Here is a 185,431-nt window from a genome sequence, read left to right as displayed (position 1 = left end):
CCCGCCCACGCGGCCCGGCCCCCGGGGGGGTCGCCGGGCCCGCCCCCCCCCCCCCCACGTCGTGCGTCGCGCCGCTGTGCCTAGATGCGCAGCAGCCTTTCAGTGGCTTCGCGGTACTGCCGCAGCGCGAGGCGCAGTTCTTCCGTGTGCGCCTCGGTGTCGTGGTCCTGCCAGCTCGCGCGCAGGACGCGACGGCGCTCCGTGAGGGTCTCGGTCAGGTGCCTGACGGCGTCGTCGAAGAGGCTGTCGGCCTCTTCCACCGCCTGGCGCGGACTCTCGACGAAGGTGCTGAGAGCCTGCTGGAGCCGCAGACCGAGCTTGTCGTGTTCGTTCTGCGGGAGCAGGGCGGAACCGACGTCGCCGGCCGGTGTGTGGGCGCCGGGGGTATGCGTGCCCGGGGTGTGGGAGCCGAGGTCGTGGGACCCGGGGTCATGGGTGCCGGGGGCGTGCGTGCCGGTCGCAGGGGAGCCCGCGGCAGGAGCGCCAGGAGCGCCAGGAGCGCCAGGAGCGCCCGGGGCGGGGGGAGCGGGGGTCGCCGCCGGAGCGGTGGCGGGAGCGGGGACGCCGCTGCCCATGGCCTGCTCGCGCGGTGTGGTGTGCCGGGCGTCGGTCATGACGTGCCACTTCCCTTCGCATGGCGCCGGGGCAGTGCCCACGGTGCGTGGCCGCGGTCGGCGGTGGTGTGCGGGTCGTTCCGGGTGGAGTCGACCGTGTGCTCGGCGACGAGTGCGTCGAAGAGGCGTCGGGCCTCGACCATGGCCTCGCGCATCTCCTCGGTGCCGCCCTGTCCGCGCGCCGCCGTGTGCACGCGGCGGTAGCCGTGGACGTGGTGGGAGTGGTGGACGGAGAGCGCGGCCACCTGCTCGTCGAAGCGCTCACCGTCGGGGAAGCCGCGGTCCCTTGACAGGCGGGCAAGGAGTGCGTCGGCCTCGACCACGGCCTGCTGCGGTGACTCGACGAACTGCTCCTGGACGCCTGCCCACTGGGCCACGTAGCGCTCGCGCGCGCCGGGCGGCAGCGGTTCGGACTTGATGGAGCCGTGCAGCCGCACACGCTCGTGCAGCTCTTGCTCGGCTGCCCGTACGTCTCCGCCGTGGCGGGCCACAGTGTGGTCGTACTCGGGCCCGAAGCGGTGCTTCAGACTCTGCCCGCCGCCCTTGGCTCGCCGCATGACGACGAAGAGGACGGCGGCTGCCGCGATGACGACCACGGCGATGATGACGGCGGTGATCATGGCTGCCTCCCTTGATGTCGTGGTGTGATCAGCTGATCTCGTGTTTCGTTCAGCGCTGAGGCCGGCCGATGGGCACCCACGCGACGCGGGCACCGATCGGGGCGTCTGTGATCAGCGTTTGAACGATTGCCTCCGGGTTCGCATGGCGGCCGAGTACCCCCATGTTCGGCAAACAGTCGACCGAGTGCCGATTCCCGTCTCAGGAGGCGCCGAAGGTACGCCGGTAGGCCTCGGGCGGCAGCCCCGTGACGCGGGTGAAGTGGCGCCGGAGCGTGGCGGACGTCCCCATGCCCGTCCGGGCCGCGATCCGTTCGACGCTCTCGTCGCCCGACTCCAGCAACTCCTGCGCCAGGCGCACACGTTGGCCGAGCAGCCAGCGCAGTGGCGCCGTGCCCGTGACGGCGTGGAAGTGCCGGGACAGATTGCGGCTGCTCATGCCCGCCTGCCGGGCCAGGTCCTCCACGGTGAGCGGCTGATCGAGGCGGGTCAGTGTCCAGGGCAGCAGATCGGCCAGGGGGTGGTCGCGTCCGTGCGTCACGGGTGCCGGGATGAACTGCGCCTGGCCGCCCTCCCGGTGGGGCGGGGTCACCAGCCGCCGGGCCAGTGCGTTGGCCACCGCCGCCCCGTGGTCGTCGCGCACGATGTGCAGGCACAGGTCCATGCCGGCGGCCTTCCCCGCCGAGGTGAGCACGCTGCCCTCGTCGGTGAAGAGGACCCCGGCGTCGACCGTGACGCGGGGGTGGAGCGCGGCGAGCCGCTCGGCGTGGGCCCAGTGCGTGGTGGCCCGGCGGCCGTCGAGCAGACCGGCCGCCGCCAGGACGAAGGCGCCGGTGCACAGCGAGACGATGCGGGCACCTGATGCGTGGGCGGTGCGCAGGGCCTCGGTCAGCTCGCCCGGCGGAACGCCTCCGATGTCGCGCCAGGCCGGGACGATCACCGTCTGCGCGGTGGCGACGGCTTCCAGGCCGTGGGTGGGCTCGGCGTGCAGCCACTGCCCGACACGTGTACCGGCCGCGCCGCACACGCTGAACGAGTACCAGGACCCGGCCAGGTCGGAGTGGTCCGAACCGAAAACTTCGAAGGCTGCGGCGGCCTCGAAAAGCATGCTGCCCTCGGGAAGTGCCATCGCCACGGTCCGCATGTCCGAAACTGTACGCCCCTCGTCATTCCGGCCGCTGGTGATGTGCGGGACGGGCGCGGAACATGGTGCGTGCAGGGCGCAACCGCCCGCAGGACAACGGGAGTCAACGATGAGCAACGCCCCCTTCACGCCCACCGCGCAGGACGCCGGCGTCCGCTCCGACCCGCGCACGGTCGCCGTCGTCGGCTCGTACGGCCACACCGGCCGCTTCGTCGTGGCCGAGCTCCTTCGCCGCGGCATGACGCCACTGCTCGTGGGACGCGACCGGCAGAAGCTGGAGGCGCTGCGCGGCCTGGCCCCCGAAGCGCCGGTGCGCGTGGCGTCCACCGGGGACGCGGCGTCCCTCGACCGGGCGCTCGACGGCGCCTCGGCGGTCGTCAACAGCGCGGGGCCGTTCCTCGACACGGCCCTTCCGGTGGCCGACGCGGCGCTGCGCGCGGGCATCCCGTACCTGGACGTCGCCGCCGAACAGGGCGTCAGCGCAACCCTGTTCGACACCTACGGCGAGCGCGCGCGAGAGGCGGGCGTCGTCATCGCCCCGTCCCTGGCGTTCTACGGCGGCCTCGGCGACCTGCTGGCCACCGCCGCGCTGGGGGAGTGGCCGGACGCGGACGAGATCACGCTCGCGTACGCCCTCGACAGCTGGCATCCGACCCAGGGCACCCGGCGCACCGGTGAGAGCAACGCCGGGCAGCACCTCGTGTACACGGGAGGCGAACTGCGCCCGTTCGACTACTCCCAGGACGCCTTTCCGTGGGACTTCCCCGAGCCGTTCAGCACCCAGGAGGCCTCCGCGTTCGCGACGGCCGACCAGGTCACGCTGCCGCGCCACGTGCGGACCCCCGAGGTACGGGCGGTGATGAACCTCGCGCCGCTGCGGGACATCCGGGCCGAGGAGACTCCGGCGCCCGAACCCGCCGACGCCGACGGGCGCTCCGCGCAGACCTTCCTCGTCGAGGCGGTCGTCCGGCGCGGCACACGGACCCGGCGCGCGGTCGCGGGCGGGCGCGACATCTACGCCGTGACGGCGCCGCTAGTCGTGGAGGCCGTCGAGCGCCTCCTCGACGGACGCGGCAAGGCGCCGGGCGTGCGCGCGGCCGGGGAGGCCTTCGACGCCGCGGACTTCCTGCGGGCGCTCACCCCCGAGCACCTGACCCGGCTCGACCTGCCGTCCTAGCCGGGTCGACACGCCCCGCCCGCGGCGGGAGCCCTATCTCTGGCCGCCGATCACCGGGCGGGAGACCTGATCCCGCAGATCGAGGCCGTCCCCGGCGTGTACGTCATCTCCCAGACGGACGGCAGCTTCCTCGCCCTGGCGAGAGCCCGCGCCCTGCTGCCCGACGTGCTGGTCATCGACCTCAGCGCCCGTTTCGCCGGCGACGCCGCGACGGTCGTCGACCAGGCCGGGCAACTGCGGCCGCCCAGCCACATCCTGGTCCACTCGGGCGACGCCTTGGTGGGGGCCGTTTCCCCGCCGGGGCTCGGAGACGCGCTGGCTCAGTTGGCGGGCGACGCGGCCCCGTCGCCGTGAAGGACGCCCTTGGCCCTTCGCCCTACGCCTGCGCGACCCGCACCGAGAGCCCGTAGTCCAGCTCGGAGCCGTCGACCAGAAGTGCCTCGACGGTGCGGGTCTCGGGGTCGATGTCGGCCTCCATGCCGTCACCGGCGAACCGGGGGAACCCGGAGGCCCCGGTCTCGCCCGTGGCCACCACGACGGCCGAGCGCAGGGCGCCGCGGCCGTCGGTGGTGCTTGAGCCGTCCCCCGAGAACTCGGGGACCAGCAGGATCTCGAAACGCTGCGGGACAGTGTTCATGACCGTGACGCTAGACAGGAGTCGCGCACCACGCATGTCCACCGCTGCCGCCCGGCGCCGCCCACCGCGCTAGCCGAGCGTCAGCTCGACGCGCAGCCGCCCCTGGGGGGCGGCCTGCGCCGACGCCTCGACGCGGACGGTGGCCTCGGCCGTGCCGGACGGGCCCAGGAGAGGGTCCGCCCGGCAGCTGAGCCTGTACTCGCCTGGTGCGGGGGCGACGAGGGAGAAACGTCCCTCGGCGTCCGTCAGGGCAGCGATGTCCGGCAGGGGGCGCGGACCCTCGGTGAACAGGACGTGGGCGCCCGTCACCGGGGTGCCCGAGGTGTCGCGGACGACGCCGGTGATCTCCACTGCGGACCTGCTGCCGTTCATCGGGGTTCGCTCACGCCTTCCATGCCACGTAGTTGTTGAAGACGGGGGTGGTGAACCGGGTTCCCGAGTTCACCCGGGCGCCGCCGTAGGCGTGGATGCCGAAGCCGTAGCGGCCGGTGCTGTCGATGCGGTAGACGGAGCTGCCGCTCTGCCCGCCCGCGGTGTCGATGTCGTAGTACACCTTGCGCGGGGCGACCGAGTCGATCCCGCGCGCCGCGTACCACTGCGTCCCGGACGGCTTGTCGCCCGGATAGCCGGAGATGTTGCCGGTGGCCTTGAGCAGGTCCGAGTCCGACCAGACGCCGAAGCCGAACCAGCCCGTGGTGGAGCCGATGTTGGAGGGCGTGATGATGGCGCCGTAGTCGAAGTTCTCGTCGCCGTTGCTCGTCCAGCCGGTCACGGAGCGGAAGCTCGTGCAGGTGATGCTGCCGTAGGGCAGCGAGGCGCCGTTGCGTCCCGGCATGACCTGGATGCTCTTCACCCAGCCGTCCCGGCCCGCCACGCCGCTGTTCTTGATGTAGACGCAGTGGCCCGCGGTCGCGAGGGTGTGGGGTCCGAGGAGCCACCCGGTGCCCTGGTAGAGGGCGTTGTCGCGGGCGGTGATCAGCAGGTAGCAGTGCACGCGCCACGGGTACACGCTGGTGTTGGTGATCTGGATGCGGTCGTCGGGGCCGTGCACGGTCTCCGGGGCCAGGGGCGGCGGGCCGTACGAGGCCTCGCCGATGTCGGGCAGCGAGGCGGTCGGTGCCGTCCAGGCCTCGGGTGCGAAGTGCTCCGGGCGCCGGTAGCCCTCGACGTGCTCCAGGCCTTCACCCGTCGAGTGCTGGGCCTGGCCCTCGGTCCCCTCGGAGGGCGGCTGCAGCACCGCCTCCTGCTCGGCGGCCAGCTTGATCGCTCCGTCGTCCGGTTCGTTCGTCACTGCGGTGTGTGGATCTTGCGCCATTCTGGATCACCCGGCTTCTCTCAGAGCTGCGATGTGATGCCTTGCAGGACGCCGCGGCCGCAACGTTTCTGGGTCGATTCCCTTGTTTACTGCCGCCGGACAAGTGTCGCAATGAGCCTTTTGCGCCGACCGTCGAACGGGCGCGCGTACTGGGGTCCAGGGGCCCCACGGGCGTCAACTGCCCGGCTCCCGGGGCACATTCGACGCTCGGGCCGACAGCTCGCCCCCGCCGCCTCACGGCGAACGGTCCCGCGCGGGTCCCAGCAGCCACCGCCGGACGCCCGCGCCCCGCCCGCTGCCGGAGCGGGCGGGGCGCGATGCCTCAATCGAGATTCGAACAGACGAGCAGCCCAGGGGAGTCGCCCGTTCCGCCCCGCGGGGAGCTAAGGGCGCGCGTAGGGCCGGGTCATGATCTCCATGTTGTGGCCGTCCGGATCGTCGAAGTACGCGCCGCGACCGCCGAACAGACGGTTGATCTGACCGGGTTCGGTATGGCTGGGGTCCGCGTAGTAGGTGACCCCGATCGCCTCCAGGCGGGCGATCATCGCGTCGAACTGTTCGTCGGGCACGAGGAACGCGTAGTGCTGGGACTGGACCGGCTCATCGGTCAGCTCGTAATAGTCGAGCGTCACGCCGTTGCCCAGGTCGACGGGCAGGAACGGCCCGAACGGGGCGCCGACCTTCAGGCCCAGGACCACGGCGAGGAACTCGGCGGACAGTTGCCGGTCCTTGGCGTAGACGGCGGTGTGGTTCAACTGGACGGTCGTGACAGGAGAATTGAGGTCGTGCGAGTGCGATTGCTGGTGCTGCGGCATGTGTGAGATCTCTTCCGGTTCCGGGAATCCACTGACGGTGCGCCGCATGGGGCGCTGCGGGAAGTCGGAAGAGGGGGCGGCGGGGCTCTGGCCCGCCTCGCGCTCACGCCAAGGCCGGATGCCTCACTTGTACGTGGCCCATGGCCGACCCGGCAGTCACCCGAGTGATCCTAATGAGTGCCATGAGGCGGGGCAACGCCGTTTTCGCCCCGCGCCTGACCGGCGGCACACCCAGGGCGGCCGGGCGTTAGCCTCGACCAGGACGACTGGGCACTGGGCACTGGGCGGCGGAAGGGAGACGGGCGTGGAGGAGCAGGAGCGGCGGCCCCGGCGGGGGCAGGGTGAGCTGGAGGCGCAGGTCCTGTCGGCCCTGCGCGAGGCGGAGGGCCCCGCGACCGCGGGCTGGGTGCAGGAGCGGCTCGGCGGCGACCTCGCGTACACGACCGTCGTGACGATCCTGAGCCGCCTCCTCGACAAGGGCGCGGTGACGCGCGAGCGCGCCGGACGCTCCTTCGCGTGGACGCCGTCGGCTGACGAGGCGGGCCTCGCGGCACGCAAGATGCGCAAGGTGCTCGACGGCGAGCGCGACCGGGAGGCGGTCCTCGCCAGCTTCCTCACCGCCCTGCCGCCGGGCGACGAGCAGGTGCTGCGTGAGCTCCTGCGGCAGGCCGAGGCGGAGAAGGACGTCTGAACCGTCATGGGGATGTTCGTCCTTCTGCCGCTCGTGCTGCCGCTGACGGCCTGGCCGGTCGCCCGGCTCGCCGAGCAGCGGCTGCACCCGCGGACGGCGACCCGGCTGCTCACGACGGTCGCCGCGGTCATGGCGCTCTGCAGCACGCTGTGCCTGGGCCTCCTGATGGTCGTCGGCACGGCGCAACTGCCCGGCAACCCGCTGCCCGACGGCTGGTCGGACCCCGAGGTGCGCGCGGCCGTCCCGTACGACGAGGTCGCCGGGCGCCTTGCCATCCCGGGGCTGCTCGCCGTTGCCCTGGCGTGCGGCAGGGGCCTGTGGCGCCACCGCCAGGTACGCCGCCGCGCCCATCGCGCGCTCGCCGGGCTGCCCGGCACGTCCGTCGCCGTGCTGCCCGACACCGTGCCCTACGCCTACGCGCTGCCCGGCGGCGCCCGTGACCGGGTCGTGGTGACCACCGCGCTGCTCGACTGCCTCGCCCCCGCCGAGCGCCGCGCCCTGTTCGCCCATGAGCGCGCCCACCTCGCGACCCGGCACCACCGCTACCTCCTCGCCGTGCAGCTGGCCGCGCGCGCCAATCCGTTCCTGCGCCCGCTGCGTACCGCCGTCTCCTACACGACCGAGCGCTGGGCCGACGAGGACGCCGCCCACGCCGTCGGCGACCGCAGGGCCGTGGCCCGCGCGATCGGCAAGGCCGCTCTCCACTCCCGGGGCGCCCCGGCGCCGACCCTGGCCGGACTCGCGGCTCCGGGGCCCGTGCCGCGCCGGGTCGCGGCCCTCCTGGGCCCGGCTCCCTCGGCGCGCAGCTGGCCGTCGCTGTTCACCGCGGTGGGGCTCGCGGCGTGGGCGGCCGCCGCGGGGGCGGCGGTCTCCGCCATGTCGTCGGCGAACTCCGCCGTGACGATGGTCATGATCCTGCACGCGGCCACACCGCTTTAAGGGCGCCGGGGTCGTCAAGGGCACAGGTCCCGGCCGACTCGCTTTGCCGTTCCTTTACAGTGGGTGTAGAAGCACCACCGCTTCCACGCCACCGCCCTCGTACGACGCGTCGTACGAGTACGAGAAGGAGCCACGGACCCGCAATGGGTGAGCCTCCCAGTACGAACCGTGCCACGTCCCGCCCGCTGTCCGAGCGCGAGGGAACGGGGGTGGCACGGTGACCGAGATCCTGCTCCTGCTGCTCGCCCTGCTCCTCACGCTCGCCTGCGCGCTGTTCGTGGCGGCCGAGTTCTCCCTGACCACCGTCGAGCGCAGTGACCTGGAGCGCGCCGCCGAGGCCCGCGAGCGGGGCGCCGAAAGCGCCCTGAAGGCGGTACGGCGCCTCACCCTTCAGCTGTCCGGCGCCCAGCTCGGCATCACCGTCACCTCGCTGGTCATCGGCATGCTCGCCGAACCGTCGCTCGCGGCGCTGCTGCGCGGCCCGCTGGAGGCAGCGGGTCTCGGGGGCGCCGCTCCCACCACGGCCACGCTGCTCGGTGTGGCGCTCTCCACCGTGATCCTGATGGTCGTCGGCGAACTGGTGCCGAAGAACTGGGCGATCTCCCGGCCGCTGGCCGTGGCCAAGGTGGTCGCGGCACCCCAGCGCGGCTTCACCACCGCCTTCGGACCGTTCATCCGGCACCTGAACAACACCGCGAACCACGTCGTACGCCGCTTCGGCCTGGAACCCGCCGAGGAGCTGGCCTCCGCACGCACCCCCGAGGAGCTGGTCGCCCTCGCCCGGCGGTCGGCCGCCGAGGGCGCCCTGGAGGCGGACTCCGCCGAGCTGTTCGTGCGCACGCTGCACCTGAGCGAGCTGACCGCGGAGAACGTGATGACCCCGCGCGTCGACGTACGGGCCCTTGAGGCGCACGCCACGGCCGCCGACGCGGCGAACCTGACGCACGCCACGGGCCTGTCCCGCTTCCCCGTCTTCCGCGACAGCCTGGACGAGGTCATCGGCACCGTCCACATCCGCGACGTGCTCGCTTTGGCCCCCGACAAGCGCCGGCTCACCCCGGTCACCGACCTGGCCGCCGAGCCCCTGCTCGTGCCCGACAGCCTGCCCGCCGACCGGCTGCTCGAACGGATGCGGGAGACCCGCACGATGGCCGTGGTCATCGACGAGTACGGCGGCACGGCCGGTGTGGCGACGGTGGAGGACATCGTCGAGGAGGTCGTGGGCGAGGTCCGCGACGAGCACGACCCCGTCGAGGTCCCCGATCTGCTGCCCGCCCAGGCGGCCCCGGACGGCCGCACCGTGTGGGAGGCCGACGGGAGCGTCCGCATCGACCAGCTCGCCGCGATAGGACTCACCGCGCCCGAGGGGCCGTACGAGACCGTGGCCGGACTGATCGCCACCCGGCTCTCCCGCATCCCGGCCCAGGGGGACGCCGTCGACCTGGACGGCTGGCAGCTCTCCGTCCTGGCGGTCGAGCACCACCGCGCCGACCGGATCCGCATCACCGAACCCGCACTTCAGGTGGCCCGCCAGGCCGTGGAGGAAGCCCGATGACCACCCTCCAGCTCGCCATCGGCGCCCTGACCCTGCTCACCAACGCCTTCTTCGTCGGCGCCGAGTTCGCCCTGATCTCCGTGCGCCGCAGCCAGATCGAACCCCGCGCCCAGGCGGGCGACAAGCGCGCCCGCATCACGCTGTGGGGCCTGCAGCACATCTCCGCGATGATGGCCACCGCCCAACTCGGCATCACCGTCTCCTCCTTGGTGCTCGGCGCGGTCGCCGAGCCCGCCATCGCGCACCTCCTGGAGCCCGCCTTCGAGGCGGTCCACATCCCGCACGCCCTGGTGCACCCGATCGCGTTCGTCATCGCCCTGACGGTGGCGACGTATCTGCACATGCTGATCGGCGAGATGATCCCCAAGAACATCGCGCTCGCCGCGCCCGCCAGGACCGCCCTGCTGCTCGGCCCGCCGCTGGTGGCGCTCACCCGCGCCCTCCGGCCGGTCGTCTTCGGCATCAACGCCTTCGCCAACACCCTCCTCAAGCTGCTCAAGGTCGAACCGAAGGACGAGGTCGAGTCCGTCTACACCGACGACCAGCTCGCCCGCATGGTCATCGACTCCAGCGAGGCGGGTCTCCTCTCGGCGGCCGACGGCGAGCGGCTGCGCGACGCCTTGGAGCTGGGCACCCGGCCGGTCGGCGAGATCCTCGTGCCGGCCGCCAAGATGCGCACCGTCGACCACACGGTCACCCCGGCGCGCCTGGAGCGGGTGGCCGCGGACGCGGGCTTCTCCCGCTTCCCGGTGACCGGACCCGAGGGCACCCTGCTCGGCTACCTCCACATCAAGGACACCCTCGGCATCGCCGAGCGCGACCGGCCCTTCCCGCGCGCCGCGTTGCACGTGGTCACGCGGGTGCACATCGACACCCCGCTCGACGACACGCTCACCGCGCTGCGGGCCGCGGACAGTCATCTGGCGGCGGTCACCGGCGAGAGCGGCACGGTGCTCGGCTTCGTCACCATGGAGGACGTGCTGTCCGAGCTGGTCGGGCCCTCACCGGCGGCGCTCAGCTGATTCACAGGTGGCGCGACTGTACGTGCGGGGGCTCCGGTGGCTAGGGTGCCCGTGATGTTCTACACAGGTGTAGCACCCGCATTGGACGTAAGACGCGAGACCGCGGGCCCGGGTTCCCCCGGGAGGTCCCGTGAGTGAGCCTGTCCGCTCGATGCACGGGACCGGGGCATTGCGCACGCCGCTGCCCGCCGCGCGCAATGCCCCTCCGAAGGCTCCGGCACCCCCCACGGTGGTGCCGAAGCCTCCGGTCAAACGCCGGGACTCGTTCTTCGACAACGCCAAGTACCTGGCGATCGTGCTGGTCGCGATGGGCCACGCCTGGGAGCCGCTGCGCGGCGACAGCCGGGCGGCCGCCGCGCTCTACATCACCGTCTACACCTTCCACATGCCGGCGTTCATCGTCATCTCCGGCTTCTTCTCGCGGAGTTTCGACGCGAGTCCCGGCCGCCTCAAGCGCCTGGTGACGGGCATCGCGGTGCCGTACGTCATCTTCGAGGTGGCCTACACCTTCTTCAAGCGCTGGGCGGGCGACGACCCGACGTACCCGATCAGCCTGCTCGACCCCTGGTATCTCACCTGGTTCCTGGTCGCGCTCTTCGTCTGGCGCCTCACCACCCCGCTGTGGAAAGTGGTCCGCTGGCCCCTGCCCATAGCGCTGGCCATCGCCGTGCTCGCCTCGGTCTCGCCGGACATCGGCGACGACCTGGACCTCTAACGCGTCCTGCAGTTCCTGCCGTTCTTCGTCCTCGGCCTGTGCCTGAAGCCCGAGCACTTCCAGATCGTGCGCCGCCGGGAGGCCCGCATCCTGGCGCTCCCGGTCTTCGCCATGGCCCTGCTCTTCGCGTACTGGGCGGCGCCGCGCATGAACGCCGCCTGGTTCTACCGCCGGGACAGCGCGCAGGAACTGGCGGCGCCCGGCTGGTCGGGTGCCGTGATGACGCTCGGGATGTTCGGCTGTTCGGTGATCCTCGTCGCGTGCTTCTTCGCCTGGGTGCCGGGCCGCAGGCTGTGGTTCACCGCGCTCGGCGCGGGCACCCTCTACGGCTATCTGCTGCACGGCTTCGTCGCCAAGGGCTCCCGCTTCTGGGACTGGTACGAACTGGACTGGCTGCACACCCCGCTGGGCGAGATCACGGTCACCCTCTGCGCGGCGGCCCTCATCACCGTGCTGTGCACACCGCCGGTGCAGCGCCTCTTCAAGTTCGCGATGGAGCCCGAGATGGAGTGGGCGTTCAAGAAGGACGCGAAGGCGACGGGCCGCGGCAGGGGCGCGCACCGGAGGCGCTGACCCTGGGCAGCGGCACCCAACGGCGGTATGCCAGGTGGTGACCCGTACACCACGAGAGGGTGGGCCAGACATGTGGACCGCTGGATTCTGGAAGGCCACCGCGGAGCGTGCGCTCCGTACCTTCGCGCAGTCGCTCGCCGCCGTGCTGGTCGCCGGGGCGACCACCCTCCTGGACGTCGACTGGAAGGCGGCGCTCGCCACCGCGGGGATGGCGACGCTGCTCGCCGTGCTCACGGCGGTCGGTGCCGCCAACGTCGGGGCCCGCGGCCCCGGCATCACGGAGACGCCGACCGCCCGCCAGGGACGGGCCGCGACCTAGGGGCCTAGGTGGAGGCCAGACGTCCGGCCTCCACCGAAAGCCGCTCTCCCTGAAACCGCTCCCGCAGCCTGCGGTCGTGCGACACGACGACCAGCGTGCCGCGGTATCCCGCCAGCGCCTCGTCGAGTTCCTCGACCAGGGCGGGGGAGAGGTGGTTCGTCGGCTCGTCGAGCAGCAGGAGGTCGGCGGGGCGCGTCACCAGGCGGGCGAGCGCCAGGCGGCGGCGCTGGCCCACGGAGAGCCCCTTCACCGGCACGGCCAGGTCCTCCTCGCGGAACAGGCCCAGGGACAGGAGCGTCTGCGTGTGGTCCTCGGGGAGTCCGCCGAGACCCGCCGCGAAGGCGTCGAGCAGCGGTTTCGCCGTGTCCTCGTCGCCGAGGTACTCGACCTCCTGCGGCAAGTAGCCCACCCGGGCGGGGAGTTGGACCTCCCCGCGATCCGGGGCGAGCGCACCCGCGAGGACCGCGAGCAGCGTCGACTTGCCCGCGCCGTTCACCCCGGTCACCAGCGTGCGCGAGCCCGGATCGAGGGTCAGGCGCTCGACGGCGAGGCGCTCGCCCACCGCGACGTCCGTCAGCGCGACCGGGCGTACGAAGGGGTGATCGCCGCCCGCCAGGCCATCGGCGGCCGTGAAGTGCAGGGGGTCGGGCGGGCGTGGCACCGGATCGGCGCGCAGTCTGCGCAGCCGCTCGCGCGCGTTGCGCACGATCCCGGAGAGCTGGCCCTCCACCGACCGGTTGTTGCTCGCGAAGCGAGGGCTCTCGCTCATCCGCCAGCCGACCGCGAGCCGCTTGGAACCGCCCTCGGCGAGCTTCTCCTGGCGCGCGACCTCCTCGCTCCACTCGCGGTGGCGCTCCTCCCAGCGGCGCCGGGCCGTGGCGCGCTGCTCCAGATAGCCGTGCCAGCCGCCGCCGAAACGGGCCACGGACCTGCGGTCGCCGTCGACCTCGACGATCACCTCGGCGACCCGGTCGAGGAAGACACGGTCGTGGGTGACGGCCACGACCGTGCCCCGGTGGGCCCGCAGCCGCTCCTCCAGCCAGCCCAGCGCCTGGTCGTCCAGGTGGTTCGTCGGCTCGTCCAGGAGGAGCAGCTCGGGCTGCGGTGCCAGGACGCAGGCGAGCGCTAGGCGCGTGGCCTCGCCGCCGGACAGCGAACCCAGGGTGCGCGAACGCTCCAGGTGCGGTACGCCGAGACCGTGCAGCGCCGCGTCCAGGCGTGCGTCGGCGCGGTAGCCCTCACGTGCCTCGAAGGCGGCGATGAGGTCTCCGTAGGCGGCCAGTTCGGCCTCGCCGGCCGAGCCGAGTGTCTCCTCCGCCTCCCGGATCCGCCGCTCCAGGTCCCGCAGCTCGGCGAGCGCGTCGTCCACCGCGTCCTGCACGGTGGCGTGCGGCGGAAGGCGCAGGGTCTGCGCGAGATAGCCGGTGCCGCCGTCCGAGACGACGGCCACCTCGCCGTCGGCGGGCGCGAACTCGCCCGCCATCAGGCGCAGCAGCGTCGACTTGCCCGAGCCGTTCTCACCGATGACGCACGCCTTCTCGCCGGGCCGCACCGACAGGGAGACCCGGTCGAGCACGGGACGCTCCGGATAGCCGTACGACACATCGCGCAGGACCAGTTGGCTCACCGTGCACATCCCCCTAGCTTCGGAGCCGCGGCCGCGGCTTCGGCCTCAGACGGGCTGACCGAACAGCTCCCGCAGCACGTCCTCCATCGTGACCATGCCGGCCAGCCTGCCGTCCGAGCCGAGCACCGCCGCCACATGTGTGCGGCTGCCGCGCATCGCGGTCAGCACGTCGTCCAGCGGCGTGGTCTCCCTGACCTGCGCGATCTTCCGCATGTCCGGCACGCGGAACGGCAGATCGCGCGGCATCCGGTCGAGCGCGTCCTTGACGTGCAGATAGCCGACGATACGACGGCCGTCGTCCACGACGGGGAAGCGCGAGAAACCGGACTCCGCCGAGAGCCGCTCCAGCTCCTCGGGCGTCACGCCCACACGGGCGTAGACCACGCTCTCCAGCGGGAGCACCACGTCTCTGACGGGGCGGCGGCCCAGCTCCAGGGCGTCGTGCAGCCGCTCCTGGGCGCGGTCGTCGAGCAGCCCCGCCTCGCCGGAGTCCCTGACCATCCGGGCGAGTTCGTCGTCCGAGAAGGACGCGCTCACCTCGTCCTTGGCCTCGACCCTGAGCAGTTTCAGCAGGCCGTTGGCGAAGGCGTTGATCGCGAAGATGACCGGGCGCAGCGCCCGGGCGATCGCGACCAGCGGCGGGCCGAGCAGCAGAGCGGTGCGCACGGGCTCGGCCAGCGAGATGTTCTTGGGGATCATCTCGCCGAGCAGCATGTGCAGATACGTGGCCAGCGCCAGGGCGATGACGAAGGAGAGCGGGTGGACCAGGCCGTGCGGCACCCCGACGCCGTCGAACAGCGGCTCCAGGATGTGCGCGATCGCGGGTTCGGCGACGATGCCGAGCACCAGCGTGCACAGCGTGATGCCGAGCTGCGCGGCGGCGAGCAGCGCGGAGACGTGCCGCAGGCCCCACAGCACGCTCTTGGCGCGCCGGTCGCCGTCCTCGGCGTACGGCTCGATCTGGCTGCGGCGCACGGAGATGAGGGCGAACTCGGCGCCCACGAAGAAGGCGTTGACGACGAGGGTCGCCAGGCCGATCAACAACTGGACGGCGGTCATCGCTCCTCCTCCTGGTGGTCGTCGTGCAAGGGCGCGTGCAGCAGGACGCGGGCCGCGCGGCGGCCGCGCGCGTCCACCACGTCGAGCCGCCAGCCGCCCACCTCGAGGGTGTCGCCCTCGGCGGGGATGCGGCCGAGTTCGGTGGCGACGAGTCCGGCGAGCGTCTCGTACGGACCGTCCGGTGTGCGCAGGCCGACGCGGGCCAGCTGGTCGGTGCGGGCCGCGCCGTCGGCGGAGTACCGCGTCCGGCCGTCGTCGTCCTTGCCGTCGGCCGCGATGTCGGGCGTCTCGTGCGGGTCGTGCTCGTCCCGCACCTCGCCGACGACCTCCTCGACGATGTCCTCCAGGGTCGCGACGCCGGCCGTGCCGCCGTACTCGTCGATGACCACGGCCATCGTGCGCTTGCCGGAGAGCCGGTCGAGCAGGCGGTCGACGGTCAGCGTCTCCGGTACGAGCAGGGGCTCGCGCATCAGCTCAGCGACGGGGAAACGGGCCCGGCGCTCGGCCGGTACGGCCAGGACGTCCTTGATGTGCGCGACGCCGACGACCGAGTCGAGGTTGCCGCGGTAGACGGGGAAGCGGGACAGGCCCGTCGCCCGGGTGGCGTTCGCGACGTCCTCGCAGGTGGCCATCACGTCGAGGGCCATGACCTGGACGCGCGGCGTCATCACGTTCTGCGCGGAGAGGTCGGCGAGGTTCAGGGTGCGGACGAACAGCTCGGCGGTGTCCGGCTCAAGCGAGCCCTCCTTGGCGGAGTGCCGGGCGAGCGCCACCAGCTCCTTGGGGCTGCGCGCGGAGGCCAGCTCCTCGGTGGGCTCGATGCCGAAGCGGCGTACGGAGCGGTTCGCGGTGTTGTTCAGGTGCGCGATGAAGGGGCGGAAGACGGCGCTGAACAGGCGCTGGGGGGTCGCCACCCGTTTGGCGACGGCCAGTGGTGAGGAGATCGCCCAGTTCTTGGGGACCAGCTCGCCGACGACCATCAGGAAGACCGTCGACAGGGCCGTGCCGATGACCAGGGCGATCGACGAGGCCGCCGACGTGGGGATGCCCATGGCACGGAGCGGGCCCGAGATCAGCTTGGCGATGGAGGACTCGGAGAGCATGCCGACGACCAGATTGGTGACGGTGATGCCCAGCTGGGCCCCGGAGAGCTGGAAGGTGAGGTTCTTGACGGCCTTGAGGGCGCCCGCGGCGCCGCGCTCACCGCGTTCGGCGGCTCGCTCCAGCTCGCTGCGCTCGACCGTCGTGAGGGAGAACTCGGCCGCGACGAAGACGCCACAGGCCAGCGAGAGCAGCACCGCCACCAGGAGCAGGAGCACTTCGGTCATCGGGTCACCTCCGTCCCATGATCGGGCAGGGACCGGGGGAATGCGCGATGTCGGGTACTGGGAGGCTCGCCCATGGGCGGACGCTCACACCTTTCGTAGACGTTCGAGTGGTCCGTCCATATTAAAGGATCAGCAAAGCCCACTCCTGCGGTCGCGTACGGGTACCCACGGCTCGGTCCCTCAGTCCAGGAGGTGCTTCACCCAGCGGCTCCACTGCGGCTGGGGCGCGTAGCCCGCGGCGTGCCACGCGTGGTGGGCCTGTTCGTTGCGGTCGAGGACCATGGCGTCGCCGCGGCGCCCGCCGAGGTCCACGAAACGCTCCTCCGCCGCGGCGAGCAGCACCGAGCCGATGCCCTGACGGCGGTGGTCCGGGTGCACGGCGAGGCGGTAGAGGTGACAGCGCCAGCCGTCGAAACCGGCTATCACGGTGCCCACGAGGAGGCCGTCGCGTTCCGCGAGCAGCAGGGCATCGGGGTCGCGGGCGACCAGGCGCGCCACTCCGTCGTGGTCGTCGCTGACGCTCGTGCCCTTCGCGGCCTCGCGCCAGAACCGCAGTACGTCGTCGATGTCCGAAGGAGTCGCGCTGCGGATGTGGAGATCACTCATGGGGGAGATGTAAGCAGTGCGGCCGCCCGGCGGGCGAGTGGTTTCCGGCGCCCGCTGCTGCCCTCCGGCTCGTGGCGGAAACCTGCGGTGGAAACTTTTTCTAGAAAATGTCTCTAGAAAGTGCGCGGGTTGGTCCAGAATCTCGTTCATGGTCAATCGTGAGTCCGAGCCGGTGCGTCAGCCCGTGCCCGGTAACCCCTACGCCCGGCCGGCGCCCCCGGCGCGCACCACGCGAAAGCTCCGCTTCGCCCTCGGCGCCGGTGCGTTCGCCCTGGTCCTGATCGGCGTGGGCGTCTACACCGTCACGCAAGCGGACGGGGACGGGAAGGGGAGCGGTTCGCGTGAGCCCGTCGCCGGGCAGACACCGCAATCGCCGGACGGCGGGCCGGAGTCGGCGGCCCCGGACGGAGATTCCGACGCGAAGGACGACGGGTCGGCGGCCGTGATCGACGTCAACGCGGGGCGCAAGGCCGGCGAGGCCAAGGCATGGGTCGCCATGAACGACATCGAGCTGCCGGGCAAGGGCGCACAGCTCTTCGACCTCTGGCACGTTCCCGGGATCGTGGCCCAGGCCGAGTACGACGAGGTCGCCGGCTACCGGACCAAGGACGGTTCGAAGGCATGGTCGGTGCCGCTGCCCGGCACGGTGTGCGACACGCCGGTGAACCCCACACCGGACGGCAAGGTCGTGGTGGCGTACACGAAGAAGAAGTCCGAGCAGAACGCGTCGTGCGACCAGCTGCGGATGATCGACCTGAAGACCGGCGAGAAGGGCTGGCACAAGGAACTCGTCGACCACGGCTTCTGGGACGACACCAGCGCGACGCACGTCTCGATCACGGGCAGTGCCGTCCTGGTCGACCAGAGCGCCACCATGCGCGCCTACCGCATCGGCGACGGCAAGCGGATGTACACCACCGAGCGGGAACGCGAGGGCGGTTGCTCGCTCGACGGCGTCGCGGGCGGCTCGCGGCTGCTCCAGGTGGAGTCCTGCCGGCCGGGCAGCCCCGGCACGCACGGCAGGCTCAAGAAGCTCGACCCCCGTACCGGTGACGTCGAGTGGAGCTACCGGACGAAGAAGGGCTGGAGCATCCAGAAGGTCTACTCCGTCGACCCCGTCGTGGTCGCCGTCAGGAACCGTGACGAGATGGATCAGTGGGCCGTGGCCGCCGTCGACGACAAGGGTGATCAGCGCTCCTGGATCAGTTTCGGCAAGGGCCCGCAGAAGTTCGAGATGTGCGCGGGGGCCGGGGACTCCGGCGAGGGCGTGCAGAACTGTCCGGGGGCCGCCGCCGACGCGGACACGTTCTACCTGGCGGGCGAGCCCAAGGACGGCGTCCTCGGACCGAACAAGATCGTCGCCTATGACCTCCGTACCGGGAAGTCCAAGTGGTCCGGATCGGTCGACGGGCGGCAGATCCTGCCCGTCGTGGCCGGAGGCGACCGGCCCGGGTTGATCGCGTACGCGCGGGCGCAGGACGGCAAGAACGGGCAGACCGTACGGTTCGGCCTCGGTGGCGGCAAGCCCGACGTGCTGCTGCGGCACACCTCGTCGGCGCAGAGCACGGAGGCCGCGATGTTCGCCGGCAACGTCCTGTACGCCGACAAGCGGTTCTTCGTGACCCCCACGCGCCTGGACGGCAAGAGCCACGGCGGCAACGGCGAGGAAGGCAACGCCCGCATGCTCTCCTTCGCCCGGTGAGGCCCCCGGCCGAGCAGGCCGAGCAGCGCGCACCCCTACCCTCACCAGCAGTGGAGCCACGATGACGCAGCCGCCCCCCGAACAGCCCCCGCAGCAGCCGCAGGGCCCGCTGCCTCCGCAGGGCGCGTTCGGTCCGCCCCCGCAAGGCGCCTTCGGTCCGCCCCCGCAGGGGCAGCCCCCGGGCTTTGGCCCGCCCCTCACCCCGCCGCCCAGTGGCTTCGGCCCGCACCAGGTCTACCAGCCGACACCGGCGCCCTCACCGGGCTCGGGGGGCAGAGGACCCGGGCGGCGTACCGCGATCGTCGTCTCCGTGGTCGCCGCGATCGCCCTGATCGTCGGCGGCGGCGTCTGGTACGCCACCTCGGCGGGCGACGGCTCGAAGGAGAAGCCCGCTGCCAAGCCGGGCGGCGACGGTGCGGCGGCCGCCTACGAGAAGCCCGAGGAGAAGGCGCCCGCGGAGCCCAAGGCGTTCTTCAAGACCAAGGCCCTGCAGCCCAAGCTGCCCAAGGGGCAGTCCACTTGGAAGGCCCAGGGCTCCTGGCTCACCGACAAGGTGTACGCGAAGTCCTCGGTCGAGGCGATCGTCGGTGTCGACGCCACGTCGGGGAAGGGGCTGTGGCGCCTGCCGAAACCCGGGGAGTCGTGCGCGGGCTCACCGGACGTCGGCAAGGGCAACATCGCCGTCGTCGTCACGGGGGCGAAAGTGAAGGACGACCGGGGCTTCAAGGACGCGTGCACCGAGGTGACCGCCTTCAACGTGGACACCGGCGAGAAGCTCTGGACCAAGTCGATCACCGTCGGCTACGAGAAGAAGAAGACCGTCTTCAACCAGGTCACCATCAGCGGTGACACGGCGGCGGTCGGCGGTCTGTACGGCGGCGCGGCGTTCGACCTGCGCAGTGGCGAGGTCCTGTGGAAGCCGCAGCAGGGGGACACCTGCCGTGACGTGGGGTACGGGGGCGGCGAGCGGCTCGTGGCGGTCCGCTCCTGCGGTGACTACGGATCGGAGCGGTTCCAGGTCCAGGTCATCGACCCGGCCACGGGCAAGTCGAAGTGGACCCACAAGCTGCCGGCGGGGGTTCGCAGCCCCAGCCTGGTCTCCAGCAAGCCGGTGGTCCTGGCCCTGGACTCCGGAGAGATCAGCGCGTCCGGCGCCACGGATGTCTTCGCCATCGAGGAGAAGGGCAAGCGGCACACGCGGATCGCCCTGCCGGACGGCAAGTACATGCACGCATGCGGCACCGTCTCCATCGTCCAGGACTGCCGGGGCATCGTGGCGGGCAACGGCAAGCTCTACGTCGCCACCGAGAAGCGCGAGGGGGCGGAGGAGTTCTCGTCGGTGAACGACGTCGTGGTCTTCTCCCTGGCCACCGGCAAGACCACGGGGGAGAAGGTGGAGGGGGGCGACAGCTCCCCCGTCTTCCCCATCCGCATGGACGGCGGGAACGTGCTCGTCTACAAGAGCGGCCCCTACGCGCAGGTGGTCTCCCTCGACGGCAGGAACCTGAAGAAGGAGACGGTGCTCATCGACCTCGGCACCCGGCCGACCGCGCTGCCGCCCCTGATCTCCGAACTGCGCTACCACCGCAACAAGCTGTTCCTCAGCTCCGATCTGCTCGGCCAGTACTCCGGGGACAAGAAGACGATCATGATGTTCGGCTTCGCGGCCAAGTAGGCACGGCGGCGGCGGACCCTCACTCGTGCGCGATGGCCGCGAGCACGTTCATGCGCGAGGCGCGCAGCGCGGGCAGCAGGGCCGCCGCCAGGCCGACGATCACCGAGCCGATCAGCACCGCGATCACCGTCGTCCAGGGGATCGCGAACGCCGTCATGCCCTGCAGCGCGAGCACCTGCTGGGCAGCGACGCCCCACACCAGGCCGAGCGCGAGCCCCAGCAGCGCGCCGAACACGGCGATGACCACCGACTCCAGGCGGATCATCCGGCGCAGTTGCCGCCGGGCGAGTCCGATGGCGCGCAGCAGACCGATCTCGCGGGTGCGCTCGACGACGGACAGGGCAAGGGTGTTGACCACGCCGAGGACCGCGATGATGATCGCCAGGCCGAGGAGCGCATAGACGAGATAGAGCATCACGGCGATCTGCTCGCGGATCAGTTCCTTGTAGTCGGCCTGGTCGCGGACCTGCACCTGCGGATACGGGTCCAGCGTCTTCTCGAGCCGGTCGCGCAAGGTGTCGGCATCCGTGCCCGCTGCCGCGTTCACGTACAGCGCGGAGTCCTGGCCGCCCGGCACGAACTCCTCGACGGTCTCCATGCCGAAGTAGATCCCGCCCTCGACGCCGAAGCCCTCGGCCCCCGGCTGGTCGGTGAGCGCGCCCACCGTCAGTTCCGTCTTGCGCCCGCCGGGGAACTGTACGGGCAGCTCGGAGCCCATGCGGATCTTGTGGTCGCGCGCGAAGTCCCGCTGCATGGCGATGTTTCCGGGCGCGAGCGCCCGCGTGGTGTCGCCGTCCACGTAGGTGACGCGGGCGACGTCGTCGAGCCGCGGATCGTAGCCCGCCGCGGTGGTCTCCACGCTCTTGCCGTCCGGCATGGACACCTTCACGGGCGTGAACCGCTGCCGCACGACGAGCCCGGTGCCCTCGGTGTCCCGCACCTTCTCGGTGATCTCCTGCGAGAAGGGCATGAAGTTGCTGTTCTGCACGACGAAGTCGGCGCCCAGCGTCTTGTCGATCTGCTCGTCGAACGACTTGGTCATCGACGCGCTCGCCACGGACATGCCGCTCACCAGGGCGAGGCCCACCATCAGCGCGGCGGCGGTGGCCCCCGTACGGCGTGGGTTGCGCAGCGCGTTGCGCTGGCTCATGCGGCCGACCGAGCCGAACAGGGCGGGGAAGGCGCCGCCGAGCACCCGGATCACCGGGCGGACGAGGAGCGGTCCCGCGATGACGGTGGCGACCAGGGTCAGGACGAGGCCGAGACCGAGCAGGGACGCCGCCGACGCGGTCTCCTGCGCGGTGGCGCAGCCCACCAGGGCGGCGGCGCCCGCCGCCCCGACGAGCGCGCCGACCGCCGCACGGACCTTCAACGGCCGTCCCACGCCCGCGATCTCCGCGTCGGCGAGCGCGGCCATCGGCGACACCTGCGCCGCGCGCCGCGCAGGGAGATACGCCGCGACGAACGTGACGCCGACCCCGACGACGTACGAGGCGACGGGAGTCGCCCACCCGATGACCATCTCGGTGGACTTCAGGTTCATCCCGAACAGGCCCATCAGCTCGATGAGCCCGGCCGCGAGTCCGATCCCCGCCGCGAGACCGATCGTGGAGCCGACCGCGCCGAGCAGGACCGCCTCGGTGAGCACGGAGCGGCGGACCTGCCTGCGGTCGGCGCCGAGGGCGCGCAGCAGGCCGAGTTCGCGGGTGCGCTGCGCGATCAGCATCGAGAAGGTGTTGACGATCAGGAAGATGCCGACCAGGACGGCGATCCCGGCGAAGCCGAGCATCACGTACTTGATGACGTCCAGGAAGCCGCCGAGTTCGGCCGCCGCCGAGTCGGCCTGTTCGTCCGCGGTCTTCAGGTCGTAGCCCGATCCCAGCTCGGCGGCGATGCGACGCTTCAGCGTGGGATCGCTCACGCCGGGGGAGGCGTCCACGGAGATGCCCGTCGCGGCGTCCTTGTCGCCGAGGAGCTCACGCTGGGCGGTCGCCGTGTCCAGGTAGACCAGCGCGGCGCCGGGGTTGGTGGTGGTGAAGGTGACGATGCCGACGACCTTCACCTTGAACGAGCCGGGCGCGGCGAGCACCGTGAGGGTGTCGCCGATCCGCACGTCCTTCTTGTCGGCGGTGTCCTTGTCGAGCAGCGCCTGGTCCTTGCCGCGAGGGGCGTGCCCCGAGGTCAGATCCACCGGACTGCGGTCGTTGGGCTCCCAGTTGGTGGCGATGGTGGGCGCGCCCGTGGTGGAGCCGACCGGGTCGTTCTCGCTGTCGACGACCGTGATGTTCTCGACGGCGGCGTCGACACGGGTCCGTGCGACCCCGTCGATCCGGGCGATGCGGTCGGCCAGCTCGACGGGGATCGTCGGTGTCCGGCCCGACGGCACGGCCTCGTCGAGGTCTTCCTTCGGCTCGACGGTCACGTCGGCGGACGTCGAGGCGAAGAGCCGGTCGAAGGTGCGGGCCACCGTGTCCGAGAAGATGAGGCTGCCCGCGACGAACGCCACCGAGAGGATCACGGCGAGCGCGGAGAGCAGCAGACGGCCCTTGTGCGCGAGGAAGCTCCTGAGCGTCGCCTTCAGCATGTCCCCGACGCCTCAGTCCTGGTCCGGCTTGCTGTCGACGTCGACGCCCTGACCGCCCTCGGCCCCGGGCGGGCTCTCCTGCGGCAGCGCGTGGATCACGTCGAACCGTTTGAGGCGTTCGAGGACCGACTCGGCCGACGGGCGCGGCATCTCGTCGACGATGCGGCCGTCCGCGAGGAAGAGCACCAGGTCGGCGTGGGCCGCGGCGCCGGGATCGTGGGTCACCATCACGACCGTCTGGTCCAGCTTGTCGACGGCCTCGCGCAGGAAGCCGAGCACTTCGAGGCCCGCGCGCGAGTCGAGGTTGCCGGTCGGTTCGTCCGCGAAGATCAGCTCGGGGCGCGAGGCGAGCGCCCGTGCGCAGGCCACGCGCTGCTGCTGGCCGCCGGAGAGCTGGGCGGGCCGGTGCTTGAGGCGGTCGCGCAGGCCCAGCGTCTCGATGACGTGGTCGAGCCACTCGCGGTCGGGGCGCTGGCCCGCGATGTCCATGGGCAGCGTGATGTTCTCGGCGGCGTTCAGGGTGGGGATGAGGTTGAAGGACTGGAACATGAATCCGATGCGGTCCCGGCGCAGTTGGGTCAGCTCGCGTTCCCTGAGCCCGGTGATCTCGGTGTCGCCGAGCCACACCTGTCCCGCGGAGACCGTGTCGAGCCCGGCGAGCAGATGCATGAGCGTGGATTTGCCCGAGCCGGACGGGCCCATGACCGCCGTGAAGCGGCCGCGTGCGATGTCCACGTCGACCGAGTCGAGGGCGAGCACCGTGGTCTCGCCGGAGCCGTACGCCTTGGTCAGGCCGCGTGCCCGCGCGGCGACCCCGGCGGGCTCCGCGAGGCCCGTTGCCGATGCCGAAGCAGGTGTGGACAAGGCCGCCTCCTGGGTCGTGGCCGCTCCAACTCCCGTAATCCTGCCGAGAGTAGAGGGTCGGGGCGGGCGCCGGTATCCCTCCAAGGTCGTGAACCGGAGACGTATGTAAGGGGCACGGGGAGCCGGTCCACGAGTGCGCCTCTGCGCCCTTTCGCGCTCTCCTGCGCCCTCTTGCCGGTGCTAGCACCCCGGCGCTAGCTTGAAGGCATGGCGAAGACCCAGCTGAACGTGCGGGTGGACGAAGGCACCGCCCGGGCCGCGCGCGAGCGAGCGCTGGCCCGCGGGATGAGCGTGAACCGCTACATCGAGGAACTGGTCAAACAGGACGCCGGCGAGGTCGGCCACACCTTTGTCGAGGCCGCCGCCGACTTCATGAAGCAGTACGAATCCGTGTTCGCCGAAGAGTTCGGTGCCGAGCGCGAGGGTCGTCGTTAGCCCTTGAACCTCAGAATCGATCTTGCCTGGCTGTTGATGATCGCCGAACACAAGACGCCCGGAGACCCGCAGGTCACCGACTGGGGTGCCCTGGTGGCCGCCGTCAGCCGGCACGAGGCGGAGATCTTCGGCGTGCCCGTCTACGAAAGCCCGCACGACCGCGCCGCCGCCCTGCTCCAGGTGCTCCTGCACATCCCCGCCCTTGAACGCTCCAACGCCCTCTTCGCCTCGTCCGTCGCCTACGCCTATCTGGTCGCCAGCGGCATGAAGGTCGTCACCTCGCCCGAGCAGGTGCGCGAACTGGCCCGCCTGGTGAAGGAGGACGGGGCGGGCGTGGGTGCCATCGCGGACGAACTGCGCAAGTGGAGTCTGTAGCGGCCGAGCCCGCACGAGCCGACCGGATGGTGAGGTACGCACCAACGATCACGCGGCGGGGATAGGTTCGGCGCAAAGGAGCCGCACACCAGGAGGACGCCCATGCCCGCTGCCATCCAGCCGATGATCATCACTCCGGACATCGACCGCCTGGTGCGCTTCTATCAGGAGCTGCTCGGCGCCAAAGAGGTGTCGAGGACTCCGGAGGAGGGGCCCGCGTTCTTCGTGGACCTGCGCATCGGCGACTCGGAGCTCGGCGTCGTCTCGGACACGAGCGTGCCGCTCGACACGCCGCAGCGCATCCTGCTGAGCGTGGCGGTGGAAGCCGTGGACGACCTCCTCGCGAGGGTGGAGTCCCTGGGCGGCGAGACGCTCGGACCGGCCAACGACATGCCGTGGGGGCAGCGGGTCGCCCACATCAAGGACCCGGACGGCAACGCGGTCAACCTCACGCAGGTGATCTGACGTCCGCCGGGTGCGCCGGCCTCCGCCACCGGGGTCAGTCGGTCTCGGGCCGTCGGGCCGTGCCGAGCACGCAGTAGGAGGACGGCAGCCGCGGGCCCTTCGGGGGCACCAGCAGACTCCGGTACGGGCCGATCTCGAAGCCCGCCGTGCGCAGCGCGCCCAGGGTGTCCCGCGCGACGTGACAGCCGCCGAAGAGCAGCGGCCAGACCGTGCGGTCCAGGGCGCGCTGCGTGGCCGCCATCGCCGCGCCCGGAGCCACGCCGTGCTCGAAGAACCGCAGCTCGCCGCCCGGCCGAAGGACGCGCCGCAGCTCGCCGAGGGCTCGGGGTACCTCACGCACGCTGCACAGCACCAGCGAGGCCACGGCGCCGTCGAAGGCCTCGCTCTTGACGGGCAGCGCCTCGGCGGCGCCGGGCACGACGTCCACCGGCACGCCGGCCCGCACGGCCGCGTCCACGGCCAACTGGCGCAGGGTGCGCTCCGGTTCGATGGCCACGACCTCGGAGACCGCCGCCGGATAGTGCGCGAAGTTCAGCCCGTTCCCCGCGCCGACCTCGATCACGCGGCCGGAGAGCCCGGCGAGCAGCTCCTTGCGGTACTGGGCGATGATGCGCTCGGCGGCCACGCTCTGACGGGCGTAGAAGCGGGCGAAGACAGGATGGTGCACCGCGTCCCGGGACGCGGACCTGGCGGAGCGAGGCGACATGAACCCTCCTCGGCGGGACGACCGGACACCGCAATGGTGCCCCGGCGGCGTCCCCTTTCCCCCCGGCCGAAGCCCGCGAGTCCCGGCAGGTACCCGAACGGAAGCCGCCGGAGTCTCAGGCGGTGCGCGGTGCCTCACGTGCCGTGAACGCCTCGCTGCTCCATGTCCCTCCGAGCTCAGGGCCGAGCCAAGTCCCGGCACCGGTACGGAAGTCGTCGGGCGCGAGCCTTGCCGCGCCCTCCGGCAGGGCGCCGAGCAGGGGGGCGCCCGCGCACCGGGGAAGGTCCGCGACGTTGCAGCGGGACGCGAGGTCCGGTGCCGCGGGCCAGCTGCCGATCAGCACACCCAGCGGGGCGAGTTCGCGCGCCCGCAGGGCCTCGGCGGTGAGTTCCGTCGTGTTCAACGTGCCGAGGCCGGCCGTCGCGACCACCAGGACCGGAGCCGACAGGAGGCGCGCGGCGTCGGCGAGGGTGGCACCCTCGTCGTCGTAGTGCACAAGCAGGCCGCCCGCGCCCTCGATCAGGACCAGATCGTGGTCGGCCGCCAGCTTCTCCGCCGCCGCGGCCACCTCGTACGGACGGACCTGCGCCATGCCGGCCCGCCGCGCGGCGGTGTTCGGCGCCAACGGCTCGGGGAAGCGGGCGAGTTCGAGGGTGGTGATCGCCTCGCCCGCGAGGCGCGTCACCTCCTCCGCGTCGCCCGGCTCGCCGGGCGCCACCCCCGTCTGTGCGGGCTTGAGCACCGCGACGCTGCGCCCCGCGGCGAGCGCGACGGCGGACACCGCCGCCGTCGTCACCGTCTTGCCGATCTCGGTGCCGGTCCCGGACACCACGATCACCGTCATCTCAGCCCTCCTTCGCCGCCGCGCACACCGCGCGGCCGATTCGTGCCACGTCGTCGTCGCCCGTGATGAACGGCGGCATCGTGTAGATGAGGTCGCGGAACGGCCGCACCCACACCCCTTCGCGTGTCGCGGCGCGGGTGGCCGCCGCCATGTCCACGCCGTGGTCCAGCTGTACGACGCCGATCGCGCCGAGCACGCGCACGTCCCGTACGCCCGGCAGCTCCGCCGCCTCGGCCAGCGAGCCGCGCAGGCCCGCCTCGATGCGTTTGACCTCGGTCTGCCAGTCCTGCCCGAGCAGCAGGTCGATGGAGGCCAGGGCCACCGAGGCGGCGAGCGGATTGCCCATGAACGTCGGGCCATGGGCGAGGACCGGAACCTCGCCCTGCGAGATGCCGTCCGCGACCCGCGAGGTGCACAGCGTCGCCGCCAGCGTCAGATAACCGCCGGTCAGCGCCTTGCCCAGACACATCACGTCGGGTGTGACGCCCACGTGGTCCGCGGCGAACAGCGCGCCCGTGCGGCCGAACCCCGTGGCGATCTCGTCGAACACGAGCAGCACGTCGTGCTCGTCGCAGGCCTCCCGCAACACCCGCAGATAGGCGGGGGAGTGGAACCGCATGCCGCCCGCGCCCTGCACCACCGGCTCCACGATCACACCGGCCAACTCGTCGGCGTGGCGCGCGATCGTCTCGCGCAGATGGTCGGCGTAGGCGTCGTCGTACGACTCGAAGCCCGCCGGCGGCATGTCCGCGAACAGTTGCTGGGGCAGCGCCCCCTGCCAGAGCTCGTGCATGCCGCCCTTGGGGTCGCACACCGACATGGGCTGCCAGGTGTCCCCGTGGTAGCCGCCGCGCCAGGTCAGCATCCGCCGCTTGGCGGGGCGGCCCAGCGAGCGCCAGTGCTGGAGGCACATCTTGACCGCGACCTCGACCGACACCGACCCGGAGTCCGAGAGGAAGACATGCTCGAGGCCCTCCGGAGATATGTCGACAAGGCGCTTCGCCAGGCTGACGGCGGGCTCATGGGTGAGGCCGCCGAACATGACATGGCTCATCCGGTCCAGCTGGCCGCGCACCGCGTCGTTGAGCACGGGGTGGTTGTAGCCGTGGATCGCCGACCACCAGGAGGACATGCCGTCGATCAACTCGCCGCCGTCGCCCGCGAGTCGAAGCCGCACACCGCTCGCCGCCTCGACCACCAGGGGCTCCTGACGGCCGGGCATGGGGCCGTACGGGTGCCACACATGGCGGCGGTCGAGATCGAGCAGTTCGGGAACGGAGAGGTCAGGCATTGGGCGCCAGATCCGTTCCCGCACCCCGGCGGCGTACCGCGACCAGGTCCGTGCGCGCCTCGGAGGGCTCCTCCTCGGAGACCCCGGCCGCTGCCGACGCCGGTACCGACTCGGCCTCCGGCTGCGAAGAACCGCATGGCCCGCAGCCGCCCCCGGCCTCGCCGTGCGACCCGCAACCCGCAGCCGCGAGGGCGTCCGCGCGGTGCTCCGGCAGGGTGACCGTGTCGGTGCCCTCGACCTCGAAACCGGCGTCCGCGATCATGTCCAGGTCGGTCTTGCCGGCCTGGCCCTCGCTGGTCAGGTAGTCGCCCAGGAAGATCGAGTTGGCGAGGTGCAGCGCCAGGGGCTGCATCGAGCGCAGGTGCACCTCGCGGCCGCCCGCGATGCGGACCTCCACGTCGGGGCAGACGAAACGGACCATGGCGAGGATGCGCAGGCAGCGCTGCGGGGTGAGGTTCCACTCCTTGGCCAGCGGGGTGCCCTCGAAGGGGATCAGGAAGTTGACCGGCACCGAGTCGGGGTCGAGGTCGCGCAGCGCGTAGACCACGTCCACCAGGTCCTCGTCCGTCTCGCCCATGCCCGCGATCAGACCCGAACACGCGGAGAGGCCCGCGGCCTGCGCCTGCTGCACGGTGTCCACGCGGTCGGCGTAGGTGTGGGTCGTGGTGATCTCGCCGTACGTGCTCTCGGACGTATTGAGGTTGTGGTTGTACGCGTCGGCGCCCGCCGTGCGCAGTTTGTCCGCCTGGCCCGCCGAGAGCAGGCCGAGGCACGCGCACACCTCGACGCCGTCGTTCTGCTCCTTGATGGCCTCGATGGTCTGCGAGACCCGGTCGACGTCACGGTCGGTCGGACCGCGCCCGCTGGCGACCAGGCAGACCCGCTTGGCGCCGCCCGCCACTCCGGCGGCCGCGGCCTGCGAGGCCTCGTCGGGCTTGAGCCAGGTGTACTTGAGGATGCCCGCCGTCGAGCCCAGACGCTGCGAACAGTACGAGCAGTCCTCCGGACAGAGGCCGGACTTGAGATTGACCAGATAGTTGAGTTTCACCCGGCGCCCGAACCACTGCCGCCGTACCTTCCCGGCGGCGGCCACCACGTCGAGAAGCTCGTCGTCGGACGTGGCCAGCACGGCCAGCGCCTCTTCACGGGTCGGCAGCTCGCGCCGAAGCCCCTTGTCCACCAGCGTGTTCAGCAGATCCATGGCGCTGATCCTTACGCACGGGGGCCCCGCTTTCCAAGGAGACTTCGCACAACAGAAACGCTGAGAGGTGTGGGTATTGCCACATCCTGGCCCGGTGGCCGGACGGCTAGGGTCTGTGCACTGTCTACAAACCGGCCGGTGCCGGCGACCCGGAGGGGACCCCCATGGCGAGCTCGCCGTTCGACTGGATCGACGAGCAGGCGAGCCTGCGCGCACGGGCCGGACTCGTCCGCACCCTGCGCCCCCGCCCCGCCGACGCGGGCGGCCTCCTGGACCTGGCGAGCAACGACTATCTGGGCCTGGCCAGGCACCCCGAGATCACCGAGGGCGCGGCGGCCGCGGCCCGGCGCTGGGGCGGGGGAGCCACCGGCTCCCGTCTGGTGACCGGCACCACCGAACTGCACGCGGAGCTCGAACGGGAACTCGCCGAGTTCTGCGGCTTCGAGTCCGCCCTGGTCCTTTCCTCCGGTTATGCCGCGAACCTCGCCGCCGTCACCGCCCTCGCCCCGCACGGTTCGCTGATCGTCTCGGACGCGGGCAACCACGCCTCGCTGATCGACGGCTGCCGCCTGGCGCGCGGGACGACGCAGGTGGTGCCGCACGCCGACACCGAAGCGGTGCGCAAGACGCTGGACGCGCACGCGGGTCCGGCGATCGTCGTCTCGGACACCGTCTTCTCGGTCGACGGAGACGCGGCCCCACTGGCCGAACTCAGCTCCCTGTGCCAGGAGTTCGGTGCCGGTCTCGTCGTCGACGACGCCCACGGTCTCGGAGTGCTCGGCGACGGCGGCCGCGGCGCCCCGCAGGCGGCCGGGCTCGCGGGCACCGACCACACGGTGGCCACGGTGACCCTGTCGAAGTCCTTCGGCAGCCAGGGCGGAGCGGTCCTGGGACCCGCCAAGGTCATCGACCATCTGGTCAACGCGGCCCGGACCTTCATCTTCGACACGGGACTCGCGCCCGCCGCGGTGGGAGCGGCCCTCGCGGCCCTGCGGTTGCTGCGCGCGGAGCCGGAGCGTGCCGCACGGGCGCGCGCGGTCGCGGCCGAGCTTCATGAACGCCTCACGGCAGAAGGTCTCTCGGCGGTACGTCCCGACGCCGCCGTCGTCTCCGTGCGCGCGCCGTCCCCGGAAACCGCCGTGCGGTGGGCCGCCGACTGCAGGGGCGCGGGCCTGGCCGTCGGCTGCTTCCGTCCGCCGTCGGTGCCCGACGGCATCTCGCGGCTGCGGCTGACCGCCCGTGCGGATCTCACCGACGGACAGATCGCCGATGCCGTACGAGTGATCAGCCGCGCCGCACCCCGGTAGTCACCGGAGGCCGTGGACGAAGGCCTCCCATGTCGTGGGCGAGAACAGCAGGGCGGGCCCCGCCGTGTTCTTCGAGTCGCGCACGGCGAGCAGCCCCTGCTTCGGCCCTGAAGCGAGAGAAGCCGTTTCCACACAGTTGTTCATGCCGTTGCTGCGACTGCTGCGGTACCACCGTGCGCCGTGCAGAGAGGTGCTGGAAGGTACGTGCCGAGGCAGTGCCGTCATGGTGCCCCCTTACGCGCCGTCACGTATCCCGGCGATGTGATCCGTTGATTCCTCGGGCGAAAGCGCCTTTCTCTGAAGGGAGTTGAAGGCCTCCGTGTAGGCCTGGAGGTCTTCTTTCCGTTCGAGGTAGAGGCTACTCGTCAAGTGGTCGAGAACAACCACATCCAGATCAGCAATGTTCGGAAAGGAGAAAATAACGAAAGGGCCGATGAGGCCCACGTGCTCTCCGGCAGCGAACGGCAACACCTGAAGTCGTACATGAGGCAACTGTGCGGCCTCCAGTAACCGTTTCAACTGGCCCGCGAGCACCTGGCGGCCGCCCACCGGCCGGTGCAGCACCGCCTCGTCCAGGATCACGCTCAGTAGCAGCGGCGGGGCCGCGCGCAGCACGTCCTGACGGGCCAGACGCACCTCCACCAGCGTGTCCACCTGCTGTTCCGGCAGCCCGTCGAGCGCGGCCCGCGTCACCGCACGCGCGTAGTCCGGAGTCTGCAGCAGGCCCGGCACTACGCTGGTCTCCAGGGTGCGCATCCGACAGGCCTGCGACTCCAGGCTGATGAAGTCGCGGTAGGCGGGCGGCAGCAGCTCGCGATAGGCGTGCCACCAGTGGCGCCGTCCGCCGTCGTCGTCCGAGCCCGCCAAGGCCACCAGCAACTGACGGAGCCGGGGGTCCGCCACCTCGTACGCATCGAGCAGCAGACCTACGTCGGCCGCCTTGACACTGCTACGTCCCGTCTCGATCCGGCTGACCTTCGACTGATGCCAGCCGACCCGGTCCGCTGCCTGGCCACTGGTGAGCCCGGCGTGCGTGCGCAGGGCACGCAGTTCGGAGCCGAGTTTCCGGCGGCGCACCGCGGGGCCGTACCGCATGTCCGTCTCCTTCCCGACGGAGCGTTTCTTTTCGGCCTCCCCCGGGCCGTTCAGGGGCGACAGTAGAGGAAGCGCCGACGTCGCGCCCAAATACGGTCTCTCGTAGCAGAGTTCACCGCTTTGAGCGACAGATATATGCACATCTTGGTGGTTGGCCGCCTCTGAGGGGTCCAAGAGTGGCAGGCTGGCGCGAAGCACCATTCCGGGACTGTCCTCGTGCCTTCGCTACGAGTCGGAGCCGAGCCCCGGTGGGAAAGGGACAGCGTCGCCATGGCAGACCTTCAGGAAGCATCCGTCACCCTGCCGAGCGATCCTGCCTCGGTCTCCGCGGCCCGGAAATACGTTTCGAGCATCTTGGCCGAGTGGGGTCTGCCGGGTGAGACCGAGGCGGCCGACACGGTCCGGCTCATCGTCTCCGAACTCGCCACGAACGCCGTCCAGCACACGAGGGGCCAGTCGCCCACCTTCCGGGTGGACCTCGAGCTCGACCGGGACGAGCAACTGCGCATCGGCGTCACCGACAGCCACCCCCGCTACCCCAAGCGGCTGCCCGCCGCCGTCCAGCAGGACAACGGCCGCGGGCTGGTCATCATCCGCTGGCTGACCATGGAGTGCGGCGGCAGGCTGTCCGTCACGCCCACTCCCGAGGGCGGCAAGACGGTCTGGATCGAGCTGCCGTGGACCGTGCCGGTCCGGGGCGGGGCAGCAACCCCCTCGACCTCACCCCGCTGAGCGGCCGAAGGCACCCCGCAGCAGGGCCCGGAAGGTGTCCGCCGCCGGATGCGACACGTCGGTGCGGTGCACCACCGAGATCGTGCGCCGCAGACTGCCCGGCTCCAGCGGCCTCGTCCCCACCGGGGTGGCCGCCGTCCGCGCCACCATCTCCGGTACGACGGCGACGCCGAGCCCGGCGCTGACCAGCGCGCACACCAGCGCGTATCCCGGAGTCTCGACCAGGACCGCGGGCGTCGCGCCGGCCCGCACGAGCACGGACTCCACGCCCTGCCGGGAAGGGTGCGTCGGCGCCATGCTGATGAGCGGCTGCCCGGCGAGTGCGCCCAGGGGCAGCCTTGAGGAGGAGCTCGCGAGCGCGTGGCCCGGCGGGGTCACCAGGACCAGCTCCTCGACCAGGACCGGCTCCGCGCTCACGGACTCGGGCAGCGCCGCGGGATCGGCGGGCTCGTACGTGTGCGTGAGGGCCACGTCGACCTCGCCCGCCGCCACGGCCGCGACACCGAGCGGCGGTTCATAGCCCCGTACCGTCAGTTCGATGTCCGGATGGGCGCGGCGGAACGCGGTCAGCGCGGGCGGCACCAGATGGATCCCGGCGGCGGTGAAGGTCCCCACGCGCAGCCTGCCGCCGGACAGGCCCGCGAGCCGGGTCAGCTCGTGCCGGGCCTGCTCCATCTCGTCCAGGACCCGGCGGGCCCGCGCGAGCAGCAGTTCACCCGCGCCGGTCAGCCGTGCCCCGCGGTGATGCCGTACCAGGAGTGCGGTGCCCGCCTCCCGTTCGAGCTTGGCCAGCTGCTGGGAGAGGGCGGGCACGGTGTAGCCGAGGCGTTCGGCGGCGCGGGTGATCGACCCGGCCTCGGAGACCGCCACCAGTGCGGCGAGCCGCGTCGGGTCGTACATGGTCTCTCCCGGCGGCATGGGGGTACACGGCTGCTCAAGGCAGACCCAGGATATGCGCGCGCTGCGCTCGTCGGCGCGGCAGGCGAGCGCCGAGCGTGCTCGGGCCCGCGCTTCTCACCGGGGCTTTGACGACCTGACGTCGTCCGGGCCGTCCGGTTCCTCGTCGTCGCGCGCACGGCGCAGCAGCAGGGGGAGCAGCCCCCACAGGCCCGCGCACACCACCAGCGTGGCCGCGCTCGCGATGATCCCGCCGGTCCGGCCCACCGCCACGTCGACGACCAGGAGCACGGCGCCGGAGACCGCGAACACCAGGACGCCCAGGCCGATGCCGGCGAGGCGGGACGACACCCGCACGATCAGCGGCTTGGAGTGCTTCCCGAACAGCGACCTGTGCACGGCTGCCGGAGCGGTGAACAGCGCCGCGGCGAGCACGGCGAGCAGCAGCGTGGTGACGTATGTGGCGCGCTGGACCGTGTCGAGAGAGGGGAAGCGCTCGGTGAAGGCGAGCGTCAGCAGGAAGGCGAAGAGGATCTGCACCCCGGCCTGCGTGACGCGCAGCTCCTGGAGGATCTCCGCGAAGTTGCGGTCGGCGCGTTCGAAGCGCGTCTCGTTGCGCGGTGGGTCGTCCGAGGCAGGAGCACTGCTGTTTTCGGCCATGGCGCACGAGTATCCGTGCCGACGCGCCCCACGCCTGGCGGGCGCGCCGACCGGAGGGCCGGGCGGGGGCCGCCCCGCCCTCCGGCCGATGACGGATGATCAGCGCACCCTGCCGTACGAGACGCTCTTCGTCCAGATCTTCTCGAGCCGCACCTTGGTGTTCGACTTGGGGGCGTGCCAGATCCGGCCCTTACCGGCGTAGATGCCGACGTGGTAGACGTTCCGGCCGGAGTGGAAGAAGACCAGGTCGCCGCGGACGCGCTTGGAGGCGGAGACGTGGCGGGTCTTGTTGTACTGCTGTGCGGCGGTGCGTGGCAGCTTCTTGCCCGCCCGCTTGAAGGAGTACTGGGTCAGACCCGAGCAGTCGAACCGGTGGGGTCCCGTTGCTCCGTAGCGGTACGGAGAGCCTTTCTTGGAGGCGGCGATCTTGAGCGCCTTCGTCCCGTGTGTCGCGGCTTCCGCCTCCGACGTGAGCCCCGGGGCCACGAGGGTGCCGCCTACGACGGCGAGCGTGAGGGCGGATACGGACCCGACCCTGGTGAGCAGCGACGGAACATGATTCAGCGCAGTCATGCGCAACCCTTCGTCAACCGCCTGTGAAGGATGACCTGTCGGATTCGGGCTGACAAAGTTGCCCGGCCGCGTACTGCGGCTTCACCCCAAGGGTCGTTGTCCGGACCTTCCGGACCGACCCGTCATGCCTGGGTCCTCCACTCCTGCCGATGCACCGATGTCGACCGGTCATCCGGGTGGCGGCAGGACTCGGCGTCCGCCCGGACCGCCCCGCCGCTGTGGCGGGGGCTTGTCGTCGGAGAGGATCTTGACCCGACTCGGGGTCGAAAACCGAGCCGAAACGGCGTTTTGTGAGGCTCCTCACGGCTGAACCGTTCGGGTGGACACGGTCGGATTCGGGACCGGGAGAGCGCGCCGGACGATCGTTCGACCAGCACCGGAACGCGGAATTCCGGCCCACGCGTACACATCTGACGCAACTGAAGACGTCCAGAAAAAGGACGAATGTCTACGCCGAATGTGGTAGCCCGTTTGGTTCGTTTGAGATCGGCCCCGGACGCAACGGAGTTCGCGGCCCGAGGTGACGGGTGCTCAGGGGCCTGCTGGGGGAGGCAAGGTGACCCGCCCGGCCCGCCGCTCTCCGTCGAGCACCCGCAGCGCACGGGCCAGCGTCGGTGCGTGCACGGCGCTTTCGCCCCGCTGGTGCATGAGCGTCAGCGCGTCCCGCAGGGCGGTCGCGCTGCCGACCAGGGCCTGGGCGGCGCGCAGTCCTCCGTAGGTGTCAGAGGCGCGGGCGGGATTGATCCGGCCCAGCAGGTCGACCACTTCGAGGTACCGGTCGATCAACTCGCCCTCGGCGCGGGTGAGTGCGGGCAGCGGGGGAAGTTCGGGCGGCAGCATCGGCGGCTCACCCCGCGTCCGGGGCGCGCAGGGAGGACTTGCGGCTCGCGATGATCCCGTCCACCAGGCCGTACTCGACTGCCTCCGCCGCGTCGAGGATCTTGTCCCGCTCGATGTCGGCCGCGACGCGTCGTGCGCTCTGCCCCGTGTGCCGGACGAGCAGCTTCTCCAGTTGTGCGCGGGTGCGCAGGAGTTCGTCGGCCTGGATCACCAGATCGGAGGTCTGGCCGTGCACCGGTTCGGTCAACGAGGGCTGGTGGATCAGCACACGGGCGCCGGGCAGCGCGAACCGCTTGCCGGGGGTGCCCGCGGCGAGCAGGACGGCGGCCGATGACGCGGCCTGCCCCAGACAGGTCGTCTCCACGTCGCAGGTGACGAACCGGATCGTGTCGTAGATCGCGGTCATCGCGCTGAACGAGCCGCCGGGGGAGTTGATGTAGAGCGCGATGTCGCGGTCGGGCGCCAGGTGTTCGAGGTGCATGAACTGCGCCATCACGTCGTTGGCCGACGTGTCGTCGATCGGCGTCCCCAGAAAGACGATGCGCTCTTCGAGCAGCTTCGAATACGGGTCCAGCGTCCGTCGGCCCGTACTGGAGTGCTCGGTGAACTCGGGCAGGACATAACGGGCGAACGTTCGGTTCATGGCACGTCTCTCCTCTGCCGGGGTCGGCTGCTCCCCAAGGCTTCCTGTAAAAAATGTACAGGACGTACGTAACGTCGGGGGTGAGAAGTGGAGGCGGCGTGGGCAGGCTTCGCCTCGTCGCGACCTCAACCGCCCCCAGCAGAAAGCGCCGTATGACTGCGCCTGAGCTCGTCCACCTCACCGCCCGCGAACTCGCCGCCGTGATCCGCACCCGTGAGGTGTCCGCCCGCGAGGTCGTGCAGGCGCACCTCGACCGGATCGAGCAGGTCAACGGCCCCGTGAACGCGGTCGTGACGCTCGTGGCGGAACGCGCGCTCGACGAGGCGCGCACCGCGGACGAGGCCGCCGTGCGCGGCGCCGTGCTCGGCCCGCTGCACGGACTGCCCGTCGCCCACAAGGACACCCACGACACCCGCGGCATCCGGACCACGTACGGGACGCCGCTCCTCACCGACAATGTGCCGGACCGGGACGAGCTGGTCGTCGAGCGCATCCGCGCCGCCGGGGCGATCACCATCGGCAAGACCAACGTGCCCGAATTCGCGGCTGGTTCGCACACCGTCAACCCGGTCTTCGGGGCGACCCGCAACCCCTACGACCTCCGGCGGTCGGCGGGCGGCAGCAGCGGGGGAGCGGCGGCCGCGCTCGCGTGCGGCATGCATCCCCTGGCCGACGGCAGCGACATGGGCGGCTCGCTGCGCAACCCCGCGTCGTTCTGCAACGTGGTGGGCCTGCGCCCCTCGCCGGGCCGGGTGCCGACCTGGCCGGACTCCGCGCCCTGGTCGACGATGGCCGTGCAGGGGCCGATGGCACGCACGGTCGCCGACGCGGCTCTGCTGCTCTCCGTCCTCGCCGGACCCGACCCGCGCTCACCGATCGCCCTGGAGACGCCGGGGAGTGCCTTCGGCGGGGCGCTGGAACAGGATCTGACGGGGCTGCGGATCGCCTGGTCGCCCGACCTGGGCGGAGCGGTCCCGGTCGACCGCGAGGTCAGGGACGTGCTCGCGCCCGCCGTCACGGTCTTCGCCGACCTGGGGTGCGCGGTCGAGGAGGCGTGCCCCGAACTGGGCGGCGCCGACGAGGTGTTCCGGACGTTCCGCGCCTGGCAGTTCCACCTGGCGCTCGGCGTGCTCGTGGAGAGCGCGGCGGACCGGATCAAACCCAGCCTCGTCCGCAACGTGCGGCAGGGGCGGGCGCTCACCGGCATGGATCTGGAGCGGGCCACCGTGCTGCACGGCGAACTCTTCCACCGGATGCGGGAGTTCTTCGAGCGTTACGACGCGCTGATCCTGCCGACGAGCCAAGTGCCACCCTTTCCCGTGGAGTTGGAGTATCCGGACAACATCGACGGGGTGCCGATGACGGATTACCTGGACTGGATGCGCTCGGCGTACCTGGTGTCCGCCACCGGCTGCCCGGCCCTGTCCGTGCCCGCCGGATTCACCCCGGGCGGACTGCCGGTCGGGCTGCAGATCGTCGGGCCGCACCGCGGCGACCTACGTGTGCTGCGGATCGGGCACGCCTTCGAGCAAGCCACCCGGCACGGCGAGCGCGGGCCGGGGCGGAGCGTTATGCGTCCGGACGGGCGGGTACTCGGGCGCCATGAATCGTTTGGAGCATCTGGACAAGAGCCTCGTCGATGAACTGACGCGTGCGGCCCGCGAGGCCGTACGGGACGAACTGAGGGAGCAGACGCGAGGGCAGCGTCGCAGGGCGGCGCTGTACGCCGGTGCGGGGGCCTTCGGCCTCTACGCGGGCGCGGCCCTGGCACTCGCCTTCGGCCTCGCGCTTGCTCTGGGGCTGCCCGACTGGGCGGCGGCGCTGATCACCGCGGTGGTGCTCGGTGCCGTGGCCTATCTGCTGCGCAACGCGGCGCGACCTTCGACGGGCCGCCCTGCCGCCGATCGGGCTTCCTCTGACCGGGCTTCGGACCTGCCTTCGGTGGACGGTTCGGCCGTTACCCCGCCGCCCGTGACACCGCCGGCGCCCGAGCGGCCCGCGTCGCCGCCGACGGTGGACGCGGCGCATCCCGGCGGCGTGGAGCCCGAGGTGCCGCACCGCTGGGGCCAGTGATCCGGTCCACGAAAACGAAGATGTTTGGCCAACGCGTTACGGGCCACTCGGGGAATTGAGGTGGCCATATTGAACACATCATCGGATCCAGAGAAGAAGAAGGCGAGTTCGCAGAACTCGCGTAATTCAACCGAACACGCGGAAAGCGGCAGCGCGAAGCGCCGCCCGGGCCCCATGGAGGTGCTGCGCATCGCACGCACCCAGCTCGCCGAGCTGACCGGGATGGCCGCCGAGTCCGTGTCGTCCTTCGAACAGACCGAGGACGGCTGGACGTTGGAGATCGAGGTCCTGGAACTCACCCGGGTGCCGGACACGATGAGTCTCCTGGCGAGCTACCAAGTGGAGTGCGACCCGCAGGGCGAACTCCTGGGTTACCGACGCGTCCGCCGCTACGAACGCGGACGCGCCGACGGCAGCAAGGCCGGCGGCCGCTGAGGCGGCTGTTCGCGCGAGTTTCCGCGATATATCGACAGATATCCCAGACTAAGGAGGGTCGATCGGCATGACCGTTGTCCCAGCACAGCAATCCGGCGGATCGGGCGGCACCAGTGGTCTGTACGACGTCCTGGAGCTGGTTCTCGACCGCGGCCTCGTGATCGACGCCTTCGTGCGTGTCTCGCTCGTGGGCATCGAGATCCTGAAGATCGACGTGCGTGTGGTGGTCGCCAGTGTCGACACCTATCTGCGCTTCGCCGAGGCGTGCAACCGCCTCGACCTGGAGGCAGGTCCGCACAAGAACCCCGGTCTCCCCGACCTCGTGGGCGAGATGACCGAATCCGGTGCGCGCGGCAAGTCGAAGGGCGCCCTTTCGGGCGCGGCCGAGACCATTTCCGACGCGTTCAAGCAGTCGCGTGAAGAGAGCCAGTCGGAGTCCCGCCCGCGTGCCCGCAAGAGCACGTCGGCGCGCCGGAAGGAGGAGCAGGAATGAGCACGTACGTCTATGGCATCACCGCGGGTTCGCACCCGTCGCTCCCCGAGGGCATGGAAGGCGTGGGCAAGCCGGCCCGCCCCGTGCGCATCCTCAAGGAGGGTGACCTGGCGGCGATCGTCAGTGACGCCCCCGACGGGCTGCGCGCCAAGCGCAACGACCTGCTCGCCCACCAGAACGTGCTGAACGAGGCGGGTGCGGCCGGACCGGTCCTGCCCATGCGGTTCGGCAACGTCGCCCCCGACGACGCGTCCGTCACGAGCGTCCTCGCGGAGCGCGCCGAGCACTACAACGAGCGGCTCGCCACGCTGGCCGGCAAGGTCGAGTACAACCTCAAGGCCAGCCACGACGAGCAGGCCGCACTGCACCGCGTGATGGCGGACAACCCCGAGGTGCAGGCCCTGGCCGAGGCCAACCGGCAGGCGGGCGGCGGCAGTTACGAGCAGAAGCTGCAGCTGGGTGAGATGGTGGTGGCCGCGCTCCAGGCCCGCGAGGCCGAGGACGCGGTGGAACTGCACCGCGCCCTTGAGCCGACGGCGCACTCCGTCAGCGTGGGCCCCGAGTCCACGGGATGGCTGGCCAACCTGTCGTTCCTCGTGGAGCGCAAGTCGGCCGAGGTGTTCCTTGCCGCCGTCGAGGAAGCCCGCAAGGCCCACCCGCACATCGAACTGCGCGTCAACGGCCCGCTGCCGCCCTACAGCTTCGTCGAGCCCGGTCCTTCCGAGCCGACCGGGGCGACGCCGGAGTCCGCGGGCTCGCAGGCCGGTCGGGAGTAACTCATGGGCCTGATCGGCGAAGTACTGATGCTGCCGCTCGCCCCGGTGCGCGGCGGCCTCTGGGCGGTGAGCCAGGTACTCGCCGAGGCCGAGCGCCTGTACTACGACCCGGCCACCGTCCGGTCCGAACTCGCCCTTCTCGAGCAGCAGCTCGAGTCGGGCGAGATCGGGGAGGAGGAATTCGACCGCCGGGAGGACGAGTTGCTCGACCGCCTGGAAATAGGCCTGCGCCCCGGCGCGGGAACCGACAACGGGACGACACAATGAATCGAGTGGGACTGGGCCTCGCCGTAGGGGCCGGATACGTCCTCGGACGTACGAAGAAGATGAAACTCGCCTTCGCGGTCGGCACCATGGTGGCCGGCAAGCGGATGAACCTGAGCCCGCGCGCGCTGGGTGACCTGCTGTCTCAGCAGCTGCAGAACAACCCGCAGTTCAAGGAGATCGGCGACCAGCTGCGCGAGGACATGCGCGGGGTCGGCAAGGCCGCGACCGGAGCGCTGGTCGAGCGGCAGATCTCGGGCCTCGCCGACCGGCTGCACGGCCGGACGGCGGATGTGCGGGACCAGCTCTCGGGCGTGAAGCCGGACCTGCCGGGCCGCGACACCGAGGACGACGAGGAAGAGCCGGACGACGCGTACGAGGAGTACGACGAGGACGACCGGGACGACCGCGACGAGCGGGACCACGAGGAGTCCGCCGACGCGGAGTCCGACGAGGAGCCCGACGAGCGGCCCCGGCCGCGGAAGAAGGCTCCCGCGCAGAAGGCCGCCCCCAAGAAGGCGGCCGCCAAGAAGACCCCCGCCAGAAAGACGGCGGCGAAGAAGAGCCCTGCGAAGAAGACGGCGAAGAAGGCCCCCGCCAGGGCCGCGGCGAAGACGTCTACGCGCCGCGCCACCGGGGCCCGGTTGCCGAAGGAGGGGGGCCGCGATGAGTGACACCCTGAAGTCCGCCTCGGGCAAGGCGAAGGAGAACCCGCTCACCGGCATCGTGCAGAGCGAGGCCGCGGACCGGCTGAAGTCCGAGGTCCAGGAGTACCTGGGCGCCCAGGCCCAGCGGCTGCTCGTCGGAGTGGGCCACAAGCTCGGCCAGACGACGGGCAAGCTCAACGACATCGCCGAGGGCAACAGCCCGGGCTTCGCCAAGCTCGCCCTCGACGGCGGCCGCAAGATGGCCGAGGGCAAGGGGCCGCTGCGGTCCGCCGTGGAGATCGGCGCCGGCCGCGCCAAGGACAGCGTGGTCGGAGCCTTCAAGAACATGACCGGTGGCAAGGGCCGCCGCAAGAGCGGGGCCGGCAAGAAGCCGACGGTCATCATGGAGTTCATCGACGTCGGCGTGCCGCTGCGCACCGCGTACGACCAGTGGACCCAGTACCAGGACTTCAGCACCTTCGCCAAGGGCGTCAAGAGCGCGAACCGCGCCGACGACACCACCTCCGACTGGCAGGCCAAGATCTTCTGGTCCAACAGGAGCTGGAAGGCCCACACCACGGAACAGGTCGCGGACGACCGGATCGCGTGGACCTCGGAGGGCGCCAAGGGCACCACGAAGGGCGTCGTCTCCTTCCACTCGCTGGCGGAGAACCTCACGCGCGTCCTGCTGGTCCTCGAGTACTACCCGAAGGGCCTCTTCGAGAAGACGGGCAACATCTGGCGCGCCCAGGGCCGCCGGGCCCGGCTCGACCTGAAGAACTACGCGCGCTTCATCACCATCAAGGGTGAGGCGGAGGACGGCTGGCGCGGCGAGATCCGCGACGGTGAGGTCGTCCACACCCACGAGGACGCGGTCGCGGAGGAAGAAGCCGAGGGCGAGCAGGAAGACGTCGCCGAGGACGAGTACGAGGGCGACGAGGAGCAGCCGGAGGAGTCCTACGAGGACGAGGAAGGCGAGCCCGAGGAGGACGAGCAGGACGAGGAAGCGCGCGACGAAGAGGAGCGCGACGAGGAGGACCAGCCCGAGGAGTCCTACGAGGACGAGGACGACGAGGCGAGGTACGAGGAGGACGAGGACGCCGACGAGGCGAAGTACGACGAGTACGAGGACGAGGCGAAGCGCGACGAAGACGCCGAGATGAGCGGGAGCCGTCGATGACGATGGCCGGCCGGATGCCGGAGCCGTACGGGCAGGGCGGCGGCGCGAACCTCGCCGACATCCTGGAGCGCGTGCTCGACAAGGGAATCGTGATCGCCGGTGACATCCGGATCAACCTGCTCGACATCGAACTCCTGACGATCAAGCTGCGGCTCATCGTCGCCTCCGTCGACAAGGCGAAGGAGATGGGGATCGACTGGTGGGAGGACGACCCCGCGCTTTCCACCCGCGCACGTCGGGACGAACTCACCCGAGAGAACGCCGAGTTGCGCGCCCATGTCGCCGAACTGGAGCAAGGCAGGACGGGGCAGGAGAGCGGGACGGAGCGAGGCAGGGTGGAAGAGGGCACGACGAAGCGCGGCAAGGCGGAGGAAAGCACATGAGTGGACTGCGGTACGTCTACGCGATCTGCCGTCCCTTCGACGCGGCGCTTCAGGCGCAGGTGACCGGGGTGGACGGCGCTCCCCCCGGTCAGCTGTCGCACCACGGTCTGATCGCCGTGGTCGGCACGGTGCCGGAGCAGGACTTCGCCGAGGAGCCGCTGCGGCGCCATCTGGAGGACCTGGACTGGCTGAGCGCCACCGCACGCGCTCACCAGGCCGTGATCGACGCGCTCACGGTGGTCACCACTCCGCTGCCGTTGCGCCTCGCCACGGTGTTCCGGGACGACGCGGGAGTGCGCGCGATGATGGAGGCACGGGAGGACTCCTTCAGGCGCACACTCGACCGCCTCGACGGCCGCGTGGAATGGGGCGTCAAGATCTACTCCGACGCGCAGGCCGCGAGCCCGGCCGTCGAGCCGGAGAAGCCCGCGTCGGGCCGGGACTACCTGCGCCAGCGCCGGCAGCGCAACCGTGCGCACGAAGAGATGTGGGAGAGCGCCGAGAAGTTTGCCCACCGGCTGCACGGCACGCTCTGCGAGCAGGCGGAGGACGCCCGGCTGCACGCGCCCCAGAACTCCGCGCTCTCCAAGGAGTCGGGCCGCAACGTGCTCAACGCGGCCTATCTGGTGCCGCGTTCGGACTCGGAGGCCTTCGTCGAACTGGTGGAACGCGTGAAGACGGAGGACCCGGGCATGCGCGTGGAGCTCACGGGGCCATGGGCCGCGTACTCCTTCGCGGGTGTGGAGGTCGAAGGGGACGACGTGGCGGGGGAGGCGGGACTGTGACCGTCATCGAACGCCGCGAGGTCGCCCTGGTCGACCTGCTCGACCGGCTGCTCGCGGGCGGGGTCGTCATCAAGGGCGATCTCACGCTGCGCATCGCGGACGTCGATCTCGTCCGCATCGACTTGAACGCGCTCATCAGCTCGGTGAACGAGCAAGTCCGCTCCCCCTTCGAGGAGTTCCTGTGAGCGCGGGCGAGGGCGAGACCGAGGCCGAGGTCGAGCAGATCCGCGAGCAGGTCCGGGAGCGGCCCGCGGGGAAGAACCGGCTGGAACTGGAGCCGGACACGGTCGAACGCGATCTGATCAAACTGGTCCTGACCGTCGTGGAGCTGCTGCGGCAGCTCATGGAACGGCAGGCCGTGCGCCGGTTCGACACCGGCGAGCTGGACGAGGACCAGGAGGAGCGCATCGGCCTCACGCTGATGCTCCTCGACGATCGCATGGCCGAACTGCGGGACCGCTACGGCCTGCGGCCCGAGGACCTGAACCTGGACCTCGGGCCGCTGGGACCGCTGCTTCCCCGGGACTAGCTTCCAGGAGCCGACCCTTCGGGGCCGGCTCCTGATACTGCTAGCTCTTCGTGAACTCCGTGAGGAAGGCCTCGCAGAACGCCTTCAGGTCGTCCGGCTTCCGGCTGGTGATCAGCGCGTTGGGACCGTCGTGGCAGACCTTCACCTGCTCGTCGACCCACGTGCCGCCCGCGTTACGGATGTCCGTACGGAGGCTGGGGAACGAGGTGAGTCCACGGCCCGAGACGACGCCGGCCTCGACGAGGACCCACGGGGCGTGACAGATGGCGGCCACCGGGCGGCCGCCGTCGAAGAAGCCCCGTACGAAGGACACGGCCCCCTCGTCGAGGCGCAGCGCGTCCGGGTTGGCCACGCCGCCCGGCAGCACGAGCCCGTCGAAGGACTCCGCCGACACGTCGCCGACGACCTCGTCCACGGGGAACGTGTCGGCCTTGTCCAGGTGATTGAAGGCCTGGATCCGGCCCGACTCGGTCGACACGAGGACGGGCTCACCGCCCGCGTCCTGCACCGCCTTCCAGGGTTCGGTGAGTTCGATCTGCTCGACGCCCTCGGGCGCCATCAGGAATGCGACACGCATGGCTCTTCACTCTCCTTGTGAGGGGTTTCGGTGGCTCTGTCAGCCGGTCGTCCCGCGGACGACCCGCACGGTGTCCAGGCCGGGATCCGCCGCATCGGGCAGGTTCATCCCGGCCGTCTTGCCGGTGCGCAGATAGCGCAGCACCGGCTCGGTCAGGCGTTCGCCGGGCAGCGCCGCGGGAATGCCCGGCGGGTACGGCGTCAGCATCTCGGCCGCCACACGCCCCGCTGCCTCCGCCACCGGCACGTCCTCGGTCGGCCCGAAGTAGGCGTCCCGCGGCAGATCGACCTGGGCGAGCCGCAGCGCGGCGGGGGAGGGGACGTCCACCTCCGGCACCGGACGCAGGCCGGGAGCGGCCTGGGACAGGGCGCGCAGCGCGGCCAGGAGCTGATCCGTCGTCTCGCGGTCGTCGGCGTGCGTGAGCTGGGTGCTGATGCGGCGGTGGTCGGCCAGGTGCGCCTCGATCGAGCGGTGCTCACGCAGCCAGTCCGCCGCCCGGAATCCCGACGTGCCGAGGCCGCTCACGTCGATGACGACCGGCAGCGGGTCGAAGTCGGCGGCGGGACCGCAGAAGTCGACGCGGTCGTTCACGTGCAGGCCGTCGATCTCCTCGATCTCCGCCCGTACGTGGGCCGCCAGATCCAGGGCCGCCCCCATCAGGTCCTTGCCGTGCAGGGCCATCTGGCGGCGCCAGCCGTCGAGGCCGGCGTAGATGAGCACGGACGGGCTCGTGGTGCCGAACAGGTCCGCCCGGGACTTCAGCACCGTCGGGTCGATCAGGTCGCCCTGGAGGTGGAAGACGGAACCCTGCTCCAGGCCGCTGCCCATCTTGTGGATGCTCGTCACGCAGATGTCGGCGCCCGCGTCCATCGCCCACGACGGCAGATCGGGGTGGAAGGGCAGATGCGCGCCCCAGGCCTCGTCCACGATCAGCGGGCGTGAGTGCCGGTGGCAGACATCCGCGATGGCCCGCAGATCGGCGCAGCTTCCGTACGGGGTCGGGCTGGTGACCAGGGCGCCCATCGCGTCGGGATGGGCGGCGAACGCCTCGGCGTAGGCGTCGGCCGACGGCGGGTGGGCCAGATGCCGGTCGGGGTCCCAGCTCGGATCGACCCAGACCGGACGGATGCCGGAGAGGATCAGGGCCGACACGACGGACTTGTGCGCGTCACGTCCGATGAGCAGCTTCTCGTGCGGGCCCGCGGCCGAGAGCATCGCCGCCTTGACCGACAGGGAGCTGCCGCACGTGGAGAAGAAGGTGTGCGTCGCGTGCACGGCGTCGGCCATCAGCCGTTCGGCCCGTTCGAGGACCTGGCCGCGGCCGAGGCGGTCGTCGAGGCCTCCGGAGGCGAGGAGGTCGCCGTGGAAGACGGCGTCGCCGAGCACCTCCCGCACCAGCGGATCGGCGCCCCGGGCCTGCTTGTGGCCGGGTGGGGTAAAGGAGATACGGCCCTTTCTGCGGTGGTCCGCCAGGGCTTCGAGTACGGGGGCTCGCGCGTGATCGACGGTCATGGATCACGGGTTCCCTGGTGCCATGAAGGTCAATCAGAGTGACTGACCACTGACCCGTTGGGTACTCAGAGTCACATGCGGATGAGTGTGATGGATGTGGGTTCGAATGCGGTCCGGCTGGTCGTCGTGGACGCGGAGGACGGTGTGCCCTTGCCGGTGCACACCGCCAAGTGGAAGGTGAGACTCTCCGAGGAGGTCGGGCCGAGCGGGGTGATCCCCGAGGAATCGGTGGGGCAGCTCGTCAGAGCGGTCGCCGAGGCGGCGGGCACCGCCCGCAGATGGGGCTCGGCGGAGCCCCTGGCCTTCGCGACGACCGTGGTTCGCAGTGCGCCGAACCGGCTCGACGTGTTGCGGGAGATAGGCGAGGAGACGGGCGTACCGCTGTGCACGCTGCCCGGCGAGGTGGAGGCCGAGCTCACCTTCCTCGGTGCCCGGCGGTGGATGGGCTGGCGGGCCGGGCCCCTCGCCATGTTCGACATCGGCGGCGGCTCGCTGGAGGTGGCCTTCGGGCGCGGCCGGCTCCCGGACTACGTCGCCTCGCTGCCCCTCGGCGCCCGCCGGCTGACCCGGGAGTTCTTCGACGGTGAGGACCCGCCGACCGAGCAGAGCGTGAAGGCGCTGCGGCGCAAGGTGCGCCACCAGCTGCGGGACGTCGCCGCACGCATCCGCTGGGAGGGGCCGCGCACCGCGGTGGCGACATCGCGGACGTTCCAGCAGCTCGCGCGGCTCGGCGGCGCCGCCCCCGGCCGCCATGGGCCGTTCATGGCACGGCAGTTGAGCCGGGCGGACCTGCGCCACTGCCGCGACCGCCTCGCGGCGCTGCCGGTGGCCGAACGTGCCGCGCTGCCGGGGGTCTCGGCACCACGGGCCGCGCAGAGCCTGGCCGGGGCGATCGTGGGCCACACGGCGATGAAACTGACGGGCGTCAAGACGGTCACCCTCTGCCCCTGGGCCATCCGCGAGGGCGTGCTGCTGCGCCACATGGAGGACGGCGGGGCGTGGTGGGCGGACGTCAGCCGGGGCGAGGCCATCGCGCCCGCCACCCGGCCGATGCCACTGCGGATCGCGGCGCTGCAGAACTGAACCGCGGGCTCCTCTACGGCGATGCTGCCCGCGTCGCCCGAGCCGCCGGTGCGGTCCGGAGTCGCGCGATCGTCGTGGCCAGTTGGCGCCGGAGCGGCTTGGGGATTCTCCCTTCCGTGACGGCGCCGACCAGTTCGTCGGCCACGACGTGCAGCTTGGTGTTCGTGTTCTGGGAGACCGAGACGAGCACGCCCCACGCGTCATCGGGGCTCAGGCCGAAGGAAGCCATCAGGACCCCGCGGGCCATGTCGATGACGGGCCTCGTCTCCATGGCCCGCCGGAGCTGCGCGAGTTCGACGCGCGGGTCCTGCTCCGCGTCCGAGTCCGCGGCCACGTCCACGTCCACGACGGACAAGGACACCAGGTCCTCCGTGATGCCGGGGTCCTGCGCGACCGACGCGGCCAGTACACGTTCTGTCATGGCGGCCACTCCGTAGACGTCCGGGCGTCATCACCTCACCCAGCGTCGGTCCGAGAGGCTTACCCGTCAAGAGATACAGGAAATGTCGTTCGCCCTTTTGAATGCGTGAATCAAACGCCCTATCTTGTAGGGATGGGAGCAGTACCTGAATCACACAGCGGTTGGACCTTCCTCACCAACCATGCCCGCGTACTGGCCGCGATCGCCGATGACCCCGCGACCCGCATCCGTGACATCGCCGCTCGCTGCCGGCTCACGGAGCGCGCCGTACAGAAGATCGTTTCTGATCTGGAGGAAGGCGGATATCTCTCGCACACGAGGCAAGGCCGTTCCAACACGTATCGCATCGAGTCGGGGACCATCCTGCGGCACCCCGCCGAATCGGGGCTCGCCGTGGCGGAGCTGCTCACGCTCCTGGCCCAGCACGACGTCGACCACGGCGACGGCCCCCGGCAGTTGGAGTCCTCGCCACCGCACGCGCGCGATGCGAAGCCCGACTCGTGATGTGCGGGCTGACCTGCGGCGCATCCGTTCCTCGCGGGCCGGATGGCCGCACGGGGCGCCGGTAGGCTGGGGAACATGGCCTACGAGATTCCGGTGACGCAAGCCCGTGCAGAGCTCGCCGACCTGATCAACCGCGTCGTGTACGGCGGTGAGCGGGTGGTCGTCACCCGTCATGGCAAGCCACTCGTGGCCCTTGTCTCCGCCGCAGACCTGGAGCGGCTCGAGGCGTTGTCCGAGTCACCGCCCGAAGCGGACGAGGAGCAGGTGATCAGCTCCGTCTCGTCGTTGCGCCCGACGTCGTCCCCGTCCGGCGCGGGCGAAGGCCGCCGTTTCGGCATCGCGGCCGAGCACCGGGGCCCCAACGCGACGTAACTGTCGGGTGATTGCACGCGGGGGCCGCAGGTGCACATAGGGGCGTAGAAATGGCCGTATACCCCCGTCCGCTACAGCGGGGGCATACGGCTGTCCGAGTGCCGGGGCGCTGACAGGTCAGGAGACCGGCACGGCGCCCGTCGCCGTCGCGGTCGCCGTCGGCGTCTCCTCGCGCGTCGCGGCAGCGGGACGGTGGCGGAGCGCGCCGAGCAGCACGGCCGTCAGGCCGAGCAGGGCCCAGACGGCGAGGGTGACGAGCGGGCCCGTGATGCGCGCGCCGTCGAAGAAGGACACCGAGCGCAGCAGAGTGCCTCCGGCGCCCGGCGGCAGCAACTGCCCGATGAAGCCGACCGGTTCGGGCAGCAGCCGTGGCGCGGACGTCACGCCGGAGAACGGGTTTCCGAGCAGCACCATGGTCAGCGCGCCGATCCCGATGCCCGCCGTGCCGAGGAGCGCGGCGCATCCCGCGACGGCGCCGCCCACCGCGAGGGTCGCGAGTCCCAACACCCCGGCTTCCGCCCACCAGTTGCCCGTCAGGACGCCGAGCCAGCTGTGCGTCACGGTCGCGGCGACCACGCCGACCGCCCCGGCGGCAAGCGCGAGGGCGCCCGCCGCGCGGATGCCGCGCAGGCCGAGCATCGTCACCATCGCACCCGCCGCGACCCCCGCGATGGCCAGCGGCAGGATGCTCGCGCCGAGGGCGGCGCCCCGCGGGTCGGCCGTGGGCGCCGGCACCACGTCGGTGGTCGGCACCTCGGTCCCCTCGGGGGCCTGACCGGCCACGGCCTGCTCCAGGAGCTGGGCGACCACCGGGCTCGCCGCCGTCGCGGTCAGCAGCTTCATGCCTTGCGGCGTGACGACGACCGCCCCGTACACGGCCCGGTCCTCGATGGCGTCGCGGGCCGCGGACTCGTCGGCGTACTGATGCACCTCGAACGCGCCGCCACGGCCCGCCAGTTGTGCCTTGAGCGGAGCCGTCGCCGCGGCGGGTCCCGCCACGCCGAGGGGCAGATCGCGCGGGGCGGTCCTGGTGGCGGGCCAGGCGAAGGCCCACAGGGCGAGGGCCACGACGGCGGAGACCAGGACGGCCGCCAGCACCATGCGGCGGCCTTGAGGAGGCGAGGTGGCGACGGGCGTGGACATGGGCTGCACCCCTTCTGGGAAGCGGATCAAAAGAGAAGGATCGTTCGTTTTACGTGATGCCCTCACTGTGCTGCCGGGCGTGGAGCTTGTCAAGAATGAATGTTCGTTTTAGTTTGGCGGCATGGCCCGCGTATCCCAGGAGCACCTAGACGCACGCCGCCGCCAGATCCTGGACGGCGCCGCCCTCTGCTTCGCCCGCAACGGTTTCCACGCCACCTCGATGCAGGACGTGCTCAAGGAGGTCGGCCTCTCGGCCGGAGCGGTCTACCGCTACTTCCGGGGCAAGGAGGAGCTGATCGGGGCGATCGTCGGCGAGGTCCTCGAATGGATCCAGGAGACCTTCGAGGCGGCGGCCAAGGAGACCCCGCCGCCACCGCCGGACGAGCTGGTCGGCCGCGCGCTGGCCCAGGTGCTCGGCCGGAAGACCGGTGCCCGGGAGGGGGAGGTCTCGTACTTCCCGCGGCTGATCGTCCAGGTGTGGGCGGAGACCCTGCGCAACGAGGAGCTCGCGTCCGTGATGCATCAGGGGTACGCCAAGGTGCGCGTCGCCTGGGTGAAGATCGTCGAGGGGTATCAGGCGGCGGGCATGATGCGCGGCGACATCCCGGCCGACCATGTCGCGCGGGTGATGATCGCGACGGCGCAGGGATTCGCCGCCCAGCTCGCGCTGTTCGACGAGGTCCCGATCGAGGCGCTGCAGGACGGTCTGCGCGGTCTGATGAGCATGGGTCGGCCCGGCTGACTGGTGCGGATGAGTATGGGGCAGCCCAGCTGATGGTCATGGAGCGGTCAAGTGCTGGTTAACCTCGTTGAAACTCCTCCCAACTAGCCTGCGATCCCACGCCACCAGGGGATTTGGTAACCGGGGTGCGCAAGATCATGCGTACTGCCTGTGTGTTACATCTATATCCGTCGCGGTGGCCGCGGCAGCCGGACCCCGCACGGTCCGGAGCGAGGACTGTGAGGTGGGACGCGTGCAACTGACCCCGCACGAGCAGGAGAGACTGCTCATCCATGTGGCCGCGGACGTGGCCGAGAAGCGAAGGGCGCGGGGGCTGCTGCTCAATCACCCCGAGTCGATCGCGCTCATCACGTCCCACATCCTCGAAGGTGCCCGGGACGGCCGCACCGTCTCCGAACTCATGTCGTCGGGGCGCAAGGTGCTCACCCGCGACGACGTCATGAGCGGCATTCCCGAGATGATCCACGACGTCCAGGTCGAGGCCACCTTCCCGGACGGCACCAAGCTCGTCACCGTCCACGACCCGATCGTCTGACGGGGGCCGGCCACATGAGTTTCGCGCAGAGTCCCACGCATCCGGTGATCCCCGGCGAGATCCTCTTCGCCGACGAGCCCGTCGCCTACAACGAAGGCCGCGAGGTCACCGCCCTCACCGTCCTCAACGCCGCCGACCGCCCCGTCCAGGTCGGCTCCCACTACCACTTCGCCGAGGCCAACCCCGGTCTCGACTTCGACCGCGGTGCCGCCCGCGGCAAGCGGCTCAACATCGCCGCCGGGACCGCCGTGCGCTTCGAGCCCGGCATCCCCGTCGACGTCGAACTCGTCCCCCTGGCCGGCCTGCGTGTCGTGCCCGGCCTGCGCGGCGAGACCGGAGGTCCCCTAGATGCCTGAACTGTCCCGCGCCGCGTACGCCGACCTGTTCGGCCCCACCACCGGCGACCGGATCCGGCTCGCCGACACCGACCTGCTCGTCGAGATCGAGGAGGACCGCTCCGGCGGCCCCGGACGCTCCGGCGACGAGGCCGTGTTCGGCGGCGGCAAGGTCATCCGTGAGTCGATGGGGCAGTCGCGCACGACGCGCGCCGAAGGCGCCCCCGACACCGTTGTCACCGGCGCCGTGATCATCGATCACTGGGGCGTGGTGAAGGCCGACATCGGCATACGCGACGGCCGCATCACCGGCATCGGCAAGTCCGGCAACCCGGACACGATGGACGGCGTGCACCCCGATCTCGTGATCGGTCCGGAGACCGAGGTCATCTCCGGCAACGGCAAGATCCTCACCGCCGGCGGCATCGACACCCACATCCACTTCATCTCGCCGACCATCGTCGACGAGGCACTCGCCTCCGGGGTCACCACCCTCATCGGCGGCGGCACCGGACCCGCCGAAGGCAGCAAGGCGACCACGATCACGCCCGGCTCCTGGCACCTGGCCCGGATGTTCGCCGCGATGGACTCCAGCCCCGTCAACATCGGCTTCCTCGGCAAGGGCAACACCGTCTCCGCCGAGTCCATGCACGCCCAACTGCGCGCGGGCGCCGTCAGTTTCAAGATTCACGAGGACTGGGGCGCGACCCCCGCCACCATCGACGCCTGCCTGAACGTCTGCGAGGACACCGGCGCCCAGCTCGCCGTCCACACCGACACCCTGAACGAAGCGGGCTTCATCGACGCCACGTTCGCCGCCGTCGCGGGCCGCACCCTGCACGCCTTCCACGTCGAGGGCGCGGGCGGTGGACACGCCCCCGACATGATCACGGCGGTGTCGCTGCCGAACATGCTGCCCAGCTCCACCAACCCGACCCGGCCGCACACCGTCAACACCGTCGAGGAGCACCTCGACATGCTGATGGTCTGTCACCACCTCAACCCGGCGGTCCCCGAGGACCTCGCCTTCGCCGAGTCGCGGATCCGGCCCACCACCATCGGGGCCGAGGACATCCTGCACGACATCGGCGCCATCTCGATCATGTCGTCGGACTCGCAGGCCATGGGACGCATCGGCGAGGTCGTCATGCGGACCTGGCAGACCGCGCACGTGATGAAGCGGCGGCGCGGCTTCCTGCCGGGGGACACCCGCGCCGACAACCGGCGCGCACGTCGCTATGTCGCCAAGTACACGATCAACGCGGCGGTCGCCCAGGGCGTCGACCACGAGATCGGCTCGGTCGAGAGCGGCAAGCTCGCCGACCTGGTGCTGTGGGACCCGAAGTTCTTCGGCGTCAAACCGCAACTGGTCATCAAGGGCGGCCAGATCGCGTACGCGCAGATGGGCGACGCCAACGCCTCCATCCCCACCCCGCAGCCGGTCCTGCCGCGGCCCATGTTCGGCGCGCACGGCAAGGCGCCGGGGCTCAACTCGCTCAACTTCGTGACGCAGTCCGCGCTGGACGACGGACTGCCGGAACGGCTCGGTGTGGCCAAGGAGTTCACCGCGATCCACTCCACGCGCGGCCGTTCGAAGGCGGACATGCGCGAGAACGACGCCCTGCCGAGGGTGGAGGTCGCGCCCGACAGCTTCGCCGTGACCATCGACGGCGAGCTCGTCGAGCCGTCGCCCGCCGCCGAACTGCCGCTCGCGCAGCGGTACTTCCTCTTCTGATGGCCGCCCGCGATGTCTAGGGCCGCGCTCCTCGTCCTGGCCGACGGCCGGTTCCCCGCCGGAGGGCATGCCCACTCCGGCGGGGCCGAGGAAGCCGTCAAGGCGGGACGCATCACCGGTGCCGCGAACCTGGAGCAGTTCTGCCGGGGGCGGCTGCACACGACGGGGCTCGTGTCCGCCGCGCTCGCGGCGGCCGCGGCCCTCGGTATCGACCCGCTGGAGCTGGACGAGGCCGCCGACGCGCGGACACCGTCGGCCGCGCTGCGCGGTGCCGGCCGGCGGCTCGGGCGGCAGATGATGCGGGCCGCGCGCGCCGCGTGGCCCGACCCGTCGCTCGACCGGCTGGCCGCCGCCCGGCCCAAGGGGGCCCACCAGCCCGTCGTCCTCGGCCTTGCCGCGCGGGCGGCGGGGCTCGGGGCGGAGGACGCCGCGTACTGCTCCGCGTACGAATGCGTCAGTGGGCCGGCGACGGCGACCGTGCGGTTGCTGAGCCTGGACCCGTTCGACGCGACGGGAGTGCTTGCCCGTCTCGCGCCCGAGCTCGATCTCGTGGCGCGGGCCGCGGCGGACGCCGCGCGGCGCGCGGTGGCCGACGGGATCGACGCGCTGCCCGCCGCTTCCGCGCCGCTGCTCGAAGTCGGGGCCGAGGCGCATGCGGCCTGGCCCGCGCGGCTGTTCGCGTCGTAGGGGCGGTTCATCTCCCCGCGCCCACCCCTTCCCGAAGCTGGGGCTCCGCCCCAGACCCCGCTCCTCAGACGCCGGAGGGGCTGTCCATCCGTGAACCACTGGAGTCGCACCATGCATCTCGACCACTCCCACGACGAATCCACCGCCGTGAGCGCCGACGCGCACCGCCCCGACGGCCGCCGCCGCGCCCTGCGGATCGGGCTCGGCGGGCCCGTCGGGTCCGGCAAGACCGCCACCGTCGCCGCGCTCTGCAAGGAGCTGCGGGCCGAGCTGTCCCTGGCCGTCGTCACGAACGACATCTACACCCGCGAGGACGCCGAGTTCCTGCTGCGCGAGGCCGTGCTGCCGCCCGAGCGGATCACCGCCGTGGAGACCGGCGCGTGCCCGCACACCGCGATCCGCGACGACATCTCCGCCAACCTGGAGGCCGTGGAGGACCTGGAGGACGAGATCGGGCCCCTGGACCTGATCCTCGTCGAGTCCGGCGGCGACAACCTCACCGCGACCTTCTCCAAAGGCCTCGTCGACGCGCAGATCTTCGTCATCGACGTCGCGGGCGGCGACGACATCCCGCGCAAGGGCGGCCCCGGCGTCAGCACCGCCGACCTCCTGGTCGTCAACAAGACCGACCTCGCCCCGCACGTCGGCTCCGACCTCGCCCGCATGGCCGCGGACGCCAAGGCCCAGCGCGCCGAACTGCCCGTCGTCTTCCAGTCGTTGAGGTCGGAGCAGGGCGTCGGTCCCGTCGCCGCCTGGGTACGCGCCCAGTACGCGGCCTGGACCGCGTCCGCATGAGCGTGGACGCCGTCGTGGCATCGGGGGTGCGCGGCACCGCCCGCATCACCGCGCGGGGCGACGGACGGGGTGGCACCGCCCTGCCCGTGCTCGACGGCGAGGGGCCCATCGTCCCGCGCCGCACCCGGGCCGCCGGAGCGGGCGCCCACGTCACCCTCGTCGGGGCGATGAGCGGCCCCCTCGGGGGCGACCACCTCACCGTCGAGGCCGCTGCCCACGACGGGGCCCGGCTGCGCGTCGGCTCGGCCGCCGCCACGCTCGCGCTGCCGGGGCAGTCGAAGGAGGCGGCGCGCTACGACGTGCGGCTCACGGTGGGCGAGGACGCGGAACTGCTGTGGCTGCCGGAACAGTTGATCTCCGTACGCGACAGTGATCTGCGGGTGACCACCCGGGCCGAGCTCGCCGCGAGCGCGCGCCTCGTGCTGCGGGAGGAGCAGGTGCTCGGGCGGACCGGTGAGGACCCGGGGCGCCTCAGCAGCCGCCTCACCGTGCGCCGCGCCGGTCGCCTCCTGCTCGACCAGGAGCTCTCCTGCGGGCCCGGCGCGCCCGGCGGATGGGACGGCCCCGCCGTCCTCGCGGGCCATCGCGCGATCGGCCAGCTCGTGGTCGTACGCCCGGAGTTCGATCAGGAGCGCCCCGCGCCGGCCCTGCTCGCAGACGGCGCCACGCTCACCCCGCTCGCCGGCCCCGCGGTACTCGTCACCGCCGTCGCCCCCGACGCCCTGCGGGTGCGCCGTGTCCTCGACGAGGCCCTGCGCACACTCACGTGAACGGGGGCATATCCGCTCAGCGGGGTTCCCGGCACCGTCTATCGGATTGGTAAAGAAACACCGGCTGCGTCTGTCGCACTGAACCCGAAGACCGACAGGATCCTCCTACTGTTCGAAAATCGACAGGTAAATCGACAGGGGGAGGAACCAGTTGAGACGCACCACAGCATTCGGCGCAGCCGGCACGCTGATCACGGGCTCGCTCATAGCGGGCGCGATCATGGCACCGGTCGCCAATGCCGACGCCCGCCAGGGCAGCGGCAGCGCTGAGGCCCGCCAGCGGACCAGCTCCGAGGCGCGCGGTGTGGCGATCGCCGCCCGGCGTGCCGCCAAGGCCGGCATCGACTGGCAGGCGTGCCCCGCGGACTGGGGTCTGGAGAAGGCCGTCACGTGCGGTTGGGTGACCGTCCCGGTCGATTACGCCAAGCCCAACGGCAAGAAGATCAAGCTCGCCGTCGACCACATCGGCAACACCGGGACGAAGAAGGAGCGCCAGGGCGCGCTCGTCTACAACCCCGGCGGCCCCGGCGGTTCCGGGCTCCGCTTCCCCAACCGCGTGGCCACCAAGGCCAAGCTCTGGGAGAAGACGGCCAAGGCCTACGACTTCGTGGGCTTCGACCCGCGCGGCGTCGGCCACTCGGCGCCCATCTCGTGCGTGGACCCGCAGGAGTTCGTCAAGGCCCCCAAGCTCGACCCGGTGCCGGACTCCGAGGCGGACAAGCGCGCCCAGCGCAAGCTCGCCGCCGAGTACGCGGACGGCTGCGCCGAGCGCAGCGGCGACATGCTGCCGCACATGACGACGCCGAACACCGCGCGTGACCTGGACGTCATCCGGGCCGCGCTCGGCGAGAAGAAGCTGAACTTCCTCGGCGTCTCCTACGGCACCTACCTCGGCGCGGTCTACGGGACGCTCTTCCCGTCGCACGTGCGCCGCATGGTCGTCGACTCGGTGGTCAACCCCTCGAAGGAGAAGATCTGGTACGAGGCCAACCTCGACCAGGACGTCGCCTTCGAGATCCGTCTCAAGGACTGGATGAAGTGGGTCGCCAAGTACGACGCCACCTTCCACCTCGGGGACACCGCGGACAAGGTCGCCAAGAACTGGGACAAGCTGCGTGCCGCCGCGAAGAAGGAGCCGCTCGGCGGAGTCGTCGGCCCCGCCGAGCTCATCGCCTACTTCCAGAGCGCCCCGTACTACGACTCCGTCTGGGTGTCGATCGCGACGAACTTCAGCAAGTACGTCGCCGGTGACGCCAAGCCGCTGATCGAGGCAGCCAGCCCCGACCTGTCGGACACCGCGGGCAACATCGCGTCGGAGAACAGCAACGCCGTCTACACGGCCGTCGAGTGCGCGGACGCCAAGTGGCCGACCAGCTGGAAGAAGTGGGACCGGGACAACACCCGCATCCACCGCGACAACCCGTTCATGACATGGGCCAACGCCTGGATGAACCTGCCCTGCGCGACCTGGTCGAGCAAGCAGCACGAGCCCGTCGAGGTCAAGACCGGCAAGGGTCTGCCGCCCGTGCTCATCGCGCAGGCGACGCGTGACGCGGCGACCCCGTACGGGGGCGCCGTCGAGCTGCACAAGCGGTTCAAGGGCTCGCGTCTGATCACGGAGAAGGACGCCGGCTCGCACGGCATCACGAACCTGGTCAACCCGTGCCTCAACGACCGTGTCGACACCTACCTGCTGACCGGCAAGGTGGACAGCAAGGACGTGACGTGCGCTCCGCACGCCACGCCCAAGCCGTGACGGTCTGCCGTTAGGCATTGAAGGGGGCGACCGGAGCGATCCGGCCGCCCCCTTCTGCTATGCCGCCGCCTCCTGCGCGATCGCTGCCGTACGCGGCTCCGCGATCGCCACGTAGTCCGCGGTCCGCAACGCCAGCGAACGGTCCAGACGCGCCGCGTTGAAGAAGATCTCCTCATGGGCGAGCAGCCCCGGATCCACGACCAGCTCCAGCTCGGGGTCGAAGGAGATCGGCAGGATCGTGCCGCTCACGCTGCCCGCGAGCCGCTCGGCCGCTTCCTGCGTCGCGAAGCCCGCGTACGTCCCGCCCAGGAGTTGCTTGACGGCGTTCAGGTCGACACGCCGGTCGCCGGGCACCACGGCGAGCACGTACCGCTTCGTCTTCTTGCCGATCTTCACCATCACCACGATGCACTTGGCGGCCTGCTGCAGCGTGTTGCCCCGCAGCGCGCTCACCGCCTCCGTGGCGCCCTCCGCCTCGTGCTCGATGACGCGGTACGCCGCGCCCCGCTCGTCGAGCAGCCCGACGAGTTTCGTGTACAGGGTGTGTTCGCTCATGGGTGCGACCGTACGTCAGGGCATCAACTCAGCGGCATCCGGGGGAATTTACGCCTGCTCGCCGCGGCGGCGCGCTCGGCTTCCTCGGCCTTGACGACCGCGGCGTACTTGTCGACGTACTCCTGTCCGGAGAGCCCGAGGATGGCGTACATGATCTCGTCCGTGACGGCCCGCAGGACCGCCTTCTCGTTCTCCATGCCCGCATAGCGCGAGAAGTCCAGCGGGGCGCCGAAGCGGATGGCCACGCTCTGGAAGTTCGGCACCTTCTGGCCCGGCGGCTGCGCCTCGAACGTGCCGATCATCGCGCAGGGGATCACCGGGACCTGCGCCTTGAGCGCCATCGCGGCGACGCCGACCTTGCCCTTGTAGAGGCGCCCGTCGTGCGAGCGGGTGCCCTCCGGATAGATGCCGAGCAGCTCACCCTTGCGCAGCACCCCGAGGCCCTCGCGGATCGCGGCCTGGCCCGCCTCCTTGCCGGAGCGGTCCACCGGGATCTGCCCGGCGCTGCGGAAGAACGCGGCCGTCAGACGGCCCCTGACGCCGGGGCCCGTGAAGTACTCGGCCTTCGCGAGGAAGGTGATCCGCCGCTTGATGATGGCGGGCATCAGGAAGTGGTCCGAGAACGAGAGATGGTTGCCCGCCACGATCGCCGCCCCCGACTCCGGTACATGCTCAAGACCCTCGATGCGCGGCCGGAACATGAGCCGCAGCAGCGGCCCCAGGACGACGTACTTGAGCAGGTAGTAGAACACCCGTTGCTCCTTGACGTAGGTGGACCGGCCTGGGTGCTGCGTCGTCGCAGGTCACGGGTCCTCGCGCAGCGGTCAGTTTAAGTGCGTCGCCGCGACGGGAGAAGGGAGCGAAGCCGGGCGGCCTCGGTCCCTTGGCGTGATCGCACGCCTGGCCGGTGAGGCGCCCGTACGGACCTCGCCCTCCACACGTCCGGGTGAGCGTCCGGCGTGTCGCTCGCGCGGGCGGCGGGTGCCGGGGGTGGCCTGGCCTCTCTCCGACGCAGTACGTCACCGTCACCAGGAGGTCCCCATGAGGTCTCGTCCCACGTCCCGCCTGCGCCCGGCCGCGGCCACCGCCGCCGCGCTGGTCTCCCTCGCCGTCGCCGCGCCCGCCCACGCGGCGGGGGAGACGGCCCCCGAGCGGTCGAGCGGCGTCTTCCTCACCGTCACGGGGCAGGACAACGCCTGGGTGCGCGGGGTGCTGCTCGACTGCGTGACCCAGCGGCCGGCGCACCATCCGCACGCGGCTGCGGCCTGCGCGGCGATCGACAAGGCGGGCGGCGACTTCGACGCGCTGCCGACGACGAAGTCGGGGATCTGCACCAAGCAGTACGCCCCGGTCACCGTGAGCGCGACGGGGCTGTACCGGGGCAAGCCGGTCAGCTGGAACAAGACGTACGGCAACGCCTGCGAGATGGGCTACTCGACGGGCGCCGTCTTCCGCTTCTGACGACGTCGGCCGACGCCCACCCCAGGGCGCCGCCCCGCACCTTTCCTCGGCGGTGTGCGGCGCCTAGGGCCCTTCTGACGGATCTCCGTGGCGTCGCGACGCCCGGCACGCACTCTCGCCGCACGGTGTGAAGGGACAGGTGGCTCCGCCACATGACCCTTCACACCGCGCGCCGAGCGCACGCACCGAATGCCGCTCCTTCTCCCACGGAGATCCGTCAGAAGGGCCCTAGGGCGTACTGCGCGAGAGCACCATCGCCAGTGTGAGCATTCCGATGACGACCCAGCCGAACCACAGCCAGCCGTTGCTCCCCAGCGCGACCGTGTACGCGGTCACCGCGACCAAGCCTCCGATGGTGAATACACCCATCGTCTTCGTAGAATCAGGCATCGCCCTGCCTCCTCCCGGCAGCCCGGCGCCTCGACGCCAAGACCGCGGCCTGAGACCATCCTCGCCTGCGAAGACCCTTCGCCGCTAGCGCCCGCGCGCGGCCAGTGAGGCGAGATAGGCGTTGTACGCCTCCAGCTCCTTGTCGCCGTCACGGTCCGCGGCCCGGTCCGTGCGCCGTGCCTGGCGCTGTTCGGAGCGGTACCACTGGAAGAGCAGCGCGAGCAGCACGAGGACCGACGGCACCTCGCTGAACGCCCAGGCGATGCCTCCGGCGGCCGTCTGATCGGCGAGGGCGTCGATGCCGAGCGAGGACGGCGGATTCTTGTAGGTGCCGACCATCGGCTCGGACGCCATCATCAGGGCGATGCCGAAGAACGCGTGGAACGGCATGCCGGCGAACAGCTCCAGCATCCGCATGATGTATCCGGGCCGGTGCGGCCCCGGGTCCACGCCCATGATCGGCCAAAAGAAGACCAGGCCGACCGCGAGGAAGTGCACCATCATCCCGATGTGGCCCACCTTGGACCCCATCAGGGTGTCGAAGAGCGGGGTGAAGTACAGCGCGTACAGGCTCGCGATGAACAGCGGGATCGTGAACGCGGGGTGCGTGATGATCCGCATGTAGCGGCTCTGCAGGACCCACAGCAGCCACTCGCGCGGGCCCTTGTGGCCGCGGCGGGCCGAGACAGGCAGCGCGCGCAGGGCGAGGGTGATCGGCGCGCCCATCAGGATCAGGATCGGCGACAGCATGCTGATGATCATGTGCTGCACCATGTGCACGCTGAACATGACCATGCCGTAGTCGTTCAGCTTGGTGCACATGACGAGCAGGATGGTCAGCACGCCCACCACGAAGGAGACGGTGCGCCCGACCGGCCACTTGTCACCGCGCCGTACGAGGCGGACCACACCCCAGCCGTAGAGCGCGAGGGCCACCAGGGAGCCGATGAGGAAGAAGGGGTCGGCCGAGAGCTCGAGCCCGCGCCCCAGCGTGAACGGCGGCAGATCCATGTTCATGCCGTGCCCGCTGTGATCCATCCACTGGCTCCTGATTCGTGCGGTTGTGCGCTGTGTGTCCGCACCAGACTAGAACGGCCCCCGGACGCCGACGCGTCCGGGGGCCGTTCGAAAAGAGGGTGGGCTCAGAGCACGCACTCCGCCTCGGCGTAGCGCTCGTCCGGCACCGTCTTGAGCGTTTCGACGGCCTCGGCGAGCGGGACCATCGTGATGTCCGTGCCGCGCAGCGCCGTCATCTTGCCGAACTCGCCGCGGTGCACGGCCTCCACGGCGTGCCAGCCGAACCGGGTGGCGAGGACACGGTCGTACGCGGTGGGGGTGCCGCCGCGCTGGACGTGTCCGAGGATCACCGGGCGCGCCTCCTTGCCCAGGCGCTGCTCCAGTTCGCCGGAGAGCCGCGTGGCGATGCCCGCGAACCGCTCGTGGCCGTACATGTCCTTGGTGCCCTCGTCGAAGTCCATTGTGCCCTCGCGGGGCTTGGCGCCCTCGGCGGCCACGACGATCGCGAACTTCTTGCCCGCGGAGAAGCGCTCGCCGACCTTCCGCGCCAGTTCCTCGATGTCGAAGGGCCGCTCCGGCACGACGATCGCGTGCGCGCCCGCCGCCATGCCCGAGTGCAGTGCGATCCAGCCGGTGTGCCGGCCCATGACCTCGACGATCAGGACCCGCTGGTGCGACTCGGCGGTCGTCTTGAGCCGGTCCAGGGCCTCGGTCGCCACGCCGACGGCGGTGTCGAAGCCGAACGTCACGTCGGTGACCGCGATGTCGTTGTCGATCGTCTTGGGCACCCCGACGATCGGCAGACCGGCGTCCGAAAGGAGCCGGGCCGCCTTCAGCGTGCCTTCGCCGCCGATCGGGATGACCGCGTCCAGGCCCAGGTCGGCGAGGTGGCCCTTGGCCCGCTCGACGCCGTCGCGCAGATGCGCGGGCTGGACACGGGAGGAGCCGAGAATCGTTCCGCCTCGCGCCAGGATGCCGCCCACCGCGTCCAGGTCGAGCTTGCGGTAGTCGCATTCGAGCAGACCGCGCCAGCCGTCGTGGAAGCCGATGACCTCGTCGCCGTGGTCGACGACGGCACGGTGCACGACCGAGCGGATGACGGCGTTGAGACCGGGGCAGTCGCCGCCGGACGTGAGGACACCAATGCGCATAGCCCGCCAACGTCTTTCATAAAGAGGGGCCCTTTTGCTGCGTGGGCCGGAATCCGGACCACGTCGTCCGGCGGGAACCCCGCCACCCTATAGGCGGCAGGGGGCGGGGCCGCACCGGGCGTCCGACTGCTGGACTGTGCCGCTCACCTGTGCGGCAATGGCCTCAGGCGGGCTGCTGCGCCGCGTTCATGCGCTCGGCGCGCAGCGCCTCGTACCACCGGTCGTCGGTCGGCGGCAGCGCGTTCACGTCGAGGGCCAGCTTCAGGAGCAGGTCCGCGATCAGCGGGTTGCGGGCCAGGACGGGACCGTGCATGTACGTGCCGAAGACGGTGCCGTTGTACGCGCCCTCGGTGCCGTCGCCCGTGCCGTTGCCACGGCCCAGCGAGACACGTGCCAAGGGCCGTGCGGAGGGGCCGATGTGCGTGATGCCCTGGTGGTTCTCGAAGCCGGTCAGCGGGGGCAGGCCCAGCTGCGGGTCGATGTCGCCCAGGACGTCGCCGACGCAGCGGTCGCCCTCGCCGCGGGTGGAGATCACGTCGAGCAGGCCCAGGCCCGGCTCGCGCTGGCCGAGGTCGTTGATGAACTCCTGGCCCAGGATCTGGTAGCCCGCGCACACCGAGAAGACGATCGCGCCGTTGCCCACGGCGCGCTGCAGTCCGCCGTCGCGGCGCAGGCGCTCGGCCGCCAGGCGCTGCGGGCGGTCCTCACCGCCGCCGATCAGGTAGATGTCGCCGGAGGTGGGGATCGGCTGGTCGCTGCGCACGTCGTAGCGCTCGACCTGGAGGCCGCGCTGGTGGGCGCGGCGCTCCACGACCAGGGCGTTGCCCTGGTCTCCGTACGTGCTGAGCAGGTCGGGGTAGACCCACACCAGCCGCAGGCTGTTGTCGCTCATGCTCATTCGTCCCTACGAGGGTCTAGAGGGTCTGGTGGGGTCAGTTGCCGACGCGGCGGCGCAGGTCCTGGAACGCGGTGTAGTTCGCGATCGTCTCGATGCGTCCGGGCGGCGCCAGCTGCACGGCCTCGTCGAGGGACTCGCAGACCCTGAAGTCCAGGCCGGCGACCTCGAGACGCACGGCGAGGTCCAGCTTGCGGTCGCCGAGCACGAAGATCGGGTGACCGGCCAGGCGCGTGTAGTCGACGTCCCACAGCCAGGAGGTGTCGGTGCCGTCGGCGCCGCGGGCGTTCACGGACAGCACCACCGGGGTGGGCGGCGGGTCGATCAGCGAAAACGTCTCGAGCCAGCCCGCGGGGTTCTTCGCGAGGAGCAGGCGCAGGTCACGGCCCTGGAACTGCACGACGTCATAGCGTCCGGCGACGGCCTGCACCTGGTACATCCGCTCCAGGGCGACCTGCGGCGGCACGCCGAAGACGGCGGCGACGGCGGCCGACGTGGTGGCGTTGGCCTTGTTCGCGCGGCCCGGCAGCTGCAGATGGATCGGCCAGGCCGAGCCGTGCGGGTCGAGGACGTGGTCGCCGGAGAGCACCCAGCTGGGCGCGGGGCGGCGGAAGCCGCACTCGCCGCAGAACCAGTCGTCGCCGGGGCGCTGCATGACACCACCGCAGGAGGGGCACGACCAGGCGTCGTCCTTCCACTCCTGTCCGGCGGCCACCCACACGACGTTCGGCGACGAGGACGCCGCCCAGACGACCAGCGGGTCGTCCGCGTTGGCGATCACGACCGCCTTGGAGCCTGCCAGGCCCTCGCGCCAGTTCTCGGCCATCATGCGGGTCTCCGCGGCACGGTCCAGCTGGTCGCGCGAGAGGTTGAGCAGCGCGATCGCCTTGGGCTCCACGTCGCGGGCGACACCGGCGAGATACTTCTCGTCGACCTCGATCACGCCGAAACGGGCGTCCGAGCCGCCCGCGAGGGCCGAGGTGATCCCGGCCGGCATGTTCGCGCCCAGCGCGTTCGACACGACGGGCCCGCTGGCGCGCAGCGCCTCGGCGAGCAGCCGGGTCGTGGTCGTCTTGCCGTTCGTGGCGGAGACGAGCACCACGTCCAGGTGCGTGGCGAGACGCCCGAGCAGGTCGGGGTCGAGTTTGAGCGATACGCGGCCGCCGATCACCGATCCGCTGCCGCGGCCCGCCGCGCGCGACACCGCCGCGGCCGCCTTGCCCGCCGTCACGGCCAGCTTGGCCCGCGGCGACAGCGGGTCCGTGTTGCCTGCCATCAGTTCTGGATCCTCCTTGCTTACGGCGCCGCGCCTGCCCCCGGCAACGCGATGAACCTCAGCCTATCGAGATCCATTGTCCAGCCCGAACCGCGGCACCACCCCGACCCCGGGGTTCACCAAGGACCGTACCCTTGCGGCCATGCGACACGGCTCGATCCCGGGCGCCTCGGGGCGCGTACGACCTCTGACACTGCTCGGTGACCCCGTGCTGCACAAGCCCTGTGAGGAGGTCGCCGACTTCGGTCCCGAACTGGCCCGGCTCATCGAGGACATGTACGCCACGATGTACGCGGCCCAGGGCGTGGGTCTGGCGGCCAACCAGATCGGCGTGAACCGGCGGGTCTTCGTGTACGACTGCCCGGACGACGACGATGTGCGTCATCTCGGGTACGTGGTGAACCCCCGCCTCGTGGAGGCCGACGGGGTGGTCGTGCGCGGGCCGGAGGGCTGTCTCTCGCTGCCGGGTCTGGAGGCGGGCACGCCGCGCTTCGACCACGCGGTGGTGGAGGGCGTCACGATGCTCGGTGAGCCGGTGCGGGTGCACGGGACCGGCTGGTTCGCGCGCTGCCTGCAGCACGAGTGCGACCACGTGGAGGGCGGCGTCTACACCGATCGCGTCACGGGATGGCGGCGGCGCAAGGTTCTGCGGGCCGCCGCCAGGGCGCCCTGGAGCAGCTGACGTCTCGCGTCGGGCCGCTCCTGAAAGGCCTTCAGAAGCCGGGGCCGCCGACGCGGTCGCCCGCCGCCGCGAGGCGTCCCCACAGCAGGTCGGCCAGGCTGCTGACCAACTCGGCGCGCGGGCAGGGGCGTTCGCCCAGCCACCAGTCGCCCGCCGCGTGCATCATGCCGACGATGCCGTGGCCCCACACACGAGCGAGCTGCGCGCTGCCCGGTCCGAGGTCGACCCGCTCCTCGATGACCTGCGCGAGCTCCTCGCCCATGCGGCGCAGGACGGGTGCGGAGTGCAGTCCCACGTCGAAGCCCTGGTCGCCGGGGGCGGCGGCGTCCGAGGGGTGCATGAGGAAGCGGTAGACCTGCGGGCGGGCCTCGATCGCCGCGAGGTAGGTGTCCAGGGTCTGCTCGACGCGCTCGCGCCGCTCGGCCGGGGCGTCCAGGGCCGCGCGCAGCGCTTCGAGGAGTGCGTCGGTGTGCCGCTTGGCGAGCGCGGCGTACAGGCCGCCCTTGTCGCCGAAGTGCCGGTACAGGATCGGCTTGGTGATGCCGGCCTCCGCGGCGATGGCGTTCATCGAGGCGCCGGGGCCGTCGCGGAGCACCACCCGGTCGGCGGCCTCCAGCAACTCGCGCCGCCGGCGCTCGGCAGACCGTTGCTGATCGGTCTGCTGTGTGGTGGTCTCCATAGCGATTCTCTCCCCGCCCATGCGATTGCGTGACGCACGCGCAACGTAACACCCCGCGTGCGACGGCGATCGAACGGGCGGCCGGGAGTTGACATCGGCTACCCGCCAGTAACAGACTCCAGTTACCGCAAGTAACGCACGTCTTCACCGCAGGTCCTGGAGGGGTCATGGCCGAGTTCACCATGGAGCTCAACGACGAACAGAAGGAGGTCCGGGACTGGCTCCACGGGTTCGCCGCTGACGTGATCCGGCCTGCCGCCGCCGAGTGGGACGAGCGCGAGGAGACCCCTTGGCCGATCATCCAGGAGGCGTCGAAGCTGGGGATCTACTCCCTGGACTTCTACGCCCAGCAGTTCTTCGACCCCACGGGCCTCGGCATCGTGATGGCCACCGAGGAGATCTTCTGGGGTGACGCGGGCATCGGCCTGTCCATCATGGGCACCGGTCTGGCCGCCGTCGGCGTGCTCGCCAATGGCACCGAGGAGCAGATCGGCACCTGGATACCGCAGATGTACGGCGACGTGAACGACGTAAAGGTCGCCGCCTTCTGCTCCTCCGAGCCCGACGCCGGCTCCGACGTGGCGGCGATGCGCACCCGCGCCGTCTACGACGAGGCCAAGGACGAGTGGGTCCTCAACGGCACCAAGACCTGGGCGACCAACGGCGGCATCGCCAACGTCCATGTCGTCGTCGCGGTCGTCGACCCCGAGCTCGGCTCCAAGGGCCACGCCTCCTTCATCATCCCGCCGAACACCCCCGGCCTCTCCCAGGGCCAGAAGTTCAAGAAGCACGGCATCCGCGCCTCGCACACCGCCGAGGTCGTCCTGGAGGACGTCCGCGTCCCCGGCCACTGCCTGCTCGGCGGCAAGGAGAAGCTCGACGAGCGCCTGGCCCGCGCCAAGGAGCGCGCCAAGAAGGGCGGCGAGCGCGTGAAGAACGCGGCGATGGCCACCTTCGAGGCGTCTCGCCCGGCGGTCGGCGCCATGGCCGTCGGCACCGCGCGCGCCGCGTACGAGGAGGCCCTGGAGTACGCCAAGACGCGTACGCAGTTCGGTCGCCCGATCATCGACAACCAGGGCGTCGCCTTCCAGCTCGCCGACATGCGTACGCAGATCGACGCAGCCCGTCTGCTCGTCTGGCGTGCCTCGTGGATGGCGAGCACGGGCAAGAAGTTCGAGTCGGCCGAGGGGTCGATGTCGAAGCTGTACGCGAGCGAGGTCGCCAAGAAGGTCACCGCGCAGGCGGTGCAGATCCTCGGCGGCAACGGCTTCACGCGTGAGTACCCGGTGGAGCGGATGCACCGGGATGCCGCGATCTACACGATCTTCGAGGGCACGAGCGAGATCCAGCGTCTGGTGATCGCGCGCACGCTGTCGGGGATGCCGATTCGCTAGGCGCCGCTGGGCGCCTGCGGCACCAGCTTGATGACGTAGGAGATGGACAGGCAAGTTTGCAAGTTTGCCTGTCCATCTCCTACGGTCGTTCCATGACCGAAAAGCCCGGCGACCCGACCCCCGAGCAGCTCGCCGCCGATCTCACGGCCGTGCTCGGACGCGTCGTGCGGCGGCTGCGGACGGCGTCGCCCGGGGCCGGGCTCAGTGCGTCGCAGCGCACCGTCCTCGCGCTCCTGGACCGGGAGGGGCCCGCCACCACGGCCGCCCTGGCCCGCACGGAGCTCGTGCGGCCGCAGTCGATGCGGATGACGGTGGGCGCCCTGGAGAGCATGGAGCTGGTCGAGCGCGCCCCCGATCCCAGCGACGGGCGGCAGTCCGTCGTCTCGGTGACGGAAAAGGGGCGCCGCACCCTCGCGGACGCGCGCGCCGCCAAGCACGGATGGCTGTCGGGCGCCATCACCGACGGCCTCGATGCCGACGAGCAACGCCAACTGTCCGACGCGGTCGTGCTGTTGGAGCGACTGGTGCACCAGTGAGAGTGCCGGTCCCGGCGCGTCCGAGACCGAAGCCCGACGCCGCCGACGATCAACTCCCCGGCCCCGCCCACGTACGAAAGATCTGAGCCATGACTGCCACCACCCTCGACCCCACCACGGCCCTCGTCCTCGTCGACCTCCAGAAGGGCATCACCGCCCTGCCCACGGCCCACCCCGCCGCGGAGATCGTCGAACGGTCGGCCCGGCTCGCCGGTGCCTTCCGCGAGCGCGGCCTGCCGGTGGTCCTCGTCCGGGTCACCGGCGGCGCCCCCGGGCGCACCGAAGGCCCCGCCCGCGGCGGCGAGGTGCCCGCCGACTGGGCCGACCTGGTCCCCGAACTCGGCCGCCAGGACAGCGACATCGTCGTCACCAAGCAGCAGTGGGGCGCCTTCTACGGCACCGACCTCGACCTCCAGCTGCGCCGCCGGGGCGTCACCCAGGTCGTCGTCGCCGGCATCGCGACGAGCATCGGCGTCGAGTCGACGGCCCGCGCGGCACACGAGCACGGCTACCACGTCACGGTCGCCGTGGACGCGGTGACCGACATGGACGCCCAGGCGCACCGCAACAGCATCGAGAAGATCTTCCCCAGGCTCGGCGAGACGGACACGGCGGAGGCGATCGCGAAGCTGCTCCAGGCGTCCTAGATCTGCGCCTGGGGCGCGTAGACGTACGGCGTCGTCACGCTCAGCGGTGCGAAGCCCAGGCGCCGCAGGATCGGGCGGCTGTCGTCGGAGGCGTCCACCTGGAGGTAGCGGTAGCCGCGGGCGGCGGCGATGCGGGTGCGGTACGCGACCAGGGCGCGGTAGATGCCCTTGCCCCGCCACTGCGGCGCGGTGCCGCCGCCCCACAGGCCGGCGAAGTCGGTGCCGGGGGAGAACTCCATCCGGGCCGAGCTCACCGGTACGTCACCGGCCATCGCGACCACCGCGACGATGGTGTCGGGGGCTTCGGTCAGCTGGGTGAGGACGCGCTGGGCGAGGCGTTCGCCGAGTGCCGCGCTGTCCTCGCCGAAGGCCACGTTGTGGGCGTCCGCCATGAGCCGCACGCCGGACGCGTCGGTCACCGGGAGCAGGCTCACCCCCGCGGGCAGTTCGGGCTCCGTGGACAGATCGGCGACCTCGGCCACCATCACGGTCTCCGGCGGCTCCGGGACGAAACCGGCCGCCCGCAGCCGGTCGGCGAGGTCGGCCGGGCGGTCGTGGGAGTGCAGCTTCCACTCGAAGTCGCGCCCGAGCGAGGTGAAGTGGCGGACCTGCTCGGCGATGACGGCGTCCGCCGTGGCCTCGTCGATGTCCGCCCAGTGGACGCCGTTCCAGTCGTGCGCCGCGCCGGTCTGCCGGACGACGCCTCCGTCCCGCTCGACGCGCGCACCGGGGCTGTCCGCCTGTGCGCCGCGCCGGATCTGCCGGTCGTACGCCGTCAGTACCGCTTGATGATCCATGCGGGCACTTCAGCAGCGGCGGCGGGACGCGGCAACCGATTTTGCCGCGCGCGGTCAGGCGTGCCAGTGGCAGCGGAGGGCGGCGGTGGCGAATCCGGGGCCGAAGGCGACGACGACGCCACGGGCGCCGTCGTCGGGGGGCGCGGCGTGGGTGCGTTCGAGGATCCGCAGGACGCTGACACCACCGAGGTTGCCCTCGTCGGCGAGGGTGTCGGTCGAGTGGCGGATGTCGTGCGGCGTCAGGCTCAGGGCGGCGGCGGTGTCGGAGATGATGCGCGGGCTGCCGGGGTGGATGACGGCGAAGTCCGGTTTCTGTGGTCCGTGCCAGTCCGTGACGGCGGGCAGCACGTCGTCGGCGGCGGTGAGGGCCTTCTTCGTGGAGTCGAAGTGGAACCCGTCGGTGGCGATGCGCCCCTGATAGCGGTCGAGACTGTCCGGCAGGACGTACTCGAAGCTGTCGTCGATGGCCATTCCGGAGGCCGACGGTTCGCCGGTGAGAACGGTAGCGGCGGCGGCGTCCCCGAACAGTGCCTTGTAGATCATCGATTCGATCGTGGTGTCCGCGTGGTTGTAGACCGTGGATATGACCTCCGCGGCGACCACGAGGACCTTGCTGCCGGGGCGGGCGGAGATCAGGTCGGCGGCACGGAGCAGGGCCTGGGCGCCCCCGGCGCAGGCCAGGGTCGTCAGCGCGATGCGACGCACCGTGGGACGCAGCCCCAGGCGGGCCACCAGGTGTACGTCGAGGTTCGGCACCGCCCAGCCGGTGACATGAGCCGTGACGATCGCGTCGATGTCATCGGCCGTGAGCCCGGCGGTGTCGAGGGCCGCATGGGCGGCGCGCTCGGCCATGTCGACGGCATCGCGGAACGCGGTCTCGGCCCGCTCGGTGATGCCGGCCCGGCCCGCGACGGCGGGAGAGTCGACGGGACGCGTGAAATAGCGGGTGTGAACACCGCAGTTGCCCACGACGCGGAGGATCGCGCCGAGCCGGGGATGGTCGGGGTGGTGCGCACGTATGTCATCCGCGATCTCAGCGGTCGTGACCTTGTGGTCGCCGAAGACGGTCCGGGGTCTTGATACGTAGGCGGGCACGAGGTGGCTCCCACTGGCTCGTCGGATGTGGGGGGTGCGGCACAACGTACTTCACCGCGCTGAACTGGTCCCCTCCGACAACCGGAGTCCTGGAAACGTGTCGCTCGGTCAGCGGGCCCGCAGCATGGGAGCGCGCGTGTGGCTTCGCTTCTCGCCGGGGTGGAACACCATGATGATCAGCCGGGCGCCGGGCGCCGTCATCGGCTGCGCCGCACACATCGTCAGCCAGCCGGGGCCCTGTTGGGCGTGGTACAGGGGACGCTCGTCGCCGTCCGGGTGCGAGAAGAAGTCGCCGGCTCCGTAGAGGGGAGCGGCTTCGGGGTCCGCCAGGACTTCCTTCTCTATCTGGCTCAGGACCTCGTCGTCCGGCCGTGCCGCGAGCGCGGCACGCAGCTGGGGCAGGACCATGGGGGCCCAAGCGGAGTGCCAGTCCGTCAGGGACCGTCGCCCCTCGGGATCGAGGAGCATCCAACGCATCGTGTTGCCGGGCACGTTCCCGTTCGGGAACAGCTCGGCGAAGGGTTCGTTGTAGGCGAGCATGTCCCACGACGCGTCGGTGACGTACGCCATGTGCCGGATGCTTTCGACGGCCTCCTGCCAGACGCCCGGGATCTCCTTGCCCGACGACTGGTGCAGCGGGCCCGGAGGTTCCTGCAGCAGCGCGAACCGGCAGAGCGACACCCACTCCTGTTCGTTCAGGCCGAACAGCAGCGCGACATCCCGCAGCAGCGAAGCCGGCGGGTTGGGGTAACTGCCCGACTCCAGGCGGTGGTACGTGCCGATGGCGCGGTGCAGCAGCTGGTCGACCTGGTGCTGCGAGAGACCGCGAGCGCGCCGCCCCTGGCCCGTGGGGCGGCTGAAGCCGTGCGATTCGGGGGCTATGAGGGCGCGTCGTTCGCGGAGCAGAGCGCGGAGCGCCGTCTTGTTCATGGTGGGTAATCCCTCTTGATGCACGCCGAGTTGAGCATCAGCAGTCTAAATATTCTCACCAGCTTTGGTAGTAAAGATTGCCCGAAGAAAAACGATCAGTCGATGCGGCACCATGGAGGGAGCGCGACCACCGACCTGCGAGTTCCGGCGTCGGTGGGCACGCGGACACAAGTGTGGGGCGCCTTGGCCGGGGAGCTTGAAATTGGCTGAAATTCCTCGGCGTCGGGTACCCCCTAGGCCCATTGGGCCGCTGCGGGAAGAGTATGGATCGGTTGTTCGTATTCCGATGAGTGTGGTCGGAAACGTCGCACTCGGGACGTACGGCGCATGACTTCCCGGACCGGTTCCTGGGTCCACTGGCTGCGGCCGGTGCCGTCACTCGCCATTACGTAGCGGCCACGGTACCGGCCGCCCGCGGTTGTCCCCGGGCGGTGCACCCGGGGGAGTCGACCGGGGAGTCACCCGGCGGGGAGCTGCTCCTCGGCCCGGGCCAGGATCTCCGTCACGCGCAGACCGAACCGCACGTCGCAGGCGTGCGGCCGGCCGGATCGTGCCGCGTCGACGAGCGCGTCGACCGCGAGGCGGAACGCGTCGAGTGCCTCGCCCCCCGTCGGCATCAGCGTCGTCCCCGCCTCGCCGCGCAGCTCCACCGTCACCCCCGCGGCCTTCGGCGGCGTGGTCAGGCTCAGCGTCGCCGTGCTCGACGCACCGCCGCTGTGCCGCAGGATCAGATGGACCAGGTCCGCCTGTCCCGCCGCCGCCGTCACGTCGGTGACATCGCCGAGCACCGGCAGCAGGATGGACAGGGCGTGCGGGCCGACGTCCCACAGGCCGCCGCGCCGCGCCCGCCACGGCGAGGAGAACGGGCTCGTCCCGTCCGCCGCGTAGAACGGGCCGTACCAGTCGGCGCGGCCCGTGAACCAGCCCTCCGTCGCCGCCTGCTCCGTCACCCAGGCCGCCGTCGGCCCGGCGAAGCGCAGCGTGAAGAAGACGACGGACGCCACCCGGGCCGCCTCGGCGGCCGCCGCGAGCTCGCGTGCCGCGGCCGGCGTCGTCGCCACCGGCTTGTCCAGGAGCAGATGGCAGCCCGCCGCCGCGGCCCGCGCGGCCAGCGGTGCCTGCACGTCCGGGGGTACGGCGAACGCCACGGCGTCGCTCGCGGCGAACAGGTCGTCCACCTCCGTGTACGCCGTGGTCGCGTGCGCCGACGCCAGCGCGGCCGCCGCGTCGGGCCGCCGCCCCCACACGCCGGAGAGCTCCGCTTCCGGGTGCGCGGCGAGCGCGGGAGCATGCGTGGACGAGGCCCAGGGACCCGTGCCGGCCAGTCCAATGCGCAATCTCTTCATGGTCGGCATTATGGCTGACTCCATACCGTCCGTTGCGGCGAAGCCCAGTGGCCGCACGGCAGTTGGCCGCTCTTCGTTCTTGTGTCCAAGGCCCCGGTGGCTTGATCTCGATTCCGAACTCGGCGGTGGTGAAAGCCCATTCACCCGCTATGGTGAATTCCCATTCACCTCCTTTCGCCTTCCTTCACTTCTCCGGAGTTTCGTGTCCACGCTGGAGCGATCATGAAGTTCGCCCCGAAATCTTCCGCAGATAGCGCAGGCATATGCGCCCGCCGCGACGCCGAAGCGACGAAAGCCGCCATCATCCGCGCTGCCCGGTACCTCCTGGCCCGGCACGCGCACGCCGACATCACGCTCAGGGCGGTGGCCGAACGGGCCGGTGTGAGCGCGCCCCTGATCCTGAAGTACTTCGGAAACAAGGAGGCGCTCTTCGCCCGCGTCATGTCCTTCGAGGCCGACGCCGAGGCACTGCTGGACGCGCCCCTGGCCGCCCTGGGCCGCCACATGGTCCACCACCTGCTGACCGGCCAGGCCGAGCACGGCGCCGATCCCATCCTGCGGATCGTCTTCGCGCCGCTCCACCGGGAGCAGGGCGACACCCTGCGCGACAACTTCCGTGCGCAGGTGGTGGACCGGCTCAGGGAGCGCCTCGAAGGACCGGACGCGGGCGTACGCGCCGAGCTGGCGGTGGGCACGCTGCTCGGCCTCGGCGTGATGTACGGGATAGCCCGCGGGCCGCACGTGCGCGGCACACCCGTCGCCGAAATCACCGCGCGCTACGCACCCACCGTGCAGGCTTTCCTCACGCCCCCCGAGGGGCAGCCCTGAACCCCGCCGACCTCCGAAACGGAGAGCACGCATGACGAACGCGAGTGAACGCCCCGCCCTGGCAGCCGAGTTGGGCATGGAGCCGCACCCCGAAGGCGGCTGGTTCGTCGAGACCTGGGCGTCGGACCACTCCTTCACGCCCGCCGGCTACCCCGGCGCCCGTACGGCGGCCACCGCCATCTACTTCCTGCTCTGCCCGGGAGAGGAGTCCCGCTGGCACCTGGTGCGCTCGGACGAGATCTGGCTGTGGCACCGCGGAGGACCGCTCGACCTGCGCCTGGGAGGAGACGGCGAGGCCCCGAAGGAGGGGGCGGCGCCCATGCGTCTGGGTCCGGGCGTCGAGCGCGGTGAGCGCCCGCAGATCCTGGTGCCCGGCGGCGTGTGGCAGGCGGCGCGCCCCGCCGGTGACGAACCGGTCCTGGTGAGCTGCGTCGTCGCGCCCGGCTTCGACTACGCGGACTTCCGGCTCGCGGACTGACGAGGTGTCGCCGTCGCGGGCGCGTCCTGCGACGAGCGCACCACCGGGCGCGCGGAGCTCTTCCCGCGGTGCACGACGCCGACCGCCGCGAGCCCGACCACCAGGCCCAACGCCGTCTGTACGCCGAAGTGTTCGCCGAACATCAAGGCTCCCCACACGGCCGTGACCGGCGCCATCAGGAACATGAGCGTGTTGACCTGCGTGACCCCGGAGCGCCGCAGGATCAGCCAGTAGAGCCCGTACCCGCCGAAGGTGGAGAGCGTCACCAGCCAGCTGATCGCCACCCAGAACGAAGCCTCCGCAGGCGGGGTCGCGGCGCCCGCGCCCACGGCCAGCGCCGTGAAGATGACGGCGCTGGTCACGCAGTGGACCGTCATGGAGACCGCCGGGGCGACGGGGCGGGGGGAGCGGCGGTCCAGGAAGGTCGCCGCGACCAGCGAGAACATCCCGAGGAACGGCACCGCGTAGGCCCACCAAGGGGCGTCGGTGCCGCCCGTGGCGTCCGCCGCGGTCACGATGACGACCCCGGTCACGCCGAGGGCGAGGCCCAGCCACTGGGTGCGCGAGACGTACTGGCCGAGCAGTGGTCCGGCCAGGGCGCCCGCCACCAGGGGCTGGGTGCCGTCGATCAGGGCGGTGGTGCCGCTGGATACGCCGAGCTGGATCGCGTAGTACACGGTGAGCAGATAACCGCTCTGTGACAGCGTGCCGACCGCGGCCTGCCGTATCGCGTCACGGGTCGTGAAGCCGCGCCAGGACGCCCGCGCCACGGTGAGGGCGACGACCGCGAGCACGAGGGCCAGCGGCAGGAACCGCCACATCAGGACCGTCACGGCGGACGCGCTCCCGGCGCCCAGCTTGGCCCCGATGAAACCCGAGCTCCAGGTCAGGACGAACGCGGTCGAGAGCAGGACGTTCATGTCGTTCCTCCGAGCGAGGTATACAGATCTGTCTACTCTGCCGCGAGTATACAGATCGGTTTACCATGGGGGCATGACCGAGCTGCTGAGTGAGATCGTGAGAAGCGCCGGCGGGGCGGAGGGCGCACCGCACCGGATCGTCATGACGCCGGCCGCGCGGCGCGCCCTGGACGCCGCGAGCGCGCTGTTCTACGACCGCGGGATCCATGCCGTCGGGGTGGATCTCATCGCCGCCGAGGCCGGTGTCACCAAGAAGACGCTCTACGACCGCTTCGGCTCCAAGGAGCAGATCGTGGTCGAGTACCTGGCGGCCCGTGACGAGCGCTGGCAGGCCTTCCTCGGGCCGTACGTCGAGTCCGCGAGCACCCCGACGGCCAGAATCCTGGCCGTCTTCGACGCCTCGCGCGACTGGGCCGGCGCGCACGGCGACAAGGGCTGCAGCATGGTCAACGCGCACGCCGAGATCAGCGACCCCGCGCACCCCGCGTACCGGGTCATCGCCGGCCAGAAGGCGTGGATGCTCGCCCTGTTCACCGGCCTCGCCCGCGCCGTCGCGCCCCGGCGGGCGGCGGAACTCGGCCGGACGCTCATGCTGCTGCACGAGGGCGCCCTGGTCGCCCACGGCCTGCGCATCTTCCCGGACGCGATCGACCACGCCCGCGAAGAGGCGGCAGTACTGCTCTCGGCCCGGGTCTGACTGGCCCGGGAATCAGTGCCGTCTCACTGTCCCGAACAGTTGCGCACCGCCGGCTGCGGCGGGACCCGGCCCTCGGCATCGGGTTCCACCGTGGTCGCGAGGGTGTCGAGGAAGCGCTGGAGAGCGGGGGCGCCACCGGGGCCCAGGCTGCGGCGGATGGGCGGCACGGTCGCCGGGGCGTCCGCACCGCGCCGGGCCCCCGCGGTGGGGCAGGGCGCTTCCGCGGCGTCGACGGTCACGGCCCGGCGTATGAACTCGTCGACCGGGAGCCCGAGCTGGTCCGCGTTCCGCAGGACCGCCTCGTACTCGTCGGGCGTGAACAAGACCTGCACAGGCTTGGCACCGTCCATGAACGCATGATGCCGCTCGGGGGGTGCGCCGCGCGGTGCGGTTGGCATATTCGCCCTCGAAGGCGTGAAACGGCCCCGAGTGGACATGAACGGTCGGAAATAGAGGTAGGCCCCGACCGGACGGGGGAATCGCGATCGGGACCTACGTACTGTTCAACGGTGAACCAACGATCAGTGTTCCCAGGTAGGGAGCCTGTCGCTGTGAGCTGCGTTACGTGTCGGCAAGGGAACGCGCGACGCGGAATCCCACGTCGTCGATGCGGAACGTCGGGTGGCTGCGGCGCCGCACCGAGGCCCGGCAGCTCCAGTGCTCGTCGAACCACCCACCGCCCCGCAGCACCCGATAGGCGCCGTACACCTCGGGGTCGTACAGGTCCCAGCACCACTCCCACACGTTGCCGAGCATGTCGTGCAGGCCCCACGCGTTGGGCTGCTTGCCGCCCACCTCGTGGATCCGCCCCGAGCCGTTGCCGCCGTGCCAGGCGATCTCGTCGAGCGGCCCGTACCGCGCACCGGTCGTGCCCGCCCTGCAGGCGTGTTCCCATTCGGCCTCGGTCGGCAGCCGGTATCCGTCGGCGGTGCGGTCCCACTCGGAGCCCTCGCCGTCGTCGCCCTCGCCGTCGTTGCCGAGCCGATAGGCGGGCGTCAGGCCCTCGCGCAGGGACAGCGCGTTGCAGAAGCGGACCGCGTCCAGCCAGGAGACGCCCTCCACGGGCAGCCGGTCGCCGCGCGCGGTGCTCGGCCGCTCGCCGGTGACCTCCGCGTACTGCTCCTGGGTGACGGGGAACGGCGCGAGCTCGTGGGCCGCGACCTCCACCGCCCAGCTTCGCTGTGTCCGCCGGTCCGACAGCGTCACCTGCCCCGCCTCGACGCTGATCATCTTGTGCTCCGTACTCAGGTCGACAGCAGGCGGGCCGCACGCATCTGCAGGTAGCGCGTCTCGGGGATGCTCAGCGTACGCTTGGCCGCCAACTGGTAGGCGGCGCGGGCCGCTTCCGTCTCGCCCGCCCGCTCCAGGAGATGGGCGCGCACGGCGTCGAGCCGGTGATGCCCGGCCAACCGGTCCTCGATCGCCGCCACTTCGGCGAGTCCGGCGCGCGGTCCGTGCACCATGGCGAAGGCCACGGCCCGGCTGAGCTCGGCCATGGGTTCGGGAGCGCGGCGCACGAGAAGGTCGTAGAGGGCGAGGATCTGCGGCCAGTCGGTGTCGGCGGCGCGCGCGGCCTCGTCGTGCAGCGCGGCGATCGCGGCCTGCAACTGGTAGGCGCCCGCCGGGCCCTGGGACAGGGCCTTCTCGACCAGACCGCAGCCCTCCTCGATCGCGCGCCGGTCCCAGCGTGAGCGGTCCTGCTCGTCGAGCGGGATGAGTTCCCCGTGCGGGCCCGTGCGGGCCGCGCTGCGCGCCTCGGTGAGCAGCATCAGCGCGAGCAGCCCGGTCACCGCGCCCTCGTCGGGCAGCAGTGTGCGCACGGACCGGGTGAGCCGGATCGCCTCGCGCGCCAGATCCGAGCGGTGCAGGGCGCTGCCGGAGGTCGCCGTGTACCCCTCGTTGAAGATCAGGTAGAGCACCTGCAGCACCACCGTGAGCCGCTGATCACGGTCCTTCGGGCCGGGCTGCCGGAACGGCACGCCCTTGACCTTCGCCTTCGCCCTGCTGATGCGCTGCGCCATCGTCGCCTCGGGCACGAGATGCGCGCGGGCGATCTCGGCCGTGGTCAGTCCGCCGACCGCGCGCAGCGTGAGGGCCACCTGCGCGGCCGGGCTCAGATCCGGCTGGCAGCACAGGAAGAGCAGGGTCAGGGTGTCGTCGTCGGACGGTGCGCGGCTCTCGCCCGGCGGGGGCGCCGTGAAGGTGTCCCGGGGCGACAGCTGGGCCGCCTCCTCCTCGCGCCTGCGCCGGGCCTCGTCACTGCGCAGCTGGTCCATGAGCCGCCGCGACGCGACCCTGATCAGCCAGCCGCGGGGGTTCTCGGGAACGCCCTGTTCGGGCCACTGACGCGCCGCGGCGAGCAGCGCCTCCTGTACGGCGTCCTCGGCCTCGCCGAAGTGCCCGTACCGGCGCATGAGCGCGCCGAGGACCTGCGGCGCGTGCAGGCGCAGCAGGTCCTCGACCGCGGCTGTGCTGTTCAGGACGCGTCGTCCGGGCCGCCCATGATGGGGCGGATCACCACGGGGTAGTTCGGGGCGCCATCGGGGATCGGGCACTGCTGGATGCGGTTGGCGATCTCGGTGACGCGGTCCAGGCTCTCGCACTCCAGGACCCAGTAACCGGCGAGGACTTCCTTCGTCTCGCCGTAGGGACCGTCCGTGATGACGGGGCGGCCTTCCTTGTCCACGTCGACCAGGCGGGTCCGGGCCGGCTCGGCGAGACCCTGCCCGTCGACCAGCTCGCCGGACTCGGCCAGGTCGTTGTTGAGCGCGCCCATGAAGGCGAACATCGCCTGCAGGTCCTTCTCGCTCCACGACGGGCTCGTCGCGTTGGCCTTGCCGCTCTGCGCCTCGTAGTCCGCCTGCGTGCCCTGCACCATCACCAGGTACTTCATGACGTCTCTCCTCGACTGTGCGGTGGTCACCCCTTGTGGGCAACTCTCACAGGGGACGTCGGGGCCGACCACCTGTTCTCGACATTACGCCGGAAGAAATTCCGTGACTTCTTGAAAGGGCCGCCCGGACCCCGCCCACCAGGACGTTTCGGTGGTCGCCGAACCGCCGCGCGGCTACCGTCCCCGGCATGACCTACGCACAGCGAGCCGAGCAGTTCCGCGCCCTGCACCGCACCGGCGAACCCCTGCTGCTGCCCAACGCCTGGGACCACGCCTCCGCCGCGGCGCTCGCCCACGGCGGCTTCCCGGCGATCGGCACCACGAGCCTGGGCGTGGCCTCCGCCGCCGGCAAGGCGGACGCCACCGGCGGCACACGGGACGAGACCCTGAGCCTGGCCCGCGGCCTGGCAAGGCTGCCCGCACTGGTCACCGTGGACATCGAGGGCGGCTTCAGCGACCGGCCGGGCGAGGTCGCGGCGCTCGCGGCGGAACTCGCGGGGGCAGGTGTCGTCGGCGTGAACATCGAGGACGGCCGCCCGGACGGGACGCTGACCGACACCGTGCTGCAGTGCGAGCTGATCCGCGCGGTCAAGGAAGCGGCCCCCGGCCTGTTCGTCAACGCGCGCACCGACACGTACTGGCTGCGGGCCGGGGGAGCGGGCGAGACCGAGCGGCGGGCCGCCGACTACCAACTGGCGGGAGCCGACGGCCTGTTCGTCCCCGGGCTGCAGGACGAGAAGGCCATCACGGAACTGGTCGAAGGGATGGCCGGCCTGCCGCTGAACATCCTCTACGCGCCCGGCGCCCTGACCTACGAACGCCTCGCCGAGCTCGGCGTGCGCCGGGTGAGCAGCGGCTCGCTGCTCTTCCGCGCCGCGCTGCACGGAGCCGTCGAGGCGGCACGGGCGATCGCCCGGGGCGGCGCAGTGCCCCAGGACCTGCCCTCGTACGCGGACGCCCAGGCGCTCTCGGCGGCTTACGGCGAGGAGGCGTAGGGCGGCCCGTCGGCGTCCGGCCCACCGGGCCGCCCCGGCGTCTCGTCTCCGCCGTCCCGGGGTCCGCCTCCGTCGCGCTTCTCGTCCCCGTGGCCCGGCCACCACGCCCTGTGCCCGATCAGCGCCGTCAGCGCGGGCGTGAAGATCATCGCCATGACGAAGGCGGCGATGAGGATGCCGAAGGAGAGGGAGAAGCCCATCTGGGAGAGCGTCGAGTTGCCCGCGAGCATCAGCGTCGCGAACGTACCCGCCAGGATCACGCCCGCCGAGCCGATCGTCGGGCCCGAGTGGCGCACCGCCGTGCCCGCCGCGTCGTGCGGGGTGCGGCCCTCGCGGGCCTCCTCGCGCAGTCGCGACACCATGAGGATGTTGTAGTCCGTGCCGAGGGCGACCACGAACAAGTACATGATGACGGGCAGCATGAACATCAACCCGGGCTGGCTGCCGATCTGTTGGAAGAGCAGCGAGGTCGCGCCCAGGGTCGCGCCGAAGCCGAGCGCGACCGACAGCATCAGATACCAGGGCGCCACCAGGCTCCGCAGGAGCAGGCCGAGGATGACCATGATGGCGAGGGCGGCCACCGGGAAGACCACCGAGTAGTCCCGGTCCACGGCCTTGTTGATGTCGACGTACACCGCGGTCGTCCCTCCGACGAGTGCTTCGGTGCCGGCCGGGGCGTCCTCGTGGGCGACCGGGCGCAGGCGGTCCTTCACGGTCTCCAGGGCCTTGTCGGAGGCGGGCGGATCCGAGAGCACCACGGAGAACGACGCGGTGCCGCCGTCCTTGCTCAGCCGGGGCGGGGAAACCTCGCCCACGCCCTCGACCTTGTCCAGCTGCCCCCGGAAGGCGGCCGTCCGCGCTGCGGGCAGCGAGCCGTCGTCCGTCGAGGTGAGGTAGACGAAGGTGGGGTCGGTGGTGCCCGCGGGGAAGCCCTTCTGGAGGTCCTTCAGGGCGACCATCGACTCCTTGTCCTTGGGCAGCGAGGAGCCCGCGAGGTCGAAGTTGGCCCGGTAGCCGAGGGCGCCGAGCGTGAGGGCGCCCATGAACAGCGCCGACACCAGCGCCCAGACCGCCGGCTTACGGGCGACGGAGGCGCCGAGCCGCGCGAACCCGGTGCCCTGCGGCTCCCGCTGCCACGACTTCGAGGGCCAGAACACCTTGGTGCCGAGCAGCGAGACGACGGCGGGGACCAGGGTGAGCCCGGCGAGCAGCGTCACGAAGACCGCGATGGCCAGGGCGGGCCCCATGGAACGCAGCATGCCGAGCGAGGAGAGCGTGAGGGCGGCGAAGGCGACGATGACGGCGCCGGCCGCCGAGGTGATCGCCTCGCCGACCCGCTCGACGGCGTGCACCATGGCGCTCTTGGAATCCTCGCCCGCCCGCAGGGCCTCCCGGTAGCGGAAGAGCAGGAACAGGATGTAGTCCGTGCCGACGCCGAACAGGACGACGGTGAGCAGTTCCTGGATGGAGGAGTCGGCCTTCATGTCGAAGGCCTTGTTCGCGGAGGCGATGAGGCCGGTCGCCATCGGCGAGATGAGGCCGATCAGGACCACGGGGAGCAGTGCGATGATCGGGCTCCGGAAGATCACCAGGAGCAGCACGATGATGATCACGATCGTGCCCACGCCGACCAGGAGTCCGGCCCGCTCCGACGCGTCGCTCTCGTCGAGTGCCTGGGCGGCGGAGCCGGTGATCCCGGCCGAGAGGTCCGTGCCCTTCAGCTCGGGTCGGAGGTCGGAGCGCAGCTCCTCGACCGCGTCCTGCTGCGCGGTGTCCTCGGGGTCGGTGAGCTTCGGCATCGCGACGACCGACGTCTGCACCAGCTTGTTGGGCGAGACCGCGCCGGGCACCACCGCCTGCACCTCGGGGATCTTCTTGGCCTGCAGATCCCCGGAGACGCGGGTGACGTCCGCGGAGTCGGCCGCCGTCAGCTTTCCGCCGTCGGAGCGCTGGAAGACGATGATCGCGCCGACGTTCTGCTGCTTGGGGAACTCCGCTTCCTGCACGTCCGCCGCGCGGATGGACTCGTAATGGTCCGGCAGGAAGCTCGCCTCGTCGCTGCTGGAGGTGAGTTTCGGCGCCAGGGAGATCACGGCGCCGGCCGCCACGACCCACGCCAGGATGATCCACCACGGGCGACGGACCACGAATCGGCCCAGGCCAGAGAACATCGGCTGCTGCCTCTCCCTCGCCCCCGAGGCGTAACGGCGCGTTCTGACCAAGGATCTTCCGGACCGGGCGGCCCCGCCACTTGAGCCGTTCGGCCGAGAGGCGGGGCGCGCCCGGAAAGCCCGGGTGAAGCTCCGTGAAGCCTGTGCGCCGTCAGAAGTTGATCATGTGCCCGGCCAGGCCGTGCACCGCTTCCTTGACCGCCTCGCCGAGCGTCGGGTGCGCGTGCACGTTGCGGGAGACCTCGTGCACGGTCAGGTCCCACTGCTGGGCCAGGGTCAGCTCGGGAAGGAGCTCGGTGACGTCCGGGCCGATCAGGTGGGCGCCGATGATCTCGCCGTACCGCGCATCGCTGATGATCTTGACGAAGCCGACGGTGTCGCCCAGGCCGTGCGCCTTGCCGTTCGCCATGAACGGGAACTTGGCGACCTTGACGTCGAAGCCCTTCTCCTTGGCCTGCGCCTCGGTCCAGCCGAAGCTGGCGATCTGCGGCTGGGAGTAGGTGGCGCGCGGGATCATCGGGTAGTCGAGTTCCATCGTCTCGGCGCCCGCGAGGGTCTCGGCGGCCACCACGCCCATGGCCTCGGCGGTGTGCGCGAGCATCAGCTTCGCGGTGACATCACCGATGGCGTAGATGTGCGGCACGTTCGTCCGCCCGCGCCCGTCGATGTCGATGGCGCCGCGCTCGGTCAGCGCCACGCCCGCCGCCTCCAGGCCGAAGCCCTCGACGTTCGGCGCGAAGCCGATGGCCTGCAGGACCTTGTCCGCCTCCAGGACCTCCTGCTTGCCGTCCTTGCCCGTCACGGTGACCTTGACCTTGGCGCCGGACTCGTCGATCGACTCGACGCGGGTGGAGGTCTTCACGTCGATGCCGAGCTTGCGGTACTGCTTGGCCAGCTCCGTGGAGACGTCCGCGTCCTCCAGGGGCGCGATGCGGTCGAGGAACTCGACGATCGTGACCTTCACGCCGTAGTTGTGCAGGACGTAGGCGAACTCGATGCCGATGGCGCCCGCGCCCGCGATCACGATGGACTCCGGCACGGAGTCGGCGAGGATCTGCTCCTCGTACGTCACGACCCGCTCGGACCGCTGGGTGCCGGGCAGCAGCTTCGGGGTCGCGCCCGTGGCGATGATGCAGTTCTCGAACGTGATCGTGTCCGTGGAGCCGTCCGACTTGGCGACCTGGAGGGTGTTCGCGTCGAGGAACGTGCCCCGGCCGTCGAACTCGGTGATCTTGTTCTTCTTCATCAGGAAGTGGACGCCCTTGACGCGGCCGTCCGCGACCGTGCGGCTGCGGTTGAACGCCTCGCCGTAGTCGAAGGACACGTTCCCGTCGACCTTGATGCCGTACGTCTTCTGCTCGTGCGTGAACAGGTGGGCCAGCTCGGCGTTGCGCAGCAGCGCCTTGGTCGGGATGCAGCCGACGTTCAGGCAGACACCTCCCCAGTACTTCTCCTCGACGACCGCTACCCGCTTGCCCAGCTGGGCGGCGCGGATGGCGGCCACATAGCCGCCGGGTCCTGCTCCGAGCACGACGACGTCGAAGCGGTCTTCCATGGGGAGGTCCTCTCTGGTGGTACGTATCCGGTGGCACGTATCCGGTGGTGGGTGACTCGCGCACGTCCGATCATGCGCCATTCGGCAGCCCCGCGGGCGGCGGGGTGTCCGATGTCATGCCGCCCGTCCTGCCCCGTTTTCCCAACCACCTCTGGTGGCACGCCCGTTGGTGATCCGTCCCAGGTTCACCCGGTCGTGAGTCACGGGATAGTGTCGCCGTGACAGAGCAGAAACACATGTCCCTGCGGGAGAGGTGGAGAACGCGCTGTGGCGGCAGACGACCAGTCCGAGTTGATGTCCATACCCTTCGACGTGCCGACATCGGCGCGCGCCTACGGCTGGATGCTCGGCGGCAAGGACAACTACGCGGTCGACCGCGAGTTCCTGCTGCGGACGCTGCCCGACTTCCCCGAGTGCGTCGACATCGCCCGCCAGAACCGCGAGTTCCTGTTCCGTGTCGTGCGCCACCTGACCGAGGCGGGCATCCGCCAGTTCATCGACATGGGCTGCGGCCTGCCGACCGACGAGAACGTCCACCAGGTCGCCCGGCGCTTCGCACCGGACACCCGCGTCGTCTACGTGGACGTCGACCCGATCGTTCTCGCGCACGGCAGGGCACTGCTCGCCGACGACTCCACCACCGCCGTCGTCCACGGCGACATGCGTGACCAGGACGCGATCCTCGGGCACCCCGACGTCGTCCGGCTGATCGACTTCGACGAGCCGGTAGCGGTGCTCTTCCTCTCGGTGGTGCACCACCTCACCGACGCCGACGACCCCCGCCACGTGCTGCGCACGATCATCGACAAGGCGGCGCCCGGCAGTTACCTCAGCCTCTCCCAGGTCGTCGCCGACGATCCGGCCCGCGGCGCCGCGATGAGCGCGCACATCTCAGGCGGCGGCGTCCCCTGGCAGACCCGCACCCCGGCGGAGGTCGACGCCCTCCTGGACGGCCTCGAACCCGTCGAACCCGGCCTGGTCAACCTCGTCGACTGGCGCCCCGACGCCGACCAGCCCCCGCTGGCACCGGTCCACGAGGACCTGGCCCCCTACTTGGGCGCCACCGAGCAGAACAAGGGGATCTACGAGTACGGGGGTTTGCTCCGCAAGGCATAGCCATACACAATGGTGTGCATGATCCAGCACCTGACCGCCGCCGTGAGGACCTTCCAGGTCCCGTGGCGCTGTGGGTGCGAGCGATCGGGTCGCTAGCTGCCCGGGGATTCGTCTCCAGCCGTCCGGGGTTCCCGCTCCGTGACGCCACCCGTTCACTCACAACTGAAGGATCACCATGGCCGTGGTTTCCCCTGCCGTCTCACCCGCCTCCTCGCCTGCCCCCACCGGCTCTCCCGCGCTCCGTGACGCCCGCGTACCCGCCGACGGCATGTACGAGGGCCGCCGCACCCTGCGCCGCGTCCCCGAGGGCTGGGAAGAGCGCCCGTACGAACTGATCGACGTCGTCCCCCAGGGGCGTCTCATCGGCGCCGAGATCCGCGGCGTCGACCTCGCTCAGCCGCTCACGCCCGCGCTGCGCGAGGAGCTCAACCGCGCCCTCCTCGAGTGGAAGGTGCTGTTCTTCCGCGGCGCCGGCATCACCTCCGAGCAGCAGCGCGCCTTCGCCCTGAACTGGGGCGAGTTGGAGACCAATCCGCTGCTCGCGCGCGGCTCGGCCGACGACGTCGTCCGGTTCGACAAGGGCGGCAGCGCGACACCCACGTACGAGAACGTCTGGCACGCCGACGTCACCTTCCGCGAGCGCCCCGCGCTCGGCGCGGTCCTGCAACTGCGCGAGGTGCCGCCGGTCGGCGGCGACACGATGTGGGCGGACATGGCTGCCGCGTACGACAACCTCCCCGACGAGGTGAAGGCCCGCATCGAGGACGCCCACGCGGTGCACGACTTCATCCCCGGCTTCGTCCGTTTCTACGGCCCCGAGAAGCTGATCCCGCTCCAGGAGCAGTTCCCGCCGGTCACCCACCCCGTGGTGCGCAGGCACCCGGAGACCGGCCGGAAGATGCTCTTCGTGAACACCTCCTTCACCACGCACATCGTGGGCATGGAGCGGGCCGAGAGCGACCGGCTGCTGAGCTATCTCGTACGGCAGGCGCAGGTCCCGGAGTACCAGGTGCGGTTCCACTGGCAGGCGGGTGACGTCGCCTTCTGGGACAACCGCTCCACCCAGCACTACGCGGTCGACGACTACGCCCCGCAGCGCCGCGTGGCCGAACGCGTCGCGATCGCGGGCGACCGCCCTTACTGAGCAACTTCCTCGGAAGGACCTGACTCCTGATGACAGCCGCAGCGCGCTTCCCGTTGACGCCCGAGCCGATCCACGTCCCCGACGCGGTGCTCGACGACCTCAGGGCGCGGCTGCGGCTGACGAGGTGGCCCGACGACGTGGGCAACGACGACGGCTATTACGGCGTCCGCCGCGGCTACCTCCAGGAGTTGGCCGAGTACTGGCTCGACGGCTACGACTGGCGCAAGGCCGAAGCGGCCATCAACTCCTATGAGCACTACCGGGTGCGGGTCGACGGCGTGCCCGTGCATTTCATGCGCAGGCCCGGCGTCGGCCCGGCCCCCACCCCGCTGATCCTCACGCACGGCTGGCCCTGGACCTTCTGGCACTGGTCCAAGGTCGTCGACCGGCTCGCCGATCCGGCCGCGTTCGGCGGGGACCCGGCCGACGCATTCGACGTCATCGTCCCTTCTCTCCCCGGCTTCGGCTTCTCCGCGCCGCTGCCGGACCACCCCGACATGAACTTCTGGAAGGTGGCCGACCTCTGGCACACCTTGATGACCGACACGCTCGGCCACGAGAAGTACGCCGCCGCGGGGTGTGACGTCGGCGCCCTCGTCACCGGCCAGCTCGGCCACAAGTACGCGGACGCACTGCACGGCATCCACATCGGCTCCGGCCAGAAGCTCACCATGTTCAACGGCGACCGGGGCTGGGACCTCAGCGGCGGTCAGCCCTTCCCGGAAGGTCTGCCGGAGCCCGCGCACCGCCAACTGCTGTCTCTGGAGAAGCGCTTCGCCGCGCACCTGGCCGTGCACGTCCTCGGGCCGAGCACCCTGTCCTTCGGGCTGAGCGACTCACCGGTCGGCCTGCTCGCCTGGATCCTGGAACGCTGGGACCGATGGAGCGACAACGGAGGCGACGTGGAGAGCGTCTTCTCCAAGGACGATCTCCTCACCCACGCCATGATCTTCTGGGTGAACAACACCATCGGTACGTCGGTGCGTTACTACGCCAACAACAACCGCTACCCCTGGACGCCCTCCCACGACCGGCAGCCGGTCATCGAGGCCCCCACCGGCATCACCTTCGTCGCCCACGAGAACCCGCCCGGCGTCACCACCCCCGAGCAGCGCGTCGAGAGCTGGCTCGCCGGTGACCGGGCCGACTGGTACCACCACGTGAACCTCACCGCGCACAAGAGCGGCGGTCACTTCATCCCGTGGGAGCTTCCCGACGGCTGGGTGAGCGACCTGCGCCGCACCTTCCGCGGCCGACGCTGAGCAGGGTGCGGACGGTGTCCTCGCTCAACGCCCAAGCGTCCGCTGCCACTTGACCTCGCCGTCCTGCCATTCGTCCGTGGGGGCGAGCCCCGCGGCGCCGGCGACGGCGGCCGATGCCCGGTGGTCCGGGTGGACGTGGGCGATGACGGCATGCACGGCCGGGTTCTCGGCCAGCAGGCCGACGAGGGCGCGGGCCGCTTCCACGGCGATGCCCCGCCCCTGCCAGGGAGTTCCCACCACCCAGGCGATCTCCGCGACCAGCTCGCCATCGGCGCCGGCGGGTACCACCGTCGCCTGCACGGTCCCGACGAGGCACTTCTCGTCGCGCAGGCGCAGCACCCAGTTGCACCAGGAGACCGCGGGATCGGGGGACCCGGCGGTCATCCGCCGGTAGCGGGCACGCAGCGCCCGCGCATCGTCGGGAGAGCCGCCGATGAAGGTGTGCAGCGCCGGATCGGAGAGGACCACGGCCATCTCGTCGGCGTGCTCGACCCGCAGAGGTACGAGGTCGAGGCGGGCGGTGCTGATTTCCTGGGCGTGGACCGTGGGCATGCGTCACCCTAACCGGGAGGCAGGCCCCTCCTGTCGGCGGCCGAGCAGGAACGCACGCTCGGCCGCGTTCTCGGTGTGGCTGAGGGCGGCGTCGTACGCGGCGTTCGCCTCCTCGGTGCGGCCCAGGCGCCGGAGCAGGTCGGCGCGGACGGCGTGAAAGACGTGATATCCGTCGAGGTCCAGGCCGTCGAGGAGGGGCAACGCCTCGGCGGGGCCCTTGACTTCGGCGACGGCCACGGCGCGGTTGAGGGCCGCGACCGGGCTCGGGGCGACGGCCAGGAGCTGGTCGTACAGCTGGAGGATCTGGCCCCAGTCGGTGGCGGCCGCGGTCGTCGCGTCGCTGTGCACGGCGTTGATCGCGGCCTGGATCTGGTACGGCCCGGGCCGGCCGCGGCGCAGACAGCGGCGTACGAGGTCCTGGCCCTCGGCGATCAGGGCGCGGTCCCATCGGCCGCGGTCCTGGTCGGCGAGGAGGACGAGCGCGCCGTCGGCGGTGGTCCTGGCCGTCCGCCGCGACTCGGAGAGCAGCATCAGCGCGAGCAGGCCCAGGGCCTCCGGCTCGTCCGGCATCAGCTCGGCCAGGAGTCGTCCCAGGCGGATGGCCTCCGCGCAGAGGTCGTCGCGGACGAGTGCTTCTCCCGCGCCGGCCGTGTGCCCTTCGTTGAAGATGAGGTAGAGGACGGCCAGGACCGCGCGGAGCCGTTCCGGCAGGTCCGCGTCGCCGGGGATGCGGTACGGGATGTGCGCGTCGCGGATCTTGCCCTTGGCCCGCACGATCCGCTGGGCCATCGTCGGCTCCGGCACCAGGAAGGCGCGGGCGATCTCCGTGGTGGTGAGACCGCCCAGGAGGCGCAGCGTGAGGGCCACGCGTGCCGCGGGGGCGAGCGCCGGATGGCAGCAGGTGAAGATCAGACGCAGTCGGTCGTCGCGCACGGGTCCCTCCTGGGCCGGTGCCTCGTGGGCGTGCAGCAGGGCGGCCTGGGCGTGCCGGTCCTCGCGGGACGCCTCGCGGCGCAGGCGGTCGATGGCACGGTTGCGGGCGGTGGTGATGATCCAGCCGGCGGGGCTCGGGGGCAGACCGGTGGAGGGCCACCGCTGTGCCGCCGTGGTGAACGCCTCCTGGACCGCCTCCTCGGCGATGTCGATGTCGCCGAGGACGCGGACCAGTACGGCCACCGCGCGCCCGTACTCCGCACGGAAGACCTGCTCGATGACCTCCGATGTGACCTCCGATGTGACCTCCGGGGGACCCGAGGTCACCGGCAGGTTCCGGACTGCAGCGGCCTGACCTCGACGGGCAGGGTGATGGCGCGGGCCACCTTGGCGCCCCAGGCGAGCGCCTCGTCCAGATCGGCCGCCCGGATGACGGTGAAGCCGCCCAGGTGCTCCTTGCCCTCCACGTACGGGCCGTCGGTCGTGAGCACCTCGCTGTCCTTCAGGCGCAGCACGGTCGCGGTGCTCGGCGGGAAGAGGCCCCCGGCGAACACCCAGGCGCCCGCCTCCCTGAGCTCGGCGTTCACCGCCTCGACGTCACGCATGATCGGCTCGAGGATCGCCGGCTCCGGCACGCCGCCGTCGGGCTGGTAGACGCTGATCAAGTACTGGTTCATGGCTGTCTCTCCCTCGGAGTGGCGGATCGCCCGTGACCGGCCGCTGCCGGCCTCTCACTGTCCATACGAACGGCGATCGGCCGGATCGACATGCCGAGGGAAAACTTTTCCGGCGACATTTCGTGAGGGGATTCTCAGCGATCGGTGATGATCGCGTCGAGGTGCCGCAGCGCCGCCGTCACCCGCGCCGGGTCGTCGAAGAACGGGTCGTCGGGGACGGGCAGCGACCCCGCGAGGGCGAGCCCGCGGCCCCGCGCCCACATCGCGTCGTCCGCGGGCACCGCGTCGCGGAACGCGCCGCGCGCCTCGTCCGGCAGGAACAGCCAGGCGGGCAGCAGGTCGACCGCCGGGTCGCCCACGGCGAGTGTCCCGAAGTCGATGACGGCACTCAGACGCCCTTCGACCGCCAGGAGATTGCCGGTCGCGAGGTCGCCGTGGACCCAGACCGGCGGCCCGTCCCACGCGGGAGCCGCGAGCGCCGCCTCCCACACGGCGGTCACCGCGTCCGTGTCGACGAGTCCCGCCACCTTCAGCTTCGCGATCTTGGCGCGGACGAGGGAGTCGGCGAACAGGGAGTCGCACTCGGTGCCCACCCGTTCCCCGCGGAAGGCGTTGCTGAGCCGGGGGCCCGGGCCGCCCGTGGGGTCGATGCCCCGCAGAGCGGTGACGAACCCGGCCAGGTCCGCGGCCGCCCGGAGCGGATCGGCCAGGGAGTCGGTGGTCGCGGTGTCGCCCTCCAGCCATCGGTAGACGGACCAGGGGAAGGGGTAGCCCTCGCCGGGCTCACCCTTGCCGAGCGGTGCGGAGACGGGGAGCGGCAGTTGCGGGGCGAGCCACGGCAGCCAGCGCTGTTCCGCCTCCACCTGTCCGACCCAGCGGTGGTAGCGCGGCAGCCGTACGGACATGTCGTCGCCGAGCCGGTAGGTCGCGTTGTCCATGCCGGATCGCGGGACCGGCATGATCGGCAGGTCTGCCCAGCGGGGGAACTGCGCCGCAAGCAGCCGGCGGACCAGGTCCGTGTCGATGTGCGGGTCGCGGTCGGCCTCGGGGCCGGCCTCGAGGTCCCGCGTGCTGTCACGGTCTTCGGGTCCGCCTGCCGTCATGAGGGCAACTCCCTGCCATGGAAAGCGCCTTGGACGTCGCTCGGGGCGGCGTCCAAGGCGCGGTCGTGAAGGACGAGGCCTCATCCCACCGTCAGGGGCGAGGCCGCGTCCACCCAATTACCGTCGCGTGCACGGCAGGTGGGGCTCAGAACGTGAAGGCCGCGCCCTCCGCGAGGCTCGCCCGCATCTCGCAGCCGTTGCCGAAGGTCGTGCTCCAGGCGACGCGCTTGCCCTGCCAAACGCCGTCGACGGTGACCACGACGGGCTGCCACTCCTTCGTGCAGAACGCGGCGGGTGACGTGCTGACCAGCTGGCCGAACTCGCCGTTCACGGCGCGCAGTTCGGCGCACGCGGCGGAGGCCGAGGGGTGGGTGCCCGAGGCCTTGGGCGCGCAGTTCAGCGTCACGGCGCGTTGCATGGTCGCGGTGTCCGCCTCTTCGCCCTGGCCGACGGCGAGGACCAGTGACGAGGGCGCGAGGAGGCCGGAGCCGGCCGCCTTCGGCTGGGCCTGTGCCGTGCCAGAGGTTCCGGACATCACGCAGGCGGCCACGACAGCGGTGGCGCCCACCGTCTTGAGGAAGAAACGCACGTCAACTCTCCTTTGATGCGGGTGTGGTCCTGGTTGCTGACGGGAGTCTTGCCGGTGCGGAGAGTGAGTACCAAATGCATGGTCGATTTCCGGATGCATGTGTCCGCTGAGCGGTCGCCGGACGACTGTTCGGGCAGCTCAGGGCGGGCGGCGAGAGTGCGCAGAGAGGCCTCGCACGTGTCCAACATATGGACCGGAAGCGATGGTGCAAGCAAGAACAACTGCCTGACCTGCGAAAACAGTTGTTTTGATTTTCTACCGGAATCGAGGGTCGACCGGAAAGCATCGGTGCTATGGGTACGGGGCGCGGTTCGGGCCGACCGCGCCCCGGCCTACCCCTCAGCCCAGCCTGACCGTGATCCGCTGCGTGGCCCCCTTCGTCCCGCTGAGATCCCCGAAGGTCAGCTTCAGGGACGCACCCGTCACCGCAGAGGTGACCGTGGCGGGCTTGGCCGTCACCGCGGCCACGGCGCGACTCCAGGTCAAGGTCAAAGAGGTCTGCGCGCGCATCGGATCGCTGACGCAGACGATTGCGGTGCCGTCGCTCTTCTCGCTGATCTGCACGGAGCAGGGGGCGCTCGCGGTGAGCTTGCCGACCGTGCCGCCGAACCAGAAGTTGACCCCGGTGAAGCCGAGTGAAGGCACGGAAACTCCCTGCTGGCTGTCGGAGTTGGCGAGGATCTGGAGCCATCCGGTGGTCGCCGACCGGGCCGCCGTCTGTGCCGCGCTCGCGCCCGGCATCAGCATGTAGGCGTACGTGCCGTTCGTCGGGGCGGTGCCGTGGTCGACGTACATCGTGAGGTACTTGCGGGCGATCGCGGTCGTCGCGCCGCCCTTGTTGATGTCGCTCCACCTGCCGGTGCGCTCCTCGCGCAGCACCTTCACCGTCGCGCCGCCCGGGAAGACATAGCCGCCGTGGCCCCCGATGTGCGCCCACTTGGCGCCGGTGAGCGTCGCCGACCAGGGGGACGCGGTCGGCTTGGCGGTACCGTCCACCTGGAAGGAGGTGGTGCCCGTCGGGCCGAGGTTGCGGTTCTCGACGGCCGTCTCGACCGCCGCGCCGTCCGTGCAGGCGATGCCCGCGCCCAGGCAGACGATCGCGTCGTCCAGGCAGAACCACGACTTCTTCGCACGCAGGGTGCTCTGCAGGCCCTTCAAGTACTGCCCGATGGCGGCGCGTTGCCCGTCACTGGCCCCGCCCACCCACTTCACGTCCGGCAGGGACGCGCCCCAGTCGCCGCCCGCCGCATCCGCGAGCGCCTTGCGAGAGGCCGTGATGCCGGGCAGCCGGTACGGGTCGACGGTGGGCCAGAAGGCGTCGCTGTACTGCCCGTTGGCATAGCTGTCGCCCCACCAATAGAGCATGCCGGAGCCGGTGTGCCAGCCGCGCAGGTTCTCGCCGTTGCCCGTCTCGTAGTACGTGATGCGGGGATCGGCCATGCTGATCGACGCGGCCCAGCCGGGGCGCCGGTGCGTGGCGCGGGCCATGTTCGGGAAGAGGCGGTGGCCGGTGGGCTCGGCGAGGGCGGCCACCGACGTGTCGTCCTCGACGCCCTGCAGTCGGGCCAGACTTGTCAGCCCGAGTGAGGCGTCGCTCAGCGGCGGGCTGTAGTAGTCGCGCCGCATCCAGCCCTTGACCAGGCCGCGCCAGCGCGCGTTCTCGGCGGCGCTCGCGCCCTGACCGAGGAGCACCACGGCCGACATGATGGGGTGGCCGCGCCGGTGGTCGTCCGCCTGGATCTTCTTGGTGTCGGACGCGGAGAGGCCGCGGCTGATGGCGCGGCCCGCCACTCCGTCCATGACGAGGCCGTTGTAGATGAACGGCGCCCACGCCTTCTCCACGGCGTCGAAGACGATCTGCTTCTTGGCGTCCGTGACCTCCCAACCGGAGCCCCGCAGCAGCGAGAAGAGCATGCCGAGGCCGCCCAGCATCACCGATCCGTACGAGCCCGTGTAGGGCACGGTGGTGTGCTGGATGAACGAGCCGTCGGTGTAGAGGCCGTCGCCGGTCGTCACGTAGGGGAAGACGGGGGAGAGCGCGTCCCTGGCCAGCGCGATCTTCGCGGCGCCGGCGCCGACGACCCCGCGCAGCGCGAGCACGCGGCACAGGTCGACGCGGTTCGCCCCGGTGCTCGTCCCGGTGTAGCTGCCCACCGCGGAGTCGGGCACGAAGTGGTCCACGGCCTTGCAGTAGTTGCTCACCTGGGTCGCCGTCAGGTGGTCGTACATCAGCACGCAGACGTCGAGGAGGGCCTGTGGGGCGCCTATCTGCCAGCTGTACCAGTTGCCGAAGCGCGCCTGGTTCTCGTTGTAGACCCCGGCGTAGAGATGATCGAGGCCCTGGAGGACGGCGGCCCTGAGGCTCGCGTCGCCGGTCAGGCCCGTGCCCTCCTGCCGGTAGGCCTGGGCCATGGTGCTGAGCCTGCTGTAACCGGTTACCACGTTGGCCGAGTATCCGTACGACTCCTGGTCGGTGTCCGGATCGGGGTCGGCGTAGGAGATGTCCGGCCACAGGGAGCCCGTGGCGGGGGTCATGGTGTCGCGCAGTTCCCGCGCGGTGGCGCCGAGTTCGGCGAGGCGGCTCTTGAAGGGCTCGGCCGTCGGGGAGAAGCCCTCACCGAGGAGGAGGGTGCGCCACCTGGTGCGCAGCGCCTCGTAGGCGTCCGCCTGCTCCGCCGCTGCCGCCTCGTCGGCGGGCAGCCCCGAGGCCGTCAGGGCGAGCGCGGAGCCACCGGTGGTGAGCAGGAAGGCGCGACGGGACCAAGGAGAGTGCATGGGTTCTCCGGTGGTGAGGGGGGGGGAGGGCGACGGAAGAGGCGCGAGGGCTGCGAGAAGAGCAAGCGCTTTCTAGCATGGGTCCGGGCCGCTGCTCAATGGGTCGCGCAACGCGCTGTAGCGTCAGGGGCATGAGCGATCACGCAGTGGTGGATGTGGGCGACGTACGCCTGGCCTATCGGACCTGGGGCGACTCGTACGGAGCGCCCGTCGTGCTGCTGCACGGGCTCGGCGGTTCGTCGGCGAGCTGGGAGAAGGTCGGGCAGGCGCTCGGCCAGGAATGGCGGGTGTACGCGCTCGATCTGCGCGGGCACGGGGAGAGCGACTGGCCGGACGAGTACACGGTCGAGCTGATGCGGGACGACGTGCTCGGCTTCCTCGACGAGCTCTCCCTCGACCGGGTGGGCGTCGTGGGCCACTCCATGGGCGGCGTCGTGGCCTACCTGCTCGCCCAGGACCACCCGGACCGCGTCGAGCGCCTCGTCCTGGAGGAGACGCCGCCGCCTTACCCGCGCGACTATGTCGAGACCCCGCGCCCCGACGGCGCCATCGACTACGACTGGCCCGTGTCTCCCGCGATCCGCGCCCAGATCTTCGATCCCGACCCGGAATGGGCCGAACGCCTCGGCGAGATCGTCGCGCCGACGCTGATCGTGGCGGGCGGCCCGGACAGCAGCATGCCGCAGGAGCGCGTCCCCGACATGGCGGCCGCGATCCCCGACTCCCGGGTGATCTCGATTCCGGTCGGGCACCGGGTGCACGAGGAGAGCCCGCAGCAGTTCGCGGAGCAGGTCAGCGAGTTCTTCACCAGCTGACCGGGAAACGCCTCGGTCCTGTGGGCTACACCGGCCGGGGTCGCGACTGGTGGAGGCGGGTGTAGTAGCGGCCCTCCGCCTCCAGGCCCGTGGGATCGTCACCGGCCTTGAGCACCTGGTCCACCGCGCTGCTCATCTCGGAGATGTCGGTGAACATCCGCTGCGGGTAGGTCCGTTCGGGATCGGTGTCGGTGGCCAGACCGTGTGCGTCCAGGGTCGCGAGGATGTCCCGGAAGGGCACCGTCCGCAGGACGAACGCGCTCACCCACACCGGGACGCGGGTCGCGTCCAGGAGCGCGTCGAAGGTGCGGTGGGTGATGTAGCCGATGCCTCCGGTGACCGTGATCAGGCCGACGCGCCCCATGGCGTCGCGCAGCCCGTCGCTGGGCGGGTGACGCTCCAGGTTCTCGGCATGGGCCTCGTCGAGCAGCCCCACCTCCAGGGCGTAACGCGTGGCGTTGCCGGCGGTGTCGAGACCGATGACCGGGACGGCGCCGGTGCGCCGCCGCGAGGCGTAGAACTCCTTGTCGGCCTCCACGAGCTCGCCCCGGGTGAGGGCCGCGGTCTCGGCGCTGGTGTAGTGCGCGTACAGGTCGCCGAGCGTGAGGTCGTGGTTGAGCAGCGCGGCGTTGATCCCGTATGAGCAGCAGAGGTCGAGGACCGTGACGGGGAGACGGGTGCCGCGCACCGCCGACCGCTGGGCCAGCGTGCGCCGGAAGACGCCCTGGGCCTGCTGCGGTATCTCGTACCGCAAGGGCGCCAGGGTGCGGAAGTACGCGCGGGGGTCGGGCTGGTCGTAGATCTCGTCGAACCGGGTCTTGCCTGCCGCGGTGGTGGTCCGGGCACCGGTCATGAGGCATGCCTCCTGCTCGTTGCTGGTGCCTATGCCGCCTCCGTTCGTCCCGGTTCCGGGGCCGCCGCCGCCGGGGCCGTGTCCGTGGCCGGTGATGCGGTCGGCAGCGCCTGCGTCTGCTGGGCCTTCTCCAGGAAGCGCAGTAGTTCCACGGGGAAGGGCAGGACGAGGGTGGAGTTCTTCTCGGCGGCGACGGCCACCACGGTCTGGAGCAGCCGCAGTTGCAGGGCCGCGGGTTCCTCCGACATCTCATGTGCCGCCTGGGCCAGCTTCTTGGAGGCCTGCAGCTCCGCGTCCGCGTTGATCACGCGGGCCCGCCGCTCGCGGTCGGCCTCGGCCTGCCGGGCCATGGAGCGCTTCATCGTCTCCGGCAGCGACACGTCCTTGATCTCGACCCGGTCGATCTGCACGCCCCAGCCCATGGCGGGGGAGTCGATCATCAGCTCAAGGCCCTGGTTGAGTTTTTCGCGGTTGGAGAGCAGATCGTCCAGATCGCTCTTGCCGATGATCGAACGCAGCGACGTCTGCGCCATCTGCGAGACCGCGAAGCGGTAGTCCTCGACCTTGATCACCGCGTCCGCCGCGTCGATCACCTTGAAGTAGATGACCGCGTCCACACGCACGGTCACGTTGTCCCGGGTGATGCCGTCCTGCGCCGGGACCGGCATCGTCACGATCTGCATGTTCACCTTGTTCAGGCGGTCGACACCGGGAACGATCATGGTGAATCCCGGCTGGCGGACCTCCTCCCGCAGCCGTCCGAGGCGGAACACCACGCCCCGCTCGTACTGCTTGACCACGCGGGCCGCCGACGCCACGTACATGAACCCGGCAGCCGCGACCGCGGCCCCTGCCGTGAGCAGCTCTTCGACCATGACGACCCCCCTTCTTCCGAGTCGCCCGTCTCATTACCAAGATATGCCCCGGTTTGTCCGGGGTCGAGCCCCGGCCGTTCCGCCGCTGACTAGGGTGGGGACGGTGTTCACCTCCCAGGGACCCACACTCCGCGAACTGGCCGTGCAGGCTCTCTCCTCCATCGAGGACGGCTACGACCTGCTGGCCCCCAAGTTCGACCACACCCCTTTCCGCACGCCCGACCGGATGCTGCACGCCGTCGCGGACACCCTGGGGCGTCTCGGGCCGTTCGACGCGGGGCTCGATGTCTGCTGCGGCACCGGAGCGGGCGTCGAGACGCTGCTGCCGCTGTGCCGGGAACGGGTGACCGGCGTCGACTTCAGCTCGGGGATGCTGACCGAGGCGCGGGCGGCCGTGGTCCCGCGGCAAGGCGGGCCCGCCGTGGACTGGGTGCGGGCCGACGCCCGCGCTCTGCCCTTCGTCGACGTCTTCGACCTGGCGGTCAGCTTCGGGGCGTTCGGGCACTTTCTGCCCGCCGAGCGGCCGAAGCTGTTCGCGGAGGTCTGCGGGGCGCTGCGGCCCGGCGGGGTCTTCGCCTTCCCGATCGGCGCGCCGCCGCCGCCGACCTCGCCGCTGTACTGGGCACTGCTCGGCTTCGACGGCGTGATGCGGGTGCGCAACCTCCTGTGGCGGCCGCCGTTCGTCATGTACTACAGGACCTTCCCGCTGCGGGGTGTGCTCGAGGACCTGATCGGGGCGGGCTTCACGATGCGGTTGCACCCGCTGGAGGAGTTCGGGCGCCGCGCCGACGGCAGCCCCCACTGGTGCCTCGTCGAGGCACGCAAGGTCTGAGTGTCCGGCGGTGGTCGCCGGTCGGCGTCACTGGAACGCCCTGCGATACGCCTGCGGGCTGACTCCGGCGACCCGCTTGAAGCGGTCGCGGAACGCGGTGGGCGAACCGAAGCCGACCTGGACGGCGATGCGCTCGACGGAGTGCCCCGTCGATTCGAGCAGGTGCTGGGCCTGCCGGATGCGTGCGCGGTGCAGCCACTGCAGCGGCGTGCTGCCCGTCTGCTCCCGGAAGCGGCGCAGCAGGGTACGGGTGCTCATGCCCGCCCGGCCCGCGATGTCCTCCAGGGTGAGCTCACGGCCGGCGTTCTCCTCCAGCCAGCGCAGGAGCGGCTCCAGCTCGGAGCCCTGCGGTGTGGGCGGGGCCTCCGGGACGATGAACTGGGCCTGGCCGCCCTCGCGTTCCAGGGGCATCACCGACAGCCGGGCGGCGTCCGCCGCGACGGCTGAGCCGTAGTCCCTGCGGATCATGTGCAGGCACAGGTCGAGCCCGGCGGCGGCACCGGCGGAGGTCAGGATCTGCCCGTTGTCGACGTAGAGCACGTCCGGGTCGACGTCGATGTCGGGATGCCGTCCGGCGAGTTCGGCCGCGGCCGCCCAGTGCGTGGTGGCGCGCAGCCCGGAGAGCAGGCCGGCCGCGGCGAGCGTGAAGGTGCCCGCGCAGATCGAGGCGATCCGCGTCCCGTCGGCGGCCGCGTCCCGCAGCGCGTCGAGCGCCGCGCCGGGGAGGGGCCGGGACAGGTCGGCGCTGCCGGGCACGATGATCGTGTCCGCGTCCGCGAGCCCCTCCAGACCCCAGGGCGCCCGGAGGGTGAACAGACCGGCGTCGGTCTCGGGCGCGACGGCGCAGACCCGCACCCGGTAGCCGGGTCGCCCGCCGGGCAGACGGGTGCGGCCGAAGACCTCGATGGGGGTGGACAGGTCGAACGGGATGACGGTGTCCAGCGCCAGGACGGCCACGGTATGCATGGCGGCAACGTACGTCAGAGTCAGGATCCCGCCAAGCGTGTGCACGGGGGACCGAGGCCTCTTGGCCGCCCATGAACTGGCCCGGCATCCGATGGCGGTATCTCTGCGAAGCCTGTCACTAATGCCACTGTTCGGCGGCGGGGACGCTGACTAATCTCGGCGAGCGGGTCCCGATCGGGGCCGTGTGACCACCCCGTTCTTCGAATCCCGAGGGCCCGTAGTGACCAAGTTCTTCCTGACGCTGCATGTGCTGGCCGCCATCCTCGCGGTCGGCCCGGTCACCGTCGCCGCCAGCATGTTCCCCGCGGCCCTGCGGCGCGCCCAGGCCGACCCGCGGGACGAGGCCGCCCTCGCCTCGCTGCGGCTGCTGCAGCGCATCTGCTCGGTGTACGCGTTCGTCGGCGTCGCCGTCCCCGTCACCGGCCTCGTGACCGCGCAGAGCCTGGGCGTGCTCGGCAGCGCCTGGCTGATCGCCTCGATCATCCTCACGATGGCGGCGGCCGTGGTGCTCATCGTGCTCGTCCTGCCCCGCCAGGAGGCGGCGCTCGAAGCGGTGGCCGGAGCAGGGCAGGGCAGCGAGGGCGCGGACGGTCAACTCGCGGAGAGGGCGGGCGTGGTGGCCGTGGGGGAGCGCACCAGCTCTCAACTCGCCATGTATACCGGCATTTTCAACCTCCTCTGGGCCACCGTCACCGTCCTCATGATCATCAGGCCGGGTTCCACGACCGGCGCCTGATCCCGCCCGACGAACGCCAACTTCGTGCGGCGGCCCCAGTGGTACTGGAGCTTCAACCGCGAAGCCGGGGGCACACGGACTTCCGTCAACCTCTGACCGGGTTGCATGGAAGGAGACAAGAAGTGCACCCAGATACGTCGGTCGAGCTCGCCAAGATGTGGGCGTCACGCGGAGGGGCGACGATGTTCGTCATCGTGTTCGTCGTCTTCGCGATAGCCCTCGTGGCTCTGCTGATGCGGGGCAAGAACCGCCGATGAGCGGGTGTCGCCCCGCTGTCGGGCGGGCGAGGGCGATCAGAGGAAGTGGAAGCCGGGCCGCGGGTGCATCAGGAAATCGTGGTGCGAGATGTTCCACGCGTACGCGCCCGCCATCGCGAACACCACCCGGTCTCCGGCTCGCAGTCCCGGCACCAAGACCTGCCGGGACAGGACGTCCTTCGGGGTGCACAACTGGCCCGCGAACGTCACCCGGTCCTGTCGCGCCTCGGACCGGGGCCAGGGATGGGGCCACGGCCCGGCCGCCGGGAGGACGGTGCACGGCTGGTCGTGGCCCTTGGCCGCCGGGGTGCGCAGATGGTGGGTGCCGCCGCGCACCACCGCGAACTCCTCGCCGTGGCTGCGCTTCACGTCCAGGACCTCGGTGGCGTACCAGCCGCAGTACGCGGTCAGTGCCCGCCCCGGCTCGATGCGGAGCGTGAGGCCGGGGTGCGCCGCGCAGAGCCGGGCGAGGCCGTGCCCGTACGCGGCCCAGTCGAAGCGCGCGCCGGGGTCGGTGTAGTCGACGTTCATTCCGCCGCCGACGTTCACCTCTGTGAGGCGGATGCCGTGACGTGCGGCAAGGGCCTGCGACCACGTCACGATGGACTCGGCGACGGCGAGCTGTCGCGGTGCGTCGAGTCCGCTGGCCAAGTGGGCGTGTACGCCAAGGAGATGAAGCTGGGGGAGGCTTCCGTCGGTGAACAGGGAGAGCGCGGGGTCCGCCTCGGTCGGGTCGAGGCCGAAGGGCGTGGGGCGTCCCCCCATCGCGAGGGCGCTGCCCTCAAGAGACGCGGCGTCGAGGCCGAGATTGAACCGGAGCAGGACGCCCACGCGGGTGTGCGGCGCCACGCGGGCGGCGATCGAGGCCAGCATCCGCAGCTCGTAGAGGCTCTCGACGTGGAAGCGTGCCACGCCGAGCTCCAAGGCGGCGGTGATCTCGTCCGGCGTCTTGCCGGGGCCGCCGAAGGCCAGTGGCCGATCGGCCACCGCCTTGGCCACGTGGGCGAGTTCGCCGCCCGACGACACCTCGTAGCCGTCGACGTGCGGGCCGATGGCGGTCAGGATCTCCGGCTCGGGGTTGGCCTTGGCGGCGTAGTACAGCTCGACCTGCCGGGGGAGCGCGGCGCGCACCGCGGCGACATGGGCGTCGAGTGCCGACAAGTCGTAGAGATACGCCGGGAGTTCCTCGGCAGCGAGGCCGAGGGCACGCTCACGTACGGCGGTGGTGGGGGCGGCGGTCATCCGGCGGTGCTCCAAGGTGCGTCGGTACGGGTGCCCAGGTCCCGGACGTGCTCGGCGAGCGGGAAGGGTGAGGCGAGTCGGACATAGCCCGCGTCCCGGTCGGCCTTGCGCTCCCAGCGGGTGAGCAGGTTGGCCTTGGCGGGCAGCGGCACCCCGGCGAGCAGGGCACTGAGCCGTGGCGGGCAGCCGTGCGCGTCCGCGAACTCCCGCACGACTGCGCGGACTTGGGACCAGAGCGCGGGTTCGGTCTGCGGATGGAGGTCGGCGATCGCGGCGAGCAGCTCGGCGACGTGGTTCACCAGGAGGCAGTACACGACGCGGTCCCAGCCGCGCTGCGCGTCGTACGTCATCGGCCCCGCGACCTCCGGCGGGAGCGCGGCCAGGGTCCGTGCGTGCCGCTCGGGGATCAGCTTGGTGCCCTCCAGGTCGCGGAAGAGCACCTGCGCGGGCATGCCGTCGCCGTCGACGCAGACCAGGACGTTCTGCAGATGCGGTTCGAGCACCAGGCCGTGGTCGAAGTACGCGGCGAGCACCGGAGGCAGCAGAAGCCGGAGGTACGTCCGCCACCAGTCGAGCGCCCGCTGCGGACCCGCGCCCGCCAGGAGGCGGGAGATGTGACCGGGGCCCGTCGGGTACTCGTCCGCGACGGCCGCGGCGAGCAGCGGCGTCGTCCCCGGAAGGAGCCGACCGGCCAGCCCTTCGCGGACGATGACACCGAAGCCCTCCAGAAGGGCGAGGTCGGTACGCCCGTCGGGCCCGCGGAGCGCCAGGCTGCGGTAGGCAGGCTCACGCAGTACCGCGCTGCCGGGGAAGCGGGCGGTCAGATCGTCCAGGGCGCCTTCGAGTACGCGGGTGAGCGCGACGGCGCCGGACAGCTCGTAACTGGCGTTCTTGCGAAGGCAGTTGGTGATGCGGACGTTCAGGCTGAACTTCAGGAAGGTGTCGCCGTCGTACAGCGTGCGCACGGATGCGGTGGCCGCGAAGGGGGAGCCGGCGGGCCCCAGATCGATGATGTCCTCGCGGGCGAGGGCGGCGCGCAGCCCCGGGTGCTCCCGCAGCAGGTCGTACTGCCAGGGGTGGACCGGGAGCAGCCGGTAGCCCTCGGGCACCGGCCCGAGGAGGTCGAGCGGTGCCGTGGCGCCCGGCCGCGCCGACTCCTCGGCGACGAGGTGGTCCCGTACGGCGAGATGGCGCAGCGGGAAGGAAGCCGCGGTCTCGGGGGCGTACGCGGACCAGTCGGCGAGGTCGCCGCCGCGGGCCTTGGGGGTGGGGTGGAAGCGGTGGCCGAACAGCAGGGACTGCTCGGAGGCGAGGTAGTCCGCGAGCCACTTCGGCTCCGCCTTCGTCGCCTTGGGAGCTGTGTCCGTCGCGGCGGTCGTCCCCGTGCCGGGCGTCGGGCGGGCGGCGGCGATGGCGGCGCTGACCCCTTCATGGCTGGAGGCGATCTGCTCCAGGAACTCCTCGTTGCTCACCCCTGTCCGCAGCGAGAGCTCGGCATGCGTGTACTCGGCGAGGCGAGGCCAGTCCACCTCGACCCAGGTGCCGTCCCGCTGCTCGGACACCGGGCCGGTGAAGCGGTGAGCGCCCAGGAGGGAGGTGCGGCGCAGCGCGACACGCAGGAGGACCCCGCGGCGCGGCAGCCGGAGCAGGAGATCGCCGTCGACCACGGCGGTCTGGCGCTCGGGGCCGGAGACTTCGCGCAGCAGGCAGTTGAGGAGAGTGTGCGCCACGGCTTGGTCGGCGCTGGGCAGCCGGGTGGGCGCGGCACCGGCGACGGTGACGGGGGCACAGGCGATGAGGGCGGCGGGCGGGGCGGATGTGGCGGAGGGGGCGGCGAACGTGCCGGTCGGCAAGGACATCAACGGCTCCAGCGGATGCGGGGCGAGCGGCGGAACAGGGCGGGAAGAGTGGCGTCGGCCAAGGCTGCCAGGGCGGTCGCGGTGCCGGTCAGGAGGGGCACGGGCAGGCCGATGAGGCTGTTGGCGGCCGCTGCCACGGGACCGGCGGCGACCGCGCTGCCTATGGAGCCGGGCTCGTGGCAGGCGGCGATGGCGTCGACGTGAGCGGATGATGCGGCGGCCATCACGAAAGCCCCGTGTTCACCAGGTAGTTGGGCCCGGTCGTGTAGTGCTTGTTGATGTCGGCGGCTCCGGAACGTTCTTTGGAGAGCAGAGTGCCCGCGGTGACCATCGCCTTGACGGGCAGCTCCGGCGCGTCCAGGACGTGGGACCGCAGGAGGGCGCCCGGTTCGCCGGGCCCGAGCCTTTCGACGGCCTCGGCGAGCCGCTCGCGCACGAGCCCGAGCAGCCGCCGCAGCGGGGCGCGGCTTTGCCGGGCGAGCCCGAAAGCGTAGGCGCCGGCGCAGAGGTGGAGGGTGATGGTGGTGAACACGTCGAGAACGGGCAGATCACCGTCGACGAAGATGCGCGCGTCATCGAACTCATCGGCATACGAAGCCTGTTGGCCCATGACGTCACGCAGTCGGGCGAGGTTGATGCGGGGCCCGTCGTTGTCCTTGAAGAGCAGCCGCAATCGGGTACGGCGGCCCACACTGGCACCCGCATCCGCGGGGTGGTGGTCAAGGACCAGCGAGATGTTCTGCTGGTGCGACTCCAGGGCGATCCCGTGGGCGAAGAGGGTGGTCTGCCAGTCGAAGAGGAGGGCGAGCGTGGCGTCCAGGAGAGCGAGGGGATCACCGCCGTAGAAACGGTCGGCGAGATGGTCGACGAGCAGGCGGTCGCCGCCGGGCGTCGGGCACAGGAGCGCGGCCATGGGTACGACGACGGCATCGTCGAGACCGGCGGGGTAGCGGCGCAGCAGCACGGCCAGGAGTTCGTGGCCCGCGTGGGCGAAGCGGGTCTCGTCCGCGTGCAGGACGACACCCTTGAACCGGGGCTCGCGGTCGACGACGGCCTCGATCAGCCGTTGGCCCGCCGCGCCGTCGGTGAGGGTGCCCGGCTTTATGGTGCGCCGATTGCGCAGGCCCAGCGTGGCGGTGGCGAGCGGCAGCTTGAGGTGCCGCGCGGGGTCGGAGGTGAGGGCGACGGTGCGCATGGACAGGGTGGGTACGACGTCGGGCCCGGGCTCGCCGACGAACCGGGCCCGCCCGTCGAGCCCCGCTGCCCGCAGCGCGCCCCGCAGAGTTCCGTCCGCGGTCAAGGGGTGCACGGGCAGCACGAGGTGACTTCCTTCGAGCTCGGGCACGCCCGCCGCGCGAGGAGAGAGCCAGGCGTCGCCGTCACCGCCGACGGTGACGGCATCGCGGGGCAGGGCGAGCTGCCGCAGCGCGAAGGTGGGGTGGAACTCGGGTGCGTACGCCCGCAGTTGAGCGAGACTGAGACCGGAGCGGCCGCGTGAGGTCGGATACACGGGATGGTCCGCGCGCGCGGCGAGAGTGTCGTACCCGAGGCCACCCGCGAGCCCGGTCCAGGCGACGGGATCCGGGCCGTACCGCCCGGAAAGCAGGGACTCCACCTCACCCTTCGTCTCGGCGTGCAGTCGCATGGCGTCGAGCGCCTGCTCGCACTCCACGGCGAACGCGTCGAATCCGCCACGGTCGACGGGGTCGGCGAGGTCACGCAGCGCGGCCAGGATGCTGTCGGCGTAGGGGAGTTGGCGCCCGTCGGACTCCCGACGGAGCAGGGGGAGCCGGGCGGCGTAGGTGGCCTGGAACCCGTCGGCATGGATCGGCATGAGCAGCGCATCGCCGTCAGCGCCCCTCGCCTCGGGCGTCGGCAGCCTCAGCCACAAGCCGTCCGGGCGCCGCACTCCTTCGCTGCGGGTGCGCCAGCCCAGGACATCCTCGCGCAGGAGCGCGCTCAATACGCGTAAGAGGAGCTCTGTCTCGGCCTCGGGCGTCCCGTCAGGCGGTCGGGTCACGGTGTGATCTCCCAGTGGTGCGCGGCGAGGAAGTCGGCCACGGCTCGGTCGACCGCCGCCTGGTCGGTGCCGGTGGCGCGCACCACGCCGAGGAAGTCGCGGTTCGTGCCGTGTAGTTCGTGCCGCTCGCCGATCTCACGCAGGGGGCGGTACGTGAGGTGTACACCGTCCACCGTCACCTCGGTCGCGCGGGGCGCCGCCGTCAGCGTTCCCGCACGCCGGGCGCACGGATAGTCGAGCCGTGCCCGGCCGTCCGTTCGCGCACCCAGGTCGGACGGCAGCGGCTCACCCAGGTGCGTACGGAGGATGTGCTCGAAGAGCGGAATGTCCAGGAGCTGAGCGAGGAGCAGATCGCATTGGTCGCCGATGGCCCGGTAGTTGACCTCGATGAGCCGCGCCCGTCCTTCCGACACCACGAACTCCGTGTGGCAGGCGCCGAACCCCACCCCCAACGCGTCCAGTTGCTGAAGGACCTGAGCCACGACCGGTGCCGGATGCGCGGGGACGAACGCCATCCGTTCCTCTATGAAGTGCGGCGGCGGCGACACTTCCGTACGGAAGCCGCCCAGGACATGCCGGACGCGGCCGTCGCCGAGCGTCTCCAAGGTGCACAACTCCCCCGCGAGGTACTCCTCGACGACCAGCGCGGCACCCGGACGCCGCTCCTGGATCTCCGCGCACCGCCGCACCAACTGCTCCGGGCCCTCGACCAGCACCACGTCCTCGCTCGCCACGCCTTCCCGCGGCTTGACCACGCAGGGGAACGGCACATCGAGCGCGCGGAGTTCGGCCGGGTCCTGGCCGGCGGAAAGCTCCGCGGCCCAGACCGCGTCGGCGCCCTCGGCCGCGAGGTGGCGTCGCATGTGTGCCTTGTCCTTGGTGCGCAGCGCCACCCGCCAGTCCTTGCCGGGCAGCCCGAAGTACTCGGCGGCCAGCGCCGCCTGCGTCTGCAGATGGTCACTGTTGGTGAAGATCGCGCCGGGGGAGTGGTGGGCGGAGATCCGGCTGATGACCGCGCGGAAGTCCCGGACGTCGCACTCCAGGATCTCCGGGGCGGCCGGCCCCTCGCGGAGACGGTGGGCGTCCGGCTGATCGGTGAGGAGGGTGACGTCGAGGCCGAGCCCGCGCGCGGCGGGCAGAAAGCCTTCGGTGACCGAGTCGGTGGGGTTGCGGGCAAGGACGTACAGCCGCATGTGCGAGTCCACTTCCGGGTGCGAGCGGAGGTGCTGTGTGCAAGGGGGAGGAGGGAGAGGCGGGCGCAAGCGTCGAACGGCCCGTCACCCGCCCTACGCGTGCGTCGGTTTCACCGCTGATCCGGCACCCGTCGCCACGGCCACGCTTTTCCCGCGGCTCCGATGAGGGCGACGGGCCCGGCGACCGCCACCGCCGGGCCCGCCAGCACTGCGGCCGCGAAGCGACAGGGCACATCGAGCGTGCCGGCGAGCATCACGGCACGGGTCCAGGAAAGCAACACCATGGCCGATCCGCCGTGTGAAGAGGCTGTCCGGCGGGACGGCCCGAGCGATCTTGGACACGGAGTGAGAGTTTAGGTTAGGTATGCCTAACGATGTCAACTCGCGGTGAGGGGCGCATCACTCACGCCATCGAGGTCCACGGCGCGCCGCTCCCGATGCGGCAAGTTGAAGCAAAATAAGGTAAGCCTTACCTAGTTCACGGTGGCGGGACCGCCGTCGGACGACCGATGGCCCTGCCTTCCAAGGAGTACGAGTGCCGCTCACCGTGGCCCCGGACCTGGCGCCCGACGCCACCGCCCTGAGCCCCGCCGCCCTGCTCGCCGCGACCTACCGGCGGCTCACCGCGCACTGCGGGACGCTCGACGTCGCGGTGGCGCGACCTGACTCGTACGCGGGCCAAGGCTGGGTGACCGGCGCCGAACTGACGTCACATCACGATGCGATGGAGGCCTTCGTCGCGGCGGAGGCCGCACGCATCCGTCGCGGCCACGGCCACACCCCGCGCCCGGACGTCGCCGCGTCCCGCGCCCTGCACGGCTACCTCTGGTCGGTGTCCCTGCTGATGAGCGGTGCCTGGTACCTGGAGCGGCGCGTGCCGCGCATCCGCCCGCAGGACGTACGCGTCCACCTGGAAACCGGTGCCTTCGAGATCGTCCCCGGTTCCTTCGCGTGCTTTCCGGACGATCCGGCGGCCGGGCTCCCCGGGACGCGGGTCCTCGCCGACGAGGAGTCGCTCCGCGTCGAACTGCGCGCCGCCGTCGTCGCCCACATGCAACCGCTGCTCTCCGCCATCGGGCCCCGACTGCGGCGCGGGCAGCGGGCGTTGTGGGGCATGGCGGGGGACGATCTCATCTCCGGGATCTGGTACCTGGGGCGCATGCTCGGCCAGGAGGACGAAGCGCTGCGGGCGGTCGACGCACTGCTCCCCGGACCGGTCGAGCCCTTCCCTGGTGGCGCGGCCTTCCGTCACCTGACGACCCGTGACGGGGAGCGGCATCCGACGCGTACCCGGCTCGGCTGCTGCCTCTACTACACGATCCGTGCCGCCGAGGCGTGCGGCACCTGCCCGCGTGTCTGCGACGCGGAGCGTCTGCGGAGGCTGGAGTCGGAAGCCGGTGGGTGAAACCGTGATAGGGAAGCGGGCGTAACCCCTCGCTCGCGCCAGGAGACACGCCCATGTTCTTCCAGGTCCCCGTCATCGACATCACGCCGTACGTCGAAGGCGGTGAAGCGTCGGAACGTGCGCGGGTGGCACGGGAGTTGGACGACGCCTGCGCTCGCGTCGGGTTCATGCAGATCCTCGGGCACGGCATCCCCGACGAGACGGTGGACGGCCTGACCGCCGCCGTCGACGGCTTCTTCGGCCTGCCCCTGGAGGTGCGGAAGAGCTACCGGGTCACCGGTGCGAACCGCGGCTACAGCCCGCCCAAGAGTGAATCCCTCAGCTTGAGCCTGGGCGTGGAGTCGGCCGGGCGCATGAACGACTTCTTCGAGGCGTTCAACATCGGCACCGAAGCCCGCTCGTTCCCCGGACTCGACCTGTCCGAGGACGACTATGGACTCAACGTCTGGCCCACGCAGGTCGACGGCTTCGAACCGGCCGTGCTGAGCTACTTCGCCGAGGCCGGCCGCGTGGCCCGCACGCTGACCCATGTCTTCGCGGACGCCTTGGGGGAGCCGGCCGACTTCTTCGAGTCGCTGACCGACCACTCCATCGACGTACTGCGCATGAACAACTACGCCCTCCCCGAAGGCACCGTCACCCTCGACGGCGATCTGACGGGGATGGGTGAGCACACCGACTTCGGCCTGGTCACCGTGTTGTGGGCGGACCAGGTCGCCGGGCTGCAGGTGCTCGGTGCCGACGGGGCCTGGCACGATGTGTCCCCCGTCGACGGCGCGCTCCTGGTCAACCTCGGTGATCTCACCGCCCGGCTCACCAACGACCGCTGGATGTCCACCCTGCACCGGGTCAAGCCGCCGATCGTGGACGGCGGCATCGTCCGGCGCAGGTCGGCCGCCTACTTCCACGACGGCAACGTCGACGCGGTCATCTCCACGCTGCCGAGCCACCTCACCGCCGCCTCCGACGCGTGCGCCTACGAACCGATCCTCGTGCGCGACCACATCAAGGCGAAGCTTGCCGGGTCCCGGCAGGGCAAGGCGAACGCGGCGGCCGTCCGGGAGGCGGCGCGGGTGCGTGCGGCCGGGTCCGGTCCCGTCACGCCTGGTCGAGCCGGGCGCGGATCGCCGCCAGGGCCTCGGTGATGTTCGCCTCGGCGGCCGCCTTGTCGATGCCGAGCCCGGCGAGCGTGCCCGTGCCGCCCTCGGCCTCCAGGAGCGAGAGCAGGATGTGCTCGGTCCCGATGTAGTTGTGCCCGAGCCGCAGGGCCTCGCGGTAGGTGAGCTCGAGGACCTTCTTCGCCCCGGCGTCGTACGGGATGAGGTCGGGCACCTCGCCGACCGCCGGCGGCAGCGCCTCGGCGACGCTCTCGCGGATCGCGTCGAGCGAACTCCCCTGCGCGACGAGCGCCTTCGCGGCGAGGGCGTCCGGTTCGGTCAGGAGGGCGAGCGTCAGGTGCCCGGGTCCGATCTCGTCGTTCCCCGCGGCGCGGGCCTCTTCCTGCGAGGCCATGACCACGTTCTTCGCCCGGTCGGTGAAGCGGTTGAAGCCCTGCCGGGGGTCGAGGTCCGACATCTCACCGGGATCCTTGGCCACGAACCGCTTCTGGGCCGCCTGCCGGGTGACCCCCATGCTCTTGCCGATGTCCGTCCATGAGGCGCCCGAGCGGCGCGCCTGGTCCACGAAGTGCCCGATCAGATGGTCGGCGACATCGCCCAGGTGGTCGGCTGCGATCACGGCGTCGGAGAGCTGGTCGAGGGCGGCCTCGGGGTGGGCCTTCTTGATGGCCTGGATCAGGTCGTCGAGGCGGATGGGCTGGGTGGGTTGCGTCATGTGTCAACGTTAGGTTGACAGCGGAGGGGGCGTCAACCCTCGGTTGACATCTTTGCGGGCGGCGCCGCCGCACGGTCCGTTGGTCAGCTTCGCGCCCGCCAAGCGCCGGGCGTATGTCCGAAAGCGCGGCGGAAGACGTCGATGAAGGCGCTGCTCGATGCCCAGCCGCAGCGGTGCGCGACCACGGTGACCGGGGTGTCGTCGGCCAGCAGGCACAGGGCGTGGTGCAGGCGCAGCTGGGTGCGCCACTGAGGGAAGCTCATGCCGAGTTCGGCCCGGCAGAGCCTGGTGAGGGTGCGGTCGCTGACGCCGGTCGCGGCGCCGAGCCGGGCCAGGGTCCGGGAGTCCGCCGGGTCGGCGCGGAGGATGTCGCACACCGCGACCAGGCGTGGATCGCGGGCCGCCGGTACGTGGACGGGTTGCTGGGTCGAGTGGCGGAGCTGGTCGAGCAGGACGGCCCGCAGGCGCCGGCGCTCGGCATCGCGGCCGACGGGCGGCTCGGGCTGCCCGGTGTACGCGATGATCAACTCGCGGAGCAGCGGGGCGACTTCGAGGACGGCGGGCCGGTCGAGGCGCAGTGGGTTGTCCGCCACCGGCAGGCCCACCAGGTGCAGGTCCGTGTCACCGTACGCGCGGTGCTCGTGGACGGTTCCCGCGGGAATCCAGATGGCGCGCGTCGCGGGGGCGACCCAGCTTCCCGCGTCGGTGGTGACCGACAGGACTCCGTGGCCCGCGTACACGATCTGGTGCTCGTCGTGCCGGTGCGCGTCGACCTCCGCGCCCGCACGGAGGGGGAGGAGACCGGTGGTCGCACGTGGGGTGTGGCGGATGTTCGGCACGAATGGGGATTTTAGCGGGAGCGGGACGCGTGGCCGGGACGCGTGGCCGGGGCCTCGCGACCGAGGCGTCAGCAGTCCGCCAGGACGCGGTCGAGCGTGGCCCGGCCCGCCACGCCCCAGGTCCGCTTCCCGCCGGGGAGCCCTTGCTCCCCGGCGCGCCCGATGTGGATGAGGCCGACGGCGCGGAGCAGCGCCCAGCCCCGGGCGCGCCTGACGGTCGCCTCGTCCGCGAGGGCGTAGGCGTCGAAGAACCGTGACGCCGCGCCCGCGGGGAGGAGCAGCCAGGCCGCCGAGAGGTCGGTCGCGGGGTCTCCCGCGCAGAGTTCGCCGAAGTCGAGCACGCCGGACAGCGTGCCGTCGGAGCCGACGACGTTCGCGGGATGCAGGTCGCCGTGCAGCCAGACCGGTGGGCCTCCCGGTTCGGGGGCCGAGACGGCGTCCTCCCACAAGTCACGTACACGGGAGGGAACTTCACTGAACGTGGCGAGGGCCTTGAGGCCTTCGTCGAGTCCCGGCGCGTAGAGGTGGAGAGGCAGGCCGCGCGTCGGGTTGACCGGCGCGTCCGCGGGCGCCTCCACATGGAGCGCCCGCAGGAACCGGGCCAGCGTTTCGGCCGCGTGGTCACCGCGGTTGAAGGGAGTGCGGTCGGCCGGTTCGCCGTGCACCCAGGCCGTGACGGTCCACGGCTTGGGGAAGCGCGTGGACGGTTCGCTGATCCGCAGGGGCGTCGGCACCGGCAGGGGCAGGCGTGCGGCCAGGCCGGGGAGCCAGTGGTGCTCCTTGCGGAGCAGATCCGGGGCGCGCTCCGTGCACGGGATACGTACGGCCAAGTCCTCGCCGAGCCGCCACAGTTGGTTGTCCCACCCGCGTACCGCCCCATGGAGGTCGAGGCCGGCGAGGTCCGGGTGCTGCTCATGGAGCAGGGAACGGACCAAGGACTCATCGATCTCTACGAGGTCACCCATGTGCGGAGTACCCATCCCTCGGCGTGCTGGTGGTCGGCGGACGAATATACGCTTCACCGCTTCCGTCCCCGGCTCGTACGCGCGCCGCCCGCGACCGCTCCGCCCACCGCACGGCGGGCCCCGTCGCGAGGCTCGCCCCGACGAAGATCCCGCCGAGGACGAACCAGCCCGGCACGCCCCACACCACGAGGAGCGAGGTGAGCAGGAGCGGGCCCAGGGTGCGGGCGACGGGAACTCCGGAGCCGAAGAAGCCCTGGTACTGGCCCACTTGATGGGCGGGCGCCAGGTCGAAGCTGATCTGCCAGGAACCCGCGGACTGCTGCATCTCGGCGATGACCTGAAGCGCCGCCCCCACCACCAGGACCGCCACCGTGGCCCACACCGGGAGCCCCGCCGCCGAGAAGGCGAAGACCGCGCACGAGGCGAGCATGACGAGGCCGGAGCGTCGTACCGCGCGGGTGGCCGAGCGCGGGCCTTCGACGTCCCGGGCCATGCGGACCTGGAACGCCATCACCGCAAGGGTGTTGAGGACGAAGAGCGCGGAGACCAGCCAGCTCGGCGCGTTCGTGCGCTCCAGCACCCACAGCGGGATCGCCAGGCTCAGCAGCGGCATCCGCAGCAGCAGGACCGCGTTGAGGGCGGTGATGACGGCGTACGGCCGGTCGCGGAGCACGGCTAGGCGCGGCTCGTCCTTGCCGCGCCCCACGGACGGCGGCACCGCGGGCAGCCGCAGCAGCACCAGCGCGCAGAGCAGAAAGCTGACCGAGTCCAAGGCGAAGACCGCCAGATACGCCTCGCGCGTGTCGTGGTGCAGGGCGATGCCGCCGAGGGCCGCCCCGACGGCGAGACCGGCGTTGAGCGTCGACTGGAGGTGGGCCAGGACGCCCGTGCGAGCCCCTGGTGTGACCAGACCCGCGAGCAGAGCCTGGCGTGCCGCGGCGAGCCCGCACTGGGCGACCGCGTACAGGCAGGCCGCCACGAGGAACAGGGCGAAGGAGCGGATGAACAGGAAGGACGCCACCGACGCGCCGGTGGCAAGGGCGAGCAGCACCGCCGTACCGCGCGGCCCCTTCCGGTCGGCGAGCGCGCCCAGCGGGACCCCCGTCACGGAACCGATGGCCCACGCGACCGTGAGCGCGAGCCCGATCTGGGTGGGGGAGAGGCCGACGACGCGGGTGAAGTAGAGGGCCGAGGTCACGTAGTAGGCGCCGTCGCCGAGCGAGTTGCACAGCTGGGCGGTGGCGAGCACGCGCGGCGCTCCCGCGGGCGGCAGGATCTGGATCGGCACGACGCTCCCGGAGCAGGCGGCCGTTGGGCCGGTTCCTTCGCTGACGGGAGGAGGCTAGCCAGCCGAATGGTCCGGACCGTGGACCATTCGGGGGCCTTGGGCGTGGGCCAATTCTCAGCCCGGCCGCCGCACCATGAAGACGTCCACGGGGTCCTCGTCCTCCACGCCGAAGCCATGGCGCTCGTAGAGACGCCGGGCCGCACTGCCCTGCAGGACGTTCAGGCGGACGAGGTCTCCGGCGGTGTCGGTCCGGTCGAGCAGCCCGCGGAGCACGGCCGATCCCAGGCCCCGGCCCTGGAGGGCGGGGTCGAGGTAGAAGTGTTCGAGCCACTGGCAGCCGTCGGCCGGCCGCAGGGCGACGCAGCCCGCGAAGGCGCCGTCGACGAGGACGACCGAAGTGTCCCGGGGCGCGTAGGCGTCCCGGAACCTCTGGCGCACCCGATGCTCGTCGAACCGGCCGAGCCGCTCCAGATCCGGTCGCATCACCGTCGCGCGCAGCTCGGCGATGGTCTCGACGTCGGTGGGCTCCGCGGCCCGCAGCGTCCACTCCTGGGCGGGCGTCGCCGCGGCCCGCGCCTGCTCGGGGTGCGTGGTCATGACCGGAAGTATCCCTGGTCACCGCCTGACGGCAGGGGTGGGGTCCTGCCGTCAGGCGGCGGTCTCGGTCCGTCAGAGGGTCCTTCCGTGGGCCCCTCAGCGGGTCCCTCAGCGGGTCCGTCAGCGGGTGACCTGCCAGCTGAGCGAACCGGTCATCAGCTTGCGCAGCTCCGGGGCGCGGACCGCCTTGTTCCGGTCGGTGGCGCGTGCCGTGACGGTGTGCGCGCGGCCGTCGGCCGGTACGCCGAGTGCCTTGAGGGTCACGCTGCCCGCGCCCCGTGCCTTGCGTGCCTCACGGCCGTCGACGTACCAGCGCAGGTCGCTCTGGGAGGACGCCTCGACGCGGATCCGCCCGGTGCCGCGCACCTTGCGGTCGGTCGGGGTGGCGGAGGTGAGCACAGGTGCGTGCTGGTGGAAGCCCGCGATCATCGCCTCGCGTCCCGGCAGATTGAACTCGCGGCCCAGGGTGCGCATGATCGAGTCCTCGGTGGGGCGGTTGAGGCCGTGCCCGTGATAGCCACCGCCCTCGTACGCGCCGACCGTGCCCCCGTCAGGTGACGCCTGGCCGAGCCAGCGATGCCACTTCACCTTCTGCGCGGCCATCTCGTCGGCGCTGAGCTTGGTGAGGTTGGACTCGCCGGGCTCGGGGCCGGTGTAGGTGCTCTCGTCGTACCAGTACTCGTCGGCCAGCTTGCCGAAGGAGTGGCCGGTCTCGTGGACGGCGACCTGGTCCGAGTCGGGGTGGTCGGAGGAGGCGGTGCCGATGCCGTCGTACCCGGACGGGGAGGTGATGTCGTTGTAGCCCGCGCCGCCGTACTTGGTGGAGTTGCTGAGCACGATGACGAGATCGGGGTCGGCGGCCCTGCTCGCGTACGCCTCGACCTTATTGGTGTCGACGCACAGCAGCCGCTCTGTGCCGTCGCAGAAGAAGGCCGAGTTCAGGGCCGTGTTCTTGCGGACGTCGCTCGTCGGGTCGCCCGAGACGCCGGAGTCCTGCGAATGCGCGTCGACGGCCCAGACGTTGAACAGGTCCTCGTACTGGGCGTACGGCTCGACGGCGGCCATCTCCTTCCACTTGGTGCGCACGTCGGCGTGGAAGTCCTCCTGCTGGGCGGCGGTGTAGCCGTCGCCGATGAAGACGACGTCGACCTTGGTGTCGCTCGCGCCGGCCTCCACGATCGGCAGGACGTCGCCGTCGTCCTGGACCGTGGCCCGCTCCTCCTTGGTGAGCGGGGCGGAGGCCGGGACGTCGGTGTGGCGGGGGTGGCTGTCGGGGCCGGTGAAGTACTCGACCTCGACGCGTTCGGTGTCCCGAGCGGCGGCCGGCGCGCTGCCGTCCTGGCCCTGGCTCTGGCCTTGGCCCATGGCGACCGGTGCGGTGACGGCGAGCGTCGCGGCCAGAGCTACTCCGGTGGCGACAGCGAGCCGCTTGCGGGACGTGCGGGGTATGCCGGATATGCGGGAAGCGTGTCTACGCATGAACGATCTCCCGGGATCAGCGCGGACCGAATCGCCGAAACACGGCAAGTCCGCGATATAAGTGGGGGGTTAAGGGAGCTTAAGGCGCGGTTCAATGTAGGGGCTGAGGGGAAGCCAGGCAATGCCTGGGACGCAAGGTGCGTGTGTGAGGGCCGAGTTGGGGACAGGCGCTGCCACCTCCGCGTGCTCCAGACCTGGATGAAGCGCGCTCGGACGCGGGGCCGGACCGGAGGGAAAAAGATGACAGGGAGCGGATCAGGAGGCGTACGACCGGACGAGCCCGCGGAGATCGGGCGTCGCGTGCTGCGGCTGCGTACGGAACTCGGCCTCACCCAGCGCCAGTTGGCCGAGCCCGCGTATACGCCCGCCTACGTCTCCACGCTGGAGTCGGGCAAGGTGCGGCCCTCCGAGGCCGCCCTTCGGCATTTGGCGCAGCGGCTCGGTGTCACTCCCGAGGAGCTCGCGACGGGACGCCCGGCCCGCCTCGCCGCCGAGCTGCGCCTGCGCCTCACCGACGCGCGGCGCGCCCTGGCCACCGGCTCCCCCGAGGACGCCGCCCCCCTCTTCCGCGCGCTGTGCGCCGAAGCCGTCGAGCACGCCCTGCCCGAGGAACGGGCAGCCGCACTCCTCGGCCTGGGCGACTGCCTCCTCGAATCCGGCGACCTCGACGACGCACACGAGTGCTTCACCTCCGTGGAGCGGCTGCTCGCCGACGAGCCACTGCCGCGCCGCGTCCCCGCCATCCGCGGCCGCGCCAACGCCCACCGCCTCACGGGCGAACTCCGATACGCCTGCCACCTGTTGGAGACCGCGCTGGACCAGCTGAACGCCTCGGGACTGCATGACCCCGACGCGCTGCTCCTGCTCTACTCGGCGTCCATCGCCCCGTACATGGACATGGGCGCACACGAGCGGGCCGCGCACGCCGCCGAACTGGCCCTGGCGCTCGCGTCGCGCGTGGAGGACCCCGCCCTGCTCGCGGGCATGCACCGCGGGGTGGCCCGTACGCTCATCGCCCAGGGCCGTGTCGCCGAGGCCGACGCGTCCCTCGCCAAGGCCCAGGACCTCTACCAGCAACTCCACATCCGCACCGAACTCGCCCACTGCCACTGGATGCGCGGCTATGTGTACGCCCAGGACGGCGACCTGGAACGCGCCGAGCACGAACTGCGCACCGCGCACGACATGCTGACCGCCAAGCGGGCCGCGCTCTACGCCCACCAGGTCGAGGTGGAACTCGCGGACGTGCTGCGCAGGCGCGGCAGGACCGAGGAGGCCGAAGCGCTGCTGCGGCCGCTCCTTGCCGCCGGTCCGCGGGCCACGGAGATCCCGGCCCTCCGGGCCGGACACGGCGCGGTACACAAGGGCGCCGCACACCGGCTGCTCGGACTCATCGCGGAGGAATGCGGTGACACGGAGGGCGCCGAGGAGCACTACCGCGCCGCCTTGCCGCTGCTCGAACGCGCGGGCGCGGCCGGGGACATGGCCGGCCTGTGCTGTCTGCTCGGCGACCTGCTCCGGCGCACGGGACGCACCGAAGCCGCCATGGACGCCTACCGCACCGGCCTCGCCCGGCGGACCACTCCGGGCACGACGACGCTGGGACCCGCGCCCGCGCCGCCGCCGATGTGAGGGGCCGTCGGCGGGTCGCCGGGCGATTGTCCGGCTTTTGTCACGGTGCTGTACGAGCGGACAACCTGATGTCCGCTCATGTCCGTCCGCCTGCTAAAAATACGGGCGGCACAGGGACGCGGACCACCTTGTGCGCATCCATCGCACCATTCTGACAGTTGGCCCGAGAGGGCCGCAGGGGGAAGGCACCAGCCTTGATGAACCACGCACGCACGACCGCCGCAGTCCTGGCCACCGCAGGGGCCCTCACGGCCGCTCAGCTCGGCCTGGCCGGATCGGCGTCAGCGGCGGACGCGCCGAAGGCACCGAAGGCGTCGACCGCCTCGGCGACCAGCGCCGGCTGCCCGATCGACATCGTCTACACGTCCCGGTTCTACATCGGCGCGGGTGGTTGGGTGAAGGGCGACGGCCTGTACTTCGGCCTCAAGAACAAGAGCACCAAGAGCTTCAAGAAGGTCACCTTCACCGTCAGCAACGTCAAGAACGTCCGCTTCGGTTCGGCGAAGGCGAAGGGCGGCAAGATCACGCACAAGACCTCGAAGACCATCTCCGTCTACGACAAGAGCCTGGCGGGCAAGGCCAGCCTCGGCGTCAGGGTCAAGACGCGCCTCCTGAACACCAGGTCGTACAAGGTGAAGTTCAAGGTCCACGGCAACGGCTGGAACTGCGCCGTAAACCAGGGAACTTGGGGCGCCTGAGCACCAAGCACCACGCACCACGCGCCCGCGGAACCCGGTTCACTCCGGGGCCCGCGGGCGCACCCGTCTCCGCCGGAAATTGCCGGCCCTCGCTAACCTCGGGGGATGTCGCGCAGCGAGAAGAAGGCCCGCCGTCTTGTCGTCGGCGAGGAGGTCTTCCTCTGGACCGTCGGCCACACCCACCGCACGCTGCCCGGCGGAGGCTTCGAAGACTGCTGCGAAGTCCTCACCCTCCGACAGCACCAGGCGCCGGGGCGGCTTCGCGTGCTCTTCCGGGAGGGCCCCGGCAAACTCGTCCCCGACGGATATCTGCACTCGGGGGCCGTCGGCACCGCGGAAAGCGGCCGCTATGTGAACCTGCACGAGCCGGGCGCCGTCAGGGCCCTGCTCGACGCGGCGATGGCCCAGGGGTGGCGTCCGGACGATCCTGCTCGGCGTGAGCTGGACGGCTGGGTCTTCTTCGAGGCCGTCGCAGCCCGCACCAGGGCCCCACTAGGGCCAGGCGAACGTGATCGCGAGTAGCATCCGCACCGTCGGCGGTTTGTACGTGGGTCTACCGAAGCTCGGGAGCGGTCAAGTGGACGAGGCAGCGCAGGCGGGGCTCGGCGCGGGGAAGTACCTCCTGGTCACCAGCTACCGCAAGAACGGCACTCCGGTGCCGAGCCCCGTCTGGGTGGTCCAGGACGGTGCCGCACTCGGTGTCTGGACGGCCGCGGACTCCTGGAAGGTCAAGCGGATCCGCAACCGCGCCGACGTCCTGATCGGCCCCTGTGACCTGCGGGGCAACCCCACCGGCAAGCAGGTCCCCGCCACGGCCGAGATCTGCGACCCGCAGGAGACCGCGCGCTACCGCACCCTCATCGCGCGCAAGTACGGCCTGATCGGCCGCCTCACGCTGCTCGGCAGCAGGATCCGGCGCGGCACGAAGGGGACGGTCGGCATCCGGATCACCCGGGCGGAGTGACACCCCGGTCCGTCGGCGTCAGGTCATGCTCGGCTCCGGCCGGGTGGCCATCTCGTCGCGGAACTCGACCGCCGCCTCCCGCGCCTGCCGCAGCCCGATCCGCGCGAAGTCTGCCTCCAGTACGTCGAGTTCGGCCAGGGTCTCGCTGCGGTCGTGGCCGAGCCGGGCCCGCGACTTGACCAGACCGAGCCGGGACAGGGCCGCGCCGCGCGGCTCCCGCATGGCGTCGAACTCCTCCAGGGCGATGGCGTACATCTCCCGTGCCTCGGCATAACGCCCGTCCCGGTAAAGGATGTTGCCGCGCATCTTGTGGTTGTAGGCGAGCGCGCTCGCCAGATCCATGGCCCGGCAGATGACCTCCGCCTCCGAGAGCAGCGCGAGCGCCCTCTCCGTCTCGCCCCGCAGCGAGAGGACGTCGGCGACCCCGCGCAGCGACCAGGCGCGCCCCCGCGCGTCCTGGGCGTCCGCCGAGATCCTGACGCACTCCTCGAACAGCTCGAGCGCCTCGGTGTAGTCGCCGGTGTTGCGCCGCATCTGGGCGATGCCGGACATCGCCCACACCATGTGCCGCGCCTCCCCGTGCTTTCTGCCCTGTTCCAGAAGCTGCTCGTGCAGCGCGGCCACCGCCGCGTAGTCCCCCTGGATGCGGCCCGTCTCGGCGAGCCCGGCGAGCGCGTAACCGTGCGCGAGCCGCTCCCCGCTGTCGTCGGCCAACGCGACTCCCCAGGCCAGCAGCCTTCGCGCGAGCCGCAGTTGGCCGCATTGACGGGCGAGCGTGCCGCCGCTCCACAGCGCCCAGGCCATGGCGCCCCCGTCCCCCGCGACGCGTGCGCTGCGATAGCTGTGGCGCCAGGCGGAGCCCGCGTCGTCCACCTGGCCGAGCCGCCGGTTGGCCTCGGCCAGGGCGAGTGCGGCGCGCGCCCTCTCCAGTGCGGTGTCCGCCTGGGAGAGGGCGCGGTCCGCCGCCGTCAGCACCTCCTCGTAGGAGGAGTTCACCCCGAGTGCCGCGCCCAGCTCGCCCTGGTACTCGGGCGCGAATGCCTTGCCGTGCATAGATCCATGACCTCTCGATCAACTCCGTACGTCGGTCTCCGTACGTTGATCAAGAAGCTACGAGCGCGGCGGGGTGCGGCGAATCCCTCCGCGTATGGGTCATTCCGTACGACTCCAGGGCTACGGGAGAGGCCATGGTCATCATCGGGATGTACGGGGAGGGCGTGACCCGCGGTCGTCAGCCGGCCACGTGCGCCGCGTCGTCCGCGTTGTCCGTGTCGGCCGCGTCGTCCGTGTCGGCCGTGTCGTCAAAGACGGGCATGTCGTCGAAGACGGCGACAGCCTCAGAGGCCGCAGCGACCGTGGCCGTGGCGGGACCCGCGGCGGCCGAGCCCGCCGTCGCCGTCTGCAGCGCCGTGATGCACGCGGCGATCGACTTCTGCAGCTCCTCCAGGCGCAGCAGCATGTCGTCCTCGTAGATGTCGTCGACCTCGGCGTCGTCGAAGGTCAGCTCCTCGAAGACCTTCGTCGCCTTCTGCAGGCTGCTGTAGAACTTCGCGCGGCGCTCCTGCACCCGCAGCTGCGGGTCGCTCTGGACGGTCTGGGCGACCAGGTCCTTCACGGTGTCGTACGCCTCGCGCGCCCACTCGCCGGAGTCCTCGCCGTCGTCGAGCTCGTCGATGAGGGACAGGTGCCGCTCGGCCTCCTCCTTCAGCTCGGCGGGCGCGTCGATCAGCTGGCCCGCCGGCGTCTTGACCTGGCCCTTGTCGACGATCTGGCGGACGTAGTCGACGCGGTCGCCCGCCTTGGCCTCGGCCGCGACGGCCTTCTTGAGGTCGTCCGCCCGCACGATGTCGCGGACGAGCTCGGTGCGCAGCGCCGGGTCGTCGTCGAGCCGGTCCATCAGCGCGCGCCGCGCCGCCTCGGCGGTGCCGGGGTCGGCGAGGATCGCGGCCCGCAGCGCGGTGGGGTTCTCGGCGACCTCCAGGGCCTTGGTGGGGCGGATGCCCTCGGCCTCGGCGGCCTCCGTGATCGCGGTGCCGCGCGGGGAGAGGGCGCTGGAGCGGGAGGCGTAGTACGTCAACCAGGCGTCGGAGTCCGGAAGTTCGATGTCCTCGCCGGGCGTGAGGGCCTCGAAGAGGGGTACGAGACCGTCGTCAGCGGCCTTGTCCCAGGCCTTGTAGTAACGCATGACGCGCTCGGCGGAGCAGCCGGCCAGCTCGCTGAACTCCTTCGCCGAGACCTTCGGCGTCTCGTCGGCCCCCTGTCCGCCGGGGCGCACGCTGCGCGCCACCTTCAGGGCGAAGGCCCAGCCGCCGGTCCGTGCGTAGGCACCGAACTCGCGGGCGTCCCGGGCCACCGGCTCGGAGACTTCCGGCGGCGTGGCTGCTTCAGACGGCGCGATGGCAAGAGTCACGAAGGTTCTCCTGGATGGTGATGACAAGTATCTGAGAGCTGACTCGACACCTTATCGCCTCTATTGAGGTGGTATGAGGGCGAGTTGTTCTCGGGTGAACAGGTGTCCCACCGTACGGAGGCGAATCCTCCGGTGACCTGCGACTTGATGTGGGTCCTACACATCCTGATCACATCTCCTCCCCGAGGATGACCCTGCGTGCACGGCACTACAGCGCCCGTGGGCTGACAGTCCGACTCTGAGTCTGACTTCCGGGCCGCAAGGGGCCAGGACCATTGAAGGGAACCTGCTGACCTGCCGAAACCGACGGGAGCCCCTTCGCCGTGGCTACGTTCCTCTACAAACTGGGCCGCCTCGCCTTCCGGCGACGCCGCTATGTGGCACTGATGTGGGTGGTGCTGCTGGCCGGCGTCGGCTTCGCCTCGGCCACCGCACCCGCACCGCCCGAAGACTCCTTCTCCATGCCGGGGACGGAGTCCCAGAAGGCCTTCGACCTCCTCGACGAGAAGTTCCCGGCGGCCAGCGCCGAGGGCGCCACCGCCCGTGTCGTCATCCGCGCCCCCGAGGGCGAGAAACTGACCGCGTCGGGCCCCAAGGGCGACGTCGAGAAGCTGGTCAAGACCCTGGGCGCGGGCCCGCAGGTCAGCGAGGTCGCCGACCCCTTCAAGGCCAACGCCGTCAGCAAGGACGGCACCACCGCGTACGCGTCCGTCACGTACAAGGTGGCCGCCCCCGAGCTGACCGACAAGGCGCGTGACGCGCTCACCAAGGCCACCGACGACACCCGCAAGACGGGCTACACCGTCGAGACCGGCGGCGACGCCGTGATGGCGGAGCAGGAGATGGGCGGCACCGCCGAACTCATCGGCATCGCGGTCTCCGCGGTCGTCCTGCTCATCACCTTCGGCTCGATGATCGCCGCGGGCATGCCGCTCCTCACCGCCATCATCGGCGTGGGCATCGGCGTCTCGGGCATCGCGGCCCTCGGCAGCGTCTTCGACCTCTCCGCCATGACCGGGACGCTCGCGATGATGATCGGCCTCGCCGTCGGCATCGACTACGCGCTCTTCATCGTCTCCCGCTACCGGGCGGAGATCGCCGAGGGGCGCGAGCCGGAGGAGGCCGCGGGCCGTGCCACCGGGACCGCCGGCTCCGCCGTGGTGTTCGCCGGACTCACCGTCATCGTCGCGCTCTCCGGCCTCGCCATCGTCAACATCCCGATCCTCACCAAGATGGGCCTGACCGCGGCCGGCACGGTCGCGATAGCCGTCCTGATCGCCCTCACCATGATCCCCGCGCTGCTCGGGTTCGCGGGCAAGAAGGTGCTGCGCCGCAAGGACCGCAAGAAGCCCGTGAGCGAACTGCAGGACCCGAACGCCAAGCCGAAGCTGGGCACGCGCTGGGCGCGCTTCGTGCTGCGCCGCCCGATCCCGGTGCTGCTGCTCGCCGTGGTGGGCCTCGGTGTGGTCGCCGTACCGGCCACCAGCCTGGAGCTCGGCCTGCCCGACGAGGGCACGTCGGCGCCGGACACCACGCAGCGCAAGGCGTACGACATGCTGTCCGAGTCCTTCGGCGCCGGCTTCAACGGCCCGCTGATGGTCACCGTCGACACCGACAAGGACAAGGGTGCCGCCGCCGCGGCCGATACCGTCGGCAAGGAGATCGCCAAGATCGACGGCGTCGCCGCCGTCACTCCGGCGAACCCCAACAAGTCCGACGACACCGCGATCTTCAATGTCGTCCCGACGACCGGTCCCAGCGACCACAAGACCGAGGGCGTCGTCAAGGAGATCCGCTCCACGGTCGACGGGCTCGGGGACAAGACGAACTCCGAGGTCCTGGTCACCGGTGCGACCGCCATGACCATCGACTTCTCGCAGACCCTGGACGACGCGCTCCTGCCCTACCTGGGACTCGTCGTCGGCCTGGCCTTCCTGCTCCTGATGCTGGTCTTCCGCTCGATCCTGGTGCCGCTCAAGGCGGCGCTCGGCTTCCTCCTCTCGGTGGCCGCCGCGCTCGGCGCCGTCGTCGCGGTCTTCCAGTGGGGCTGGCTCGCGGACATCGTCGGCGTGGACCAGCCGGGCCCGATCATGAGCATGATGCCGATCTTCATGATCGGTGTGGTCTTCGGTCTCGCCATGGACTACGAAGTGTTCCTCGTGACGCGCATGCGTGAGGCGTACGTCCACGGGGCGCGCTCCGGCGAGGCCGTCGTCACCGGTTTCACGCACGGCGGACGTGTGGTCGCCGCCGCGGCGGTCATCATGATCAGCGTCTTCTCCGGCTTCATCATGGAGAACGACGACATGATCAAGATGATGGGCTTCGGTCTGGCCGTCGCCGTCCTCTTCGACGCCTTCGTCGTCCGCATGGCGATCGTCCCGGCCGTGCTCGCCCTCCTGGGCAACAAGGCCTGGTGGCTGCCGAAGTGGCTCGACCGCGCGCTGCCGAACGTCGACGTGGAGGGCGAGAAGCTGCACAAGCAGCTCGGCGACTTCCCCACGGCGCGCCGGGAGGACGAGGACCGGGAGCTGGAGTCCGTACGCGGCTGAGTACCTGACACTCCGCCAGGAGTACGCGCGTCAGCCCGGTGACCGATCACGGTCACCGGGCTGACGCCTGTCCGGGGCGGGGACGACAGGACGGCAGGGATCAGCGGTCCTCGAAGACCATCCAGACCTGCCCGCGGGCGAAGGGCATCCGTTGCCCGTTGGAGAGCGTGAAGGTCGTGCCGCCCTCGGGGCTCGTCCGCTTCCAACGGGTCTGGTACGCCTTGCCGTCGCGCAGGACGGTCGCCCGGCCGCTGCCGACGGTCTTGATGTAGGGCGTCGGGGCGCCGTTGACGTCCTTGTAGCGCGACGGGGGCATGCTCACACGCTGGATGACGATGGTCCGCGCGCCCAGCTGCGCCCCCGAGCTGCTGCGGGCCGGGGCTCCGTCGAAGGACGCGAGCCAGCGGCGCTCACCGGGCGACCAGCTGAAGGTGTGGCTGGCCGACGCGTATCGGACGGTGCGTGCCGCGGTGCGTGAGCCGCCGGCCGGGGCAGGCCCGAAGCGGAAGCCGATGTCGGCGGCGTGGTCGGCCTTCGGGGCCGAGCGCAGCACTGCCTCGGGACGGGCGAAGAGGTTGTGCGGGGCCGGCCGGCTGCCGTCGCGGAAGTAGGCGCCGGGGAGGCGGCCGTGCGGGCGGGTGTAGAGCGGCGACTGCCGGAGCATCTTGTTGAGCGAGCTGCGCACCCCCGAGTAGGCGAGCGCCGGGCGGCCGAACTGCCGCAGCAGTTCGACGTCGGACTCCCGGGCGCTGCGCACCGGACCGACGGCCTGGGGGAGGCGGCTGGAGTACACCCCCATCAGCCGGCTCATGCCGCCCTCGACCTTCTCCACGTACACGATGTCCGCCTGCGCGAGGCCGGTGTGCGGCCTGGCCATGCGCGCGTTGTCGAACTTCACCGCGAGCACCGGGCCCTGCTGTGCCCGCATCCCGGTGAAGGGCGACCTGCCCTGCCCCGGCTCCCCGGCGTCCGCCGGTGTGCTCTCCTGCGCGGCCCCCATGGTGAGCGCGCCCACGGCCACCGTGGCCAGGAGCCTCGTGCCGATGCGGGTGCGGCGGCGGGCCCCGCTCCCTGATCCGGCCCGATCCAAACGAGAGGCCCTTGCTGTCATCGCGCTTCTCCGTCCGTCCCCGGACGCGCGGTCCCGGGACCAGTTCGTTCCTGGCAGTGGCAGCCGCAGTCCTTCCTCCGGGGTGGGCGCGGTGAACCCCGTTAGGGCCATCCAGCCGCCAGGACTCACCGCAGCGGCGTACGCGCCGGGCCCTCCCGCGGGCCCGGCGCGGTCCGCCGCCGTCAGGCGGTGTGCAGGGTCAGGCCATAACGCCCGAGGATCTCGTTGACGGGCTGGTGCCAGGTCTCACCGCCGCCGCTGCAGTTGCCCCAGCCGCCCGAGGTGACGCCCTGGGCCTGGTCGCCGCTGATGAACGAGCCGCCGGAGTCGCCCGGTTCGGCGCAGACGCTCGTCTTGGTCATCTGGTGGACGGCGCCCTGGCTGTAGTTGACGGTCTCGTTCTTGGCGAGGACGGTGCCGCAGTGCCAGTGCGTGGTGGAGCCGGAGCGGCAGATCGACGCCCCTACGGGTGCCTCCGCCGAGCCGCGCACGAGCTGGTCGGAGACGGTGCCCCAGCCGAGCACCACCGGGACGGTCCACCAGCCGTTGCCCACGCTCACGTACGCGTAGTCGTTGCCGGGGAACGAGGAGCCCTGGAAGCTGCCGATGTTCGAGCCGTCCCAGCCGCGCACACCGGCTCCCGCCTGCCCGCAGTGGCCCGCGGTGACGAACCCTCCGTGCACCGAGAAGCCGATGGAACAGCGGACGTTGCCGGTGTAGTAGGGGTCGCCGCCGACGGTGCCCGCGGCGAACGTGCTCGGTGCCTTGCCGACCGTCTCGACCTGCACGGGACCCGCCTCGCGGGCCCGGTCGACGAACCGCCGGACATCGTTGTCGTTCTTCTGAGCAGCGACGACGTTCACCACGACCTTGTTGCTGCGCGGCGCCACATGCCAGCTGCTGACGCCCTTGGGCGCGTCCAGTGCGTCGATGCGCTTCTTGGCGGCGTCCAGTTCCTTCGCGCTGTGGCGGACCACGCGGACGGTGGCGCCGGTCTCGCGCAGGGCGTCGGCCTTGCCCGCGCTGGTGGTGGCGACGGTGAGCCTGGCGGTCTTCGCGTCGTACCAGGAGCCCGCGTACGTGGCTCCGGCCGCGCGCTGCGCCGCGCGGTCGACGCGGGTCGCGGTCTTCTCGGCGGCGAGGCGTTCGCGCGCCTGGCCCGCGGTGAGTCCGAGGTCGCTCTGGAGGGCGGTGAGCATGCCCGCGGAGGCCGGGGGAGGAGTGGGGGCGGGGGCGGCGCCGGCGGTGGAGGTGAGCGAGGCGCTTGCCCAGGTGCCGACCAGGAGCAAGGAGGAGACGGCGATGCGGGCTCCGGTTCTGCGTCTCATGGCAGTGCCCTTTCTGTCGTTCCGTCGAGGTGGGGAGGAACAGGGTGATGAGAGCGCTCTCACGATGAGTTCAGGCGGAGCATAAGAGCGACGCGGCGGTCATGTCCATACCAACTGAGCGCTCTGGGGCGGCAATTGGAGCCGGAAATCGACGGCGGACAAATACTGGGTACGGTGTACGCGCATCACTGGGTACGGTGTACGCTTTTCCTTCCGCCCGTTCAGGCCAAGGAGCATCAGTGACGGTCATCCCCGCCGACAGCCACCACGTGATTCAGGTGCGAGGCGCCCGCGAGAACAATCTGCGGAACGTCTCGCTCGACATCCCCAAGCGGCGGCTCACCGTCTTCACCGGAGTCTCCGGCTCCGGGAAGTCCTCGCTCGTCTTCGGCACCATCGCGGCCGAGTCGCAGCGGCTGATCAACGAGACGTACACCGCGTTCGTCCAGTCGTTCATGCCGAGCCAGAGCCGCCCCGACGTCGACAGCCTGCGCAACCTCAGCGCCGCGATCGTCGTCGACCAGGAGCGCATGGGCGCCAACTCGCGTTCCACGGTGGGCACCGCCACCGACGCGTACACCATGCTCAGGATCATCTTCAGCCGCCTCGGCGACCCGCACATCGGGACGTCGGGCGCCTTCAGCTTCAATCTGCCCGAAGGCATGTGCCCCCAGTGCGAGGGCACCGGTGAGGCCTCCACCGTCGACGTGGACCAGCTCGTGAACCGCGATCTCTCCCTGAACGAGGGCGCGATCACCGTCCCCTACTACGCGGTGGACTCCTGGAGCTGGCAGGTCATGGTCAACTCCGGCTTCCACGACCCCGACAAGAAGCTCAGGGACTTCACCGAGCAGGAATGGGCCGACCTCCTGCACAAGGCCCCGGTCAAGGTGAAGGTCGGCTCGAACGGCTTCACGTATGAGGGCCTGGTGGCCAAGATGCAGCGGACCTGGCTCGCCAAGGACCGCGACTCCCTGCAGCCCCACATCAAGGCCTTCGTCGACCGGACCGTGGTCTTCGCCCGCTGCGGGCTCTGCGACGGCACGAGGCTGACCGCGGACGCGTTGTCGTCCAGGATCGACGGCCTGAACATCGCCGACTGCTCGGCCATGCAGATCAGCGATCTGGCCGCGTTCGTCCGGGGCCTCGACGACCCCGCGGTCGCGCCGCTGATCACGGGCCTGCGCGAGCTGCTCGAATCCCTTGTCGAGATCGGACTCGGCTATCTCAGCCTGGACCGCACGTCGGGCTCGCTCTCCGGCGGCGAGGCGCAGCGCGTGAAGATGGTCCGCCATCTCGGCTCCAGCATCACCGACGTCACGTACGTCTTCGACGAGCCGACCATCGGCCTGCACCCGCACGACATCCGGCGCATGAACGACCTGCTGCTCCGGCTGCGCGACAAGGGCAACACGGTGCTGGTGGTGGAGCACAAGCCCGAGGTCATCGCCATCGCCGACCACGTGGTGGACCTCGGCCCCGGCGCCGGTACGGTGGGCGGCGAGATCTGCTTCACCGGCGACGTGGCCGGGCTGCGCGCGTCCGGCACGCTGACCGGGCGGCACCTGGAGCACCGGGCCCGGCTGCGCGAGCAGGTGCGGGTACCCAAGGGGCAGCTCTCCATCAAGGGCGCGGACCGGCACAACCTCAAGGACGTCGAGGTCGACATCCCGCTCGGGGTGCTCGCCGTGGTCACCGGCGTCGCCGGGTCAGGCAAGAGCTCGCTGATCCACGGCTATCTCTCCGGACAGGAGGGCGTGGTGGTGGCCGACCAGTCCCCGATACGCGGCTCGCGCCGCTCGAACCCGGCGACCTACACCGGTCTGCTCGGCCCGATCCGCACCGCGTTCGCGAAGGCCAACGGCGTCAAGGCGGCCCTGTTCAGCGCGAACTCCGAGGGCGCCTGCCCCAAGTGCAACGGCATCGGTCTGATCTACACCGACCTCGCGATGATGGCCGGGGTGGCGTCCGTCTGCGAGAAGTGCGAGGGAGAGCGCTTCACGGCCGAGGTCCTCACCTACCGGCTGCGCGGCAAGAACATCAGCGAGGTGCTCGGCATGTCCGTCGCCGAGGCGCACGACTTCTTCCCCTCGGGCCAGGCCCACACCATCCTCGGCCGCCTCAGCGATGTCGGGCTCGGCTATCTGCGGCTCGGACAGCCGCTCAACACCCTCTCCGGCGGCGAGCGCCAGCGCCTCAAGCTCGCCATTCACATGGCCGAGAAGTCCTCGACATACGTCCTGGACGAGCCGACGACCGGGCTGCACCTGGCCGACGTGGACAAGCTGCTCGCGCTGCTCGACCGGCTCGTCGACGACGGCAACTCCGTGGTCGTCATCGAGCACCACCAGGCGGTGATGGCGCACGCGGACTGGATCATCGACCTGGGCCCCGGCGGCGGTCACGACGGCGGGCAGGTGGTGTTCACCGGCACCCCCGCGACCCTCGTGTCCGAGGGGGAGACCGTGACGGCGCGGTACCTGCGGGAGTACGTCGCGGGATGAGGCCGGTCCGGTGGTGACCGGCCGATCGTGCTCGGGCCCCGTGTCCGCGTAGGGTGCGTGAATGAGCATGCTGGATGACGCCCACGCGGGCATGAACCCCGAGATCCGGCCGCAGGACGACCTGTTCGGCCACGTCAACGGTCACTGGCTGGAGAACGAGCCGATCCCCGAAGATCGCTCCAGCTGGGGCCCCTTTGTGCAGTTGGTCGACACGGCCGAGGAACAAGTGAAGGTGATCATCCAGGAGCTCGCGTCGGCCGTGACGGCCGGCGCCGTCCCGGATGACGCGCACAAGATCGCCACGCTGTACGCCTCCTTCATGGACGAGGAGACGATCGCCGCCCGCGGGCTCGCCCCGGCACAGCCCCTGATCGACGAGGTCAAGGGTCTGCGGGACACCCGGGAGCTCGCGGCGTTCCTCGGCCGTTTCGAGCGGATCGGCGGCTCCGGTCTCTTCGGCTCCTACATCGATTCGGACGACCGCGACTCCGACCGCTATCTCTTCAACATCGTTCAGGGCGGCCTCGGCCTGCCCGACGAGTCGTACTACCGCGAAGAGAAGTTCGCCGAGATCCGCGAGAAGTACGTCGCCTACCTCACCGAGCTGCTCACTTTGGGGCAGCACGCCGCGCCCGCCGAGGCCGCGCAGGCGGTCCTGGCCCTGGAGACCCGGCTCGCCGGCGGTCACTGGGAGCGGGCCGAGACGCGTGACGTGCAGAAGACCTACAACCTCCTCACCCTGCACGAACTGATCACCCTGGCGCCGCACTTCGACTGGCGCGGTTATGTCGCGGGGCTCGGTGGCTCGGAAGAGACCATCGCCGAGTCGTGCGTCCGCCAGCCGTCCTACCTCCGCCACCTGTCCGCGGTCCTCGACGAGGTGCCGATCGAGCAGTGGCGCGACTGGACGCTGGTCCGGGTGCTGCGCTCCTGCGCGCCCTACCTCACGGACGCTTTCGTCCGGAACAACTTCGAGTTCTACGGCCGCACCCTCAACGGCACCCCGGAGCTGCGCGCCCGGTGGAAGCGGGCGGTCGCTTTCGTCGAGGGCTGCATCGGCGAGGCGGTCGGCAAGGAGTACGTGGCGCGGCACTTCCCGCCGAGCTCCAAGGCGATGATGGACGACCTCGTCGCCAACCTCCTCGAGGCCTACCGCCAGTCGATCGCCCGGCTCGACTGGATGACGGACGAGACGAAGGAGCGCGCCTACGAGAAGCTCGCCACCTTCCGTCCCAAGATCGGCTACCCCGACACCTTCCGCGACTACTCGGCCCTCCAGGTGTCCGCGGACGACCTGCTCGGCAACGCGCAGGCGGCGGACGCCTTCGAGTCCGACCGGCAGCTCGCGAAGATCGGCGCACCGGTCGACCGCGACGAGTGGTTCATGCTGCCGCAGACCGTCAACGCCTACTACAACCCGGGCACCAACGAGATCTGCTTCCCCGCGGGCATCCTGCAGAAGCCGTTCTTCTCGCCCGACGCCGACCCCGCCGAGAACTACGGCGGCATCGGCTCCGTCATCGGCCACGAGATCGGCCACGGCTTCGACGACCAGGGCGCGCAGTACGACGGCGCGGGCAACCTCAACGACTGGTGGACCGCGGCCGACAAGACCGCGTTCGAGGCAAAGTCGAAGGCGCTGGTCAAGCAGTACGACGCGTTCTCGCCCCGCAACCTCCCCGGCGAGTTCGTCAACGGCTCGCTGACGGTGGGCGAGAACATCGGCGACCTGGGCGGCCTGACCATCGGGCACACGGCGTACAAGATCGCGCTCAACGGCGATCCGATGCCCACGAAGGACGGCCTGACCGGCACCCAGCGGCTCTTCATGAACTGGGCCTACTGCTGGCGCACCAAGCGCCGCAAGGAGCAGGAGCAGCAGTACCTCACGATCGACCCGCACTCGCCGCCGGAGTTCCGGGCCAACATCGTCCGTAACCTCGACGAGTTCCACGAGGCGTTCGGGACGAGGGAAGGCGACGGTCTCTGGCTGGACCGGGCGGACCGCGTCAGGATCTGGTGAGCTGGTGATCTGGTGATGTCCGGGACGGCCGCGGCAGCTTGGCCGCGGCAGGGTGGCCGCGGCCGTCCCGATCCGTCGACCGCATCGGCGCGGGGCCGGAACAGATGGAGCGGCCCGGCGGTTGAGCCTGACGAAGGCGGACGCCGAACGGCGGCGCGTGCGGTGGTGTCGGCCTCGCCATGATCCACGGGCATTGCGTGCGGCTGCGCCCTCGCGTAGCGTCCGAGCAGGTTCCAGCGCGAGACCGGTGAGGCCGCAGGCCCGCCGATCCGGAAGGGCGGAGGTGACGGTCGTGCCACTGCTGCCGAACGTGCCACCGCTGTCGCCCGCGGCACCGCTGTCGCCCGTGCCCGGTCCGCGCGTCCTCGTGATCGGCCCGAGCCGCCAGGTGCATCTGTACTCCCGGCACCACATCGACCTGCAGCGTGTCGCCGGCGCGCTCTGTCGTTCCTGACCCGTCACCCGCCGCCGTGCACCCTCGGAGCCGAGGGGCCGGCGTTCTCGTACGGTCGATCAGGAAGGCACCCTTCTCGTGTCGTCATCACCTTCATCCCGTCTGCCCTCTTCCCGTCTGCCCTCTTCCGCTCCCTCGGCTTCTTCCGACGCGCTGCACCTCGCCGTCGCGCTCGACGGGGCGGGCTGGCACCCGGCCGCCTGGCGCGAACCGGTGTCCCGGCCAAGGGAGTTGTTCACCGCCCGGTACTGGGCCGATCTCGTCACGGAAGCCGAGCGCGGCCTCCTCGACTTCGTGACGATCGAGGACGGGCTCGGCCCGCAGTCCTCGCACTTCACCGCACCCGACGGACGCACCGACCAGATCCGCGGGCGGCTCGACGCCGTCCTCATCGCCGCCCGCGTCGCCCCGCTGACCAGCCACATCGGTCTGGTGCCGACGGTGGTGGCCACGCACACGGAGCCCTTCCACATATCCAAGGCGATCGCAACGCTCGACTATGTGAGCGCGGGCCGTGCGGGCCTGCGCGTGCAGGTGTCGGCGCGCCGGAACGAGGCCGCGCACTTCGGGCGCCGCACGTTTCCCGCCTTCGGCATCGAGGACCTCGAACGGCCGGACGTACGGGAGTTGACCGCCGAGCTCTTCGACGAGGCGGCCGATCACATCGAAGTGGTGCGCCGCCTCTGGGACAGCTGGGAGGACGACGCGGAGATCCGAGACGTCGCCACCGGCCGCTTCATCGACCGCGACAAGCTGCACTACGTCGACTTCGAGGGCAAGCACTTCAGCGTCAAGGGCCCCTCGATCACGCCCAGGCCGCCCCAGGGCCGGCCGATCGTCAGTGCGCTCGCCCACGAGTCCCGGACCCACGCGCCGTTCCGGCTGCTCGGCCGCTCGGCCGACATCGGATACGTCACCCCGCGCGACGCCGGACACGCGCGCGCCGTCGTCAGCGCGGTCCGCGGTGAACAGGACGCCGCCGGGCGGGCCGAGGAGCCCCTGCACCTCTTCGGTGACCTGGTCGTGTTCCTCGACGACGACGCGGCCGCCGCCGCGGACCGCCGTGAGCGTCTGGACGCCCTCGCGGGCCACCCGTACACCAGTGACGCGCAGGTGTTCACGGGTACGCCTTCCCAACTGTCCGATCTACTCGCCGAGTTGGGGCAGGCCGGGCTCACCGGGTTCCGGCTGCGTCCCGCCGTCGTCGGCCACGACCTTCCGGCGATCACCCGGGGCCTGGTGCCCGAGCTCCAGCGGCGCGGCGCCTTCAGGCGCGCGTACGAAGCCGACACCCTGCGCGGCCTGCTTGGCCTCGCCCGCCCCGCGAGCCGCTACGCGGCCGCCACCGCCTGAGCCGGAAGGACCCCGTCATGAGCAAGTCTCCGGACAAGCCGCTCAAGCAGATCCACCTCGCGGCGCACTTCCCCGGCGTCAACAACACCACCGTGTGGAGCGACCCCGAGGCCGGCAGTCACATCGAGTTCAGCTCCTTCGCGCACTTCGCGCGGACCGCCGAGCGCGCCAAGTTCGACTTCCTGTTCCTCGCCGAGGGGCTGCGCCTGCGCGAACAGGGCGGAAAAATCTATGACTTGGACGTCGTGGGCAGGCCCGACACCTTCACCGTCCTCGGTGCGCTCGCCGCCGTCACCGAACACCTGGGCCTGACCGGCACCATCAACTCCACCTTCAACGAGCCCTACGAGGTGGCGCGACAGTTCGCCAGTCTCGACCATCTCTCGGGCGGACGCGCCGCGTGGAACGTCGTGACCTCCTGGGACGCCTTCACCGGCGAGAACTTCCGCCGTGGCGGATTCCTCCCGCAGGAGGAGCGCTACTCCAGGGCCAAGGAGTTCCTGGCCACGGCGAACGAGCTCTTCGACTCCTGGCGCGGTGACGAGATCGTCGCCGACCGGGTCACCGGCACGTTCCTGCGCGACGCCCAGGCGGGTGCCTTCGTCCACAAGGGTCAACACTTCGACATCCAGGGCCAGTTCAATGTCCCGCGCAGCCCTCAGGGGCGGCCGGTCATCTTCCAGGCAGGCGACTCGGAGGAGGGGAGGGAGTTCGCGGCCTCCGGCGCGGACGCGATCTTCAGCCGGTACAGCACGCTCAAGGAAGGGCAGGCGTTCTACACCGACGTCAAGGGACGCCTCGCCCGTCACGGCCGCACCGACGACCAGCTGCTCATCCTGCCCGCCGCGACCTTCGTCCTCGGGGACACGGACGCCGATGCGGAGGAACTCTCCCGGGAGGTGCGGCGCCTCCAGGTCAGCGGAGCCACCGCCATCAAGCACCTGGAGTTCGTCTGGAACCGCGACCTCTCCGCCTACGACCCGGAAGGCCCGCTGCCCGACATCGACCCGGACCTCGGCGAGCACACCATCGCCCGCGGCCGGGCGCAGGTGCGGATGTACCGCGACCCGCTGGCCACCGTCCGGGAGTGGCGCGAGCTCGCGGCCGCGAACAACTGGTCCATCCGCGACCTCGTCATCGAGACCGGCAACCGCCAGTCCTTCGTCGGCTCCCCGGCCACCGTCGCCGAGACGATCAACTCCTTCGTCCAGGCCGACGCCGCCGACGGCTTCATCCTCGTCCCGCACCTCACCCCCGGCGGTCTCGACGCCTTCGCCGACACCGTGGTCCCGCTGCTCCAGGAGCGCGGCGTCTTCCGCACGGAGTACGCGGGCACCACCCTGCGCGACCACCTGGGCCTGGCCCACCCCGACACGGGCGTGGACGCGAGCGCCCCCGAGCCCGTGCCCGCGTCGGCCGGCCACTGAGGAGGAGCACACCCATGTCACAGATCCCTCTCGGCGTCCTGGACCTGGTCCCGGTCTCATCCGGCTCCACCGCGACCGAAGCGCTGCACCACTCCATCGACCTGGCCCGGCGGGCCGAGCAACTCGGGTACGCCCGTTACTGGTTCGCCGAGCACCACCTCAACCCGGGCGTGGCAGGCACGTCACCCGCGGTCGTCCTCGCCCTCACCGCCGCGGCGACCTCCACGATCCGGCTCGGGGCAGGCGCCGTGCAGCTCGGGCACCGCACCGCGCTCTCCACCGTCGAGGAGTTCGGCCTGATCGACGCGCTGCACCCCGGGCGCCTCGACCTCGGTCTCGGCCGCTCCGGCGGCAAGCCACCCGCGACGCCCGCCGCCGCGCTGCCGACCGCGACCCCCGTCGTCGACGGCCGCGCCCCCAACGGGCTGCGGATTCCGGCGCGCTTCTCCTACGAACATCTGCTGGGCTCGCCCCGCGTCGCGCTCCAGCGCAAGCTGCTCCAGCAGCCGCACGCCCAGGCGCAGGACTACGGCGAGCAGGTCGACGACATCCTCGCCCTGCTCGCGGGAACGTACCGCTCCGACGACGGCGTCGAAGCGCATGTCGTCCCCGGTGAGGGCGCCGAGATCCAGGTGTGGGTCCTGGGCAGCAGCGGCGGTCAGAGCGCGGACGTCGCGGGCCGCAACGGCCTGCCCTTCGCCGCGAACTACCACGTCAGCCCTGGCACGGTGCTCGAAGCGGCCGAGGGCTACCGTGCCGCGTTCACACCCTCCGACGTACTGGACAAGCCCTACGTCAGCGTCTCCGCCGACGTGGTCGTCGCTCAGGACGACGAGACCGCCCGCGAACTCGCCGCGGGCTACGGCCCCTGGGTCCGCAGCATCCGCACGGCCGAGGGCGCCATCCCGTACCCCACGCCGCAGGAGGCACGCGCGCACGTCTGGACCGACGCGGACCGCGCACTGGTCGAGGACCGCACCGAAACCCAGTTCACCGGCTCCCCGGGCCGCGTCGCCGACCTCCTGGAACAACTCCAGGAAGCCACCGGCGCCGACGAGTTGCTCATCACCACCATCACCCACGGCCACGCCGACCGGGTGCGCTCCTACGAACTGCTCGCCGAGGAGTGGCGGCGCAGGTAGAGGGCTGGTATCAGGCGATGGGCCAGCAGTTGTACGCGTTGTAGTTGGTGCCGTTGCAGCCGAACCACTTGCCGTACAGGCAGGGGCCGATGTCGTGCCAGCCACCGTGACAGCAGGCCAGGCAGGTGAAGCCCCCGTATCCGTCGCTCACGCAGGCCGAGCTGCCGTCCACGCACTGGGCCTGGGCCCGGGGCGTGGCATCGGGTGGCGTGCCCTGCGGGGAGACACCCCAGGTGAGGGGAGCCGCTGCCGGGCCCTGGGCTGCTGGGCCCCGTACTCCTGGGGCCTGCGCTGCCGGGCCGTGCGGCCCGGGGTGCTGGGGAGGCCGTGGCAGGGCCTGCGGGCCCGGCGGAGGGGGCTGGATGTGAGCCGGGGTGCCGCACGGCGAGGGCGCGGATGCGGCGCCGGCGCGCGCGTAGTGGGCGAGCAGCGTGGCCAGGACCGCGTGTTCGGGGGAGTCGGACTCCTTGAGGGTGAGCTGGACGAGGCTGTGCGTGTGGTCGTCGCAGGGGACCTGGCGCAGCAGCTCCACCCGGTCGATGAGGCCGACGGGGATCGTCGTCCAGTCCTGGCACGTCGCGCCGGGAGCGAACTGGACGCTGTCCGCGCCGTCCTCGGACTTCTTGACCATTCCGACGACGACGGGTTGCTCGCGGACCGTGTCCGACGCGAGTGCCTGCAGGAATTCCGTACCGCTGAACGACCTGGGCATGTGTCTCCTCTCGGCGCGCCGTGCAGGCGCGCCATTCGATGCCACGAGGTTCGCCTGATCGCCGGGATCGGCACAACAGAGGCGGAGGTCGCCAATCCGGATAGGTGAACCAGGCCTGTACGCGGGGGCGTTGACCGGTCAGTGCGCGCCCGGGCAGAGAGCCCGAGCGCAAGGGGGCAGATCCGCGCGCCCTCCTTGCCGTCAGCGGCCGGGGCCCTGCCGGCCCCGGCCCCCGGGCACGATCGTCCGCGCGATGTCCAGCGTCAGGCGTTGCCAGGGGTCCTGGGGGTCGCGGGACGTGATGTCTCGGACGCGGCGCAGGCGGTAGCGGACGGACTGGGGGTGGAGATGGAGTGCGCGGGCCGCTGCGTTGGCCGAGCCGGTGTCGATGTACGCGGTGAGGGCTTGGAGGAGGTGGCGTCGGGCGCCATCGACGAGTTGACCGAGGACGATGCGGCCGATCTGGTCGGGGCTCACCACCGGGTGACCCGCGAGCAGGGCGAGGACGTGGGCGTCGGCGTCGGTGAGGACCCGGTCGGGGTGATGGGCGTGCGGGGGAGCGGTGTCCAGGGCGCCCGCGGCGAGCCGGTGGGCGACGGCCACGCGCTCCAGGCTCTCGCCCGAGATCACGCAGCCGCGCCAGGCGTGCTTGCGCAGGACCTCGGGCACGGCGTCGGCGGACGCGGCGGGCAGGAGGAGTACGGCGCGCGATCCGTGGGTCGTCGCCAGGGACGTCGTCGCCGGCGGTGTCCTCTGCGCCCCCTCTCCGCCGAGGGCCGCGAGCAGGGTCGTCGAGGTGGTGAGGGAGATGTCGGACGGGTGGCCGTCCTGGTCTTCGGAGAAGGCCGGCTCCGCCAGCAACAGGCAGTAAGGGTCCGGCAGTTGTACGCCCAGGCGGGAGGCCCGCGCGCCGAGTGCGCCCAGCGACGCGTGCCGGCCGGCGATCAGGTCGTCGAGCAGCAGTTGGAGTGACCTGTCGCGGTCACCGGCGAGGCGCTCGCTGGTGGCCGCGTACGCCGTCGTCATCTCCTCGGAGAGGGTGTCCATCGCGGTGAGCAGCAGTCGGGTCAGGGCGAAGGCGTCCCGCGCGGACAGCTGCGGCGCGCGGGCCGCGACCTCGTCCGCGAGTACCGCGGCCGCGACCCGGTAGGCGCGGAGCACGGCCTGCAAGGGGCGGCCGTCCGCCGCCCGCGCCGCCGCGATCCCCCGGAAGCGCCGCAGATCGGCGTCACCGATCGCACCGTCGGTCACCCAGTGGTCGAGGAGGCGGTCCGTCGCCCAGGCCGCGATGGCCCGCACCTCGGGGAACCTGCTGCCGTCCAGTGCCGTGTACGCCGGAACCTGCTCGTGCACCGCGTCGACTACCGCCTCGACGAGGCGGGGATCGGACAGGAGTTCCTGCCGGACGCGTTCCCGCTTGTTTGTCACAGGGTGATGGTCCCATCGGAAAAGAGTGCGTACGACCATGGACGGGGCTTGTCACTGTGGCAAGGATCGTCGGTAGGCGGTGCTGTGATTCGCAGTCTGGCAGCCTCGCCGTTCTCCGCAGTCGCACGCAGTCGCACGCAGTCTTCAGGCCATCGGACGGGACCCACCACATGACGACGACGCCGAACTGGGCGGACTTCCAGTACGAGATCTACCTCAACGGCATGACTGGCGCCGTGCCCCGCCTGCCCACCGACCTGACCCGTCTGGAGGAGCTGACCGAGCAGCGCCTGGGCCCTGGCCCGGTCGGCTACGTCTCCGGAAGCGCGGGCAACGGCAGCACCGCCCGCGCCAACCGCGAGGCCCTCGAGCGCCGCCGGATCGTGCCGCGCATGCTGCGTGACGTGCACGAACGCGATCTGTCCGTGGAGGTGCTCGGCCACCGGTTGCCCGCACCGCTGGCCCTCGCGCCCGTCGGCGTCCTGTCGATCATGCATCCGGAGGGCGAGTCCGCCGCCGCCCGCGCCGCCGCGGCCCGCGGCGTCCCGTTCATCCTGTCCTCGGCCTCCAGCACCCCCATGGAGCAGGTCGCCGAGGAGATGGGCGACGCGCAGCGGTGGTTCCAGCTGTACTGGGCCAAGGACCGTGACGTCACCAAGAGTTTCCTGGACCGGGCGAAGGCCGCGGGCTTCACGGCGCTCGTCGTCACGCTCGACACCCCGCTGCTCGCCTGGCGGCCGCGCGACCTGGACCAGGCGTATCTGCCCTTCCTGCACGGCGTGGGCACCGCCAACTACTTCAGTGACCCCGCGTTCCGGGCCGGCCTCGCCAAGCCGGTGCACGAGGACCCGAACGCGGCCGTGATGCACTTCGTGGGCATGTTCGCCGACCCCGCGAAGACCTGGCCCGACCTGGCGTTCCTGCGCGAGAACTGGGACGGCCCGATCGTGCTCAAGGGCATCCTGCATCCGGACGACGCACGCCGCGCCGCCGACGTGGGCATGGACGGCGTGGTGGTCTCCAACCACGGCGGCCGCCAAGTCGCGGGCTCCGTCGCGGCGGCCGACGCGCTGCCCCGCGTCGTGGAGGCGGCCGGCGACCGGCTCTCCGTCCTGTTCGACAGCGGTATCCGTACCGGTGACGACATCTTCAAGGCGCTCGCCCTGGGCGCCGAGGCCGTCCTCGTGGGGCGGCCGTACGCCTATGGGCTCGGCATCGACGGCCAGGCGGGCGTGGACCACGTGATCCGCTGTCTGCTCGCCGAACTCGACCTCACCCTGGCCCTGTCCGGGCACGCCGGGCCCGCCACCCTCACCCCCGACGACCTGATCGAGGAGACCGCATGACCACCGTGAAGAACGTCCTGGCCGTCGTCTCGCCCCACGTGGGCGGCCGCGCGGCGGGAGGCGCCCTCGCCGGGCTGTTGCCCGGGACGGCGCACGTCACCGTCGTGGAGTCGGCCGACGAGGACCCGGCGGCCCTGCGCGCGGCACACGTCATCATCACCGGCCTCGCGCCCGTCACCGCCGAGCACATCGCGGCGGCACCGGACCTGGAGTTGGTCCAGTGCGCGAGCCACGGCTTCGACTACGTCGACCTGGAGGCGGCCCGCTCGCGCGGGATCTCCGTCTGCTCGATCGGCTCCAGCGGCGCCGAGAAGCAGAACGTGGCCGAGCAGACCTTCGCCCTCATGCTCGCCCTCGCCAAGCAGCTGATCCCGGCGCACACCGCGCTGACCGAGGCGGACTGGGCGCTCCCGCGCCTCCAGCAGTCCATCACGGAGCTCTCCGGCAAGACGCTCGGCATCGTCGGGCTCGGCCACATCGGCGAGGAAGTCGCACGCCGCGCGGTCGTCTTCGACATGAGCATCGTCTACGCGGGGCCGCGCGCCCTGGACGCGGAGACGGAGGCCCGCCTGGGCGGAGCGCGCCACGTCGAACTCGACGAACTCCTGCGTACGTCCGACTACGTCAGCCTGCACGCCCCGCTGACCGAGCGGACGCGCCACCTCCTGGACGCCGAGCGTCTCGCCCTCCTGAAGCCGACGGCGTTCGTCGTCAACACGGCGCGGGGCGCGCTCATCGACCAGGACGCCCTTGCCGACGCGCTCACGGCCGGGAAGCTGGCCGGTGCGGGCATCGACGTCTTCGACCCCGAACCGCCCACCGCGGCCCTGCGCCTGCTGAAGGCGCCGAACGTGGTGCTGTCGCCGCATGTGGCGGGTGTGACCCGCGAGACGCTGGTGCGCATCGGCCTCGCCGCGATCCAGAACGTCGCGGGTCACCTGGAGGGCAAGCCGCTGGGCGACGTGGTGTCCTGACCCGCCGTCTACCAGATCGCCCCGACCCACTCGGGGTGGTCGACGAACGGGTTGCGGTTGTGCTGGAACTGGTCGTAGATGGCCTGGTTGCGGTTCTTCTCGAACGCGTCCGGCGGGTCCTCGTCACTCCACTGCTTCAGCACGGAGAGGCGCCCGATGGCGGGGGCGCTGCCGTTGTCGACCTTGTCGTTGGGCTCCAGGTCGGCGAAGCCGTCCTCGCCGTCGTACCGCACGGCCATGTAGAGGATCATGCGGGCCACGTCGCCCTTGACGGCGTCGCGCGGCTCGAAGGAGTCGGCGTCGGTGTAGTTGCCGGGCGCCTCGCCGACCTCGCTGCCGCCGTTGTCGAAGTCCTTGTTGCCGCGGGTGCTGTTGACCGAGACGTCCGTCGGGCGCAGGTGGTGGATGTCGGTGCCCGGGCCGGTGGCGGTGCCGAAGTCGCCGTGGGACTTGGCCCAGGTGTGCTCACGGTTCCACTGGTCCGGGTCGCCGCCGTTGCTGTCCTTGCTCTGCGAGCGGCCGGTGTAGAGCAGGATCACGTTGCTGCTGTTCGCCGGGTCCTCGTCGGTGACCTTCAGGGCGTCCCAGACCTGGTCGTAGGACAGCTTGGTCTGCTCGCTGACGATGGTGTGCAGGGCGCTCTTCAGCTCCGGACCGGTCTTGCCGAGCGCGTCCTTGTAGTACGTGTCGTCATAGGCACCGGCGGACGCGGCGGGCGGCGTGGGGGCCGTGGTCGTGGCGTCTGCTGCGGCCGGGACGGTGATCCCGACGAGGACCGCGGCCGCCGTCGTGGCCAGCGGTTTCCAGTGACGTATGTGAGGGACGGTCATGTGGGGGGTGTCCTCTCCCGGAGACTCGCGCGTACCGCGGATCCCTCCAACAGAACCTGCGTTCTACGCGAGTTGACAAGTGGGCCAACGGGAGAGTGGCACGGTTGAGCGCATCACTGCATGAACGTTGTGGGTCGACTGTGTGACGATGTCGTGGACACGACATGCGTGATGAATGGGTGCATCTCAGGACGTGTGTACGCCGTCGAGCATGATGGAGACGGTGCGGCGGGCGAAGTCGTCGTCCAGCGGCAGGCGGCGGAAGACCGCGCGCAGCCAGACCGCGCCGGCGAGCAGGTCCATCAGGGTCATCGTGTCGGTGTCCGGCGGCAGTTCGCCGCGCTCGACGGCGCGGTCGATCACCGACTGCTCGCGTGCGAGGCGGTCGGCGAAGAAGCCCTGGATGTAGCCGGCGAGCCCGGGATCGCTCACCGCCGCCCCCAGCGCGGACCGGGCGACGGCGCCCGACGACTGCGCGGTCAGCAGTCGCGCGAGGCTCTCGACGAGATGTTCCAGGTCGCCCCGGAGGTTCCCCGTGTCGGGAGCCGGCAGGTCCAGGAGCGGCGCGTCGATGAGGGCGGCGCCGAGGAGCGCGGACTTGGAGGGCCACCAGCGGTAGATCGTCGTCTTGTTGACGCCGGATTCCTCGGCGATGCCCTCGATCGTCATGGACTCGAAGCCGTCGCGGGCGAGGGCCTTCAAGGTGGCGTCGAAGATCTGCGGCTTGCGCCGCGGGCCGTCGCCCCGGGCGGTCCGCGGGCGGTGATGCGTCGTCATGCCCCGCAGCCTAACGCAACGCAACGGTGCGTTGCATAAGAGGGCCGGGGAGGCTACGGTCGGCGAAAGCGCAACGCACCGTTGCGTTTGCGGGGAGGAGACATCATGGAGCGGTCACTGCTCACCGACGTGGAGCGGGAGTTGGGCGTGGGCGGCGCGGACGAACCGCCCGCCGACATCGCGGGGACGGTCGCCGGGCTGCGCGCGACGTTCACAGCCGGCCGGACGCGACCGACGGTCTGGCGCCGTCGACAACTGCGCGCGCTGCGTGCCCTGCTGACCGAACAGGCGCCCGCGCTGACCGACGCGCTCGCCGCCGACCTGGGCAAGAGCCCCGTGGAGACCCACACATCGGAGCTGGGCTTCGTCGTCAACGAGATCGATCACACGCTGCGCCACCTGGAGCGCTGGCTGCGCCCGCGCCGCGTCCCGGTCCCCATGGCGCTGCTCCCGGCCCGCGCGCGGACGATCCGCGAACCGCTGGGCGTGGTCCTGGTCATCAGCCCGTGGAACTACCCGGTGATGCTGGGACTCGCACCCCTGGTCGGCGCCCTCGCCGCGGGGAACTGCGCCCTGCTCAAGCCGAGCGAACTGGCACCGGCGACCTCCGCCGCGCTGGCCCGCCTCCTGCCCCGCTACCTGGACCCGGACGCCGTCGCGGTCGTCGAGGGCGCGGCGGCACAGACCACGGCGCTCCTGGAGCAGCGCTTCGACCACATCCTCTACACGGGCAACGGCACCGTGGGCCGCATCGTCATGGCGGCCGCCGCCCGGCATCTCACCCCCGTCACCCTGGAACTCGGCGGCAAATGCCCGGTCCTTGTCGAGCCGGGCACCGATCTGGCCGCCGCCGCGCGCCGGATCGCCTGGGGCAAGTTCCTCAACGCGGGGCAGAGCTGCACCGCCCCCGACCACGTCCTGGCCATCGGCGGCACGGCAGGGCCGCTGGCCGGCCACCTCGCCGACGCGATCACGTCCATGTACGGCACCGACCCCGCCCGCAGCCCCGACTACGGCCGCATCATCGACGACCGGCACTTCGAACGGCTCACCGCCCTGCTCGGTGACGGCCGCGTGGTGACCGGCGGCGCGCACGACCGGGCCACCCGCTACCTCGCGCCGACCGTGCTCGCCGACGTCGACCCGGCCGCCCCCGTGATGTCCGAGGAGATCTTCGGCCCCATCCTGCCGGTCCTGCCCCTGCCCGATCTGGACGCCGCCATCGCGTTCGTCAACGCCCGCGCCAAACCGCTCGCCCTCTACGCCTTCACGCCTCACCGGGAGACCCGTCGCCGGCTGCTCGCGGAGACATCGTCGGGCGCCGTCGGCTTCGGGCTGCCCAACGCCCATCTCACCGTGCCGGGCCTGCCCTTCGGCGGTGTGGGCGAGAGCGGCTTCGGCAGCTATCACGGCCACTACTCGGTGGAGACCTTCAGCCACGCGAAGGCCGTCCTCGACAAGCCGCTGTCGCCCGACACCATACGAGCGGCCTACCCGCCCTTCACCGCGGCCAAGGAGCGGCTGATCCGCCGCTTCATGTGAACGGGACCGGGCGGGCTACAAGGGCCGGACGGTGAGGATCTGCTGGGCGTGGCCGACGGGGCCGTTGAGGTCGTGCAGGACGGTGCTGGTGATGCCCTGTCCCGTCGGGCCGAAGGTCACCGTGGTGTCGAGCCCCGTCCAGCCGCCCTCGGGCTGCCGGTGCAGGTGGACGGTGAGGTCGACGTTGGGGAACATCCAGGCGGTGGGCGGCTGCCGTACGGCGATGCCGTTGGCGGTGTCCACGAGCGCGACGTACGACGCGAGGGGGCTCGCGGTCTGCCCGGCGACGAGGTCGAGCGGGGTGGAGATCCACGCCGTCGTACGGCCGGGCTGCGGGGGGTTGACGGGGCGAACGTCGACGGAGGCGATGTATCCGCCCGGCCACAGGGAAGCGATGGGCCAGGACTCCAGCGCCTCGGGAGAGGTGAGCTTGTCGGCGCCGCCGCCCGCGACGGAACTGGTGTCGCCGGCGGCGAGGAGCCAGGCCCGGGCCCGAACCACCGGACGGCCGGCCATGAGCACGACGGCCTCGACCAGTTCGATGGTGCGGCCGGGGCGGATGGTCTCCACCTGGATCTCGCACTCGTCGAGGGCGAGGCGGCCGAGGATGTCGAAGCTGATCCGCGACATGATCAGGCCGCTGTCGGGCCGGGCGGCCGCCAGGTGCCGGTCGATGGCATGGACGGTGAGGCCGCCGAGCGGGCTGAAGTGCTGTTCGTCGGTGTCCCAGGCACCACCGGCGTGCGAGGTGGGCTTGAAGCGGTGCTCGTCGATGGGTTCGTAGTAGCTGCCGGTGTTCAACGGTGCTTCCCTCTCGGCCTTGCGGATGCGGGGTGTCCGAAGATCGTACTGACCGTGGGGCCGGCCGCCGAGGGGCGCGGGATGTCCCGTTATCGCAGGCTGTTGAGGTAGTGCTCGCCGATGTCACGCAGGCGGTGCGCGGTGGAGTCGTGGGCCGTCAGGGCCCGGGCGTTGCGCCAGAACCTGTCGAGTCCGGGGTCCGTCGCGGGCGAGGGCGCGTCGGCGGTGAGTTCCAGGACGCGGGTGGTGATGTGCAGGGCGGACCGGGTGGTGACCGCTTCGGCCGCGGCCACGAGGAACGCGATGTCGGCACGCTCGTCGGCATCCAGCGCGGGCCCCGTCTCCAGGCCACGGGCCAACGCCTCCGTCGCACGGTCCACCACGGCGGCGGCGCTGTGCGCGGCGGTCGCCAACTCCCCGTAGGCGAGCAGCAGGTAAGGGTCCGTGGGAGGCGGCCCGCAGTCCCGGCCGGCGTCGGGCGCACCCGTCAGGGCGGGGCGCGGCAGTGCGCGGCTGATGTCCCGCGCCTCGGCGAGCGCGCCCTCGGCGTTGCCCAGGCCGACCTGGACGAGCAGGAGACGGCGGGTCAGCGGGGCGAGCGAGGTGAACGGCGCGATCTCGTGCTCGTCGACGGGAACGGTGCCGAGCACCTGGTGCGCGGCCACGGGTACGTCGTCGTAGCTGACGCCTCCCGCACCGCTCAGGCGCTGCCCGAGCAGATCGTGCGCAGGTTCGGCGCGGACGCCGGGGTGTACCGGGTCGACCTGGACGACCACCCAGTCGCCGCTGTCCGTGCGCCGCGCCGTGTGGACGAGCCGGTCAGCGACGGCGACGCCCGCGGTCGAGAGCCGTCTTCCGTGCAGGACGTACCCGTCGGCTGACGGGGTCAGCGCGAGGTCGGTTCCCGTCTGGGCGTCCGGCAGTTCGATGTCGCCGCCCCAGAGCCACTGTTCGCGTACGGCGCGCAGTTCGAGGGCCGCGGCGTCCGCGGGGGCGGCGAAGAGGCGCGGGCTCCACGACAGGGCGTGGTGGTGTGCGAGGAGTTCGGCGATGGAGCTGTCCGCCGCCGCGATGTCCCTGATCGCCGTACAGGCCGTACGCCAGTCGACGCCCCGGCCGTCCGGACCCGCTGGACCGGGGGGCGTCAGGAGCGCGGGCAGCCCCGCCTCACGCAGCCGCGAGACCTCGTCGAGCGGGGGCTTGCCCGCCCGGTCGCGCAGGTCCGCGTCGACGGCGAGATCGTCGGCGAGTTCCCGGACGACGCGCGGCGAGGCGGAGGGGAGCAGCGTTGTCACGGCGACGCCTCACAGATTCCTAGTTTTCCTACCTGATTGATAGGAATAGTGGTCGCGAACACCGCCCGCAACAAGGGGGTGTTCAAGGAGTGGACTGCCGCATCTCGCCAAATGGGACCGAGAAGCTCCGCCGACACCCGTCAGAGCCCGGCGCCACGGCGAAATTCGGTTACGGAAGCGCGGCCGTCAGAACTACCATCCGGCCATGCCGAGACCCTCCGGATTCACTTACGAGCAGCGCCCCGACGCCAGCGTGACGATCACCCACCACGGACGCGACGCGGGCACGCTGCGCGGCGCGCGCGCCGAGAAGTTCCTCGCCGAGGTCGAGTCGGGCGACGCGCAACTGGTGATGGCCCGCTGGACGGGCGCGTACAAACACGGCAACGAACGCATGGCACGCAACCATCCGCGCAATCGTCGCTGACCCGTCGGCGGGCGGCTAACGTGTCCGACGGCACGGTGAACGGCGCCGTATCGGAGGGGGAGTTGACCAGTTGGCTGAGCGGTTGATCGGGCAACGCCCCACGCTGGAGGACGTGGCGCGACGGGCCGGGGTGTCGAAGTCCACGGTGTCACGGGTGATCAACGGTGAGCCGAAGGTGCGGGCCGAGGTCGCCGAACGCATCCGGACAGCGGTGGAGGAGCTCGGCTACGTGCCGAACCAGGCCGCCAGAAGGCTCGTCACGCGTCGCAACAGTGCCGTCGCCGTCGTGGTCACGGAACCGCAGAACCGACTCTTCGTCGACCCCTACTTCGACCGTCATCTTCGCGGCATCCGGCAGGAGCTCGTGCGGCACGGGGTTCAGCCCGTCCTTCTCTTCATCGAGGAGCAGGACGACTACCCGCGCGTCAGCAACTTCCTGGGCGGCGGTCACGTCGACGGCGCCCTGCTGTTCTCGCTGCGCGCGGACGACCCGCTGCCGGACATGGTGGAACAGATGGGGCTGCCCGCTGTCTTCGGCGGACGCCCGGTCCTCGGCTCCGGACACCGCAGCGACGTCTACACGTACGTCGACGCCGACAATCGTGGCGGTGCCCGGGAAGCCGTTCGTCACCTCGTGTCGCTGGGACGCCGTCGGATCGCGACGATCACCGGACCGCTCAACCAGGCTTCCGCGATCGACCGCCTCGACGGATACCGCGACGTTCTCCTGGACACCCCGGCCCATCTTCTCGCCGAGGGCGACTTCACCTTGAGCGGAGGCGCGGCCGCCATGGCCCGGCTGCTGGATCGGACACCGGATCTGGACGCGGTGTTCGTCGCCTCGGACCTGATGGCTTCGGGTGCTCTGCGGACCCTGCGGGAACGAGGGCGCACCGTGCCGGGGGACGTGGCCGTCGTGGGCTTCGACAACCTCACGCCCCTCGCCGAGACCACGGAGCCACCGCTCACGACGGTGCACCAGGACATCGAGGAGATGGGCCGGCTGATGGCGCGGCTGCTGTGCGACCGGACGGCGCACCAGTCACCGGTCGGGGAGGGCCCCCGTTCCCTGCCGTCCGTGGTAACTCCCACGCGTCTGGTCCTACGGAAGTCGGCCTGAGCGCGCGTTCAAGGGTTCGTCCAGGCCGCCGGGTCCGCGGTGAGTTCCGTGACCGGGGTGGGGAGGTCGGCGCCGGCGACGTCGGCCAGGGAGACGCCCTCGAGGATCTGGCGGACGTTCGCGCGCAGGGCGATCCACAGCGGCAGCAGCGATTCCGCGGGCCCGCTGTAGGCCAGCTCCGGCGGGCGTACCCCGCGCACCGACACCAAGGGGCCCTCCACGATGCGGATGACGTCCGCGATGCTGATGAGGTCGGCGGACCGGGCCAGCCGGTAGCCGCCGTTGCCGCCGCGCTGGCTGAGGACGAGACCGCCGCGCCGCATGTCGTTGAGGATGCCCTCGAGGAACTTGTGCGGGATCTCCTGGGCGTCCGCGATGGCCTCGGCCTTCAGCGGCCCGTCGTCCTGGCACGCGGCGAGTTGCAGCGCGGCACGTACCGCGTAGTCCGCCCTGGCTGAGATCCGCATGGCCGCATTATGCTGCACCGCCCCGAACGGTACGAATCACCCCCGGCCGCGAGCCGTGGCCGTGGGGGTCGCTTGCGCGATGTCGGGCGCGTTGCAGGGTCGTGAAGCGGGCGGGGCGGACCTTGACCGTGCTTCCGGCATACGGCCATGCTCCAGGACATGACCGCGATGACCTTTCTTGTCCCGCGGCTCCACGTAGACCTGGGCCGCCTCGCCTCCGCGGCGTGTCGTCTGCGCGTGGCCTGACAGCCGCCTTCGATATCAGCGGCCGCGGCTGTGGCCGTTGTCCCGCTCCTACGCCGCTGGGCGAGCCTTCTCACCCTCTTCGCTCGCACCCGCCCGCATCCGCTCGTCTCAACTCGGCCATGCGCGGCTCCATTTGACGTGCCCGGCTCCCCTTACACCCGCCCCACCGAAGGGATCTCGACCCATGACGTCCGCACCCGCAGTGGAGACCACCCTCAGCCCGGCTGAGCCTGCGCCCCGCACCGTCCAGAAGGTGGGCGGCCGCATCGGCGCGGTCATATCCGGGGTCCGCCTCGGCGGTGACCTGGACGAGGCGACCGTGTCCGCCGTGCGCGCCGCGCTCCTCGAGCACAAGGTCGTCTTCTTCCGCGACCAGCGGCACCTCGACCCGGAGAGCCACGAAGCCTTCGCCCGGCTGCTCGGCACCCCCGTCGCCCACCCCACCGTCCCGTCCGTGGACGGCCGTTACGCCCTCGGCATCGACAACGAGCGCGGCGGCCGCGCCAACCAATGGCACACCGACGTCACGTTCGTGCCCGCCTACCCGGCCTTCTCCATCCTCCGCGCCGAGGTCATCCCGCCGTACGGCGGCAACACCCTGTGGTCCAACACCGCCGCCGCCTACCGGGATCTGCCCGAGCCGCTGCGGACCCTCGCCGACAGCGTGCGCGGCGTGCACACCAACGACTACGACTACGCGGCCACCCGCCCCGAAGCCACCTCCGCGGCGCTCGATCAGCACCGCAAGGTGTTCACCGCCGTCAAGTTCCGGACCGAGCACCCGGTGGTCCGCGTCCACCCCGAGACCGGCGAACGCACCCTGATCCTGGGCAACTTCCTCCAGAAGCTCAGCGGTTTCCGCGCCGCCGACTCCCGCGCGCTGATCGGCGTACTCCAGTCCCACGTGGAGCGGCCGGAGAACACGGTTCGCTGGCAGTGGCGCGCGGGCGACGTGGCCATCTGGGACAACCGCGCGACGCAGCACTACGGAGTCGACGACTCCGACGACCACGAGCGCACCCTGCGCCGCGTCACCATCGACGGCGACGTCCCGATCGGTGTCGACGGCCGCCGCTCGGTGCTGCTCGCCCCGGAGTCCGTGCCCGAACCCGGCCACGGAATCGCCTCCGGCGGGTCGACGGACGGGGTGGTCGCGGAGGTCTGAGCCGGCGGACTCCGTGTCCCCTTCGGCCACCATTCGCCGCGCCTTCAATAAACCTGCACATCGAATGCGCAGCCCAGTCACGCCATTCGGCGAATACTCCACCCGCGGCCCTTGTGTATTGACCACAGAACTTTCGCTTTGATGCGAGAGTGTCCGCTTTGGTGGAGGGAGTCCTTCCGCTCACGGGATTCCCGTCTGTGAATCTTGTGAAGGAGCTGCTCCCTAGCCGTGAACATGCCTGCACGCAGCGGTGATTCGACGCCATGAGGGCTGCCGACCGTCGCCACATCGATTGGATGTACGACCTGCGAACGTGCTTTGATCCTGGCCACCGCGGAATTCGCACATCAGGTTCCGCAGTGTTGGAAACACCTTTGCACCATTCATGAGAAGGGCAGCTCACACCATGAACTACACCCCCCAGGTCGAGACCCTCGAGATTTCCGACGCCGACCTCGACAACGTCTCCGGTGGCCTCGTCGCCGGTGTCGCGGGCAACGTCACCAGCACCGTTGACTCCATCGCCCCGGTCTCGGGCGTCGTCGGCGGCGTCGTCGGCACCGTCGAGGGTGTCACCGGTCTGAACACCGGCGCCGTCACGGGCCTGGCCTCCGGCCTGACCGCTGGTCTCTGAGCCTCAGCTCACTGAGACGCCATGATTCGTGAGCCCCGGAACCATTGGTTCCGGGGCTCACGGACGCCACAGGCAAGCAGACGCCACAGGCAAAGTAAGGGAAGCGTTCCGTGCAGTTCCGCCAACAGGCCCTGTCCAAGCTGCAGTCGCCCGAGGAACTCGACCTGCCGGTGCGCTACGCACGACCCCAGGGCCTGCTCGTGCTCGCCGTCACCGTCGTCGTCATGGCCGCCGCCGGCATCTGGGCCGTGACCGGCTCGATCTCCTCCACGCTCCGCGCACCCGGCATCCTCACCCACGGCCAGGGCAGTTACGTCCTGCAGAGCCCCGTCACCGGACAGGTGACGCGCGTGCTCGCCGAAGAGGGAAAGCGGGTCGCCGCCGGCGCTCCCGTGCTCAAGGTCCGTACGGACCAAGGGGACAAGGTCGTACGTTCCATCGCCGCGGGCCGCGTGACCACCCTGGTCGCCAGGATCGGCACCGTCGTCACCACCGGCGCCGACGTCGCGACCGTCGAGCGGGTCTCGGGCACCGACGACCCCCTCCTCGCCATGCTCTACGTACCGGCGGACAGCGCGGCGACCGTCCCCGTCGGAGCATCGGTGGACCTCACCGTCCAGTCCGTTCCCACGGAGGAGTACGGCAAGCTGCGCGGCCACGTGAAGGCGATCGGGCGAGCGGCCCAGAGCGAACAGAAGGTCAGCGGGTTCCTCGGGGACAAGGAGCTGGCCGGGCAGTTCACCAAGAACGGGCCGCCCGTGGCCGTCCTGGTGAGCCTGGAGAATTCCTCCGCCACCCGGTCCGGCTACCAGTGGTCGTCCGCCGAAGGCCCGCCCTTCACCCTCGACTCCATGACCCTGACCAGCGGCGCCTTCCACCTCGCCGAGCAGCGCCCGATCGATTGGCTGCTTCCGTGACCGCACCGCACCCCTCCCCGGCGCACCAGCAGCAACTGCCGCCCCCCGGCGGCCGCCGCAGGCACCGTCCCGAACCCCAGCGCAGCCGCCGCCGCGCCGCCCCGCGCCCCGCCTCGAAGGGCAAGCGGCAGAAGACGGTCCGTACGCCCACCGTCCTGCAGATGGAGGCCGTGGAGTGCGGCGCCGCCGCGCTCGCCATGGTCCTCGCCCACTACGGGCGCCACGTCCCGCTGGAGGAGCTGCGCATCGCGTGCGGCGTGTCCCGCGACGGCTCGCGGGCCAGCAACCTCCTGAAGGCGGCGCGCAGTTACGGCCTGACGGCCAAGGGCATGCAGATGGAACCGGCCGCGCTCGCCGAGGTCAAGGCGCCCGCGATCCTCTTCTGGGAGTTCAACCACTACGTCGTCTACGACGGCGTGGGCCGTCGCTTCGGACGGCGCGGCGTGCACGTCAACGACCCGGACAAGGGCCGCCGCTTCGTCCCCTCGGAGGACTTCGACACCAGCTTCACCGGAGTCGTCCTCGTCCTGGAGCCGGGCGAGGACTTCCGCCCGGGAGGCCGCAGGCCCGGCATCATGCGAGCGATGCCCGCCCGGCTGCGCGGCACCACCGGCACCATGCTCGCCGCGCTCTTCGCCAGCCTGCTGCTCGTCGCGGTCGGCGCGGCACTGCCCGCACTCAGCCGGACGTACATCGACCTGTTCCTGATCGGCCATCAGACGTCGCTGCTCGGCGCCCTGTTCGCGTCGATGGGCGCGATGGTGGCGCTCACCGTCGTCCTCACCTGGCTGCAACAGGCGAACCTGCTGCGCGGCCGCATCATCTCCTCCACGCTGAGCAGCGCCCGCTTCCTGCGCCACCTGCTGCGCCTGCCCGTCACGTTCTACGCCCAGCGCAGCCCGGCCGACCTCGTCCAGCGCCTCGCGTCCAACGACGCCGTCGCCGAGACGCTGGCCCGCGACCTGACGGCCGCGGGCGTCGACGGCATCGTCGTGCTCCTCTACGCGGCCCTGCTGTGGACGTACGACCCCCAGCTCACCCTGGTCGGCGTCGGCATCGCCCTGCTGAACATCGTCGCGATGCGCATCGTCATCCGGCTACGGGCCACCGGCACCCAGAAGCTGCGCGCTGACAGCGCCAAGCTCACCAACACCTCGTACACCGGCCTCCAGTTGATCGAGACGATGAAGGCCACCGGAGGCGAGAACGGCTACTTCCGGAGGTGGGCGGGCCAGCACGCCACCACCCTGGAGCAGCAGCAGCGCCTCGGCGTGCCCAGCGCCTGGCTCGGCGTCGTCGCGCCGACCCTCGCCACGCTCAACAGCGCCCTGATCCTGTGGATCGGCGGCCTGCGCGCGGTCGAGGGACATCTCTCGATCGGTCTGCTCGTCGCGTTCCAGGCGCTGGTCACCCGCTTCACCGCGCCGATCACCCGCCTCAACGGCGTCGCGGGCCGCATCCAGGACTTCGGCGCCGACGTCGCCCGTCTCAAGGACGTCGAGAACTTCCCCGTCGACACCCTGTACTCCCGTCCCGAACCGGAGGCGAGCACCCGCCGCCTCAAGGGCCACGTGACCCTCGAAGACATCACCTTCGGGTACAGCCCCCTCGACAAGCCGCTCCTGACGGGCTTCTCCCTCGCGGTCGGACCCGGCCGGCAGGTCGCGCTGGTCGGCGGCTCCGGCAGCGGAAAATCGACGGTCTCCCGGCTGATCTCGGGGCTCTACAGCCCCTGGGAGGGCACGATCCGCATCGACGGTCAGCGCCTTGAGGACATCCCGCGCGGGGCGCTTGCCGCCTCCGTCTCCTTCGTCGACCAGGACGTCTTCCTCTTCGAGGGCAGCATCCGCGACAACGTCGCGCTGTGGGACCCCTCCATCCCGGACGACGCCGTCGTGGCCGCCCTCAAGGACGCCTGCCTGTTCGACATCGTGGCGCGCAGGCCCGGCGGCATCCACGGCCGAGTCGAGCAGGACGGCCGCAACTTCTCCGGCGGGCAGCGCCAGCGCCTGGAGATCGCGCGGGCCCTGGTCCGCCGCCCCAGCATCCTCGTGCTCGACGAGGTGACCAGCGCCCTGGACGCCGAGACCGAACAGGTCATCATCGACAACCTGCGCCGCCGCGGCTGCGCCTGCGTCGTCATCGCCCACCGCCTGAGCACCGTGCGCGACAGCGACGAGATCGTCGTCCTCGACCACGGCACGGTCGTGGAACGCGGACGCCATGAACACCTCGTCGCCGCCGGCGGGCCCTACGCCGACCTGGTCAAGGAGCACTGAGGTGACCTCGGTACCGGAGCAGTACGCCTCCTACGGCGGCGATTCGGTCGCCGCCGCCTTCGGCGCGCTCGGCACCCCGGCCGACTGCACCGGCCTGCGCAGCGTGCATCTCGAAGGCCCGCAGGTCCTGTGGCTCGTCGTGGCCGGCGCGCTCGACCTGTTCGCCGTCGACGCCGTGCAGCAGGGCCACTGGCACTTCCTCGGCCGCCTCGAACCCGGCACCCTGCTCCTGGGCCCGGTCGAAGGCCCTCAGCACACCCTCGTCGGGCGCCCGCTGCAGGGCTGCGAGCTGCGCCGCATCCCGCTGCGCGAGCTGTACCGCCCCGACTACGGCGACACCTGGGCCTACGAGCAGCAGTACCCCAGTCAGTACGACACCCAGGACGCGTCCCTGAGCCTGCTCGAGCACGCCTTCGCGCTCGGCATCGGACGCAGCCACCGGGTCCTGTTCGAAGCCCCGCTCGACGGCCGCACGATGGCCGACGACGTGGTGACCGACGACGACATCCTCTGGATGCCGGTCGCGCCCGGCAGCGTGCAGTACGGCTCCGCCTACAGCTCGGAGGCGGCGGGCGATCTGCTCGTCGACGCCTCCATGTGGCAGCGCATGGTCAACCAGCAGTACCGGCTGCTCTCGACCCTCGACCGCTGGATCGAACGCCTGGAGCGGGCTCACGAGGACCGTACGGCGGCCGGCATCAAGGCGGGCGAGACCGTCCGCGAACAGGCCGACCGCACCCTGATCGCTTCCATCGGCCGCTCCGGCAGGGGCGGCGCGCGCCGCACCGAGGCGCGGGGGAGCGACGACGCGACGTACGCCGCCTGCCGCCTGGTCGCCGACGCGGCGGGCATCACGCTGTCCGGCGCCGCGCAGGGCGGTGCGGTCAGCGACCGGATCGACCCGGTCGAGCAGGTCGCCGTGGCCTCGCGCATCCGCACCCGCGCCGTGCGTCTCGACGGGCGCTGGTGGCGCGAGAACGCGGGCCCCCTGGTGGGACACCGTGCGGCGAGCGGGGCGCCGGTCGCGCTGCTGTGGCGGCGCGGCGGCTACGAGTCCGTGCACCCCACGTCCGGGCGGCGCACGCGCATCGACAAGACCAACGCGGAGGAGTTCGAGCCGCAGGGGGTCATGTTCTACCGCCCCTTGCCGGAGCGGGAGTTGACGCCCTGGCGGCTCTTCCGCTTCAGCCTGCGGGGCACCGGCGGCGACGTACGCAATCTGGCGATCGCCGGTCTGGTGACGGTCGCGATCGGGGCGCTCGTGCCGATCGCGACGGGACAGGTGCTCGGCGTGTTCGTCCCGAACGGCGAGAAGAGCCTCATCGTCCAGGTTTCCCTGGCCGTGATGATCACGAGCATCGTCTCCGCGGCGTTCATGCTGCTCCAGAACCTCACCATCCTGCGGATGGAGGGCCGGATGGAGAGCACCCTGCAACCAGCTGTCTGGGACCGCCTGCTGAACCTCCCCACCCGCTTCTTCGCCTCCCGCTCCACCGGTGAACTGGCGAGCGCGGCGATGGGCGTCAGTGCGATCCGCCGGGTTCTTTCGGGCATCGGTCCCGTCGCCCTCCAATCGGGCACGATCGGCGCGATGAACCTGGTCCTGCTGCTGCTCTACAGCGTCCCGCTGGCCCTGGCCGCCCTGGGGATGCTGGTGGTGATCGCCGCCGTGTTCCTGACCCTCGGGTTGTGGGAACTGCGCTGGCAGCGCCGCCTGGTCGAGCTCTCCAACAAGCTCAACAACCAGGCGTTCCAGACGCTGCGCGGCCTGCCCAAACTCCGCGTCGCGGGGGCGGAGAGCTTCGCGTACGCGGCGTGGGCGGGCGAGTTCGCACGCAGCCGTGAGCTGCAACAACGCGCGGGCCGCATCAAGAACGTCACCACGGTCCTCAACTCGGTCTACCTCCCGCTGTGCACACTCATCATGTTCGTCCTCCTCGCGGGCCCGGCCCGCGGCAGCCTCACGGCGGGGGAGTTCCTCACCTTCAGCACGGCGGTGACGATGCTCCTGACGTCCGTCACGCAGCTGACCGGCGCACTGATCTCGGCGGCGTCGGTCCTCCCGATGTTCGAGCAGATCAAGCCGGTGCTCGAAGAGACGCCCGAGGTGCGGGGCGCGAGCACGCAGCCGGGCGAGCTGCAGGGCGAGATCGAGGCCCGCGCCCTGTCCTTCCGCTACGCGGACGACGGCCCCCTGGTCCTCGACGACGTGTCCCTGTCCATCAGGCCGGGCGAGTTCGTCGCCGTCGTCGGCCCCAGCGGCTGCGGCAAGTCGACGCTCCTCCGCCTCCTGATCGGCTTCGACAAGCCGGTCTCCGGCAGCGTCCTCTACGACGGCCAGGACCTGTCCGCCCTGGACCAGGCGGCCGTTCGCCGACAGTGCGGCGTCGTCCTGCAGAACGCGCAGCCCCTCACCGGATCGATCCTGGACTGCATCTGCGGCGCCGAGACGTTCACGCAGGAGGAGGCGTGGGAGGCCGCGGCGATGGCGGGCCTCGCCGAGGACATCAAGCGCATGCCGATGGGCCTGCACACGATGATCTCCGGCGGCGGAGCGGTCTCCGGCGGCCAGCGCCAGCGCCTGATGATCGCCCAGGCCCTGATCCGCCGCCCCCGCGTCCTCTTCTTCGACGAGGCGACCAGCGCCCTGGACAACGAGACGCAACGCACGGTCATCGACAGCACCCGCGCCCTCAACGCCACCCGCGTCGTCATAGCCCACCGCCTCTCCACGGTCATGGACGCGGACCGCGTCATCGTCATGTCGGAGGGACGAGTGGTCCAACAGGGGCCGCCCGCACAGCTGCTGGCGGATACGGGCGGCCGGCTGCATGAGTTGGTGCGGCGGCAGATGCAGTGAGGCAAGCGGACACCGCACACGCGTTTCAGTGACCTGCGGTGACGAGTTCCTTCAGTTGGTGCGCCAGTTTTGGACTAGGTTGCGGAACGGCGCGGAAGTCACCCACTCGGTCAACGTCCAGTTCCTCGACGGCGCCCTTGGCCGCAGATTCGGAGACGGCGGCGCCGTCGTCGGGGAGACTGATGTAGACCATGACTCCGCCCGTTGCGGGAGCAGCATCGACCACCTCATGGGGCACGGGCGTGTATTGGCTCGGCCAGTTCTCAAGGGCGGATACCTGGTGGGCCCAATGCTGGGCGTCGCGCCATTCGCCGCGCCGCAGGTGCAGTAAGTACAGGCACAGGGCGCCAGTGGCCTCGCCCCCTCCGGCGGCGAACTGGAGCCAGAACTGGGCCCCCTCCTCGCGGTCGGCGAGCACGAGCAGGCAGGCGAAGGCGAGTGCGCCACCTGGGTCGCGGATGGTGTCGAAGCGTGCCAGGCGTCGGACGGCCTCGTCGTCGTGGATGACGCCTTGACACAGGGCCCGCAGGTCGACGGCGGCCCGCTCGTGCAGGAGGAGGGCTGCCCTGGCGGGCCGGGCCGAGCCGGTGTGGGGGGCGGAGAGAGTCTGCATCCAGCGCAGTTCGAGGAGTTGGTCGGTGATGCGCCGTCGGGAAGTTGCCTGGTGTGCCGCGGTGTAGTCGCCCTCGAAGATCCGGGCCCGGGCGAGGGCTTCTTCGATGGTGCGCGGTTCCTGCGGGCGCATGATGGTCTCACTCCTCATCGTGGACGTCCTCGCGGATCGGCAGCTCCAGCTCCGCAGCCAGCTTCCGCTTGGCGGCTCGACGGGTGGAGCGAACAGTCGCCTCGCACACGCCCATGACCAGCGCGGTGCGTTTCGTGCTGAAGCCGAGGGCGAACTGCAGCACCATGACATCAAACTGGCGCTCGGGCAGTTGGGCCATAGCCCTATAGAGGCCCAGGCTGTCCTCCAGTTCGGTAACCTGCGCGCGGAACTCCTGGCGGAAGTTCCGCATGATGGGTTCGCAGGCCGCACACGTGGCGCGTTCGGAGGCCGGGGCCTCCAGCGTGGCTGCCTCACGGCCTTGTACTTCCAGTTCGCTGGCGACGCGTTCCTTGAGCAGGGTCCAGGCGAAGGCTTCGCGATTTCCCTGGGTGGTGACCTGCCGCCAGATGACAGCCAGGAAGACGAAGGTCGTGTCGACCAGCCGGTCTGCGGCGTCCCTGTCGCCCAGTTGCACGTTGGCGTACTCGAAGTAGGCCTGGTGGTACAGCTCGTGAAACGCCCAGAACGCCGGCGGCATCACGTCGCTCGGCTCGCGCAGCGCGCGCTCCCCACGGTCGTCGGGAGGTTGTCCGGTCATCGGCGCTCTCCCTCGTCCAACCCTGCCGCCCGGGAGGGGGCTGCAGGCTGTCGCTCGATGAGAGTCGCTGCACCCACCCGGACTCCGGCGCCGAGAAGGCGCCGCAGACCGGAGCGCACGTCGGGTGCGAATGCCCGGGCCGCCGCTGCCGAGGCCAGCACGAGGCTGGCAACGTCGTCCAGTGTCACCTGTGGTCCCTTTGATCTCACACAGCGCCGGAGCTACTGCTCGTCAACTGCCAACGCCTGGAGCCTCGTTGCTCCTGTCGAGAAGGAAACCGCTCGTGGGGGCCCGTTCGTGCAATGCACGTCACCGCAGTTTTTAACGGAAAGTAGCTTTCCGGTTGTGGCAAATATCGCGCGCGAGTTCGCCTGTCGCCAGCCAGTCCGCGCCACCCTTTGCGCCATGCCTACCACCTGCGGCGGGGTAAGTTCCGGTATCCATCTGCCATGATTTGCGCAAACTCTCCGTGTCCGTTGCGCTACGTGAATGTGACCGAGGTCACCCCGGTACTCGAACTGCTGCTCAGACGTTTGAACGGGCGTCCTCGAACGGTCCCTCGTGCCGGACCGCCTGCCGCGCCTCAGCTCCCCGCCGCATACCGCCAGAAGTCCCGCATCAGCTCCGGGAAGCTGGGCCCGCCCATCTGCAGCTGGCTGAACATGAGGGTGACCGCGCCGGTGGACGGTGTGATGTGCGCGGTCGTGCCGGTTCCGCCGACCCAGCCGTAGCGGCCCGGCACGCTCCACGGTTCGACGGGCTCGATGTCCACCGAGCCGCCGAAGCCCCAGCCCATCCCTTCGAGGAACAGCCCGGCGGACTCCCGCTCGGGTGTGGTCAGTTGATTGGTCGTCATCTGTCGCACCGACTCTGGTGCGAGGAGCCGACGTCCGCCCACCGCCCCCTCGGCGAGCAGCATTCGCCCGAAGGCGAGCCAGTCGTCGACGGTCGAGACCAGACCACCGGCGCCGGAGGGGAAGGGAGGCAGGCTGCTCCACTGACCGTCGGGGGCGTCGAGCAGTTCGAGTCCGCTCGCGGGGTCGCGTTCGGGTCCGGCCTCGGACCCGGCCGCGTAATAGCTGGTGAAGCGGTCGAGTTTGCCGGGCGGCACCGAGAACGCGGTGTCGGTCATCCCCAGCGGCTCGAACAGCCGCTCCGCCAGGAACTCGGGGAGCGGCATCCCGGTGACCCGGGAGATGAGTACGCCTTGGAGGTCGGAGCTGAGGTTGTAGAGCCAGCCGTCGCCGGGCTGGTGCAGGAGCGGGATGCGGGACAGCGCTGCCATCCACGCGTCCGGAGCGGGCGGGGCCTGCGGCTGCGGAGGCCCTTGCTTCAGCTCGCTGAAGAGCGGGGCGAGCGCGGGCAGCGAGAAGTCGGACGGGAAGCCGTACCCCGTACGGGAGGCGAGCAGGTGGAAGACCGTGATGGGCCGCACCGCCGGGGCCACGTCGTCCAGCGGTGCGTCAGGGGTGCGGACGACGACGGGTGACGCCAGCTCCGGGAGCCACTCGCCGACCGGGTCCTCCAGTGCGATGCGGCCCTCCTCGACCAGCATCATGACGGCGGCGGCGACGATGGGTTTGGTCAGCGACGCGATGCGGAAGATCGAGTCCCTGGCCATCGGGGCGGTGCCCTCGACGTCGACGGACCCGACGGCCGCGACCTCCTCGCTCCGGTCACCGCGGGCCACCAGGCCCACCGCTCCCGCCACGGAGCTGTTGCTGACGTGCGTCTCCAGGGTTTTGCGCAGATCGGCCATACGTCCAGCCTCTCAGGCCGGGCCTGCTCCGCGCCGTCACCGCGCGAAAACCCGGACTGCCGGGCCGTCGGCGTACTGACGCCAGGGCCCGGCAGGCCGGGTCGGGTGGTGTGGGGGGCCCACCCGCGCGAGGGTTTTAGCCCCCGATGTTCACGTCGATGCAGGCGTAGAAGGCGTTGGTGGTGTCGGCGATGTTCCACACCGCGAGCACCTTCTGCTTGCCGGTGAGCCCGCCGAAGTCGACCTTGTGCGTGACGGTCTCACCCGGCTGGGCGCCTCCGTCGTCGACCTCGGCGATCTTGTTGCCGCCGACGAAGTACTGCCAGGTGCTGGTGCTGTGACGTGCCGTCAGCTTCCAGCTGAACTCCTGCGACGATCCGACATCGGTGGCCTTCCAGCCCTTGCTGTCGTCGTCCAGTTCGGCGAACCGCGCGTTGCCGCCACTGCACGTCGTCTGCCCCTTGGGGCCTTCGACGCTCTGCGGTTCATGGGTGATGTCTCCGCAGGACACGGTGCCTGCCGCGCACTGCGCCTGACGGCTCGGGGGCGAGGAGACGTAGCCGTGCGCGCTGGCCGGTGTGACGGAGGCCAGGACGAGCACGGGCGCGATTCCCGCGCCCAGAGCGGCTGCCAACTTCTGCTTCTTGTTCATCTCTGTTCCCTCTGAGTGGGGGGAGGAGGGGCGAGAGACAACCGGGCGCCTCGGTCGACTCATTGGCCTAGACCATACTGATTGTCAGGGCTCAGTCAACCCTTCAAGTACTCCTGAAGTACATCTCGTGGTGCGGAAGTTGCTCCTGAGGTCAGGCGGCGAAGCCCAGGGCCAGCGCGCCGACCACCGGCGCCGCATACAGCAGAGGGAAGGGGATGTGCGCGTACCAGCGGGCCCGGACAACGGTGACGACGGCGCCGGTGAAGTACAGCGCCAGGCCGATCCCCGCCGCGACGCCGATGGCCGGCACGAGCAGTCCGACCAGCAGGCCTGCCGCCCCCGCGGCCTTGGCGGCGCCGAGCCAGGGCAGCCACGCGAAGGGGACGCCGTAGTCGGCCATCGGCTCCATGACCCACTTGGCGCGCAGGAAGACCGAGACGGCCGAGAAACCCACCATGACGGCGGCAAGGACGGTGACGACAACGAAGGCGGTGGACATCAGAAGTGCTCCCATCGGGCGGATGCCGGCCGGGCTTGCCCCGGCCTGGCGTCTTGAGTGCGTCACTGCTCTGACGGACCGCGACGCGGGAATGTGACCGGCGAACGCCACTCCGTGTGTGACCTGGAGCACAGATGGTCGAAGGTGCACACAGGTAAGACGTTGAGACATGTAACCGAGACAGAAAGCCATTCTGCGGCTCATTCGATCTCCCTAGGGTTGAGCACATCAACCGCAGCGAACTCGCACCGACTCGCACCGAACCCAGGAGATCCACCATGCGCGCAGTCATCCAGAAGTCCATCGGCGGCCCCGAGGTCCTTGAGGTCGTCGAGACCGAACGGCCGAGGCCGTCGGCCGGCGAGGTCCTCGTCAAGGTCCACGCCAGTGCCGTCAACCCCGTGGACATCGCCGTCCGGTCCGGCGCCCTCCCACTGCTCGGCGAGCCGCCGTTCGGCGTGGGATGGGACATCTCCGGGGTGGTCGCAGAGGCGGGCCCCGGTGCCGGATTCGCGGTGGGCGACGAGGTGTACGGCATGCCGCACTTCCCCCGCGCCGCCACCGCGTACGCCGATTACGTCGCCGTTCCGGCCGGTCAGCTGGCCCGCAAGCCCGCCTCGCTCGACCACGTGCACGCCGCCGCCGTGCCCCTCGCGGCGCTCACCGCCTGGCAGGGCCTGGTGCGCGAGGCGGACGTCAAGGAAGGCGACCGGGTGCTGATCCAGCGGGCCGCCGGCGGCGTCGGCCACTTCGCGGTGCAGATCGCGAAGGCGCGCGGCGCCCACGTGATCGCGATAGCCAGCGAGGGCCGGCACGACTTCGTGCGCGGCCTCGGCGCCGACGAGATCATCGACTACCGGACGACCGACTTCACCGAGGTCGTCAAGGACGTGGACGTCCTCCTCGACTCCACGGCCCAGGGCGACCTCTCACTCGGCGTGGTCCGCCCCGGCGGCGTACTCATCAGCATCCTGGAGCACGGCGACACGGAGCTCGCCGCACGCGTCGAGGCCGCCGGACGGCGCTTCGCCGGTGTCCTGGTCGAACCGGACTCCGCCGGGCTCGCAGCGCTCGCCGAACTGATCGACACGGGCCGGATCCGTCCCTACGTCGAGGAGACGTTCCCGCTGGCGGAGGCCGGCAAGGCGCACGAGCTGGTCGCCGCGGGACACGTACAGGGCAAGATTGTCCTGACGGTCTGAACGGGGCGGTCCGCATGGGCGGCCCGTACAGCCCGACCGCGGCGGGCAGCACCAGGAAGGGCGAGGCCGGATGGACATCCTCACCGAGGCACTGGCCTCGATGCGCACGGGGCGCCCGGCGTCCGTGCGGACCAACGGACGCGCCCCCTGGGGCCTGCGCCTGCCACCCGTGGCGGGCGCAGGTTTCCATGTGGTGCTGTACGGGACGTGCTGGCTGGTCCCGCTGCCCGAGGCGTCCCCGCACCTGGAGCCGGTCCAGCTGAACCCCGGGGACGTGATCTTCCTGCGGGACGGGCGGGGGCACATCCTCGCCGACCACCCCTCCAGCCCGGCCGAGGAGTACAAGGCCGCGGAGTATCACGGGGGTTCACCCATCGGGTCGGTCACGCTCGGTGGCGAGGGCGCCGCGACCAGCCTGCTCTGCGGCAACTACCACCTGGACCAGGGGCGCCCGCATCCGCTGGTGCGCCAGCTGCCCGAGGTGATCATCCTGCCGACGCGGCACGGCCGCCATCCGGAGCTCAGTGCCGCCGTCCAACTCCTCGGCTCCGAGCTGGAGAACCCGCGGATCGGCTCCGACGGCATCGTGCCCACCCTGATCGACTCGCTGCTCCTCTACATCCTGCGGGCCTGGCTCGACGATCAGCCCGCGACCGCCGCTCAGGGCTGGGCGGCGGCCCTGGGCGACTCGGCGGTGGCGCCCGCCCTGTCGGCCATGCACGACGATCCCGCGGCCTCGTGGACGGTCGAATCCCTCGCGGCGCGCGCCGGTCTGTCCCGCGCCGCGTTCGCCCGGCGGTTCGCCGCGCTGGTCGGCGAACCGCCGATGGCCTATCTGACCCGCTGGCGCATGACGACCGCCGCCCGCATGCTGCGGGAGTCCGACGCCCCGCTGACGACGGTCGCGGCCCGCACCGGATACGGCTCGGAGTTCGCCTTCGCCAAGGCCTTCAAGCGGGAGTACGGCCTGGCGCCGGGCGGCTACCGGCGCCAGAACAGGGCGGCCTAGAAGGCGCTCTGTCCGGCACGCGCGAGGTGCTCAGCCGAACTGGCCGGGCCGGTAGTCCCCGGCGGGCTGCTGGACGATGAGGTTGAAGCGGTTGGCCGCGTTGATGAGGGCGATGAGCGACACCAGGGCGGCGAGTTGCTCCTCGTCGTAGTGCTTGGCGGCGTTCGCCCACACCTCGTCCGGGACCCCGCCCGCCGCGTCGGCGATACGGGTGCCCTCCTCGGTCAGTTCCAGGGCGGCACGCTCGGCCTCGGTGAACACCGTGGCCTCCCGCCAGGCGGCGACCAGGTTGATGCGGACCTGGGACTCCCCGGCGTGCGCGGCGTCCTTGGTGTGCATGTCGGTGCAGAATCCGCAGCCGTTGATCTGGCTCGCCCGGAGCATCACCAGGTCCTGGGTCGCGGACGGCAGCGCGGACTCCGAGAAGATCGCCTTGCTCGCCGACCCGAGGTGCTTCAGGGCCTTGCTCGCGAGGGGGCTGCCGAAGAGATTCAAGCGGGCTTCCATGGTGAACTCCTTGCCGTGTCGGGCGGTTTCACCTCCTACACGTGGCAGCCCGGCCCGTTTCGACGGCGACAGATGTGACGGTGCTCACACGGCCACGGCAACCGCTGCCGTCACCCCGACGGCCACGATGAGCCCGCGCAGCACGGCGGGCGAGAGGCGGCGGCCCACGCGCGCGCCGATCAGGCCGCCCAGGGTCGAGCCGAGGGCGATCACACCGGCCACCCGCCAGTCGACGCTCGTCACCGCGATGAAGATGACCGCGGCGACGCCGTTCACGAGGGACGCGAGGACGTTCTTCACGGCGTTCAGGCGCTGCAGGTCATCACGGAGGAACGACCCGAACAGGCCCATGAGCAGCACCCCTTGGGCCGCCCCGAAGTACCCGCCGTAGACGCCGGTGACCATGACACCGGCCCACATCGGGGCGCCGCCGTCCTTGCGGCCGCTGCTGCCGCGGTCCGCGAGCCATTTCTGGAGGCGGGGCTGCAACAGCACCAGCACGCAGGCGATCAGGATCAGCACCGGCACCGCGGAGCGGAACGTGTCGGCGGACAGCTGCAGGAGCAGGACCGCGCCCGTGATCCCTCCCAGAAGCGATGCGATGCCGAGTTTGACGAGGCGTGAGCGCTGGCCCTTGAGCTCGGCGCGATATCCGTACGCTGCGCTGATCACGCCCGGTACGAGACCGATGGTGTTGGAGACGTTGGCAAGCACCGGCGGGTAGCCGAAGGCGAGCAGCGTGGGGAAAGTGATCAACGTGCCGGAGCCGACCACCGCGTTGATGCCGCCTGCCGCGACGGCCGCGGCCGCTATGGCCACTGTTTCGAGCGCCTGCATGGATCGCCCTCCCCGGGACGGTCGGCGTACCGGAGTGCGGGCAGCCCGGGACGGAGAAGTCTGGTGCGTGAGCCGGTGGGTCGGCACCCGGCCCGGTCCGCCTGCCCTCCGGATGGCGTGCGAACCGGGCCGGGTTGCCGCCCTGGGCCCGGAAAGATCGTCCCGTCCGCCCGACACCCAAGTCAATCCTCGGATTTCCTTGCAGACCCCCAAGCTGTAGCTTCACCCTCCATGACTCTCGACGACCTGCGCGTCTTCGTCGCCGTCTGCCGAACGGGCAGCCTCAGCGCCGTCGCCCGCGATCTGTCCTGTACGCAGCCCGCGGTCAGCCAGCACATCAAGCGCCTGGAGCGAGAGCTCGGGCTCAGCCTCCTCGAACGCCACCCGCGCGGGGTCGTCCCCACACCGGCCGGACAACTCCTGCAGAACGCGGCGGCCGGCGGCCTGGGCGACATCGACCACGCCCTGCGCCGGCTGAACGACCTGGTGCTCGGCGAGGCCGGATCGGTGCGGATCACCACCGGCGCCACCACGGTGCGCCACTTCATGTCCGACGCGATCGTCGCCTTCCGCGGGCTTCACCCACAGGTGAGCCTGGAGTTCCAGACCGCGCACTCCAGCCGCAGCTGCTTCGACGCCCTCATCGCGGGCGGCCTCGACCTGGCCTGGATCACGATCGGTGCACCGGTGAAGGGCATCGAGCAGCGTCCCGTCATCGAACTGCCCTGGGTGCTGGCCGTCCACCGCGACGACCCCCTCGCCGCCAAGTCGCACATCACCACCGCCGACCTGGCCGACATCCGGCTCATCGGGCTGCCACAGAGCACGACCTCCCGTGCGCGCCTGGACGCCTGGTTCGCCGAGCACGGCATCAGCCCCGCCTCCGACACCAGCGTCGCCGACTGGGACACCGCTCTGCTGCTCGCCGAACTGGGCCTGGGCCACGCGCTCGTCCCCGACCTGCCGGGCTGGCGCGGCCCCGGCCACCCCGACCTGTGTCTGATCCCCGTCCCCGAGCTGCCCACCTTGTGGACCGGTTGGGCGGTGCGCCGCTGGGATGCGCTGTCACCCCTGGCCAAGACTTTCGCCGACACGGTGAGTCGCAACTGCCCGGGCGCACGTATCCCCCAGCAGACGACGCAGGAGCCCAAGACGATTGTCAGTGGCCGTCTGTAGCGTTCAGTGAGTGGCCGGTGACAACACGATCGGACGGTGCGGCCACCATGAAGGGGGAGTGTCATGGCTGTTGTCGAGAGTGACGGCTGGGCGGGTCTTGGCTGGGAGGGCTGGCGGGACCACGCACTGGTCCGCGATCGGCTGGAGCGCGGAGCCGACCCGAATGCGTGGGGCGACAGCCGCCCTCTGCACAGGGCGGCCGAGTTCGGCTCACCGGATGTGGTCGCCGAACTGGCCCGCCGTGTCGACGACGTCGACGCCGAGTCGGAGGGCCGCACCGCGCTGTGGCTCGCGGTGCTCGCCGACCGCGCGGACAACGCCCGTGTCCTGGCCGCCGCCGGGGCCGACCCGTGGCGCATCGTGCTGGCGGACTGGTCCCCGGGGAGACTCAGTCTGGCGGGGCCGGTCCCTGACCTCTTCATGGTTCCGTCCGGCGAGCGCGGCCTGACCCCGGCCGAGTCCGCCGCCGCGACGGAGGCCAGACGGCTGACCGCTGCGCTGGGCGACCTCGACCACGACGGCACGGGCCTCGCGTGCGTGGCCGGGATCGACGCGGCCGAGGCCGCGCGCCGACTCGGGGCCGAGCCCTACGAGGACCCCGAGCTCGACGTACTCCTGGAGGACCCCCTGTCGTACGACATGGACGACTCCCTCCAGATCATCGGCGCCACCGACGTACCGGGCGGCTGCGTCATCACCCAGCCCTGGGGCTACGCACCGCAGATGCCCGGAGTGCAGACCCTGCTCTCCGCGGGCACAGTCTGCTACGGCCTCTACGCCAACCCCAAGAGCGGCAACCAAGGCAGCATCGCCCGCGACGGCGTCATGGAGGGCTGGGACCTGCACCCAGGAGGAGGCCCCGACGAGGACGACTCCTCAGCGGAGGTCCTCGCCGCCTACCTCTACCACCACAACGCCGTCGCCTACTCCTGCGCCTTCGTGGGCCTGCGCCCGACCGACGCCCGCGCCGTGACCGGCCCGCCCGACCGCTGGCTCAAGCTGCCCCGGAGCGGTTACTGGCACTGAGGGCTAACCCTTGAGACCGACCGTCGCGCACGCCGCCTTGAACTCCGCCGTGCAGATGTCCTTGGCCTTGTAGATGCCGTCCTTGACGACCGTGGACTTGATGGTCTCCCGAGTGAGGGGACGGACGGAGACCAGAAGGGAGGGGATGTTCTTCGTGGTGGCGTTCTCGGACCTGTCCCCGGCCAGTGCGTCGTACTCGACCATGCGGCCCTGGGCGATGCGGACCGCCATCTCGGCGGCGCCGACGGCCTCTTCGGGGTAGGGCTTGTAGACGCTCATGTACTGCTCGCCCGTGACGATGCGCTGCACGGCCGGCAGCTCCGCGTCCTGACCGGTGACCGGCGGCAGGTCGGTGATGCCCGCGGCCTTGAGGGCCTTGATGGCGCCGCCCGCCATGCCGTCGTTGGCGGAGTAGACGGCGGCGACGTCGTCCTTGCCGATGGCGGTGATCGCGTCCGTCATGTGTTCGCCGGCGATCTGTGGTTTCCAGCCATCGGTGTCGTACGACTTGGCGATGTCCACCTGGTTCTGGAGCTGGGAGAGCGCGCCCTCCTTGAAGACGGCGGCGTTCGGGTCGGTCGGCGCGCCGTTGATCATGACGACCTTGCTGTTCTGGCGGTTGCCGCCGCCGAGCGCCTTCAGGATCGCCTGACCCTGGACCTGGCCGACCAGTTCGTTGTCGAAGGCCACGTAACCGGAGACGGGTCCCTCGGCGAGCCGGTCGTAGGCGATGACGGGGATGTCCGCTTCCTTCGCCTTCTCGACCGACGGCGCGAGCTTCTTCGCGTCCACCGCGCTCACCAGGATCGCGTCGACCTTGTCGGCGACCATCTGGTCGAGCTGGTCGTTCTGCCTGGCCGCGTCACCCTTGGCGTTGGCGTAGACGAGCTTGCCCTTGCCGTTGGTGAGCTTGGTGACCTGCTTCTCGATGATGGGGTGGTCGAACTTCTCGTAGCGAGCCGTCTCCGCCTCGGGCAGGAGCAGACCGACGGTGACGTCGTCACCCTTCCTCTCAGTCCGTGACTTCCCGTCGTCCGAGCCCAGCAGGCTGCCGCAGCCGGCGAGCGAGAGTGCCAGGGCGCTCACAGATACGGCGACGGAGGCTTCACGCATACGGGTTTTCATTCGCCCACTTCCTCGATCGGACCGCTTCGTTGTGGTCCGAGATGGCTGAAAGCCAACCCCGGAGTGTTCCCGGCGTCAAGGAGTCAATGCATAACGAGATTGCAATGGAATGTGCGTTTCAGTATTGAACTGTCCAGCATTTACACGTGACAGCAGGAGTGTCCGCCAGCTGCGGCGGAGCCGTGTGGGGCCGGTGAAGGCGGGGTGGAGGCTGCATGACTTGGAGGATGGCCCCCGGGGTGCACGAGGGTGCGGCCGGGAACGAAGCGGACCATTCGGGCTGTCCGTACATCGTCACTTCGTCGCCCGACACGCCCGCGTCGGCGGCGCTCGCGTCAGAAGGAGGCCGCAGGCTTCCGCAATGTGGCGCGGGCCCTGGGCCGGTCGGGCGAAATAAGTGCAGCTTGCCCGTGCCGCGAAGCTGATCTCGTGCTACTGTTGATCGTAGTTGCAGTTGTGGTTCCCATAAGACTTCAAGTGCCTTTGGTGGATAAATTCCACCGGGCACTTTTGTATTTCCGGGAGAAGTTTTCCCGGACGGGGCAATCAACGTGGCGACGCCGGGGTTCGCACAGTGCGGGTCCCGGAGCTTGCCCCGAAGGAGATATTTAGTATGGCTACTGGCACCGTGAAGTGGTTCAACTCGGAAAAGGGCTTCGGCTTCATCGAGCAGGAGGGTGGCGGCCCGGACGTCTTCGCCCACTACTCGAACATCGCCACCCAGGGCTTCCGTGAGCTTCAGGAAGGCCAGAAGGTGAACTTCGACGTCACTCAGGGCCAGAAGGGCCCGCAGGCGGAGAACATCGTTCCCGCCTGACGCCTGAAGCGTTAAGACGACGCTGGTGTCCGCGCCTCACGGCGCGGGCGCCAGCTCGTTGCTGTTTACAGAAGGTTTTGTTTTTTCGGCTCGTGCTTGCAATTCGTTCGGTTGAAATCCACCGAGAATTCCTCGATGCGTGCCCTATCGAGGAAGGTTCTCCATGAACCGCTCAGCACGCTCGAACGACCGGTATTCCAACCCCCGCAACAGCGGCGGCCCTCGCGGTGCCAACCCCCGCAAGGGTGGCGGCGCGCGCCCCGGCAACCGCTCCGGCGGCCAGGGACGCCGACCCTCCGCTCCGCAGGGTGAATTCGCCCTGCCGGTCACCATCACCCCGGGCCTCCCGGCGGCGGAGACCTTCGCCGAACTCGACATGCCGGCCCCGCTCCTCAAGACGCTCACCGGCCTCGGCGTGACCGAGCCGTTCCCCATCCAGGCGGCCACGCTGCCGAACGCCCTCGCCGGCCGGGACGTACTGGGCCGTGGCCGCACCGGCTCCGGCAAGACCCTCGCCTTCGGGCTCCCGCTCCTCGTGCGCACCGCCGGCCGGCGCGCCGAGTCGAAGCAGCCCCTCGCCCTGGTCCTCGTTCCCACCCGGGAGCTCGCCCAGCAGGTGACCGAGGCGCTCACTCCGTACGCCCGGTCGCTGAAGCTGCGTATCGCCACGGTGGTCGGCGGCATGTCGATCGGCAGGCAGGCCGGAGCCCTGCGGTCCGGCGCCGAGGTCGTCGTCGCCACGCCGGGACGCCTCAAGGACCTCATCGAGCGCAAGGACTGCCGCCTGGACCGGGTGAGCATCACCGTTCTCGACGAGGCCGACCAGATGGCCGACATGGGCTTCATGCCCCAGGTCACCGAACTGCTCGACCAGGTGCGCCCCGACGGCCAGCGGATGCTGTTCTCCGCCACGCTCGACCGCAACGTCGACCTGCTGGTGCGCAGCTACCTGCACGACCCGGTGGTCCACTCCGTCGACCCGTCCAAGGGCGCGGTCACCACGATGGAGCACCACGAACTGCACGTGCACGGCACCGACAAGCTGGCGGCCGCCACCGAGATCGCGGCCCGCGACGGCCGCGTGATCATGTTCCTCGACACCAAGCACGCCGTCGACCAGTTCACCAAGCACCTGATGGGCAGCGGTGTACGGGCCGCCGCGCTGCACGGCGGCAAGTCGCAGCCCCAGCGCACCCGTACGCTCGCCCAGTTCAAGACCGGCGCGGTGACGGTCCTGGTGGCCACCAACGTCGCGGCCCGCGGCATCCACGTCGACAACCTCGACCTGGTGGTGAACGTCGACCCGCCCATCGACCACAAGGACTACCTCCACCGCGGCGGTCGTACGGCACGCGCCGGTGAGTCCGGCAGCGTCGTCACCCTCGTGACGCCCAACCAGCGCCGCGACATGAGCCGCCTGATGTCCGCCGCCGGAATCCGGCCGCAGATCACCCAAGTGCGCTCCGGCGAGGCCGAGTTGAGCCGCATCACCGGGGCGAAGGCACCCTCCGGAGTGCCCGTCGCGGGCAGTGCGCCCACCGAGCGCCCCAAGCAGCGCGGCGGCGCCCCCTTCCGGGGCATGGGCACGCGTCCGGGGCAGCCCGGCCGCTCCGGCGGCGGCTCCCGCCGGACCGCCGAATCCCGCGAGATGGCTGAGGCCCGCAAGGCCGCGCGCGTGCGTCGGGCTGCCTGAGGCCCGTAGGTCGCACCTATGACGTTGTGTCTGAGGACGGTTCTTGACCTCTAGGTCAAGAACCGTCTAGTCTTCGTGTCATGGGAAGGCCGAAGCAGTTCGATCCGGACGCCGCCGTCGAGCAGGCCATGGACGTGTTCTGGCGCAAGGGGTACGCCGCCACCACGCCCCAGGACCTGGTGGACGCGCTCGGCATCGGCAAGGGCAGTCTCTACAACACCTTCGGCAGCAAGCACGCCCTCTTCGAGCGGGCCCTGCGCCGCTACCGCGACAGCCAGGCCGCCGCTCTCGTCGAGATGCTCGAGGAGTCGGGGCCCGTGAAGGAGCGGTTGCGCGCGGCGCTGTGGCTGCTCGTCGAGATGGACCTCGCCGATCCGGACCGGCGCGGCTGCATGGCGGTGAACGCCGCCGCCGAGCTGGCCGGGACGGATGAGGTGGCGACCGAACTGGTCCGGCGCATGTTCGACCGCACCGAAGAGGCCTTCTCCTCCCTGGTGGAGAAGGGGCAGCGGTCGGGCGAGATCGCCCCGGGCCGTGATGCTCGCGCCCTCGGGAGCCTGCTGGTGACCACGGTCGTCGGCCTGAGGCTGATGGCGCGCGTCGTGGAAGGCCCGGAGCGTCTCGCCAGGGTGATCGACGCGACGGTCGACTCTCTCTGATCCGACGGAACCCCCGAACCTCCGAACCCCCGAACGCTGAACCTCGGATACGAGTACCCCAATTTTGTACCTGTAGGTCAAAAAATTGGTCTGCAGAAGCTGAAGAAACTGAAGGAGCTGGGAAGCGTGGAGCTCGACCTCAACGGCAAGACCGCCGTCGTCACCGGTGCCAGCCGCGGGATCGGACTGGCCACCGTCAGGGCGCTGATCGACGAGGGCGTACGCGTGGTGGGCGCGGCCCGCACCATCACACCCGAACTCAAGGAATCGGGAGCCTTCGCCGTGTCGGCCGACCTCGGCACCCCGGAGGGCGTGGCCGTGCTCATGGACGGTGCCTTCGCCGAACTGGGCGGCATCGACCTTCTGGTGAACAACGTCGGCGCCGGTGACGCCGTGCAGCCCGTCGGCTTTCTCGACACCGACGACGAACAGTGGCACGGCGTCTTCGACCTCAATCTGCTCAGCGCGGTCCGCGTCAGCCGCGCCGCGCTGCCAAGCCTGATCGAGCGTGGCGGTGCGATCGTCAACGTCTCCTCCATCAACTCCCGCCTCCCGGCGGCGGGCCCCGTCGCCTACAGCGCCGCCAAGGCGGCGCTCACCTCCCTGGGCAAGTCGCTGGCCGAGGAGTTCGGGCCGCGGGGTGTACGGGTCAATACCGTCTCGCCCGGCGCGGTGCGCACCGCCATCTGGGAGGACCCCGACGGCTTCGGGGGCAAGATCGCGGCCGGTGCCGGAGTCGAGCACGCGGCGTTCCTCGCGCAGATCCCGACGGCGTTCGGCATTACCAGTGGGCGGATCACCGAGCCCAAGGAGGTGGCGTCGCTGATCACGTTCCTGCTCTCGGATGTGGCGGGCAATGTCACCGGAGCGGATTACGTGATCGACGGGGGCACGGTCAAGACGGTCTGACGGCGTCTGGCATGACCAGCACATCCTCTGAGGCCCCTCCTTCACGGCTTATCGATTTGCCTAAAGGTATTAGGTAGATGCAGAATCAGTTAAGCCTAAGGAAGGGAAGGGCATGGTTCGCGCAGGACTGACCGTGGAGCGCCTGGCGCAGGCCGGGGCGGAGCTGGCCGACGAGGTCGGCTTCGAGCAGGTGACCGTCTCGGCACTCGCCAGGCGCTTCGACGTCAAGGTCGCGAGTCTCTACTCGCATCTGAAGAACTCGCAGGACCTCAAGACGCGCATCGCCCTTCTCTCCTTGGAGGAACTCGCCGACCGGGGCGCCGCCGCGCTGGCCGGGCGAGCCGGGAAGGACGCGCTGACCGCGTTCGCCGACGTCTACCGCGACTACGCGCGAGAGCACCCCGGGCGCTATGCCGCGGCCCGGTTGAGGCTCGACCCGGAGACGGCGGCCGCCAGCGCGGGCGTCAGGCATGCGCAGATGACGCGGGCGATCCTGCGCGGCTACGACCTGACGGATACCGACCAGACCCACGCGGTCCGGATGCTGGGCAGCGTCTTCCACGGCTACGTCAGCCTGGAGATGGCAGGGGGCTTCAGCCACAGTCAGCCCGACTCGCAGGAATCGTGGGAACGCATCCTGGATGCCCTCGACGCACTGCTGCGGAACTGGCCTGCGGCCTGACCGGGGCCCGCGGCCTGGTCGGCCCGCGCGGTCGATCGTTGCCGGCCCAACCCGGCAACCGGGCAACCGGGCAAGCATGACCGAGCCCGGACCCATGGCCGAGCCCGGCCCATGACCATGACCCAGACACGATGATGAGCAAGCGGAGGCCGACCATGGACACCGAGCACGACGACTGGATCACCACACCCATCACCGCGGACCTCCTGCGCGGCGCCCTCGACCTGGAGCGCACCGACCACGGCGTCCTGCCGCACAGGCTGCCCGCCTGGGCCCGCGCCCAGTGCGCCGACGGGCAGCTGGCCATGGCGGAGTCCCAGCCCTCCGGCGTACGCCTTGCCTTCCGCACCCGCGCCACCGTCATCGAGCTGGACACGCTGCCCACCAAGCGCGACTACGTGGGTGTCCCGCCCCGCCCGGAGGGCGTGTACGACCTGCTCGTCGACGGCCGCCTGACGGATCAGGGCTCCGTGAGCGGCGGCAACATCCTGACCATCGACATGACGAACGGGAAGACCGAGACCCGGCCTGGTCCGCCCGGCACCATCCGGTACGCCGGACTGCCGGACCGCGCCAAGGACATCGAGATCTGGCTGCCGCACAACGAGACCACCGAGCTCGTCGAGCTGCGCACCGACGCACCCGTCGAGCCCGCACCGGACCGGGGCCGCAAGGTGTGGCTGCACCACGGCAGTTCGATCAGCCATGGCTCCGACGCGGCGAGCCCGACCGCTGTCTGGCCCGCCTTGGCGGCTTCCCTCGGCGGGGTCGAGCTGACCAACCTCGGCCTGGCCGGCAGCGCGCTTCTCGACCCGTTCACCGCCCGCACGCTGCGGGACACCCCCGCCGACCTGATCAGCGTCAAGATCGGCATCAATGTGGTCAACGCCGACCTGATGCGTCTGCGTGCCTTCGGTCCGGCTGTCCACGGCTTCCTCGACACCATTCGTGAGGGCCACCCCGACACGCCGCTGTTGGTCGTCTCGTCCGTCCTGTGTCCCATCCACGAGGACACGCCCGGCCCGAGCGCACCGGACTTCAGCGGCCTCAGCGAGGGACGGCTGACGTTCAGTGCCATGGGTGATCCGGATGAGCGTGCCAGTGGGAAGCTGACGCTGCGCGTCATCCGCGAGGAGCTGGCCCGGATCGTGGAGCAGCGGTCGGCCGACGACCCCAACCTGCACTACCTCGACGGCCGGGAGCTGTACGGGGAGGCCGACGCGGCCGAGCTGCCGCTGCCGGACCAGCTGCATCCGGACGCCGCCACTCACCGCCGTATGGGCGAACGCTTCGCCAAGCTGGCCTTCACGGCCGACGGCGCCTTCGGGGCGTCGGCGGGCCGAGGGGTCTGACCGAGCGCATTCGGGTCGGAGTCGCCACGGCGCACCGTCGGAGGGCGGGGTGGCTCACCCGAGGCCGGCGCGCGCCACGGCTCCCTGGGCGAGCAGCCACTGGACGACGTCATCGGCTTCCTGGGCGCGGGCGATGTCCAGGGGAGTCATGTCGTCGTAGCCGATCCAGTTCACATCGGCGCCATTGCGCAACAGGAATTGGGCGGTGGGGAGTTGGCCGCCGTGGCAGGCTCCCCAGAAGGCGCTGGTGATCGCGGACTCGGTGGGGGCGGGGGAGTCCGGGGCAGCGAGGAAGGCCTCCACCTGGTCGAGCAGGCCGAGGGTGGCGGCGTCCTGCAGGTCGGCGCGGGCCCCGTGCTCCAGCAGCCTGCGGGCCGCCCGCCACTGGCCGAAGCCGCGCGCGTCGGCCAGCGGGGTGCCGCCGCCGATGACGGCACCGGATGGCTCGATGTCGGCGCCTGCGGCGATGAGGGCGTCCAGCGCGACGATGTCGTCGTTGCTGGCGGCCCAGTGCAGGGGCGTCTCGGTGTGGGCGCCGACGAAGCGGGCGTCGGGATCGGCCCCCGCGGCGACGAGGGTGGCGATGACCTCCGCGGTGTGGGGGCGGTGGCCGGGCCAATCGGTGGCGATGTGCAGCAGACTCCGCCGACCCGCTGCGGGGCCGTCCTGGCTGATCCAACTGGTGGCCAGAGCGGGGTGGTCGACCAAGAGCTGACGCAGCGCGGCGACGTCACCCTTCTTGATCGCCTCGGTCACCGAGACGGCAAGCGGCTCTGGGGAGTTGAGGGTGGGCTCGGTGGGCTCGGTGGGCTCAGTGGGCTTGCTGTGCTCGCTGGGCATGTAGTGAAAGGCCTCCCGTTAAGAACTGCTCGGTCACGCCGGACCAGTCTGGCCCAGACCCATGCGCATACCCCTCACGTTCAAGGCGTGCCGCCGTCCACGCACGGACATCATGCCGCCATGAGCGACAGCGACAGCGGCACGCAAGTGATTCCCACCAAAGCCTGGGTATGGGGCGGTCTCGGGGCCGCCGCCTTCATCGTGCTCCTCGTCTGGGGCCCCTGGTGGATCGAAGGCCACCGCCTCAAAGAAGGCGGAAAGCTCGTCGCGAGCGCCGGGATCATCGTCACCGGCTTCCGCACCATGCTCATCGCGATCGTCGCCGGAGCAGTCGCAGCAGCCGGGCTGTACTACACGCGCGAGAAGCATCGCCTGGAACGTGTGCAGTTCCAGCACGCGCAAGACCAATTCGCCGAAAGCCAGAAGCAGTTCGAGACCACGCTGCGCGAGACCCAACAGCGTGAGGAACAGCAGACGAGGCTCACCCGCGAAGGACAAGTCACTGGACGGTACGTCGAGGCGATCAAACTGCTCAGCTCAGAGGATGCCACGCAGCGCCTCGGAGGCATCTACAGTCTCGAACGCATCATGCGGGACAGCGAAGACGACCATGACACCGTCATCACCGTCCTGGGCGCCTTCATCCGCCAGCATGCGGGGCTCGGTCTCGGTACACCCCGGCCCGACGAAGCCGTGCAGGCCGCCGTCACCGTAATCGGGCGCCGACCCGTGCGGCATGAAGCGGCGCGCCTCGACCTGAGGCGTACTGATCTGACAGCGCTCGACTTCGAGTACGGAAACTTCCGCCACGCACGCCTCGGGGGAGCCGACCTGCGTGCTGCCAACCTGCGCGGCACCGACCTTTCCGGGGCTTGGGCACCGAAAGCGGACTTCCGGGAGAGCTACGCCGTCGGGACGAAATTCGACGGAGCCAACCTGCGTGATGCGCACTTCTCCTCGGAGCAAGTCCCGGCCGGCATGCCCGAGTTCGCTCGGGTCATCACCGATCCTGAGGCCGGCACCAACGCCGCTCCCCACGAGGAGCAGTCCCGAGGGTAGAGAACGGGATGCGGCACGCGGCAAGCGGACAGCCGCGCGGCGGCCTGTTCATGGTGTCTGCGGGTAAGCGAATCCCACAGTCGTGGTGGCGGCACGAGATCCATCGACGCCACGAATACGGAAGGAACCCCCATGATCGCTCTCCCCAGCCCCAGGCGCCTCACCGCTCTGACCGCCGTTTCGACGGCCGCGATCGGCGGCACCACAGCAGCCACGATCGGCGCGGGAGCGCCTGATGCCGTGACCCTCGCAGCTGCGGTCGCCGCCTTCGGAGTCGCAGCAGTCGTAGGCGCTGTCCGCCTCGGAGCCAAGCCGGCGCCTGCGGCCTGAAGGCGCCGCGCACCCTTTGCCCCGACCCTGGGCGACGTCGACTACCTGTCTGTCGGACACGCGGAAATCTGTGTCGGCCAGAGTAGACATTGGGGAGTGGTGTGGTTATGGTTTCTCTCGTAGCCGAGATCGAGCAAGGCCCGGCAGACACGAACTGCCGGGCAGCAGTACAGGTAGTACCAGCAGTACGAGCAGTGCCAGCAGTTCGCAGGACGGTGCGGTGGTGGAGTCTCGAAGCCAGAGCGGTTGCAGGACGGCGACGGGTCTGACGACCGGACCGGGTGGCCCGCAGTGATCAGGGGCCGCCATGAGCGGTATCGCAGGTTGCAGGAAACGCAGTGTTGGTCAGTGGTCCCTCGGTAAAGGCGTCGGCTGCGGGCGCGCGTACCGGGAAGTTCGGCAGTGGGGTTCTAAGCCAGAGCAGATGCAGGAGGGGCGACGGGGCTGGCTGCCGAAGAGTGGCGCTACGACAGGCCACAAGCGGTTCGCAGTAACAGCAGTACGCAGTACAAGCAGTACGCAGTTCTCGCTCAGAAAGATCAGAGGGATAGAACGGAGGAGCAAGGCGCCATCAGGATCGCCCGGACGGCATTTTGAGTCCGGGTACCGCAGGACATCGATAGTGAGGTGGTCTTCGGTCAAGCAACTGCGATCCCCGTACCCCCGGCGGCAGTTCGGTCGGGCCTACGGAAACAGAAGGCCGACGCGGTATCAGGGTCGGCAGATGGTGTAGCAGTTCCTTCGGGGCCCGGGTGCAGACATGGCACCCGGGCCCCTCCACGCGTCCCGGCATTCAAGCGTGCAAGCGCTCCACGCGTTGTACAGAGAGGTGCGATGACAGCAGCCGACTTGTTCGGACGTCTCGATGACGACGACTATCCCGCGTTCACCATGGGCCGGGCCGCCGAAATGCTCGGCACCGCCCAGGGCTTTCTGCGCGCCATAGGCGAAGCCCGTCTCATCACCCCGCTGCGCTCCGCGGGCGGCCACCGCCGCTATTCGCGCTATCAACTGCGCGTCGCCGCACGGGCCCGTGAACTCGTCGACCAGGGCACGCCCATAGAGGCCGCCTGCCGCATCGTCATTCTCGAGGACCAGCTGGAAGAGGCCCAGCGCCTCAACGCCCAGTACCGCGAGGCCGCCGCGAACTGACCGTCACGGCGTGGTCGTGATGGTGTACGCGACAAGGGCGATGAGGCCTGCCACCGCCGCCCAGACGGTGTGCGTGAGCATGCGGATGCGCCGCTCGCTGTCCTCGCGTACGGAGGCCGGGTGACTCACGGTGCTGCCCGACATGCTCTCGAGGAACGCGGCGAGTGATTCCCGCGTCGCCTCCCATGGCTGGTCGGGGCGCAGTTCTCGGAGAGCCGCGCGGGCGTGCAGCAGTCTGCTGCGGGTGGCGGCGGTGCCGGCCTCGGTCTCGGCGGCTGCTTCGGACACGCTCAGGTCCAGCCCGTCGCACAGCATGAGCGCGCGCCGCTGCCGGGGAGGGAGCGCGAGTATCGCGCGCAGCAGCGGGTCGTCCGGGGCCGGGGAGAGGCGGCGGAACAGTCTGCGGAACCGGTGCCAGGGTGACAGGGCGTAGGCGTGCGCCTGAATGCGCACCCATCCCACCGGGTCGGTGTCCCGGGCGACTTCGGGCCAGTGGTCCCACGCCCGGTGGAACGCGTGTTCCGCGGATTCGAAGGCCAGTCGGAGGCACCCCGTGAGTACGTGTGCCTGGCGGATCAACCCAGGGGCGGCATAGACGTACAGAGCGTCGAACGCGTCTTCAGGCGTGAGCACCCGAGTGGCCGTACGGGGTGAGGGGAGGGCCGGGTGCGGAAGGCCGTCCTCGTGAGCAGCCGCTCCAAGGCCGTCCTCGTCAGCAGCCGCTGTCACGGGCTCCGCGCCGAGGGCGCGCAGGAGCATGGTGCGGCTCCTTGCCGACGCCACGGCGCGTGCGGCGGTTCGGGGGCGGACGGCCGGGGGGCTCTCGTGAGGTGTCTCTCCTGGAGTGTCGAGGCCCTCGACTTGTGCAGCGATCTTCCGTCTCCTTGCTCCCGGGCCCGGTGCGGGCGGCGGGTCATCCGCATGCCGTCGCTTCCAACACCGCCCGCCCTGAAGGAGTTTCGCCCCGGCGTGCCGGAATTGACGTTCGAGCAAAGGCAGTTGTCGACCGACCCTCGGGCACGTGCGGCCCGACGGCGGCCCGACGCCGGCGCAACGGCTCGACGCTCGGCCGTATCGACCGTACCGGCTCTAGATCACTAACGGTTTCCCGGCCTCTTCACGGGAAGTGGCGCGACACCTTGGCATATGCCCCCCAGGGCTCAGTAAGGCTCTGGCCAGGCGCTATGGCCTGGGAAATATGCCAGAGGTGCCGCTCTCATCTGCTCAGGCCTCCGCCGCCAAAGCCCCGCCAGGTAGTGCTGCGGTCAGGCGCGGGTGAGCATGGAAGGGCCGTGTCCCGGCGATGGGCAGGGCGCGCGAGGCGGGAGGTGTCCGGCATGCGCGACAGCGAAGCGGAATCCGACGCCGACGGCCTCGGTGCGACCGTGCCGCCGGGTGGGCTCATGGACCTGCTGGGCGTCTGCGCGGTCGTCCTGGACCACTCGGGGCGCATCGTGCTGTGGAGCCCGCAGGCCGAAGAGGTCTTCGGCTATACGGCCAAGGAGGCACTGGGGTGCTACGCCGCGCACCTGCTCGTCGACCGGCGGCACCGCGATATGGCGGCCGGCCTGTTCTCCGAGGTGATGGCCACCGGGACGAGCTGGGCAGGGGCCTTCCCGGTCCGCCACAAGGACGGCGTCAACCGACTCGTGGAGTTCCGCAACATGCGGCTGCTCGACGAAGGCGGCGAGGTCTACGCACTCGGGATCGCGGCCGGTCGGCAGGTGCTCCACCGTATGGAGACGGGCCTGGCGCTGTGCGAGAAGCTGGTGTCCCAGTCCCCCATGGGAGTCGCGCTGCTCGATCACGAGCTGCGCTATCTCCTGGTCAATCCCGCACTGGAACGGATCAACGGTCTGTCGGCGGCCGACCACATCGGCCGCCACCCCCGGGACATCCTCACCTTCCTCGACGTCGAGGAGATCGAGTCCTGCCTGCGCGAGGTCCTCGCCACCGGGACACCGATCATCGACCGCTACGCCGTGGGCCGCACCCCCGCCGATCCGGACCAAGACCATGCCTGGTCGGTGTCGTACTACCGCCTGGAAGGAGCCCACGGGCAGCTCATGGGGGTGGCCAACTCGGTGGTGGACATCACCGAACGCCACCGTGCCGAAGCCGAGGCGGAGCGGGGACGCCGCAGACTCGCCCTGCTCGCCACGGCCGCCGCGAGCGTGGGCACGACGCTGGAGGTGGACCGGACGGCCCAGGAACTGGCCGACGTGATGGTGCCCGACCTGGCCGACATCGCGGCGGTGGACATCCTCGACTCGGCACTCGAGCTGCGGCACGGCGCCGATCGCGAAGGACCGCGCCGCTTCAGGGCGCTGGGCCTGGCGAGGGCCTACCCCTCCGAAGCGGCCGTGGCCGCCGACCAGCTCGGCGACCTGGCCTCGTACCGCGCGGACCGCCTGATCACCCGGTGCGTCCGTACCGGCCGGCCCGTACTCGTGGCCGATGTCAGCGCGGCGGACCTGGAGCACATCGCCCGCGACCCGGACGCCGCCCGACTCCTGGCCCGCTCCGGCGTCCACTCCTACCTGGCGGTGCCGCTCACCGCCCACCAGGAGGTCCTGGGAGCCGTGGACCTGGTGCGCGCCCGCAACGCGGAACCCTTCGACGACGACGATGTCCTGCTGGCCCAGGAACTCGCGCACCGGGCCGCCATCGCCATCGACAACGCCCGCTGGCACCAGAGCATCCGTCTCACCGCGGAAACCCTCCAGCGCAGCCTGCTGCCGGGGCCGCCGCCACCGCTGCACTGCCTTGACATCGCCTCCCGCTACCAGCCGGCCCAGACCTCGTGCGCGGTGGGCGGCGACTGGTACGACGTCATCCCTCTGGACGGCGACCGCACCGCACTGGTCGTGGGCGACGTCATGGGCCACGGCATCGACGCCGCCGCGACGATGGGCCGCCTGCGTACCGCCACCCAGGCCTTCGCCGACCTGGCCATGCCCCCCGACGAGGTGCTGCGCCACCTCGACACGACCACCGCCAGACTGGAGACGCACATCGCGACCTGCGTCTACGCCGTCTACGACCCGCACCGTCACGCCTGCCACATCGCCAACGCCGGCCACATGCCCCCCGTGCTGATCCCCCAGGGCGGCCCGCCGCGCCTGCTGGCCCTGCCCGAGGGCACTCCCCTCGGCGTCGGACACGCCCAGTACCGCACCATCGAGCTGGAGCTGAATCCCGGTGACCGCCTCGTCCTCTACACCGACGGCCTGGTCGAGACCCGCCACCACACCATCGACGAACGCCTGGACGAGCTTCTGCGGCTCCTCGACCAAAGCGGCCCCCTACAGGCCACCTGCACCCATCTCCTGGAGGCCTTGCGCGACGGGGACACCACCGACGACATCGCGCTCCTCATCGCAGAGGCCAGGGCGGAGAATGTCAGTTGCGCCTAGGCGGACAGAGGATCGTCGTGTCCAGCGGGCCCAGGGTGACGACCGACTCGGAGATCCCGGAGGTCCAGACGGTGTCGCAGACCGTGCAGGTGAAACGGTTGGACAGGCCGTCCGTGTGACGGCCGCAGCTCGGGCACTGTTCCGTCGTGTAGTACGCGTCCGCCATGGCTGTGCACCTGTCACTAGGCTGTTCGTCCGATCAAGTCGCCGGGGTCCTGCTGTGCGTCCTGAACACTCACGAGGACAGAACACTCAACAGGAGATGTACCGGATGATGCCCCACCCGTGAAGCGCCTCTCGCTTAACCTCGTGCGTGGAGACGGCGGATGCTCCGTGCATCCATGTTGAGGAGGCGATGGTGCTCGCAAGGTCCACGAGGTTGCTCGCGGGCGCCATGACCCTGGCCTGCCTGGTGCTCATCGGTCCCAGCGCACCGAACTACGCCCTCTTCGGCGAATCGCGGCCCGTCGACGCCGTCCGGGATGTCGTGCCGAACCGGGTCATGACGTGGAACATCTGCAACCCCTGCGAGGAGAGCGATGTGGACCGGGCCGCGGAGATCGCCTCGTACGCGCCCCAGGTCATCGGTCTGCAGGAAGCGTGCGTGGGTGACGTCCAACGCATCCGGGACTACCTGGAGTACCTGCACGGGCTGGTCTACCACGTCGAGTACGGCTCGGTGCTGAGCAGTTGGGGCCGCTGCGGGGGAGTTCCCTGGAGCCCGGGAGGCTTCGGGCAGGCGCTCCTCTCGGCGGCGCCGATGACCGACCGCGTGAACGTGGAGTACCCCGACGGAGGCTCCGAGGACCGTGGGTACATGGCGGTCACCACGACGGTGGGCGGGCGGTCCGTGCGGGTCTTCAACACGCACCTCGCCCAACGCCAGCAGGAAGAGGTCCGGGCGGACCAGGTCGGTGTGCTGGCCACCGCCGTCGCGCGGCACGACCGCGCCATCGTGCTCGGGGACTTCAACGCCGTGCCGGAGGCCCCCGAGCTCTCCCGCATATGGGACCTGGCAGCGGACACGGACGAGCAGTGCCGTCCCTCGGCCGCCGGCACCTGCAAGCCGACCACCGACTGGCTCAGCAAATTCGACTACGTCTTTCTGCGAGGCATCGCCCCGCTGAGGCACCGCGTCCACCTCACCTCGTACTCGGACCACAACCTGCTGCACACCGATGTGGACCTGGGCTGACCGGTGCGGTAAGCGGCGCCGGCTCTCTAGCGCGTGGGCGGGCCGTCCACTCGCTGCGCTTCCGGGGTGCGCGCCGCGCTGCCCGAGGCGACGACCCGGCCCGTCCCTGTGCCCGTCAGTGCCGCGAGTGCCACCGCGGCCAGGGCCAGCGCGACGCCCGCGACGGTGGCCGCCGTGACGTCCGTGTCGCCGTGCGGCAGCAGCAGGTCGAGGGCCAGCGAACCGACCAACTGACCGGTGATCGTGCACAGTCCCAGGAGCAGGACGCCCAGTTTCTGCACCGTGGCGACCGCGATGGTGATGAAGGAGATGCCGACCAGGCCACCGAGATAGACGTACGGCTCGGTCGGCAGGCGGGACGGCACCCCGACGGCCACGGCGTGCACCAGGAAGATCACGCTCAGCGCGGCGGTACCGGCGACGAAGTTGAAGAACGTCCCCGCGTACGCGGACCCGGCGGCGTTCTTCACATGACCGTTGACCGCCTGCTGCCAGCTCACGCACACGCCCGCGACCAGCGGCAGCAACAGCATCAAGTAGGGGAATCCGCCGCCCAGTTTGTCCGCCATCGACAGCCCCACGGCCGCGAGCACGAGCACCGCGCCGACGACCCCGCGCCGGGTGGGCCGCTGCGGTCCGGCGGGACCGAGCCCCATCCGGTCGAAGAGCAGGCCCCCGGTGACCTGGCCCGCGACGATGGCGACCGTGAACAGTGCGACCCCGAGCGCTCCGACGGTCAGCCCCTGCGCGAGCAGGAAGGCAGCTCCTCCGAAGCCGCCGAGCACCTGCCACCACCTGAGCCGCCCGGCACGTACGTCCGCGATCACCCGGCCGACCCCGCGGCGCGGCCCGCGCAGGACGAGGAGCCCCAGGGTCAGCACGACGAATCCCGAGCCGAACGAGATCACCGCGGCCGCGAAACCGTCGCCGCCGAGCCCGGCGGCGAGCTCACCGGTGATGCGCGCTTGCAGGGATATCAGGGTGCCGGAGAAGACGGCGAGGAGCAGCCAGGGGGCTGCGGCGGCGGGCATGTGCGTACGACCTCTGGGTGGGTTCGGGTGATCACTCCTTTCTAACCGATCAGCCCGTCGTCGGGCCGGGCGGGCCGGATGACGAGACACCCGGGGACCGCCCGCGTCGCCGGGTCCGCTTCAGGAGCGCCGCAACCGCGGTGCGAGATAGGGGGCGGTGGCGCTGCGGCGTGACCGGGCGACCTTGGCGGGGGTGCCGGTCGCCACCACCCGGCCGCCCGCGTCGCCGCCGCCCGGGCCGAGGTCGATGACCCAGTCGGCGGTGGCGATAGTGTCGAGGTCGTGCTCGACCAGGACGACCGTGTTGTCGGCGTCGACGAGCCGGTGCAGCTGGCGGAGCAGCAGGGCGATGTCCGCGGGGTGCAGGCCCGCGGTCGGCTCGTCGAGGAGGTAGAGCGCGTGGCCGCGGCGGGCCCGCTGGAGCTCGGTGGCGAGCTTGATGCGCTGGGCCTCACCGCCGCTGAGCTCCGTCGCCGGCTGGCCGAGCCGCAGATATCCCAGGCCCACCTCCCGGAGCGTTTCGAGGCTCCGGGAGGCAGCGGGCACATCGGCGAGGAACGTGGCGGCGTCGTCGACGGACAGCGCGAGCACGTCCGCGATGTGCATGCCCCGGTAGGTCACTTCGAGTGTCTCGGCGTTGTAGCGCGCGCCGTGGCACGTCGGGCACGGGGCGTAGGTCCCCGGCAGGAACAGCAGCTCGACCGTGACGAAGCCTTCGCCCTGGCACGTCTCACATCGCCCCTCGGCGACGTTGAAGGAGAAGCGGCCGGGCGAGTAGCCGCGATCCCGGGCCTCGTCCGTCGCCGCGTACAGCTTGCGTACGGCATCGAACATCCCGGTGTACGTCGCCAGGTTCGAGCGGGGGGTGCGGCCGATGGGCCGCTGGTCGACGCGGACAAGACGGTCGAAGGATTCGAGGCCCTCCGCGTCCCGCACGTCGATTTCCAGCTCCGCCTCGTCGGACGTCCCGTGCTCCGCGTGCTCCTCGTCCTCTTCGGGCGCGAGCCCGAGGTGGCCGCGCACGACCTCGGCGAGGACTTGCGTGACCAGCGTCGATTTCCCGGAGCCGGAGACGCCGGTGACCGCCGTCAGCACGCCGAGCGGTACGTCCACGGACACGTCCCGCAGGTTGTGCCGGGACACCCCGCGCAGGCGCAGCCACCCCTGCGGCTTGCGGGGACGGTGGGCGACCGGCTCGGCGCGTCCGAACAGGTAGCTGCTGGTGGCCGACTCCTCGACCTTCTCAAGACCGGCGACCGGACCGCTGTAGAGCACCCGACCGCCCGCCTCGCCCGCGCCGGGCCCGATGTCGACGACCCAGTCCGCCCGCCGTACGACGTCCATGTCGTGCTCCACGACGAACAGCGAGTTGCCCGCGGCCTTCAGCCGGTCAAGGACGTCGAGCAGTGGCTCCGCGTCGGCGGGGTGCAGCCCTGCCGACGGCTCGTCGAGCACGTAGACGACACCGAACAGCCCGGAGCGCAGCTGGGTGGCGATCCGCAGGCGCTGTGCCTCGCCGGGGGAGAGGGTCGTCGAGCGGCGGCCGAGACTGAGGTAGCCGAGCCCGAGGCCGAGCAGCACCTCCACGCGGGCGACCACGTCGGCGCAGATCCGTACGGCGACCTCGGTGCTCTCCCCGGACCGGGCGGACGAGGTGGCGGCCGAGGCCTCCGGCAGTTCCGCGACGGGCCGCAGCAGGTCCGCGACCTCGGCGAGCGGCATCGCGTTGACCTCGGCGATGGAATGGCCCGCGAAGGTGACCGCGAGCGCCTCGGGCCGCAAGCCGCTGCCCTCGCACTCGGGGCAGGGCACACCTTGGACGAACCGCATGGCGCGGTCGCGCATCCGCTCGCTCTTGGAGTCGGCGAGGACATGCATGACGTGCTTGCGGGCGCTCCAGAACTTGCCGTAATAGCCGTAGTCGACGCGCCCCGGCTCGGGCTTGATGAGCACGGACGGCTGCTCGTCGGTGTAGAGCAGCCACTCCTTGTCCTTCTTCTTGAGCCTGCGCCACGGCCTGTCGATGTCGATGCCGAGGCCGCTCACGATGCTGCGCAGATTGGCGCCCTGCCAGGCGCCCGGCCAGGCCGCGATGGCGCCGTCCCGGATGCTCAGCGACGGGTCCGGGACGAGCAGCTGCTCGGTGACGTCGTGCACGACGCCGAGCCCGTGGCACTCGGGGCAGGCACCCGCCGACGTGTTGGGCGAGAACGCCTCGGCTTCAAGCCGCTCGGCGCCCGGTGGATAGGTCCCGGCCCGGGAGTAGAGGATGCGCAGCAGGTTGGACAGCGTGGTGAGGGTGCCGACCGTGGACCGTGAACTGGGCGCCCCGCGGCGCTGCTGCAGCGCCACGGCGGGTGGCAGTCCGGTGATCTCCTGCACGTGCGGCGCACCGACCTGCTGCAGCAGCCGGCGGGCGTAGGGCGCGACGGACTCGAAGTACCGGCGCTGGGCCTCGGCGTAGAGCGTGCCGAAGGCGAGGGAGGACTTGCCCGAGCCGGAGACGCCGGTGAAGGCGACCATCGCGTCCCGGGGAATGTCCACGTCCACGTTCCGCAGATTGTGCTCGTTGGCTCCCCGGACACGCACGCAATGGCCGGCCGCGTTTTTTTCCATGGAATGTTCTTTAACCGTTCCGGCCGTGGTGGCTGGCCGCCACGCGAATGAAACGGTTCCCGGGCGCGGGCTCCCAGGGATGTCAGTCCTTCACGATGCGGCGGACGTTGTCGATGTTTCCGCAGTCCGCCTTGAGGTGCTTGTCGCGTTCCTTGGTGAAAGCGGTGCCCAATTCCTCGCGGCGTTCCATGGCCACGTTCTCGCGTGCGCCGTTGAGGATCGTGCGCTCCTCCTCGTCGGTGTGGTGGGTCACCGCCTCGACGAGCTTCTCCAGCTTCTCGTCCCAGTCGTCGGAGCCGACGTCGTCCACTTCGAGGAGGGCGAGCAGCGCCTCGTTGCCCTCCTCGTGCTCTTCGACGCCGTGCTCGACCTCTTCGTTGTCGATGTCCCGGTAGCGCCGCAGGGCGGGGTAGACCTCGGCCTCCTCCGCGAGCGCGTGCGCGATGAGCAGGTCGGCGAACTTCTGCAGGGCCTCTGCCCGTTCGGCCTCCACGCTGCGCATGGCGCGGAACAGTTCTTCCATCCGACGGTGATCGTCGAGGATCAGCTCCACGACATCCGTTGCCTTGTCCGGCATGGGGTTCTCCTTCTCGGCGGGGGCTGGGGGCAGGGGGGAGCGGGCGCGGCTACGTTTCGATACGTTTCGTACAGCGATACGTTTCGTACAGATACCTAGCGCGCTCGCCGTTCCGCGAGGTGCCTCATGTACCCGGCCGTCGCGTGTGTCACTCCTGCGGCCTACCGAGGGCGAGAGCCACGGCAGCTCCGACCCCGCGCCGTGAGCGGATCAGTGGGCGGTGCGGGGAATGCCGGCTCCCCGGACACCGGCGGCCGGCTCGCCGGCCAGGGCGATGTGGGCGGTGACGCGCTTGCCCGCCGGTTCGAGCTGGACCTGGAAGTCCTGGGCGACGGCCTTGACGATCTCCAGGCCGTGCCCGCCGATTCTGTGCGGGTCCTCGGAGCGTGCGACGGGGCGCGTACGGGCGCTGTCGTGCACGGTCACCGCCACCGTGGAGTCCACGATGCGCAGCTCCATCAGCATCGGCCCGGGGGCGTACTTACGGGCGTTGGTGACCAGTTCGCTGACCACCAGCTGGGTCAGGTCCATCGCGCGGGCGGAGATGTCGACGTCCTGGTCCGCCTGGGCACGGGTGAGGAAGTCGAGGGCGAGATGACGTGCTTCCGCGATGGAGGAGTCCCCGTCGTTCAACGGCACGGCGACAGCCATGAGCTGCGCTGCCGTCGACCCCTTGCTGCCGCTGCCGGCTGACTCCATTTCCTCTCCACCTTCGTCCCTGCGTCCCCGTTTCCTGCTCCCTTACCCTGCTGGACGCGTCACATTCTGCTCTGGCCCAGATCGATGATCCGTTCGAGCAGCGGCCGGGTCCCGCGCCGCACCAGCGAGTGCAGTCGAGAACATGGTGACAGACGCACGCCGGTGACACCCCGCGCTTCGCGTCCCTGCCCGGCACAAGTGGAATGACGTGCGGACACGTGGTGCAGACGTGCGGCGCGGGCCTCGTGGGGCGATGCGCCGGCTGGCGCGGTGGTGATACAGGGCGTGACCAGGCACGGGCCGTACGGCGGCTTCGATGAAGCAGTCGGCGGGGATTCTGCGACGATGTGGCCCATGGCTGCAGTGAGCAGAAATCATGTGACGGTCACCGGCCGGGCCGGAGGGCCGGTGGTGATGCTGGCGCACGGGTTCGGATGCGACCAGAACATGTGGCGGCTCGTGGTGCCGCTCCTGGAGCGCGATCACACCGTGGTCCTGTTCGACCATGTCGGGGCCGGGCGCTCCGACATGTCGGCGTGGAGCGAGGAACGCTATTCCTCGCTCGATGGCTATGTGGAAGACGTGCTGGAGATCTGCCGTGAGCTGGCGCTCGGCCCGGTGACGTTCGTGGGTCACTCGGTGAGCGCGATGATGGGTGTCCTTGCCGCCGTGCGGGAGCCGGAGGCGTTCGCCGGTCTGGTGCTGCTCGCCCCCTCGCCGTGCTTCATCGACGATCCGGCCGAGGGGTATCGCGGCGGCTTCAGCGCCGAGGACATCGATGAACTCCTCGGCTCGCTGGACGCGAACTATCTGGGCTGGTCGGGTGCCATGGCTCCGGTGATCATGGGAAATCCCGAGCGGCCGGAACTGGGCGAGGAACTGACCAACAGCTTCTGCCGCACCGATCCGGAGATCGCCCGTGTCTTCGCCCGTGTCACGTTCCTCTCCGACAACCGCGAAGACCTGGCCAAGGTCGGCGTGCCCACGCTGGTCGCGCAGTGCTCCCGTGACGCGATCGCGCCCCCGGAGGTCGGAGCCTTCGTCCACGACCGGATCTCCGGCAGCCGTCTCGTCACCCTGAACGCGACCGGCCACTGTCCCCAGCTCGCCGCTCCGGAGGAGACGGCCGCCGCGATCACCGACTTCGTCGGGGGCGCGAGATGATGAGCAGGACGAGTGACGGCGGGGGCGGCGAGTCCTCGGAGCCGGGGGAACATCCCGAGGAGGAGCCCGGGGAGCAGTCAGGGGAGGAGCCAAGGGAGCAGTCCGGGGATCGGCCAGGGGGTCGGCGCGAGGAGCAGTCCGTGGGCGACTCCGCGGCGTTCTCCGCTCTGCTGGAGGACAGCGTCGAGGATCTGTACGAGCACGCGCCGTGCGGGTACCTCTCCACGCTCCTCGACGGCACCATCGCCAAGATCAACATGACGCTGCTCGACTGGCTCGGATACGCCCGCGAGGACCTGGTGGGCCGCAAGGCGTTCTCCGACCTGCTGACCGTGGGCGGCCGGCTCTACCACGAGACGCACTTCGGGCCCCTGCTCCAGATGCAGGGCGAGCTCAGCGGTGTCGCCCTGGAACTCAGGACGGCCGACGGCAGCCGCCTGCCCGTCCTGGTGACCTCCACGGTCAAGACCGGCAGCGACGGGCAGCCGCTGCTCATCCGCACAACTGTTTTCGACGCACGTGACCGCCGCTCGTACGAGACCGAACTGCTGCGCGCCAGGCAGGAAGCGGAACGCGAGCGCGAGGAACTCAAGCGGCTCAACGCCGCTCTGCAGCGGACACTGTTGCCCCCGACGCTCGTGAGCGTGCCGGGTCTTGAGGTGGCCGCGCACTACCACATCGCCTCCACGGACATGGTCGGCGGCGACTTCTACGATCTGTTCCCGCTCGCCGCCGGGACCTGGGGGCTCTTCCTGGGGGACGTGTGCGGCAAGGGTGCCGCCGCCGCGGCCATCACCTCCCTGGCCCGCTACACGCTGCGTGCCGCTGCCGTCTACGACCCCGATCCGGCCGCGGTCCTCGCCAACCTCAACACCGTTCTCAACCACGAGTACACCGGCGACGACCCCCGCTTCTGCACGGTCATCTTCGGACTGCTCACCCCCGACCCCGAGGGGAGCGGCTTCCGCGTCACCCTGGCCAGCGGCGGTCACCCCCCGGCCCTGCTGATGCGCGCGGACGGAAGCGCCGATCCGCTGCCCACCCCCGGCGGTCAGCTCGTCGGTGTCCTGCCCGACGCGCACATCGCCACCACGACCATCTGCCTCGCGGCGGGCGACACCCTGCTGCTGTACACCGACGGCCTCACCGAGGCCCACACGGCTTCGAGCGCCGACGACGACCGCTACGGGGACGACGCCCTCCTCGACTTCACCCAGGCGCTGGCACCGACGACCGCACCGGACACCGTCGCCGCGATCCGCGACCTGCTCGACACCTTCGGCACCGGTGTCGAGGACGACACCGCCGTCCTCGCCATCAGCGTGCCCCTCCCGACCAGTGAAGAGCAGCAGTGACCCAGCTCGCCGTCCGCACCCGGACCACCGCCGCGGGGCCCGTCGTCGAACTGACGGGAGAACTCGACCACGAGAGCTGCTCCCAGCTCCGCGGAGTCCTGCCCGGACTGGCCCTGCGGCGGGGCCAACAGCTCGTCATCGACCTGACGGGGATCACCCTCTGCGATTCGAGCGGCATCAGCGCACTGATCGCCGCCCGCAACCACGCCCTCGCCGCCGGCGCGGCCATCGCGCTGGCGGCGGTGCCGGGGCGCATCAGCCGCGTCCTCGCGCTGGTGGGCCTGAGCCAGGTCTTCCCCACGTACCCCACGGCGCACGCGGCGGAAGAGGCCTGGCCGCCTTCCACCACGCGCCCCGAGACGGGGTATGTCAGCTGAGCCGCAGCGGCCGTCCTACTCCCGACCGGCGGCGGACCGTAGCGCCGCCAGTGCCCGGTCCGCGTGGGCGCTCATCCTGAACTCGCTGCGGACCACCTCGATCACGCGCCGGTCGGTGCCGATGACGAAGGTGGTCCGCTTGGTCGGCAGGGGGCCGAAGCCGCGTGCCACGCCGAACCGGCCGCGTACGACGCCTTCCGGGTCGGACAGCAGGGGGAACCCGAAGGTGTGCCGCCCCGCGAACTCGCGCTGACGCTCCACCGCGTCCGAGCTGATCCCCACCGGCCTTGCGCCCACGGCAGCGAACTCCGCCGCCAGGTCCCGGAAGTGGCAGGCCTGGGCGGTGCAGCCGGGAGTCATGGCCGCCGGATAGAAGAACACGACGACCGGACCTTCGGACAGGAGCTCCGCGAGCGACGTGGACGTGCCCGTCTCGTCAGGCAGGGTGAAGTCCTCGACGACCGAGCCGACTTGCACGCGGCTCATCGCCGAACTCCTCGACTGAGGCGAAGAAACCCGGGCGAGGAGGGTAGCACAGGGTGAGGTGGCGACACGGACACGGGATCTCCAGACAGCTCGGCATCACAGGGCAGCGTGGCTCGCGATACTACTCGCCGGTAAGGAGGTGTGCGCTCGCTTGGGTTGGCTGAGGGGCGGGTCTCGGACGGATCGGCGGGGGAGGGGTGCCGCCCGGATTGGAGGCGGCTGGCGGCCCCGGACGGGTCTTGGACGGGTGGGGCCGTGGGCGGAAGTCGGCCGGGGTGACCGCGGGCCGGTCTCAGTCGAGTTGGTCGCGGGCGCGTCTCGGAGGGGTGTAGACGGAAGTTGGCCAGGGTGACCGTGGGTGGGTTTCAGCTGCGTTGCTCGTGGGCTGTGCGCACTTGGGGCGGGTCGGCCCGTGGCTGGGTCACCGCCGTGTGGGTCGTGGGCGGAAGTCGGTCGGGGTGATCGCAGGCTGGGTTCGGCCGGGCCGGGGTGATCCGTGAGGCCCCGCCGAGTTGGCCGTGGCGCGCCTCGAACAGGTTGGCCGTGAGCGGAAGCCGGCCGGGGCGGCCGCGGGCTGGGCTCGGTCGGGCCGGGGTGATCCGTGAGGCCCCGCCGAGTTGGCCGTGGCGCGCCTCGAACAGGTTGGCCGTGAGCGGAAGCCGGCCGGGGCGGCCGCGGGCT

Annotated in this window: 190 protein-coding genes, 1 pseudogene and 1 riboswitch; of the genes and pseudogenes, 96 read left to right on the top strand and 95 right to left on the bottom strand. The window is 70.9% G+C overall.

What is annotated here, in order from left to right; translation table 11 throughout:
- Nucleotides 1-80: 80 nt before the first annotated feature.
- The 3 genes from AB0I66_RS09520 to AB0I66_RS09510 form a co-directional block, all read right to left on the bottom strand.
- Nucleotides 81-614 (bottom strand): hypothetical protein, encoded by a 534-nt coding sequence (locus AB0I66_RS09520; protein WP_363207187.1) that lies wholly within the window; start codon nucleotides 612-614, stop codon nucleotides 81-83.
- The gene (locus AB0I66_RS09515; protein ID WP_363207186.1) at nucleotides 611-1,234 is read right to left on the bottom strand and encodes a hypothetical protein; all 624 of its coding nucleotides are present in this window, start codon (nucleotides 1,232-1,234) and stop codon (nucleotides 611-613) included. The genes AB0I66_RS09520 and AB0I66_RS09515 overlap by 4 nt, the downstream gene beginning before the upstream one ends.
- A 199-nt stretch (nucleotides 1,235-1,433) precedes the next feature.
- A complete protein-coding gene (locus AB0I66_RS09510) occupies nucleotides 1,434-2,375 on the bottom strand; it encodes a helix-turn-helix domain-containing protein (RefSeq protein ID WP_363207185.1) in 942 nt (313 codons plus the stop codon).
- Between the two features lie 109 nt (nucleotides 2,376-2,484).
- Here AB0I66_RS09510 and AB0I66_RS09505 point away from each other — a divergent pair, with 109 nt between their 5' ends.
- Together AB0I66_RS09505 and AB0I66_RS09500 are read left to right on the top strand one after the other, a co-directional pair.
- A complete protein-coding gene (locus AB0I66_RS09505) occupies nucleotides 2,485-3,552 on the top strand; it encodes a saccharopine dehydrogenase NADP-binding domain-containing protein (protein WP_363207184.1) in 1,068 nt (355 codons plus the stop codon).
- A gap of 96 nt (nucleotides 3,553-3,648) precedes the next feature.
- Nucleotides 3,649-3,906, top strand: a complete 258-nt coding sequence (locus tag AB0I66_RS09500; RefSeq protein WP_363207183.1) for a hypothetical protein — start codon at nucleotides 3,649-3,651, stop codon at nucleotides 3,904-3,906.
- 22 nt (nucleotides 3,907-3,928) lie between these two features.
- Here the strand turns inward: AB0I66_RS09500 and AB0I66_RS09495 are convergent, their stop codons facing one another.
- From AB0I66_RS09495 to AB0I66_RS09480, 4 genes are all read right to left on the bottom strand, one after another.
- Nucleotides 3,929-4,189: a hypothetical protein gene (locus AB0I66_RS09495; RefSeq protein ID WP_363207182.1), complete on the bottom strand. Its 261-nt coding sequence runs from the start codon at nucleotides 4,187-4,189 to the stop codon at nucleotides 3,929-3,931.
- A gap of 69 nt (nucleotides 4,190-4,258) precedes the next feature.
- A complete protein-coding gene (locus AB0I66_RS09490; protein WP_363207181.1) occupies nucleotides 4,259-4,561 on the bottom strand; it encodes a carboxypeptidase-like regulatory domain-containing protein in 303 nt (100 codons plus the stop codon).
- 10 nt (nucleotides 4,562-4,571) lie between these two features.
- A complete protein-coding gene (locus AB0I66_RS09485) occupies nucleotides 4,572-5,504 on the bottom strand; it encodes an endopeptidase (protein WP_363207180.1) in 933 nt (310 codons plus the stop codon).
- 383 nt (nucleotides 5,505-5,887) lie between these two features.
- Nucleotides 5,888-6,319: a VOC family protein gene (locus AB0I66_RS09480; protein WP_363207179.1), complete on the bottom strand. Its 432-nt coding sequence runs from the start codon at nucleotides 6,317-6,319 to the stop codon at nucleotides 5,888-5,890.
- 304 nt (nucleotides 6,320-6,623) lie between these two features.
- On the opposite strand from AB0I66_RS09480, the gene AB0I66_RS09475 reads away from it, so the two are divergent.
- From AB0I66_RS09475 to AB0I66_RS09450, 6 genes and pseudogenes are all read left to right on the top strand, one after another.
- The gene (locus tag AB0I66_RS09475) at nucleotides 6,624-7,010 is read left to right on the top strand and encodes a BlaI/MecI/CopY family transcriptional regulator (protein WP_363207178.1); all 387 of its coding nucleotides are present in this window, start codon (nucleotides 6,624-6,626) and stop codon (nucleotides 7,008-7,010) included.
- 6 nt (nucleotides 7,011-7,016) lie between these two features.
- Nucleotides 7,017-7,949: a M56 family metallopeptidase gene (locus AB0I66_RS09470; RefSeq protein WP_363207177.1), complete on the top strand. Its 933-nt coding sequence runs from the start codon at nucleotides 7,017-7,019 to the stop codon at nucleotides 7,947-7,949.
- Nucleotides 7,950-8,166: 217 nt separating this feature from the next.
- The gene (locus AB0I66_RS09465) at nucleotides 8,167-9,504 is read left to right on the top strand and encodes a hemolysin family protein (RefSeq protein ID WP_363207176.1); all 1,338 of its coding nucleotides are present in this window, start codon (nucleotides 8,167-8,169) and stop codon (nucleotides 9,502-9,504) included.
- Nucleotides 9,501-10,526 carry a hemolysin family protein gene (locus AB0I66_RS09460; RefSeq protein ID WP_363207175.1) on the top strand — a complete coding sequence of 342 codons (1,026 nt, stop codon included), beginning with the start codon at nucleotides 9,501-9,503 and terminating at the stop codon, nucleotides 10,524-10,526. The genes AB0I66_RS09465 and AB0I66_RS09460 overlap by 4 nt, the downstream gene beginning before the upstream one ends.
- Nucleotides 10,527-10,677: 151 nt before the next feature.
- Nucleotides 10,678-11,814: pseudogene (locus AB0I66_RS09455) on the top strand (acyltransferase family protein).
- A gap of 70 nt (nucleotides 11,815-11,884) precedes the next feature.
- Nucleotides 11,885-12,133: a holin gene (locus AB0I66_RS09450; RefSeq protein WP_363207174.1), complete on the top strand. Its 249-nt coding sequence runs from the start codon at nucleotides 11,885-11,887 to the stop codon at nucleotides 12,131-12,133.
- A 4-nt stretch (nucleotides 12,134-12,137) separates the two neighbouring features.
- Here the strand turns inward: AB0I66_RS09450 and AB0I66_RS09445 are convergent, their stop codons facing one another.
- The 4 genes from AB0I66_RS09445 to AB0I66_RS09430 form a co-directional block, all read right to left on the bottom strand.
- Nucleotides 12,138-13,769, bottom strand: coding sequence for an ABC-F family ATP-binding cassette domain-containing protein (locus tag AB0I66_RS09445; protein ID WP_363207173.1), 1,632 nt, complete (start codon nucleotides 13,767-13,769; stop codon nucleotides 12,138-12,140).
- A gap of 36 nt (nucleotides 13,770-13,805) precedes the next feature.
- Complete coding sequence (locus AB0I66_RS09440; protein ID WP_363207172.1) at nucleotides 13,806-14,819, bottom strand: hemolysin family protein; 1,014 nt, start codon at nucleotides 14,817-14,819, stop codon at nucleotides 13,806-13,808.
- Nucleotides 14,816-16,147: a hemolysin family protein gene (locus AB0I66_RS09435; RefSeq protein WP_363207171.1), complete on the bottom strand. Its 1,332-nt coding sequence runs from the start codon at nucleotides 16,145-16,147 to the stop codon at nucleotides 14,816-14,818. Before AB0I66_RS09435 ends, AB0I66_RS09440 begins: the two co-directional genes overlap by 4 nt.
- Before the next feature lie 180 nt (nucleotides 16,148-16,327).
- Nucleotides 16,328-16,753: a GNAT family N-acetyltransferase gene (locus AB0I66_RS09430; protein WP_363207170.1), complete on the bottom strand. Its 426-nt coding sequence runs from the start codon at nucleotides 16,751-16,753 to the stop codon at nucleotides 16,328-16,330.
- A gap of 148 nt (nucleotides 16,754-16,901) precedes the next feature.
- On the opposite strand from AB0I66_RS09430, the gene AB0I66_RS09425 reads away from it, so the two are divergent.
- Together AB0I66_RS09425 and AB0I66_RS09420 are read left to right on the top strand one after the other, a co-directional pair.
- Entirely contained in the window at nucleotides 16,902-18,455 is a 1,554-nt protein-coding gene (locus AB0I66_RS09425) for a PQQ-binding-like beta-propeller repeat protein (RefSeq protein WP_363207169.1), read from the top strand.
- Nucleotides 18,456-18,516: 61 nt separating this feature from the next.
- On the top strand, nucleotides 18,517-20,130 hold the full coding sequence (locus tag AB0I66_RS09420) for a PQQ-binding-like beta-propeller repeat protein (protein WP_363207168.1): 1,614 nt from the start codon (nucleotides 18,517-18,519) through the stop codon (nucleotides 20,128-20,130).
- 19 nt (nucleotides 20,131-20,149) lie between these two features.
- Here the strand turns inward: AB0I66_RS09420 and AB0I66_RS09415 are convergent, their stop codons facing one another.
- Together AB0I66_RS09415 and AB0I66_RS09410 are read right to left on the bottom strand one after the other, a co-directional pair.
- Nucleotides 20,150-22,714 (bottom strand): FtsX-like permease family protein, encoded by a 2,565-nt coding sequence (locus AB0I66_RS09415; protein WP_363207167.1) that lies wholly within the window; start codon nucleotides 22,712-22,714, stop codon nucleotides 20,150-20,152.
- Nucleotides 22,715-22,726: 12 nt separating this feature from the next.
- Nucleotides 22,727-23,578: an ABC transporter ATP-binding protein gene (locus tag AB0I66_RS09410; RefSeq protein WP_363207166.1), complete on the bottom strand. Its 852-nt coding sequence runs from the start codon at nucleotides 23,576-23,578 to the stop codon at nucleotides 22,727-22,729.
- Nucleotides 23,579-23,785: 207 nt separating this feature from the next.
- Between AB0I66_RS09410 and AB0I66_RS09405 the strand changes: the two genes are divergently transcribed.
- The 3 genes from AB0I66_RS09405 to AB0I66_RS09395 all read left to right on the top strand — a co-directional run bounded on the left by AB0I66_RS09405 (nucleotide 23,786) and on the right by AB0I66_RS09395 (nucleotide 24,853).
- Complete coding sequence (locus tag AB0I66_RS09405; protein WP_344526843.1) at nucleotides 23,786-24,013, top strand: antitoxin; 228 nt, start codon at nucleotides 23,786-23,788, stop codon at nucleotides 24,011-24,013.
- 3 nt (nucleotides 24,014-24,016) lie between these two features.
- A complete protein-coding gene (locus AB0I66_RS09400) occupies nucleotides 24,017-24,388 on the top strand; it encodes a fic family toxin-antitoxin system, toxin component (RefSeq protein WP_363207165.1) in 372 nt (123 codons plus the stop codon).
- Nucleotides 24,389-24,490: 102 nt separating this feature from the next.
- Nucleotides 24,491-24,853, top strand: coding sequence for a VOC family protein (locus AB0I66_RS09395; RefSeq protein ID WP_363207164.1), 363 nt, complete (start codon nucleotides 24,491-24,493; stop codon nucleotides 24,851-24,853).
- Nucleotides 24,854-24,887: 34 nt separating this feature from the next.
- Here AB0I66_RS09395 and AB0I66_RS09390 read toward each other — a convergent pair whose 3' ends face one another.
- From AB0I66_RS09390 to bioB, 4 genes are all read right to left on the bottom strand, one after another.
- Entirely contained in the window at nucleotides 24,888-25,559 is a 672-nt protein-coding gene (locus AB0I66_RS09390) for a class I SAM-dependent methyltransferase (protein ID WP_363207163.1), read from the bottom strand.
- Between the two features lie 115 nt (nucleotides 25,560-25,674).
- A complete protein-coding gene (bioD, locus tag AB0I66_RS09385) occupies nucleotides 25,675-26,403 on the bottom strand; it encodes a dethiobiotin synthase (protein WP_363207162.1) in 729 nt (242 codons plus the stop codon).
- Between the two features lies 1 nt (nucleotide 26,404).
- Nucleotides 26,405-27,694 carry an adenosylmethionine--8-amino-7-oxononanoate transaminase gene (locus tag AB0I66_RS09380; protein ID WP_363207161.1) on the bottom strand — a complete coding sequence of 430 codons (1,290 nt, stop codon included), beginning with the start codon at nucleotides 27,692-27,694 and terminating at the stop codon, nucleotides 26,405-26,407.
- The gene (gene bioB, locus AB0I66_RS09375; RefSeq protein WP_363207160.1) at nucleotides 27,687-28,895 is read right to left on the bottom strand and encodes a biotin synthase BioB; all 1,209 of its coding nucleotides are present in this window, start codon (nucleotides 28,893-28,895) and stop codon (nucleotides 27,687-27,689) included. The genes AB0I66_RS09380 and bioB overlap by 8 nt, the downstream gene beginning before the upstream one ends.
- 164 nt (nucleotides 28,896-29,059) lie before the next feature.
- Here bioB and AB0I66_RS09370 point away from each other — a divergent pair, with 164 nt between their 5' ends.
- Complete coding sequence (locus tag AB0I66_RS09370) at nucleotides 29,060-30,202, top strand: 8-amino-7-oxononanoate synthase (protein ID WP_363207159.1); 1,143 nt, start codon at nucleotides 29,060-29,062, stop codon at nucleotides 30,200-30,202.
- Here AB0I66_RS09370 and AB0I66_RS09365 read toward each other — a convergent pair whose 3' ends face one another.
- On the bottom strand, nucleotides 30,203-30,427 hold the full coding sequence (locus AB0I66_RS09365; RefSeq protein ID WP_361831386.1) for a DUF397 domain-containing protein: 225 nt from the start codon (nucleotides 30,425-30,427) through the stop codon (nucleotides 30,203-30,205).
- A 9-nt stretch (nucleotides 30,428-30,436) separates the two neighbouring features.
- The gene (locus AB0I66_RS09360; RefSeq protein ID WP_363207158.1) at nucleotides 30,437-31,297 is read right to left on the bottom strand and encodes a helix-turn-helix transcriptional regulator; all 861 of its coding nucleotides are present in this window, start codon (nucleotides 31,295-31,297) and stop codon (nucleotides 30,437-30,439) included.
- A 270-nt stretch (nucleotides 31,298-31,567) separates the two neighbouring features.
- Between AB0I66_RS09360 and AB0I66_RS09355 the strand changes: the two genes are divergently transcribed.
- Nucleotides 31,568-32,029, top strand: coding sequence for an ATP-binding protein (locus tag AB0I66_RS09355; RefSeq protein ID WP_363207157.1), 462 nt, complete (start codon nucleotides 31,568-31,570; stop codon nucleotides 32,027-32,029).
- Here AB0I66_RS09355 and AB0I66_RS09350 read toward each other — a convergent pair.
- The 5 genes from AB0I66_RS09350 to AB0I66_RS09330 form a co-directional block, all read right to left on the bottom strand.
- On the bottom strand, nucleotides 32,018-32,929 hold the full coding sequence (locus AB0I66_RS09350; RefSeq protein WP_363207156.1) for a LysR family transcriptional regulator: 912 nt from the start codon (nucleotides 32,927-32,929) through the stop codon (nucleotides 32,018-32,020). The genes AB0I66_RS09355 and AB0I66_RS09350 overlap by 12 nt on opposite strands.
- Nucleotides 32,930-33,043: 114 nt before the next feature.
- On the bottom strand, nucleotides 33,044-33,586 hold the full coding sequence (locus AB0I66_RS09345; RefSeq protein WP_363207155.1) for a DUF6328 family protein: 543 nt from the start codon (nucleotides 33,584-33,586) through the stop codon (nucleotides 33,044-33,046).
- Nucleotides 33,587-33,685: 99 nt separating this feature from the next.
- Entirely contained in the window at nucleotides 33,686-34,159 is a 474-nt protein-coding gene (locus AB0I66_RS09340; protein WP_363207154.1) for a C40 family peptidase, read from the bottom strand.
- Nucleotides 34,160-34,162: 3 nt separating this feature from the next.
- Nucleotides 34,163-34,335, bottom strand: a riboswitch (cyclic di-AMP (ydaO/yuaA leader).
- A 355-nt stretch (nucleotides 34,336-34,690) separates the two neighbouring features.
- Nucleotides 34,691-34,999 carry a hypothetical protein gene (locus tag AB0I66_RS09335; RefSeq protein WP_363207153.1) on the bottom strand — a complete coding sequence of 103 codons (309 nt, stop codon included), beginning with the start codon at nucleotides 34,997-34,999 and terminating at the stop codon, nucleotides 34,691-34,693.
- A 7-nt stretch (nucleotides 35,000-35,006) separates the two neighbouring features.
- On the bottom strand, nucleotides 35,007-35,642 hold the full coding sequence (locus AB0I66_RS09330) for an ATP-dependent Clp protease proteolytic subunit (RefSeq protein ID WP_363207152.1): 636 nt from the start codon (nucleotides 35,640-35,642) through the stop codon (nucleotides 35,007-35,009).
- Nucleotides 35,643-35,794: 152 nt separating this feature from the next.
- Between AB0I66_RS09330 and AB0I66_RS09325 the strand changes: the two genes are divergently transcribed.
- The 12 genes from AB0I66_RS09325 (at nucleotide 35,795) to AB0I66_RS09270 (ending at nucleotide 43,207) form a co-directional block, all read left to right on the top strand.
- Nucleotides 35,795-37,285: an amidase gene (locus AB0I66_RS09325; RefSeq protein ID WP_363207151.1), complete on the top strand. Its 1,491-nt coding sequence runs from the start codon at nucleotides 35,795-35,797 to the stop codon at nucleotides 37,283-37,285.
- Nucleotides 37,245-37,715 carry a phage holin family protein gene (locus AB0I66_RS09320; RefSeq protein ID WP_363207150.1) on the top strand — a complete coding sequence of 157 codons (471 nt, stop codon included), beginning with the start codon at nucleotides 37,245-37,247 and terminating at the stop codon, nucleotides 37,713-37,715. The genes AB0I66_RS09325 and AB0I66_RS09320 overlap by 41 nt, the downstream gene beginning before the upstream one ends.
- A 69-nt stretch (nucleotides 37,716-37,784) precedes the next feature.
- Nucleotides 37,785-38,150, top strand: a complete 366-nt coding sequence (locus AB0I66_RS09315) for a gas vesicle protein (RefSeq protein ID WP_363207852.1) — start codon at nucleotides 37,785-37,787, stop codon at nucleotides 38,148-38,150.
- A gap of 67 nt (nucleotides 38,151-38,217) precedes the next feature.
- Nucleotides 38,218-38,643, top strand: a complete 426-nt coding sequence (locus AB0I66_RS09310) for a gas vesicle structural protein GvpA (protein WP_363207149.1) — start codon at nucleotides 38,218-38,220, stop codon at nucleotides 38,641-38,643.
- Complete coding sequence (locus AB0I66_RS09305; RefSeq protein WP_363207148.1) at nucleotides 38,640-39,419, top strand: GvpL/GvpF family gas vesicle protein; 780 nt, start codon at nucleotides 38,640-38,642, stop codon at nucleotides 39,417-39,419. The genes AB0I66_RS09310 and AB0I66_RS09305 overlap by 4 nt, the downstream gene beginning before the upstream one ends.
- Nucleotides 39,420-39,422: 3 nt before the next feature.
- Nucleotides 39,423-39,686 (top strand): gas vesicle protein GvpG, encoded by a 264-nt coding sequence (locus tag AB0I66_RS09300; RefSeq protein WP_363207147.1) that lies wholly within the window; start codon nucleotides 39,423-39,425, stop codon nucleotides 39,684-39,686.
- A complete protein-coding gene (locus tag AB0I66_RS09295) occupies nucleotides 39,683-40,357 on the top strand; it encodes a DNA primase (protein WP_363207146.1) in 675 nt (224 codons plus the stop codon). Before AB0I66_RS09300 ends, AB0I66_RS09295 begins: the two co-directional genes overlap by 4 nt.
- On the top strand, nucleotides 40,350-41,510 hold the full coding sequence (locus tag AB0I66_RS09290) for an SRPBCC family protein (protein ID WP_363207145.1): 1,161 nt from the start codon (nucleotides 40,350-40,352) through the stop codon (nucleotides 41,508-41,510). The genes AB0I66_RS09295 and AB0I66_RS09290 overlap by 8 nt, the downstream gene beginning before the upstream one ends.
- Nucleotides 41,507-41,893: a gas vesicle protein gene (locus tag AB0I66_RS09285; protein WP_363207144.1), complete on the top strand. Its 387-nt coding sequence runs from the start codon at nucleotides 41,507-41,509 to the stop codon at nucleotides 41,891-41,893. The genes AB0I66_RS09290 and AB0I66_RS09285 overlap by 4 nt, the downstream gene beginning before the upstream one ends.
- Nucleotides 41,890-42,678, top strand: coding sequence for a GvpL/GvpF family gas vesicle protein (locus tag AB0I66_RS09280; RefSeq protein WP_363207143.1), 789 nt, complete (start codon nucleotides 41,890-41,892; stop codon nucleotides 42,676-42,678). Before AB0I66_RS09285 ends, AB0I66_RS09280 begins: the two co-directional genes overlap by 4 nt.
- Nucleotides 42,675-42,863, top strand: a complete 189-nt coding sequence (locus AB0I66_RS09275; RefSeq protein ID WP_363207142.1) for a gas vesicle protein — start codon at nucleotides 42,675-42,677, stop codon at nucleotides 42,861-42,863. Before AB0I66_RS09280 ends, AB0I66_RS09275 begins: the two co-directional genes overlap by 4 nt.
- A gap of 38 nt (nucleotides 42,864-42,901) precedes the next feature.
- A complete protein-coding gene (locus tag AB0I66_RS09270) occupies nucleotides 42,902-43,207 on the top strand; it encodes a gas vesicle protein K (protein WP_363207851.1) in 306 nt (101 codons plus the stop codon).
- A 40-nt stretch (nucleotides 43,208-43,247) separates the two neighbouring features.
- Here the strand turns inward: AB0I66_RS09270 and AB0I66_RS09265 are convergent, their stop codons facing one another.
- Together AB0I66_RS09265 and AB0I66_RS09260 are read right to left on the bottom strand one after the other, a co-directional pair.
- Nucleotides 43,248-43,784, bottom strand: coding sequence for a type 1 glutamine amidotransferase domain-containing protein (locus tag AB0I66_RS09265; RefSeq protein ID WP_363207141.1), 537 nt, complete (start codon nucleotides 43,782-43,784; stop codon nucleotides 43,248-43,250).
- Nucleotides 43,785-43,823: 39 nt separating this feature from the next.
- On the bottom strand, nucleotides 43,824-45,296 hold the full coding sequence (locus tag AB0I66_RS09260; protein ID WP_363207140.1) for an ornithine decarboxylase: 1,473 nt from the start codon (nucleotides 45,294-45,296) through the stop codon (nucleotides 43,824-43,826).
- A gap of 75 nt (nucleotides 45,297-45,371) precedes the next feature.
- On the opposite strand from AB0I66_RS09260, the gene AB0I66_RS09255 reads away from it, so the two are divergent.
- Entirely contained in the window at nucleotides 45,372-46,379 is a 1,008-nt protein-coding gene (locus AB0I66_RS09255) for a Ppx/GppA family phosphatase (protein WP_363207139.1), read from the top strand.
- 13 nt (nucleotides 46,380-46,392) lie between these two features.
- On the opposite strand, the gene AB0I66_RS09250 is transcribed toward AB0I66_RS09255, so the two are convergent.
- Nucleotides 46,393-46,800 carry an ANTAR domain-containing protein gene (locus tag AB0I66_RS09250; RefSeq protein WP_363207138.1) on the bottom strand — a complete coding sequence of 136 codons (408 nt, stop codon included), beginning with the start codon at nucleotides 46,798-46,800 and terminating at the stop codon, nucleotides 46,393-46,395.
- A 132-nt stretch (nucleotides 46,801-46,932) separates the two neighbouring features.
- Here AB0I66_RS09250 and AB0I66_RS09245 point away from each other — a divergent pair, with 132 nt between their 5' ends.
- Together AB0I66_RS09245 and AB0I66_RS09240 are read left to right on the top strand one after the other, a co-directional pair.
- Nucleotides 46,933-47,304, top strand: coding sequence for a helix-turn-helix domain-containing protein (locus AB0I66_RS09245; RefSeq protein WP_363207137.1), 372 nt, complete (start codon nucleotides 46,933-46,935; stop codon nucleotides 47,302-47,304).
- A 75-nt stretch (nucleotides 47,305-47,379) separates the two neighbouring features.
- Nucleotides 47,380-47,676 carry a type II toxin-antitoxin system Phd/YefM family antitoxin gene (locus AB0I66_RS09240; protein WP_363207136.1) on the top strand — a complete coding sequence of 99 codons (297 nt, stop codon included), beginning with the start codon at nucleotides 47,380-47,382 and terminating at the stop codon, nucleotides 47,674-47,676.
- 117 nt (nucleotides 47,677-47,793) lie between these two features.
- On the opposite strand, the gene AB0I66_RS09235 is transcribed toward AB0I66_RS09240, so the two are convergent.
- Nucleotides 47,794-48,819, bottom strand: coding sequence for an ABC transporter permease (locus AB0I66_RS09235; RefSeq protein WP_363207135.1), 1,026 nt, complete (start codon nucleotides 48,817-48,819; stop codon nucleotides 47,794-47,796).
- 121 nt (nucleotides 48,820-48,940) lie between these two features.
- Between AB0I66_RS09235 and AB0I66_RS09230 the strand changes: the two genes are divergently transcribed.
- The 8 genes from AB0I66_RS09230 to AB0I66_RS09195 all read left to right on the top strand — a co-directional run bounded on the left by AB0I66_RS09230 (nucleotide 48,941) and on the right by AB0I66_RS09195 (nucleotide 56,174).
- Complete coding sequence (locus AB0I66_RS09230; protein WP_363207134.1) at nucleotides 48,941-49,561, top strand: TetR/AcrR family transcriptional regulator; 621 nt, start codon at nucleotides 48,941-48,943, stop codon at nucleotides 49,559-49,561.
- A 232-nt stretch (nucleotides 49,562-49,793) separates the two neighbouring features.
- Entirely contained in the window at nucleotides 49,794-50,096 is a 303-nt protein-coding gene (locus tag AB0I66_RS09225; protein ID WP_363207133.1) for an urease subunit gamma, read from the top strand.
- A gap of 44 nt (nucleotides 50,097-50,140) precedes the next feature.
- A complete protein-coding gene (locus tag AB0I66_RS09220; RefSeq protein ID WP_363207850.1) occupies nucleotides 50,141-50,452 on the top strand; it encodes an urease subunit beta in 312 nt (103 codons plus the stop codon).
- Complete coding sequence (locus AB0I66_RS09215) at nucleotides 50,445-52,166, top strand: urease subunit alpha (RefSeq protein ID WP_363207132.1); 1,722 nt, start codon at nucleotides 50,445-50,447, stop codon at nucleotides 52,164-52,166. The genes AB0I66_RS09220 and AB0I66_RS09215 overlap by 8 nt, the downstream gene beginning before the upstream one ends.
- Before the next feature lie 12 nt (nucleotides 52,167-52,178).
- Nucleotides 52,179-52,853, top strand: a complete 675-nt coding sequence (locus AB0I66_RS09210; RefSeq protein ID WP_363207131.1) for an urease accessory UreF family protein — start codon at nucleotides 52,179-52,181, stop codon at nucleotides 52,851-52,853.
- A gap of 111 nt (nucleotides 52,854-52,964) precedes the next feature.
- The gene (ureG, locus tag AB0I66_RS09205; protein WP_363207130.1) at nucleotides 52,965-53,648 is read left to right on the top strand and encodes an urease accessory protein UreG; all 684 of its coding nucleotides are present in this window, start codon (nucleotides 52,965-52,967) and stop codon (nucleotides 53,646-53,648) included.
- Nucleotides 53,645-54,418 (top strand): urease accessory protein UreD, encoded by a 774-nt coding sequence (locus AB0I66_RS09200; protein ID WP_363207129.1) that lies wholly within the window; start codon nucleotides 53,645-53,647, stop codon nucleotides 54,416-54,418. The genes ureG and AB0I66_RS09200 overlap by 4 nt, the downstream gene beginning before the upstream one ends.
- Nucleotides 54,419-54,638: 220 nt before the next feature.
- The gene (locus AB0I66_RS09195; RefSeq protein ID WP_363207849.1) at nucleotides 54,639-56,174 is read left to right on the top strand and encodes an alpha/beta hydrolase; all 1,536 of its coding nucleotides are present in this window, start codon (nucleotides 54,639-54,641) and stop codon (nucleotides 56,172-56,174) included.
- A gap of 57 nt (nucleotides 56,175-56,231) precedes the next feature.
- Here AB0I66_RS09195 and AB0I66_RS09190 read toward each other — a convergent pair whose 3' ends face one another.
- Together AB0I66_RS09190 and AB0I66_RS09185 are read right to left on the bottom strand one after the other, a co-directional pair.
- Nucleotides 56,232-56,729: a YbaK/EbsC family protein gene (locus AB0I66_RS09190; protein WP_363207128.1), complete on the bottom strand. Its 498-nt coding sequence runs from the start codon at nucleotides 56,727-56,729 to the stop codon at nucleotides 56,232-56,234.
- A gap of 23 nt (nucleotides 56,730-56,752) precedes the next feature.
- Nucleotides 56,753-57,481, bottom strand: a complete 729-nt coding sequence (locus tag AB0I66_RS09185; RefSeq protein WP_363207127.1) for a lysophospholipid acyltransferase family protein — start codon at nucleotides 57,479-57,481, stop codon at nucleotides 56,753-56,755.
- A 289-nt stretch (nucleotides 57,482-57,770) separates the two neighbouring features.
- On the opposite strand from AB0I66_RS09185, the gene AB0I66_RS09180 reads away from it, so the two are divergent.
- The gene (locus tag AB0I66_RS09180; RefSeq protein WP_363207126.1) at nucleotides 57,771-58,190 is read left to right on the top strand and encodes an SSI family serine proteinase inhibitor; all 420 of its coding nucleotides are present in this window, start codon (nucleotides 57,771-57,773) and stop codon (nucleotides 58,188-58,190) included.
- Between the two features lie 228 nt (nucleotides 58,191-58,418).
- On the opposite strand, the gene AB0I66_RS09175 is transcribed toward AB0I66_RS09180, so the two are convergent.
- The 5 genes from AB0I66_RS09175 to AB0I66_RS09155 all read right to left on the bottom strand — a co-directional run bounded on the left by AB0I66_RS09175 (nucleotide 58,419) and on the right by AB0I66_RS09155 (nucleotide 62,919).
- Nucleotides 58,419-58,580 carry a hypothetical protein gene (locus AB0I66_RS09175; protein WP_190078913.1) on the bottom strand — a complete coding sequence of 54 codons (162 nt, stop codon included), beginning with the start codon at nucleotides 58,578-58,580 and terminating at the stop codon, nucleotides 58,419-58,421.
- A gap of 84 nt (nucleotides 58,581-58,664) precedes the next feature.
- The gene (locus AB0I66_RS09170) at nucleotides 58,665-59,618 is read right to left on the bottom strand and encodes a cytochrome c oxidase assembly protein (RefSeq protein ID WP_363207125.1); all 954 of its coding nucleotides are present in this window, start codon (nucleotides 59,616-59,618) and stop codon (nucleotides 58,665-58,667) included.
- A 104-nt stretch (nucleotides 59,619-59,722) separates the two neighbouring features.
- Nucleotides 59,723-60,748 (bottom strand): 6-phosphofructokinase, encoded by a 1,026-nt coding sequence (locus AB0I66_RS09165; RefSeq protein WP_363207124.1) that lies wholly within the window; start codon nucleotides 60,746-60,748, stop codon nucleotides 59,723-59,725.
- Nucleotides 60,749-60,911: 163 nt separating this feature from the next.
- Nucleotides 60,912-61,640: a glutamine amidotransferase gene (locus AB0I66_RS09160; protein ID WP_363207123.1), complete on the bottom strand. Its 729-nt coding sequence runs from the start codon at nucleotides 61,638-61,640 to the stop codon at nucleotides 60,912-60,914.
- Between the two features lie 40 nt (nucleotides 61,641-61,680).
- Nucleotides 61,681-62,919: a MurT ligase domain-containing protein gene (locus AB0I66_RS09155; protein ID WP_344519320.1), complete on the bottom strand. Its 1,239-nt coding sequence runs from the start codon at nucleotides 62,917-62,919 to the stop codon at nucleotides 61,681-61,683.
- A 142-nt stretch (nucleotides 62,920-63,061) separates the two neighbouring features.
- Here AB0I66_RS09155 and def point away from each other — a divergent pair, with 142 nt between their 5' ends.
- Nucleotides 63,062-63,601, top strand: coding sequence for a peptide deformylase (gene def, locus AB0I66_RS09150; RefSeq protein ID WP_363207122.1), 540 nt, complete (start codon nucleotides 63,062-63,064; stop codon nucleotides 63,599-63,601).
- A gap of 31 nt (nucleotides 63,602-63,632) precedes the next feature.
- Here def and AB0I66_RS09145 read toward each other — a convergent pair whose 3' ends face one another.
- Nucleotides 63,633-64,280 carry a TetR family transcriptional regulator gene (locus AB0I66_RS09145; RefSeq protein ID WP_363207121.1) on the bottom strand — a complete coding sequence of 216 codons (648 nt, stop codon included), beginning with the start codon at nucleotides 64,278-64,280 and terminating at the stop codon, nucleotides 63,633-63,635.
- 167 nt (nucleotides 64,281-64,447) lie between these two features.
- Between AB0I66_RS09145 and AB0I66_RS09140 the strand changes: the two genes are divergently transcribed.
- The 3 genes from AB0I66_RS09140 (at nucleotide 64,448) to AB0I66_RS09130 (ending at nucleotide 66,857) form a co-directional block, all read left to right on the top strand.
- Nucleotides 64,448-65,674 carry an acyl-CoA dehydrogenase family protein gene (locus AB0I66_RS09140; protein ID WP_363207120.1) on the top strand — a complete coding sequence of 409 codons (1,227 nt, stop codon included), beginning with the start codon at nucleotides 64,448-64,450 and terminating at the stop codon, nucleotides 65,672-65,674.
- A gap of 92 nt (nucleotides 65,675-65,766) precedes the next feature.
- Complete coding sequence (locus AB0I66_RS09135) at nucleotides 65,767-66,210, top strand: MarR family transcriptional regulator (RefSeq protein ID WP_363207119.1); 444 nt, start codon at nucleotides 65,767-65,769, stop codon at nucleotides 66,208-66,210.
- 89 nt (nucleotides 66,211-66,299) lie between these two features.
- Nucleotides 66,300-66,857: an isochorismatase family protein gene (locus tag AB0I66_RS09130; RefSeq protein WP_363207118.1), complete on the top strand. Its 558-nt coding sequence runs from the start codon at nucleotides 66,300-66,302 to the stop codon at nucleotides 66,855-66,857.
- Here AB0I66_RS09130 and AB0I66_RS09125 read toward each other — a convergent pair.
- From AB0I66_RS09125 to AB0I66_RS09110, 4 genes are all read right to left on the bottom strand, one after another.
- A complete protein-coding gene (locus AB0I66_RS09125) occupies nucleotides 66,854-67,654 on the bottom strand; it encodes a GNAT family N-acetyltransferase (protein WP_363207117.1) in 801 nt (266 codons plus the stop codon). The genes AB0I66_RS09130 and AB0I66_RS09125 overlap by 4 nt on opposite strands.
- 54 nt (nucleotides 67,655-67,708) lie before the next feature.
- A complete protein-coding gene (locus tag AB0I66_RS09120; RefSeq protein ID WP_363207116.1) occupies nucleotides 67,709-68,749 on the bottom strand; it encodes a PhlD in 1,041 nt (346 codons plus the stop codon).
- A 108-nt stretch (nucleotides 68,750-68,857) separates the two neighbouring features.
- Nucleotides 68,858-69,679 (bottom strand): helix-turn-helix domain-containing protein, encoded by an 822-nt coding sequence (locus AB0I66_RS09115; protein ID WP_363207115.1) that lies wholly within the window; start codon nucleotides 69,677-69,679, stop codon nucleotides 68,858-68,860.
- A 458-nt stretch (nucleotides 69,680-70,137) separates the two neighbouring features.
- On the bottom strand, nucleotides 70,138-71,025 hold the full coding sequence (locus tag AB0I66_RS09110) for a Gfo/Idh/MocA family oxidoreductase (RefSeq protein ID WP_363207114.1): 888 nt from the start codon (nucleotides 71,023-71,025) through the stop codon (nucleotides 70,138-70,140).
- 222 nt (nucleotides 71,026-71,247) lie between these two features.
- Here AB0I66_RS09110 and AB0I66_RS09105 point away from each other — a divergent pair, with 222 nt between their 5' ends.
- Both AB0I66_RS09105 and AB0I66_RS09100 read left to right on the top strand, forming a co-directional pair.
- The gene (locus tag AB0I66_RS09105) at nucleotides 71,248-71,853 is read left to right on the top strand and encodes a TetR family transcriptional regulator (protein WP_363207113.1); all 606 of its coding nucleotides are present in this window, start codon (nucleotides 71,248-71,250) and stop codon (nucleotides 71,851-71,853) included.
- A 31-nt stretch (nucleotides 71,854-71,884) separates the two neighbouring features.
- Entirely contained in the window at nucleotides 71,885-72,331 is a 447-nt protein-coding gene (locus AB0I66_RS09100; RefSeq protein ID WP_363207112.1) for a cupin domain-containing protein, read from the top strand.
- On the opposite strand, the gene AB0I66_RS09095 is transcribed toward AB0I66_RS09100, so the two are convergent.
- Nucleotides 72,304-73,251, bottom strand: a complete 948-nt coding sequence (locus AB0I66_RS09095) for a DMT family transporter (protein WP_363207111.1) — start codon at nucleotides 73,249-73,251, stop codon at nucleotides 72,304-72,306. The two genes, AB0I66_RS09100 and AB0I66_RS09095, sit on opposite strands and share 28 nt — an antisense overlap.
- A gap of 142 nt (nucleotides 73,252-73,393) precedes the next feature.
- Between AB0I66_RS09095 and AB0I66_RS09090 the strand changes: the two genes are divergently transcribed.
- Entirely contained in the window at nucleotides 73,394-73,948 is a 555-nt protein-coding gene (locus tag AB0I66_RS09090) for a helix-turn-helix domain-containing protein (protein ID WP_363207848.1), read from the top strand.
- 23 nt (nucleotides 73,949-73,971) lie between these two features.
- On the opposite strand, the gene AB0I66_RS09085 is transcribed toward AB0I66_RS09090, so the two are convergent.
- The 4 genes from AB0I66_RS09085 to AB0I66_RS09070 all read right to left on the bottom strand — a co-directional run bounded on the left by AB0I66_RS09085 (nucleotide 73,972) and on the right by AB0I66_RS09070 (nucleotide 76,841).
- Nucleotides 73,972-74,298: a hypothetical protein gene (locus AB0I66_RS09085; protein ID WP_363207110.1), complete on the bottom strand. Its 327-nt coding sequence runs from the start codon at nucleotides 74,296-74,298 to the stop codon at nucleotides 73,972-73,974.
- 211 nt (nucleotides 74,299-74,509) lie between these two features.
- Nucleotides 74,510-75,178, bottom strand: coding sequence for an SUMF1/EgtB/PvdO family nonheme iron enzyme (locus tag AB0I66_RS09080; protein ID WP_363207109.1), 669 nt, complete (start codon nucleotides 75,176-75,178; stop codon nucleotides 74,510-74,512).
- A 14-nt stretch (nucleotides 75,179-75,192) separates the two neighbouring features.
- Nucleotides 75,193-76,428, bottom strand: a complete 1,236-nt coding sequence (locus tag AB0I66_RS09075) for a sigma-70 family RNA polymerase sigma factor (RefSeq protein ID WP_363207847.1) — start codon at nucleotides 76,426-76,428, stop codon at nucleotides 75,193-75,195.
- Complete coding sequence (locus tag AB0I66_RS09070; protein ID WP_363207108.1) at nucleotides 76,425-76,841, bottom strand: YciI family protein; 417 nt, start codon at nucleotides 76,839-76,841, stop codon at nucleotides 76,425-76,427. Before AB0I66_RS09070 ends, AB0I66_RS09075 begins: the two co-directional genes overlap by 4 nt.
- 188 nt (nucleotides 76,842-77,029) lie before the next feature.
- Here AB0I66_RS09070 and AB0I66_RS09065 point away from each other — a divergent pair, with 188 nt between their 5' ends.
- A complete protein-coding gene (locus tag AB0I66_RS09065; RefSeq protein WP_363207107.1) occupies nucleotides 77,030-77,836 on the top strand; it encodes an isocitrate lyase/phosphoenolpyruvate mutase family protein in 807 nt (268 codons plus the stop codon).
- On the opposite strand, the gene AB0I66_RS09060 is transcribed toward AB0I66_RS09065, so the two are convergent.
- Complete coding sequence (locus tag AB0I66_RS09060; RefSeq protein ID WP_363207106.1) at nucleotides 77,818-80,007, bottom strand: MMPL family transporter; 2,190 nt, start codon at nucleotides 80,005-80,007, stop codon at nucleotides 77,818-77,820. The two genes, AB0I66_RS09065 and AB0I66_RS09060, sit on opposite strands and share 19 nt — an antisense overlap.
- A 151-nt stretch (nucleotides 80,008-80,158) precedes the next feature.
- A complete protein-coding gene (gene lpdA, locus AB0I66_RS09055) occupies nucleotides 80,159-81,562 on the bottom strand; it encodes a dihydrolipoyl dehydrogenase (RefSeq protein WP_363207105.1) in 1,404 nt (467 codons plus the stop codon).
- Between the two features lie 267 nt (nucleotides 81,563-81,829).
- On the opposite strand from lpdA, the gene AB0I66_RS09050 reads away from it, so the two are divergent.
- The 3 genes from AB0I66_RS09050 to AB0I66_RS09040 all read left to right on the top strand — a co-directional run bounded on the left by AB0I66_RS09050 (nucleotide 81,830) and on the right by AB0I66_RS09040 (nucleotide 85,084).
- Nucleotides 81,830-82,678 carry an SAM-dependent methyltransferase gene (locus AB0I66_RS09050; protein ID WP_363207104.1) on the top strand — a complete coding sequence of 283 codons (849 nt, stop codon included), beginning with the start codon at nucleotides 81,830-81,832 and terminating at the stop codon, nucleotides 82,676-82,678.
- A 268-nt stretch (nucleotides 82,679-82,946) separates the two neighbouring features.
- Entirely contained in the window at nucleotides 82,947-83,822 is an 876-nt protein-coding gene (locus AB0I66_RS09045) for a TauD/TfdA family dioxygenase (RefSeq protein WP_363207846.1), read from the top strand.
- A 29-nt stretch (nucleotides 83,823-83,851) separates the two neighbouring features.
- On the top strand, nucleotides 83,852-85,084 hold the full coding sequence (locus tag AB0I66_RS09040) for an epoxide hydrolase (RefSeq protein WP_363207103.1): 1,233 nt from the start codon (nucleotides 83,852-83,854) through the stop codon (nucleotides 85,082-85,084).
- 24 nt (nucleotides 85,085-85,108) lie between these two features.
- Here the strand turns inward: AB0I66_RS09040 and AB0I66_RS09035 are convergent, their stop codons facing one another.
- The 6 genes from AB0I66_RS09035 to AB0I66_RS09010 all read right to left on the bottom strand — a co-directional run bounded on the left by AB0I66_RS09035 (nucleotide 85,109) and on the right by AB0I66_RS09010 (nucleotide 91,713).
- Complete coding sequence (locus tag AB0I66_RS09035; protein ID WP_363207102.1) at nucleotides 85,109-85,636, bottom strand: GNAT family N-acetyltransferase; 528 nt, start codon at nucleotides 85,634-85,636, stop codon at nucleotides 85,109-85,111.
- Between the two features lie 3 nt (nucleotides 85,637-85,639).
- Nucleotides 85,640-86,896: an RNA polymerase sigma factor gene (locus AB0I66_RS09030; RefSeq protein WP_363207101.1), complete on the bottom strand. Its 1,257-nt coding sequence runs from the start codon at nucleotides 86,894-86,896 to the stop codon at nucleotides 85,640-85,642.
- Nucleotides 86,893-87,246 carry a YciI family protein gene (locus AB0I66_RS09025; RefSeq protein ID WP_363207100.1) on the bottom strand — a complete coding sequence of 118 codons (354 nt, stop codon included), beginning with the start codon at nucleotides 87,244-87,246 and terminating at the stop codon, nucleotides 86,893-86,895. The genes AB0I66_RS09030 and AB0I66_RS09025 overlap by 4 nt, the downstream gene beginning before the upstream one ends.
- A gap of 134 nt (nucleotides 87,247-87,380) precedes the next feature.
- Entirely contained in the window at nucleotides 87,381-88,349 is a 969-nt protein-coding gene (locus tag AB0I66_RS09020; protein ID WP_363207099.1) for an aminoglycoside phosphotransferase family protein, read from the bottom strand.
- A 145-nt stretch (nucleotides 88,350-88,494) separates the two neighbouring features.
- Nucleotides 88,495-88,938: a subtilase-type protease inhibitor gene (locus AB0I66_RS09015; RefSeq protein WP_363207098.1), complete on the bottom strand. Its 444-nt coding sequence runs from the start codon at nucleotides 88,936-88,938 to the stop codon at nucleotides 88,495-88,497.
- A gap of 339 nt (nucleotides 88,939-89,277) precedes the next feature.
- Nucleotides 89,278-91,713 (bottom strand): polysaccharide lyase 8 family protein, encoded by a 2,436-nt coding sequence (locus tag AB0I66_RS09010; RefSeq protein WP_363207097.1) that lies wholly within the window; start codon nucleotides 91,711-91,713, stop codon nucleotides 89,278-89,280.
- A gap of 131 nt (nucleotides 91,714-91,844) precedes the next feature.
- Between AB0I66_RS09010 and AB0I66_RS09005 the strand changes: the two genes are divergently transcribed.
- On the top strand, nucleotides 91,845-92,528 hold the full coding sequence (locus AB0I66_RS09005; RefSeq protein WP_363207096.1) for an alpha/beta hydrolase: 684 nt from the start codon (nucleotides 91,845-91,847) through the stop codon (nucleotides 92,526-92,528).
- A 25-nt stretch (nucleotides 92,529-92,553) separates the two neighbouring features.
- Here AB0I66_RS09005 and AB0I66_RS09000 read toward each other — a convergent pair whose 3' ends face one another.
- Both AB0I66_RS09000 and AB0I66_RS08995 read right to left on the bottom strand, forming a co-directional pair.
- Entirely contained in the window at nucleotides 92,554-93,381 is an 828-nt protein-coding gene (locus AB0I66_RS09000; protein WP_363207095.1) for a hypothetical protein, read from the bottom strand.
- Between the two features lie 29 nt (nucleotides 93,382-93,410).
- On the bottom strand, nucleotides 93,411-94,256 hold the full coding sequence (locus tag AB0I66_RS08995; protein WP_363207094.1) for a slipin family protein: 846 nt from the start codon (nucleotides 94,254-94,256) through the stop codon (nucleotides 93,411-93,413).
- Between the two features lie 103 nt (nucleotides 94,257-94,359).
- On the opposite strand from AB0I66_RS08995, the gene AB0I66_RS08990 reads away from it, so the two are divergent.
- A complete protein-coding gene (locus tag AB0I66_RS08990; protein ID WP_363207093.1) occupies nucleotides 94,360-95,088 on the top strand; it encodes a class I SAM-dependent methyltransferase in 729 nt (242 codons plus the stop codon).
- 27 nt (nucleotides 95,089-95,115) lie between these two features.
- On the opposite strand, the gene AB0I66_RS08985 is transcribed toward AB0I66_RS08990, so the two are convergent.
- Nucleotides 95,116-96,054 carry a helix-turn-helix domain-containing protein gene (locus AB0I66_RS08985; protein WP_363207092.1) on the bottom strand — a complete coding sequence of 313 codons (939 nt, stop codon included), beginning with the start codon at nucleotides 96,052-96,054 and terminating at the stop codon, nucleotides 95,116-95,118.
- Nucleotides 96,055-96,274: 220 nt separating this feature from the next.
- On the opposite strand from AB0I66_RS08985, the gene AB0I66_RS08980 reads away from it, so the two are divergent.
- The gene (locus AB0I66_RS08980; protein WP_363207091.1) at nucleotides 96,275-96,790 is read left to right on the top strand and encodes a hypothetical protein; all 516 of its coding nucleotides are present in this window, start codon (nucleotides 96,275-96,277) and stop codon (nucleotides 96,788-96,790) included.
- Nucleotides 96,791-96,912: 122 nt separating this feature from the next.
- Nucleotides 96,913-97,047, top strand: a complete 135-nt coding sequence (locus AB0I66_RS08975) for a hypothetical protein (RefSeq protein WP_363207090.1) — start codon at nucleotides 96,913-96,915, stop codon at nucleotides 97,045-97,047.
- A gap of 36 nt (nucleotides 97,048-97,083) precedes the next feature.
- On the opposite strand, the gene AB0I66_RS08970 is transcribed toward AB0I66_RS08975, so the two are convergent.
- The 5 genes from AB0I66_RS08970 to AB0I66_RS08950 are packed head-to-tail and all read right to left on the bottom strand — an operon-like array spanning nucleotide 97,084 to nucleotide 103,361.
- Nucleotides 97,084-98,289 (bottom strand): type III PLP-dependent enzyme, encoded by a 1,206-nt coding sequence (locus tag AB0I66_RS08970; RefSeq protein WP_363207089.1) that lies wholly within the window; start codon nucleotides 98,287-98,289, stop codon nucleotides 97,084-97,086.
- Nucleotides 98,286-100,148 carry an IucA/IucC family protein gene (locus tag AB0I66_RS08965; protein WP_363207088.1) on the bottom strand — a complete coding sequence of 621 codons (1,863 nt, stop codon included), beginning with the start codon at nucleotides 100,146-100,148 and terminating at the stop codon, nucleotides 98,286-98,288. The genes AB0I66_RS08970 and AB0I66_RS08965 overlap by 4 nt, the downstream gene beginning before the upstream one ends.
- The gene (locus AB0I66_RS08960) at nucleotides 100,148-100,372 is read right to left on the bottom strand and encodes a hypothetical protein (protein WP_363207087.1); all 225 of its coding nucleotides are present in this window, start codon (nucleotides 100,370-100,372) and stop codon (nucleotides 100,148-100,150) included. The genes AB0I66_RS08965 and AB0I66_RS08960 overlap by 1 nt, the downstream gene beginning before the upstream one ends.
- On the bottom strand, nucleotides 100,372-102,168 hold the full coding sequence (locus AB0I66_RS08955; protein WP_363207086.1) for an IucA/IucC family siderophore biosynthesis protein: 1,797 nt from the start codon (nucleotides 102,166-102,168) through the stop codon (nucleotides 100,372-100,374). Before AB0I66_RS08955 ends, AB0I66_RS08960 begins: the two co-directional genes overlap by 1 nt.
- Entirely contained in the window at nucleotides 102,165-103,361 is a 1,197-nt protein-coding gene (locus AB0I66_RS08950; protein ID WP_363207085.1) for an ATP-grasp domain-containing protein, read from the bottom strand. The genes AB0I66_RS08955 and AB0I66_RS08950 overlap by 4 nt, the downstream gene beginning before the upstream one ends.
- Nucleotides 103,362-103,896: 535 nt before the next feature.
- Here AB0I66_RS08950 and AB0I66_RS08945 point away from each other — a divergent pair.
- Together AB0I66_RS08945 and AB0I66_RS08940 are read left to right on the top strand one after the other, a co-directional pair.
- Nucleotides 103,897-104,766, top strand: a complete 870-nt coding sequence (locus AB0I66_RS08945; RefSeq protein ID WP_363207084.1) for a (2Fe-2S)-binding protein — start codon at nucleotides 103,897-103,899, stop codon at nucleotides 104,764-104,766.
- Between the two features lie 53 nt (nucleotides 104,767-104,819).
- Nucleotides 104,820-105,911, top strand: coding sequence for a 2-oxoglutarate and iron-dependent oxygenase domain-containing protein (locus AB0I66_RS08940; protein ID WP_363207083.1), 1,092 nt, complete (start codon nucleotides 104,820-104,822; stop codon nucleotides 105,909-105,911).
- Here AB0I66_RS08940 and AB0I66_RS08935 read toward each other — a convergent pair.
- The 6 genes from AB0I66_RS08935 to AB0I66_RS08910 all read right to left on the bottom strand — a co-directional run bounded on the left by AB0I66_RS08935 (nucleotide 105,865) and on the right by AB0I66_RS08910 (nucleotide 111,767).
- The gene (locus tag AB0I66_RS08935; protein ID WP_363207082.1) at nucleotides 105,865-106,599 is read right to left on the bottom strand and encodes a Clp protease N-terminal domain-containing protein; all 735 of its coding nucleotides are present in this window, start codon (nucleotides 106,597-106,599) and stop codon (nucleotides 105,865-105,867) included. The two genes, AB0I66_RS08940 and AB0I66_RS08935, sit on opposite strands and share 47 nt — an antisense overlap.
- 83 nt (nucleotides 106,600-106,682) lie before the next feature.
- Nucleotides 106,683-107,429 carry a helix-turn-helix transcriptional regulator gene (locus AB0I66_RS08930; protein WP_363207845.1) on the bottom strand — a complete coding sequence of 249 codons (747 nt, stop codon included), beginning with the start codon at nucleotides 107,427-107,429 and terminating at the stop codon, nucleotides 106,683-106,685.
- 77 nt (nucleotides 107,430-107,506) lie between these two features.
- Nucleotides 107,507-108,403, bottom strand: a complete 897-nt coding sequence (locus AB0I66_RS08925) for an aminoglycoside phosphotransferase family protein (protein WP_363207081.1) — start codon at nucleotides 108,401-108,403, stop codon at nucleotides 107,507-107,509.
- Nucleotides 108,396-109,691 (bottom strand): MFS transporter, encoded by a 1,296-nt coding sequence (locus AB0I66_RS08920; protein ID WP_363207080.1) that lies wholly within the window; start codon nucleotides 109,689-109,691, stop codon nucleotides 108,396-108,398. The genes AB0I66_RS08925 and AB0I66_RS08920 overlap by 8 nt, the downstream gene beginning before the upstream one ends.
- Before the next feature lie 114 nt (nucleotides 109,692-109,805).
- Nucleotides 109,806-110,288, bottom strand: coding sequence for a GNAT family N-acetyltransferase (locus tag AB0I66_RS08915; RefSeq protein ID WP_363207079.1), 483 nt, complete (start codon nucleotides 110,286-110,288; stop codon nucleotides 109,806-109,808).
- Nucleotides 110,289-110,408: 120 nt separating this feature from the next.
- Nucleotides 110,409-111,767: a M64 family metallopeptidase gene (locus AB0I66_RS08910; RefSeq protein WP_363207078.1), complete on the bottom strand. Its 1,359-nt coding sequence runs from the start codon at nucleotides 111,765-111,767 to the stop codon at nucleotides 110,409-110,411.
- A 240-nt stretch (nucleotides 111,768-112,007) separates the two neighbouring features.
- Here AB0I66_RS08910 and AB0I66_RS08905 point away from each other — a divergent pair, with 240 nt between their 5' ends.
- The 4 genes from AB0I66_RS08905 (at nucleotide 112,008) to AB0I66_RS08890 (ending at nucleotide 115,061) form a co-directional block, all read left to right on the top strand.
- Complete coding sequence (locus tag AB0I66_RS08905) at nucleotides 112,008-113,399, top strand: tetratricopeptide repeat protein (RefSeq protein ID WP_363207077.1); 1,392 nt, start codon at nucleotides 112,008-112,010, stop codon at nucleotides 113,397-113,399.
- Between the two features lie 197 nt (nucleotides 113,400-113,596).
- Complete coding sequence (locus tag AB0I66_RS08900; protein ID WP_363207076.1) at nucleotides 113,597-114,097, top strand: hypothetical protein; 501 nt, start codon at nucleotides 113,597-113,599, stop codon at nucleotides 114,095-114,097.
- A 105-nt stretch (nucleotides 114,098-114,202) separates the two neighbouring features.
- Nucleotides 114,203-114,619: a hypothetical protein gene (locus tag AB0I66_RS08895; protein WP_363207075.1), complete on the top strand. Its 417-nt coding sequence runs from the start codon at nucleotides 114,203-114,205 to the stop codon at nucleotides 114,617-114,619.
- 55 nt (nucleotides 114,620-114,674) lie between these two features.
- Nucleotides 114,675-115,061 carry a PPOX class F420-dependent oxidoreductase gene (locus AB0I66_RS08890; protein ID WP_363207074.1) on the top strand — a complete coding sequence of 129 codons (387 nt, stop codon included), beginning with the start codon at nucleotides 114,675-114,677 and terminating at the stop codon, nucleotides 115,059-115,061.
- 18 nt (nucleotides 115,062-115,079) lie between these two features.
- Here the strand turns inward: AB0I66_RS08890 and AB0I66_RS08885 are convergent, their stop codons facing one another.
- A complete protein-coding gene (locus AB0I66_RS08885; protein ID WP_363207073.1) occupies nucleotides 115,080-116,114 on the bottom strand; it encodes a tetratricopeptide repeat protein in 1,035 nt (344 codons plus the stop codon).
- 178 nt (nucleotides 116,115-116,292) lie between these two features.
- Nucleotides 116,293-117,471: a hypothetical protein gene (locus AB0I66_RS08880; protein ID WP_363207072.1), complete on the bottom strand. Its 1,179-nt coding sequence runs from the start codon at nucleotides 117,469-117,471 to the stop codon at nucleotides 116,293-116,295.
- A gap of 323 nt (nucleotides 117,472-117,794) precedes the next feature.
- Here AB0I66_RS08880 and AB0I66_RS08875 point away from each other — a divergent pair, with 323 nt between their 5' ends.
- Complete coding sequence (locus AB0I66_RS08875; protein WP_363207071.1) at nucleotides 117,795-120,023, top strand: MMPL family transporter; 2,229 nt, start codon at nucleotides 117,795-117,797, stop codon at nucleotides 120,021-120,023.
- Between the two features lie 100 nt (nucleotides 120,024-120,123).
- Here AB0I66_RS08875 and AB0I66_RS08870 read toward each other — a convergent pair whose 3' ends face one another.
- Together AB0I66_RS08870 and AB0I66_RS08865 are read right to left on the bottom strand one after the other, a co-directional pair.
- Complete coding sequence (locus AB0I66_RS08870; protein ID WP_363207070.1) at nucleotides 120,124-121,134, bottom strand: DUF3048 domain-containing protein; 1,011 nt, start codon at nucleotides 121,132-121,134, stop codon at nucleotides 120,124-120,126.
- A gap of 182 nt (nucleotides 121,135-121,316) precedes the next feature.
- Nucleotides 121,317-122,462 carry a S1 family peptidase gene (locus tag AB0I66_RS08865; protein ID WP_363207069.1) on the bottom strand — a complete coding sequence of 382 codons (1,146 nt, stop codon included), beginning with the start codon at nucleotides 122,460-122,462 and terminating at the stop codon, nucleotides 121,317-121,319.
- A gap of 239 nt (nucleotides 122,463-122,701) precedes the next feature.
- On the opposite strand from AB0I66_RS08865, the gene AB0I66_RS08860 reads away from it, so the two are divergent.
- From AB0I66_RS08860 to AB0I66_RS08835, 6 genes are all read left to right on the top strand, one after another.
- Nucleotides 122,702-124,966, top strand: a complete 2,265-nt coding sequence (locus tag AB0I66_RS08860; protein WP_363207068.1) for an excinuclease ABC subunit UvrA — start codon at nucleotides 122,702-122,704, stop codon at nucleotides 124,964-124,966.
- Between the two features lie 61 nt (nucleotides 124,967-125,027).
- Nucleotides 125,028-126,989, top strand: a complete 1,962-nt coding sequence (locus tag AB0I66_RS08855) for a M13-type metalloendopeptidase (RefSeq protein ID WP_363207067.1) — start codon at nucleotides 125,028-125,030, stop codon at nucleotides 126,987-126,989.
- Nucleotides 126,990-127,281: 292 nt separating this feature from the next.
- Nucleotides 127,282-127,443 (top strand): putative leader peptide, encoded by a 162-nt coding sequence (locus AB0I66_RS08850; protein WP_363207066.1) that lies wholly within the window; start codon nucleotides 127,282-127,284, stop codon nucleotides 127,441-127,443.
- A 117-nt stretch (nucleotides 127,444-127,560) separates the two neighbouring features.
- Nucleotides 127,561-128,796, top strand: a complete 1,236-nt coding sequence (locus AB0I66_RS08845) for an LLM class flavin-dependent oxidoreductase (protein WP_363207844.1) — start codon at nucleotides 127,561-127,563, stop codon at nucleotides 128,794-128,796.
- 17 nt (nucleotides 128,797-128,813) lie between these two features.
- Nucleotides 128,814-130,223 carry an NtaA/DmoA family FMN-dependent monooxygenase gene (locus AB0I66_RS08840; protein ID WP_363207065.1) on the top strand — a complete coding sequence of 470 codons (1,410 nt, stop codon included), beginning with the start codon at nucleotides 128,814-128,816 and terminating at the stop codon, nucleotides 130,221-130,223.
- A 14-nt stretch (nucleotides 130,224-130,237) separates the two neighbouring features.
- Nucleotides 130,238-131,365: an LLM class flavin-dependent oxidoreductase gene (locus AB0I66_RS08835; protein ID WP_363207064.1), complete on the top strand. Its 1,128-nt coding sequence runs from the start codon at nucleotides 130,238-130,240 to the stop codon at nucleotides 131,363-131,365.
- Between the two features lie 10 nt (nucleotides 131,366-131,375).
- Here the strand turns inward: AB0I66_RS08835 and AB0I66_RS08830 are convergent, their stop codons facing one another.
- Both AB0I66_RS08830 and AB0I66_RS08825 read right to left on the bottom strand, forming a co-directional pair.
- Nucleotides 131,376-132,077, bottom strand: coding sequence for a hypothetical protein (locus AB0I66_RS08830; RefSeq protein WP_363207063.1), 702 nt, complete (start codon nucleotides 132,075-132,077; stop codon nucleotides 131,376-131,378).
- 201 nt (nucleotides 132,078-132,278) lie between these two features.
- Nucleotides 132,279-133,505, bottom strand: a complete 1,227-nt coding sequence (locus AB0I66_RS08825; protein WP_363207062.1) for a helix-turn-helix domain-containing protein — start codon at nucleotides 133,503-133,505, stop codon at nucleotides 132,279-132,281.
- A 170-nt stretch (nucleotides 133,506-133,675) separates the two neighbouring features.
- On the opposite strand from AB0I66_RS08825, the gene AB0I66_RS08820 reads away from it, so the two are divergent.
- Nucleotides 133,676-134,851, top strand: coding sequence for a lactate 2-monooxygenase (locus AB0I66_RS08820; RefSeq protein ID WP_363207061.1), 1,176 nt, complete (start codon nucleotides 133,676-133,678; stop codon nucleotides 134,849-134,851).
- Entirely contained in the window at nucleotides 134,848-135,825 is a 978-nt protein-coding gene (locus AB0I66_RS08815) for an NAD(P)-dependent oxidoreductase (RefSeq protein WP_363207060.1), read from the top strand. The genes AB0I66_RS08820 and AB0I66_RS08815 overlap by 4 nt, the downstream gene beginning before the upstream one ends.
- Nucleotides 135,826-135,833: 8 nt before the next feature.
- Here the strand turns inward: AB0I66_RS08815 and AB0I66_RS08810 are convergent, their stop codons facing one another.
- Together AB0I66_RS08810 and AB0I66_RS08805 are read right to left on the bottom strand one after the other, a co-directional pair.
- Complete coding sequence (locus tag AB0I66_RS08810) at nucleotides 135,834-136,655, bottom strand: endonuclease (protein ID WP_363207059.1); 822 nt, start codon at nucleotides 136,653-136,655, stop codon at nucleotides 135,834-135,836.
- A gap of 186 nt (nucleotides 136,656-136,841) precedes the next feature.
- Nucleotides 136,842-137,432, bottom strand: coding sequence for a TetR/AcrR family transcriptional regulator (locus AB0I66_RS08805; RefSeq protein WP_363207058.1), 591 nt, complete (start codon nucleotides 137,430-137,432; stop codon nucleotides 136,842-136,844).
- 105 nt (nucleotides 137,433-137,537) lie between these two features.
- Here AB0I66_RS08805 and AB0I66_RS08800 point away from each other — a divergent pair, with 105 nt between their 5' ends.
- Nucleotides 137,538-138,974, top strand: a complete 1,437-nt coding sequence (locus AB0I66_RS08800; RefSeq protein ID WP_363207057.1) for an aldehyde dehydrogenase family protein — start codon at nucleotides 137,538-137,540, stop codon at nucleotides 138,972-138,974.
- A 15-nt stretch (nucleotides 138,975-138,989) separates the two neighbouring features.
- Here AB0I66_RS08800 and AB0I66_RS08795 read toward each other — a convergent pair whose 3' ends face one another.
- Nucleotides 138,990-139,775 (bottom strand): thioesterase family protein, encoded by a 786-nt coding sequence (locus AB0I66_RS08795; protein ID WP_363207056.1) that lies wholly within the window; start codon nucleotides 139,773-139,775, stop codon nucleotides 138,990-138,992.
- 89 nt (nucleotides 139,776-139,864) lie between these two features.
- Nucleotides 139,865-141,070: an acyl-CoA dehydrogenase gene (locus AB0I66_RS08790; RefSeq protein ID WP_363207055.1), complete on the bottom strand. Its 1,206-nt coding sequence runs from the start codon at nucleotides 141,068-141,070 to the stop codon at nucleotides 139,865-139,867.
- Nucleotides 141,071-141,275: 205 nt separating this feature from the next.
- Between AB0I66_RS08790 and AB0I66_RS08785 the strand changes: the two genes are divergently transcribed.
- On the top strand, nucleotides 141,276-141,497 hold the full coding sequence (locus tag AB0I66_RS08785; RefSeq protein ID WP_363207054.1) for a hypothetical protein: 222 nt from the start codon (nucleotides 141,276-141,278) through the stop codon (nucleotides 141,495-141,497).
- A gap of 70 nt (nucleotides 141,498-141,567) precedes the next feature.
- Nucleotides 141,568-142,617 carry a LacI family DNA-binding transcriptional regulator gene (locus AB0I66_RS08780; protein ID WP_363207053.1) on the top strand — a complete coding sequence of 350 codons (1,050 nt, stop codon included), beginning with the start codon at nucleotides 141,568-141,570 and terminating at the stop codon, nucleotides 142,615-142,617.
- Between the two features lie 8 nt (nucleotides 142,618-142,625).
- On the opposite strand, the gene AB0I66_RS08775 is transcribed toward AB0I66_RS08780, so the two are convergent.
- The gene (locus AB0I66_RS08775; protein WP_363207052.1) at nucleotides 142,626-143,084 is read right to left on the bottom strand and encodes an Rrf2 family transcriptional regulator; all 459 of its coding nucleotides are present in this window, start codon (nucleotides 143,082-143,084) and stop codon (nucleotides 142,626-142,628) included.
- A 147-nt stretch (nucleotides 143,085-143,231) separates the two neighbouring features.
- Here AB0I66_RS08775 and AB0I66_RS08770 point away from each other — a divergent pair, with 147 nt between their 5' ends.
- The 6 genes from AB0I66_RS08770 (at nucleotide 143,232) to AB0I66_RS08745 (ending at nucleotide 151,185) form a co-directional block, all read left to right on the top strand.
- Nucleotides 143,232-143,330, top strand: coding sequence for a putative leader peptide (locus tag AB0I66_RS08770; RefSeq protein ID WP_363207051.1), 99 nt, complete (start codon nucleotides 143,232-143,234; stop codon nucleotides 143,328-143,330).
- Between the two features lie 184 nt (nucleotides 143,331-143,514).
- On the top strand, nucleotides 143,515-144,495 hold the full coding sequence (locus AB0I66_RS08765) for a TauD/TfdA family dioxygenase (RefSeq protein WP_363207050.1): 981 nt from the start codon (nucleotides 143,515-143,517) through the stop codon (nucleotides 144,493-144,495).
- A gap of 406 nt (nucleotides 144,496-144,901) precedes the next feature.
- Complete coding sequence (locus AB0I66_RS08760; RefSeq protein WP_249585724.1) at nucleotides 144,902-145,129, top strand: type A2 lantipeptide; 228 nt, start codon at nucleotides 144,902-144,904, stop codon at nucleotides 145,127-145,129.
- Nucleotides 145,130-145,239: 110 nt separating this feature from the next.
- On the top strand, nucleotides 145,240-146,046 hold the full coding sequence (locus tag AB0I66_RS08755) for an HlyD family efflux transporter periplasmic adaptor subunit (RefSeq protein WP_363207049.1): 807 nt from the start codon (nucleotides 145,240-145,242) through the stop codon (nucleotides 146,044-146,046).
- Entirely contained in the window at nucleotides 146,043-148,325 is a 2,283-nt protein-coding gene (locus tag AB0I66_RS08750) for an NHLP family bacteriocin export ABC transporter peptidase/permease/ATPase subunit (protein ID WP_363207048.1), read from the top strand. Before AB0I66_RS08755 ends, AB0I66_RS08750 begins: the two co-directional genes overlap by 4 nt.
- A 1-nt stretch (nucleotide 148,326) precedes the next feature.
- Nucleotides 148,327-151,185 carry an NHLP bacteriocin export ABC transporter permease/ATPase subunit gene (locus AB0I66_RS08745; RefSeq protein WP_363207047.1) on the top strand — a complete coding sequence of 953 codons (2,859 nt, stop codon included), beginning with the start codon at nucleotides 148,327-148,329 and terminating at the stop codon, nucleotides 151,183-151,185.
- Between the two features lie 25 nt (nucleotides 151,186-151,210).
- On the opposite strand, the gene AB0I66_RS08740 is transcribed toward AB0I66_RS08745, so the two are convergent.
- The 5 genes from AB0I66_RS08740 to AB0I66_RS08720 form a co-directional block, all read right to left on the bottom strand.
- Nucleotides 151,211-151,930 (bottom strand): hypothetical protein, encoded by a 720-nt coding sequence (locus AB0I66_RS08740; protein WP_363207046.1) that lies wholly within the window; start codon nucleotides 151,928-151,930, stop codon nucleotides 151,211-151,213.
- Nucleotides 151,931-151,937: 7 nt separating this feature from the next.
- Nucleotides 151,938-152,549 carry a sigma-70 family RNA polymerase sigma factor gene (locus tag AB0I66_RS08735; protein ID WP_363207045.1) on the bottom strand — a complete coding sequence of 204 codons (612 nt, stop codon included), beginning with the start codon at nucleotides 152,547-152,549 and terminating at the stop codon, nucleotides 151,938-151,940.
- A gap of 583 nt (nucleotides 152,550-153,132) precedes the next feature.
- Nucleotides 153,133-154,308, bottom strand: a complete 1,176-nt coding sequence (locus tag AB0I66_RS08730) for a serine hydrolase domain-containing protein (RefSeq protein WP_363207044.1) — start codon at nucleotides 154,306-154,308, stop codon at nucleotides 153,133-153,135.
- 136 nt (nucleotides 154,309-154,444) lie between these two features.
- Nucleotides 154,445-154,960, bottom strand: coding sequence for a lytic polysaccharide monooxygenase auxiliary activity family 9 protein (locus tag AB0I66_RS08725; protein ID WP_363207043.1), 516 nt, complete (start codon nucleotides 154,958-154,960; stop codon nucleotides 154,445-154,447).
- Nucleotides 154,961-155,111: 151 nt separating this feature from the next.
- Nucleotides 155,112-155,459, bottom strand: coding sequence for a DoxX family protein (locus AB0I66_RS08720; protein ID WP_363207042.1), 348 nt, complete (start codon nucleotides 155,457-155,459; stop codon nucleotides 155,112-155,114).
- A gap of 278 nt (nucleotides 155,460-155,737) precedes the next feature.
- Here AB0I66_RS08720 and AB0I66_RS08715 point away from each other — a divergent pair, with 278 nt between their 5' ends.
- Nucleotides 155,738-156,661 carry an NADP-dependent oxidoreductase gene (locus tag AB0I66_RS08715; RefSeq protein WP_363207041.1) on the top strand — a complete coding sequence of 308 codons (924 nt, stop codon included), beginning with the start codon at nucleotides 155,738-155,740 and terminating at the stop codon, nucleotides 156,659-156,661.
- Nucleotides 156,662-156,731: 70 nt separating this feature from the next.
- Nucleotides 156,732-157,670 carry an AraC family transcriptional regulator gene (locus AB0I66_RS08710; protein ID WP_363207040.1) on the top strand — a complete coding sequence of 313 codons (939 nt, stop codon included), beginning with the start codon at nucleotides 156,732-156,734 and terminating at the stop codon, nucleotides 157,668-157,670.
- Nucleotides 157,671-157,700: 30 nt separating this feature from the next.
- Here AB0I66_RS08710 and AB0I66_RS08705 read toward each other — a convergent pair whose 3' ends face one another.
- Nucleotides 157,701-158,177, bottom strand: a complete 477-nt coding sequence (locus AB0I66_RS08705) for a carboxymuconolactone decarboxylase family protein (protein WP_363207039.1) — start codon at nucleotides 158,175-158,177, stop codon at nucleotides 157,701-157,703.
- A gap of 84 nt (nucleotides 158,178-158,261) precedes the next feature.
- Nucleotides 158,262-159,014: a sulfite exporter TauE/SafE family protein gene (locus AB0I66_RS08700; RefSeq protein WP_363207038.1), complete on the bottom strand. Its 753-nt coding sequence runs from the start codon at nucleotides 159,012-159,014 to the stop codon at nucleotides 158,262-158,264.
- Between the two features lie 231 nt (nucleotides 159,015-159,245).
- Between AB0I66_RS08700 and AB0I66_RS08695 the strand changes: the two genes are divergently transcribed.
- Together AB0I66_RS08695 and AB0I66_RS08690 are read left to right on the top strand one after the other, a co-directional pair.
- Nucleotides 159,246-160,190 (top strand): LysR family transcriptional regulator, encoded by a 945-nt coding sequence (locus AB0I66_RS08695; protein ID WP_363207037.1) that lies wholly within the window; start codon nucleotides 159,246-159,248, stop codon nucleotides 160,188-160,190.
- Nucleotides 160,191-160,253: 63 nt separating this feature from the next.
- Nucleotides 160,254-161,216 (top strand): ankyrin repeat domain-containing protein, encoded by a 963-nt coding sequence (locus AB0I66_RS08690; RefSeq protein ID WP_363207036.1) that lies wholly within the window; start codon nucleotides 160,254-160,256, stop codon nucleotides 161,214-161,216.
- Nucleotides 161,217-161,219: 3 nt separating this feature from the next.
- Here AB0I66_RS08690 and AB0I66_RS08685 read toward each other — a convergent pair whose 3' ends face one another.
- Nucleotides 161,220-162,329 (bottom strand): substrate-binding domain-containing protein, encoded by a 1,110-nt coding sequence (locus tag AB0I66_RS08685; RefSeq protein WP_363207035.1) that lies wholly within the window; start codon nucleotides 162,327-162,329, stop codon nucleotides 161,220-161,222.
- A gap of 625 nt (nucleotides 162,330-162,954) precedes the next feature.
- Between AB0I66_RS08685 and AB0I66_RS08680 the strand changes: the two genes are divergently transcribed.
- From AB0I66_RS08680 to AB0I66_RS08655, 6 genes are all read left to right on the top strand, one after another.
- The gene (locus AB0I66_RS08680) at nucleotides 162,955-163,158 is read left to right on the top strand and encodes a cold-shock protein (protein WP_100598391.1); all 204 of its coding nucleotides are present in this window, start codon (nucleotides 162,955-162,957) and stop codon (nucleotides 163,156-163,158) included.
- Between the two features lie 163 nt (nucleotides 163,159-163,321).
- Nucleotides 163,322-164,851, top strand: a complete 1,530-nt coding sequence (locus AB0I66_RS08675) for a DEAD/DEAH box helicase (protein ID WP_363207034.1) — start codon at nucleotides 163,322-163,324, stop codon at nucleotides 164,849-164,851.
- Nucleotides 164,852-164,931: 80 nt separating this feature from the next.
- Nucleotides 164,932-165,510, top strand: a complete 579-nt coding sequence (locus tag AB0I66_RS08670; protein ID WP_363207033.1) for a TetR/AcrR family transcriptional regulator — start codon at nucleotides 164,932-164,934, stop codon at nucleotides 165,508-165,510.
- Nucleotides 165,511-165,636: 126 nt separating this feature from the next.
- Complete coding sequence (locus tag AB0I66_RS08665) at nucleotides 165,637-166,419, top strand: oxidoreductase (protein WP_363207032.1); 783 nt, start codon at nucleotides 165,637-165,639, stop codon at nucleotides 166,417-166,419.
- A 112-nt stretch (nucleotides 166,420-166,531) separates the two neighbouring features.
- Nucleotides 166,532-167,101 (top strand): WHG domain-containing protein, encoded by a 570-nt coding sequence (locus AB0I66_RS08660; protein WP_363207031.1) that lies wholly within the window; start codon nucleotides 166,532-166,534, stop codon nucleotides 167,099-167,101.
- Between the two features lie 155 nt (nucleotides 167,102-167,256).
- The gene (locus tag AB0I66_RS08655) at nucleotides 167,257-168,453 is read left to right on the top strand and encodes a GDSL-type esterase/lipase family protein (protein ID WP_363207030.1); all 1,197 of its coding nucleotides are present in this window, start codon (nucleotides 167,257-167,259) and stop codon (nucleotides 168,451-168,453) included.
- A gap of 54 nt (nucleotides 168,454-168,507) precedes the next feature.
- Here AB0I66_RS08655 and AB0I66_RS08650 read toward each other — a convergent pair whose 3' ends face one another.
- Nucleotides 168,508-169,293 carry an ankyrin repeat domain-containing protein gene (locus AB0I66_RS08650; RefSeq protein WP_363207029.1) on the bottom strand — a complete coding sequence of 262 codons (786 nt, stop codon included), beginning with the start codon at nucleotides 169,291-169,293 and terminating at the stop codon, nucleotides 168,508-168,510.
- Nucleotides 169,294-169,413: 120 nt separating this feature from the next.
- Between AB0I66_RS08650 and AB0I66_RS08645 the strand changes: the two genes are divergently transcribed.
- The 3 genes from AB0I66_RS08645 to AB0I66_RS08635 all read left to right on the top strand — a co-directional run bounded on the left by AB0I66_RS08645 (nucleotide 169,414) and on the right by AB0I66_RS08635 (nucleotide 171,834).
- Nucleotides 169,414-170,352 carry a pentapeptide repeat-containing protein gene (locus AB0I66_RS08645; protein ID WP_363207028.1) on the top strand — a complete coding sequence of 313 codons (939 nt, stop codon included), beginning with the start codon at nucleotides 169,414-169,416 and terminating at the stop codon, nucleotides 170,350-170,352.
- 132 nt (nucleotides 170,353-170,484) lie between these two features.
- Nucleotides 170,485-170,682 (top strand): hypothetical protein, encoded by a 198-nt coding sequence (locus AB0I66_RS08640; RefSeq protein ID WP_363207027.1) that lies wholly within the window; start codon nucleotides 170,485-170,487, stop codon nucleotides 170,680-170,682.
- 834 nt (nucleotides 170,683-171,516) lie between these two features.
- Nucleotides 171,517-171,834: a MerR family transcriptional regulator gene (locus AB0I66_RS08635; protein ID WP_363207026.1), complete on the top strand. Its 318-nt coding sequence runs from the start codon at nucleotides 171,517-171,519 to the stop codon at nucleotides 171,832-171,834.
- Between the two features lie 3 nt (nucleotides 171,835-171,837).
- Here AB0I66_RS08635 and AB0I66_RS08630 read toward each other — a convergent pair whose 3' ends face one another.
- A complete protein-coding gene (locus tag AB0I66_RS08630; protein ID WP_363207025.1) occupies nucleotides 171,838-172,593 on the bottom strand; it encodes a sigma factor-like helix-turn-helix DNA-binding protein in 756 nt (251 codons plus the stop codon).
- Between the two features lie 578 nt (nucleotides 172,594-173,171).
- Here AB0I66_RS08630 and AB0I66_RS08625 point away from each other — a divergent pair.
- Nucleotides 173,172-175,250, top strand: coding sequence for a SpoIIE family protein phosphatase (locus AB0I66_RS08625; protein ID WP_363207024.1), 2,079 nt, complete (start codon nucleotides 173,172-173,174; stop codon nucleotides 175,248-175,250).
- On the opposite strand, the gene AB0I66_RS08620 is transcribed toward AB0I66_RS08625, so the two are convergent.
- Nucleotides 175,237-175,416, bottom strand: coding sequence for a hypothetical protein (locus tag AB0I66_RS08620; protein ID WP_363207023.1), 180 nt, complete (start codon nucleotides 175,414-175,416; stop codon nucleotides 175,237-175,239). The genes AB0I66_RS08625 and AB0I66_RS08620 overlap by 14 nt on opposite strands.
- A gap of 189 nt (nucleotides 175,417-175,605) precedes the next feature.
- Here AB0I66_RS08620 and AB0I66_RS08615 point away from each other — a divergent pair, with 189 nt between their 5' ends.
- On the top strand, nucleotides 175,606-176,445 hold the full coding sequence (locus AB0I66_RS08615) for an endonuclease/exonuclease/phosphatase family protein (protein WP_363207022.1): 840 nt from the start codon (nucleotides 175,606-175,608) through the stop codon (nucleotides 176,443-176,445).
- 26 nt (nucleotides 176,446-176,471) lie between these two features.
- On the opposite strand, the gene AB0I66_RS08610 is transcribed toward AB0I66_RS08615, so the two are convergent.
- The 4 genes from AB0I66_RS08610 to AB0I66_RS08595 form a co-directional block, all read right to left on the bottom strand.
- A complete protein-coding gene (locus tag AB0I66_RS08610) occupies nucleotides 176,472-177,476 on the bottom strand; it encodes a DMT family transporter (RefSeq protein WP_363207021.1) in 1,005 nt (334 codons plus the stop codon).
- A 120-nt stretch (nucleotides 177,477-177,596) separates the two neighbouring features.
- Nucleotides 177,597-180,092, bottom strand: coding sequence for an excinuclease ABC subunit UvrA (gene uvrA / locus AB0I66_RS08605; protein ID WP_363207020.1), 2,496 nt, complete (start codon nucleotides 180,090-180,092; stop codon nucleotides 177,597-177,599).
- 82 nt (nucleotides 180,093-180,174) lie between these two features.
- Nucleotides 180,175-180,669, bottom strand: a complete 495-nt coding sequence (locus tag AB0I66_RS08600) for a hemerythrin domain-containing protein (RefSeq protein ID WP_363207019.1) — start codon at nucleotides 180,667-180,669, stop codon at nucleotides 180,175-180,177.
- Nucleotides 180,670-180,879: 210 nt separating this feature from the next.
- Nucleotides 180,880-181,368: an ATP-binding protein gene (locus AB0I66_RS08595; RefSeq protein ID WP_363207018.1), complete on the bottom strand. Its 489-nt coding sequence runs from the start codon at nucleotides 181,366-181,368 to the stop codon at nucleotides 180,880-180,882.
- 354 nt (nucleotides 181,369-181,722) lie between these two features.
- Between AB0I66_RS08595 and AB0I66_RS08590 the strand changes: the two genes are divergently transcribed.
- The 3 genes from AB0I66_RS08590 (at nucleotide 181,723) to AB0I66_RS08580 (ending at nucleotide 184,264) form a co-directional block, all read left to right on the top strand.
- Nucleotides 181,723-182,532 carry an alpha/beta hydrolase gene (locus AB0I66_RS08590; protein ID WP_363207017.1) on the top strand — a complete coding sequence of 270 codons (810 nt, stop codon included), beginning with the start codon at nucleotides 181,723-181,725 and terminating at the stop codon, nucleotides 182,530-182,532.
- A 140-nt stretch (nucleotides 182,533-182,672) separates the two neighbouring features.
- Nucleotides 182,673-183,887 carry a SpoIIE family protein phosphatase gene (locus AB0I66_RS08585; RefSeq protein WP_363207016.1) on the top strand — a complete coding sequence of 405 codons (1,215 nt, stop codon included), beginning with the start codon at nucleotides 182,673-182,675 and terminating at the stop codon, nucleotides 183,885-183,887.
- Nucleotides 183,884-184,264, top strand: a complete 381-nt coding sequence (locus tag AB0I66_RS08580; RefSeq protein ID WP_363207015.1) for an STAS domain-containing protein — start codon at nucleotides 183,884-183,886, stop codon at nucleotides 184,262-184,264. The genes AB0I66_RS08585 and AB0I66_RS08580 overlap by 4 nt, the downstream gene beginning before the upstream one ends.
- A 15-nt stretch (nucleotides 184,265-184,279) precedes the next feature.
- Here AB0I66_RS08580 and AB0I66_RS08575 read toward each other — a convergent pair whose 3' ends face one another.
- A complete protein-coding gene (locus tag AB0I66_RS08575) occupies nucleotides 184,280-184,750 on the bottom strand; it encodes a peroxiredoxin (RefSeq protein WP_363207014.1) in 471 nt (156 codons plus the stop codon).
- A 365-nt stretch (nucleotides 184,751-185,115) separates the two neighbouring features.
- On the bottom strand, nucleotides 185,116-185,431 hold a 316-nt coding region (locus AB0I66_RS08570), incomplete at its 5' end, for a hypothetical protein (protein ID WP_363207013.1).

Source organism: Streptomyces sp. NPDC050439 (genome assembly GCF_040655335.1).
Classification (GTDB): domain Bacteria; phylum Actinomycetota; class Actinomycetes; order Streptomycetales; family Streptomycetaceae; genus Streptomyces.
The sequence above is the reverse complement of the archived record's forward strand: the minus strand, read 5'-3'. Positions and strand labels throughout refer to the sequence as shown.

Excerpts from the sequence above, each read along its gene's own strand:
- AB0I66_RS08985 (WP_363207092.1), bottom strand. The coding sequence starts at position 96,054 with ATGCATACCGTGGCCGTCCTGGCGCTGGACACCGTCATCCCGTTCGAC.
- AB0I66_RS09235 (WP_363207135.1), bottom strand. The coding sequence starts at position 48,819 with ATGTCCACGCCCGTCGCCACCTCGCCTCCTCAAGGCCGCCGCATGGTG.
- AB0I66_RS09045 (WP_363207846.1), top strand. The coding sequence starts at position 82,947 with ATGTACGAGGGCCGCCGCACCCTGCGCCGCGTCCCCGAGGGCTGGGAA.
- def (WP_363207122.1), top strand. The coding sequence starts at position 63,062 with ATGCGACACGGCTCGATCCCGGGCGCCTCGGGGCGCGTACGACCTCTG.
- AB0I66_RS08885 (WP_363207073.1), bottom strand. The coding sequence starts at position 116,114 with ATGCACGGCAAGGCATTCGCGCCCGAGTACCAGGGCGAGCTGGGCGCG.
- AB0I66_RS09515 (WP_363207186.1), bottom strand. The coding sequence starts at position 1,234 with ATGATCACCGCCGTCATCATCGCCGTGGTCGTCATCGCGGCAGCCGCC.
- AB0I66_RS08775 (WP_363207052.1), bottom strand. The coding sequence starts at position 143,084 with ATGCGGATCTCAGCCAGGGCGGACTACGCGGTACGTGCCGCGCTGCAA.
- AB0I66_RS09520 (WP_363207187.1), bottom strand. The coding sequence starts at position 614 with ATGACCGACGCCCGGCACACCACACCGCGCGAGCAGGCCATGGGCAGC.
- AB0I66_RS09060 (WP_363207106.1), bottom strand. The coding sequence starts at position 80,007 with ATGTTCTCTGGCCTGGGCCGATTCGTGGTCCGTCGCCCGTGGTGGATC.
- AB0I66_RS09505 (WP_363207184.1), top strand. The coding sequence starts at position 2,485 with ATGAGCAACGCCCCCTTCACGCCCACCGCGCAGGACGCCGGCGTCCGC.
- AB0I66_RS08830 (WP_363207063.1), bottom strand. The coding sequence starts at position 132,077 with ATGCCCAGGTCGTTCAGCGGTACGGAATTCCTGCAGGCACTCGCGTCG.
- AB0I66_RS08820 (WP_363207061.1), top strand. The coding sequence starts at position 133,676 with ATGACGACGACGCCGAACTGGGCGGACTTCCAGTACGAGATCTACCTC.
- AB0I66_RS08935 (WP_363207082.1), bottom strand. The coding sequence starts at position 106,599 with ATGACGCAACCCACCCAGCCCATCCGCCTCGACGACCTGATCCAGGCC.
- AB0I66_RS09020 (WP_363207099.1), bottom strand. The coding sequence starts at position 88,349 with ATGACGGCAGGCGGACCCGAAGACCGTGACAGCACGCGGGACCTCGAG.
- AB0I66_RS08970 (WP_363207089.1), bottom strand. The coding sequence starts at position 98,289 with ATGACCGCCGCCCCCACCACCGCCGTACGTGAGCGTGCCCTCGGCCTC.
- AB0I66_RS08690 (WP_363207036.1), top strand. The coding sequence starts at position 160,254 with ATGGCTGTTGTCGAGAGTGACGGCTGGGCGGGTCTTGGCTGGGAGGGC.
- AB0I66_RS09165 (WP_363207124.1), bottom strand. The coding sequence starts at position 60,748 with ATGCGCATTGGTGTCCTCACGTCCGGCGGCGACTGCCCCGGTCTCAAC.
- ureG (WP_363207130.1), top strand. The coding sequence starts at position 52,965 with ATGCATCTCGACCACTCCCACGACGAATCCACCGCCGTGAGCGCCGAC.
- AB0I66_RS09090 (WP_363207848.1), top strand. The coding sequence starts at position 73,394 with ATGACGCCGGCCGCGCGGCGCGCCCTGGACGCCGCGAGCGCGCTGTTC.
- AB0I66_RS09320 (WP_363207150.1), top strand. The coding sequence starts at position 37,245 with ATGAATCGTTTGGAGCATCTGGACAAGAGCCTCGTCGATGAACTGACG.
- AB0I66_RS09215 (WP_363207132.1), top strand. The coding sequence starts at position 50,445 with ATGCCTGAACTGTCCCGCGCCGCGTACGCCGACCTGTTCGGCCCCACC.
- AB0I66_RS08940 (WP_363207083.1), top strand. The coding sequence starts at position 104,820 with ATGTTCTTCCAGGTCCCCGTCATCGACATCACGCCGTACGTCGAAGGC.
- AB0I66_RS08650 (WP_363207029.1), bottom strand. The coding sequence starts at position 169,293 with ATGCCCAGCGAGCACAGCAAGCCCACTGAGCCCACCGAGCCCACCGAG.
- AB0I66_RS09470 (WP_363207177.1), top strand. The coding sequence starts at position 7,017 with ATGGGGATGTTCGTCCTTCTGCCGCTCGTGCTGCCGCTGACGGCCTGG.
- AB0I66_RS08715 (WP_363207041.1), top strand. The coding sequence starts at position 155,738 with ATGCGCGCAGTCATCCAGAAGTCCATCGGCGGCCCCGAGGTCCTTGAG.
- AB0I66_RS09295 (WP_363207146.1), top strand. The coding sequence starts at position 39,683 with ATGAATCGAGTGGGACTGGGCCTCGCCGTAGGGGCCGGATACGTCCTC.
- AB0I66_RS09450 (WP_363207174.1), top strand. The coding sequence starts at position 11,885 with ATGTGGACCGCTGGATTCTGGAAGGCCACCGCGGAGCGTGCGCTCCGT.
- AB0I66_RS09510 (WP_363207185.1), bottom strand. The coding sequence starts at position 2,375 with ATGCGGACCGTGGCGATGGCACTTCCCGAGGGCAGCATGCTTTTCGAG.
- AB0I66_RS09490 (WP_363207181.1), bottom strand. The coding sequence starts at position 4,561 with ATGAACGGCAGCAGGTCCGCAGTGGAGATCACCGGCGTCGTCCGCGAC.
- AB0I66_RS09330 (WP_363207152.1), bottom strand. The coding sequence starts at position 35,642 with ATGAACCGAACGTTCGCCCGTTATGTCCTGCCCGAGTTCACCGAGCAC.
- AB0I66_RS09345 (WP_363207155.1), bottom strand. The coding sequence starts at position 33,586 with ATGGCCGAAAACAGCAGTGCTCCTGCCTCGGACGACCCACCGCGCAAC.
- AB0I66_RS09445 (WP_363207173.1), bottom strand. The coding sequence starts at position 13,769 with ATGTGCACGGTGAGCCAACTGGTCCTGCGCGATGTGTCGTACGGCTAT.
- AB0I66_RS08770 (WP_363207051.1), top strand. The coding sequence starts at position 143,232 with ATGCTCCAGGACATGACCGCGATGACCTTTCTTGTCCCGCGGCTCCAC.
- AB0I66_RS09125 (WP_363207117.1), bottom strand. The coding sequence starts at position 67,654 with ATGGATCATCAAGCGGTACTGACGGCGTACGACCGGCAGATCCGGCGC.
- AB0I66_RS08960 (WP_363207087.1), bottom strand. The coding sequence starts at position 100,372 with ATGGCCGCCGCATCATCCGCTCACGTCGACGCCATCGCCGCCTGCCAC.
- AB0I66_RS09335 (WP_363207153.1), bottom strand. The coding sequence starts at position 34,999 with ATGCTGCCGCCCGAACTTCCCCCGCTGCCCGCACTCACCCGCGCCGAG.
- AB0I66_RS09095 (WP_363207111.1), bottom strand. The coding sequence starts at position 73,251 with ATGAACGTCCTGCTCTCGACCGCGTTCGTCCTGACCTGGAGCTCGGGT.
- AB0I66_RS09280 (WP_363207143.1), top strand. The coding sequence starts at position 41,890 with ATGAGTGGACTGCGGTACGTCTACGCGATCTGCCGTCCCTTCGACGCG.
- AB0I66_RS08675 (WP_363207034.1), top strand. The coding sequence starts at position 163,322 with ATGAACCGCTCAGCACGCTCGAACGACCGGTATTCCAACCCCCGCAAC.
- AB0I66_RS09415 (WP_363207167.1), bottom strand. The coding sequence starts at position 22,714 with ATGCTGAAGGCGACGCTCAGGAGCTTCCTCGCGCACAAGGGCCGTCTG.
- AB0I66_RS09035 (WP_363207102.1), bottom strand. The coding sequence starts at position 85,636 with ATGCCCACGGTCCACGCCCAGGAAATCAGCACCGCCCGCCTCGACCTC.
- AB0I66_RS08610 (WP_363207021.1), bottom strand. The coding sequence starts at position 177,476 with ATGCCCGCCGCCGCAGCCCCCTGGCTGCTCCTCGCCGTCTTCTCCGGC.
- AB0I66_RS09105 (WP_363207113.1), top strand. The coding sequence starts at position 71,248 with ATGAAGTTCGCCCCGAAATCTTCCGCAGATAGCGCAGGCATATGCGCC.
- AB0I66_RS09210 (WP_363207131.1), top strand. The coding sequence starts at position 52,179 with ATGTCTAGGGCCGCGCTCCTCGTCCTGGCCGACGGCCGGTTCCCCGCC.
- AB0I66_RS08765 (WP_363207050.1), top strand. The coding sequence starts at position 143,515 with ATGACGTCCGCACCCGCAGTGGAGACCACCCTCAGCCCGGCTGAGCCT.
- AB0I66_RS09480 (WP_363207179.1), bottom strand. The coding sequence starts at position 6,319 with ATGCCGCAGCACCAGCAATCGCACTCGCACGACCTCAATTCTCCTGTC.
- AB0I66_RS09430 (WP_363207170.1), bottom strand. The coding sequence starts at position 16,753 with ATGAGTGATCTCCACATCCGCAGCGCGACTCCTTCGGACATCGACGAC.
- AB0I66_RS08995 (WP_363207094.1), bottom strand. The coding sequence starts at position 94,256 with ATGGTCGAAGAGCTGCTCACGGCAGGGGCCGCGGTCGCGGCTGCCGGG.
- uvrA (WP_363207020.1), bottom strand. The coding sequence starts at position 180,092 with ATGGAAAAAAACGCGGCCGGCCATTGCGTGCGTGTCCGGGGAGCCAAC.
- AB0I66_RS08785 (WP_363207054.1), top strand. The coding sequence starts at position 141,276 with ATGCCGAGACCCTCCGGATTCACTTACGAGCAGCGCCCCGACGCCAGC.
- AB0I66_RS09250 (WP_363207138.1), bottom strand. The coding sequence starts at position 46,800 with ATGACAGAACGTGTACTGGCCGCGTCGGTCGCGCAGGACCCCGGCATC.
- AB0I66_RS09130 (WP_363207118.1), top strand. The coding sequence starts at position 66,300 with ATGACTGCCACCACCCTCGACCCCACCACGGCCCTCGTCCTCGTCGAC.
- AB0I66_RS09190 (WP_363207128.1), bottom strand. The coding sequence starts at position 56,729 with ATGAGCGAACACACCCTGTACACGAAACTCGTCGGGCTGCTCGACGAG.
- AB0I66_RS09285 (WP_363207144.1), top strand. The coding sequence starts at position 41,507 with ATGACGATGGCCGGCCGGATGCCGGAGCCGTACGGGCAGGGCGGCGGC.
- AB0I66_RS09405 (WP_344526843.1), top strand. The coding sequence starts at position 23,786 with ATGGCGAAGACCCAGCTGAACGTGCGGGTGGACGAAGGCACCGCCCGG.
- AB0I66_RS08575 (WP_363207014.1), bottom strand. The coding sequence starts at position 184,750 with ATGAGCCGCGTGCAAGTCGGCTCGGTCGTCGAGGACTTCACCCTGCCT.
- AB0I66_RS09065 (WP_363207107.1), top strand. The coding sequence starts at position 77,030 with ATGACCTACGCACAGCGAGCCGAGCAGTTCCGCGCCCTGCACCGCACC.
- AB0I66_RS08620 (WP_363207023.1), bottom strand. The coding sequence starts at position 175,416 with ATGGCGGACGCGTACTACACGACGGAACAGTGCCCGAGCTGCGGCCGT.
- AB0I66_RS09025 (WP_363207100.1), bottom strand. The coding sequence starts at position 87,246 with ATGAACCAGTACTTGATCAGCGTCTACCAGCCCGACGGCGGCGTGCCG.
- AB0I66_RS09340 (WP_363207154.1), bottom strand. The coding sequence starts at position 34,159 with ATGACTGCGCTGAATCATGTTCCGTCGCTGCTCACCAGGGTCGGGTCC.
- AB0I66_RS09290 (WP_363207145.1), top strand. The coding sequence starts at position 40,350 with ATGAGTGACACCCTGAAGTCCGCCTCGGGCAAGGCGAAGGAGAACCCG.
- AB0I66_RS08760 (WP_249585724.1), top strand. The coding sequence starts at position 144,902 with ATGAACTACACCCCCCAGGTCGAGACCCTCGAGATTTCCGACGCCGAC.
- AB0I66_RS08900 (WP_363207076.1), top strand. The coding sequence starts at position 113,597 with ATGAACCACGCACGCACGACCGCCGCAGTCCTGGCCACCGCAGGGGCC.
- AB0I66_RS08590 (WP_363207017.1), top strand. The coding sequence starts at position 181,723 with ATGGCTGCAGTGAGCAGAAATCATGTGACGGTCACCGGCCGGGCCGGA.
- bioD (WP_363207162.1), bottom strand. The coding sequence starts at position 26,403 with ATGACGGTGATCGTGGTGTCCGGGACCGGCACCGAGATCGGCAAGACG.
- AB0I66_RS08805 (WP_363207058.1), bottom strand. The coding sequence starts at position 137,432 with ATGACGACGCATCACCGCCCGCGGACCGCCCGGGGCGACGGCCCGCGG.
- AB0I66_RS09265 (WP_363207141.1), bottom strand. The coding sequence starts at position 43,784 with ATGCGTGTCGCATTCCTGATGGCGCCCGAGGGCGTCGAGCAGATCGAA.
- AB0I66_RS09180 (WP_363207126.1), top strand. The coding sequence starts at position 57,771 with ATGAGGTCTCGTCCCACGTCCCGCCTGCGCCCGGCCGCGGCCACCGCC.
- lpdA (WP_363207105.1), bottom strand. The coding sequence starts at position 81,562 with ATGGAAGACCGCTTCGACGTCGTCGTGCTCGGAGCAGGACCCGGCGGC.
- AB0I66_RS09390 (WP_363207163.1), bottom strand. The coding sequence starts at position 25,559 with ATGTCGCCTCGCTCCGCCAGGTCCGCGTCCCGGGACGCGGTGCACCAT.
- AB0I66_RS08645 (WP_363207028.1), top strand. The coding sequence starts at position 169,414 with ATGAGCGACAGCGACAGCGGCACGCAAGTGATTCCCACCAAAGCCTGG.
- AB0I66_RS08740 (WP_363207046.1), bottom strand. The coding sequence starts at position 151,930 with ATGCGCCCGCAGGAACCGCGCACCATCGAAGAAGCCCTCGCCCGGGCC.
- AB0I66_RS08680 (WP_100598391.1), top strand. The coding sequence starts at position 162,955 with ATGGCTACTGGCACCGTGAAGTGGTTCAACTCGGAAAAGGGCTTCGGC.
- AB0I66_RS09300 (WP_363207147.1), top strand. The coding sequence starts at position 39,423 with ATGGGCCTGATCGGCGAAGTACTGATGCTGCCGCTCGCCCCGGTGCGC.
- AB0I66_RS08635 (WP_363207026.1), top strand. The coding sequence starts at position 171,517 with ATGACAGCAGCCGACTTGTTCGGACGTCTCGATGACGACGACTATCCC.
- AB0I66_RS09355 (WP_363207157.1), top strand. The coding sequence starts at position 31,568 with ATGGCAGACCTTCAGGAAGCATCCGTCACCCTGCCGAGCGATCCTGCC.
- AB0I66_RS09000 (WP_363207095.1), bottom strand. The coding sequence starts at position 93,381 with ATGACCGGTGCCCGGACCACCACCGCGGCAGGCAAGACCCGGTTCGAC.
- AB0I66_RS08670 (WP_363207033.1), top strand. The coding sequence starts at position 164,932 with ATGGGAAGGCCGAAGCAGTTCGATCCGGACGCCGCCGTCGAGCAGGCC.
- AB0I66_RS09370 (WP_363207159.1), top strand. The coding sequence starts at position 29,060 with ATGGCGAGCTCGCCGTTCGACTGGATCGACGAGCAGGCGAGCCTGCGC.
- AB0I66_RS09380 (WP_363207161.1), bottom strand. The coding sequence starts at position 27,694 with ATGCCTGACCTCTCCGTTCCCGAACTGCTCGATCTCGACCGCCGCCAT.
- AB0I66_RS08695 (WP_363207037.1), top strand. The coding sequence starts at position 159,246 with ATGACTCTCGACGACCTGCGCGTCTTCGTCGCCGTCTGCCGAACGGGC.
- AB0I66_RS08865 (WP_363207069.1), bottom strand. The coding sequence starts at position 122,462 with ATGAGACGCAGAACCGGAGCCCGCATCGCCGTCTCCTCCTTGCTCCTG.
- AB0I66_RS09325 (WP_363207151.1), top strand. The coding sequence starts at position 35,795 with ATGACTGCGCCTGAGCTCGTCCACCTCACCGCCCGCGAACTCGCCGCC.
- AB0I66_RS09440 (WP_363207172.1), bottom strand. The coding sequence starts at position 14,819 with ATGACCGCCGTCCAGTTGTTGATCGGCCTGGCGACCCTCGTCGTCAAC.
- AB0I66_RS09240 (WP_363207136.1), top strand. The coding sequence starts at position 47,380 with ATGGCCTACGAGATTCCGGTGACGCAAGCCCGTGCAGAGCTCGCCGAC.
- AB0I66_RS09360 (WP_363207158.1), bottom strand. The coding sequence starts at position 31,297 with ATGCGGTACGGCCCCGCGGTGCGCCGCCGGAAACTCGGCTCCGAACTG.
- AB0I66_RS08725 (WP_363207043.1), bottom strand. The coding sequence starts at position 154,960 with ATGAACAAGAAGCAGAAGTTGGCAGCCGCTCTGGGCGCGGGAATCGCG.
- AB0I66_RS08600 (WP_363207019.1), bottom strand. The coding sequence starts at position 180,669 with ATGCCGGACAAGGCAACGGATGTCGTGGAGCTGATCCTCGACGATCAC.
- AB0I66_RS08905 (WP_363207077.1), top strand. The coding sequence starts at position 112,008 with ATGACAGGGAGCGGATCAGGAGGCGTACGACCGGACGAGCCCGCGGAG.
- AB0I66_RS08615 (WP_363207022.1), top strand. The coding sequence starts at position 175,606 with ATGGTGCTCGCAAGGTCCACGAGGTTGCTCGCGGGCGCCATGACCCTG.
- AB0I66_RS09155 (WP_344519320.1), bottom strand. The coding sequence starts at position 62,919 with ATGGCAGGCAACACGGACCCGCTGTCGCCGCGGGCCAAGCTGGCCGTG.
- AB0I66_RS08705 (WP_363207039.1), bottom strand. The coding sequence starts at position 158,177 with ATGGAAGCCCGCTTGAATCTCTTCGGCAGCCCCCTCGCGAGCAAGGCC.
- AB0I66_RS08815 (WP_363207060.1), top strand. The coding sequence starts at position 134,848 with ATGACCACCGTGAAGAACGTCCTGGCCGTCGTCTCGCCCCACGTGGGC.
- AB0I66_RS09395 (WP_363207164.1), top strand. The coding sequence starts at position 24,491 with ATGCCCGCTGCCATCCAGCCGATGATCATCACTCCGGACATCGACCGC.
- AB0I66_RS08730 (WP_363207044.1), bottom strand. The coding sequence starts at position 154,308 with ATGGCCGATCTGCGCAAAACCCTGGAGACGCACGTCAGCAACAGCTCC.
- AB0I66_RS09195 (WP_363207849.1), top strand. The coding sequence starts at position 54,639 with ATGGCACCGGTCGCCAATGCCGACGCCCGCCAGGGCAGCGGCAGCGCT.
- AB0I66_RS09140 (WP_363207120.1), top strand. The coding sequence starts at position 64,448 with ATGGCCGAGTTCACCATGGAGCTCAACGACGAACAGAAGGAGGTCCGG.
- AB0I66_RS08735 (WP_363207045.1), bottom strand. The coding sequence starts at position 152,549 with ATGACCGGACAACCTCCCGACGACCGTGGGGAGCGCGCGCTGCGCGAG.
- bioB (WP_363207160.1), bottom strand. The coding sequence starts at position 28,895 with ATGGATCTGCTGAACACGCTGGTGGACAAGGGGCTTCGGCGCGAGCTG.
- AB0I66_RS09260 (WP_363207140.1), bottom strand. The coding sequence starts at position 45,296 with ATGACCGTCGATCACGCGCGAGCCCCCGTACTCGAAGCCCTGGCGGAC.
- AB0I66_RS09365 (WP_361831386.1), bottom strand. The coding sequence starts at position 30,427 with ATGACGGCACTGCCTCGGCACGTACCTTCCAGCACCTCTCTGCACGGC.
- AB0I66_RS08840 (WP_363207065.1), top strand. The coding sequence starts at position 128,814 with ATGAGCAAGTCTCCGGACAAGCCGCTCAAGCAGATCCACCTCGCGGCG.
- AB0I66_RS09135 (WP_363207119.1), top strand. The coding sequence starts at position 65,767 with ATGACCGAAAAGCCCGGCGACCCGACCCCCGAGCAGCTCGCCGCCGAT.
- AB0I66_RS09255 (WP_363207139.1), top strand. The coding sequence starts at position 45,372 with ATGCGGATGAGTGTGATGGATGTGGGTTCGAATGCGGTCCGGCTGGTC.
- AB0I66_RS08855 (WP_363207067.1), top strand. The coding sequence starts at position 125,028 with ATGAGCATGCTGGATGACGCCCACGCGGGCATGAACCCCGAGATCCGG.
- AB0I66_RS09115 (WP_363207115.1), bottom strand. The coding sequence starts at position 69,679 with ATGAACAAGACGGCGCTCCGCGCTCTGCTCCGCGAACGACGCGCCCTC.
- AB0I66_RS09245 (WP_363207137.1), top strand. The coding sequence starts at position 46,933 with ATGGGAGCAGTACCTGAATCACACAGCGGTTGGACCTTCCTCACCAAC.
- AB0I66_RS08655 (WP_363207030.1), top strand. The coding sequence starts at position 167,257 with ATGGACACCGAGCACGACGACTGGATCACCACACCCATCACCGCGGAC.
- AB0I66_RS09040 (WP_363207103.1), top strand. The coding sequence starts at position 83,852 with ATGACAGCCGCAGCGCGCTTCCCGTTGACGCCCGAGCCGATCCACGTC.
- AB0I66_RS09485 (WP_363207180.1), bottom strand. The coding sequence starts at position 5,504 with ATGGCGCAAGATCCACACACCGCAGTGACGAACGAACCGGACGACGGA.
- AB0I66_RS08800 (WP_363207057.1), top strand. The coding sequence starts at position 137,538 with ATGGAGCGGTCACTGCTCACCGACGTGGAGCGGGAGTTGGGCGTGGGC.
- AB0I66_RS09310 (WP_363207149.1), top strand. The coding sequence starts at position 38,218 with ATGACCGTTGTCCCAGCACAGCAATCCGGCGGATCGGGCGGCACCAGT.
- AB0I66_RS08915 (WP_363207079.1), bottom strand. The coding sequence starts at position 110,288 with ATGACCACGCACCCCGAGCAGGCGCGGGCCGCGGCGACGCCCGCCCAG.
- AB0I66_RS09460 (WP_363207175.1), top strand. The coding sequence starts at position 9,501 with ATGACCACCCTCCAGCTCGCCATCGGCGCCCTGACCCTGCTCACCAAC.
- AB0I66_RS09230 (WP_363207134.1), top strand. The coding sequence starts at position 48,941 with ATGGCCCGCGTATCCCAGGAGCACCTAGACGCACGCCGCCGCCAGATC.
- AB0I66_RS09100 (WP_363207112.1), top strand. The coding sequence starts at position 71,885 with ATGACGAACGCGAGTGAACGCCCCGCCCTGGCAGCCGAGTTGGGCATG.
- AB0I66_RS09495 (WP_363207182.1), bottom strand. The coding sequence starts at position 4,189 with ATGAACACTGTCCCGCAGCGTTTCGAGATCCTGCTGGTCCCCGAGTTC.
- AB0I66_RS08640 (WP_363207027.1), top strand. The coding sequence starts at position 170,485 with ATGATCGCTCTCCCCAGCCCCAGGCGCCTCACCGCTCTGACCGCCGTT.
- AB0I66_RS08870 (WP_363207070.1), bottom strand. The coding sequence starts at position 121,134 with ATGACAGCAAGGGCCTCTCGTTTGGATCGGGCCGGATCAGGGAGCGGG.
- AB0I66_RS09070 (WP_363207108.1), bottom strand. The coding sequence starts at position 76,841 with ATGAAGTACCTGGTGATGGTGCAGGGCACGCAGGCGGACTACGAGGCG.
- AB0I66_RS08950 (WP_363207085.1), bottom strand. The coding sequence starts at position 103,361 with ATGCGGCTGTACGTCCTTGCCCGCAACCCCACCGACTCGGTCACCGAA.
- AB0I66_RS09170 (WP_363207125.1), bottom strand. The coding sequence starts at position 59,618 with ATGGATCACAGCGGGCACGGCATGAACATGGATCTGCCGCCGTTCACG.
- AB0I66_RS09085 (WP_363207110.1), bottom strand. The coding sequence starts at position 74,298 with ATGGACGGTGCCAAGCCTGTGCAGGTCTTGTTCACGCCCGACGAGTAC.
- AB0I66_RS08895 (WP_363207075.1), top strand. The coding sequence starts at position 114,203 with ATGTCGCGCAGCGAGAAGAAGGCCCGCCGTCTTGTCGTCGGCGAGGAG.
- AB0I66_RS09110 (WP_363207114.1), bottom strand. The coding sequence starts at position 71,025 with ATGAAGAGATTGCGCATTGGACTGGCCGGCACGGGTCCCTGGGCCTCG.
- AB0I66_RS09145 (WP_363207121.1), bottom strand. The coding sequence starts at position 64,280 with ATGGAGACCACCACACAGCAGACCGATCAGCAACGGTCTGCCGAGCGC.
- AB0I66_RS09200 (WP_363207129.1), top strand. The coding sequence starts at position 53,645 with ATGAGCGTGGACGCCGTCGTGGCATCGGGGGTGCGCGGCACCGCCCGC.
- AB0I66_RS08925 (WP_363207081.1), bottom strand. The coding sequence starts at position 108,403 with ATGGGTGACCTCGTAGAGATCGATGAGTCCTTGGTCCGTTCCCTGCTC.
- AB0I66_RS09160 (WP_363207123.1), bottom strand. The coding sequence starts at position 61,640 with ATGAGCGACAACAGCCTGCGGCTGGTGTGGGTCTACCCCGACCTGCTC.
- AB0I66_RS08700 (WP_363207038.1), bottom strand. The coding sequence starts at position 159,014 with ATGCAGGCGCTCGAAACAGTGGCCATAGCGGCCGCGGCCGTCGCGGCA.
- AB0I66_RS08720 (WP_363207042.1), bottom strand. The coding sequence starts at position 155,459 with ATGTCCACCGCCTTCGTTGTCGTCACCGTCCTTGCCGCCGTCATGGTG.
- AB0I66_RS08625 (WP_363207024.1), top strand. The coding sequence starts at position 173,172 with ATGCGCGACAGCGAAGCGGAATCCGACGCCGACGGCCTCGGTGCGACC.
- AB0I66_RS09010 (WP_363207097.1), bottom strand. The coding sequence starts at position 91,713 with ATGCACTCTCCTTGGTCCCGTCGCGCCTTCCTGCTCACCACCGGTGGC.
- AB0I66_RS08835 (WP_363207064.1), top strand. The coding sequence starts at position 130,238 with ATGTCACAGATCCCTCTCGGCGTCCTGGACCTGGTCCCGGTCTCATCC.
- AB0I66_RS09350 (WP_363207156.1), bottom strand. The coding sequence starts at position 32,929 with ATGTACGACCCGACGCGGCTCGCCGCACTGGTGGCGGTCTCCGAGGCC.
- AB0I66_RS09175 (WP_190078913.1), bottom strand. The coding sequence starts at position 58,580 with ATGCCTGATTCTACGAAGACGATGGGTGTATTCACCATCGGAGGCTTG.
- AB0I66_RS08660 (WP_363207031.1), top strand. The coding sequence starts at position 166,532 with ATGGTTCGCGCAGGACTGACCGTGGAGCGCCTGGCGCAGGCCGGGGCG.
- AB0I66_RS09425 (WP_363207169.1), top strand. The coding sequence starts at position 16,902 with ATGGTCAATCGTGAGTCCGAGCCGGTGCGTCAGCCCGTGCCCGGTAAC.
- AB0I66_RS09305 (WP_363207148.1), top strand. The coding sequence starts at position 38,640 with ATGAGCACGTACGTCTATGGCATCACCGCGGGTTCGCACCCGTCGCTC.
- AB0I66_RS08685 (WP_363207035.1), bottom strand. The coding sequence starts at position 162,329 with ATGCGTGAAGCCTCCGTCGCCGTATCTGTGAGCGCCCTGGCACTCTCG.
- AB0I66_RS09005 (WP_363207096.1), top strand. The coding sequence starts at position 91,845 with ATGAGCGATCACGCAGTGGTGGATGTGGGCGACGTACGCCTGGCCTAT.
- AB0I66_RS09080 (WP_363207109.1), bottom strand. The coding sequence starts at position 75,178 with ATGATCAGCGTCGAGGCGGGGCAGGTGACGCTGTCGGACCGGCGGACA.
- AB0I66_RS08810 (WP_363207059.1), bottom strand. The coding sequence starts at position 136,655 with ATGACCGTCCCTCACATACGTCACTGGAAACCGCTGGCCACGACGGCG.
- AB0I66_RS08910 (WP_363207078.1), bottom strand. The coding sequence starts at position 111,767 with ATGCGTAGACACGCTTCCCGCATATCCGGCATACCCCGCACGTCCCGC.
- AB0I66_RS08710 (WP_363207040.1), top strand. The coding sequence starts at position 156,732 with ATGGACATCCTCACCGAGGCACTGGCCTCGATGCGCACGGGGCGCCCG.
- AB0I66_RS09435 (WP_363207171.1), bottom strand. The coding sequence starts at position 16,147 with ATGACCGAAGTGCTCCTGCTCCTGGTGGCGGTGCTGCTCTCGCTGGCC.
- AB0I66_RS08965 (WP_363207088.1), bottom strand. The coding sequence starts at position 100,148 with ATGTCCTTGCCGACCGGCACGTTCGCCGCCCCCTCCGCCACATCCGCC.
- AB0I66_RS09420 (WP_363207168.1), top strand. The coding sequence starts at position 18,517 with ATGACGCAGCCGCCCCCCGAACAGCCCCCGCAGCAGCCGCAGGGCCCG.
- AB0I66_RS08595 (WP_363207018.1), bottom strand. The coding sequence starts at position 181,368 with ATGGAGTCAGCCGGCAGCGGCAGCAAGGGGTCGACGGCAGCGCAGCTC.
- AB0I66_RS08630 (WP_363207025.1), bottom strand. The coding sequence starts at position 172,593 with ATGCTCCTGCGCGCCCTCGGCGCGGAGCCCGTGACAGCGGCTGCTGAC.